Origin of the sequence: Deinococcus sedimenti (genome assembly GCF_014648135.1) — a bacterium.
GTDB lineage: Bacteria > Deinococcota > Deinococci > Deinococcales > Deinococcaceae > Deinococcus > Deinococcus sedimenti.
The window spans coordinates 1-230,686 of record NZ_BMQN01000003.1 but is presented as its reverse complement, the minus strand read 5'-3'; the positions used below and the strand labels follow the sequence as shown (position 1 = coordinate 230,686).

The 230,686-nt window shown below is 70.0% G+C and carries 195 protein-coding genes, 1 tRNA gene, 1 pseudogene and 1 riboswitch (1 of these 198 cut by a window edge); of the genes and pseudogenes, 124 read left to right on the top strand and 73 right to left on the bottom strand.

Going from position 1 to position 230,686, the window contains the following annotated elements:
• The 10 genes from IEY69_RS10195 to IEY69_RS10150 form a co-directional block, all read left to right on the top strand.
• Positions 1-1,131, top strand: partial view of an HAD-IIIA family hydrolase gene (locus tag IEY69_RS10195; protein WP_189073049.1) — the 3' portion only. The gene continues 108 nt to the left of window position 1, outside the view; the window shows 1,131 of its 1,239 coding nt (coding positions 109-1,239); the start codon falls outside the window, past its left edge; it ends in the stop codon at positions 1,129-1,131.
• Positions 1,128-2,612, top strand: coding sequence for a D-glycero-beta-D-manno-heptose 1-phosphate adenylyltransferase (rfaE2, locus tag IEY69_RS10190; RefSeq protein ID WP_189073048.1), 1,485 nt, complete (start codon positions 1,128-1,130; stop codon positions 2,610-2,612). Before IEY69_RS10195 ends, rfaE2 begins: the two co-directional genes overlap by 4 nt.
• A gap of 286 nt (positions 2,613-2,898) precedes the next feature.
• Positions 2,899-3,792 carry an O-antigen ligase family protein gene (locus tag IEY69_RS10185; RefSeq protein ID WP_189073047.1) on the top strand — a complete coding sequence of 298 codons (894 nt, stop codon included), beginning with the start codon at positions 2,899-2,901 and terminating at the stop codon, positions 3,790-3,792.
• Between the two features lie 16 nt (positions 3,793-3,808).
• A complete protein-coding gene (locus tag IEY69_RS10180; RefSeq protein ID WP_189073046.1) occupies positions 3,809-4,585 on the top strand; it encodes a glycosyltransferase family 2 protein in 777 nt (258 codons plus the stop codon).
• Positions 4,586-4,638: 53 nt separating this feature from the next.
• Positions 4,639-5,103, top strand: a complete 465-nt coding sequence (locus tag IEY69_RS10175) for a serine O-acetyltransferase (RefSeq protein WP_268243863.1) — start codon at positions 4,639-4,641, stop codon at positions 5,101-5,103.
• Between the two features lie 64 nt (positions 5,104-5,167).
• Positions 5,168-6,226, top strand: a complete 1,059-nt coding sequence (locus IEY69_RS10170; RefSeq protein WP_189073044.1) for a glycosyltransferase family 4 protein — start codon at positions 5,168-5,170, stop codon at positions 6,224-6,226.
• Between the two features lie 2 nt (positions 6,227-6,228).
• The gene (locus IEY69_RS10165; RefSeq protein ID WP_189073043.1) at positions 6,229-7,194 is read left to right on the top strand and encodes an NAD-dependent epimerase/dehydratase family protein; all 966 of its coding nucleotides are present in this window, start codon (positions 6,229-6,231) and stop codon (positions 7,192-7,194) included.
• Positions 7,191-7,964: a WecB/TagA/CpsF family glycosyltransferase gene (locus IEY69_RS10160; RefSeq protein WP_189073042.1), complete on the top strand. Its 774-nt coding sequence runs from the start codon at positions 7,191-7,193 to the stop codon at positions 7,962-7,964. The genes IEY69_RS10165 and IEY69_RS10160 overlap by 4 nt, the downstream gene beginning before the upstream one ends.
• On the top strand, positions 7,961-9,007 hold the full coding sequence (gene gmd, locus IEY69_RS10155) for a GDP-mannose 4,6-dehydratase (RefSeq protein WP_189073041.1): 1,047 nt from the start codon (positions 7,961-7,963) through the stop codon (positions 9,005-9,007). Before IEY69_RS10160 ends, gmd begins: the two co-directional genes overlap by 4 nt.
• Positions 9,007-9,987 (top strand): GDP-L-fucose synthase family protein, encoded by a 981-nt coding sequence (locus IEY69_RS10150; RefSeq protein ID WP_189073040.1) that lies wholly within the window; start codon positions 9,007-9,009, stop codon positions 9,985-9,987. The genes gmd and IEY69_RS10150 overlap by 1 nt, the downstream gene beginning before the upstream one ends.
• A 60-nt stretch (positions 9,988-10,047) precedes the next feature.
• On the opposite strand, the gene IEY69_RS10145 is transcribed toward IEY69_RS10150, so the two are convergent.
• From IEY69_RS10145 to IEY69_RS10135, 3 genes are all read right to left on the bottom strand, one after another.
• Positions 10,048-11,358, bottom strand: a complete 1,311-nt coding sequence (locus IEY69_RS10145) for an O-antigen ligase family protein (protein WP_189073039.1) — start codon at positions 11,356-11,358, stop codon at positions 10,048-10,050.
• Complete coding sequence (locus IEY69_RS10140; protein ID WP_189073038.1) at positions 11,355-11,918, bottom strand: tetratricopeptide repeat protein; 564 nt, start codon at positions 11,916-11,918, stop codon at positions 11,355-11,357. Before IEY69_RS10140 ends, IEY69_RS10145 begins: the two co-directional genes overlap by 4 nt.
• Before the next feature lie 105 nt (positions 11,919-12,023).
• Entirely contained in the window at positions 12,024-12,530 is a 507-nt protein-coding gene (locus tag IEY69_RS10135) for a hypothetical protein (protein ID WP_189073037.1), read from the bottom strand.
• A 211-nt stretch (positions 12,531-12,741) separates the two neighbouring features.
• Between IEY69_RS10135 and IEY69_RS10130 the strand changes: the two genes are divergently transcribed.
• Together IEY69_RS10130 and IEY69_RS10125 are read left to right on the top strand one after the other, a co-directional pair.
• Entirely contained in the window at positions 12,742-14,169 is a 1,428-nt protein-coding gene (locus IEY69_RS10130) for an exopolysaccharide biosynthesis polyprenyl glycosylphosphotransferase (RefSeq protein WP_189073036.1), read from the top strand.
• 150 nt (positions 14,170-14,319) lie between these two features.
• Positions 14,320-15,432 (top strand): ISAs1 family transposase, encoded by a 1,113-nt coding sequence (locus IEY69_RS10125; RefSeq protein ID WP_189073035.1) that lies wholly within the window; start codon positions 14,320-14,322, stop codon positions 15,430-15,432.
• 108 nt (positions 15,433-15,540) lie between these two features.
• Here IEY69_RS10125 and IEY69_RS10120 read toward each other — a convergent pair whose 3' ends face one another.
• Positions 15,541-16,929, bottom strand: coding sequence for a right-handed parallel beta-helix repeat-containing protein (locus tag IEY69_RS10120; RefSeq protein WP_189073034.1), 1,389 nt, complete (start codon positions 16,927-16,929; stop codon positions 15,541-15,543).
• A 467-nt stretch (positions 16,930-17,396) separates the two neighbouring features.
• On the opposite strand from IEY69_RS10120, the pseudogene IEY69_RS10115 reads away from it, so the two are divergent.
• The 3 genes and pseudogenes from IEY69_RS10115 (at position 17,397) to IEY69_RS10105 (ending at position 20,491) form a co-directional block, all read left to right on the top strand.
• Positions 17,397-18,460: pseudogene (locus IEY69_RS10115) on the top strand (transposase).
• A 192-nt stretch (positions 18,461-18,652) separates the two neighbouring features.
• A complete protein-coding gene (locus IEY69_RS21705) occupies positions 18,653-19,336 on the top strand; it encodes a hypothetical protein (RefSeq protein ID WP_229783828.1) in 684 nt (227 codons plus the stop codon).
• Positions 19,337-19,491: 155 nt separating this feature from the next.
• Positions 19,492-20,491, top strand: a protein-coding gene (locus tag IEY69_RS10105) for an IS630 family transposase (protein WP_189073033.1) whose coding sequence is annotated in 2 segments (ribosomal slippage) — positions 19,492-19,962 and positions 19,964-20,491 — 999 coding nt in all. Because the reading frame shifts where the segments join, the coding sequence is not laid out codon by codon here.
• 173 nt (positions 20,492-20,664) lie between these two features.
• Here IEY69_RS10105 and IEY69_RS10100 read toward each other — a convergent pair.
• Both IEY69_RS10100 and IEY69_RS10095 read right to left on the bottom strand, forming a co-directional pair.
• On the bottom strand, positions 20,665-20,823 hold the full coding sequence (locus IEY69_RS10100; RefSeq protein WP_189073032.1) for a hypothetical protein: 159 nt from the start codon (positions 20,821-20,823) through the stop codon (positions 20,665-20,667).
• 404 nt (positions 20,824-21,227) lie between these two features.
• Entirely contained in the window at positions 21,228-21,404 is a 177-nt protein-coding gene (locus IEY69_RS10095; RefSeq protein WP_189073031.1) for a hypothetical protein, read from the bottom strand.
• A 527-nt stretch (positions 21,405-21,931) separates the two neighbouring features.
• On the opposite strand from IEY69_RS10095, the gene IEY69_RS10090 reads away from it, so the two are divergent.
• A complete protein-coding gene (locus IEY69_RS10090; protein ID WP_189073030.1) occupies positions 21,932-24,166 on the top strand; it encodes a PAS domain S-box protein in 2,235 nt (744 codons plus the stop codon).
• 141 nt (positions 24,167-24,307) lie between these two features.
• Here the strand turns inward: IEY69_RS10090 and IEY69_RS10085 are convergent, their stop codons facing one another.
• Complete coding sequence (locus IEY69_RS10085) at positions 24,308-25,507, bottom strand: PucR family transcriptional regulator (protein WP_189073029.1); 1,200 nt, start codon at positions 25,505-25,507, stop codon at positions 24,308-24,310.
• Positions 25,508-25,664: 157 nt separating this feature from the next.
• Between IEY69_RS10085 and hpaE the strand changes: the two genes are divergently transcribed.
• From hpaE to IEY69_RS10025, 12 genes are all read left to right on the top strand, one after another.
• Positions 25,665-27,194 carry a 5-carboxymethyl-2-hydroxymuconate semialdehyde dehydrogenase gene (hpaE, locus tag IEY69_RS10080; RefSeq protein ID WP_189073028.1) on the top strand — a complete coding sequence of 510 codons (1,530 nt, stop codon included), beginning with the start codon at positions 25,665-25,667 and terminating at the stop codon, positions 27,192-27,194.
• 1 nt (position 27,195) lies between these two features.
• Positions 27,196-28,704 carry a 4-hydroxyphenylacetate 3-monooxygenase, oxygenase component gene (hpaB, locus tag IEY69_RS10075; protein ID WP_189073027.1) on the top strand — a complete coding sequence of 503 codons (1,509 nt, stop codon included), beginning with the start codon at positions 27,196-27,198 and terminating at the stop codon, positions 28,702-28,704.
• Between the two features lies 1 nt (position 28,705).
• Positions 28,706-29,674 carry a 3,4-dihydroxyphenylacetate 2,3-dioxygenase gene (gene hpaD, locus IEY69_RS10070; protein WP_189073026.1) on the top strand — a complete coding sequence of 323 codons (969 nt, stop codon included), beginning with the start codon at positions 28,706-28,708 and terminating at the stop codon, positions 29,672-29,674.
• A 153-nt stretch (positions 29,675-29,827) separates the two neighbouring features.
• The gene (locus IEY69_RS10065) at positions 29,828-30,613 is read left to right on the top strand and encodes a fumarylacetoacetate hydrolase family protein (RefSeq protein ID WP_058978899.1); all 786 of its coding nucleotides are present in this window, start codon (positions 29,828-29,830) and stop codon (positions 30,611-30,613) included.
• A complete protein-coding gene (locus tag IEY69_RS10060) occupies positions 30,613-31,005 on the top strand; it encodes a 5-carboxymethyl-2-hydroxymuconate Delta-isomerase (protein ID WP_189073025.1) in 393 nt (130 codons plus the stop codon). Before IEY69_RS10065 ends, IEY69_RS10060 begins: the two co-directional genes overlap by 1 nt.
• A gap of 130 nt (positions 31,006-31,135) precedes the next feature.
• Entirely contained in the window at positions 31,136-31,948 is an 813-nt protein-coding gene (hpaH, locus tag IEY69_RS10055) for a 2-oxo-hept-4-ene-1,7-dioate hydratase (RefSeq protein ID WP_189073024.1), read from the top strand.
• Positions 31,945-32,748 carry a 4-hydroxy-2-oxoheptanedioate aldolase gene (hpaI, locus tag IEY69_RS10050; protein ID WP_229783826.1) on the top strand — a complete coding sequence of 268 codons (804 nt, stop codon included), beginning with the start codon at positions 31,945-31,947 and terminating at the stop codon, positions 32,746-32,748. Before hpaH ends, hpaI begins: the two co-directional genes overlap by 4 nt.
• Before the next feature lie 159 nt (positions 32,749-32,907).
• A complete protein-coding gene (gene pstS, locus IEY69_RS10045) occupies positions 32,908-33,933 on the top strand; it encodes a phosphate ABC transporter substrate-binding protein PstS (protein ID WP_189073023.1) in 1,026 nt (341 codons plus the stop codon).
• 148 nt (positions 33,934-34,081) lie between these two features.
• Complete coding sequence (pstC, locus tag IEY69_RS10040) at positions 34,082-35,077, top strand: phosphate ABC transporter permease subunit PstC (protein WP_189073022.1); 996 nt, start codon at positions 34,082-34,084, stop codon at positions 35,075-35,077.
• Positions 35,077-35,937, top strand: coding sequence for a phosphate ABC transporter permease PstA (gene pstA / locus IEY69_RS10035; protein ID WP_189073021.1), 861 nt, complete (start codon positions 35,077-35,079; stop codon positions 35,935-35,937). Before pstC ends, pstA begins: the two co-directional genes overlap by 1 nt.
• Before the next feature lie 136 nt (positions 35,938-36,073).
• Positions 36,074-36,832 carry a phosphate ABC transporter ATP-binding protein PstB gene (gene pstB / locus IEY69_RS10030; RefSeq protein ID WP_189073020.1) on the top strand — a complete coding sequence of 253 codons (759 nt, stop codon included), beginning with the start codon at positions 36,074-36,076 and terminating at the stop codon, positions 36,830-36,832.
• Positions 36,833-36,966: 134 nt separating this feature from the next.
• Positions 36,967-37,128: a hypothetical protein gene (locus IEY69_RS10025; protein ID WP_189073019.1), complete on the top strand. Its 162-nt coding sequence runs from the start codon at positions 36,967-36,969 to the stop codon at positions 37,126-37,128.
• 13 nt (positions 37,129-37,141) lie between these two features.
• Here IEY69_RS10025 and IEY69_RS10020 read toward each other — a convergent pair whose 3' ends face one another.
• The 7 genes from IEY69_RS10020 to IEY69_RS09990 form a co-directional block, all read right to left on the bottom strand.
• The gene (locus tag IEY69_RS10020) at positions 37,142-37,771 is read right to left on the bottom strand and encodes a nucleoside/nucleotide kinase family protein (RefSeq protein ID WP_189073018.1); all 630 of its coding nucleotides are present in this window, start codon (positions 37,769-37,771) and stop codon (positions 37,142-37,144) included.
• Between the two features lie 265 nt (positions 37,772-38,036).
• Positions 38,037-43,304: an eCIS core domain-containing protein gene (locus IEY69_RS10015; protein WP_189073017.1), complete on the bottom strand. Its 5,268-nt coding sequence runs from the start codon at positions 43,302-43,304 to the stop codon at positions 38,037-38,039.
• Between the two features lie 52 nt (positions 43,305-43,356).
• Positions 43,357-43,953 (bottom strand): phage tail protein, encoded by a 597-nt coding sequence (locus IEY69_RS10010; RefSeq protein WP_189073016.1) that lies wholly within the window; start codon positions 43,951-43,953, stop codon positions 43,357-43,359.
• The gene (locus tag IEY69_RS10005; RefSeq protein ID WP_189073015.1) at positions 43,950-44,114 is read right to left on the bottom strand and encodes a hypothetical protein; all 165 of its coding nucleotides are present in this window, start codon (positions 44,112-44,114) and stop codon (positions 43,950-43,952) included. Before IEY69_RS10005 ends, IEY69_RS10010 begins: the two co-directional genes overlap by 4 nt.
• Complete coding sequence (locus IEY69_RS10000) at positions 44,111-44,506, bottom strand: hypothetical protein (protein ID WP_189073014.1); 396 nt, start codon at positions 44,504-44,506, stop codon at positions 44,111-44,113. The genes IEY69_RS10005 and IEY69_RS10000 overlap by 4 nt, the downstream gene beginning before the upstream one ends.
• A gap of 116 nt (positions 44,507-44,622) precedes the next feature.
• Positions 44,623-45,081 (bottom strand): phage tail protein, encoded by a 459-nt coding sequence (locus IEY69_RS09995; RefSeq protein ID WP_058979232.1) that lies wholly within the window; start codon positions 45,079-45,081, stop codon positions 44,623-44,625.
• A 52-nt stretch (positions 45,082-45,133) separates the two neighbouring features.
• Complete coding sequence (locus IEY69_RS09990; RefSeq protein WP_189073013.1) at positions 45,134-46,753, bottom strand: phage tail sheath family protein; 1,620 nt, start codon at positions 46,751-46,753, stop codon at positions 45,134-45,136.
• 302 nt (positions 46,754-47,055) lie between these two features.
• Between IEY69_RS09990 and IEY69_RS09985 the strand changes: the two genes are divergently transcribed.
• The 11 genes from IEY69_RS09985 to IEY69_RS09935 all read left to right on the top strand — a co-directional run bounded on the left by IEY69_RS09985 (position 47,056) and on the right by IEY69_RS09935 (position 65,572).
• Complete coding sequence (locus IEY69_RS09985; protein WP_189073012.1) at positions 47,056-47,889, top strand: Pvc16 family protein; 834 nt, start codon at positions 47,056-47,058, stop codon at positions 47,887-47,889.
• Positions 47,886-48,299, top strand: coding sequence for a GPW/gp25 family protein (locus IEY69_RS09980; protein WP_189073011.1), 414 nt, complete (start codon positions 47,886-47,888; stop codon positions 48,297-48,299). Before IEY69_RS09985 ends, IEY69_RS09980 begins: the two co-directional genes overlap by 4 nt.
• Positions 48,300-48,320: 21 nt before the next feature.
• A complete protein-coding gene (locus IEY69_RS09975; protein ID WP_189073010.1) occupies positions 48,321-50,390 on the top strand; it encodes a putative baseplate assembly protein in 2,070 nt (689 codons plus the stop codon).
• Positions 50,387-51,409: a phage tail protein gene (locus IEY69_RS09970; RefSeq protein WP_189073009.1), complete on the top strand. Its 1,023-nt coding sequence runs from the start codon at positions 50,387-50,389 to the stop codon at positions 51,407-51,409. The genes IEY69_RS09975 and IEY69_RS09970 overlap by 4 nt, the downstream gene beginning before the upstream one ends.
• Positions 51,406-56,220, top strand: a complete 4,815-nt coding sequence (locus IEY69_RS09965; protein WP_189073008.1) for a protein kinase domain-containing protein — start codon at positions 51,406-51,408, stop codon at positions 56,218-56,220. Before IEY69_RS09970 ends, IEY69_RS09965 begins: the two co-directional genes overlap by 4 nt.
• Before the next feature lie 55 nt (positions 56,221-56,275).
• Positions 56,276-56,908, top strand: a complete 633-nt coding sequence (locus IEY69_RS09960; protein WP_189073007.1) for a CIS tube protein — start codon at positions 56,276-56,278, stop codon at positions 56,906-56,908.
• A complete protein-coding gene (locus tag IEY69_RS09955; RefSeq protein WP_189073006.1) occupies positions 56,905-58,692 on the top strand; it encodes a VgrG-related protein in 1,788 nt (595 codons plus the stop codon). The genes IEY69_RS09960 and IEY69_RS09955 overlap by 4 nt, the downstream gene beginning before the upstream one ends.
• A gap of 32 nt (positions 58,693-58,724) precedes the next feature.
• Entirely contained in the window at positions 58,725-60,779 is a 2,055-nt protein-coding gene (locus IEY69_RS09950) for a C39 family peptidase (protein ID WP_189073005.1), read from the top strand.
• Complete coding sequence (locus IEY69_RS09945) at positions 60,776-61,390, top strand: hypothetical protein (protein WP_189073004.1); 615 nt, start codon at positions 60,776-60,778, stop codon at positions 61,388-61,390. The genes IEY69_RS09950 and IEY69_RS09945 overlap by 4 nt, the downstream gene beginning before the upstream one ends.
• A 4-nt stretch (positions 61,391-61,394) precedes the next feature.
• Positions 61,395-63,329 (top strand): AAA family ATPase, encoded by a 1,935-nt coding sequence (locus IEY69_RS09940; protein ID WP_229783824.1) that lies wholly within the window; start codon positions 61,395-61,397, stop codon positions 63,327-63,329.
• Positions 63,330-63,580: 251 nt separating this feature from the next.
• The gene (locus tag IEY69_RS09935) at positions 63,581-65,572 is read left to right on the top strand and encodes a hypothetical protein (protein WP_189073003.1); all 1,992 of its coding nucleotides are present in this window, start codon (positions 63,581-63,583) and stop codon (positions 65,570-65,572) included.
• A gap of 220 nt (positions 65,573-65,792) precedes the next feature.
• On the opposite strand, the gene IEY69_RS09930 is transcribed toward IEY69_RS09935, so the two are convergent.
• From IEY69_RS09930 to IEY69_RS09920, 3 genes are all read right to left on the bottom strand, one after another.
• Entirely contained in the window at positions 65,793-66,275 is a 483-nt protein-coding gene (locus tag IEY69_RS09930; protein ID WP_189073002.1) for a hypothetical protein, read from the bottom strand.
• A 191-nt stretch (positions 66,276-66,466) separates the two neighbouring features.
• Positions 66,467-66,772: a metal-sensitive transcriptional regulator gene (locus tag IEY69_RS09925; RefSeq protein WP_229783823.1), complete on the bottom strand. Its 306-nt coding sequence runs from the start codon at positions 66,770-66,772 to the stop codon at positions 66,467-66,469.
• A gap of 1 nt (position 66,773) precedes the next feature.
• Complete coding sequence (locus tag IEY69_RS09920) at positions 66,774-66,977, bottom strand: CopZ family metallochaperone (RefSeq protein ID WP_189073001.1); 204 nt, start codon at positions 66,975-66,977, stop codon at positions 66,774-66,776.
• A 263-nt stretch (positions 66,978-67,240) separates the two neighbouring features.
• On the opposite strand from IEY69_RS09920, the gene IEY69_RS09915 reads away from it, so the two are divergent.
• The 9 genes from IEY69_RS09915 to IEY69_RS09875 all read left to right on the top strand — a co-directional run bounded on the left by IEY69_RS09915 (position 67,241) and on the right by IEY69_RS09875 (position 75,867).
• On the top strand, positions 67,241-67,729 hold the full coding sequence (locus IEY69_RS09915) for a MarR family winged helix-turn-helix transcriptional regulator (RefSeq protein ID WP_189073000.1): 489 nt from the start codon (positions 67,241-67,243) through the stop codon (positions 67,727-67,729).
• Positions 67,723-68,169 (top strand): arsenic resistance N-acetyltransferase ArsN2, encoded by a 447-nt coding sequence (gene arsN2, locus IEY69_RS09910; RefSeq protein WP_189072999.1) that lies wholly within the window; start codon positions 67,723-67,725, stop codon positions 68,167-68,169. Before IEY69_RS09915 ends, arsN2 begins: the two co-directional genes overlap by 7 nt.
• Positions 68,166-68,327: a hypothetical protein gene (locus tag IEY69_RS09905; protein ID WP_189072998.1), complete on the top strand. Its 162-nt coding sequence runs from the start codon at positions 68,166-68,168 to the stop codon at positions 68,325-68,327. The genes arsN2 and IEY69_RS09905 overlap by 4 nt, the downstream gene beginning before the upstream one ends.
• A 23-nt stretch (positions 68,328-68,350) precedes the next feature.
• Positions 68,351-68,872 (top strand): DUF6428 family protein, encoded by a 522-nt coding sequence (locus IEY69_RS09900; RefSeq protein ID WP_189072997.1) that lies wholly within the window; start codon positions 68,351-68,353, stop codon positions 68,870-68,872.
• Between the two features lie 4 nt (positions 68,873-68,876).
• Positions 68,877-70,067 carry an MFS transporter gene (locus tag IEY69_RS09895; protein ID WP_189072996.1) on the top strand — a complete coding sequence of 397 codons (1,191 nt, stop codon included), beginning with the start codon at positions 68,877-68,879 and terminating at the stop codon, positions 70,065-70,067.
• Between the two features lie 90 nt (positions 70,068-70,157).
• On the top strand, positions 70,158-71,987 hold the full coding sequence (ilvD, locus tag IEY69_RS09890) for a dihydroxy-acid dehydratase (protein WP_189072995.1): 1,830 nt from the start codon (positions 70,158-70,160) through the stop codon (positions 71,985-71,987).
• Positions 71,988-72,101: 114 nt separating this feature from the next.
• Complete coding sequence (locus IEY69_RS09885; protein ID WP_189072994.1) at positions 72,102-73,097, top strand: extracellular solute-binding protein; 996 nt, start codon at positions 72,102-72,104, stop codon at positions 73,095-73,097.
• A 152-nt stretch (positions 73,098-73,249) separates the two neighbouring features.
• A complete protein-coding gene (locus IEY69_RS09880) occupies positions 73,250-74,842 on the top strand; it encodes an ABC transporter permease (protein ID WP_189072993.1) in 1,593 nt (530 codons plus the stop codon).
• The gene (locus IEY69_RS09875) at positions 74,839-75,867 is read left to right on the top strand and encodes an ABC transporter ATP-binding protein (RefSeq protein WP_189072992.1); all 1,029 of its coding nucleotides are present in this window, start codon (positions 74,839-74,841) and stop codon (positions 75,865-75,867) included. Before IEY69_RS09880 ends, IEY69_RS09875 begins: the two co-directional genes overlap by 4 nt.
• Before the next feature lie 18 nt (positions 75,868-75,885).
• Here IEY69_RS09875 and IEY69_RS09870 read toward each other — a convergent pair whose 3' ends face one another.
• Both IEY69_RS09870 and IEY69_RS09865 read right to left on the bottom strand, forming a co-directional pair.
• Positions 75,886-76,137, bottom strand: a complete 252-nt coding sequence (locus IEY69_RS09870; RefSeq protein ID WP_189072991.1) for a DUF7669 domain-containing protein — start codon at positions 76,135-76,137, stop codon at positions 75,886-75,888.
• 145 nt (positions 76,138-76,282) lie between these two features.
• Entirely contained in the window at positions 76,283-76,522 is a 240-nt protein-coding gene (locus IEY69_RS09865) for a hypothetical protein (protein WP_189072990.1), read from the bottom strand.
• Positions 76,523-76,685: 163 nt separating this feature from the next.
• On the opposite strand from IEY69_RS09865, the gene IEY69_RS09860 reads away from it, so the two are divergent.
• The 17 genes from IEY69_RS09860 to IEY69_RS09780 all read left to right on the top strand — a co-directional run bounded on the left by IEY69_RS09860 (position 76,686) and on the right by IEY69_RS09780 (position 87,453).
• On the top strand, positions 76,686-76,910 hold the full coding sequence (locus tag IEY69_RS09860; protein WP_189072989.1) for a hypothetical protein: 225 nt from the start codon (positions 76,686-76,688) through the stop codon (positions 76,908-76,910).
• Positions 76,911-76,953: 43 nt separating this feature from the next.
• Positions 76,954-77,436, top strand: coding sequence for a hypothetical protein (locus IEY69_RS09855; protein WP_189072988.1), 483 nt, complete (start codon positions 76,954-76,956; stop codon positions 77,434-77,436).
• Complete coding sequence (locus IEY69_RS09850; RefSeq protein WP_189072987.1) at positions 77,424-77,711, top strand: hypothetical protein; 288 nt, start codon at positions 77,424-77,426, stop codon at positions 77,709-77,711. Before IEY69_RS09855 ends, IEY69_RS09850 begins: the two co-directional genes overlap by 13 nt.
• Positions 77,712-77,827: 116 nt before the next feature.
• Positions 77,828-78,604 carry an SDR family oxidoreductase gene (locus IEY69_RS09845; protein ID WP_189072986.1) on the top strand — a complete coding sequence of 259 codons (777 nt, stop codon included), beginning with the start codon at positions 77,828-77,830 and terminating at the stop codon, positions 78,602-78,604.
• Positions 78,601-79,068: a MaoC family dehydratase gene (locus tag IEY69_RS09840; protein ID WP_189072985.1), complete on the top strand. Its 468-nt coding sequence runs from the start codon at positions 78,601-78,603 to the stop codon at positions 79,066-79,068. Before IEY69_RS09845 ends, IEY69_RS09840 begins: the two co-directional genes overlap by 4 nt.
• The gene (locus IEY69_RS09835) at positions 79,065-79,640 is read left to right on the top strand and encodes a hypothetical protein (RefSeq protein WP_189072984.1); all 576 of its coding nucleotides are present in this window, start codon (positions 79,065-79,067) and stop codon (positions 79,638-79,640) included. Before IEY69_RS09840 ends, IEY69_RS09835 begins: the two co-directional genes overlap by 4 nt.
• Positions 79,637-80,134 carry a macro domain-containing protein gene (locus tag IEY69_RS09830; RefSeq protein ID WP_189072983.1) on the top strand — a complete coding sequence of 166 codons (498 nt, stop codon included), beginning with the start codon at positions 79,637-79,639 and terminating at the stop codon, positions 80,132-80,134. Before IEY69_RS09835 ends, IEY69_RS09830 begins: the two co-directional genes overlap by 4 nt.
• Positions 80,131-80,553, top strand: coding sequence for a PaaI family thioesterase (locus IEY69_RS09825; RefSeq protein ID WP_189072982.1), 423 nt, complete (start codon positions 80,131-80,133; stop codon positions 80,551-80,553). Before IEY69_RS09830 ends, IEY69_RS09825 begins: the two co-directional genes overlap by 4 nt.
• A complete protein-coding gene (locus IEY69_RS09820) occupies positions 80,550-80,900 on the top strand; it encodes a hypothetical protein (RefSeq protein WP_189072981.1) in 351 nt (116 codons plus the stop codon). Before IEY69_RS09825 ends, IEY69_RS09820 begins: the two co-directional genes overlap by 4 nt.
• Complete coding sequence (locus IEY69_RS09815) at positions 80,897-82,132, top strand: acyl-CoA dehydrogenase family protein (RefSeq protein WP_189072980.1); 1,236 nt, start codon at positions 80,897-80,899, stop codon at positions 82,130-82,132. Before IEY69_RS09820 ends, IEY69_RS09815 begins: the two co-directional genes overlap by 4 nt.
• An 8-nt stretch (positions 82,133-82,140) precedes the next feature.
• Positions 82,141-82,371, top strand: coding sequence for a hypothetical protein (locus tag IEY69_RS09810; protein ID WP_189072979.1), 231 nt, complete (start codon positions 82,141-82,143; stop codon positions 82,369-82,371).
• 26 nt (positions 82,372-82,397) lie between these two features.
• Positions 82,398-83,192, top strand: a complete 795-nt coding sequence (locus IEY69_RS09805; RefSeq protein ID WP_189072978.1) for an SDR family oxidoreductase — start codon at positions 82,398-82,400, stop codon at positions 83,190-83,192.
• A 1-nt stretch (position 83,193) separates the two neighbouring features.
• Positions 83,194-83,994: an SDR family oxidoreductase gene (locus tag IEY69_RS09800; RefSeq protein WP_189072977.1), complete on the top strand. Its 801-nt coding sequence runs from the start codon at positions 83,194-83,196 to the stop codon at positions 83,992-83,994.
• The gene (locus tag IEY69_RS09795; protein WP_189072976.1) at positions 83,991-85,085 is read left to right on the top strand and encodes a phosphotransferase family protein; all 1,095 of its coding nucleotides are present in this window, start codon (positions 83,991-83,993) and stop codon (positions 85,083-85,085) included. Before IEY69_RS09800 ends, IEY69_RS09795 begins: the two co-directional genes overlap by 4 nt.
• Positions 85,078-85,776, top strand: coding sequence for a histidine phosphatase family protein (locus tag IEY69_RS09790; protein WP_189072975.1), 699 nt, complete (start codon positions 85,078-85,080; stop codon positions 85,774-85,776). The genes IEY69_RS09795 and IEY69_RS09790 overlap by 8 nt, the downstream gene beginning before the upstream one ends.
• 109 nt (positions 85,777-85,885) lie before the next feature.
• On the top strand, positions 85,886-86,461 hold the full coding sequence (locus IEY69_RS09785) for a hypothetical protein (RefSeq protein ID WP_189072974.1): 576 nt from the start codon (positions 85,886-85,888) through the stop codon (positions 86,459-86,461).
• Positions 86,462-86,508: 47 nt separating this feature from the next.
• On the top strand, positions 86,509-87,453 hold the full coding sequence (locus IEY69_RS09780; protein WP_229783821.1) for a type I phosphomannose isomerase catalytic subunit: 945 nt from the start codon (positions 86,509-86,511) through the stop codon (positions 87,451-87,453).
• A 229-nt stretch (positions 87,454-87,682) separates the two neighbouring features.
• Here IEY69_RS09780 and IEY69_RS09775 read toward each other — a convergent pair whose 3' ends face one another.
• From IEY69_RS09775 to IEY69_RS09745, 7 genes are read right to left on the bottom strand one after another with little or no spacing between them, the layout of a single operon-like run.
• On the bottom strand, positions 87,683-88,624 hold the full coding sequence (locus IEY69_RS09775; protein WP_189072973.1) for a CopD family protein: 942 nt from the start codon (positions 88,622-88,624) through the stop codon (positions 87,683-87,685).
• A gap of 27 nt (positions 88,625-88,651) precedes the next feature.
• Entirely contained in the window at positions 88,652-89,512 is an 861-nt protein-coding gene (locus IEY69_RS09770) for a tryptophan 2,3-dioxygenase (RefSeq protein WP_189072972.1), read from the bottom strand.
• Positions 89,509-90,729 (bottom strand): kynureninase, encoded by a 1,221-nt coding sequence (gene kynU, locus IEY69_RS09765; protein WP_189072971.1) that lies wholly within the window; start codon positions 90,727-90,729, stop codon positions 89,509-89,511. Before kynU ends, IEY69_RS09770 begins: the two co-directional genes overlap by 4 nt.
• A gap of 58 nt (positions 90,730-90,787) precedes the next feature.
• On the bottom strand, positions 90,788-90,937 hold the full coding sequence (locus IEY69_RS09760; RefSeq protein ID WP_189072970.1) for a hypothetical protein: 150 nt from the start codon (positions 90,935-90,937) through the stop codon (positions 90,788-90,790).
• Between the two features lie 31 nt (positions 90,938-90,968).
• The gene (locus IEY69_RS09755; RefSeq protein WP_189072969.1) at positions 90,969-92,570 is read right to left on the bottom strand and encodes a sensor histidine kinase; all 1,602 of its coding nucleotides are present in this window, start codon (positions 92,568-92,570) and stop codon (positions 90,969-90,971) included.
• Positions 92,570-93,397 carry a CheR family methyltransferase gene (locus IEY69_RS09750; RefSeq protein WP_189072968.1) on the bottom strand — a complete coding sequence of 276 codons (828 nt, stop codon included), beginning with the start codon at positions 93,395-93,397 and terminating at the stop codon, positions 92,570-92,572. The genes IEY69_RS09755 and IEY69_RS09750 overlap by 1 nt, the downstream gene beginning before the upstream one ends.
• Before the next feature lie 7 nt (positions 93,398-93,404).
• Positions 93,405-98,282 carry a response regulator gene (locus tag IEY69_RS09745; protein ID WP_189072967.1) on the bottom strand — a complete coding sequence of 1,626 codons (4,878 nt, stop codon included), beginning with the start codon at positions 98,280-98,282 and terminating at the stop codon, positions 93,405-93,407.
• Positions 98,283-98,494: 212 nt separating this feature from the next.
• Here IEY69_RS09745 and IEY69_RS09740 point away from each other — a divergent pair, with 212 nt between their 5' ends.
• On the top strand, positions 98,495-98,947 hold the full coding sequence (locus IEY69_RS09740) for a response regulator (RefSeq protein ID WP_189072966.1): 453 nt from the start codon (positions 98,495-98,497) through the stop codon (positions 98,945-98,947).
• 79 nt (positions 98,948-99,026) lie between these two features.
• Positions 99,027-102,023 carry an EAL domain-containing protein gene (locus tag IEY69_RS09735; RefSeq protein WP_189072965.1) on the top strand — a complete coding sequence of 999 codons (2,997 nt, stop codon included), beginning with the start codon at positions 99,027-99,029 and terminating at the stop codon, positions 102,021-102,023.
• Positions 102,024-102,053: 30 nt separating this feature from the next.
• Here IEY69_RS09735 and IEY69_RS09730 read toward each other — a convergent pair whose 3' ends face one another.
• Genes IEY69_RS09730 through IEY69_RS09720 form a run of 3 tightly spaced genes read right to left on the bottom strand, consistent with a single transcriptional unit; the run spans position 102,054 to position 104,402 of the window.
• Positions 102,054-103,154 (bottom strand): sensor histidine kinase, encoded by a 1,101-nt coding sequence (locus IEY69_RS09730; RefSeq protein WP_189072964.1) that lies wholly within the window; start codon positions 103,152-103,154, stop codon positions 102,054-102,056.
• Positions 103,151-103,819, bottom strand: coding sequence for a winged helix-turn-helix domain-containing protein (locus IEY69_RS09725; protein ID WP_189072963.1), 669 nt, complete (start codon positions 103,817-103,819; stop codon positions 103,151-103,153). Before IEY69_RS09725 ends, IEY69_RS09730 begins: the two co-directional genes overlap by 4 nt.
• Positions 103,820-103,838: 19 nt before the next feature.
• On the bottom strand, positions 103,839-104,402 hold the full coding sequence (locus IEY69_RS09720) for a DUF305 domain-containing protein (protein WP_189072962.1): 564 nt from the start codon (positions 104,400-104,402) through the stop codon (positions 103,839-103,841).
• A gap of 75 nt (positions 104,403-104,477) precedes the next feature.
• On the opposite strand from IEY69_RS09720, the gene trxA reads away from it, so the two are divergent.
• A complete protein-coding gene (gene trxA, locus IEY69_RS09715) occupies positions 104,478-104,894 on the top strand; it encodes a thioredoxin (protein ID WP_189072961.1) in 417 nt (138 codons plus the stop codon).
• A 56-nt stretch (positions 104,895-104,950) separates the two neighbouring features.
• Here the strand turns inward: trxA and IEY69_RS09710 are convergent, their stop codons facing one another.
• From IEY69_RS09710 to IEY69_RS09685, 6 genes are all read right to left on the bottom strand, one after another.
• Positions 104,951-106,861: a sensor domain-containing diguanylate cyclase gene (locus IEY69_RS09710; RefSeq protein ID WP_189072960.1), complete on the bottom strand. Its 1,911-nt coding sequence runs from the start codon at positions 106,859-106,861 to the stop codon at positions 104,951-104,953.
• 72 nt (positions 106,862-106,933) lie between these two features.
• Positions 106,934-108,226 (bottom strand): guanine deaminase, encoded by a 1,293-nt coding sequence (guaD, locus tag IEY69_RS09705; RefSeq protein ID WP_189072959.1) that lies wholly within the window; start codon positions 108,224-108,226, stop codon positions 106,934-106,936.
• Positions 108,223-109,104, bottom strand: a complete 882-nt coding sequence (gene xdhC, locus IEY69_RS09700) for a xanthine dehydrogenase accessory protein XdhC (RefSeq protein WP_189072958.1) — start codon at positions 109,102-109,104, stop codon at positions 108,223-108,225. Before xdhC ends, guaD begins: the two co-directional genes overlap by 4 nt.
• A complete protein-coding gene (locus IEY69_RS09695) occupies positions 109,086-109,304 on the bottom strand; it encodes a hypothetical protein (protein WP_189072957.1) in 219 nt (72 codons plus the stop codon). Before IEY69_RS09695 ends, xdhC begins: the two co-directional genes overlap by 19 nt.
• Positions 109,301-111,670 carry a xanthine dehydrogenase molybdopterin binding subunit gene (gene xdhB / locus IEY69_RS09690; protein WP_189072956.1) on the bottom strand — a complete coding sequence of 790 codons (2,370 nt, stop codon included), beginning with the start codon at positions 111,668-111,670 and terminating at the stop codon, positions 109,301-109,303. Before xdhB ends, IEY69_RS09695 begins: the two co-directional genes overlap by 4 nt.
• Positions 111,667-113,076: a xanthine dehydrogenase small subunit gene (locus IEY69_RS09685; RefSeq protein WP_189073120.1), complete on the bottom strand. Its 1,410-nt coding sequence runs from the start codon at positions 113,074-113,076 to the stop codon at positions 111,667-111,669. Before IEY69_RS09685 ends, xdhB begins: the two co-directional genes overlap by 4 nt.
• 326 nt (positions 113,077-113,402) lie before the next feature.
• On the opposite strand from IEY69_RS09685, the gene IEY69_RS09680 reads away from it, so the two are divergent.
• The 3 genes from IEY69_RS09680 (at position 113,403) to IEY69_RS09670 (ending at position 117,033) form a co-directional block, all read left to right on the top strand.
• Positions 113,403-114,347, top strand: coding sequence for a DUF808 domain-containing protein (locus tag IEY69_RS09680; protein WP_189072955.1), 945 nt, complete (start codon positions 113,403-113,405; stop codon positions 114,345-114,347).
• Positions 114,348-114,567: 220 nt separating this feature from the next.
• Positions 114,568-115,629: a GGDEF domain-containing protein gene (locus tag IEY69_RS09675; protein WP_189072954.1), complete on the top strand. Its 1,062-nt coding sequence runs from the start codon at positions 114,568-114,570 to the stop codon at positions 115,627-115,629.
• A 123-nt stretch (positions 115,630-115,752) separates the two neighbouring features.
• A complete protein-coding gene (locus tag IEY69_RS09670) occupies positions 115,753-117,033 on the top strand; it encodes an AMP-binding protein (protein WP_189073119.1) in 1,281 nt (426 codons plus the stop codon).
• Between the two features lie 91 nt (positions 117,034-117,124).
• Here IEY69_RS09670 and IEY69_RS09665 read toward each other — a convergent pair whose 3' ends face one another.
• Genes IEY69_RS09665 through ptsP form a run of 3 tightly spaced genes read right to left on the bottom strand, consistent with a single transcriptional unit; the run spans position 117,125 to position 122,460 of the window.
• Entirely contained in the window at positions 117,125-118,936 is a 1,812-nt protein-coding gene (locus IEY69_RS09665; protein ID WP_189072953.1) for a PTS fructose-like transporter subunit IIB, read from the bottom strand.
• A gap of 57 nt (positions 118,937-118,993) precedes the next feature.
• Positions 118,994-119,959, bottom strand: coding sequence for a 1-phosphofructokinase (gene pfkB, locus IEY69_RS09660; protein WP_229783820.1), 966 nt, complete (start codon positions 119,957-119,959; stop codon positions 118,994-118,996).
• Complete coding sequence (gene ptsP, locus IEY69_RS09655) at positions 119,956-122,460, bottom strand: phosphoenolpyruvate--protein phosphotransferase (protein WP_189072952.1); 2,505 nt, start codon at positions 122,458-122,460, stop codon at positions 119,956-119,958. Before ptsP ends, pfkB begins: the two co-directional genes overlap by 4 nt.
• A 207-nt stretch (positions 122,461-122,667) precedes the next feature.
• Here ptsP and IEY69_RS09650 point away from each other — a divergent pair, with 207 nt between their 5' ends.
• Positions 122,668-123,435 (top strand): DeoR/GlpR family DNA-binding transcription regulator, encoded by a 768-nt coding sequence (locus IEY69_RS09650; protein WP_189072951.1) that lies wholly within the window; start codon positions 122,668-122,670, stop codon positions 123,433-123,435.
• Between the two features lie 352 nt (positions 123,436-123,787).
• On the opposite strand, the gene IEY69_RS09645 is transcribed toward IEY69_RS09650, so the two are convergent.
• Positions 123,788-126,292, bottom strand: coding sequence for a heavy metal translocating P-type ATPase (locus IEY69_RS09645; protein WP_189072950.1), 2,505 nt, complete (start codon positions 126,290-126,292; stop codon positions 123,788-123,790).
• A gap of 374 nt (positions 126,293-126,666) precedes the next feature.
• Positions 126,667-127,848, bottom strand: coding sequence for an acyl-CoA dehydrogenase family protein (locus IEY69_RS09640; RefSeq protein WP_189072949.1), 1,182 nt, complete (start codon positions 127,846-127,848; stop codon positions 126,667-126,669).
• A 162-nt stretch (positions 127,849-128,010) separates the two neighbouring features.
• Here IEY69_RS09640 and tal point away from each other — a divergent pair, with 162 nt between their 5' ends.
• Complete coding sequence (tal, locus tag IEY69_RS09635) at positions 128,011-128,925, top strand: transaldolase (protein ID WP_189072948.1); 915 nt, start codon at positions 128,011-128,013, stop codon at positions 128,923-128,925.
• 148 nt (positions 128,926-129,073) lie between these two features.
• On the opposite strand, the gene IEY69_RS09630 is transcribed toward tal, so the two are convergent.
• The gene (locus IEY69_RS09630) at positions 129,074-129,349 is read right to left on the bottom strand and encodes a hypothetical protein (protein ID WP_189072947.1); all 276 of its coding nucleotides are present in this window, start codon (positions 129,347-129,349) and stop codon (positions 129,074-129,076) included.
• Between the two features lie 130 nt (positions 129,350-129,479).
• Between IEY69_RS09630 and IEY69_RS09625 the strand changes: the two genes are divergently transcribed.
• Positions 129,480-129,674, top strand: coding sequence for a hypothetical protein (locus IEY69_RS09625; RefSeq protein WP_189072946.1), 195 nt, complete (start codon positions 129,480-129,482; stop codon positions 129,672-129,674).
• 3 nt (positions 129,675-129,677) lie between these two features.
• Here IEY69_RS09625 and IEY69_RS09620 read toward each other — a convergent pair whose 3' ends face one another.
• Positions 129,678-130,925, bottom strand: coding sequence for an MFS transporter (locus IEY69_RS09620; protein WP_189072945.1), 1,248 nt, complete (start codon positions 130,923-130,925; stop codon positions 129,678-129,680).
• A 135-nt stretch (positions 130,926-131,060) separates the two neighbouring features.
• Between IEY69_RS09620 and IEY69_RS09615 the strand changes: the two genes are divergently transcribed.
• Positions 131,061-131,672 (top strand): SMI1/KNR4 family protein, encoded by a 612-nt coding sequence (locus IEY69_RS09615; protein ID WP_189072944.1) that lies wholly within the window; start codon positions 131,061-131,063, stop codon positions 131,670-131,672.
• A gap of 4 nt (positions 131,673-131,676) precedes the next feature.
• Here IEY69_RS09615 and IEY69_RS09610 read toward each other — a convergent pair whose 3' ends face one another.
• Positions 131,677-133,494: an ABC transporter ATP-binding protein gene (locus IEY69_RS09610; RefSeq protein ID WP_229783818.1), complete on the bottom strand. Its 1,818-nt coding sequence runs from the start codon at positions 133,492-133,494 to the stop codon at positions 131,677-131,679.
• 286 nt (positions 133,495-133,780) lie between these two features.
• On the opposite strand from IEY69_RS09610, the gene rsgA reads away from it, so the two are divergent.
• Both rsgA and IEY69_RS09600 read left to right on the top strand, forming a co-directional pair.
• A complete protein-coding gene (gene rsgA / locus IEY69_RS09605; RefSeq protein ID WP_189072943.1) occupies positions 133,781-134,770 on the top strand; it encodes a ribosome small subunit-dependent GTPase A in 990 nt (329 codons plus the stop codon).
• Positions 134,771-135,175: 405 nt separating this feature from the next.
• A complete protein-coding gene (locus tag IEY69_RS09600; protein WP_189072942.1) occupies positions 135,176-136,366 on the top strand; it encodes a S8 family peptidase in 1,191 nt (396 codons plus the stop codon).
• A 192-nt stretch (positions 136,367-136,558) separates the two neighbouring features.
• On the opposite strand, the gene IEY69_RS09595 is transcribed toward IEY69_RS09600, so the two are convergent.
• Positions 136,559-137,437 carry a LysR substrate-binding domain-containing protein gene (locus tag IEY69_RS09595; RefSeq protein WP_189072941.1) on the bottom strand — a complete coding sequence of 293 codons (879 nt, stop codon included), beginning with the start codon at positions 137,435-137,437 and terminating at the stop codon, positions 136,559-136,561.
• An 80-nt stretch (positions 137,438-137,517) separates the two neighbouring features.
• On the opposite strand from IEY69_RS09595, the gene IEY69_RS09590 reads away from it, so the two are divergent.
• Positions 137,518-137,952 (top strand): Ohr family peroxiredoxin, encoded by a 435-nt coding sequence (locus tag IEY69_RS09590; protein WP_189072940.1) that lies wholly within the window; start codon positions 137,518-137,520, stop codon positions 137,950-137,952.
• 271 nt (positions 137,953-138,223) lie between these two features.
• On the opposite strand, the gene IEY69_RS09585 is transcribed toward IEY69_RS09590, so the two are convergent.
• Complete coding sequence (locus tag IEY69_RS09585; protein WP_189072939.1) at positions 138,224-138,598, bottom strand: HU family DNA-binding protein; 375 nt, start codon at positions 138,596-138,598, stop codon at positions 138,224-138,226.
• Between the two features lie 286 nt (positions 138,599-138,884).
• On the opposite strand from IEY69_RS09585, the gene IEY69_RS09580 reads away from it, so the two are divergent.
• Positions 138,885-140,519, top strand: a complete 1,635-nt coding sequence (locus IEY69_RS09580) for a long-chain-fatty-acid--CoA ligase (protein WP_189072938.1) — start codon at positions 138,885-138,887, stop codon at positions 140,517-140,519.
• A 352-nt stretch (positions 140,520-140,871) separates the two neighbouring features.
• Complete coding sequence (locus IEY69_RS09575; protein WP_189072937.1) at positions 140,872-143,706, top strand: sensor domain-containing protein; 2,835 nt, start codon at positions 140,872-140,874, stop codon at positions 143,704-143,706.
• 313 nt (positions 143,707-144,019) lie between these two features.
• Here the strand turns inward: IEY69_RS09575 and IEY69_RS09570 are convergent, their stop codons facing one another.
• A complete protein-coding gene (locus IEY69_RS09570) occupies positions 144,020-145,432 on the bottom strand; it encodes a phosphohexomutase domain-containing protein (RefSeq protein ID WP_189072936.1) in 1,413 nt (470 codons plus the stop codon).
• Positions 145,433-145,533: 101 nt separating this feature from the next.
• On the opposite strand from IEY69_RS09570, the gene IEY69_RS09565 reads away from it, so the two are divergent.
• Complete coding sequence (locus tag IEY69_RS09565; RefSeq protein WP_189072935.1) at positions 145,534-146,595, top strand: mannose-1-phosphate guanylyltransferase; 1,062 nt, start codon at positions 145,534-145,536, stop codon at positions 146,593-146,595.
• 60 nt (positions 146,596-146,655) lie between these two features.
• Here the strand turns inward: IEY69_RS09565 and IEY69_RS21945 are convergent, their stop codons facing one another.
• Positions 146,656-148,224, bottom strand: coding sequence for a GGDEF domain-containing protein (locus tag IEY69_RS21945; RefSeq protein ID WP_189072934.1), 1,569 nt, complete (start codon positions 148,222-148,224; stop codon positions 146,656-146,658).
• A 74-nt stretch (positions 148,225-148,298) separates the two neighbouring features.
• A riboswitch (cobalamin riboswitch) is annotated at positions 148,299-148,413 on the top strand.
• Between the two features lie 138 nt (positions 148,414-148,551).
• Here IEY69_RS21945 and IEY69_RS09555 point away from each other — a divergent pair.
• Together IEY69_RS09555 and cobO are read left to right on the top strand one after the other, a co-directional pair.
• Entirely contained in the window at positions 148,552-149,415 is an 864-nt protein-coding gene (locus IEY69_RS09555) for an ABC transporter substrate-binding protein (protein WP_189072933.1), read from the top strand.
• Complete coding sequence (gene cobO, locus IEY69_RS09550; RefSeq protein WP_268243862.1) at positions 149,412-150,044, top strand: cob(I)yrinic acid a,c-diamide adenosyltransferase; 633 nt, start codon at positions 149,412-149,414, stop codon at positions 150,042-150,044. Before IEY69_RS09555 ends, cobO begins: the two co-directional genes overlap by 4 nt.
• Before the next feature lie 139 nt (positions 150,045-150,183).
• Here the strand turns inward: cobO and IEY69_RS09545 are convergent, their stop codons facing one another.
• Positions 150,184-151,167: a sugar-binding transcriptional regulator gene (locus IEY69_RS09545; protein WP_189072932.1), complete on the bottom strand. Its 984-nt coding sequence runs from the start codon at positions 151,165-151,167 to the stop codon at positions 150,184-150,186.
• Between the two features lie 115 nt (positions 151,168-151,282).
• On the opposite strand from IEY69_RS09545, the gene glpK reads away from it, so the two are divergent.
• Positions 151,283-152,779, top strand: coding sequence for a glycerol kinase GlpK (gene glpK / locus IEY69_RS09540; protein ID WP_189072931.1), 1,497 nt, complete (start codon positions 151,283-151,285; stop codon positions 152,777-152,779).
• Between the two features lie 114 nt (positions 152,780-152,893).
• Positions 152,894-154,471: a glycerol-3-phosphate dehydrogenase/oxidase gene (locus tag IEY69_RS09535; RefSeq protein WP_189072930.1), complete on the top strand. Its 1,578-nt coding sequence runs from the start codon at positions 152,894-152,896 to the stop codon at positions 154,469-154,471.
• Between the two features lie 16 nt (positions 154,472-154,487).
• On the opposite strand, the gene IEY69_RS09530 is transcribed toward IEY69_RS09535, so the two are convergent.
• On the bottom strand, positions 154,488-157,001 hold the full coding sequence (locus IEY69_RS09530) for a sensor histidine kinase (protein WP_189072929.1): 2,514 nt from the start codon (positions 156,999-157,001) through the stop codon (positions 154,488-154,490).
• 180 nt (positions 157,002-157,181) lie between these two features.
• Here IEY69_RS09530 and IEY69_RS09525 point away from each other — a divergent pair, with 180 nt between their 5' ends.
• The 6 genes from IEY69_RS09525 (at position 157,182) to IEY69_RS09500 (ending at position 163,926) form a co-directional block, all read left to right on the top strand.
• The gene (locus IEY69_RS09525) at positions 157,182-158,045 is read left to right on the top strand and encodes a DNA repair protein (protein ID WP_189072928.1); all 864 of its coding nucleotides are present in this window, start codon (positions 157,182-157,184) and stop codon (positions 158,043-158,045) included.
• Between the two features lie 28 nt (positions 158,046-158,073).
• A complete protein-coding gene (locus IEY69_RS09520; RefSeq protein ID WP_189072927.1) occupies positions 158,074-158,997 on the top strand; it encodes a BadF/BadG/BcrA/BcrD ATPase family protein in 924 nt (307 codons plus the stop codon).
• A gap of 138 nt (positions 158,998-159,135) precedes the next feature.
• Complete coding sequence (locus tag IEY69_RS09515; protein ID WP_189072926.1) at positions 159,136-160,377, top strand: S8 family serine peptidase; 1,242 nt, start codon at positions 159,136-159,138, stop codon at positions 160,375-160,377.
• Between the two features lie 3 nt (positions 160,378-160,380).
• The gene (locus IEY69_RS09510) at positions 160,381-162,831 is read left to right on the top strand and encodes a putative bifunctional diguanylate cyclase/phosphodiesterase (protein WP_189072925.1); all 2,451 of its coding nucleotides are present in this window, start codon (positions 160,381-160,383) and stop codon (positions 162,829-162,831) included.
• 302 nt (positions 162,832-163,133) lie between these two features.
• Complete coding sequence (locus IEY69_RS09505; RefSeq protein WP_189072924.1) at positions 163,134-163,454, top strand: ArsR/SmtB family transcription factor; 321 nt, start codon at positions 163,134-163,136, stop codon at positions 163,452-163,454.
• 10 nt (positions 163,455-163,464) lie between these two features.
• Entirely contained in the window at positions 163,465-163,926 is a 462-nt protein-coding gene (locus IEY69_RS09500) for an arsenate reductase ArsC (RefSeq protein ID WP_189072923.1), read from the top strand.
• 92 nt (positions 163,927-164,018) lie between these two features.
• On the opposite strand, the gene IEY69_RS09495 is transcribed toward IEY69_RS09500, so the two are convergent.
• From IEY69_RS09495 to IEY69_RS09485, 3 genes are read right to left on the bottom strand one after another with little or no spacing between them, the layout of a single operon-like run.
• The gene (locus IEY69_RS09495; RefSeq protein ID WP_189072922.1) at positions 164,019-164,294 is read right to left on the bottom strand and encodes a hypothetical protein; all 276 of its coding nucleotides are present in this window, start codon (positions 164,292-164,294) and stop codon (positions 164,019-164,021) included.
• A 42-nt stretch (positions 164,295-164,336) separates the two neighbouring features.
• Positions 164,337-164,864, bottom strand: coding sequence for a hypothetical protein (locus IEY69_RS09490; protein ID WP_189072921.1), 528 nt, complete (start codon positions 164,862-164,864; stop codon positions 164,337-164,339).
• Positions 164,861-167,629 carry a putative glycosyltransferase family protein gene (locus IEY69_RS09485; RefSeq protein ID WP_189072920.1) on the bottom strand — a complete coding sequence of 923 codons (2,769 nt, stop codon included), beginning with the start codon at positions 167,627-167,629 and terminating at the stop codon, positions 164,861-164,863. The genes IEY69_RS09490 and IEY69_RS09485 overlap by 4 nt, the downstream gene beginning before the upstream one ends.
• Before the next feature lie 445 nt (positions 167,630-168,074).
• Between IEY69_RS09485 and IEY69_RS09480 the strand changes: the two genes are divergently transcribed.
• A complete protein-coding gene (locus IEY69_RS09480; RefSeq protein WP_189072919.1) occupies positions 168,075-168,950 on the top strand; it encodes a hypothetical protein in 876 nt (291 codons plus the stop codon).
• Positions 168,951-169,212: 262 nt separating this feature from the next.
• On the opposite strand, the gene IEY69_RS09475 is transcribed toward IEY69_RS09480, so the two are convergent.
• Positions 169,213-171,423 (bottom strand): discoidin domain-containing protein, encoded by a 2,211-nt coding sequence (locus IEY69_RS09475; protein ID WP_189072918.1) that lies wholly within the window; start codon positions 171,421-171,423, stop codon positions 169,213-169,215.
• 465 nt (positions 171,424-171,888) lie between these two features.
• Here IEY69_RS09475 and IEY69_RS09470 point away from each other — a divergent pair, with 465 nt between their 5' ends.
• Positions 171,889-173,079 (top strand): ROK family protein, encoded by a 1,191-nt coding sequence (locus tag IEY69_RS09470; RefSeq protein ID WP_189072917.1) that lies wholly within the window; start codon positions 171,889-171,891, stop codon positions 173,077-173,079.
• A gap of 411 nt (positions 173,080-173,490) precedes the next feature.
• Here the strand turns inward: IEY69_RS09470 and IEY69_RS09465 are convergent, their stop codons facing one another.
• From IEY69_RS09465 to IEY69_RS09450, 4 genes are all read right to left on the bottom strand, one after another.
• Positions 173,491-174,354: a tyrosine-type recombinase/integrase gene (locus tag IEY69_RS09465; protein WP_189072916.1), complete on the bottom strand. Its 864-nt coding sequence runs from the start codon at positions 174,352-174,354 to the stop codon at positions 173,491-173,493.
• A 111-nt stretch (positions 174,355-174,465) separates the two neighbouring features.
• Positions 174,466-175,704, bottom strand: a complete 1,239-nt coding sequence (locus IEY69_RS09460) for a sensor histidine kinase (RefSeq protein WP_189072915.1) — start codon at positions 175,702-175,704, stop codon at positions 174,466-174,468.
• A 108-nt stretch (positions 175,705-175,812) separates the two neighbouring features.
• Complete coding sequence (locus tag IEY69_RS09455) at positions 175,813-175,977, bottom strand: hypothetical protein (RefSeq protein ID WP_189072914.1); 165 nt, start codon at positions 175,975-175,977, stop codon at positions 175,813-175,815.
• On the bottom strand, positions 175,974-176,159 hold the full coding sequence (locus IEY69_RS09450) for a hypothetical protein (RefSeq protein ID WP_189072913.1): 186 nt from the start codon (positions 176,157-176,159) through the stop codon (positions 175,974-175,976). The genes IEY69_RS09455 and IEY69_RS09450 overlap by 4 nt, the downstream gene beginning before the upstream one ends.
• Positions 176,160-176,391: 232 nt before the next feature.
• Between IEY69_RS09450 and IEY69_RS09445 the strand changes: the two genes are divergently transcribed.
• Genes IEY69_RS09445 through IEY69_RS09425 form a run of 5 tightly spaced genes read left to right on the top strand, consistent with a single transcriptional unit; the run spans position 176,392 to position 181,996 of the window.
• The gene (locus tag IEY69_RS09445) at positions 176,392-176,796 is read left to right on the top strand and encodes a response regulator (protein WP_229783815.1); all 405 of its coding nucleotides are present in this window, start codon (positions 176,392-176,394) and stop codon (positions 176,794-176,796) included.
• Positions 176,774-177,385, top strand: a complete 612-nt coding sequence (locus IEY69_RS09440) for a biliverdin-producing heme oxygenase (RefSeq protein ID WP_189072911.1) — start codon at positions 176,774-176,776, stop codon at positions 177,383-177,385. Before IEY69_RS09445 ends, IEY69_RS09440 begins: the two co-directional genes overlap by 23 nt.
• Positions 177,382-179,679, top strand: a complete 2,298-nt coding sequence (locus IEY69_RS09435; protein ID WP_189072910.1) for an ATP-binding protein — start codon at positions 177,382-177,384, stop codon at positions 179,677-179,679. Before IEY69_RS09440 ends, IEY69_RS09435 begins: the two co-directional genes overlap by 4 nt.
• Positions 179,676-180,101: a response regulator gene (locus IEY69_RS09430; RefSeq protein WP_229783813.1), complete on the top strand. Its 426-nt coding sequence runs from the start codon at positions 179,676-179,678 to the stop codon at positions 180,099-180,101. Before IEY69_RS09435 ends, IEY69_RS09430 begins: the two co-directional genes overlap by 4 nt.
• Positions 180,098-181,996, top strand: a complete 1,899-nt coding sequence (locus IEY69_RS09425) for an ATP-binding protein (RefSeq protein WP_189072909.1) — start codon at positions 180,098-180,100, stop codon at positions 181,994-181,996. Before IEY69_RS09430 ends, IEY69_RS09425 begins: the two co-directional genes overlap by 4 nt.
• A 135-nt stretch (positions 181,997-182,131) precedes the next feature.
• Here IEY69_RS09425 and IEY69_RS09420 read toward each other — a convergent pair whose 3' ends face one another.
• Positions 182,132-184,243: a glycosyl hydrolase family 18 protein gene (locus tag IEY69_RS09420; protein WP_189072908.1), complete on the bottom strand. Its 2,112-nt coding sequence runs from the start codon at positions 184,241-184,243 to the stop codon at positions 182,132-182,134.
• Between the two features lie 371 nt (positions 184,244-184,614).
• Between IEY69_RS09420 and IEY69_RS09415 the strand changes: the two genes are divergently transcribed.
• From IEY69_RS09415 to nagZ, 6 genes are all read left to right on the top strand, one after another.
• Positions 184,615-185,472, top strand: coding sequence for a MurR/RpiR family transcriptional regulator (locus IEY69_RS09415; protein ID WP_189072907.1), 858 nt, complete (start codon positions 184,615-184,617; stop codon positions 185,470-185,472).
• Between the two features lie 38 nt (positions 185,473-185,510).
• On the top strand, positions 185,511-186,761 hold the full coding sequence (locus tag IEY69_RS09410; RefSeq protein ID WP_189072906.1) for an ABC transporter substrate-binding protein: 1,251 nt from the start codon (positions 185,511-185,513) through the stop codon (positions 186,759-186,761).
• Between the two features lie 82 nt (positions 186,762-186,843).
• A complete protein-coding gene (locus IEY69_RS09405) occupies positions 186,844-187,743 on the top strand; it encodes a carbohydrate ABC transporter permease (protein ID WP_189072905.1) in 900 nt (299 codons plus the stop codon).
• Positions 187,740-188,618: a carbohydrate ABC transporter permease gene (locus tag IEY69_RS09400; protein WP_189072904.1), complete on the top strand. Its 879-nt coding sequence runs from the start codon at positions 187,740-187,742 to the stop codon at positions 188,616-188,618. Before IEY69_RS09405 ends, IEY69_RS09400 begins: the two co-directional genes overlap by 4 nt.
• Positions 188,615-189,649, top strand: coding sequence for an SIS domain-containing protein (locus IEY69_RS09395; RefSeq protein ID WP_189072903.1), 1,035 nt, complete (start codon positions 188,615-188,617; stop codon positions 189,647-189,649). The genes IEY69_RS09400 and IEY69_RS09395 overlap by 4 nt, the downstream gene beginning before the upstream one ends.
• On the top strand, positions 189,646-191,106 hold the full coding sequence (gene nagZ / locus IEY69_RS09390) for a beta-N-acetylhexosaminidase (RefSeq protein ID WP_189072902.1): 1,461 nt from the start codon (positions 189,646-189,648) through the stop codon (positions 191,104-191,106). Before IEY69_RS09395 ends, nagZ begins: the two co-directional genes overlap by 4 nt.
• Before the next feature lie 283 nt (positions 191,107-191,389).
• Here the strand turns inward: nagZ and IEY69_RS09385 are convergent, their stop codons facing one another.
• Positions 191,390-193,501, bottom strand: a complete 2,112-nt coding sequence (locus IEY69_RS09385; RefSeq protein ID WP_189072901.1) for a molybdopterin-dependent oxidoreductase — start codon at positions 193,499-193,501, stop codon at positions 191,390-191,392.
• Positions 193,502-193,705: 204 nt separating this feature from the next.
• On the opposite strand from IEY69_RS09385, the gene IEY69_RS09380 reads away from it, so the two are divergent.
• On the top strand, positions 193,706-196,567 hold the full coding sequence (locus IEY69_RS09380; protein ID WP_189072900.1) for a sensor domain-containing protein: 2,862 nt from the start codon (positions 193,706-193,708) through the stop codon (positions 196,565-196,567).
• A 77-nt stretch (positions 196,568-196,644) separates the two neighbouring features.
• Positions 196,645-197,790, top strand: a complete 1,146-nt coding sequence (nagA, locus tag IEY69_RS09375) for an N-acetylglucosamine-6-phosphate deacetylase (RefSeq protein ID WP_189072899.1) — start codon at positions 196,645-196,647, stop codon at positions 197,788-197,790.
• 19 nt (positions 197,791-197,809) lie between these two features.
• Here the strand turns inward: nagA and IEY69_RS09370 are convergent, their stop codons facing one another.
• Together IEY69_RS09370 and IEY69_RS09365 are read right to left on the bottom strand one after the other, a co-directional pair.
• Positions 197,810-198,280 carry a MerR family transcriptional regulator gene (locus tag IEY69_RS09370; RefSeq protein ID WP_189072898.1) on the bottom strand — a complete coding sequence of 157 codons (471 nt, stop codon included), beginning with the start codon at positions 198,278-198,280 and terminating at the stop codon, positions 197,810-197,812.
• The gene (locus IEY69_RS09365) at positions 198,277-199,251 is read right to left on the bottom strand and encodes an NADPH:quinone oxidoreductase family protein (RefSeq protein WP_189072897.1); all 975 of its coding nucleotides are present in this window, start codon (positions 199,249-199,251) and stop codon (positions 198,277-198,279) included. Before IEY69_RS09365 ends, IEY69_RS09370 begins: the two co-directional genes overlap by 4 nt.
• A gap of 132 nt (positions 199,252-199,383) precedes the next feature.
• Here IEY69_RS09365 and IEY69_RS09360 point away from each other — a divergent pair, with 132 nt between their 5' ends.
• Positions 199,384-201,177 carry an acyl-CoA dehydrogenase gene (locus IEY69_RS09360; RefSeq protein WP_189072896.1) on the top strand — a complete coding sequence of 598 codons (1,794 nt, stop codon included), beginning with the start codon at positions 199,384-199,386 and terminating at the stop codon, positions 201,175-201,177.
• 142 nt (positions 201,178-201,319) lie between these two features.
• Here the strand turns inward: IEY69_RS09360 and IEY69_RS09355 are convergent, their stop codons facing one another.
• Entirely contained in the window at positions 201,320-202,393 is a 1,074-nt protein-coding gene (locus IEY69_RS09355) for a serine hydrolase domain-containing protein (protein WP_189072895.1), read from the bottom strand.
• 54 nt (positions 202,394-202,447) lie between these two features.
• Here IEY69_RS09355 and IEY69_RS09350 point away from each other — a divergent pair, with 54 nt between their 5' ends.
• A complete protein-coding gene (locus tag IEY69_RS09350; RefSeq protein WP_189072894.1) occupies positions 202,448-203,056 on the top strand; it encodes an ArsR family transcriptional regulator in 609 nt (202 codons plus the stop codon).
• A gap of 492 nt (positions 203,057-203,548) precedes the next feature.
• Here the strand turns inward: IEY69_RS09350 and IEY69_RS09345 are convergent, their stop codons facing one another.
• The gene (locus IEY69_RS09345; protein WP_268243864.1) at positions 203,549-204,550 is read right to left on the bottom strand and encodes a LacI family DNA-binding transcriptional regulator; all 1,002 of its coding nucleotides are present in this window, start codon (positions 204,548-204,550) and stop codon (positions 203,549-203,551) included.
• A gap of 251 nt (positions 204,551-204,801) precedes the next feature.
• Between IEY69_RS09345 and IEY69_RS09340 the strand changes: the two genes are divergently transcribed.
• The 4 genes from IEY69_RS09340 (at position 204,802) to IEY69_RS09325 (ending at position 209,991) form a co-directional block, all read left to right on the top strand.
• Complete coding sequence (locus IEY69_RS09340; protein ID WP_189072892.1) at positions 204,802-206,070, top strand: ABC transporter substrate-binding protein; 1,269 nt, start codon at positions 204,802-204,804, stop codon at positions 206,068-206,070.
• Between the two features lie 131 nt (positions 206,071-206,201).
• Positions 206,202-207,095 carry a carbohydrate ABC transporter permease gene (locus IEY69_RS09335; RefSeq protein ID WP_189072891.1) on the top strand — a complete coding sequence of 298 codons (894 nt, stop codon included), beginning with the start codon at positions 206,202-206,204 and terminating at the stop codon, positions 207,093-207,095.
• The gene (locus IEY69_RS09330; RefSeq protein ID WP_229783812.1) at positions 207,092-207,967 is read left to right on the top strand and encodes a carbohydrate ABC transporter permease; all 876 of its coding nucleotides are present in this window, start codon (positions 207,092-207,094) and stop codon (positions 207,965-207,967) included. Before IEY69_RS09335 ends, IEY69_RS09330 begins: the two co-directional genes overlap by 4 nt.
• Positions 207,967-209,991: a beta-galactosidase gene (locus IEY69_RS09325; protein WP_189072890.1), complete on the top strand. Its 2,025-nt coding sequence runs from the start codon at positions 207,967-207,969 to the stop codon at positions 209,989-209,991. Before IEY69_RS09330 ends, IEY69_RS09325 begins: the two co-directional genes overlap by 1 nt.
• Before the next feature lie 215 nt (positions 209,992-210,206).
• Here the strand turns inward: IEY69_RS09325 and IEY69_RS09320 are convergent, their stop codons facing one another.
• Complete coding sequence (locus IEY69_RS09320; protein ID WP_189072889.1) at positions 210,207-210,449, bottom strand: hypothetical protein; 243 nt, start codon at positions 210,447-210,449, stop codon at positions 210,207-210,209.
• Positions 210,450-210,565: 116 nt separating this feature from the next.
• Here IEY69_RS09320 and IEY69_RS09315 point away from each other — a divergent pair, with 116 nt between their 5' ends.
• The 6 genes from IEY69_RS09315 to IEY69_RS09290 all read left to right on the top strand — a co-directional run bounded on the left by IEY69_RS09315 (position 210,566) and on the right by IEY69_RS09290 (position 216,322).
• Complete coding sequence (locus tag IEY69_RS09315) at positions 210,566-211,525, top strand: ABC transporter substrate-binding protein (protein ID WP_189072888.1); 960 nt, start codon at positions 210,566-210,568, stop codon at positions 211,523-211,525.
• Complete coding sequence (locus IEY69_RS09310; protein WP_189072887.1) at positions 211,522-212,472, top strand: sucrase ferredoxin; 951 nt, start codon at positions 211,522-211,524, stop codon at positions 212,470-212,472. Before IEY69_RS09315 ends, IEY69_RS09310 begins: the two co-directional genes overlap by 4 nt.
• An 88-nt stretch (positions 212,473-212,560) precedes the next feature.
• A complete protein-coding gene (locus IEY69_RS09305) occupies positions 212,561-213,553 on the top strand; it encodes a FecCD family ABC transporter permease (RefSeq protein WP_229783810.1) in 993 nt (330 codons plus the stop codon).
• 14 nt (positions 213,554-213,567) lie between these two features.
• Positions 213,568-214,512 carry an ABC transporter substrate-binding protein gene (locus tag IEY69_RS09300; RefSeq protein ID WP_189072886.1) on the top strand — a complete coding sequence of 315 codons (945 nt, stop codon included), beginning with the start codon at positions 213,568-213,570 and terminating at the stop codon, positions 214,510-214,512.
• Entirely contained in the window at positions 214,509-215,522 is a 1,014-nt protein-coding gene (locus IEY69_RS09295; protein ID WP_373291022.1) for a FecCD family ABC transporter permease, read from the top strand. The genes IEY69_RS09300 and IEY69_RS09295 overlap by 4 nt, the downstream gene beginning before the upstream one ends.
• Complete coding sequence (locus IEY69_RS09290; RefSeq protein ID WP_189072885.1) at positions 215,519-216,322, top strand: ABC transporter ATP-binding protein; 804 nt, start codon at positions 215,519-215,521, stop codon at positions 216,320-216,322. Before IEY69_RS09295 ends, IEY69_RS09290 begins: the two co-directional genes overlap by 4 nt.
• 371 nt (positions 216,323-216,693) lie before the next feature.
• On the opposite strand, the gene IEY69_RS09285 is transcribed toward IEY69_RS09290, so the two are convergent.
• From IEY69_RS09285 to IEY69_RS09250, 8 genes are all read right to left on the bottom strand, one after another.
• Positions 216,694-217,449, bottom strand: coding sequence for a type II secretion system protein (locus tag IEY69_RS09285; RefSeq protein ID WP_189072884.1), 756 nt, complete (start codon positions 217,447-217,449; stop codon positions 216,694-216,696).
• Entirely contained in the window at positions 217,446-217,838 is a 393-nt protein-coding gene (locus IEY69_RS09280) for a type II secretion system protein (RefSeq protein WP_189072883.1), read from the bottom strand. Before IEY69_RS09280 ends, IEY69_RS09285 begins: the two co-directional genes overlap by 4 nt.
• Positions 217,835-218,269, bottom strand: coding sequence for a pilus assembly FimT family protein (locus IEY69_RS09275; RefSeq protein WP_189072882.1), 435 nt, complete (start codon positions 218,267-218,269; stop codon positions 217,835-217,837). The genes IEY69_RS09280 and IEY69_RS09275 overlap by 4 nt, the downstream gene beginning before the upstream one ends.
• Positions 218,266-219,981, bottom strand: a complete 1,716-nt coding sequence (locus IEY69_RS09270) for a hypothetical protein (protein ID WP_189072881.1) — start codon at positions 219,979-219,981, stop codon at positions 218,266-218,268. Before IEY69_RS09270 ends, IEY69_RS09275 begins: the two co-directional genes overlap by 4 nt.
• 100 nt (positions 219,982-220,081) lie before the next feature.
• Positions 220,082-221,101: a serine hydrolase domain-containing protein gene (locus IEY69_RS09265; protein WP_189072880.1), complete on the bottom strand. Its 1,020-nt coding sequence runs from the start codon at positions 221,099-221,101 to the stop codon at positions 220,082-220,084.
• Positions 221,098-222,081: an N-acetylmuramic acid 6-phosphate etherase gene (locus IEY69_RS09260; RefSeq protein ID WP_189072879.1), complete on the bottom strand. Its 984-nt coding sequence runs from the start codon at positions 222,079-222,081 to the stop codon at positions 221,098-221,100. The genes IEY69_RS09265 and IEY69_RS09260 overlap by 4 nt, the downstream gene beginning before the upstream one ends.
• Positions 222,078-223,250 carry an anhydro-N-acetylmuramic acid kinase gene (locus tag IEY69_RS09255; RefSeq protein ID WP_268243861.1) on the bottom strand — a complete coding sequence of 391 codons (1,173 nt, stop codon included), beginning with the start codon at positions 223,248-223,250 and terminating at the stop codon, positions 222,078-222,080. The genes IEY69_RS09260 and IEY69_RS09255 overlap by 4 nt, the downstream gene beginning before the upstream one ends.
• A complete protein-coding gene (locus IEY69_RS09250) occupies positions 223,247-224,020 on the bottom strand; it encodes a GntR family transcriptional regulator (RefSeq protein WP_229783809.1) in 774 nt (257 codons plus the stop codon). The genes IEY69_RS09255 and IEY69_RS09250 overlap by 4 nt, the downstream gene beginning before the upstream one ends.
• A gap of 119 nt (positions 224,021-224,139) precedes the next feature.
• Here IEY69_RS09250 and IEY69_RS09245 point away from each other — a divergent pair, with 119 nt between their 5' ends.
• From IEY69_RS09245 to IEY69_RS09220, 6 genes are all read left to right on the top strand, one after another.
• A complete protein-coding gene (locus IEY69_RS09245; RefSeq protein ID WP_189072877.1) occupies positions 224,140-225,891 on the top strand; it encodes an ABC transporter substrate-binding protein in 1,752 nt (583 codons plus the stop codon).
• Positions 225,892-226,017: 126 nt separating this feature from the next.
• The gene (locus tag IEY69_RS09240; RefSeq protein ID WP_189072876.1) at positions 226,018-226,989 is read left to right on the top strand and encodes an ABC transporter permease; all 972 of its coding nucleotides are present in this window, start codon (positions 226,018-226,020) and stop codon (positions 226,987-226,989) included.
• Entirely contained in the window at positions 226,986-228,101 is a 1,116-nt protein-coding gene (locus tag IEY69_RS09235; RefSeq protein WP_189072875.1) for an ABC transporter permease, read from the top strand. The genes IEY69_RS09240 and IEY69_RS09235 overlap by 4 nt, the downstream gene beginning before the upstream one ends.
• A 90-nt stretch (positions 228,102-228,191) precedes the next feature.
• Complete coding sequence (gene pucL / locus IEY69_RS09230) at positions 228,192-229,568, top strand: factor-independent urate hydroxylase (RefSeq protein ID WP_189072874.1); 1,377 nt, start codon at positions 228,192-228,194, stop codon at positions 229,566-229,568.
• A complete protein-coding gene (gene uraH / locus IEY69_RS09225) occupies positions 229,565-229,933 on the top strand; it encodes a hydroxyisourate hydrolase (protein ID WP_189072873.1) in 369 nt (122 codons plus the stop codon). The genes pucL and uraH overlap by 4 nt, the downstream gene beginning before the upstream one ends.
• A gap of 7 nt (positions 229,934-229,940) precedes the next feature.
• Positions 229,941-230,459, top strand: coding sequence for a MarR family winged helix-turn-helix transcriptional regulator (locus IEY69_RS09220; RefSeq protein ID WP_189072872.1), 519 nt, complete (start codon positions 229,941-229,943; stop codon positions 230,457-230,459).
• Positions 230,460-230,496: 37 nt separating this feature from the next.
• On the opposite strand, the gene IEY69_RS09215 is transcribed toward IEY69_RS09220, so the two are convergent.
• A tRNA-Gly gene (locus IEY69_RS09215) sits at positions 230,497-230,572 on the bottom strand.
• Between the last annotated feature and the right edge of the window lie 114 nt (positions 230,573-230,686).

Below are 230,686 nucleotides of genomic sequence, written 5' to 3'. Positions count from 1 at the left end.
GGCGTCGCGCTTCTTAACCGCAAAGGCTACCGCGTACTGGTGATCACGAACCAGTCGGTGGTGGGCCGCGGCCTGCTGAGTCCGGCCGATCTCGGCGCCATCCACACAGTCATCCAGACAGAAGTGGGCGCGTTCGGTGGCCACATTGATGCTTTTTTTGTCTGTCCCCACGACCGCCACGAAGGCTGCGCGTGTCGAAAACCCCAGCCGGGCCTGCTACTGAAAGCCGCGCAGCAATATGGCTTTCAACTGGCGCACACCGACTTCGTGGGCGACGCGTCCAGCGATATCGAAGCGGCGCGCCGCGCAGGCGCAGAGCCGGTCGTGGTTCTGACCGGCAAGACCAAGACGCCCGCCGATCTGTCCGTGCGTCATTACCGCAGCTTGTACGACTATGCTCAGTGTCAGCCTGCGCTCATCACTGGTGAGCCGGCCTGGCAGCGCAAGGAGGTTCACCCTACGATGACACTCGATCATTCTATTCATGGTGCTGTTCCTGAAGAGTTCACGGCGGCCGGCCTACGCACTATGCAGGACCGCTTCGAAAGTCACTTGAGCGCCGTCGAGAACCTGCGCACCCAGTTGCCGCTGCTGCAGACGGTGGCACAGGCGCTGGTGCAGTGTCTGCAGCGTGGCAGCAAGGTACTGTGGATGGGGAATGGCGGCAGCGCCTCCGACAGCCAGCACCTCGCCGCCGAGTTGGTGGGCCGCTTTGTCTTGGAGCGGCGCGGTCTGGCATCCGTGGCACTGACCACCGACACGTCCATCCTGACAGCTGTAGGCAACGATTACGGGTTTGAGGAGATTTTCGCTCGTCAGATCGAAGCGCTGTGCCAGCCAGGCGACGTGGTGATTGGCCTATCTACCTCAGGGAACAGCCCCAACGTCTTGCGGGCCCTGCAACGCGCCCGGCAACTCGGCGCTGTGACTGTCGGCCTGACCGGCGGCAGTGGCGGCGCTATGGCGACGCAGTGTGACCACTGCGTAATCGTCGCGGCTGACAGCACCGCCCGGGTACAGGAATGTCACATTCTGATCGGCCATCTGCTGTGCGAACAGGTGGATGCAGCGTACACGGCAGGTCTGCTGGCCCAGGAAGCCGGGGCGAATCCTGGGGGCTCGGGCGCATGAACTTCACGGACACTTCCCGTTTGCTGCAAGCCCTGAATGATGGGTTTGGACAGCCCCGGGTGGTAGTGGTCGGCGACCTGATGCTCGACCACTATCTGATCGGGAATGTCGAGCGTGTCTCGCCGGAAGCGCCGATCCCGGTGGTGCATCTACATCGGGAGAAGTGGGTGCTCGGTGGCGCTGGCAACGTTGCCGCCAACCTTCGTGGCTTGGGAGCCCAAGTCACGCTGTGCGGCGTGGTGGGAGAGGATCTCGAAGCGCGGCGCATCGCAGAGCTGCTCAACGAGCAGCAGATCCAGGCTGAGCTTCTGACTGTCAATGAGGTGCCCTCGATCGTCAAGACGCGCATCCTTGGTGAGAATCACCATATCGTGCGGGTCGACCGGGAAGCACCGCTCAGCCCGGGTGATTGGCAGGAGGCGTTTGTCGATCGGGTTTTCGCTGCGCTTGACGGCGCGGACGCGATGCTACTCTCAGACTACGGCAAGGGGGTTCTGAGCCCCGAAGTTTGCCGCCGCCTGATCGAAGCGTGCCGCGAGCGTCACTGCCCAGTCATGGTTGATCCTAAGGGACGAGATTTCGGGAAGTACCGCGGCGCCTCCGTCGTCACTCCCAACGTCAAGGAGCTCCTGACCGTGACGGGTCGCCAAGCGGCCGATGAGGTGTCACTGATCGACCAGGCCCGCGAGGTACTGAATGTCAATGGCGTCGGGGCAGTGCTGCTGACCCGCGGCGCTGAGGGCATGTCGTTTATCACCGCCGACACCCACGTCTATCAGCGGGCCACGGCTCAGACCGTCTTCGACGTTTCGGGCGCCGGGGATACCGTGGTGGCTGCCGCGACTCTGATGCTGATTGGGGGCTTCGCGTGGTCTGACATTCTTGGGTTGGCGAACCTGGCGGCGAGTCTGGTGATTTCCAAACCGGGTACGGTGGCGATTGACCGTCAGGACCTCTTACAGCACTTTACGGCCCATACCGCTTCGTTGCTGTCGCATGAACGCAAGATCGTCTCCGCTCAGGCGGCCGCTGCATCGCTCGATCAGGCGCGGCGCGAGGGCCGCCGGGTGGTGTTCACGAATGGTTGCTTCGATCTATTGCATCCTGGCCATCTCAAATTGCTTGAGCAGGCGCGTCACCATGGGGATGTGCTGGTGGTCGGCATCAACTCGGACACTTCGGTGCAGAGGCTGAAAGGTCCTCTGCGTCCGATGAACAACGAGCAGGATCGGGCGGCGATGCTGAGTGGGTTGGAGGCGGTGGATCACGTGGTGATCTTCGAGGAGGATAATCCTCTCGCCCTGATTGAGCGACTGCAGCCGGATGTGTTGATCAAAGGCGGTGACTATCAACTTGAAGATATCGTCGGCTCGCATGAGGTAATGCGTAGAGGTGGCGAGGTTAAAACTATACCGATGAAGGAAGGGTACTCTTCAACGCAACTGATCAATAGAATAGCTGAGCGAATGCATGGTGTTTAATATTTTTAGCGGATATAATTATTTCATCTATCTTCTCCTCGTCCTGGTTGCATTCATATTGATTGATGCGCAAGATATAATTTACAGTAGTTTTAAAAATATACCACTGGCTATTTGCATTATGGTGGGTCTTCCGATGGCTTTTCTGGGTCTAATCAACGGTGTTCGGCCTAGGCGCGCAACGAGCGTATATGTAGCTTTTCTGGTATATTCAGCATATGGTATCTACTTTAATACAATGACTGGTCAGCCGTCTGGTTTAAATACTCAAATACTCTATACGTCTATGATTGGACTGATCTTCCCATTCATATCTAGTAGAAAAGTGACCATTCCAATAGTTAAAATCCTTTATGCCGTTTCGCTTTTAATGTGTATTTTGGCAATTTTTTACAATGGACTTCTGGGATTTAATTATATGACCCACGAAAGAATATTTATCGCCTCGTTTGTGTATTCAATTCCGAAACTCAAGAAAAAGAAAAGATTGTCGTATTTCGGGTTTCTCGTTTTTGGGGCTGTTATTTTGCTTGATCCCAGAACAACCAGTCTCATCGCTTTTGTAATCACCATTGCGTTGACTTTACTTCTAGAGAGAACCGCAAGTCAGCGTTTTATCTTTCTTTCTTCAGTTTCGGCAGGAATATCTGTTATTTTTATAACATACGTTGTAGACTGGATCAAAAATATCAATTCCAATTTCAAGCAAGCAACAGGTGGTACTGATAACAATGTTTTCCGTGAAGGCATGATCAGCGTTGGGTTGCAGAAGTATTCTGAATCACCAGTATTTGGAAGTTTTTTTAAATACGGAGGTGCTTACGAGCCTCCGCAGGTCGTTTACATAAACAGTAGTACGGTTGCAAACATCCTTCCGCTCCATAATGACTATCTAGAAATTATGGTATCGGGTGGAATAATCGGATTAGTTTTATTTTTAATTTGCTTCTTTTTGCCTGTTGTAAATTATCTAAATAATAGAGACTATATCTTCAACGAAGAAAAAATTGCTGGAGATTCCCTATTTATCTCTGTGATTATTGGTGCAACCACTATCGCGTTCAATCCAGTAATGAATAGTTCGCGCTCAGGTTTTATGCTGACTGTGTTAAGTGCCGTTCTCCTATATATATCGGGTATATCTGCAAGAAGAGGCAGATTTGTCCTTAGTAAATCGTAATTGTGGAGGCAGAAGAATGAATAAATCTCTAAAAATAAGCGTGGTGACCCCATCATACAACCAATCGCAATTTATTGAATCCACTATTATTAGTGTGATCAGCCAGGATTATGATAATGTTGAATACATTATAATAGACGGAGGTTCAGATGATGGAACAATGGAGATCATTGAGAAGTACGCCGATAAAATCTCATACTATGTTTCGGAAAGAGATAATGGGCAAACTCATGCTATTAAAAAAGGCTTTGATCGCGCTTCTGGTGATATATTGTGCTGGTTGAACAGTGATGATATTCTGGAGCCGCACACACTATCTGCAATTGCAGATTACTTCGCTCTTTATCCCGAGAGAGATTTTGTCTATGGAAATGCCACATGGATCGATGGAACGGGCAAAACGCTCTACAGGAGAAGGGAAATCCCTTTTGTTAGATGGCTTTGGTACTACGCATATAATTATATTCCTCAACCATCTGCTTTCTGGCGAAGAAATATTTACGAGGCGGTAGGTGGAATTGACGAAAATTTTTCGCTAGCAATGGATACTGATCTTTTTTCAAGGATGTCAAATAAAGTCAAAATATATCATCTGCCTCGCTTTATGAGCCAATTCAGGGTTCATGGTCAGCAGAGAAGTACCGTACAGCGCAAAAAACTGGAAGCAGAGGCTCAAAAGATCATGGATCGCGAATTTAGACGTCATGTTAGTCATATTGAGAAGAGTATTGGTGGTTTCCTGGCGAGATCGATACGGATAATTGTCAGAACTTTGATATATAGGAGTCGATGATGTTAAAGTATATTCTCGGCGACGTCTCTCGGAATCGGGGTAATCCCAAATCTATGCTTGTTCTCTTTTTATTTCGCATCGCTTCTATCATCGCTGCTCTTAAAAGAAAAGGCAATCCATTTTGGCTTATCGGAATACCCTTCCTCATTTTTTACCGCATTGTGGTCGAATGGTTGCTTGGGATCGAGCTTCCACCACATACGTCTGTTGGTCATGGACTAAAAATAGAACACGGTCATGCGCTCGTGATCAATGATCAATCCCATATTGGCGAGAACGTGACATTGCGGCATTCAACAACCATTGGGTGTAAGGTTGATCGTAATGGTGTCAGATCGCGTAGTCCCAGAATCGAGAATAACGTCGATGTTGGGTCCAATGTCGTTATTCTTGGTGATATTCAAATTGGACATCATGCTGTCATCGGCGCAGGTTCGGTCGTCGTCAGAGACATTCCACCATACGCCGTGGCGGTTGGCAATCCTGCACGTGTGATCAGGGGAGATTTGCATGACTAAATGCCCGCCCTGCCACATTATCGTAGTGGGGCAAATCCCCCCTCCACTCGGCGGACAGGCCGTGATGATCAAGAAGATGCTGGATCATCCTTACCAAGCAGCCATACTCCATCATGCGCCCATGAACTTCACGAAGGGGATGGACGGCATGGGTAGAGTAAGCGCCGGAAAAATCCTTGAGGTTGTGGCGGTCATTTTCAGAGTGATGAAATTGAAATTAAAGACGCGAGCCGATATTCTTTATTACCCGCCCAGCGGTCCGAACTTATTTCCCATCCTACGGGATGCGGTGATTCTCAGTGCCCTGAGACCGTTCTTCAAAAAGACCATCTTTCATTTTCACGCCAGTGGTTCCTCCCTTCTCGTCGCTCGACTGCCCGGTGGATTGAGAAGATGGGTAAACAGAGCATTCTATCAGCCGTTGGTTGGCATTCGCACATCTCACTCGGGTATCAATGACAGTCAGTATTTTCACGCCCTTCAGGATGCCGTCGTCTACTACGGAGTGGAGGCGCCCAACGATTCAAGTGGTTGGTCCGCCGCTGATCAGCAGAGGGAGGATCCTGTACGCCTGTCCTATATGTCCGTCGTCAAAGAATCGAAGGGGATCTTTGATCTACTGGCGGCTCTGACCCTTCTTAAAGCACAGGGCGTCCGCTTTTCCCTGCAGGTCGCTGGGGAATTCGATTCGGCCGCGACACGGGAACGGTTTGATCAGCAAGTCCAAGTGGATGAATTGAGTGAGTTCATTCAGGTGCTCGGCCCTCTTGACGGTGACGAGAAGCGTCGTTTTTTCCTGACCACCGACATCTTCTGCTTTCCGACCTTCTTTGAGGCCGAGTCCTTCGGAATCGTGGCCATTGAGGCGATGGCCTACGGAATCCCCGTGGTTGCCACCCGCTGGCGCAGCCTGCCCGAAATTGTTGGTGACGACGTGCAGGGCATACTGGTCGAGGCCAATGCGCCTTCGGAACTCGCCGCCGCCATCGCTCGCCTAGCAAACGACGAAGCTCTGCGCGTTCGCCTGGGCCGGGGCGGCGCCGCAAAATTTCGAGCTCAGTTTAGTATCGCCACGTTTCATCACCAGATGGACACCGTCTTCCGACAAGTGGGTGAGATGTAAATATGAAAGTACTGGTCACTGGAGGTTCAGGGTTCATCGGCCAAAATTTGCTTCAGCTGTTCGACCAGCAGCAAGTCGACTACCTGAATCTCGATCAGGTGCCGCCCTCCACGTATGGTCTGAGCCGCTGGAAAGCCTGCGACCTCTCGCATTATCAGGAACTCGAACGGCTCGTCAATGACTATGCCCCGACCCACGTCGTGCACCTCGCCGCCATTACCAACACCCTCTACAACGACCTCGGCTACTACTATCTCGACAACGTCGTCGCAACTGAGAACCTCATCCTGATCTGCGAGACCCTGCCGATCCAGCGCTTCGTGCTCACATCCACCCAGTTCGTCGTGGGGCCCGGCCAACCCCACACCTCGGACACAGACTTCTCCCCCCACACCGCATACGGTGAGAGCAAAGTACGCTGCGAGCAATTCCTGCGTGCCATTGACCCCCCGTATGACTGGACCATTATTCGGCCTACCAACATCTGGGGGCCGATGCACCCGCGGTACCCCCAGGAATTCTGGAACATTGCTCGCCGAGGCCTCTACGTTCACCCCGGTATTCAACCGGTGATCCGCTCATATGGCTTTGTCGGTAACGTTGTCGAGCAGATTTCCACTATATTGCGTGCTGAGCGCGCCGCCGTGAATCACAAGGTCTTCTATGTCGGGGACGAACCCATCGACCTCTACGACTGGTCTAACGGATTTAATCTGGTGCTCAGCGGCCGGAAGGCGCCCCGTGTGAATACTGCCCTAGTCCGGTACTTGGCTCTGCTCGGCGACGGCCTCGGTAAACTCAACATCACTTTCCCTATCACGTCCAGCCGCTACCGCAGTATGACCATGGACTACCCGACGCCGATGGCTGAGACGTTTAAAGCGCTGGGAACGCCGAAGTATAGTCTTGAAGAAGGCATCCAACTCACAGCTGAGTGGTTAAAATCTGAAGGCTGGACGTTGAAATGATGCGCCTCTCGGTCTTGGACACGGCCGTGGACGTGCAGACCTACCATGGAGCCGCCGAGCTGATCACGAGCCCGGCCTATCTGACGGGGAGCCGCCGAGTTCACGCTGCCAATGTCCACATGATCATGGAAGGCTATGACGACCCGGCCTTCCAGCAGGTGATCGATACAGCCGATCTGGTGGTGCCCGACGGAGTGCCTCTTGTTTGGGCTCTGAAACTGCAGGGGCAGGCGAGCGCCAGCCGCGTGTACGGCCCGGCTCTGACTTTGCACGTCTGCGCAGCGGCGGAGAAAAAAGGCCTGCCCATCGGCCTCTACGGCGGCACTCCCGAGAGCCTTGATGCATTTCAGGCGTTCTTGCATCAGCGCTTCCCAGCGCTGGAGATCGCCTGCGCTATCTCTCCACCATTCCGAGCCCTCAGCACCGAAGAAGATCTCGCATACACCCGGCAGATCAAATCCTCAGGCGCCAGAATATTGTTTGTCGGTATCGGCTGCCCCAAGCAGGAATGGTGGATGTACCGACACCGTGATCAGCTGCCGCTGGTGATGTTGGGAGTGGGCGCCGCTTTTGACTTTCATTCAGGTAAAGTAAAACAGGCGCCGCCGTTTCTGCAGCGGATGGGCCTCGAATGGTTGTTCCGGCTGGCCGTGGAACCAAAAAGACTCTGGAAACGGTATGCGAAGCACAACCCACGCTTTGCCTACCTACTGGCTCGTCAGCTGTTACGGACGCGATTTCTAAACGCAAAAAGAGAGGTCAAGAAATGAAAAAAGCACTGATTACTGGAATTACCGGTCAGGACGGGTCGTACCTGACGGAACTGCTCATCGGCAAAGGGTACGAGGTTCACGGCATCATCCGCCGCGCCAGCACCTTCAACACCGACCGCATCGATCACATCTACCGCGACCCCCACCTCGCCGACACCCGCATGTTCCTGCACTACGGCGACCTCTCCGACGCCTCCGGTCTCCGCATCCTCATCGAGAAGATCCAGCCCGACGAGGTCTACAACCTCGGCGCGCAGTCCCACGTCAAGGTCAGTTACGACCAGCCCGAATACACCGCCGACGTCGTCGGCCTGGGCACCCTGCGCCTCCTCGAAGCCATCCGCGACTACCAGGACCGCACCGGCAAGCAGGTCCGCTTCTACCAGGCCAGCAGCAGCGAGATGTTCGGCGCCGCCCAGCCCCCCCAGGGCCTGCACACGCCCTTCCACCCCCGCAGCCCGTACGCCGTCGCGAAGGTCTACTCCTACTGGCAGACCGTCAACCACCGCGAAGCGTTCAACATGTACGCCTGCAACGGGATTCTTTTCAATCACGAGTCGCCCCGCCGCGGCGAGACGTTCGTCACCCGCAAAATCACCCGCGCGGTGGGCCGTATCAAAATGGGCCTGCAGGACCAGCTCTTCTTGGGCAACCTGGATGCCAAGCGCGACTGGGGTCACGCCCGTGACTACGTGGAAGCCATGTGGATGATGCTGCAGCAGGACGCCCCCCGGGACTACTGCATTGCCACTGGCGAGGCGTACAGCGTGCGTGAATTCGCCGAGAAGGCGTTCTCGCAGGTGGGCCTGAACTACGAGGACTACGTGCAGGTGGACCCCCGGTACTTCCGACCGGCGGAAGTCGATTACCTGCTCGGCGACGCCACGGAAACGAACACCGTGCTGGGCTGGACGCCCCGGACGAGCTTCGATCAACTGGTGACCGAGATGGTCGAGCATGACCTGGAACTGGCGCGGCAGGAGAAGACGCTGCTGGACGCGGGGCATCAGGTGGCGCTCAAAGGCATCGGGAACACCTGATGTCGGCCGGGCAGGTGGCGCACACCGGTCCGCTGCCGCGGGACGCGCGGATCTACGTGGCGGGCGACCGCGGCCTGGTGGGCGGCGCCATTCGGCGCCGCCTGGAGGCGGATGGATTCACGAACCTGATCACGCGGCGCAGTGCCGAGCTGGATCTGCGGGATCAGGCCGCGGTGCGGACGTTCTTCAGGGAAGAACGTCCGGAGTACGTGTTCCTGGCGGCGGCGAAGGTGGGGGGCATCCTGGCGAACAGCACGTACCCGGCGCAGTTCCTGTACGACAACCTGATGATCGCGACGAACGTGATTCACGCGGCGCACGAGTCGGGGGTGCGGAAACTGCTGAACCTGGGATCGAGTTGCATCTACCCGAGGATGGCGCCGCAACCCTTGAAAGAGGAGTACCTGCTGACGGGGCCGTTGGAGGAGACGAACCGGGCGTACGCGGTGGCGAAGATTGCGGCCATTGAGCTGTGTGATCATTACCGCGCGCAATATGGAGCGGACTTCATCAGTGGGATGCCGACGAACCTGTACGGGCCAGGGGATAACTTCGACCTGAAGGGCTCGCATGTGCTGCCGGCGTTGATGCGGAAGATGGTGGAGGCGCAGGAGGCCGGGGCGGCACAGGTGGAGGTGTGGGGGAGCGGGACGCCCCTGCGGGAGTTCCTGTACGTGGAGGACCTGGCTGAAGCCTGCCTGTACCTGATGGAACAAGTGTCGGAGCCTGGTCCGATCAACATTGGCACGGGTGAGGACCTGACCATTCGGGAATTGGCGGAACTGATCGCGGATGTGGTGGGATTTGAGGGGGACCTGGTGTTCGATGCGAGCAAGCCGGACGGCACGCCCCGGAAGCTGATGGATGTGTCGAAGTTGACTGGGTTGGGCTGGTCGGCGCGTACGGGGCTCCGCGAGGGGATCGAGCGGACGTTCGCGTGGTTCATGCAGGAGCGTGCGGCGGGCAACATCCGGTCCTGAATCGGCGAAATTGACGGGCGGGGAGCGACCAGTGCGCTCCCCGCCCCCTGTTGCGCTGCCCTACAGATGCAGGTCGATGCCTGCGGGCGGAGGTGTCGTCTCATCGGCGATTCTGACGTCAGGCGTGGTGGCAGCGCGTGCGCCCAGAATCAGGGCGAAGGCGCCGATCATGGTGCCGGGAATGGCGCTCAGGTGGCTGTCGTACAGGCCCGTGAACAGGTACACGGGCAGGATGGCCGCGCCGCTCAGGCTCAGGACCGTCCAGCCGCGCCGGTACATGGCCAGCAGGACGGTCAAGGTCAGCAGGGCCGCGCCGACGGTGCCCAGTTCCGCGAGGATCATCAGGTAGTCGCTGTGCGCGTAGTTGACGTAGGTGGCCGAGATCCCGGCTTTTCCCTCGGGGCGGTACCACTGGAATTCCGTGCCCCACTGGCCGACGCCTGCGCCCTGCTGCGGGTGCGCGTGCCACATGGACCGCCCGAACTGGTGGATATCGGCCCTTCCGGCCAGGAAGCCCGTCAGGTTTTGGCTGTCGATCCCCAGGCGGGTCTTGTACGCGTCAAAGGTCTGCTGGCCTTGCGGGGTGGCTAGGGTGATCACGACCCACGCGGCGGCAGCGGCGGCACCTGCACTCAGGACCACGCCCACCCAGGGGCGTATCTTCCACAGCCACACCAACAGGGGTATACCGGCCGCGAGAATCACGGCGGGGATGCTGCTGCCGTCCGTGAACAGATTCGTGTACTGAACTCCGGCGGCCAGTGCCAGGATGGGCAGGGTATGCCAGCCGGGCCGGGTGTTCAGCAGGACGGTGCTGCACAGGGCCGCGACCGTGATCAGGTACCCGCTGTAGTGACTGGGGTGGAAGTACGGTCCGGTCAGAATCTTCTCCGGGACGCCGTTGAGGTAGCTGTACCCCGGGATGAGCATGCTCCGCTGCTGCAGGAGCGCCAGCGTCACGGCGATCCCACCGGTGACGAGCAGGGTGCTCAGCACGATCTGCTGGCGGCGGTGCGACCGGGCCAGGACGGTCAGACTGAACGCCACACCCAGCACGGCGGTCCAGATACCCGCCCAGCGTTCTCCGGCCAGGACGTCCGGTGCGGTCAGGGCGCTGCGCCACACCCACGCCAGGAAGAGGGCCGCGAACAGAGGCCACCAGGGGTTGGGTAGCGTCAGCTGTCCCCGCGCCGCGATGGCCGCCAGCGTGAGGGCCAGGGCCGCGCATCCCAGGATGGTCAGGCCGCTGAACCCCCACTCGAACGTGGAGCCCTGGGCCAGGGGTCCCCAGGCCAGCGTCATGCAGGCGACGGTGAGGGCCAGCCATTCCAGCGCGGTGGTCAGTCGTGACCTGACCGTGGGGGCGGTCATGGCGTCACCGGCAGGGCCTTCAGGTTGTCCCGGCATTCCTGAACGGTGCTGTTGAGGATCAGGCACCGTTCGTAGGAGGCGCGGGCGCCGGTGACGTCCCGGCCGAGTTCCTGGTAGGTGCCTTTCTGCAGCCAGTACGCGGCGTTGTTCGGATCGCGGTCGAGGGCGCCCTGCAGGATGGTGAGGGCGCGCGGGTAGTCTTTGACGAAGGCGTACATCAGGGAATACTCGTAGTAGGGCGAGGGCCAGCTGGGGCTGAGCTGGGTGGCGCGTTGAAAGGCCGTATCCGCCTCGTTCTTGAGCTGCGGGGTGCGGCGGTAGAACCACAGGGTGCGGGTGGCCAGGCCGAGTTTCAGGTGGGCGCGCGGGTCGCTGGGGTTCAGGCGGGTCGCTTCCCGCAGGGCGCGCAGGGCCGGGTCGAAGTCCAGGGTGCCTTGAAGGGCGGCGGCGCGTCGCAGCTCGTGGTCGCTGCGCAGGTCACGCGTGGCCTGCACGAGAGGAACGGCGGTCAGGGCCGCCAGAGCGACGCCAATGGGCCAGGGGACGGGGAGTGTGGTCATGGAGAGTACCTGCGCTGATAGGACGGGGTGGCTGATCGGTCAGTGGCGGGAGGCGGCACACAAAAAGGCCGCCCGGTTGGGCGGCACTGGGGTGGGGGGTGGGGGTCAGTTCCCGCCACCGCGGGGCGTCACGGGCTGATTGGCCAGGACTTCGGCGCGGTTGGCCAGTTGGGTGGCAGCGACGGGGTTGTTGACGAGCGCGGCCACGCGGCTAAGGGTGGAAACCGCCTGGGCAGTGGCGGGATCGCTGGCGATCAGGCGCTGGGCTCCTTCGAGGCTGACGGGTTCGCCAGTCGCGGCTTCCAGCACGGCACGCAGGGCGACGGCGGGGGGCACGGGGCTGTTCCCGACGGCGACCAGGTCACGCAGCGCGGCGGGAGTGACGCCGAGCGACTGGGCCAGGGAGGCCAGCTGATTGGGGGTGGTCTGGGCGAGAATCGCCCGGATCTGCGCGGGGGTCAGGATCAGACCCTTGGCCCGCAGGATGGCGCTCAGCACGTCGAAGGCGGTGGGGGCCTGCTGGGTGGCCTGGCTGTTCTGGGCGAACGCGACGGTGGCCGTGAAGGGCGCGGCAGCGACGAGCAGGGTGGCGGTCAGAAGAATCTTTTTCATAGTGGACCTCGCGGGACTGGGGGGGCGGCTGTCAGGGAGGGCAACCGTATTCCTTGCAGTTTACCACATCAAGCTGATCCCATATGAGAAAGGGCGGCGATCTGGCCGGTGACCACGCAGCGCACCGGTCCCGGTGTCCTCATCTGCGGTCCATCTGCTCTTATACTGCTGGGGTGTTGTGCTGTTCTCCACAGAAAGACGTGATGCGCCCATGCCCCTGACCGCCCGTAACCTCACCCGGAGCCGCCGCGCCAATGCGTTCGCGCGGCGGCGCTACCTCAATGCGACCGCACTGATCGCCGGCAACGCCCTCGCGTGGACCCTGACGGCCCTGATCGCGCACCAGGTCACGCGGTGGGTGCCGAGCCTCCACGGGTTCAGGAACAACTGGGGCCTGCTCTTCCTGCTGCACACGCTGCTATGCGCCGGAGCCAACCTGCTGCCCGGCTGGGGGCTGGGCGCCGTGGCCGAACTGCGCTACACCGTGCAGGTCACCGGCCTGCTGCTGATCAGCGTGGCCCTGACCGCGGGCCTCCTGCGGGGCGACTGGCTGGTACTGATCACCGCCGCCTTCGTCGGTGTGCTCCTGACCGTCTTCCTGGTGGGCCTGCGCGCACTCATCAAATACCTGCTCCTGAGAGCCGGACAGTGGGGCGTGCCGGTGGTCGTGTACGGCGCCGCCCGCAGCGGACAGAAGGTCATCGCTGCGCTGCAGAGCGAACAGGGCCTGGGGTTTCATCCAGTGGCGGTGTACGACGACGACCCCGCTCTCCGAGGAGAGTCGATCGGTGGCGTGCCGGTGGCCGGGGATACCGAGGACTGGACGTACGAAGCGCCGGTGGCCATCCTGGCCATGCCGGGCGCAGGCCGGGCGCGGCACGTCGCGCTACTCGACGGGCCCCTCACGGTGTACCGCAAGGTCATCGTCATTCCGGACCTGTTCGACGTCCAGTCGCTGTGGGCGCGCACCACCGACCTGGGTGGCGTGCTGGGCATCAGCCTGAACCAGCAGCTGGCCGATCCGGTGGCACGCCGGACGAAACGCGCCATCGACCTGTCGGCAGTGGTTCTGTCCAGTCCATTCTGGCTGCCCCTGTGCCTGCTCGTGGGCGTGTTCATCTGGCTGGAAGACCGGCACCACCCGGTGTTTCTGCAGCCGCGTCTGGGCCTGGGAGGGCGCACGTTCAACACCTGGAAGTTCCGGACAATGGTCCCCAACGCCGAAGCGGTCCTCCAGGAGCGGCTCACGCGTGATCCTGCGCTACGTCAGGAGTGGGAAGCGAATCACAAGCTGCGCCGCGACCCCCGCATTACCCGTGTGGGGTCGTTCCTGCGCAAGACCAGCCTGGATGAACTGCCGCAACTCGTCAACGTGCTGCTGGGCGACATGGCCCTGGTGGGACCGCGGCCCCTGCCCGGTTATCACTATGAGAAGCTGCCGGCCGGTGTGCAGGGGCTCCGCCGTGAGGTGCGGCCAGGCATGACGGGCCTATGGCAGGTGTCGGGCCGCTCCGACGCCGGCGATGAGGGGATGCTCGTTCACGACCCGTACTACGTGCGCAACTGGAGCATCTGGCTGGACATGGTCATTCTCCTGCGGACCTTCCGGGCCGTGGTGCGCAGCGCCGGTGCCTACTGACGATGTCCCTGTGTGAAACGGAGTGCGTCTGGTTTGTTCACCCCCCAGGAGAAGACCGGGTCGCCAGCGCCACGCCCGGAACCCGTGTTCCTCCTCGCGTCCAGGCTTTTATCTTGACTCGGGTCCAACAAGACGGGCTGATTGGAAGTCGTGACACAACCCATCAGCCCGCTCCCATTTCTAACCCAGATTCCAGACTGGCGTGACCCGACGCGCATCCATGACCCGTGGGATGGCCTCTGGACCCTCATACTCAGTGGCCTCATCGCCGGACCACCCAACATCCTTGCCCTCACCCAGTGGCTTGCCGGACACCGCGAGGTGCTGAGCCAGCACCTCGGCCTCGACCGCCTCGCCCAGCAGGCCATGATCTACCGCTTCTTCTGGTCGCTGGACCAGCATCTCCCTGAACTGCAACGCGCTCTGCTGGACTGGGTGAAAGCTCAACATCCCACGGCGCAGGACGGCCTGGTCATCCTCGCTGGTGACGGCAAAGTCCTGAAAGGCAGTGCGCGAGAGGGCCGTTCGGCCCTCTCGTTCCTGTCGGTCTTCTTCCATGAGCTGGCGCTGACCGTCGCGCAGGTCGATCAGGCCGGACGTCATGAAGCCAAAGGAATGCAGGATCTGCTCCCCACCCTCACGACCCTCTTTGGAACAGGGTGGCTCGTGACGTTGGACGCCGCCTACACCGAGCGGGAACTCACCACCCGCATCGACGAGGCAGGCGGAGCCTACCTCGTCCCCCTCAAGAACAACACCCGCTCGCTCAAGGAATGGGCGATGTTCGCGTTCACGTACCCGGCGCACGATCACGTCGTGGACGTCGAGCGGCGCAGTGGAGAAGTCTGGGAGCGGCGTACGTCCGTGATCACCGACGCGCAGGTCCCGGACGACATCAGGGAAGGGTTGTGGGGCGTGCAGACGTTGATCCGTCGTGAGCATCAGGTCACGCGCCGCGATGGCACACAACGGGTCGAGGTGCGGTATGCCGTCAGCAGCCGGCTGCTGACGGCTCAGGAAGCGGAGCGCATCTGGCGCGGTCACTGGGGCATCGAGAATCGAAGCCACCATTGCCGGGATGTCGTGCTGCACGAGGATGCGTGTCGGTTGCGCAAAGGAGCACAGGGACGGGCGATGCTCAATGGCGTGATGGTCGCGCTGCTCAGTGGACAGACCCGTCAGGTGACGGCACTGGTGCGTCGCTTGACCCTTGATCCGCTGCTCGCTCTTCAACTCCTGATTCCAGACCTCGCGTCAAGATAAAAGCCTGCTGGGCGGGGCTTGCAGTCGAATTGACGATTCAATTGTGCGCTAGGACAAAGGATGCCTGCTGGCAGATCTGCAGCCCGATAACAGGCCCGGTTCTGTGTGTCACCGGGCGCGCTCCAGGTGAGCCTGCCAGTGAAAGTCAGCAGGCGTCGTCGGCGCACGGTCAAATGTAACCGTGACTGTCCGCGTCGTAGCCTTCACCTGGTAACTACCCAACTCCGTCGTCGGGGAAGTCAACACGATCTTCTGAATCACCAGTGACCGTACGTCGTCCGGATCACTGAAGCTCAACCCATGTTCGAATGTCACGCTGCGATTGCCGTCGACTGGAACGCGCACTGTCCCGCTCCGCTCCGTCCACCACCCCTTGTTCTCACTCACCGTCACCGCACTGACTCCTGACAGCAGGGAATCGGCCCGCACCATCGCCCCCGGCCCGCCGAACTCGTTGCCCTTCACCACCGCGCCAGCGACCTGGGACCGAATATGAACCGAGGCCATCTGCTCCTGATCTGTTTCGAAGCGGTTGCCCGTCATGACGATCTCGCCCCGCTGGGGCAGGCCCCCTGGCACCCACTCGCCCACCTCTACGTCTGCGGTCAGGTCGCGGTCGCGTTTCTGGCCGTTGTGCCGGAACGTGTTTCCCTGGAGTTCCCCGGAATACCATCCCCATCCCCATATGCCCTGGCGCCCACCGTTCTGCATGACGTTGTTCAGCACCTTGATGCGCTCGCTCCCCCATTCCACCGTCACGTTCCGGCTGCCATTTCCATCCATCAGGCTGCTCTGCACGGTCACGTCCGCGCATTCACTGAGGAGCAGGCCTCCCATCTTGTTGAGCAGGAACTGCACGTTGTCAATGACTCCCTGCTGGCACCACCGGAAATAGGTTCCATCGCCGGGAGCATCCTGAATGACACTGTCCCGGACCGTGAACCCGCTCACGTGGTGGAGCAACAGCTGACCCTTGTCCGTTTCTTCAGTGCCTTCGGCTTGCCCCCCTGGGGGCCGTTCAAGATAATCGTAGTAGTAGGCGCCATTCCGCTGTAGGGTCACCCGCTCGAGCGTGACCTGCCGAATAGGAGTGATGTCCGAACCGACCAGCTTGATGCCGGGGGCCGTAAAGCCGTCGATCACGACGTCGCGAATCGCGATGTCGTGCGAGGCACCGCTCACGGCGATGGGTGAGACATTGGCGCCTGGGGACCAGTCGCTTCGATGTCCGGTAAACGTGCCACCGGACCAGTCGAGCGCGGAGACGGAGTCTGCGGTGAAGATGACGCCGTCGGTTCCCGCGCCGGGCAGGGCAATGTCAAAGACAGTGCCGGTCGCGCGAATGACTGCATTGGAGGGAAGGCGGAGGACGCCGACTTGCTGAAGCACGATGGTGCGGGCCGGAAACTGCATGGGCACGCCGTAAGTCTGGGCGTCCTGCAGAGCCCGCTTCACGTTGTCAGTCTGGTCGCCAGTCAGCGTGAGGTAGTTGGCCACATCGATGAGCGTCGGTACGGGGGCTGGGGGGGTTGGGTCAGGTGCTGGGACGGGTGGCGTGGGTGCCGGTGGGACGGGTACTGGGGTTGGATCAGGCGCTGGGACGGGTACTGGGGTTGGATCAGGCGCTGGGATTGGTGAGGGGGTCGGGTCTGGCGCTGGGGAGGGTGGCGTGGGTGTCGGCAGGGGGACTGGAGTTGATGACGCAGGCGGTGTGGTACTGAGCGGGGGGGGGCTGGTGGTGTTGCAACTGGCTAGGAGGAGGCAGGACAACACGATCGCCATTGGACGGCGGAAATGTGAATTCCGAGCTTTTCGTGAAAAAATCATAATTTTACTCAATGTATCGGTGCGTATCTTACTGAGTTGTCTCGGATTCTGCCCGTACGGGGGAGTCGTGAAGATGTCCTCAGATCTTGCACGTGAATAGGTAGTCAAAACGCGCTCCCAGACGAGAGAACGAGGGTGTGAACGACCTCAGACTCTCCGGGAAGCGCGCTCGTATTCTGGCAGATCACCTGCTCTCCGTCCCCCGCACGATCTATCAGCGGCGCAGCCTTGAGGCTGCGCTCGGCATGTTCCTCGATCTGGGGCGGAAAACAGCGCTTCACCGCGCCTCCACGGTCAGCGCCAGTGCCCTCAGTCGTTTCCTGAACGCGTACACCTGGGACACGCGTGCCTGCTGGGACAGTCTTCAGCACACGCAATGGGAATCGCTTCTTCTGGCTGCGCGCCGCAAGCGGCGCCCGCGACTTCACCTGTGCGTCGACCTCACCAGCATCCCCAAGACCGGCCAGAAACTCCCCGCTGTTCGCGTGCAGGGCGGTGTGCACGGCATTCACCTCGTGGTCCTGTACGCCGTGTACGGCACGCTCAAATTCCCAGTCGGGTATCGCGTGTACCGGGGTCGGGGCACCCCGACCCCCGTCCGGCTCGCCCTGGATCTCCTCGCCACCGTTCTACAGCCGATCCGGCGGCGATTCGACGTGTGCGTGCTGGCGGACAGCGGGTTCGAGTCCGCGACGTTCCTGCAGGGCGTGCGGGATGAGGGGTTCGAGTTCGTCGTGGGTGTTCGGTCGAATCGGCGCACCGATCACTCAGGTCGAGTGACCGTGAGTGACTGCGAGCACGGCAGTTGGCTGTCGCTCCACAACTGGCCGTGGGAGGTCGTGACGTTGGCCCGATTTGACCGGGGCGACCGGACCTTCTTCTCGGTGTCGCCAGAGAGGGAAAACGTCGGTGGGCGATCGAATCCTTCTTCAAGGAATCCAAGCATCAGTTCGGGTTGAACCAGTTCGCGCTTCATACCGCTCAGGGGCTGGATCGCTGGGTGCTCCTGGTGTGTGCAGCGTTCACGTTGACCGTGCTGTGCTCTGAAGGAGGAAAAACGCTGGAGGAGGACGCCAGGCTGGCGGTGCACATCGCACTGCCTGCACTGGTCATCGTGAGGCTGATGATCGAGGTGCAGCGACACGAGGAATTCCTGCGCCAGCACGGCTATTCAGTCCATCTATCCAGGTGCAAGATCTGAAGACCTGTTGCGCAGTAGTGAGTTGTCACCACGGGCCACCTGGTCGGATGCCACCGGACCACAGTCGCGCGCATCGTCCGCGTTGCCGGAACCCACGCGCAACACCTCCACGACCTGAATGCTCGTGACCTTCAGGTCACGAGCATTCAGGCAGATGAGCGCTACGGATTTGTCGGGCGCAAGAAAGAGTCCGTGTGGGACGCGACTGTTATCGATCCGAGCAGCAAATTCCTGATCCAGGGTGAGGTCGGCGAGCGCACTGCAGCCCTGACTCAGTCTCTCCTCGTGCAGGCCCGAGACCGACTCACCGATCCGCAAGGACTCGTGCTGTTCACTGATGGGTTTCTGTCGTACCAGACGGTGTTTCCAGAAGTGTTCGGCAGGCCGTATCAGCCGGCGAGACGGGGGACGCGCGGGCGATTCCCGAAGACGGCCGACCGAATCCCGCGGTCATCAGCCCACGTCCGGATCATCAAGGAGTACGCGGGGAAGCGGGTCGTGAAGGTCCGCACCGAGATCGCGGCTGGGACTCGGGCACGTGTGGAGGAGGAACTGCAGCGGTTGGGCTACCACAAACCCAATACCTCGGCTGTGGAGCGTCAGAACGCCACAGCAAGGCGAATGAACTCGCACCTGGCGAGGAAAAGCCTCGCGTTCGCGAGGCTGCGGGTCCATCGAGTGAGCCTGGCTCACCTGGTGCAAGGGATCTACAACTGGTGCCGAACGCAACGGGGCCTGCGGAGCAAGCTCGACGTCCCGAAGGGACGTCAGCTGTACCTGCAACGCACACCGGCCATGACCATCGGTCTGACCGATCACGTCTGGAAGGTGCGGGACTGGCTCTCACAGCCGCAGGGCGTCTCCTGTCGGGCATAGTTCGACTCTGTTGGCGAATTCGAAAACCGCTGTTGGGTGAGGCGGAGCATCACGACTCGGCAACGAGAAATGCGGAGTCTGGGAGCTATCGCCTGAATTCGCCAACAAAGTCTATTGATAACGGCAGAAATTTAGGTTGCTAGACTGACGAGGACATGGCACCGTGGCACCCCTCCAAGTACACCCGTGCCCAACTCGAAGAACGGCGACTCGCCGCACTGAATATGATTCAGGCCGGTGGACACACCAACCAACAGATCGCGGATCACTTCGGCGTCTCGATCCACACCGTCTACACCTGGAAAGAGCGGCTCAAACGCCAGGGTGGCCTGGAGGCCACCCCCACCACGGGTCGGCCCCCCCGCCTGACTCCGGAGGGGCAGCAGAAGATCAGCACCCTCCTGCAGGAGGGTGCCCTGGCACACGGCTTTCCCGACTCCACCTGGACCACCGCTCGTGTCCGCGAACTGATCGGGCGGCACTTGGACGTGTGGTACCACGTCGACCACGTTCGCAAGGTGCTCCATCGCCTGGGATTCTCGCCGCAGAAACCCGGTAAAGGGGCGCTGGAACAGAATGAGGAGGCCGTACGAACCTGGGTGCAGACCACGCGCCCTGGTGTCGAAAAAAAAGGTCGCGCAGGGCGCCACGCTCGTCTACCTCGATGAAGTGGGCTTCAGTCTGAAAGGCGTGCTCCGACGGACATGGGCAAAACGGGGGAAGACACCCGTGGTGCGTCTTCCGGCCAGTTGGCAGAAGCTCTCAACGCTTGGGGCCATCACGTCGAACGGGCAATTTCTCCAGCGGACCCAGACAGGAGCGGTCAAGACGGGTGATGTGCTGGCGTTTCTGAACCACCTGCTGAAGCACGTGACGGGCGAACTGGTGGTGGTGTTGGACAATGCCGCGATTCACCGGGCGAAGGCCGTCTCGGCCTTCGTGAAGACGCAGGCTCGGCTCTCGCTGGTGTACCTGCCACCGTATTCACCGGAGTTCAATCCGATTGAGAAGGTCTGGGCCTACGTGAAGCGGAACGTCTTGGGGAATTTCTGCGCCAGGACGACAAAGGAACTGAGGACACGGCTGCGTGCGGGCTGGCAGAGGATTCGGTACATCAAGTTGCCGCAGCACCTCATGGCGGCGACTTCAATTTAAACCGCCATCAATAGTTCCAGTCAACTACCCGTCCGCTCGGATTGAACGCTTTCGGCAACACCGTTCAACCGGACTGCACATGAGGCACCCCTGACGAGCTGAGCCGCCCGGCGCGGCCACCCCACAAGAGAAAAAGCGCGCGCACCGGAGTTCGCGCGCTTCGGGTGTCGTCTTTATTGCCGTTGCCAGGTGCGCGGTGTCGCCCGGTCCCTGAGGGAGGAAGATGACCGGGCCGGACCATGCAGAACCTTGACGCCGATGGCGGCAGCGACCGCAATGCCCGCCACGACCTGAACTCCGATGAACGCTGCCGACATCACGAATACATCCATGTTGAAAGGATGACGCAGTGACGTAGGAACAAGATGGGAAATCTGACCATCATCCTGAACTGATCTCAAACTCTGGAGATTTTATGAAGCCCTGTCTGCTGCGGGTCAGCCCTCACGCCAGCCCCACGGTGGGCCGACTCCTGGTCTACCTCCCTTAGGGCGTCCGCGCGCCCGTTCGGCCAGTCGATGACAGGGGAAGCGTCCGCCGGTTTAGTCGAGCGGACGCCACTCGCCCGTCGCGCTGCATCGCCGCCGGGACGGTTCCAGCGGACCCCGGTGGCCCGGGCCTGTGGTGTGGAACGGACGCGGGTGAAGGAAGAAGCGGGCTGCCGGGCATCGAAGGGCGGCCCGGCGCCCTCTGACCGGACGAGTTGGACGCCGGATCACTCGCCGGTCAGGAACACTTAACGGGCCAGCAGGAGTGCAGCCACGGCGTACACGACGGGACTGACCTGCCGCGCGCGGCCCGCGAGCACCTTGACGGCGCAGGTGGTGATCATACCGAAACTCACGCCGTTGGCGACGTCGAAGGTGAGGGGTATCGCCACGATCGTCAGGAACGCCGGCAGACCCGCGCTCACAGCAGAATTCAGGAGAAGTGAGGGGCATCTCCACCACTCCGGAACGAGCAGAGCGATCACCGGACGACACCAGCGGCTGGACGTGAACTTGAAGGGCGTGCTGTTTCGCCCCTCAATGGACCTGGAGAGCGCTGTCAGACCACCTGCCCGACTTCGCCCACGCCGGGCTCCGCAGGCAGATACGGACTCCGGTTGAACGGCGTGCAACAACCGTCAACCCGAGCGGACTCGGAGAGCTGCGCCGCAGAGCGAGCAGGAGAGAAACGGGTTCCGGACGTGGAGTCGGCACCCCGGTGATATGGCGGGTGGAGGGCGAAACAGACGGAATCCGTATGACACCCTGCTCAGCCCGCCGGGCCGGATTCACCGCGGCGCGGCACCTGGGTCCAACAGAGGTCTCACGGGGCCACCGACCCGCCGTGGGGGCCGCCGTGGGGCCCACCGTGGGGGATGTGTGCTGCCGCGTGCGCCGCCGCCAGCCGCGGGTCATACTGAACACGTGCCCATCTCGCCCGTTCCGTCCGGTCATGCCTGAGAGTGAGTTCACGCAGGAAATTGCCCGCGCCGTCTCGCTGGGCATCCTCTCGCATTTCCAGCGTCAGGCCGACCAGGGACTGATCCTGCTCGACGAGCGGCTGTTCGTCGCCGACCTCACCGAGAGCCTCGAGGCCCGCCTGCGCCCGGACCGGGAGGTGCGCGGGCAGTCGCTGCTGACCCTGCTGCACCCCGACGATCAGGCCGCCGTGCCGGACGACATCCTGGTGCGGCTGCACAGCGGACAGGACGTTCAGCTGGAAGTGCGGCTGCACACCCCCGGCACGCCCGTGTGGTGCGAACTGGACTTCATGCCGGTCGTGCCGCCGCAGCCGGGCGTGTGGGCGCTGGCGATCGTGCGGGACATCACGCCCCGCAAGGCCACCGAGCAGCACGCCCGCACCCTCGAAGCGCGGCGCGACGCGCTCATGGAAGTCGCGATGGACGCCATCATCAGCATGGACCGGCACGGGCGGATCGTCGCGTGGAACCCCGCCGCGACCCGCATCTTCGGGTACAGCCTCAAAGATGCGCTCGGGCAGCAGCTGGCGTCCCTGATCATCCCAGCCGCCGACCGGGACGCACACCAGCGCGGCATGGCCCGCCACCAGCAGACCGGCGAAACGCGCGTCGCCGGGCGGCGCGTGCAGGTGACCGCCCAGCACAAAGACGGCCGGGCCATCCCGATGGAACTGCTGATGAAACCCGTGGTGGTCGACGGTCAGCAGTACTACACCGCGTTCATTCACGACCTGACCGAACGCTTCGAAGCGCAGCGCAAACTGCGCGAGCAGGCCCTGCACCTGAACCTGATGCACGAGCAGCTGCCCACCCTCTCCTGGACGACCGGCGCGGACCTGCACGTGCGCATGATCAGCGGGCAGACCCTGCAGCGCCTGAAACTCCAGGCCCGGGACCTGATCGGCCGTCACGTCACCGCCCTGCTCGACGGCGGCCGGGAGGACGAGGTCCTCAGCGCGCACCTGGCGGCGCTGGCCGGCCAGCGGGGGCGCTACACCCACCACCTGCAGGGCTACACGTTCGAGATTCACGTCTCACCCCTGCATGACACGCAGGATCACGTGATCGGCACGGTGGCCCTCGCGCACGACGTCACCGACCGGCACCGCGAGCAGCAGCTGGAACGGGCGCGGGCCGAGGTGCTGCAGTCCATCGCGGTCGGAGAGCCGCTGGCCGACACCCTCACCCTCCTGTGCACCCTGCTGACCCAGCTGCCCGGCGTGATCGCCGCCCAGCTGCTGACCGTCGCCGGCACCACCCTCACCAGCGCCGCCAGCACCGGCCTGCCGGACGACCTGCTCGGCACGTTCACGCCACCCCCCCAGCCGGACGACCTGCACCCCGCCTGGGTGGACGCCGTGCAGGGACAGGCGCTCGGTCTCGCCACGCTGGAGCACGCCAGCCGCTGGACGCCGTGGCGCGTCGCGCTGGCCAGCAGCGGCCTGCGCGCCTGCTGGCTGTTCCCCGTGCAGACCACGGGCGGGCGCGTGACCGCGCTGATCGCCCTGTACCGCGCCGTGCCCGACGCGCCCAGCGAACGCCTGCGGGGCGTGGTCGCGCAGGCGGGCCAGCTGATGACCGTCGCCCGCGAACAGGACCAGCACCTGCAGACCATCCTCACCACCCGCGAGGAGACACTGCGCACCCTGGGCGTCGCCCTCGAATACCGTGACTACGACACCAAGGGCCACACCGACCGCGTGGTGCGTCTGGCCCTGGCCCTGGCCCGCCGCCTCGGCCTGAGCGAACAGCAACAGGACGACCTGCGGCGCGGCGCGTACCTGCACGACCTGGGCAAGATCGCCATTCCCGACCAGATCCTGCTCAAGCCCGGCCCGCTCACGCCGGAACAGTGGACCGTCATGCGGCAGCATCCCGTTACCGGGTACGAGATGCTCCGCCACACACCCGCCCTCGGGCAGGCGTGCCTGGACATCGTGCTGCACCACCACGAGCACTGGAACGGGGGCGGCTATCCCCACGGCCTGGCCGGCGAGGCCATTCCGCTCCTGGCGCGCGTGTTCGCGGTGGTCGACACCTTCGACGCGCTGACCAGCGCCCGCCCCTACAAGAACCCCTGGCCGGAAGACGAAGCCACAGGGGAACTGCGGCGCATGGCCGGGCACGTCCTTGACCCCGGCCTGGTCGCTGCGTTCATCGAGCTGCGCCGCGAGCAGACCGAGCCCGGGCCGCCGGACACCCCCTGAGCCCGGACGGAGTGATGGCGGGCCGCTCTCCCGGACGCTGAAGCGACCACCGGAAGGCACATGGATGGGCCGTGGAGTCGTTGGGCGTATCGGGCACCTGCGGTCCGCCACCCCGGCCGGCCAGCACCTTGCTCCCGGCGGTCAGGGACCGAACGCGAGGTACACCCGCGCGACGAACGCCGGGTCGCTCAGCCCTCCGCCCAGCAGCTCCTCGGCGCGGCGCAGGCGGTAGCGCAGGGTGTTCAGGTGCAGGTTCAGGTCATCTGCCAGCGCGGCCAGTGAGCCCGTGTGGCCCAGGTACGCGCGCAGCGTGGCGGCCAGCTTCCCGTCCGGGTCCCCGACGCGCAGTCGGGCCTGCCAGTCGGCGGCGTGCGCGGCCCGCTCCGGGCTGTCCAGCAGCGGCCGCAGCGGGTCCGGTTGTGTGAACGTGGCGGCCCCGCGCGCCGGGGCGAGACTCAGGGCCTGCGCCGCCTCGCGCAGCGCGTCCGGCGCGGCCCCGGCCCCCGCGTGCGCCCGGCTGACCCCCAGCCGGAACGCGGCGGTCGTGGCGTTCAGCAGCGCCTCGTGCAACCCGGCCGCCCCGGCCGGATCGGCGGCGGGCCACAGCCACGCGGCCACGTCATGGTCCCCCTGGGCGCGCACGGCGGTCAGGCAGGTCAGGCCCCGGCGGTAGAAGAAGCCCTCGCCGACACTGCACAGCACGTCCAGCTGCGCCGTGCGGGCCTCTCGCGCACGCGCGGAGCGGGGCGGCGGGCCATCCAGGCGCAGCGCCGCGACCGTGAAGCCCTCGCCGGGCGGGAGCTGCGCACCGTCCCCGGCGAGGAGCGCCTCGAACTGCCGCTCGCCGACGCGCCGCCGCGCCGCGCCCGCTGCCGCCGCCTGCAGGCGCGCCAGGCGCAGCAATTCCGCGATCAGCGCCGCCAGATCCGCCCAGCCGGGAGCGGCCCGCAGCTGCAGGGTGCCGACCGGGCGGCGCTCGAATGCGAGGGGCACCTCGGTCAGTTCCGCGCCGTCCGGGGCGTGCCCGGCGTGCGCGACGACGTCCCCCCAACTGGCCCGGACGGTCACTTCGCCGCCCGTGACGCCCGCCAGCCAGCGGGCGAGGGTCGCCTCCGGCTGCGGGTGATTCAGGGCGCGCTGCGCGCCGTCCAGCAGGGCGCGCAGGCCCGGCAGGTGCGGCCTCAGAGAGTCGGCCTGGAGGCGCGCGAACGCCGCGCGGACGTCCGCTGCCGGAGCGTCGGGCAGCGCCCGCACCGCGGCTTCCGCGTCGCCGATCTGCTCCGTTATGGGGGTGGGGGAGAGGCCCAGCGCCCCCCGCAACGCCGCCAGGGTCACGCTCATCCAGCTACCCTCAGATTGCTCATTGTCAAATCATACAAAAGCCATTGTGATTACTGTGCATCCCACCGTTGAGACTCCCGCCCGGGCGGGCCTACGCTGCGGGGAAGCTCAACTCACGTTCCGGGCGCATCCCGACGCGCCCCTCTCTGGAGGGTTCATGACCGTCACGACTCCGTCCCCCGTGGACGCCCTGCACGACCGCCTGCGCGAGCCGCTGCGCCACTTCATCGGTGGCGAGTGGGTGAGCGCGCAGTCCGGCGACACCTTCGAGTTCCACGCGCCCAGCGACAACCGCGTGCTGGGACAGGCCGCCAGCGGCGACGCCCGCGACATCGACGGCGCCGCGCAGGCCGCGCACGCCGCCTTCCCCGCCTGGCGGGCGCTGAGCGGCAAGAAGCGCCGCGCGCTGCTGTACCGCGTGGCCGACCTGATCGAGGCCCGCGCGCACGACATCGCTGTTGCCGAGAGCACCGACACCGGGCAGCCCATCCGCTTCATGAAAAGTGCGGCCGTGCGCGCCGCCGAGAACTTCCGCTTCTTCGCCGACCGCGCCGAGGGCGCCCAGGACGGCCTGAGCCTCCCCACCGACGGCTTCCTGAACTACACCGTCCGCCAGCCCATCGGGCCGGTCGGCGTGATCACCCCGTGGAACACGCCGTTCATGCTGAGTTCCTGGAAGATTGCCCCGGCGCTGGCCGCCGGGTGCACGGTCGTGCATAAACCCGCCGAGTGGAGCCCCGTGACCGCCACGATCCTCGCGGAGATCATGCACGAGGCGGGCATTCCCGCTGGTGTGGTGAACCTCGTGCACGGTTTCGGCGAGAGTGCCGGGAAGGCCCTGACCGAGCACCCGCTGATCAAAGCCATCGCGTTCATCGGGGAGAGCCGCACCGGCAGCCTGATCCAGAAGCAGGGGGCGGACACCCTCAAACGCGTGCACCTCGAACTGGGCGGGAAGAACCCGGTCGTGGTGTTCGACGACGCCGACCTGGACAGGGCGCTGGACGCCGCGATCTTCATGATCTACTCCCTGAACGGTCAGCGCTGCACGAGTTCCAGCCGCCTGCTCGTCCAGCGCGGCGTGCACGACGCCTTCGTCGAGCAGCTCGCGGCGCGCGTGGCGAACATCCGCGTGGGCGACCCCCTTGACCCCGCCACCGAGGTCGGCCCACTGATCCACCCCCGGCAGTTCGAGAAGGTCTGCTCGTACTTTGACGCGGCCCGCGCGGACGGCGCGACCATCAAGGTCGGCGGCGAACGCATCGGCGACACCGGGAACTACGTGCGCCCCACCCTCTTCACCGACGCCCGCAACGACATGCGCATCGCCCAGGAAGAGATCTTCGGCCCGGTCCTCACGGTCATCCCGTTCGACACGGACGAGGACGCCCTGCGTCTCGCGAACGACGTGCCGTACGGTCTCGCGGCGTACCTATGGACGAACGACCTGACCCGCGCGCACACCTTCGCGCACGGCCTGGACAGCGGCATGATCTGGGTGAACAGCGAGAACGTCCGCCACCTGCCCACCCCGTTCGGCGGCATGAAGGCCAGCGGCATCGGCCGTGACGGCGGCGACTACTCGTTCGACTTCTACATGGAGACGAAAAACGTCGCCATCAACCTGAACGGCCACCGCGCCCAGCAGCTCGGGATGCCGGGCACGCCCCAGAACAAGGAGAATTGAGATGGCCCGCACCGGACAGCAGTTCCTCGACCGCCTACGCCTGAACCCGCCCAACCTGTACATCGACGGGCAGCGGGTGGAGGACGCCACCACGCACCCCGCCACGCGCAACATCGCCCACTCGCTGGCCGGGCTGTACGACCTGCAGCACGACCCGCGCTACCGCGACGTCCTGACCTTCGAGGAGGGCAGCGAGCGGCACGCGACCGCGTTCATGGTGCCCCGCACCAAGGAGGACCTGCGCCGGATCGGCGAGGCGCACCGCCTCCGCGCGAACTACTCGCTGGGCACGCTGGGCCGCGCGCCGGACTACATGAACACGAACGTCATGGCCGCCGGGATGGCGAGCGCGTACTTCGACCAGTGCGAATCCAGCGGCGAGCCGGGCTCGGGCCGGAACTTCAGCGAGAACATGCGCCGCTACTTCGAGTACGTGCGCGACCACGACCTGTGCCTCACGCACGCCCTGACGAACCCGCAGGTGAACCGCGGCAAGCAGGCGTCCGAACTGCCCGACCCGTACATCGCCATGGGCATCGTCGAGGAGACCGAGGCCGGTGTGATCGTGCGCGGCGCGCGCATGCTCGCCACCCTCCCCATTGCGGACGAGATCCTGATCTTCCCGTCCACGGTCATCAAGGAGAACGGCGACCGCAGCCGTTACGCGATCGGCTTCGGGCTGCCCACGAACACGCCGGGCCTGTACTTCCAGTGCCGTGAACCCTTCGACCTGGGCCGCGACGTGGAAGACCACCCGCTGTCCAGCCGCTTCGACGAGCAGGACGCGTTCGTGATCTTCGACGACGTGCTGGTGCCGTGGGAGCGGGTGTTCCTGATGTACGACATGACCCTCGCCAACCAGGCCTACGCCAAAACCGACGCCGTGCTGCACATGGCGTACCAGGTCGTGAACCAGAAGGTCAGCAAGACCGAGGCGTTCCTGGGCCTCGCGCAGAGCATCGTGGACACCGTCGGCAGCGGGCAGTTCCAGCACGTGCAGAGCAAGGTCAGCGAGATCATCGTGACCCTGGAGATCATGAAAGCCCTGCAGGTGGCCGCCGTGGAAGGCGCGCAGCTCAACGCGTACGGCGTCATGACGCCCGCGCGCGGCCCGCTGGACGCCGCGCGGAACTACTACCCGGCGATCTACCCGCGCCTGAACGAGATCATCCAGCTGCTCGGCGCGTCCGGGATCATCATGATGCCCAGCAAGGCCGACCGCGAGGGGCCACTCGGGGCGTTCATCGAGAAGCACCTGCAGGCCACGAACGCCAGCGCCGAGGAGCGACTCAAACTCTTCCGCCTCGCCTGGGACCTGACCCTGAGCAGCTTCGGCGCGCGGCAGAACCTGTACGAGAAGCACTTCTTCGGCGACCCCATCCGCATGCACAGCGCCCTGTACGAGGTCTACGACAAGAAACCCTACGTGCAGCGCATCCGCGAGTTCATCCACCAGACCAGCCCTGACCAGACCAACCCCGACCAGACCAAGACCGTGGCGGCGGACTGACATGCAGACGCCCAACACCATCCGCATCGCGCACGGCATCTTCTACGTCACCGACCTCGCCGCCTCCCGCCACTTCTACGTGGACCTGCTCGGCCTGAACGTCCTGCACGAGACCGAGGGAGCCCTGTACCTGCGCGCCAACGAGGACCGCGAGTGGACGCTGAAACTCGAACTCGCGCCCGAGGCCGGCGTGAAGCACCTCGCGTACCGCGTCGGCACCGACGCCGACCTGGACGCCCTGACCGCGTTCCTGGACGCGCAGGGCATCCCCTGGCGCTGGGAGACGGAACTCGACCGCCCGCGCCTGCTGCGCTTCCAGGACCCGTACGGCGTGCCCGTCGCGTTCTACGCGCAGTCCGTCAAGCACCCCTGGCTGCTGCAGGACTACCACCTGCACCGCGGCGCGGGCCTGCAACGCATCGACCACATCAACGTCATGACGCCCGACGTGGAAGGCGTGATGCGCTGGTACATGGACCACCTCGGCTTCCGCCTCAGCGAGTACACCGAGGACGACCACGGGCGCATCTGGGCGGCCTGGATTCAGCGGCGCGGCAGCGTCCACGACCTCGCCCTGACGAACGGCGCGGGGCCGAGACTGCATCACTTCGCGTACTGGATGCCGGACATGCAGAGCATCATCCGCACCTGCGACATCCTCGCGGGCGCCCGCATGCCCGAACACATCGAACGCGGCCCCGGCCGCCACGGCGTCAGCAACGCCTTCTTCCTGTACATCCGCGACCCCGACGGGCACCGCATCGAGCTGTACACCTGCGACTACCTGACCGTCGACCCGGACTTCGAACCGATCCGCTGGTCCCTGAACGACCCGCGCCGTCAGACCCTCTGGGGCGCGAAAACCCCGAAGAGCTGGTTCGAGGAAGGCTCCCTGCTCGAAGCCTTCGAGGGCGGCTGGGTGCAGCCCCGCGAGAGCGACCTCGTCGGCATTCCCGTCAACGTGATTTAAGTTGAGCTGGAAGAACCCCTCCGCCCCCTGTCGGGGGCACCTCCTCTCAAGGGGAGGCTTGCAGCTGCTTTCTTCTGGCTCCCCTTGAGGGGAGCTGGCCGCGCAGCGGACTGAGGGGTCCGCCCGCGAATCCGTTCCCAACCGAGGTTTCCAATGAAAACAGCGAATTTTATGGCCCGTGGCCGTCAGCACCGTGGCGTGCTCCGGGATGGCATGTTGATCGACGCGGCGGGTGAGGCGCACCGTCCGGACGAGGTGCAGTTCCTGCTGCCCGTGACTCCCGGGAAGGTGATCGCGCTGGCGCTGAACTACGCGGATCACAATGCGGAGCTGGGCTTCAAGACGCCGGAGGAGCCGGTGATGTTCCTGAAGCCGAACACGAGTCTGCTGCCGCACGGCGGCACGGTGGAGTACCCGCGCGGGGCGCAGTTCATGCACTACGAGGTGGAACTGGGCATCGTGATCGGGCGGGACGCGCGGCGCGTGAAGGCGAAGGACGCCGAAGACTACATCGGTGGGTACACCATCGCGAACGATCTGGTGGTGCGGGATTACGTGAGCAACTACTACCGCCCGCCCATGCGCGCCAAGGGCTGGGACACGTTCGGGCCGCTGGGGCCGTACCTCGTGTCGGCGGACGAGGTGCCGGACCCGTACAACCTGGGCCTGCGCGCGTTCGTGAACGGCGAGCTGCGCCAGGAGGGCAACACGCGGGACATGATCCTGCGCGGGCCGGAACTGATCGAGTTCATGAGCCGCTTCATGACCCTGCAGGCGGGCGACGTGATCCTGACCGGCACGCCGAAGGGCGTGTCGCACGTGAAGCCGGGGGACGTGATGCGCCTGGAGATCGACGGGCTGGGCGCGTTGGAGAACGACGTGGGGTGGGAGTCGGAGGACGCCGAGCCGCTGATCGCGCAGGAAGGGCAGCGGATCTGATGCCGCACCTGACCGTCGAGTACACCGATAACCTGACCGCGCCGCGCGTGCCGGAGCTGCTGCGTGCCCTGAACGGGGTGCTGCTGGCCCGTCCGGACGTGTACCCGCCGGGCGGCATCCGTGCCCGCGCGCACCGCCTGACGGAGTACGTGGTGGCCGAGGGCGCGCATGACGACGCGTTCGTGCACGTCACCCTGAAGATCGCCGCCGGGCGCAGCGAGACCGTGAAGGCCGAGACGGGCGCGGCGCTGTTCGAGGTGCTCAAAAGCCACTTCGCCGCCGACTTCGACTCCCGCACCCTGGCCCTGTCGCTGGAGATCGCGGAGTTCAGCGAGGCGGGCACCTTCAAGCACAACAACATTCACGCCCGCTACCGCAAGGTGGGCGCGTGAAACGGCTCCCGTCTGTTTCGTGGACAAGTCGGAACTTCACCGACTTATCCACTCCACGCCCGGGAGCCGTCTGTCTCCTCCTCGCTCCGCTCGGGTTGCATGGTGATGGCACCACGCAACCGGAGGGGAAATGAGCGGCCTCAGTGACGCGCAGGTGCAGGACGCCGCGCGCCGCCTGCACGCCGCCGAGCAGTCCCGCGCGCCTATGCGGCAGCTGTCCGGCCAGTACCCCGGCCTGACGATCGCGGACGCGTATCGGGTGCAGGACGCCTGGGTCAGTCACAAGCTCACGCAGGGCCGCCGCGTGATCGGGCACAAGATCGGCCTGACGTCGCGCGCCATGCAGCAGGCCGTGAACATCGACGAGCCCGACTACGGGACGCTGCTCGACGACATGGTGTTCAGCGAACTCCAGCCCATCCCGTCGGGGCGCTTCATCGTGCCGCGCGTGGAGGTGGAACTCGCGTTCATCCTCGGGAAGGACCTGCGCGGCCCGAACGTGACCGTCATGGACGTGCTGGACGCCACGCGCTGGGTGGTGCCCGCCGCCGAGATCATCGACGCGCGCATCGAGCGCGTGGACCGCGAGACCGGCGCGACCCGCAAGGTCACGGACACCATCAGCGACAACGCCGCGAACGCCGGGATCGTCCTGGGCGGGCGGCCGGTGCGGCCCACCGACGTGGATCTGCGCTGGGTGGGCGCGCTGCTGTTCCGCAACGGCGTGATTGAGGAGACCGGCGTGGCGGCCGGCGTGCTGAATCACCCGGCCGAGGGCGTGGCGTGGCTCGCCAACCGTCTCGCGCCGCACGGCGTGACGCTGCGGGCGGGGGAGACGGTGCTGGCCGGGTCGTTCGTGCGCCCGGTGGACGCCGCGCCCGGCGACCTGTTCCACGCGGATTACGGCCCGCTGGGCAGCGTCACCCTGAGGTTCGCGCGGTGAGCGCCCCGGACCTGCACAATCCCCTGAAGGCGGCCCTGGCGCGCGGAGAGTTCCAGCTGGGTCTGTGGCTGGCGCTGGCCGACCCGTACAGCGCGGAGATCATCGCTGGGGCGGGTTTCGACTGGCTGCTGATCGACGGCGAGCACGCGCCGAACGACGTGCGCAGCACCCTGAGCGTGCTCCAGGCCATGGCGGCGTACCCGGTCACGCCCATCGTGCGGCCTCCGGTTGGGCAGACGCACCTGATCAAGCAGTACCTCGACCTGGGCGTGCAGACCCTGCTGGTCCCCATGGTCGAGAGCGGCGCGCAGGCCCGCGAACTGGTCGCCGCGACCCGCTACCCGCCGCGCGGCGTGCGGGGCGTGGGCAGCGCGATCGCCCGCGCGTCCCGCTGGAACGCCGTGCCGGACTACCTCCACCGCGCCGACGCTGACATCTGCCTGCTGGTGCAGGTCGAGAGCGCCGCCGGACTCGCCGCGCTGGACGACATCCTGGCTGTCGAGGGCGTGGACGGCGTGTTCATCGGCCCGGCGGACCTGAGTGCCAGCCTGGGCTACCTCGGGAACCCCGCGCATCCGGACGTGCAGGCCGCGATCCTGGACGCCGTGACCCGCACCCGCGCGGCGGGGAAGGCGGCGGGCATCCTCTGTACCGAGGCGCAGGTGCCGCACTATCGCGCGGCGGGCTGCACCTTCGTGGCGGCGGGCGTGGACACCACCCTGCTCGCCCGCGCGGCCCGCGACCTGGCCGGGCGGGTCCGTCCTGCCGCGCCACCGACCCGGGACGCTGGACCATACTGAGTCCAGGCCCCCTCACCTGATCCATCCCTGACGCGCCGGGTGCCTTACCTGTCCGGTGGAGAGCCGCCCCGGCGCGCTTCGCGGCAGTGAAATCACGCGCCGCGTGGCGACTCGCGGCGCGTGACGCGGCGCTGACAATCGGGCGGCAGACTGCGCCCCATGAAGAAGATCTTCGTCCTCGCCGCCGCCCTCGCCGTGACCACCGCCAGCGCGCAGTCCAGCCTGACGGGCGCCGGGGCCAGCTTCCCCTACCCCCTGTACAGCAAGATGTTCGCCGAGTACAAGGGCGACACCGGCGTCAGCGTGAACTACCAGTCCGTCGGCAGTGGCGCCGGCCAGAAGCAGATCACCGAGCGCACCGTCGACTTCGCCGGCAGCGACAACCCCATGAGCGACGAGGCCATGAAGGCCGCGCCCGCCGACCTGCTGCACATCCCCACCGCCATCGGCGCCGTGGTGCCCGCCTACAACCTTCCCGGCGTCACCGCGCCCCTCAAGTTCACCGGTAAGGTCCTGGCCGACATCTACCTGGGCAAGATCCGGACCTGGAACGACAAGGCCATCGCCGCCATCAACCCCGGCGTGACGATTCCCCCGCTGCCCATCACCGTGGCGCGCCGCAGTGACGGCTCCGGCACGACGTACGTGTTCGCCGACTACCTGAGCAAGGTCAGCAGCGAGTGGAAGAGCAAGGTCGGCGTGGGCAACAGCCTGCAGTGGCCCGTCGGCACCGGCGCCAAGGGCAACGACGGCGTGGCCGGCGTCGTGAAGAGTACCCCCGGCGCGATCGGCTACGTGGAACTCGTGTACGCCAAGCAGAACAAACTGACCTTCGGCAGCGTGCAGAACCGCGCCGGCAAGTTCGTCGTGGCCGACAACGGGCCCGCCGCGCTGGCCGCCAAGGGCGTCGTGATTCCCGCCGACACCCGCGTCAGCCTGACCAACAGCGCCAACGGCGACGCGTACCCCATCGCCAGCTTCACGTACCTGATCTTCTACAAGGAGCAGAACTACAGCGGCCGCAGCCAGGCCCAGGCCGCCGCGCTGAAGAAACTCCTGACCTGGATGGTCACCAGCGGCCAGCAGTACAACGAGGCGCTGGACTACGCCAAGCTGCCCGACACCGTCGCCAACAAGGCCAAGAGCATCATCGCCAAGATGACCTACGGCGGCAAGAAGATCTGACCTCACGCTCGACCGCGCGGCGTGCCCAGGCAACGGGCACGCCGCGCGCTTCTGACCAGCCTGCCCGCACCTGAAGCGGGTGGGCTGACCGTCGCCTGACGAAAACCGGGTGAACTGAGTCCATGAGTCCCGAAGGGGTCACGAAACCATGAGCAAACGCACCGCCTCCCCCCGCCAGCTGAGCAGCGCCAGCGACCGAGTGTTCGAGGGCCTGATCCTCGCGCTGGCCGCCGTGATCGTGCTCGTGTTCGTCCTGAGCGTCTACCAGCTCGGCACCGAGTCCTGGCCCGCCCTGCAGAAGTTCGGCCTGAACTTCTTCACCAGCCGCGTGTGGAACCCCGTCACCGGTGAGTTCGGCGCGGCCGCCATGATCGCCGGCACGCTGGTGACCAGCATCGCCGCGCTGGTCATCAGCGTGCCGCTGGCGATCGCGAGCGCGCTGTTCGTCGCCGAGTACGCGCCCAAGTGGCTGGCCAACCCGGTCGGCTACCTGATCGAACTGCTCGCCGCGGTGCCCAGCGTCGTGTACGGCCTGTGGGCGCTGTTCGTGATTGCCCCGATCCTCGGCAAGTGGCAGACGAACTTCTTCACCAGCCCTGAGAACGTCCAGACGCTGACGCGCTGCACCGACCTGTGGAACAAGAACCAGACCAGCCTGGAATGCTTCTTCGTGCCCAGCAGCGCCGCCGGGCGCGGCCTGGCCCTGGCGATCATCATCCTGACCGTCATGATCCTCCCGTACACCGCGTCCGTCGCGCGGGACGTCATCCGGCTCGTGCCGCAGGACCAGCGTGAAGCGATGTACGCGCTGGGCGCCACGAAGTGGGAAGTCATCTCCCGGGCGATCCTCCCGTACGCCCGCGCGGGCATCATGGGCGGCGTGATCCTCGCGCTGGGCCGCGCGCTGGGCGAGACGCTGGCCGTCGCCATGGTCATCGGGGACAGCCAGGACATCCTCAAGAGCATCTGGGGCAACGCCAGCACCATGGCCTCCGTGATCGCCAACCAGTTCGGGGACGCGCAGGAAGCCCTGCACCGCTCCAGCGTCGTCACACTCGGCCTGAGCCTGTTCTTCCTGAGCGTCGTCGTGAACTACATTGCCCGCCTGATCATCGCCCGCCTGACCCCCAAGGGAATCCAGTGATGCGCGCCGCCACCACGCCCAACAGCACCCGCCACCAGCTGAGCCCGGCCCGCCGCGCCAAGAACCTCGCCATGGGCGGCCTGATCGTCCTGGCCACCCTGATCGTCGTCGCGCCGCTGATCCTGATCTTCGCGTACCTGATCCGCGAGGGCCTCGGCGCCATGAACCTCGACTTCTTCACCAAGGTCCCCGCGCCCGAAGGGGAAACCGGCGGCGGCCTCGCCAACGCCATCCTCGGCAGCATCGAGATGCTCGCCCTGGCCAGCGTGTTGGGCGTCGTGGTGGGCGTGTCCGGCGGGATCTTCCTCGCCGAGTACCCCCGCCACCCCCTGATGCCCAGCATCCGCATGATCAGCGACGTGCTCGCCGGGATTCCCGCGATCGTCATGGGTCTCGTCGCGTACGGCCTGATCGTGCTGCAGTTCGGCTTCTCGGGCCTCGCGGGCGCCGTCGCGCTGGGCTTCCTGATGATCCCCATCGTCGTGCGCACCACCGAGGAAGTCCTGAAACTCGTCCCACAGACCGTCCGCGAGGCTGGCCTGGCCCTGGGCCTGCCCAAGTGGCTGGTCACCCTGCGGATCGTGCTGCCCGCCGCCGCCGGAGGCATCGTCACCGGCGTGATGCTGGCCCTGGCCAGGGTCGCCGGGGAGGCCGCGCCACTGCTGTTCACGGCGTTCGGGAACAACCAGATCAACCTCGACCCGACCAAACCCATGAGCGCCCTGCCCCTGGAAATTTACCGCGGCGCGACCAGCGCCTACGACGAGAACCAGCGGCTCGCGAAGGCCGGCGCACTGCTGCTGATCACCCTGATCTTCATCACCAGCCTCCTGGCCCGCCGCGCCAGCCGCCGCAAATAAGCGGGCGCCGTCTGCGTCGTGGACCGACCGGAACGACACTGATCCGCCCACGCCGCGCGCGGCCCCCTGTCCACTTCCCCCCGCATCCGCTCGGGTTGAACAGCGTTCAACCGAAGTTACCGCAAGGAGTTCCCCGATGACCCCCATCCTCGACGCCCAGAACGTCAACATCTACTACGGCGAGAAGCAGGCCGTGAAGAACGTCAACCTCCGCGTGGAACGCGGCACCGTCAACGCCCTGATCGGCCCCAGCGGCTGCGGGAAGACCACCTTCCTGCGCGCCATCAACCGCATGCACGACCTCACGCCCGGCGCGCGCGTCGAGGGCACCATCCTGCTCGACGGCGAGGACGTGTACGGCAGCGGCGTCGACCCCGTCACCATGCGCCGCCGCGTGGGCATGGTCTTCCAGAAACCCAACCCCTTCCCGACCATGAGCGTCTTCGAGAACGTCGTCTCGGGCCTGAAACTCGCGGGGATGCGCGACCAGAAACGCCTGATGGAGATCGCCGAACGCTCCCTGCGCGGCGCGGCCCTCTGGGAGGAAGTCAAGGACCGCCTCAAGACCCCCGCGACCGGCCTGAGCGGCGGGCAGCAGCAGCGCCTGTGCATCGCCCGCGCGCTGGCCGTCGAACCCGAGATCCTGCTGATGGACGAACCCACCAGCGCCCTGGACCCCGCCAGCACCGCCAAGATCGAGGACCTGATGACCGACCTGAAAAAGGTCACGACCATCATCATCGTCACGCACAACATGCACCAGGCCGCCCGCGTCAGCGACACCACCAGCTTCTTCCTGAACGGCGACCTCGTCGAGCACGGCGTGACGGACCAGATCTTCACCGCGCCGCGCGACGAACGCACCGAGGCGTACGTCACCGGCCGCTTCGGCTGAACCGCCACCCACCCGGCGGGGCCTCACGAATGGATCAGGCCGCGCGTCCAGCATGAACGGCAGCTCAAGCTCCGGCCAGCCTCCGTGCGTCACCTGCGGCAACACACCCGACTCAGAGATGGAAGCATGGGGGCATGTCTGACCCTCACCAGCAGGCAAACCTCCAGCAGATCGAATGGCTGCTGGGGGCACTGGCCGAACGAGAGGCGCAGGATCTCCCGGTCCCGCTCCACCTGACCCCCGACCTCCCCCCCGTCCTCCCCGAACCTCAGGCCGACAGCGACGACCTCCACTGACCGACCGGTCCCCTCACCAGGTCAACCGGACCACCAGATCCGCGCGCCCGCCCGTCGCTTCGACCAGGCGGGCGTTCGCGTCATCCACCGCCGCCACCCACGCCCGCGCCGCCGCCGGATCCCGCCCGTGCGCCTCGTGCCGGGCCACCAGCTGCGCGCGGCGCCGCGCCTCGTCCGGCGCCAGGAACCACACCTCGTCCACCTGGGCCCGCGCCACCTGCCACGGCCCGTCCAGCAGCAGGTAATTGCCTTCGGTCACGACCAGGGGCACCTCCGGCGCCACCGGCAGGGCACTGCCGATACTCTCCTCCAGGTGACGGTCGAACCGCGGCGCGTACACCACGCCCTCACGGCGACGGACGCGCCCCAGCAGCGCCGCGTAGCCCTCCACGTCGAAGGTGTCGGGCGCACCCTTGCGCCCCGCCCGACCCAGGCGGCGCAACTCCTCGTTCGCCAGGTGAAAGCCGTCCATCGGCACCACCGCCACCTGATCGCCCAGCGCGTCAAGCAGCGCCGACGACAACGTGGATTTACCTGCTCCGGGGCTGCCGCACAGACCCAGGATCCGCCGCTCCCCCGGCACGATCAGCGCCCGTGCGCGCAGGACCAGCTCCGGCAGGGTCACGTCCACAGGTGCACTCATGCCCCCCAGCCTAGACTCCCGCAGCGCCGGGCTCAGGGGAAGTTGTCTGCCCTGGACCCACCCGCAGCGGTTTCCAGTTCCGCCCTGGGGCCAACGACACGCCCCTGGGCTCCACTGCCAGCCGCTGGTGTTGACGCCTTCTCGCCTCGCTCATTTCAGGTGTGCTGAGGCAATCCCTCAGCACACCTGAAAACCGCGGTAGAGCGCGGGGAGCCAGCTCAGCCGGGGTGACCCGGACTGGGGGCTCCCCGGCTGAGCTGGGCGGTCAGTTCAGCCGCCGCCACTCCTGACTGAGCTGTTCCCGCAGCCGCGCGTAGACCTCTCGCGCCACCTGATCGAGGTCCACTCCGGCCCGGGGCGCGGCCCGTCGGCCCACGGCCTGCTCGTCCGGTGAACGCCCGGCCGCTTTCGGCGGTGCGGCGGGCGCCGGTGCCGGCCGGTCGGTGGCTGCCGCGTGCCACAGAGGGGCCGGTGCGGCGGGCACCGGCGGCGGGGCCGCCACGACCTCCGGCCTGGAGGCGGGTCGGCTGGGCAGCGGAGCGTCCACCGGCAGGCTCACAGGAGCCGCCACCGGGGTAGGTGCACCGGCCCAGCCGGGCATCGGTTCCCACGGGGCCGGCAGTCCCGCCGCCCGGGGCGCTCCCGTCCTGTAGTGGTGCACGGCGTGCTCGGTGGCCAGCGCCACCCCCTCCTCGTCCGTGGCACTCACGGATCGGGGCGCGGCTGCGGGGACGAACAGCGGCTCGCGGGCGCGCCGGGCGTGCGTCACCTCGTGCGCCGCCAGGGCGAGGTCCGCGGGCCGGTCCAACGACAGGTCCGGCGGCAGGAACACGGTGTCGCCGACCGTCAGGCCGTCCGCGCGGGCCGCCCGCAGCGCCGCGTGAACTTCCGGGCGCCGCACCACGCGCACGTCAGCGACGCTGGTGCCCAGAACGTCCCGCAGGGCGGACTGTTCGCCGGGGGAGAAGGGAACCCCGTGCCCATCGGCGTTCAGTGCACGGTTCAGTGCATTCATGACCACGTCGGCCGCTGCGGGCGGGCCACTGACTGGTCCGGCCGGCCGCTGCGGCAGGCTCCGGCGGGGCGGACCGGGTACGGTGGGCTGGGCGCGGGCCGCATCCGGTCCGGGGCGCAGGCGGGCCGGCATCCACCCGTCGCCGGGCGCCCGCTGAACCGGGCTGTCCGTGGCTGGACGCCTCTGCTGGTCGCCGGGGGTGGCGCGTTGCCCTGCGCCGTCACCCCTGGCGACCGACCGGACCAGGGGCGTGCTGGTCGCCAGTTCGGTCACGTCCGGGCGGGCTGGTGTCGGCCGGACCGCCGCAGGAGGGAGTCGGTTCGCCGTGGGTGCCGCCGGTCCGGGCGATTCCCACGGGGCCGGTGCCGGGCCGGGCCGTTCGGTCGGTGCGGGCAGCGGGCGGACCTCTCTGCGCTCCGTTCCGCGGTCCGTCCAGACCTGCGGCGCGGCTGGCGCGAACTGGCCGGTGGTCGGCTGGTCCGCCCAGGCCCGCTCCGGACGGTGCGGCAACCCAGCGTTGACCACCGGCATGGAGACCGCGCGGCCGTCCCCACTGGGTGCCGTCGGCCAGACCGCCGGGGCCTCCGGGTCCAGCTGGACTGGAGCCTCTCCGGGCCGCCGGGCGCTGGTCATGGAGGGGCCGGTCACCTCGCCGGGCGCCCCGGGTTCAGTGAAGGGGACTCCGGACTCGGGCCGGTCCACCGGATGGACGGGGGCGGTCCACGGCGTACGCGCAGCGGCTGGACGTTCGGGGAACGCCCCCGGCGTACCAGTGGGACCGGCCGACTGAAGCTCCGGTCGGGTCGGGGCCGGCTGCCCGGTCCAGCGCGGCGGGTACCCCTGGGGCTGGACGGGCGGAGTGAGTTCCTGCGCCGCGCTGGTCCAGCCGAATGGGGGGGCGGTACCCGGACCCCCGACCGCGTGGTCCGGCGGAGGCAGGAGGGGACGGGGGACACCCAGGCCCGGGGCAGCGCGCCCAGTGGGGGCCGGAAGCGGCAGGTCCTGGGGTGCGGGTGCTGTGAACTCTGCCGGCCGGAGGGCAGGGGGGGACGCGGCGCGGCTGTCCTCTGGAGAGAACCAGGACGGCGTCGCCGGGGCGGAGGCGGACACCAGCGGAGCGGGCAGCCCTCCGGGAAGAGTGGTCCATTCGGAGGGGACGGTCTCCCGCTGCCTGGGCGCTGCAGGCTGGGGGTTCTGCGGCGGCTGAGGTGCCGGTGCGGGTGGAAACAGCGGCCCGGCGAGAGAGGGGGAGTCCGTGGTGGGTTCAGCAGACCGCTGCAGGGACGGCACTGCCGGTCGGAGGGGCGCGGGAAGGGCGGCGGCCGGCGCGCGGTCGGCCCCCCGCGCTGCAGGGCGCGTGACCGTCACGGGGCGGCCCGGTCCCTCAACGGGTGCAGGTGCCGGCACCGCCACCCGCGCCGCGGTCAGCGGTGGACGGGTGATGGGAGCGGAACCCAGCGGCGCGGCCTCCTGCGGGATCACCGGACGCCCGGCCGCGTCGGGAGTGAAGGACCGGACGGCCTCGAATGAGACAGGCCGCGCGGTGGGACCCTCGCTGGGGACGCGAATGGGCGTGGGAGGCGGGGCGGCGAACCGACCCTGATCCGGCGGGGCCGTCGGCGTGCTGACCTCGACCGGACGGAGCGCGCGGGACGCCACTGGCCTGCCGAGCGGCGTGTCGTCGACTGGCGCTGGCGCGCTGTCCAGGGGGCGGGGCGTATCGGACAGGCCCGCGACCTGATCGGCCCTCAGAGGTGCCGCGCTTCCCTGCGTGGGGGGCCGGTCGGGACCCTGTGATAGCAACCCGGTGGGGACGTCGCCTCCGGGCTGGCGCGGACCCCCGACGGGTTCGCGCGGGGACGCTGAGCTGAGCTCGGGCGTGCTCTCGTCCATGCGGGACGGTGCCACCTGCGCTGGCCTGAGCGGCCGCACCGCCGAGTGAACTTCGGGGGCTGGTCCAGCCTGCGGCGCATCGGGAGCCCAGAGCGGTCCGGTCGGGGTCTGTGGGGCCAGGGGATCGCCGGGCACCTGCAGGGTGGCCGGGACCCGGCCTTTCCCCGGGGGGCGGGGCGCCGGTCTGGAGGTGTCCACGGTCCGGTCCGGCGCCTGCTGAGGTCCGGGGCTCGGGTGTGGCCGCCCGGCCGGAGGAACTGGCCACGTGGGAGCCGGTGGGTAGGCGTCCGTCGTGCGCGCCGCCTGCACCGCGGTCGTCCGGTCCGACGTTGTCGGCCCCACGGTCGTCTGGCCGGCGGCCACCTGTCCGGCGGTCGGTGCGGCCTCGCGGGCGGGGTCCAGGGGAGCCGGGGCGACTGGTGCCGGACGGGCCATCCACGCAGGTTCGGGTGCTGTGAGCGGTTCGGCTGCCAGGTCCTGCGCGGTCGCGTGGCTGAGCCTGGGCTCGGCCGCGTCCGGTGTGACCGGCCCGGGGGTCGGCTGGGTGTCCGGCGCTGGGTCGGGGTGGGGCGCCGCGCGGATAGGAGACGGCGGTAAGCCCGGATCCGGGAGGGATGCGGGCCGGATCGGGGGCGAGGTCAGAGGGAACTGGGGAACGAACTCGGACCGCTCCGGGTCCGGGGGGGTCAGTGGCCGCGGGTGGTCCGTGAGCAGCCCGGCGGGAACCGGCACGTCGGGCCGCACCGACCGGTCCGGGTCCGGCGCCTCAGCGCGGGCGGGACGAGGGTGCTCTGACGTCGGCCCCCTGGGTTCGGCGGTCTGGGTGGGGGAGGGTGCAGACACGCTGCCCGGCAGGACGCCCCTTTCGTCGGAGGGGTCGGCGATGCCAGTGCGGGTGGCCGGGGCACGGCGGGGCGTTTCGGCAGGCAGGTCGGCCAGGAGCTCACCGCTGCGGCGCTCGGGGTCGGGAGCGGCCGGAGGCGCCGGGCTCACTGAGGCCGGAATGGCGGGGTGCGCGGTGGAGGTCGCCGGGCCTCGCTCGGGTTCCTCGTCTGCCTCGGCGGGCGTGCCGCGCGGTGACGCCGGTTCGCGCCCCTGGCCGCGGCTGCGCGCCTTGACCCGCGTGCTCGCCGGATTGACCGGCGGGGCGTCCAGTCGCGGTGTGCCGGGCGTGGCCGCGGCGGGCACAGGCGGGTCCGCGCTGACGTTCCGTTCCGGGTGGTGATCCTCCCATTGCTCCAGCTGTCGGAATGGAATGACGCTCGCGTCGGTCTCCCCGGCAGCTTCCAGTTCCGCGAAGCGGTTCAGGCGCGCCAGGATGTTCTGCGACACGTCGGCCGGGATGGGCGGCGCGACCTTGACTTCCTCGGGTTCCGGCGCGGGGGCCGGGGCGCGGGGCGCGACCGGCCTGGGCCGCCGGGGCAACCGCACTGGAATGTCGTTGTTGCCGCCGCGCAGCAGGGCCTCGAGTTCCTGCCGTTCCCGCGCCTGCGCTGCGCGCTGCGCTTCGGGTGACAGGTCCGCGGCCGGGCTCTCGGTCGGGGTCGCCGGTGCAGGGGCCTCCGGTGGGTCCTCCTGGGCTGAGCGGGGAGCAGGGGAAGCGTCGCCGGCCCCAGTGGGCGGGTCAAGCGGCACGGAGGCGCTCTGAACGGGCGGTGGCGGGGCAGTCGGCGCCGCCGCGCGCGATTCCGGTTCACTGTGCGCCTGGACAAGCCGTCCGGGGTCCGTCTGCCCGGGATCCACCTGAACTGGGCCCGTCTGCACCGTGTCCATCGGCACCGGGGCCGTGTTGGCCGGGCCGCTCTGCTGAGTCTCAGCCTGTACCGGCTCGGCCGACGGGGGGGCGGCCACCGGAGCGTCGGGGCGGGTGGTGGGACGTCCGGGCGCTCCCGGACTGTCGGCCGGGCGGGGGGATTCAGGGGGGCGGCCCGGGGCCGGGCTGTCCGGGGCGGGGGCGCCCAGGGTGACCGGGCCCTGGGTGGTGGCGGGCTCGGCCACTTCGGCCGGGGCGACATGGTCGGGGCGCGGGTCGGTGTCCGGCGCGGCGTTCAGGGCCAGCGCCTCCATGAAGGAGGCCGCCCGCAGGGGCCGGGGCGTCAGGTCCGCCGGGGCCGGGGTGAGTGCCGGGGACAGTGGGGGCAGCGTGGGCGGCGGTGTGTCCCGCAGGCCGGCAGCGAGCAGGGCCGCGTGGTCCCCGAACGGATCGGCGGGTTCCTCGGCCATCAGGACCGGGGCGGCCACAGTCGGCGGTGGCGCGGTGACGTCGGGGGTCCAGAGGGGCCCAGCCTGCTCGGCGCGGCCCCATTCGGCGGGCACGCCGGCTTCCTGGGTGGGCAGGGCGTAGCGGACCGCGTCGGCGGCCCGTGGGGCCGGGGAGGGCGCGGTGGGCGCCGACCCGTCCGGTGTGGGGAAGGCCGCGTCGGGACCGTGGGGCAGCGCGATCAGGCGGGCGGCGACGCGCCGCACGCGCGCGGTGGGCGCCGCGACGGGGGTGGGGGAGACCGGTGCGGTCAACGGCGTGCCCGCCACAGGCGGCCACGCGAATGGAGGCGCGTCACCCTGACGGGTGACGGCCATGCGCGAGGCGTTTTTCAGGCGGACGAGCCGCTCAGCAATGGAATCCACAGCACTCCTTTCAAAGGCAGCGGGAAGAGGGAAGGCGGGGGGTGTGTTCAGCCTACTGGCTGACCTGCAGGAAACCCGCGTGCGCGAGTTCCAGCGTCTCGACGGCCACCGCGTCGCCGTTCCCGGTGAACTGCGGGCCGCTCCACTTGACGGGGTACGCCTGCAGCAGCTCGAAGCGCGTGAGGACGGCGCCACTGGTCTGATACACGGTGACGGTGACGTTGCGGACGTCCAGGTAGCCCTGCACGATGTTCAGGTGCCACTGCAGCAGTTTCTGCCCAGCGACCACGCCGCGTTTGAGGGTCAGGTTGCCGACCTTGGACCGCACCGGCAGGCGCAGCACGCGGTCGTTCACGCCGCCCTCGATGAAGTCCATGGTCTCGGTCTCGATGGTCAGGCCGCTGACTTCGCTGAAGGCCGCCTGTTCCAGCCCGTCGATGGCGACGTGGTAGCGGTGGTTGGACAGCACCTGATGCGCCGCCTTCTGCGGGGTGGTGGGGATGGGCAGGCCGTAGCGGCGGGCGGCGGCCTCAACGCCGAGGTTGTGGGTGGCCTGCACGCCGCGGCTGTCCACGCGGACGCTGGCCTGGCCGGCGGGCGTGTCCGCGCGGGCGACGCCGCGGGCGGTGGCGGTGACGCGGGTACTCATGAGCGGCCCTCCCGGCGGGCGTGATCGAGCCGCAGGTCCTCGAGCATCAGGGCGTACACGCGGCGGGTGATCTCATCAAGGTCCGGCAGGGCCGGGCGGGGGGCGCGCGTGCCGACGGCAGCCTGCGCGTCCCGCCGGTCTGTGGGGGCGGGGCGGTTCATGCGCCCGCCAGGTCGAGTTCAAGCACCGCGCCGCAGTGCGGGCACTCGGTTTCCACGGTGTCCGGCAGGGCTGCGGCCGCCTGGGGGGCCGCGGCGAAGGGGGCTGGGGCGTGCCCGCTGTTCAGGTGGGCGTACAGCTGCTGCAGGTACGCGAAGTCCGCCGCCGGGAGTGCGGCCAGCACGTCCGGCGTGACTGGCATGAAGGGGCCCAGCCGGGTGGTGACGCGCGCGAGCAGCAGCAGCGGGTAGTAGGCTTCGTTGCGCTGCACGCGGGGATCGCCGAGCGGTTCGATCTCGTCGAGGGCGGTGGCGGGGCGCATGAGGCCCTGGCGGTGAAGGTGCCCGTCGGACGTGAGGAGTCCGACGGGCAGCATGAAGGGAAGTTCGTTCACGCTCGGTTACCCCCGAAGCTGGCCCCCGGTGCGGGGCGGGGCCAGTCGATGGACTGGAGGGGTCGGGTGCGGGAGGCGCGGGCCAGTCGGGCCGGGCCTCCCGCGCGGGGTCGGGGTCAGCCGCCGACGGGCACGCGCTTGTAGCCTTCGTGGGTGATGGTCAGTTCCTCGATGGCGACCTCGTTGCTCTTGGCGTCGTAGGTGGGGCCGTTGAGTTTGCTGGGCCAGGCGCGCTCGAAGGTCCAGGCGGCGACGGGTTCGCCCTTCTGGTTGTGCAGGGTGATGGTGCCGCTGCGGCGGGCTTCGTCCATCTTGCCTTCCTCGACCTGCTGGCGCCAGCCCCACATGTCCATGTCGTTGGTGATGCCGCGCTTGAGGACGATGTCGTTGTACTTCATGGTGCCGGGTTCGCGGATCAGCACGGCGCGGCCCTTCTCGTCGGTGGCGCGGTACTCGACGACCTGGCTCTCGCTGCCCAGGCCGGTGCATTCACGGAAGGCGCCGACGACCTTGTTGTCGAACTGGACGCTGAAGTAGGCGGCAACGAGCGGATCTTTGCGGGTGGGTGCGGTCATGGGGTACCTCCGGGGTCAGGGAAACGAGGGGACGGGGATGGGTCAGCGGGCGTTACTGCCCGCCACCGGCGTACTGGCTGAAGCGGAACACGATGAACTCGGCGGGTTTGACCGGCGCGAGGCCGATCTCGACCTGGAGCATGCCGCGGTCGCGGAGTTCGGCGGGGTTGAGTTCGCTGTCGCACTTGACGTAGAAGGCCTCGCGGGCGGTGTTGCCGAACAGCGCGCCGTCGCGCCAGACGCTGGTGAGGAAGGAGTTGATGTCGCGGCGGATACGGAACCACAGGTTCTCGTCGTTGGGTTCGAACACGGCCCACTGCGTGCCGCGCTCGATGCTCTTCTCGACGTAGTTGAACAGGCGCCGGACGGGCACGTAGCGCCACTGGGCGTTGCTGGACAGCGTCCGGGCGCCCCAGACGCGCACGCCCATGCCGGGGAACTCGCGGATGCAGTTCACGCCGATGGGGTTGAGGATGTCCTGCTCGCTCTTGGTGACCTGCAGGGCCGGCCCGAGAATGCCGCGCACGGTCTCGTTGGCGGGGGCCTTGTGCACGCCGCGCTCGACGTCGTTGCGGGCGTAGATCCCGGCCACGAAGCCGCTGGGGGGGACCATCATGGGGTTGCCGTCGGGCCCTTCGACCTTCACCCAGGGGTAGTACATGGCGGCGTAGCTGGTGTCGAAGTTGGTGTCGACGTTGCGCCACTTCACGACCTGCTGCGGGGTGAGGTCGGGCGGCGTGTCGAGCAGCGCGATGCGGTTGGCGTTGCGCTCGCAGTGGTCGATCAGGGCGCGCTGGACGCTCTTGACGCCGTCCTCGTTGATCATGCCCGCCTGGTAGGCGCTCATGAGGTCAGGCACGGCGATCATGCTGACTTCCTCGGCGATTTCGAGGCTCTCGATGCCGCTGCGGCCGTCGACGCTGCCCACGAAGTCCTGCCCGCGCAGTTCGCGGCCCTGTTCGATGACGTTGCTGTCGGCCTGCAGGACGTACGCGCCGGGTTCGGGGGCGCGCTCGACGAGGGGGCCGGCGCTGCTGGTCTCCTCGATGGTGATCAGGGTGCTTTCCTTGTTCACGACCTCGGCGACGCTGCGGGCGTGTTTCTTGCCCATGCTGACGTTGGGGAAGGTCTCGGTCAGGTCGTTGCGGGTGACCTTGAGGGTGAACAGGCCGTCGCTGCCTTCCTCGGGGTCGGTCTTGCCGTCCTTACCCTTGGGGGCGTCGCCGGGCTTGATGGGGTCGGCGGGCAGCACCTCGATCTGGATGTCGCTCTGGCGGCCGTCGCGGGCGGCGATGCTGAGGCTGGGCACGGCCTTGCTGGCGCGGCTGGGCAGCTGCAGGGGGCGGGCGGCTTCGACGGTGCGTTTGGCCTGGGTGGCCTGGGCGGGGACGAGGCGCACGACGTAGCAGCGGGTGCCGCCGTTGTTGAAATACGCGTAGACGCTCTGGGCGAGGTACGCGCCGTCCATGAAGGGGTTCTTGTCGCCGCGGGCGTCGGTGGTGCCGAAGGTTTCTTTGAACTGTTGCCAGTTGGCCACGAACACGGGGGTGTTGGCGGGGCCGCTGGGGGCGAAGCCGACGAACGCGGCGGTGGTGGTGCTGATGCCCTCGATGGGCCGGGGTCCACTCTGGGTTTCTTCGATGTAGACGCCTGGGGATAGGTATTCAGCCATGGGTTCCTCCGGTGAAATGGCAGCGATTGACGACACCCGCGGCTGGCGAGGGTGGGCGTTGAGCACTGAGGCGCCTAGGCTTCCAGAACTGACCGGCCGTGTAAACCGCATGTGAGCAGACGCGGGCGGGGTTGTGTTCCTATACTGACCAGTCACACAGTTGTTCCCGAGGTTGAAACTTTGAAGAATATCCCTCTGCAACGCCATTTTCGAGTGAAAAACCTCGCATTGCCCCCGGTGGTGGTCCCGGTGGGGGAGGCCTCATCACCTGAAAATCTGTCTAGACATGAAGGCGGGCGGGCATGATCGCCGACATCCAACAGGGCCTGCGGGACCTGATCTACACCGAAGCGCAGCTGCCCCGCGACGCCATCGACATCCGCTTCGCTGCCCCCACGGGCAGCTGGGTCAGCAGCCTCACCCGACCCACCCTGAACCTCTTCCTGCACGACCTGCGCGAGAACACCGGCCTGCGCTCCATGGAATTCAGCCACGCCCCCAGCCCGGGCGGCGTGCAGCGCCAGCTCGCCCCCCGCCGCATGGACCTGCGCTTCCTCGTCACCGTGTTCTTCAAGGCGCAGCTCGACGAACTGGGCCGCGACGAGTGGAACGTCCTGTGGCGCGTCCTGGCCGCCCTGCTGCGCCAGGACGAATGGGACGCCCACTACCTGCCCGAGGAGGCGCGGCGCCTGAACCTGGGCGTGCTGGGCAGCGTCACCCAGGGCGACACCCCCCAGGCGGTGTTCTCCAGCCTGGGCCTGAGCCTGCGCCCCCACCTGCAATACACCGTGACCGTCCCGCTGGACCTGAACGTCACCAGCTTCGCGCCGCTGGTCCTCGAACGCGACCTTGCCGTGCGTGGCGGCCCCACCCGCGACGCCCCGCTGATCGGCCAGCGCCGCCGCAGCTCCTGGCAGCTGCGCGCCCCCGACGGCCGCCCCCTGGCCGACGCACTCGTGCGCAGCGACAGCGGCGCGCGCGGCTACACCGACCCCACCGGCACCGTGCACCTCGACGCGCCCCGCGAGGCCGTGGGCACGCTGCACGTCCTGACCCTCGACGGCGAAACCCACACCCTCATCCCCCACACCGAGCAGGCCCAGCTGACCCTGGACACCCCCGGAGGCCCCGCATGACCCGCCCCCTCACCCGCCCCCCGATCCGGGACGTGCTCGGCACCGGACTGGCCTTCCCGCTGGGCGTCAACGCCCGCGGGCAGCTGGGCATGGTCAGCGGCGAACGCGCCGTCGCGCAGGCCATCATGACCCTCCTGATGACCGCGCCCGGACAGCGCGTCATGCGACCCGAATACGGCTGCCGCATCCACGACCTGGTGTTCGCACCCGGCGACGCCACCACCCTGGGCCTGGCGTCCTACTACGTCGACGAGGCCATCCGCCGCTGGGAACCCCGCGTGACCGTCGAACGCGTCCAGGCGCGCCTGGACCCCGCCGACCCCGGGCGGATCATCGTGGACCTGCGCTACCAGCTGCGCAACACGCCCGAACCCCGCTCGCTGATCTTCCCCTTCTACCGCGCCCCCTGACCCCCCCCCGGAGACCCCACCGTGCCGCTACCCACCGTGAACCTCGACGACCGCCGCTTCGACGACATCCTCGAAGAAGCCCGCCGCCTGATCCCGCAGTTCTGCCCCGAATGGACCGACCACAACCCCAGCGACCCCGGCATGGCCATCCTGGAGGTGTTCGCCTGGATGACCGACCTGCTGCTGTACCGCGTGAACCAGGTGCCCGATAAACTGCTGATCGCGTTCCTGGACCTGATCGGCGTGCAGCTCGCCCCGCCCCGCGCCGCGCAGGCGCCCGTCACGTTCTACCTGTCCGCCCCGCAGGAGACCGCGCTGGCCATCAACGTCGGCACCGAGGTCGCCACGCTGCGCACCGAGGTGAACGAGGCCACCGTGTTCTCCACCGAACGCGGCGGCGTGATCCGCCCCCCGGTCCTGACCGGGCTGTACACCGCCAACACCCTCGCGCAGGTGCGCGGCGACGCGGACGACACGCGTGGCGTCCGGCACGACCTCGCGCAGCTGGGCCTGCCCGGCTACCGATTCCCGATCTTCCAGCCGCAACCGCAACCCGGCGACGCGCTGTTCGTGCAGCTGGAAGGCGACCACAGCGACCACGTCCTGGCGCTGCACTTCGGCGTGGAACTCGCCGGGGGCGCCGGCGTGAACCCCAACCACCCCCCCTACGTGTGGGAGGCGTGGCAGGGCGGCGTGAGCCGCTGGGCGCAGTGCGAGACCGAGTACGACGGCACGCAGGCCTTCAACGTGTCCGGCGAGCTGATCCTGCGCCTGCCCACCCTGCGCGAGGGCACCTTCTTCGAGCAGCGCGGCTACTGGCTGCGCTGCCGCCTGACCAACGAGCAGATGCACGCCGGGTACCGCGTCAGCCCCGACCTGGAAACCCTGCGCGTGGACGCGCGCGGCGTCACCGTACCCGCCCGGCACGCCACCGTCGTGAAGAACGAACTGCTCGGCCAGAGCGACGGCACGCCCGGCCAGCGCTTCACTCTGCTGAACGGCCCGGTCCTGCACCTTGACCCGGACCGCGACCTGATCGAGGTCCTCACCCCCGAGGGCGACCGCACCCTGTTCACGCCCGTCACGGACTTCAGCCTGTCCTCGCCACTGGACCCGCACTTCACGTTCGACACCGCCACCCGCGAGGTCGCCTTCGGCCCCAGCGTCCTGCAACCCGACGGCAGCGTGTACCGCTTCGGCCTGACCCCCGCCCAGGGGGCCACGATCCGCATGACCCGCTACCAGTACGGCGGCGGCGCCATCGGCAACGTCCCGGCCCGCAGCCTCAGCGTCCTGAAGAGCAGCCTGCCGTACGTGGCGCGCGTCACCAACCACGCCCCCGCCGTGGGCGGCCGCAACGCCCAGCAGCTCGAGGACGCCGTGCAGCGCGTCCCACAGCTGCTGCGCACCCGCACCCGCGCCGTCACCGCCGACGACTACGAACACCTCGCCGCGCAGGTCCCCGGTGTCGCCCGCGCCCGCTGCGTCACCCCGAACATGCACGCGCCCGGCCAGACGTACCCCGGGCAGATCCGCGCGCTGCACGTGCCGCCCGGGCAGGTCACGGTCGCCCTGCTGCCCGAGGTGCGCCTCGACGACCCCGGCGTGGACGTGGACCCCCTGACCCCGGGCCGGGTCGCGCCGGAACGCCTGACCCTCAGCGCCGAACTGCGCGGCGCCGTGCAGGAGGAACTCGACCTGCGCCGCCCGGTCGGCACCACCCTGGACCTGCGCGCCCCGCAGTACGTGTGGGTCAGCGTCACCGCCACCGTCCGCGCCGCGCACGCCGCCAGCCGCCCCGCCCGCGAGGACGTCCGCCGCCGCGCCCTGCACGCCCTGTACACCTACCTCAACCCCTACACCGGCGGACCCGACGGACGCGGCTGGCCCTTCGGCCGCACCCTGACCCTCAGCGAACTGTACGGCCTGCTGCGCGCCGTGCCGGACCTGGAAGTCGTCGAGGACGTGCAGGTCATCCTGACCGAACCCGGCCAGCCCGAAACGCGCGAGGTCGTCACCGGCAGCCTCCCCATGCCCCCCCAGGCGCTGATCGTCAGCGACGTCCACCACGTCCGGGTGGAACAGGGATGAGCGCGTCGCTCCAGGTGCGCCGGGGCGGTGAGGTCCTGCGGGTCCTGCCGCTGGCCCGCGCGCTGTCCATCGGGCGCACGCCCGACAACGGCCTGCCGCTGCGGGACCCCTCAGTCGCCATCCGCCACGCCGAGATCAGCGCCGAGGGCGGCGCGCTGCTCCTGACGCACCTCGCGGGTGGTGAACACGTCACGTTCGTGAACGGTCACCGCCTCGCCCCGAACGAACCGCGCCGCCTGGAACCCGGCGACGAGATCCAGATCGGTCCGTTCACGCTGGCGTTCCTGACCGCCGCGCCCGAGGACCGCCCCGCCCCCACCCCCGCCGGCCGCGTGCGGGAACAGGGTGACTTGGCCGCCCGGCCCGCCCGCGCGCCGCTTCCTACCTTCCCGCCCGAAACGCCGGCGCGCGGCACCCTGGCGCTGTACACCGAGTACCTCCCGCCGTTCTTTCAGGAGTCCGAGTTCCTGTCGCGCTACCTGAAGATCTTCGAGGCGATCTGGGAGCCCCTGCAGCGCCGCCAGGACAGCGTGGACATGATCTTCGACCCGCGGGTCGCGCCGCCGCGCGTCCTGGCGTGGATGGCCGCGTGGCTGGGCGTGCCCCTGGACCCCCACTGGCCCGAGGCGCGGCAGCGCGCGTGGCTGCGCGAGGCCGTCACCCTGTACCGCTGGCGCGGCACGCGGTACGGCCTGAGCCGCGCCTTGGAGACCGTGTACGGCCTGAGCCCGGTCCTGCGCGAGGACAGCGCCCAGCCTCACACCCTGATCGTGCGCCTGCTCGACCCGCCCGACGGGGACGACACCGCCAGCCGCGAGGCCGTCACCGCGTTCATCCACGCACACGCGCCCGCGCACACCCGCGTGGACGTCGAGTGGGTCGGCGCGGACGCCGCCCGCCCCGCCCCACCCGCTCCGGCCGACGCGGCCCCACCCCCTGAACCCGAGCCGGTCAATGCGCAGCCCCCGGCCCAGCAGCCACCCGCCCCGCCCATCACCCCCGACGGACCCACCGCATGACCGACACCAAGATCTTCCACCACTACCAGCTGACCCGCCCCCTGGGCGGCGACTGGCTGGGCGCCGTGCACGTCGCCACCGACCTCGACGAGGGCCGCGAGGTCGCCCTGCGCGTCCTCGACGAGACCACCAGCGGCCAGTCGTTCATCCTGATGCAGCTTGAGCGGCTGCTGCTGCGTGTCAGCACGCTGAAACACGCGCACCTGCTGCCCACCGGGGAACTCCAGACCCGCGCCGGACGCGCCTTCTACGCCATGGACCTCGGCCGCGCCGGCAGTGCCCGCGCGCTGCTGCAGGCCCAGGCGAAAGAGTCGCGGCCCCTGCCGCTCGTCACGGCGGTGGAACTCGTGCGGCAGGCCGCCGCCGGGCTCGCGCACGCGCACGCGCACGGCCTGATGCACGGCAACCTGAAACCCGAGAACCTGATCCTCCAGCCGGGCCGCGCCCTGCTCGGCCACGCCGGGTACGTCACGCAACTGTCGGACTTCGGCCTGGCGGAACTGCGCGCCGGAAGTTACGGCACGCACGACCGCGCCGTCGTGAACGCCCTGGCGTACATGAGCCCCGAGCAGTGCCGGGGCGTGCGCAACGAACTGCGCACCGACCTGTACGCCCTGGGCCTCGTGCTGTACGAACTGCTGACCGGAATGGTGCCGTTCGACATCCGCGACGCGACCGACGCGCTGGAAAAACACCAGCATGTCGCGCCCCGCCAGCCCAGCGCCCTGCGCCCCGAACTGCCCGAGGCACTGGAAGAGGTGATCCTCACCTGCCTCGCCAAGGACCCCGAGGACCGCTACCCCGACGCCGCCGCCCTGGAAGCCGCGCTGCAGGGCATCCTGAACACCCTGATGCCCGGCGGGCCGGAACCCACCGTGCGCCTCAGCGCCCTGCCGTTCCTGCCGCCCCCACCCCCGCTGGACGGCGTGACGCCCGGCGCGGACCTGAACCTGCTGATCTTCAGCGAACGGCACGAACTGCTGCGCACCCTGCCCGTCACGCAGGACACCCTGACCGTGGGCCGCGCGCACAGCAACAGCGTCGTGCTGGAACACGCCGGGGTCAGCCGCCACCACCTGAACGTCAGCTTCCAGGCCGGGCAGGCCAGCGTGACCGAACTGACCGCCACGAACGGCGCCGTCATGGACGGCCTGCCCCTGACGCCCATGACCCCATTGCGTTGGCCCGAGCGCACGCCGCTGTACCTGCGGCCCTACTGGCTGGTGCTCGTCCCGCCCCGCCGCGCGCCCACCCGCGCCCGGATCGTGGTCACGCCCGACGTGGACCGCCTGACCCTCACGCCCGGCCGCCCCGCGCAACTGCACCTGAACCTCGCCAACACCGGCGTGACCGTGGACCACTTCCGCCTGACCCTGGACGGTATTCCCGAGGAGTGGGTGCTCGACGCGCACCAGGAGGTGCAGCTGAACCCCGGCACGCAGGGCAGCGCCACCCTGACCGTGCAGGCGCCCCGCGACAGCCGCGCCCGCGCCGGAACCTACGACGTCACCGTCGTCGCCCGCTCCCGCGAGAACCCCGAGGAGACCGGCACGGCCCCGCTGAAGGTCGTCGTCACGCCGTTCCACGAGACGGTCGCCACGCTGCTGCCCCCCACCCGCCGCACCTGGCGGCACACCACCTACACCCTGAAACTGGAGAACAAGGGCAACACGGACCTGGTCCTCGCGCCCATCCTGCGGGACAACGAGGGCGAGGTGCACGTCCTGCCCAGACTGCAGGACCTCGTGCAGCTGCCGCAGGCGCCCAACGCCGCCGGGCACGTCGTGAACCCCGAACAGCTCGCCCGCGAGGCCGCCCGGCAGGCCGCGATGGAGGCCCGCAACGCCGCCACGAGCACCGCCCGCCGCATCCTGATGGGCCAGGGCCGCATCCGCGTGACCGACATGCCCGCCCGCGTCACCCTCGCCGCCGGAGCGCGCAGCGAGGACACCATCAAGGTCCGCGTGCCGCTGCGCTGGTTCGGCAGCCCCAGCCAGCACACCCTGCAGGTGAACGTCCAGCCCGTCAACGAACAGAACGAGATCGAGGACCGCGTCGTCACCAGCGCCGAGGGCCAACTGCACCACCTCCCCCTGATTCCGCTGTGGCTGCTGCCGATCCTGATCCTGCTGCTGGGCGTCCTGATCTGGTGGCTGACCCGCCCCCCGCAGATCACGCAGTTCGACCTCTCCGGCAGCGACACCGTCGTCGCGCCCGGACAGCCCTTCACACTGCGCTGGGACACCAGCAACGCCCGCAACGTCAGCATCCTCGAACTCGGCGGGACCGGCCAGAACCTCAGCCGGGACGGCCAGCTGAAGGTCAACGGCATCCAGAAGGATCAGAAGTACACCCTGGTCGCCCGCTCGCTGCTCGGGCGGCGCGTGGAACGCTCGCAGGTCGTGCAGGCCCGCTTCGAACGGCCCGTCATCGAACAGTTCGACGTGACGCCCGCCCGCGTGTCCGGCAACCAGCCCGTGACCGTCACGTGGCGCGTGAAGAACGCCGCGCAGGTCAGCATCAGCGAACTCGGCAAGGTGGGCGCCAGCGGCACCCGCAAATTCATCCCGAACAAGGACACCACCTTCACCCTCAACGCGCAGAACGGCAGCGAACGCGAAAGCGACCAGCGCACCGTCAGCGTCCTCGGGCCTGAGGTCAAGGAATTCAAACTCACCCCACCCAGGGTCAAGAAGGGCGAGAGCGCCGTCCTCTCCTGGAACGTCATGAACGCCACCCAGGTCAGCATCGACGGCCTGGGCACCGTCGCCGCCAGCGGCAAGCGCACCGTCACCCCCCGCGACGAGGGCAACGCCACCTACGTCATCACCGCCACCGGCGCCGGCGGCCTGACCAAGAGTGCCAACATCCGCCTGGAACTCGTGACGCCCAAACCCGAATTCACGCAGTTCGAGGTGACCCCCAACCCCGTCGACAGCGACCAGCAGTTCAAGATCAGCTGGAAGACGAAAAACGCCACGGCCGTCAGCGTCCAGTACGGCGAGGGCACCGAGGAGAGCGGGCCCGTCGGCGAAACCATCAAGGAAGCCCCGGTGCTCAGCACCAGCATCACCCTGACCGCCCGCAACGACGCCGGGGAACAGGTCTCGGTCAGTCAGCAGCTGAACGTCAACCTGATCGACGAGGGCGCCAAGGCCGCCGCCGCCGCCGCCGCTGAGGCGGCCCGGCAGGCCAAGGCGCAGGAAAAAGCCGAACAGGAGCAGGAGCAGGCCAACATCAAGAAGATCATCTTCACCGCCACGCCCGAGCGCATCACCGGTCAGGGCGACGTGACCCTGAACTGGGACGCGCCCGGCTGGCAGAACGTCACCATCCTGCCCCTGACCGGGCCGCTTCCCAACGGCCGATTCGACGGTAACGGAACGAAGATCATCGAGAAGGTCAACACCACCCGCGTGTACACCCTGATGCTGCGCCTGCGCGACGGCAAGACCATCAAGCGCTTCGCGAAGGTCACCGTCACGCCCCTGCCCGTGAAGATCAACTCCTTCACCCTGAGCCAGACGCAGCTCAGCGCGCCCGGCACCGTCACGCTGACCTGGGACGTCGCGAACGCCCAGAGCGTCCGCCTGGCCGGACTGAAGGGGCCCCTCGCGAACGGTCAGTGGCCCGCCAGGGGCAGCACCCCCGTGCCGGTCGGCGCGACGCGCACCTTCACCCTGACCGCCGGGAATCAGGTGCAGCAGCAGACCGTGAAAGTGACCCTGCCGCCCGCAACCGTGCAGTCGTTCACGCTGAGCCCCACGCAGATCACCGGGAAGGGCGTCGTGGTGCTGACCTGGAAGGTGCAGAACGCTGCGGCTGTCCGGATCGACGGCGTGAAAGGCCCGAACCGCGACGGCAGCTGGCCCGCGCAGGGGCAGACCCCCGTCCCGGTGAGTGCCACGCGCACGTTCGTGCTGCGCGCCGGAACCGCGAAAGCCACCCAGACGGTCACCGTGACCGCCGCGCCCACCCCGCAGATCACGGGCTTCACCGCCACGCCCAGCACCCTCAGCGCCCCGGGTCCCGTCGCCCTCACCTGGAGCGCGCAGAACACCAGCGCGGTCCGCCTGAGTGGCCCGGCCGGCGCGATCGGCACCACGCACCCCGCCACCGGCCAGATCCGCGTGCAGGTCACGAAAACCGGCACCTACACCGTCACGGCCGGTGGCCAGAGCCGCAAGGTGACCGTCACCGTGAAAACCCCGGCGGCCACCGTCACCCCGACCCCACCGCAGGGGTCCGTCCCGGAATCCAGCCCCCAGGGCCCGACCGTCACCACCTTCAGAGCCAGTAAATATTCGATCGTGGCTGGCGACAGCGTCACCATCTACTGGTTCACCGTCAATGCCAAGGTGGTCCGCATCGACGGCATTCCCGGCGACCTGCCCCCCAAGGGTCAGATCACCATCCAGCCCAACCAGACGCAGACGTACACCCTGACCGCCGACGGCAAGCCCTACCGGACGCCCGTCACCGTCCGCGTGCGCGACGGTGGGGACGCCAGCTACACCGACCTGAGCGGCACCTGGACCCACCCCTTCGGTGTGGTCACCATGACCGTCACCGGGAAGACCGGCACCGGGACCTTCAGCAGCAGCCGGTCCAGCGTCCCCAGCGTGCCCATCAACCTGTACTTCAACGGCGAGACTGTCACCGCCACCTCACCCCAGAACCCGGACTTCAGTTTCGTGGCGTCCCTGCGCGCCGGTCGCAAGGCCATGCTGGGCACGTACACCCTCAAGGGCGAACAGGAACGCTGGTGCATGTTCCGTCCCGGCACGCCCCGGCCCAGCGAGTGCCGGTAACGGCATCACCCGACTTCGTGCCCCGCCCGATCCTCAGTCCCCAAGGAGTCCTCACATGTCAACCCAACCCGGTCAGGCCTCGGAAAACCGCTACTCGAAAGCGCAGATCGTCACCCTGGACGCTCAGGGCCAGCAGATGGGCCAGCCGATCGTGTGCATGTTCAACCCGCGCGAGTACGCCATCAGTCGCTCGGTCAACTGGAAAACCCAGAGCAACGACAACAACAACAGCGGCAACAAGGTGTACCTCGGCGGTTCACCCGCCAAGCTGTCCCTGGAGCTGTTCTTCGACACGTACGCGCACCGTCAGTCGTCCAGCGTCGTGGAGGACGTCCGCACGCTGACCTCGCGTCTGTGGGCCCTGAGTGAAATGCCCGGCAATGACGAGCGCAAAGGCAAAGGCGTTCAGAAACCCAAGCCAGCCACCGTCCTGTTCCAGTGGGGTCAGACCTGGCACTTCGCGGCGGTCATCACGGACATCGAGCAGCAATTCACGCTGTTCATGCCCGACGGCACCCCCGTCCGCTCAGTCCTGAAAACCACCTTCGAGCAGGCGGACACGCGCACCTCCGCTGAGGGCGGCGCTCTGAAGGCGTTCCATATCAGCGAGGGCATTCGCCGCCTGGCGTCGCAGAAGGGCTTCATCGGGGACCTGAGGCGCCCATCGTACGGTAAAGGTCAGTTATGACCCGCGTTCAACGCGACGCGCTGGAAGGCGCCGTCAGCACCCTGTACCTGAACCTCAACGGGCGCGACATGCCCGAAGAGCAGTTCCGGATGATCGACGAGATCACCGTGGACAGCAGCCTGCAACTACCAGACGTGGCGAGCATCACGCTCCGCGACCCGGAAGGGGAACTGGTGGACGACACCACCTACAAGCTGGGCGCGCGCATCAAGGTCATCGCGCAGGTCAGAGGGAACAAGGAAACGGTGTTCGACGGCGAAATCGTGGAGATCGAACCCCGATTCTCGCAGGGGACGCAGCAGCTGCGACTGCGCGCGTTCGACCGCCTGCACCGCCTGTCGCGCGGCACGCACACGAAGTCGTACCAGAACGTCAGCGACATGGACCTCGTGAAGAAGATCGCGGGCGAAGTCGGGCTGACCGCGAAGACCGGCAGCGCCAGCATCGTCCACGCCTACGTGCTGCAGCACAACCAGTCGCACCTCGCGTTCCTGCGTGAACGGGCCGCGCGCCTGGGGTACATCCTGTTCGTGGACGGCACCACCCTGCACTGCGAACCCGTGCGCGGGCAGGACCCCATCACGCTGACGTGGGGCGACAACCTGAGTGAGTTCCTGCCGCGCCTGAGCAGCCTGAACCAGACGAGCGGCAGTACCGTGCGGTCCTGGGACCCCAAGCAGAAACGCGCGGTGAGCAGCGAGAAGCAGAGCGGCGAAGGGAAAGCGAAGGTGGAGGAGGAGACCCGCAGCGAGCAGGTGGCGCAGCAGGCGTTCAGCATGAAGGCCTCCGCCACCAGCAGCGCCCTGATCGTCCGCGACCAGGGCTACGCCGACGCGATCGCGCAGGCGCAGCGCAACCGCGTCGCCGAAGGGTTGCTGGAGGCGCGCGGGCACGCGGCCGGGTACCCGCGCCTGACGGCCGGGACGCAGCTGGACATCCGGAACGTCGGGCAGCGGTTCAGCGGGTCGTACGTGGCCAGCAGCGTGCGGCACGTGTACCGCAACGGCGAGGGCTACAGCACCGAGTTCGCCGTGACCGGCAGCCACCCGGATTCCCTGGCGGGCATGATCCGGCAGGCGACCGGCGGGGCGGGCGGCAGTGCCGGCGGCGCGTTCACGCCGGCCCCGGGCCTGATGATTGGCATCGTCACGAACAACGACGACCCGGACAACCAGGGCCGCGTAAAACTCAAACTCCCCGCGCTGACCGAGGACGACGAGACCGACTGGGCGCGCGTCGTGAACCTCGGCGGCGGCCCGGGGCGCGGGTCGCAGCACACGCCGGAAGTGAACGACGAGGTGCTCGTCGGCTTCGAGCACGGCGACATCCACCACCCGTACGTGATCGGCGGCCTGTGGAACGGCACGGACGCCCCACCACGCCCCACCGGGAAGGTCATCAAGAACGGCAAGGTCATCCAACGGGTCTACCGCACCCGCCTGGGGCACGAATTCATCTACGACGACCCGGAAGATCCCGATCCGCCCAAGATCACCCTGCAGAGCAGCAAGGGGCACGCCATCGAACTGAACGACGACAAGAAGAAACCCTTCGCGGAGTACCGCACCAAGGCCGGGCACCGCCTGACGCTCATGGACGACCCGAAGGGTCCGTTCGTGGTCCTGCGGGACAAGAACGGCAACGAGGTGAAACTGGACAGCAAGAGCAACACGCTGACCATCACCAGCACCGGGCGGCTGGAACTCAAGGCCACGCGCGGCATCCGCATCGACGGGGGCGGCGGCAACGTGGACGTGAAGGGCGTCCTGATCAATCTCAACTGACCGTCCTCTTCCCGTCCATGCCAGGAGATGTCATGACCCAGTCCTCACCCCTCTCGCCCGCCGATCGACTGCTGCATCAACTGGAGAACGGCGCTGAACGGCTCGCCGGGCAACTCCTGTCCGGACTCGGCCTCCAGACGCCCGCCCCGGCCCCCACACCCACCGCTCTGAAAACCGGGCAGACCTGGGAGCGGGACTTCACGGTCACCAGCGGCACCCTCACCATGACCCTCCACCTGAAGCGCGGGGCAGGGGGCACGCTTGACGGGTACTACACCGTCCAGCCGCAGGGGAAACCGCGCAGTCAGCGCTGGCCGGTCACGGGACAGCTGCGGCGCGATGATACCTTCGCCCTGCACGGCACCCAGAACGGCGCGACGTTCACCGGCAGCCTGCGCGGGGGCACACCGCAGGTCAGCGAGTTCCGCAACCGGAAGTTCCAGCTGCAGAACCTCAGCTTCCGCCGCCTGACCACCCCGGCCGCCCCGCCCACCAGGACAGCACCGGTCCCGACCCGCAGCGCGGGAACCACCGCGCGGACCACCCGCACCCTGCCCAACCTCCCGGCCCTGCGGGAACCCGGCTTCCTGCCCAGACTGCGGCAGGTGGCCGCCGCGATCCACACCACCCCGGAAATCGTCCTGGGATTCCTGACCCTGGAAAGTACCCTCGACCCCACCAGCAACAAGGGCAAGAGCACGCAGTACAAAGGCCTCGGGCAGATCGGCAGGGACGCCCTGACGGACATCAACCGGTACATCCAGCGGCACAAATTGCCGTATCGGCCGCTGGCCAACCCAGCGGAACTGACGGCCCTGTCGGCCACCAGGCAACTCGACTACGTCGAGGTTCACCTGAAGATCCACATGAAGGGCGTGGACACCGAGAACAAGGCCGCCGGGAAGACCAGTTCGCTGGAACAGGTGTATATGGCACACCTGGGCGGCAGCGCCCGTTACGCGCAGAAGGACGTCTGGGTGTCCGAAGGCAGCGCCGCCTACCGGCAGAACCCCATGGACGCCGATCAGGACGGACACAACACCCCCACGGAAGCGGCGGATACGGTGCGCGGGAAATTCACGCAGGCCTTCAAGGCCAACCTGGACGACCGCAGCAGACACCTGAAGCCCACCAAACGGAAGTTCGGCGGCACCCTGCAGCTGTTCTACGTCTACGACCCCAGGTTCGACAACGGCCTGCCGCTGTTCAGTCTGGACGGCGCGGACGCCACCCCGGCCCCGGTCACCGTGCCCACCGTCACGGGCCCGGTCCAGCCGACCGAGGAGGACCCCGCAGGCGAGCCGGACGCCCTGGACCGCCTGATGAAATTCACGCGGGACACGCCGGAATACAGCATCGCGCAGGTTCGCCTGGCCCGACAGGTCATCCAGATTCAACCGGCCGCAGACCGCGCGGACCTGTACCTGCTGCTCCAGGAGAAGACCCCCCACCACAACCAGCGCAACAACCTCAGCCTGGGCCGCGCCGTGGACGGCGACCGCCCGGGAGGGAAGATCGGCAACATCATGTGCAACATGACGAGCGCCGCCATGGTCCTCGAACAGCTGGGCATCGAGAACCCCGACCCGGAACGGTTCCCTCAGTTCGAGGATTACCTGGAGGACCTGCGGCGCAAGTTCGTGGATGCCCGCTATCAGGAGCTGCTCAGGGCCGGCCTGTCAGAGAAGATGGCCCGCAAAGGATCGTACGAACGGTTCCACCGGACCACCCAGGCCGGCTGGGGGAAAGTACTGGAACTCATGGGAGCCACCAAGGACATGATCGTTCCGCAACGGACCCGCAGTTTCTGGGAGAGCACCGTCCAGCCCCATCTGGCAGCAGGCGAGGCGATCATGATGAGCATCAACGGGCATATCGTGCGCCTTCAGGGCATGAATGAGGACGGCCTGGTCGTCGATGACCCGTATGGGAAGTCACAGCTGCTGAAGAACGTGGACCTGCCCGCCAGCAAAAAGGCTGGAAAATACCAGCACGATGGCAAGATCAGCGGAAACAACACCGTCTGGAGCTGGTCCAGCCTTCTGGAGCACGACATGCTCTGGATCGCCGCAGTGAGGAAAAAATGAAGCGATTGCTGACCATCGCAGGCTTGGGCCTGGCCCTGCTCATCGCCTGCTCGCCTCAAGCCCAGGCTGTCACCGGGCTGCTGGGAGGGCCCCTGATGAAGCCGGTGACCACCGTTGAAGGCCCCGTGCCGATGCCGGTGTCCGTGGAGCAGGCTTCCTTCTGTCGGGTGTACCAGTGCGTCGGCTCCACCAGCCTGGGCACCACCACCACCGGATCGATTGACTGGTACGCCGTCGCCCGGAATCAGAACGCCACGACGGTGCTCCAGCAGAGCGCCAAGGGCGCGTTCTACCCGCAGCTCACCGTCCAGTTCGAGAAGAACACGGTGCTGTTCGTCAATCTGGCGTTGGATACGAAGGTCCGGTCACCGATGCCCGCCGCGACGCTGAACCTGCTGGGCAATTTCACGCGGCTGGTGCTGGGCGCCCCGGTCAGTGCGCAGAAGCTGTCCGGGTGTTACCGGTCCCTGCGGACCGAGGCGACCTGCGTGGTCGGTCGGGGCCAGGTGCGGGTGGGTGGGGTGCAGCGGTGGTACGTGGCGGCGTTCCGGACAGTGGACGACGGTGAGGGGTACTCGGTCGTGAACTACGCCATCGGGCTGGAGGACTGAGCGCGTGCCGGACGTGGTGAGCCGGACGGATCCGGCCGCGCTGCACGCCCTGTGTGACGCTCTGAGCGCGCAGGTGCTGGACGTCGCGCTGAACGAGCAGGCTGAACCGGACGTGAGGTACGTGGTGGCCCTGCCGGACCTGACAGGCACGCGGCTGGCGGACGTGCAGGCGCGGCTGGACCTGACGGAGTTCGAGGTGGGGGTGCTGGCCCTGGCCCTCTCGACCGAGCTGTTCCCCGAGCGGATGCTGGCGGCGTGCGCGGCGGCGCTGCAGATGGACAGCCTGTACGCGGCGTTCCTGACGCCGTCTCTGGCGCGGCGCTGGCTGCTGGGGGACGACTGGGCGCAGGGCGAGGCGTTCAGCGCCGAGCGACCGCTGCTGGCCTGCGGCCTGATCGAGTTCGGCGTGAGCGTGAACGCCAGCGTTCTGGAGGCCCTGACGCCGTTGAGGCTGAGCGGGGCGGTTCTCGCGGATCTGCGGGGCGTGGCGGGCGTCCCGCTGGACCTGCGCGGGGTCCTGCGTGAACTGCCGTCCGGGGGGCTGCTGAGTGACTCGCAGGAGGCGCAGCGCGAGACTCTGGCGCGGCACCTGAAGAAAGGGGAGCGGGCGGCGCTGCTGTTCGGCACGAACGCGGCCGGGATGCAGGCGGTCGCGGCGCAGCTGCTGGGGGACGGCGCGCACCTGCTGGACCTGCCTGTTCTGGCGTCCCGCCCTGCCGAGGAGCAGGAGGGCGTGCTGCGCGCCCTGCGCCGGGACACGCGCCTGCGCGGCACGCGCCTCGCGGTGGACGCCGCCACGCCCTTGCCCGACGCGCAGCCGCCGGAAGGTCTGGTGGACCGCGTGCTGGACGTCGCCGCTGGAGCGGTGGTGATCCTTGCCGCCGACCCGCTGCCGCTGGATTCCCCCCGCGCCGTGCTGAGCGCTGAGGTGGGCGCGCCCACGCCCGCCGAGCAGCGCGAACGCTGGGCGCACGCGCTGGGCGTCGGCGTGGATCAGCCGCTGCTGCGGCAGCTGGGTGACCAGTTCCACCTGAACCTGGACCGTATCGACGTGCTGGCCCGCGACGCCCGCGCCGGGCTGCCCGGCAACGCCAGCCACGCGGCCCGCCTGGACCGCGCCTGGGACGCGGCGCGCGGCGCGAACCGCCGCCTGATGGGCAGCCTCGCGCAGCGCATCGACACCCGCGCGACCTGGGCTGACCTGGTCCTCCCGGACGCCGAGCGGCTGGCGCTGGAGCAGATTGCCGCGCACGTCCGGCACCGCTCGGTGGTGTTCGAGGATCTGGGTCTTGCCCGGCCGGGCCGGGGCCGCTCGATCACGGCGCTGTTCAGTGGCCCCAGCGGCACCGGCAAGACCCTCAGCGCCGAGGTCCTGGCCCGCGACCTGAACCTCGACCTGTACCGCGTGGACCTGAGCAGCACCGTCAGCAAGTACATCGGCGAGACCGAGAAGAACCTGAAGAAGATCTTCGACGCGGCTGACCAGGGCGGGTGCGTGCTGCTGTTCGACGAGGCCGACAGCGTGTTCGGCAAGCGCGGCGAGGTCCGCGACAGCAACGACCGTTACGCGAACACCCAGGTGAACTACCTCCTGCAACGCCTGGAGACGTTCAACGGGTTGGCGCTGCTGACCACCAACCTGGAAAGCAGCATGGACGTGGCGTTCATGCGCCGCCTGCAGTTCGTGATCAACTTCCGCGCGCCACAGGCCCCCGAGCGTGAGCGGCTGTGGCGCGGCGCGTTCCCACCCGCGCTGGACACCACCGACGTGGACTTCGCGCGGCTGGCGCAGGCGGACGTGGCGGGCGGCAACATCCGCTCGGTGGCGCTGAACGCGGTCTTCATCAGCGTGTCGCGCGGGCAACCGCTCACGCAGACGCTCGTGGAGGAGGCGCTGCATCTCGAGTACCGCAAGCTGGGGCGGCTGGTCCTGGGCTGAGCGCACGTGACGGGCGCCGGGGGGGCATGTCGTATGCTGTGGCGTTCACCCGCGCCCGATCGACCGGCGCGGTCACGTTCCGGGCCGCGTCACGCGGCGGCCTGCCACGCGGTGCTCCGTAACGGAGATCATCGTGCGGCGGGCTCAGGACCGCCGGGGAGACCCGCGCTTCCACCCCGGACGTGTTGCATGTCCTGTACCCGCGCGGCCGCGCAGCGTCGCGTTCCCACTCACCCGAAACGGAAGTCACCATGTACCTGCTTGCCCACGTTCCCGCCGCGCGTGCCACCCTGGAGCACGTCCACCAGCAGCTGACCGCCCAGGGCCTCACGCACCCCACCCTGGCCGTACCGGGGCGCGACGACGCGCTGCCCTTCGATCTGTTCACGGGGCTGCACGTCGTGGACCACGAGACGCGGCAGGCGCACCTGAAGTGCCTGCTGTGCCCGCCCGGCAGTGGTCACCACCTGCGCTACGAGTTCCGCGTGACCACCCTGGGCGGCGAGGTCATCGGGCCGATCGGGAGTTCCTGCGTGTTCGCCCGCGTGCTGGGCGAGGAACGCGGGCGGCAGGTGGGCGCGCACCTCACCGATCAGGTGGGCGCGCACGTACGGCGCACGCAGGTGCAGACGCAGGCCGAACGCCTCGCGGCGGCCGGAAACTGGCGTGAGTACCTGCGCGCCCAGGGCCTCGACTGGGTCCTGACCGCCATGGCGGGCGGCGGCGGCCTGAGCGCCGAACTGCGCGAAAAACTCCAGCGCCTCCAGGATGAAGGGAAGCCCCTGCCGCTGGCGGTGCTGTCCGAGTTACGGGTCCTGACCCGCGCGCGCGAGGAGACCCCCGCCCCCAGCGCCTTCGCGCCTGCCCCCGCCGCGTTCCAGGCGCAGGCCACCCCGGACCTCGCCCGCCCGAAGAAGACCCGCAAGGCCCGCGCGGGCGCCGGGAACCGCATGGACCACACCGAGTGGGAGGAGTACCTGCGCGCCAGCCGCCTCACGAACCTCGTGGGGCACTGGATGACCGTGCAGGACACCCTCGACCTGCCGGAGGACACCCGTGATTTCCTGCTGGAAACCATTCGCGGGCGCCGACCCTTCCGCCTGGAGGACCTGACGCTGCTGCAGGGCCTCGCGCGGGACGAGGCGGTGCTGGAGCAGTTGCGCGACCTCGGCCCGCCCGAACGCCTGCGGCCCGCTACGCGTGCCCCCCGCACGCAGCGCGTGATCGAACCCGAGAGCGGCCTGGAACTGCTCGACATCCGCGACGACACGCACGTCCAGGGCGCCCGCGAGTGGCTGTGGGGCCTGAAGGCCGTGTTCGGCGCCGCCCAGTGGCGCCGCATGGAGGCCGGGATCAACACCGGCGCGCTGCGTGCCGACGACTACGCCGCGCTGCGGCAGACCCTGCTGGCCCTGCCGGAACAGGCCGAACCCGGTCAGCCCCGCACCCCGAGGCAGTTCCTCACCTACGTGGCGCTGCTGCTGGGCCGCGAGAAACGCGTCGAGCGCGCCCGTGAACTGCTGCACCAGCGGCGGCAGGCGACCAGCCTGGTCGTTCTGGACGGGTTGTGGCAGCGTTACCGCGACGGCAAGCCCATCCCTGAGAGCGAACTGATCGGCCGCGCGCTGAACGGCACCCGCAAGGACAGCCCAGCGGCGAACGGCACCCCGCAGGCCGGCCACGGCCGCAAGAAGGGCGCGCAGACGCTCGCCACGCCCCCGGCAACACCCGCCGCGCAGGCCCCACAGACACAGACCCCCAAGAAACAGAAGGCGCAGACCCAGAACGCACCGCAGCCTCAGAAGGCCGACGCTCCGGTGCCCGGCGACCCGCTGGCCGCCGAACGCACCGAGTACCAGGACGGCTGGGGCCGCGGGCTGTCCAGCCTCGTGCCCTCAGCGCACCGCCGCGCCGTCAGCCGCGCCGTGCACCAGCCGCCCGGCAAACTCACGCCCGAACAGGTGCGGCTCGCGCGGCACGCGCTGGACGTGTACCGCCGCATGATCCGCGCCGGGAACCCCCCGAAGAAGGTGTTCACCAGCGCTGCACCCCGCACGCCCGAAGGCTACGCCGACGCACTGGCCGGCCTGTTCACCGACCTGGGCGTCCCCCACCTGCGCGACCCGCTCGCCGCGCGCGGCCCCGCATGGCTCCAGGCGACGTTCCCCAGCCCGCTGAAGCACTTCGAGCGGACCGGCGAGCTGCACCGGGACCTGGGCGGCATCCTGAACGCCCTGGGCTGACAGCGGTGTCCAGTTCCACCCCGGCGCCAGGGGCACGCCCCTCGACTCCACTTGCCCCCTCAGGTGCTCGCTCTGCGGCGCAGCTCTTCGAGTCTGCTCGATTCAGAGGTGGTGAAGAAGCCCATCAATACCTTTGAATTCTGCGGTGAGACCGCGCAGGACCGGCGCGGCTGACCCGGGTGGGGTGGCCTCGCCGGCTCCGGCAGTCATCGCACCCCTCTCAGCGGATTGGGTCGATCTCGCTCATGGAGGTGGACGCGCTCTGCAGGCGTTGCTCACGGAGGTCCTGCATGTCGCGTTCGTTCAGGGCGTGTTCGGCCAGCACGATGGTCTGGCACAGCAGCATCACCGACCCGCTGACGCTGCTGGACAGGGTGCGGGTGTCGCGTTCGCTGAGCACCACGCCCTGCCGGCCGTCGGTGAGGATCAGCACGCTGGGGCCGACCAGCAGGCCGGCGCTGCCCCAGGTGCGGGCGCGGCTGCTCATCAGTTCGTCCCGCCAGACGTCGGTGCTGGCGGCCGTGCCGGTCCGGCTGCTGCCCTGCCCATGCGGTAAGGCGTCCAGCGCGAGCTGGCCGATCAGCTGGCCGATAACGGGCGCGTCCTCGCGGCTGAGCGTGACGAACTGACTGATCAGCTCCTCGCGGGTCAGGGCTCCACGCTGCCAGGCGTGCACGGCGGTCAGGAGCGTTTCTTCGGTCATGCCGTCACTATAGGCCGGCGCGCATGAGGCCGTCATGGCCGGGTCTGCTCCTCAGGTCGTCACGCGAATCCCGCCTGCGTGGCTGACCACCCGGAACGGTCCTGGGGTGCCCAGTCCACACCCGGCATCCACGTGACTCCTCACCGCTATTGGCGTGAACCGGTTTGCAGAGCAGTCGACCTGAGTTCGTTTCAGGTGTACTTCAGCGCTTCCATGAGTTCTTCGATGATCTCGTCGCTGTCACCGCGCTGGGCGGCGGTGGCGACGTGGGCTTGCAGGTGACCGCGCAGGACCACTTCCCCGGCGCCGCTGAGCGCGCCCTGAACGGCCTTGATCTGACGCAGGACGTCCACGCAGTACGCGTCGGGGTCGTCGAGCATGCGCACGATGCTGTCGAGGTGACCTCGGGCGATGCTCAGGCGCCGGGCGGCGCGTTTGCGGGCCTCCTCGGGCATGCACAGGTGCTGGGGTTCGGTGTGGCAGGCGGTCTGGGCCATGTCAGGCGTTGACCTGAGCGCCGTACCCTTCCTCGGTCACGGCGTGGATCAGGGCCTGGGTGTCGGCGGTGCCGGTCACGCTGGCCTGGCCGGAGGCGCGGTCCACCTGCACGGTGTCCACGCCGGGAACGCCCTGAAGGGCTTCGCGGACGGCTTTTTCGCAGTGGCCGCAGGTCATGCCGGTGATCGTCAGTTCGGTGGTCATGGGTGCATCGTAGAACCCCTGGGGGGGGAGGTCAAGAACGCGGCGCGGCCTCAGTCGGGCGCGTTCACGTCGCATGTTTCCACATGCACGGGTTTTCCCGGTTGCTGGACGTCAGGTCGAAGGTGAAGGTCGCCCAATCCCCCCCGGGGGGATCGCCCATTGTCCCCTGACAGGGGAGGGGGAGCGGGGCATGATTTCCCGATTGGTTGAGCTTCACAATAGTTGCTCTTGACAATAATAGGCGGTCTTCGTATGGTGGCCCCATGACCGTTGACCAACACAACGAAGTGGCGGCTGACAGGGAAGCCGGCGCGCTGCTCCGCACCGTCACGCGCCTCTTCACCGAACTGCAGCAACGCAACTTCGCCTGCTGCGACGTGCAGTCCAGCACCCAGTGCCTGATCCTCTCCACCCTGCACCGCGAGGGTCCCCAGACCCTCACCGCCCTGACGCGCAGCCTCAACCTCGACAAGGCCTGGCTCAGCCGCAGCACCGACGACCTCGCCCAGGACGGCCACCTCATCAAGGCGCCCCACCCCAGCGACCGCCGCGCCCTCCTGCTGCAACTCACCGAAGCAGGACAGGACGCCGCGCGCACCCTCGACACCAACCTCAACGCCCAGTCCGCCCGCGTCCTCGCGCGCCTCCCCACCGGCGACCGCGACCAGGCCCTGCGCCTTCTCGGCACCCTCAGTGCCGCCCTGGAAGCCGAACTGCACGGCGACCCCACCGAAGCAGGCTGCGCATGCTGACCCGCCCCGCCACCCAGGGCGACCTTCCCGCCCTGCACCGCCTGCTGCTCACCCTGAACCTCCCCACCCAGGGCCTCGCCGATCACCTACCGCACACCCTCCTGACCGAAGACCAGGAAGGTCCCATCGCGCTCGCCGCGCTGGAAGTCCACGGCCCGCACGGACTGCTCCGCTCCGTCGCCGTTCACCCCACCGCGCAGGGCCGCGGCCTGGCCACCAAGCTCGTGGAAGCCCAGCTGCACCACGCCAGGACGCTCGGCCTGCACAGCGTCTCCCTGCTGACCACCACGGCCCCCGAATACTTCCCACGGTTCGGTTTCCAGCCCATCCCACGCCAGGGAGCCCCACAGACCCTGCTCGCCTCCCGTGAATTCCAGGACGCCTGCCCCGCCACCGCCACCCTCATGCACCTGCCCCTGCACACCCAGGAGACCCCATGAACCACTACGAACTGCTGCACATCGCCACCCTGCACCACCGCGAACTCCTGCACGCCGCCGAGACCGAACGCCAGCTGTGCTGCGCCCCGCGCCCCAGGGGCCTGCGCCTCGAACTGCCCCGCCTCCAGCCCACCCCCACCCCACAGCCCTGCTGCTGACCCCCACCACAGGAGAGCCTCCCATGACCCAGACCATCCCCGGCCTCGACACCACCCTTACCCTCGGCCTGCTCGACGCCCTGCACGCCGCCCCCAGCCTCCCGCTGGAGTTCCACCTGAACGGCAACCTGCTCGTGCAGCCCGGCTACCACGTCACCGAGGTCAAGGCCGTCACCATCGAGGCCATGGACTGCGGCGGCAAGGCCAGTGCGTGGCGCGAAACGGTCATCCAGCTGATGGACGGCACCGCCCAGGAAGCCCTGGCCGGACACATGACCACCAGCAAGTTCCTCGACATCTACACCCGCGTGGCGCGGCACGTTCCCGTGCGCGGCGACGCCGAGGTCCGCTTCGAGTACGGCACCGCCCGCACGCCCGCGCTGCAGTACCACGTGACCCACGTCAGCCATCACGGTGACCGCGTGACCGTCCACCTCCGCGAGCCCGGCGTGCAGTGCAAGGCCGGCAGCGCCTGCGGCGAGAGCGCCACCGACGACACCTGCGCGCCCGACAGTGGCTGCTGCACCCCCATCACCCTGAGCTGAACCCGTGCCCGTCCGCGCCCCCACACTGACCCGACCCCGCCAGTCCCACCCGGCCCAGTCGGGTCATGGGCCGCTGGTGCCGCTGCTGGCGCTGGTCACCACCGCCGGGTACGGCGCGCTGTACTACGCCCAGCCGGTCCTGGCCATCGCCGCCGAAGCGGAGCGCGGCTGGACCCGCACCCACACCAGCCTCCCCTTCACCGGCGCGCTGCTCGTCACGGCGTTCCTGGCTCCCAGTGCGGGACGCGCGCTCGACATGCGGGGGGGCCGCACCCTGCTCCCGGCGGGAGCGGTGGCAGGCGCCGCCGGTTTCGCCCTGATGACCGCCCCCGGCTTCGCGCCGTACCTGCTGGGGTGGCTGCTCGTCGGGGTGGGCATGACCCTCACGTTCTACGAGGCGGCCTTCACCGTGCTCGGCCAGCAGCGGCGCGGCGCGGCCCGTACCCGCGCCACCCTGCAGGTCACGCTGGTCGCGGGCCTGGCCAGCACCATCTTCGTGCCGCTCGTCACCGCCCTCACCCAGCGCAGCCTGAACGCCGCGCTGCTGAGCCTCGCCGCGCTGCTCCTCGTCACCGCCCTGCTGGCCCGCTGGTACCTCCCCGCCGGGCCTGCATCACCGCCCGCCCTGACGGCGGGCACCACTCCCGACCCGCCCCGACCATTCCGCCCGGACCGGCCCCTGCGAATCCTGACGCTGGGCTTCACGCTGGCGCGCATCGTCACGGTCGGCGTGGGCCTGCAGCTCGCGCCGCTGCTCCTCGACGCCGGGTACAGCCCCGCGCACGCCGCCGTGCTCACCGGCCTGGCAGGACTGGCCGCGCTGCCCGGCCGGATCCTGTTCGTTCCGCTGTTGCGCCTCCTGCCCCCGGCCACCCTGACGGCCACGCTGTGCGCCTCGCTCGGCGCAGGTGCGCTCCTGCTGACCCTCGCCCCCGGGCCTGCGGTCCCGGCCGGCATCCTGATCTTCGGCCTGGCCAGTGGCGCCCTGACGCTCGCCCGGGCCCAACAGCTCGCGGTCACGTACCCCCACCAGTTCGGCGCAGCGAACGGGCACCTCGCGCGGCCCGTGAACCTCGCGCAGGCCCTCACGCCGCTGGTCATGGGAGGGCTCTTCACCTGGACCGGCCTGTACCGGCCCTCCCTGCTGCTAATGGCGGCGCTGGGCGGCGCGGCCGCGCTGACCCTGCGGCGCTGACCCTCCGGCGCTGAGGACCGCAGCGTGGGGAAGGCGGCCCTGTTTGGATGCCTGCGCCACAGGCCGCGCGTTTGGGCGCATCATCGGCCCATGCCCACCTACCGTTCCCGCACCACCACCGAAGGCCGCAACATGGCCGGGGCCCGCGCGCTGTGGCGGGCCACCGGCATGCAGGAGGGCGACTTCCAGAAGCCCATCATCGCGGTCGTCAACTCGTTCACGCAGTTCGTGCCCGGCCACGTGCACCTCAAGGACCTCGGCCAGCTGGTCGCGCGGGAGATCGAGGCGGCGGGCGGCGTCGCCAAGGAATTCAACACGATCGCCGTGGACGACGGGATCGCCATGGGGCACGACGGCATGCTGTACTCCCTGCCCAGCCGCGAACTGATCGCCGACAGCGTCGAGTACATGGTCAACGCCCACTGCGCCGACGCGATGGTGTGCATCAGCAACTGCGACAAGATCACCCCCGGCATGCTCATGGCCGCGCTGCGCCTGAACATCCCCGTGGTGTTCGTGTCCGGCGGGCCGATGGAGGCCGGGAAGATCCTGCTGAAAGACACCCTGCACTCGCTGGACCTCGTGGACGCCATGGTCATGGCCGCCGACGACAGCGTCACGGACGAGGAGGTCCTGAACGTCGAGCGCAGCGCCTGCCCCACCTGCGGGTCCTGCTCGGGGATGTTCACCGCGAACTCCATGAACTGCCTGACCGAGGCGCTGGGCCTCTCACTGCCGGGGAACGGCTCGGTGCTCGCCACGCACGCCGACCGGCAGGCGCTGTTCAAACGCGCCGGGCACGTCATCGTGGACCTCGCCAAGCGCTACTACGAGGGCGACGACGAGTCCGCGCTGCCCCGCAACATCGCCACCTTCCAGGCGTTCGAGAACGCCATGACGCTGGATATCGCCATGGGCGGCAGCACCAACACCGTGCTGCACCTGCTGGCGGCCGCGCACGAGGCCGGGGTGGACTTCACCATGCAGGACATCGACCGCCTGTCGCGCCGCGTGCCGGTGCTGTGTAAGGTCGCACCTGCCAAAAACGACGTGCACATGGAAGACGTCCACCGCGCCGGGGGCATCATGGGCATCCTGGGCCAGCTGGACGACGCCGGGCTGCTGAACCGCGACGTGCACAGCGTCCACGCCCCCAGCCTGCAAGGCGCCCTGAACCGCTGGGACGTCAAACGCACCGATGACGAGGCGACCCACACCTTCTACCGCGCCGCGCCCGGCGGGGTGCCCACCCAGCTGGCGTTCTCGCAGGCGCGGCGCTACACCGCGCTGGACCTCGACCGCGAAAAGGGCGTCATCCGCAGCGCCGAGCACGCCTTCTCGCAGGACGGCGGGCTGGCGGTGCTGTACGGCAACCTCGCCGAGGACGGCTGCATCGTCAAGACCGCCGGGGTGGACGAGAGCATCCTGAAATTCACCGGGACTGCGCGCGTGTTCGAATCGCAGGACGCCGCCGTGGACGCCATCCTCGACGGCACGGTGACTGCTGGCGAGGTCGTGCTGATCCGCTACGAGGGCCCCAAGGGCGGCCCCGGCATGCAGGAGATGCTGTACCCCACCAGCTACCTGAAATCCAAGGGGCTGGGCAAGGACTGCGCGCTGGTCACCGACGGACGCTTCAGCGGCGGATCCTCAGGCCTGTCCATCGGGCACGTGTCTCCCGAGGCGGCCGAGGGCGGCACCATCGGCCTCGTGCAGACCGGCGACGTCATCGAGATCGACATTCCCGCGCGGCGCATCCACCTCGCCGTGGACGACGCCGAACTCGCCGCCCGGCGCGCCCACCAGCAGGAGGCCGGCTGGCACCCCGCCGAGGCCCGTCCCCGCAAGATCACCGGCGCGCTGCGCGCCTATGCCAGCATGACCACCAGCGCCGCGCGCGGCGCCGTGCGGAATATCTGAAGATCGGGAGAGCCGGGGCGCGCCACTGAGCAGGTGTGCCCCGGCTTCCATTGGCCTCCGCGTCGGGACATTCATACCTATAGTAATCCGAGTGGTGTACTTAGGATTACGGGGATGAAACGCACCGTTCTCGCCGTCACCGCTCTGCTGCTTGCCGGCACCAGCCTCGCGCAGACCAAGACCCTGACCGTCTACTCGGGCCGCGCCAAGACCTTCGTCGACCCGGTCGTGCAGCAGTTCGAACGCCAGACCGGCATCAAGGTCAACGTCCGCTACGGCACCGACGCGCAGCTCGTCGCCGCCATCCGCGAGGAAGGCAGCCGCAGCCCCGCCGACGTCTACTGGGGCAACTCGGTCGGTGCGCTCGGCGAACTGGCCGAGGAAGGCAAGTTCACCAAGCTGGGCGCGGCCCTGACCCGTAACGTCAGTGACGACTACCTGCCCGACAGCCGCACCTGGCTGCCCACCACTGTCCGCTTCCGCACCCTGGCGTACAACACGGGCAAGATCAAGCCGGACCAGCTGCCCGACTCGATCATGGACCTCCCCAAGATGACCAGCCTCAAGGGCCGCATCGGCTGGACGGTCAGCTACCCCAGCTTCCAGGACTTCCTGGGCGTCATGATCGCGCAGCAGGGCGAGCAGAAGACCCGCGCCTGGATCGAGGGCATGAAGGCCCTGCAGCCCAAGGACTACAAGACCAGCAACGTCGGCATGCTCGAAGCCATGCGCGCCGGTGAGATCGACGTCGCGCTGACCAACCACTACTACATTCAGCGCGTCAACCGCCTGAGCTACCCGATCGACACGTACTTCTTCAAGAATGGCGACATCGGCAACCTGGGCAACGCCACGGGCGCCGGGATCCTGAAGACCAGCAAGAACCAGGCCAGCGCCGCGCGCTTCCTGAGCGCCCTGGTCGCCAAGGACGCGCAGACGTTCTTCCTGAGCGTGAACTTCGAGTACCCCGTGATCGGCAACATCCTGCAGCCCACGACCATGCTGCCCTACGCGGACGTGATCAAGCGCAGCCCCAAGGTGGATCCCACCGTCATGCCGAAGAACATCGAGAAAGCGCAGAAGCTCCTGCGGGACGCGGGCCTGCTGTAAGGCCCCTCCCCAGAAGGCCGCCGTCCCGCTTGGCAGGGGCGGCGGCCTTCGGCTGTGGCTGGGGGTGGCGCGACCGGGGGACACCCGACCTGAAACCCGAGTAATCCGCTCTGCTATCGTGACGGGGCTGCCCGCATGGGCACACCCCACCCATGATCCGACGACGCCCCCCCCTGCCCCTGCTGCTGCCCGCCCTGTTGACGGTGGCCGGTGTCCTGCTGCCCCTGGTGTACCTGCTGCTGCGCGCGCTGGGCGCCGAGGGGACCGAACTGCGCGAGATCGTCTTCCGCACGCGCAACCTGGAACTGCTCGGCAACACCCTCCTGCTGACGGGCGGCACCCTGATCACGACCACGCTGGTCGCGCTGCCGCTGGCGTACCTCGCGGCGCGCACCGACCTGCGCCCCCGCCGCGCACTCATGCTCGCGGGCGTGCTGCCCCTGGCGATTCCCGGTTACGTGGGCGCGTACGCTATGATCGCCGCCAGCGGACCCGGCGGCACCATCGAGGCGCTGACCGGCATCAACTGGCCCGGCCCCAGCGGGTTCTGGGGCGCGCTGGGCATCCTGACGCTGTTCACGTTCCCGTACCTGTTCCTGAACCTGCACGCCGCGCTGCGCACCCAGGACCCCGCCCTGGAGGACGCCGCGAGGCTGCTGGGCCGCACGCCGTGGCAGACGTTCCGCGAGGTGACCCTGCCGTACCTGCGGCCCGCCTGGCTGTCCGGCGCGCTGCTGATCGCCCTGCACGTCCTGGGGGACTTCAGCGTGGTCAGCCTGATGCGCTTTCCCACCTTCAGCGCCGCGATCTACCAGCAGTACACCGCCGCGTACGACCGGGTGTACTCCGCTTGGCTGGCGCTGGGCCTGCTGCTCGTGACCGGCGCGGCCCTGCTGCTCGAGGCGCGGCTGATGCGTGGCCTGCACCTCGCGCGGGTCAGTCCCGGCGGGGCGCGCGAGATCCGCACCACCCGACTGGGCCGCACCCGGCCGCTGGCCTGGACGTTCGTGGCGGCCCTGACCGGCGCGGCGCTGATCGTCCCGCTGGGCACCATCGCGTACTGGCTGCGCCTGGAAACCAACCCCTTCGCGTGGGCCAGCCTGGGAGACGCCCTGAAGAGCGCGCTGGGCGCCGCCGCCATCGCGGCCGTGACCACCACCGCGCTGGCGTTCCCGCTGGCGTACATTGGCAGCCGCGCGCAGGGGCGACTGGCGCGCTTCACGGAACGCGCCGCGTACCTCGGGTACGCCACGCCCCCGCTGGCGTTCGCGCTGGCGCTGGTGTTCTTCAGCCTGAAAGTCGCCCCGCCGCTCTACCAGACCTTCCCCCTGCTGATCCTCGCGTACACCCTGCATTTCGTCGCCGAGGCCGTCGGCCCGATCCGCACCAGCCTGAACACCGCCACGCCCCGCCTGGAGGAAGCCGCGCGGCTGCTCGGGCAGACCAGCCGGGGCGCGCTGGCCCGCGTCACGCTCCCGCTGATCCGCCCCGGGCTGCTCGTCAGCGCCGCGTTCGTGTTCCTGAGTGTCCTCAAGGAACTTCCGCTGACGCTGCTGCTGGCCCCCATCGGTTTCGAGACGCTGGCCCGCAACGTCTGGGCGTACACCGAGGAAGCCCAGTACGCCGCCGCCGCCCCCTACGCCCTGGCGCTGGCCCTCAGCGGCGCGGTGTTGACGCTGCTGATCCTGCGCCGCGAGCGCCGCCCCGCCCCCAGACCCCCCCGCCCCCCCAAGGAACCGGCATGACCCCCATCCTCCAGCTCGACCACCTCAGCAAACGCTACGCGCCCGGCCACCCCCCGGTCGTGAACGACCTGAACCTCAGCGTGCCCGCCGGGGAACTCCTGACGCTGCTGGGCCCGTCCGGATGTGGGAAGACCACCACGCTGCGCCTCATCGCGGGCCTGGAACAGCCCGACAGCGGGCACGTCCACATCGGCGGACGCAACGTGACCACCCCCTTCGCGCCGCCCGAACGGCGCGGCGTCGGCCTGGTGTTCCAGGATTACGCGCTGTTCCCGCACCTGAGCGTCCTGGGGAACGTCCTGTTCGGCCTCTCGCACCTGCCGCGCGCCCAGCGCCTGCCGCGCGCCCGCGAGACCCTGGCCCTGGTGGGCCTGACCGTCTTCGAGAGCCGCCGCCCGCATGAACTCAGCGGCGGGCAGCAGCAGCGCGTCGCGCTGGCCCGCGCGCTGGCGCCCCGCCCCACCCTGCTGCTGCTGGACGAACCGTTCAGCAACCTCGACGCGCAACTTCGGCACGCCACCCGCCAGGAGATCCGCAGCATCCTGCGCGCCGCGGGGACCACCGCCATCCTCGTCACGCACGACCAGGAGGAGGCCCTGGCATTCAGCGACCGGATCGTCCTCATGCGCGCCGGGCAGGCCGAACAGATCGGCACGCCGCACGACGTGTACACGAGGCCCCGCACCGCCTTCGTCGCGAACTTCCTGGGCCGCAGCAACCTGCTGTCCGGCACCGCCGACCGCCTCATGGCCCGCACGGCGCTGGGCATCATTCCCCTGCAGGAGGCCCGCAGCGGGCCGGTGCTGGTCAGCGTCCGCCCCGAACACCTGCGCTTCACCGACGACGCGGCCGCGCCCGAGGTGACCATCCAGGCCCGGGAGTTCAAGGGGCACGACGTCACCTACACCGTCACGCTCGATGGAAACCGGCAGGAACTGCTTGTCCACGCCCACAGTGACGACCTGCGCGCCGAAGGCAGCCGCGCGCGCCTGACCGTCACCCAGCCCGCCCGGCCCGTGCAGTGACCCGCGCCCCCCGCCGGCTCAGGCAGGCGGGATGAGGCGGTACCGGCCCCTCGACACGCGTTCCAGGTCGTGGAACGACGCGTTCAGCCGGTGCTTTCCGGTGGCGTTGCGGCACATCACCGTGCTCACGTGCAGCCGCACCTCGGCGTCCGTGTGCCGGGTGCCCAGCGTGCGCATGGTCTGCACGACGTCCTGAATGGAGAACGTGCCATCGGCCGTCCCACCGCTCAGGGACCGGGCCGCCGCCAGGACCTCGGCGCGGCACGTCACGCCGCGCCTCCGGCTGGCCGGCGGGGCGGCCGGTGTGGATGGGCGCGCAGCGGAGCGGCACAGAAGCACGCACGGGACGGATCCACGTGCGTTCGGTCAGGCCGCCCCGGGTGGGGCGACGGGGATGAGGGCACCACGATCCCGTTCAGGCCGGTGGCGAGCTGCGCACGCGGTTCAGGGACAGGCGGCCCATCAGGTCGGCCAGATGCGTGGCCGTCACCGGCAGGATCACGCGGCCCTTGAGGTACAGGGCGCTGTCACTGTGAACGGTCTGGCGGATCACGTCCCGCAGGTACACGGTGTGGACGTGTCCGCCCTGCGTGAATCGAACGCGGTCCATGGTGCCGGGCACCCAGGTGAAACTCAGGTCAGTTGATGCGGACATGTATCGCTCCTCGCTGGAGTCGAGTGGAATGAACCTGCCCCAGACCTCACAGTATGCACGTCCGGCCGCGCCCCCACAGGTCCACCGGCGCAATTGCCGCGCCGGAACGCGGATAGGCTGAACGGAGACCGACAGGTCAGCAGGCGGCAGGGAAGGGGACAACATGGACAGTGTGGTGTACGCGATGGTGCGGCAGGTCGCCGCGATGTGGTCCACCCTGATGTACGCCCAGGGGCACAGCGCCGACCAGGCCACCGAGGTCGGCATGATGCAGGCCGCCCTGTTTCTCAGTGACCTGGGGATCGTTCAGGACGCGCAACCGTACCTCGACGGCGCGCGCGACGCCATGAACACCGCCCGGCACCTGCGCACCGGCCAGAGCAACTGAACCCACCCGGCCCGCAGCCGGGTCCGGGGGGTACGCTGGAGACGTGAACCGCTGCGCGCCACTGCTGCTGGCCCTGCTGCTCTCAGGAGGGCCGGTCGCGGCCCAGCGGTGGAGTGCCGTGCCGCCCGAGTGGACCGCCCTGGCCGCGCAGCCGCCGGGCTTCGCGGGGACGGTGGTGGACGTGGCCGGAGCGCGTCCCCGCGTGACGGTGCTGTCAGCGGGGGGCGCCCGGCCGCCCACCGACCAGCTGGGCGAGGAGGCCCGAACGGCCGCCCGCGCCGGGGTGCTCAGGGTGGGGATGGCGCGCTTCACGCTGGCGCAGAACTCGGCCGCTCTTCGGGAGGTCGGCGGCGCCGGGCGGTTCGATCCGCTGCTGAACCGCGTGCTCGTGCCGCCCGGGAGGCCCGCGCACCCCAGCGGGGTGACGGTCACGCCGGCAGAGGTGGACCGAGATTCTCGACTGAGTGTGTTCGTCCGCCCCACCTCCCCGGCGCGGGGGCCCTGGCGGCCGACGTGCGGGTGGTGAACACCGGGCGCTGGCCCGTGCGGGTGGACTGGGACTGTTTCGTGGTCCGGTTGCGGGTGCTGGATACGCGGGGGCGGGACGTGACGGTCCGGCGGGATGACGAGGCGTGCGCGGGCAGCCCCGAAGTCATCCTGTGGCCGGGCGAGGTCCGGCGCGCCGAGCCGTTCCTGCCGGTGCTGGACGGCCTCCCGGCGGGACGGTACCGCCTGCGGGCGGAACTGGACGTGGCGGGCCTGCAGGATGCGCGCGAGGCGACCCTGGACTGGCGGCCCTGACCCCGCTCCTGTCCGTAGCGTCCGTTCGCGTTCAAAATTGACGTTCACGTACATTTCTGCCTATGCTGGTGGCCTCAACCCCCCCGCACGTCCCCTCACCCGGAGGTTCACCCCGCATGGCCCTGAAAGACCTGTTCAACCTGACCGGCAAGGTCGCCCTCATCACCGGCGGCAGCCGCGGCCTCGGCCTCCAGATCGCCGAAGCCCTCGGCGAGTACGGCGCGACCGTCGTCCTGACCGCCCGCAAGGCCCACGAACTCGACGAGGCGAAAACCCACCTCGCGGCCCTGGGCGTCACCGCGCACGTCTACCCGAACGACCTGGGCGCCTTCGACACCATCGACCCCCTGATCGAACAAATTCACGCCGAGGTCGGCCCGATCGACATCCTCGTGAACAACGCCGGGGCCACCTGGGGCGCCCCCACCGTCGACCACCCCCTCGACGCGTGGATGAAGGTCATGAACGTCAACGTGAACGGCCTGTTCCTCATCACCCAGAGCGTCCTGAAACGCTGCATGATCCCCGCCGGGAAGGGCCGCATCGTGAACGTCGCGTCCGTCGCCGGGCTGCAGGGCAACGACCCCCGCATGTCCCCCACCGTCGCGTACAACACCAGCAAGGGCGCCGTCGTGAACTTCACCCGCGCGCTGGCCGCCGAGATGGCCGACAAGGGCGTCACCGTGAACAGCATCTGCCCCGGGTATTTCCCCACCAAGATGACCAAGGGCACCCTGGCGTACGGCGAGCAGAACATCCTGGAATCCACCCCCATGCACCGCCTCGGCACCGACGAGGACCTCAAGGGACTCGCGCTGCTGCTCGCCAGCGACGCCAGCGCCTACATGACCGGGCAGAACATCGCCGTGGACGGCGGCGCCGGCGTCGTATGACCGCCCCCGCCGGACTCCGACCGGACGAACTGGCCGCGCACGTCGGGCAGCAGGTCGCGCTGTCCGACTGGGTGGAGGTCACCCAGGACCGCATCCAGGCGTTCGCGGACGCCACGGGCGACCACCAGTTCATCCACGTCGACCCGGAACGCGCCGCGCAGGGCCCCTTCGGCGGCACCATCGCGCACGGCTTCCTGACCCTCTCGCTGCTGGCCGGGGAATTCATGACCCTCGGCGGCAGCCCCCACATCGAAGGCGCGCGGATGGTCGTCAACTACGGCCTGAACCGCGTGCGCTTCATCGCGCCCGTCCGCGCCGGGGCGCGGCTCCGCAGCCGCGCCGTGCTCCAGTCCGCCGAACCCGGCAGCGGCTTCGTGCAGATCACGGTCGCGAACACCATCGAGATCGACGGCTCGGACAAACCCGCCTGCACCGCCGAGAGCGTCTACCGGGTCTACCTGTGAGCCTCAGCAACCGGCACAAGGTGCGCGGGCGGCGCGCCCAGGCGCGGCGGGTGGCCCGCTGGCGCGCCGCGAACCTCACGCCCGACTGGGCCCACCTGAACGTCAGCGGCGTGGACTACGTGAAACTGTGGATCGACCCGTGGAACCGCCTGCCGCGCCGCGAGCCGCCCGCGTGGCTGCGCCGCCAGATGCTCACAGGCCTGCTGGACATCCTGGACCGCTGGCAGGCCCAGACGCGCGACCGCGAGGACCTGCCGTTCCTGGCCGTGTGGCTGTGCTGGCCCCACTTCATGGACTCCCAGGTCGTGCTGGCCCGCGAGGACCGCGCCCCCACGTACCAGACGATGTTCGCGCCCGTCCCCACGCAGCCCCTGCCGAACGCGTTCGCGCCCCTCGCCGAGCGACTGTCCCGCCTGACCTGGACGACCGGCGCGGACGAGGAACCCCTGGACGCCGGGGACATGGCCCGCTGGCCGTCCCTGGCCCGGCGACCCCACCGGACCGTGTCGACCCCGGACGGCCCCCTGCACCTGATGCGGCGCGGCACCGTCTGGATCGGGAGACCCGCATGACCCCGCTGACCTACCGGACCGGTGACGCCACCGACCCGCAGGGTGACGGCCCCAAACTCCTCGTCCACGTCTGCAACGACATCGGCGCGTGGGGACGCGGCTTCGTGCTGGCCCTGTCGAAGCTCCATCCGGAACCCGAGCGGGCCTTCAAGGCCTGGGCAGCCGGTGAGACCGATCAGCCGTACGCGCTGGGCGAGGTGCAGTTCGTGCCCGTCCGGGACGATCTGACGGTCGCCAACCTGATCGGGCAGCACGACATCGCCCGCAAGAACCGCCCCACCGCCGTGCCGCCCGTGCGCTACGAGGCCATCCGCGCCGGATTGAGCCGCGTCCGCACCGAGGCGCAGCGCACCCAGGCCAGCGTCCACATGCCCCGCATCGGTGCAGGCGTGGCCGGCGGGGACTGGGCCGTCATCGAACCGATCATCGAGCAGGAACTGGCTGCGCACGGCGTGCCCGTCACCGTGTACGACCTGCCCCCGGAGACCCCATGACCGCCCCCGCCGACATGCTGTCCATGGCGCAGGGCGTGCTGGACGCCCAGCCGTTCAGTACCCTCGTGGGCGCCCGCGCGACCCGTTTCACCCCCGACGCGGTCGAGGTGCGCCTCGCCCTGCGACCCGACCTGACGCAGCATCACGGCTTCGCGCACGGCGGGCTCCAGGCGACGCTGGCGGACATCACCCTCACGTTCATGGGGGCCGCCGCGCTGGGACCCAGCGTCCTGACCAGTGAATTCAAGATCAACTTCCTGCGGCCCGCGCAGGGCGACACCCTCATCGGGCGCGGCAGCGTGCTCAGCGCCGGGAAACGGCAGGCCGTGACCCGCTGCGACCTCTACGCCGCGCAGGACGGTCAGGAGAAACTCGTCGCCACGGCGCTGGGCACCATCGCCCGCGCGGACGTGCCATGAAGATCGGCACCCGCTACACGCTGGAACGCCCCACGACCGGGGAGGTGCTCGGCACCCTGACCGTCACCGACACGGAGATGTTCGCCGTGGCGGGCACCTTCGTCGCCTCGCCCGCCTTCGACCCGTACCGCCCGCTGTTCGACGAGGATGCCCGCCTCGCCCGGCAACTCGCCGAGGATCCCGACCCGGAGCTGCTGGAGCGCGCCGAGGCGGTGCTGGATGGCCTGATGTCGCTGGGCCTGATCCTGCGAGGCGAGTCTGGGCGGGGCTACCGAGACTTCCTGCTGGGCATCGACGGTGACGAGGCCAGCTTCCGCCCCCTGACCCCCGAGGAGGTCCCCCTATGACGATGTTTGACGTGTCCCCCCGCGCCCGTGACCTGCACGCGCGCCTCACCGCGTTCATGGACGCGCACATCTACCCCAACGAGGCCGAGGTCGCCCGGCAGATCGACTCGGGGAACCGCTGGGAGCACCTTCCGATCATCGACGAGCTGAAGCCGAAGGCGCGCGCCGAGGGCCTGTGGAACCTGTTCCTGCCGCCCGCCAGCGACCCGGACGGGACGTTCGGACCGGGCCTGTCGAACCTGGAGTACGCGGGCCTGTGCGAGGTCATGGGCCGCGTGTGGTGGGCGCCCGAGGTGTTCAACTGCTCCGCGCCCGACACCGGGAACATGGAGGTCCTGGCCCGCTACGGCACGCCCGAACAGCAGGAGCAGTGGCTGATCCCGCTGCTGAACGGCGAGATCCGCAGCGCGTTCTCCATGACCGAACCCGACGTCGCCTCAAGCGACGCGACGAACATCCAGTCCAGCATCACCCGCGACGGCGACGAGTACGTCGTGAACGGCGACAAGTGGTGGACGAGCGGCGCCGGGGACCCCCGCTGCAAGATCAGCATCTTCATGGGCAAGACCGACCCGAATGCCGAACGGCACCGCCAGCAGAGCATGATCCTCGTTCCCCTGGACGCCCCGGGCGTCACGAAGGAACGCATGCTGACCGTGTTCGGGTACGACGACGCGCCGCACGGCCACGCGCAGATGACGTTCCGGGACGTGCGTGTGCCCGCCGCGAACCTCCTGCTCGGCGAGGGGCGCGGCTTCGAGATCGCGCAGGGCCGCCTCGGGCCGGGCCGCATCCATCACTGCATGCGCCTGATCGGGCAGGCCGAACGCGCCCTGGACCTCATGGTGCAGCGCGCCGCGTCCCGCACCGCCTTCGGCAAACCCCTCACCGGGCACCAGCACGTCCGCGAGGCCATCGCCGCAAGCCGCATGGAGATCGACCAGGCCCGCCTGCTCACCCTGCACGCGGCGCACATGATGGACACCGTCGGGAACAAGGAAGCGCGCGGGCCGATCGCGGCGATCAAGGTCGTCGCGCCGAACGTCGCGCTGCGCGTCATCGACCGCGCCATCCAGGTGTTCGGCGGGGCGGGCGTCAGCCAGGACACGCCCCTGGCGATGATGTACGCCCAGGCGCGCACCCTGCGCCTCGCGGACGGCCCGGACATCGTGCACGCCGAGACGGTCGCCAAGGAAGAACTGCGCCGCCAGGGCGTCAGCGGACGCCGCTGAGGACGGCCATGCGCCTGAAGCTGGCGACAACCGCGGCCGGGGGAGTGCTCCTCCTGCCGGATGGTCTGCTGGTGCAGGGGGGATTCGGTGAGGTGGGTCGATTCAGGGACGAGGTTGAGATCGAGCTCCTCCCGGACGGCCTGCTGATCCGCCCCGTGCCTCGGGGACGGTCGTTTCAGGATGCGAAGGCCCGGCTGGCCGGGAAACGCGAGTTGATGTCCCGGCTGGCGGACGAGTGAAGCCGGACGGGTCAGGGAGAATGATCATGGACTTGAATCAGGCGGTGGCGGTGGTGACGGGGTCGGCGTCCGGGATTGGTCGGGCGCTGGCGGCGCGGCTGGTGCAGGAGGGCGCGATCGTGGTGGCGTCCGACCGGAACGCGGAGGCGGGGGCGCGCGAGGCGGCGGCCATCGGCGCGCGCTTCGTGCAGGCGGACGTGGGGCAGGAGGCCGGGGTGAAGGCCCTGATCGACGACGTGCTGGCGCACGAGGGCCGCGTCGACCTGCTGTGCTCGAACGCGGGGCTGGCGGTCGGGAACGGTCTGGAGGCGGATGACGCGCTGTGGGACGTGTCGTGGCGCGTGAATGTCCTGAGTCACGTGTGGGGCGCGCGGCACGTGTTGCCTCACATGCTGGCGCGCGGGAGCGGCACGCTGCTGCAGACGGTGTCGGCGGCGGGTCTGCTGACCGAGGTGCATTCCGCGCCGTACGCGGTCACGAAGCATGAGGCGCTGGCCTTCGCGGAGTGGCTGGCGATCACGTACGGGGAGCGCGGGATCAGCGTGGCGGCCCTGTGCCCGGAGTGGGTGCAGACGCCCCTGATCGCGGGCGCGCCGCACCTGCAGGCCGGGGCGATCACGCCCGAGGAGGTCGCGGAGGCGGCCGCGAGTGGCCTGCGGTCGGGGCAGTTCCTGATCACGACGCATCCGATGACCGTGCGGGCCTTCCAGGCGCGCGCGAACTCGCATGACCGCTGGCTGGGCCGCGTGCGGGACCTGTCGCGGCAGACGAACGAACAACTTGCCGGGGGCCACGCGTTCCCGGATTCACTGGAGGGCTGACATGGACTTTGAACGGAAAGTGATCGTGGTGACGGGCTCGGCGTCGGGGATCGGGAAGGCGCTGGCGGCGGCGTTCGTGCAGGAGGGCGCGACGGTGGTCGCCTCGGACCGGAATGCGGACCTGGGCGCGCAGGAGGCGGCGGCCATCGGGGCGCGCTTCATCGCGGCGGACGTGGGTCAGGAGGCGGGCGTGAAGGGCCTGATCGACGACGTGCTGGCGCACGAGGGCCGCATCGACCTCCTGTGCTCGAACGCGGGCATCGCGGTGGGGGAGGGGCCGGACACCCCGGACCGCGTGTGGGACCTGATCCAGCGCGTGAACGTGATGAGTCACGTCTGGGCGGCGCGGCACGTGCTGGCGCACATGCTGGAACGGGGGGACGGTTACCTGCTGAACACCGCGTCGGCAGCTGGCCTGCTGACGGAACTGCACTCCGCACCGTACGCCGTGACCAAGCACGCCGCGCTGGCGTTCGCGGAGTGGCTGAGCATCACGTACGGTGACCGGGGCATCAAGGTGGCCGCGCTGTGCCCGGAGGGCGTGTGGACGCCCATGATCCAGAACGCGCCGTTGCTGCAGCAGACGGCCATCACGACCGACGAACTGGTCGCGAAGACGCTGGAGGTGCTGCGCGCCGACGGGTTCCTGATCACCACGCACCCCAGCACCCTGAAGGGATTCCAGCTGAAGGCCGCGGATTATGACGGCTGGATCGGGAAGATGCGGCACCTGCGCGGCAAGGCCATGGCGCTGCTGCACGCCCAGCAGGACGGGGCAGAGGCGGGGGAGGCGAGCCGTTGACCGCGCCGGACGCCGCGCCCGTCCGCCCCGGCGAGGAACTTCCACTGGACGCGCTGCGGGAGGCCCTGCGGGGCCGGGTGCCCGGCGACGTGGACGCGCTGGAGGTTTTGCAGTTCCCCGGGGGCTTCTCGAACCTGACGTACCTGCTGCGGCTGGGCGAGCATGAATACGTGCTGCGCCGCGCGCCGCTGGGGCCGCTCCCGAAGGGCGCGCACGACATGACCCGCGAGGCGAACCTGCTCTCGCGCATCCACCCGGTGCTGCCCGTGGCCCCGGCGCCGCTGCTGGTCGTGGAGGACGCGGGCGTGATCGGCAGCCCCTTCTACCTGATGGAGCGGCGGCGCGGGACGGTCGTGCGGACCAGCCTCCCGCCCGAGTACCGCGACCTGCACGGCGCGCCGGAGCGGCTGGGCGCGGCCCTCATTGATACGCTGGCGGACCTGCACGCGGTGGACATTGACGCGGCGGGCCTGCGTGACCTGGGGAAACCCGAGGGCTTCAACCGCCGTCAGGTTGACGGCTGGGCGGGCCGTTGGCGCCGCGCCCGCGAAGCGTTGAAGGACACCGGGGACCTGCCCCCGCCCGCCGAACTGCGCGACGAACTGGTGATCGCGTGGCTGGAGGCGCACACGCCAGCTGAAACGGCGCACGCGCTGGTGCACAACGACTTCAAGCTGGACAACCTGATGCTCGACCCCCGTGACCCGGGCGGCGTGGTGGCGCTGCTCGACTGGGAGATGACCACGCTGGGCGACCCGCTGGTGGACCTGGGCCTGACCCTGACGTACTGGACGATGCCGGAACTGCCCGGCGGCGCGCCCAACCGCGTCGGCGCGGCCGCGCCGGGTTTCCCGGACCGCGACGCTCTGGTGGCCCGCTACGAGGCCCGGAGTGGGAGAAGCGTGGCGGACGCCCTGCCGTGGTTCGAGGTGCTGGGGCACTTCAAGCTCGCGGTGATCGTCCTCCAGATCTTCGCCCGTTACCGCCTGGGGCAGACGCAGGACCCGCGCTTCGCGCCGCTGGCCGCGCAGGCCGCGTGGCTGATGCGCCGCGCCTGGGCGCTGATCCTGCAGCAGGACGCGCGTGAGTGAACTGCGGCTGATCCGCCACGGGCAGGCCACGCCGTTCGAGGCCGACACCGACCGCCTCTCCCCGCTGGGCGAGACGCAGGCCCGCGCGGTCGGCGCGGCGTTCCAGGCCGAGGGCTGGGTGCCCACGCACGTCCTGCACGGCCCGCTCGTGCGGCAGCGGCGCAGCGCCCAATTGGCGGCCGGTCAGGCGACGGACTGGCCCGTTGCGGCCGAGGACGCCCGGCTGGCCGAGTTCGACGGGGACGGCCTGATCCGCACGCTGGCGCCGCTGCTGGCCGCGCGGGACGACGCGTTCGCCGCGCAGGTCGCCGCCTTCCGCGCCAGCGACGCCCAGACCCGCAACCGCACCTTCCAGGCCCTGCTGGAGACGGTCGCGGCCGCGTGGCAGGCGGGCACCCTCACCCATCCGGACGTGGAGGGCTGGGCGGCGTTCCGCGCCCGCGTGCTTGGCGGGTTCTCCGACCTGCTGGCGCTGCCGGGCGGGAGCCGTGTGGCGGTGTTCACCAGCGGCGGCGTGATCGGCCTGATGCTCGCCCGCGTGCTCGACGCGCCCGATGCCACGGCCCTGCGCCTGAACTGGCGGGTGCGCAACGCCAGCGTCACCCGCCTGACCTTCGGGGGCAGGCGCGTCAGTCTGGACAGCTTCAACGGGGAAGCGCACCTGCTTCCCGCCGAGCGCTCGTGGCGCTGACCCGGCACGCAGTTAAGTGCGTGACGCGGGGCGACAATGCCGCTATGCTCTGGACCGTGCTCATCACAGTGAAAGAGATTTGTGCCGCCCAGACCGCTAAGGTGACGGTATGAACATCCGTGAGGCCCTCAGCGCCACCGACGACGCGGTCTACCGGACCGCTCAGGTGATCACGGTCCTCCAGGCCCACCGGGCCCGGGGTCCCTGGCTGCGCCTGATCGCGGTGGCCGGGCGCGACAGCATGCCGGAACTGCTGGCCGTGCAGGGCGACAAGGTCCGCCGTCCCGGCAACACTGTCGGCCTGGCCTCCAACATGGGGCACGCCCAGCACCTGACCACGCGCTGCGTGTCGGACCTTGGCGCGGACCCCTCTACCCTCAGCGGCCTGCTCAAGACCCAGTCCGTCTCGGAAATCCTGTCCACCACGCTGGACAGTCAGGTCGTGCAGACCACGCAGGCCCTCGTCGCGGCGCTGGATGAACGCGCCGCGGCCAGCAAGTCGGCCAGCAAGCCCCGCTTCTGGTTCCGGACCCGCACCGCCGAGAACCCCGATGATCAGCCGCCCTCGCCGAAAGTGATGGAACTCGTGGGTGAACTGCGCACCCTGATCGCCCAGCTGCCCCTGGTCACCATGGAAGACGTCGCCCTCGACTGGGACGACGTGAGCATCGAAGCCGCGCAGTAACCGCCGCCCGGCTCAGCCGCTTGGTATGGTCATCGGGAGGTGCCGACGTGACCGAACCGATCAATGCCCCCGCTGCGCTGCCCGCCCTGCTGCCCCTGACGCCCCGGTATCACGCCCGCGTCTGGGGCGGCGACCGTCTCGCTCCCCCCATCGGCGACACCCCCGTCGGTGAAGCCTGGATCGCCGACGGCCGCAGCCTCGTCACCACCGGCCCCCTCGCCGGCCACACCGTCGACGACCTCCTGCACGCTCACCCGGGGGAGCTCCTCGGCCCGCACCTCGACCCGCACGCCGGCTTTCCCCTCCTCATCAAGCTCCTCGACTGCCGCGACTGGCTCAGCGTCCAGGTCCATCCCGACGACGCCCAGGCCCGGACCATGGTCGGTCCCGGCGAGCGCGGCAAGACTGAGGCCTGGCACTTCCTGCACGTCGACCCCGGCGCGCAGCTCCTCGCGGGCGTGGTGCCGGGCACCACGCCCGACGCCCTGGCGCACGCGATCCGGCACGGCGGCATCCTCGACCTCAGCGAGCGGGCGCAGCCCGCCGCCGGTGACACGCTGTTCATCCCGGCCGGGACGCTGCACGCCCTGGGGCCGGGCCTGCTGCTGTACGAGGTGCAGCAGGCGAGCGACACCACCTACCGCGTCTACGACTGGGACCGGCCCGCCAGTGCAGGGCGGGCGCTGCACCTGGAGGAGTCCGTCGCGGTGACGCGCGCGGACCTGGGCGGGGCGTGGACGGCGGCGAGCGAGACGGGGGGCGTGGGAGAACTGGTGCGCTGCGCCCAGTTCACGCTGGTGGGTGCGCGGGGTGGGGAGACGACCGAACTGGGCGGATCGTTCGGACTGGTGACGGTGGTGGAGGGGACGCTGACGGTGGAGGCGGGCGGGGAGCGGGTGGAGGTGGCGCCGTTCGGGACGGTGCTGGTCCCGGCGTGGGCGGAGCGGGTGACGCTGACCGGCACCGGCCGCGCCCTCATTGCCATTCCCTGACAAGCATCGTGCGGCCTACGGACAGCGGTTTCCAGCTTCGTTGAGGGGCCAACATCACGCCCCTCAACTCCACCGCCAACCGCTGTTCTTCTCAGGTGCTCGCTCCGCTCGATTCAGAGATATCAAGACAACCCTTCAATACCTCTGAATTCTGCTGTGACAGCGGGTTTCAGTGCCACTGGGGGCCACACAGCATGCCCCCGGGCTCCACTTCCAACCGATGTCGTGTTCAGGTGCTTGCTCTGCTGCGCAGCTCTGCGAGTCCGCTCAGTTCAGAGGTCGGGAGGGTCTCCCTCACACTCTCTGAATTCTGCTGTGAGGCGCTGCGCTGGACGATGTGCGCGTGACGTGCGGCCGGGAGGTGGAATTGGCCCTGCGAGTGATCGGGGCCCGGATGATCGTGCGGGTCAGTGGTGCTCAGCACGCCGGTGACGCCCAGCACGGCCAGCAGCAGCACGGCTTCGCGGGCCAGCAGCAGGCGGACGCGGCGGTCCTGCCGGGCGAAGGCGCGCCGCACGAGTGCCGCGGCCCCGACGGCCAGCGTCACGAGGATCAGCTTGACGAGCAGTGTCTGCCCGTAGCGGGTGCCGGTCCATTCGGCGGGGGTGGGGAGGTGTTCACTGCCGAGCAGCAGGCCCGTGACCGCCAGCGCGGCGAGGCTGCCGGTCGCCAGGGGCGTGAAGCGCGCGGCGGCCCGGGCGGCCAGGGGCCGGGCGAGGGTCAGGGCGATCACGCCGCCCACCCAGGCGCTCATGGCGGTCAGGTGCAGGGCGTGCAGGGCCCGGATTTCCAGGGTGTGGCCTGCGCCATGCCCGACTCCGGAGGCGCCCCAGACGAGCAGCAGCGCGCCGGGCAGCATCGCCAGGGCCGGTCCCAGGGGCAGCAGAGGCGTGAGCGACACGCGCGCCGCGAGCAGCAGGGTGCCGCCCAGCAGTCCGGTGAGCATGGCCCGCCCGGTTCCCGTGTCCGTCAGGAACGCGGGGACGTCGGCTGCGCTCAGTCCTAGGGTACCCAGCGTGACGGCCACCTGCGCGGTCCAGGCGGCTGTCAGCAGCGCCAGGCCCAGGGCCGGGACGCGCAGGCGGACTGGTGTGCGCAGGACCACCTGCGCCAGCGGCGTGCCCAGCAGCAGGGTCAGGCCCAGGAAGGCCAGCGCGGCCAGCAGCGGCACGCTAGGCCCTCACCGGGACGGTTCGCGTCACAGTCGGGTGCGGACTTCCCAGAGTTCCGGGAACAGCACGGTTTCCAGCGCGCGGCGCAGGTACCCGGCGCCGCTGGTGCCGCCCGAGCCGCGCTTGAAGCCGATGGTGCGTTCCACGGTCGTCAGGTGGTTGAAGCGCCAGCGGCGGAAGTTGTCCTCGACGTCCAGCAGCTTCTCGGCGAGTTCGTACAGGTCCCAGTACGTCTCGGGGTGGCGGTACACGGTCAGCCAGTGTTCCAGCACCGTCTCGTTCAGCACGGGCGGCAGCGTCAGGTCGCGGTTCAGGACCTCGTCCGGCACGGTCAGGCCGCGCGCGTGCATCAGGCGCAGCGTCAGGTCGTACACGCTGGGCGCCTCGATCGCCTCCCGCAGCGGGCCGATGAGGTCCGGGCGGTGCTCGTGCGGGCGCAGCAGCACCGCGTGGCGGTTCCCGAGCAGGAATTCCACCATGCGGTACGACGCGCTCTGGAAGCCCGACGCCTGCCCGAACGCGTCGCGGAACTGCAGGTAGTCGGCGGGGGTCATGGTCTTGAGGACCTCCCAGGCGTTCGTGAGCTGCTCCTGGGCGCGCACGACGCGCGAGAGCCCCTTCTGCGGCGCGTCGGTGATGCCGCGCGCGAGCTGGTCCATCGCGGCGCGCAGCTCGCGGATGATCAGGTCCAGCCACACTTCGGAGACGTGATGCACGGCGATGAAGAGGTGCTCGTCGTGCGCGGCCGTGACGGGGCGGTGTGCGCTTTTCAGCACGTCCAGTTGCAGGTAGTCGCCGTAGCTGAGGCTGCGGGTGAAGTCGGTGTACGCCTGCTCGGGCGCGTCACGGTCCGGGGCGCCCGGGCGTAGGGGCGGCTCCCCGGTCACGCGCGGGCCTCCAGGACGGCCTGCACGCCCCGCGCGGCCTGCCACACGTCCGCGTGCGAGTGGTACAGCGGCGTGAAGCCGAACCGCAGGATGTCCGGCGTGCGGTAGTCCCCGATGATGCCCGCCTGGATCAGGTCGGCCATGACCTCGCGCGCCTGCGGGTGGCGGTAACTGACCTGCGAGCCGCGCCGGGCGTGCTCGCGGGGCGTGACCAGCGTCAGCGGGAAGCGGGCGGCCAGCGGTTCGACAAGATCGATGAACGTGTCGGTCAGCGACAGGCTCTTGGCTCGCAGCGCGTCCAGGTCCACGTCCGCGAACACGTTCAGCGCCTCGTCCAGCGCGCTGAGGCTCAGCACCATCGGCGTGCCCGCCACGAAGCGGCGCGCGCCGGGGGCCGGGGTGAAGTCGCGGGCCATCTCGAAGGGGTCGGCGTGCCCCATCCAGCCGCTGATCGCCACGGGAGCCGCGTCGTGGTGGCGTTCGGCGGCGTACAGGAACGCGGGCGCGCCGGGGCCGCCGTTCAGGAACTTGTACCCGCAGCCCACCGCGAAGTCCGCCCCCGCACCGTTCAGGTCTACCGGGAACGCCCCGGCGGAGTGCGCGAGGTCCCACACGGTCACGATGCCCTGCGCCTGGGCCTGTTCGGTGATCGCTTCCAGGTCCAGTTTGCGCCCGGTGCGGTAGTCCACTTGCGTGAGCAGCAGCGCCGCCACGTCCCCCGTCAGGTGGGCTTCGATGTCGTCGGCGGGCACGCGGCGCAGCTCCAGTGTGCCGCCCAGCAGCGCGTTCAGGCCCTGCGCGACGTACAGGTCCGTGGGGAAATTGTCCGCGTCGGTCAGGATCACGCGGCGGCCCGGCTGCGCCACGCCCAGCGCCGCGGCGAGCACCTTGAAGGTGTTCACGCTGGTGGAGTCGCCCACCGCGACCTCGTGCGGGCGGGCGCCGATCAGGCGGGCGATCTTGGCCGCCACGCGGTCGGGCAGCGCCATCCAGTCCTGGCCCGCGTCGGCCCCGGCGGTCCACGAGCGGATCAGCTGCTCGCCCCACTCGGTCTGCGCGGCGTGCGCGAGTCGCGCGGGGACGCCGCGGGGCAGTGCGCCCAGGCTGTTGCCGTCGAGGTACACCACCCCGCGCGGCAGGTGGAACTCCCCACGCTTGTGCGCCAGGGGGTCACGGGCATCGAGGGCGAGCAGGTGGTCGGGAATGGTCAGGGTCATGGGGCTCCTCCGGGACAGGGGAAAGAGGCTGGTCGCGCCGTCAGGGGCGCGGCTCGGGTCAGTCCGTCCGGAGGAGGCGCAGGGGACGCCCCAGGTTCGCGCACCACCACCCGTGCAGGTTCGGGGCGATCTCGTTCGCCGCGGCCCGACCGCGACCCAGCTGCAGGCGCAGCAGGGCGGCACTGGGCAGGTCAGGCGCGCGGAGCATGACCGTCAATCTACCAGAGGCCCGCGCGAGGTCAGGTGGGTTGGGGGACGTCCACCGGGCTGATGGGCTCGACCGGCAGCGTGAACGTGAACGTGGCGCCCTGCCCCTCGGCGCTGTGGGCGCGCACCGTGCCGCCGTGCCGCACGATGATCCGTTTGACATGGGCCAGGCCCACGCCGTGCCCCTCGAAGCGGTCGTAGGTGTGCAGCCGCTGGAAGACCGTGAACAGCTTGTGGCTGTAGGCCATGTCGAACCCCACGCCGTTGTCCGTGACGGACACGTGATGGAACCCGCCGGTCTGCGTGGCCTGCACCTGGATGTGCGGGCCGCCCTCGGCGTCCCGGGCGTACTTCACGGCGTTCGAGATGAGGTTCCCCAGCAGTTCCCGCAGGCTGATCAGGTCTGCCGTGACGGTCGGCAGCGGCGCCACCTCCCAGCGGATCGGCGGCGCGGTCGGGTCGCGCTGGTAGTCGGAGATCAGCTCGTCCAGCAGGGTGCCCAGTTCGATGGGTTGCAGCGTGAGCTGGTGGCGGCCCGTGCGGGCGAAGTCCAGCAGCCGGTCGATCAGTTCGGACATGCGGTGCGCGCTGCTGCGGATGCGTTCCAGGTGGGCGCGGGACTTGGCGGGTAGCGTCTCGCCGGCCGAGCGGGCCAGCAGATCGGCGAAACTCATGATGTGCCGCAGCGGGGTGCGCAGGTCGTGGCTGATGGAGTACGCGTACGCTTCGATTTCCTCGTTCACTTCCTGCAGCTGCGCGGTGCGTTCCCGCACGCGGGCTTCCAGGCTGGCGTTCAGGGCCTGCATCTCGGCTTCCAGGCGTTTGCGTTCGCTGACGTCATGCCCGGTGATGATGAAGTGCGTGACGGCGCCGGTCTCGTCGGTCAGGGGCGTGACCGTGGTGGCCTGGTGGTAGGGTGCGCCGTCCGGGCGGTGGTACGTGACCTCGGCGCGCTGGACGTGCCCGGCCCGGACCTGCGCCCACAGGGCCTGCAGGTCGGTGCTGCCCTCGGCCGCCGGGTGCAGGGTCGCCAGCGGGCGGCCGGTGAGGTCGGCGGCGCGGCGGCCGACGTTGGCGCTGAACGCGGCGTTCACGTATTCCACGTGCCCGAGCGCGTCCGTGATCACCACGGGGTCCGCGGACTGTTCCAGCGCGCTGGACAGTTTGTGCAGTTCCAGCCGCGCCTGCTGGGCTTCCAGGTCGCGCAGGCGGCGTTCGTGCGCCTGCGCGAGGTGCGCGTGGCGGTAGAGGTCCACGAACACCTGCACCTTGGCGCGCAGGATCTCCGGCTGGATGGGCGAGAAGATGAAGTCCACCGCGCCGTGCGTGTACCCGCTGAGCATGTCGGATTCCGCGTGGGTGTACGCGGTCACGAAGATGATGGGGGTGGTCTCGGACTGGCGGCGGGTGCGGATCAGGGCGGCGGTCTCGAACCCGTCGAGTTCGGGCATGCGCACGTCCAGCAGGATCACCGCGACCTCGTGCGTCAGCAGGTACCGCAGCGCCTCCCGGCCGGAGCTGGCCATGACGACCTCGTGCCCCAGCTGGTCGAGCGCGGCCGCCAGCCCGATGCGTTTGCTGTCCTGGTCGTCCACGATCAGGACCTTGGCGGGCGGCACCTGGAACTGCGGCATCAGCCGATCCTCCGGTACAGCTTCTCGGTGAGGGTCAGGGTGCTGAAGCGGCTGGCGTGCTCGCTGAAGTCCATGCTCTCGTGCCGGCCCAGCGCCAGCAGGCCGAATGGCGCCAGGCTGTGCCACAGCAGCGCCTTCACCTGTTCCTGAAGGTGGCGCGTGAAGTAGATCAGGACGTTGCGGCACAGGATCAGGTGGAACTCGTTGAAGCTGCCGTCCGTGGCGAGGTTGTGCTGCCCCCAGATGATGTTCTGCCGCAGGTCGGCCCGCACGAGCGCGTGACCGTACTGCGTGGTGAAGTACGCCCCGAAGTCCCCCTGCCCGCCCGCCTGCGCGTAGTTCCCGGCGTAGGCGGTCATCTTGTCCAGCGGGTAGATGCCGCTGCGCGCCGCGTTCAGGGCCGGGGCGTGCATGTCGGTCGCGTACAGCCGCGCGCGGTCGAGCAGGCCCGCCTCGTGCAGCAGGATCGCCAGGGAGTACACCTCCTCGCCGCTGGAACAGCCGGCGTGCCAGATGCGGATGAACGGGTGGGTGCGCAGCACGGGCAGCACCTGGTCGCGCAGCGCCCGGAAGAACGAGGGGTCGCGGAACATCTCGGTCACGTTGATGCTCAGCGTCTCCCGCAGGCGCAGCATGGCGGCCGGGTCGCGCAGCACGCGGCCCTGCAGCTCGCTGATGGAGTGCAGGTCCTCGGCGGCCATGGCGTGCAGCACGCGCCGCCGCACGGTCGCTGCCGTGTACTGCCGGAAGTCGTGCCCGGTGGCCCGGTACACGCCTTCGAGCAGCAGGGCCAGTTCGATGTCCCCGGCCGCGTCCGGGTGGCTCATGCCGGGGTCACTTGGAGAGCCAGACCCGCAGCAGGGACAGCAGCTGGGCGGTGTTCACGGGTTTGCTGATGTAGTCGCTCGCGCCGGACTCGATGGACTGCTCGCGGTCGCCGGGCATGGCCTTGGCGGTCAGCGAGATGATCGGCAGCGTGCGGAAGTCGGGCCGGGCGCGGATCAGCCGGGTGGTCTCGTACCCGTCGAGTTCGGGCATCATGACGTCCATCAGGATCAGGTCGGTGTCCGGGTGCGCGTCGAGGGTGCTGATCGCCTCGCGGCCGTTCTCGGCGGTCAGGATCTCGATCTGGTGCCGCTCGAGCACGGCGGTCAGCGCGAAGATGTTGCGGATGTCGTCGTCCACGACGAGGACCTTCTTGCCGTGCAGGGCGGGTTCCTGCTGCCGGGCGGCGTCCAGCGCCTGCCGTTTGCTCTCGGGCAGGCTGGCCTCCACGCGGTGCAGGAACAGCGTCACCTCGTCCAGCAGCCGCTCGGGCGAGCGGACGTCTTTCAGGATGATGGATTTCGCGGCGCGGCGCAGTTCGGCCTCCTGCGCGCGGGTGAGGTCCTGCGCGGTGTACACGATGATCGGCATGGCCCGGTAGGCGGGCGTGTCGTGCAGGGTCGCCATGAGTTCGAAGCCCGTCATGTCCGGCAGGTGCAGGTCCAGCACCACGCAGTCGAACGCCGTGTCGGCCAGGGCGGCCAGCGCGTCCGCGCCGGTGGTGACCGAGGTGGTCTCCACGTCCGTGTCGGCGATCAGGGTCTCGATGCTCTCGCGCTGCGTGTCGTCGTCCTCGACGATCAGCACCCGCTTGACGCGCCGGGCCAGGAACGCCTCGAGGTTCGTGAAGACGCCCGCGAGGTCCTGGCGGCTCCCGGACTTGGTGGTGTGGTCCAGCGCGCCGAGCTTGCGGCTGACGATGCTGGGTTCCTGGCCACTGATGACGTGCACCGGGATGTGGCGGGTGTGCGGGTCGTGCTTGAGCCGGTCCAGGACCGCCCAGCCGTTCGTGTCGGGCAGCGCGAGGTCCAGCGTGATCGCCTGCGGGCGGTAGTCCTGCGCGAGCCGCAGCGCCTCGTCGCCGCGCGCGGCGATCAGGCCCATGAAGCCCCGTTCGTGCGCGAGGTCCAGCAGCGTCGCGGCGTAGGTGGGATCGTCCTCGACGATCAGGAGGGTACGGTCGCCGGGTTGCAGGCTGGCGCGGTCGTCCAGCACGGTGCTGACGGGCTCCTCGGCCGGGCCGGGGGCGAGCCGCGGCGCGGGCGGCAGCGGGGTGGGGCTGACCGCGGCGGGCCAGGCGCCGCCGGGCAGCGCCGCCGTGTCGAGGGTGCCCTGCGCCTGGTAGCGCACCGGGAGGTACAGCGTGAACACGCTGCCCTCGCCGGGCGTGCTCTGCAGGGTGATCTCGCCGCCCAGGATGCGGGCCAGTTCGCGGCTGATCGCCAGGCCCAGGCCGGTGCCGCCGTACTTGCGGCTGGTGGACCCGTCGGCCTGCTGGAACGCCTCGAAGATCAGTCGCTGCTTGTCCGCGGGGATGCCGATGCCGGTGTCCGACACGCGGAACGCGACGACCTGCGTGGCGCGGTTCAGGACGTGCTGGTCGGGACTCCAGCCGTGCGTGGTGGGTTCGACCTGCAGGGTGACGCTGCCCCGCGAGGTGAACTTGAACGCGTTCGACAGCAGGTTCTTGAGGATCTGCAGCAGGCGGGTGTCGTCGGTGAGGATGGTGCGCGGCAGGCCCGGGTCGAAGTCCAGGACCAGCGAGACGTCCTTACCCGCGCCGACGTGCGCGAAGGTGCTCTCCACCGCTTCGCGCACGTGCGACAGGGGCACGTTGGTGGGGTCGGCGCTGACGGTGCCGGATTCGATCTTGCTGAGGTCCAGGATGTCGTTGATGAGGTTCAGCAGGTCGTTCCCGGCGCCGTAGATGGTCTTGGCGTACGTCTTCTGCTGGTCGGTGAGGTTCCCCTCGGGGTTGTCGCGCAGCTGGTTGGCGAGCAGCAGCAGGCTGTTCAGCGGGGTGCGCAGTTCGTGGCTCATGTTCGCCAGGAATTCGCTCTTGTACTTGCTGGTCAGGGCCAGCTGCGCGGCTTTTTCCTCCAGCGCGTGCCGGGCGGCTTCCACCTGCTGGTTCTTCGTTTCGACCTCGCGGTTCTGGTCGGCGAGCAGGCGGGCTTTCTCCTCGAGTTCCTCGTTGGTCTGGCGCAGTTCCTCCTGCTGGCTCTGGAGTTCCTGGGCCATGCTCTGCGACTGGCGCAGCAGCGTCTCGGTGCGCATGGTCGCCTGGATGGTGTTCAGGACGATGCCGACCGATTCGGTGAACTGCTCGAGGAAGCTCATGTGCGTGGCGCTGAAGCGCTCGAAGGACGCCAGTTCGATCACGGCCTTGGTCTGGCCCTCGAACACGACGGGCAGCACGACGATGGTGGTGGGGGTCGCGGCGCCCAGGCCGCTGTTGATCTGCACGTAGTCGCCGGGGACGTCGGTCAGGACGATGGCCTGCTGTTCCAGCGCGGCCTGCCCGACCAGGCCTTCACCCAGCCGGAAGCGGTTGCCCAGGCCCTTGCGTTCACGGTACGCGTAGCTGGCCTGGAGCTGCAGCGCGGGCGCGGAGGCGTCCTCGTCGAGGGTGTAGAACACGCCGTGCTTGGCGCGCACGAGCGGCGCGAGTTCGGAGAGGATCAGGCGGCTGACGGTCAGCAGGTCCCGCTGGCCCTGCAGCATCCCGGTGAACTTGGCGAGGTTGGTCTTCAGCCAGTCCTGCTCGGTGTTCTTCTCGGTGGTGTCGCGCAGGTTCACGATCATCTCGTTGATGTTGTTCTTCAGCGCGTCCACCTCCCCGCTGGCCTCCACGGAGATGCTGCGGGTCAGGTCGCCCTTGGTGACGGCGGTGGCGACCTCGGCGATGGCGCGCACCTGCGTGGTGAGGTTCGCCGCGAGGCCGTTCACGTTGTCGGTGAGGTCCTTCCAGGTGCCGCTCGCGCCGGGCACGTTCGCCTGCCCGCCCAGTTTGCCCTCGGTGCCCACCTCGCGCGCGACGGTCGTGACCTGCTGGGCGAACGTGGCGAGCGTGTCGATCATGGAGTTGATCGTCTCGGCCAGCTCGGCGATCTCACCCTGCGCCTTGACGTTCAGTTTGCGGTTCAGGTCCCCGCCGGCGACGGCCGTCACGACCCGCGCGATGCCGCGCACCTGATCGGTGAGGTTGTTCGCCATGGAGTTCACGTTGTCGGTGAGGTCCTTCCAGGTGCCGCCCACCCCGGCGACCTGGGCCTGTCCGCCGAGTTTGCCCTCGGTGCCCACCTCGCGCGCCACGCGGGTCACCTCGCCCGCGAAGGCGTTGAGCTGGTCGACCATGGTGTTGATGGTGTTCTTCAGGTCGAGGATCTCGCCCTTGACGTCCACGGTGATCTTCTTCGACAGGTCCCCGGTGGCGACCGAGGTGGTCACGAAGGCGATGTTGCGCACCTGATCGGTGAGGTTGTTCGCCATGGAGTTCACGTTGTCGGTGAGGTCCTTCCAGGTGCCGCCCACCCCGGCGACCTGGGCCTGCCCGCCGAGTTTGCCCTCGGTGCCCACCTCGCGGGCCACGCGGGTGACCTCGAACGCGAAGGCGTTGAGCTGGTCGACCATGGTGTTGATGGTGTTCTTCAGGTCGAGGATCTCGCCGCGGGCGTCCACGGTGATCTTGCGGCTGAGGTCGCCGTTGGCGACGGCGGTAGTCACGTCGGCGATGTTGCGCACCTGACTGGTGAGGTTGTTCGCCATGCCGTTCACGTTGTCGGTCAGGTCCTTCCAGGTGCCGCCCACGCCGCGCACGTCCGCCTGACCGCCCAGGCGGCCCTCGGTCCCCACCTCGCGCGCCACACGGGTGACCTCGCCCGCGAAGGAGTTCAGCTGGTCGACCATGATGTTGATGGTGTTCTTCAGCTCCAGGATCTCACCCTGCGCGGCCACCGTGATCTTCTTCGACAGGTCGCCGTTGGCGACGGCGGTGGTCACGTCGGCGATGTTGCGCACCTGCCCGGTCAGGTTGGCGGCCATGGAGTTCACGTTGTCGGTGAGGTCCTTCCAGGTGCCGCCCACGCCGCGCACGTCGGCCTGACCGCCCAGGCGGCCCTCGGTGCCCACCTCGCGCGCCACGCGCGTGACCTCCTCGGCGAAGGCGTTGAGCTGGTCGACCATGGTGTTGATGGTGTTCTTCAGGTCGAGGATCTCGCCGCGGGCGTCCACGGTGATCTTGCGGCTGAGGTCGCCGTTGGCGACGGCGGTGGTGACGTCGGCTATGTTGCGCACCTGACTGGTGAGGTTGTTCGCCATGCCGTTCACGTTCTCGGTCAGGTCGCGCCACACGCCGCCCACCCCGGCCACCTGGGCCTGTCCGCCCAGTTTGCCCTCGGTGCCCACCTCGCGCGCCACGCGGGTCACCTCGCCCGCGAAGGAGTTCAGCTGGCCGACCATGGTGTTCACGGTGGACACGATCTGCAGGAACTGGCCCTGCATGGGCTGCCCGTTCACCTCGGTTGCCATCAGCTGCGACAGGTCCCCGTGCGCGACGGCGGTGACCACGCGCGTCATCTCGGTGGTGGGCCACACCAGGTCGTCCACCAGTTCGTTCACGTCCTCGATCAGCGCGGCCCAGCTGCCGGTGGTGGTGCCCAGCGGGATGCGCTGCTTGACGTTCCCTTCCTTGCCGACGGTGCGGCCCACCCGCGCGGCGTCCTGCGCGATCCGCGCGGATTCCTCCACGACGTCGTTGAAGGCGTCGGCGATCTTGCCGCCCACGCCGTCCCAGTTCACGGGCAGCCGCACGGTGAAGTCGCCACGCCGGTAGGCCTGGAGGGCGTGCAGCAGCAGACTGGGTTCAAAGTCCGGGACGGCGGTCACGCGGCGCCTCCGCGTGAAGGGCAGGACGTGATGAGGGCAGGGTTCACCAGCTTAAGATCGGGATTCCATGAAGGTCCGTGGTGCAGATGACTTCATGAAGCCTTTAGCTGATTCGCAGCTCAGTGGACCCCGGCGCACGCCCCGCCCACCTGCAGGGCCCTTCGGTCGGTCCACATCCACCTTCATGTCCTGCTCAGCACACTGCAGGCATCATGACCACGCCGTTCCATCTGCTGATCATTGATGACCACCTCACCGACCTGCTGCTGCTGCAGGACGCGATCGAATCGCAGTTCAGCGACGTGCAGCTCTCGGTGGCCCAGACGGCGGAGGCCGCCACCGCCCACCTCACCCGGCCCGACGCCCCCACCCCACACCTGATCCTGCTGGACCTGTTCCTGCCCGGCGACGGCGGGCTGAGCGTGCTGCGCCGCCTGAAAGCCGAACCCCGAACGCGCGGCATTCCCGTGGTCATCCTGACGATCAGCGCCGCTCCGGCCGACATCCGCGCCGCGTACGCCGAACACGCCTCGGGGTACCTGGTCAAACCGCTGCTTCAGAGTGAACTCGAGCGGCAGGTGCTGCACCTCATCGAGTACTGGCGCGGCGCCCGCACCGCCCCCCCGGACCCGCCGGGTGCCCCGGTCCCCCACGGCGCCGACTGAATGCGCCCCGGCGCCCGCACCGGCATTCATGCGGCCCGCTTGAAACGCTCCTGAAATAGACCGTGCGTACGATCAGGGTATGACGCCCCCGACTGACACCGAAGCCCCCGCTGACCTGTCAGTCCTGATCGTGGACGACAGCCCGGAGGACGCCGAGCTGTACCTGCGGCTGCTGCGCCGCGGCAACCCCCGGACCGTGCGCATTCACCACTGCCCGCTCGGCGAGGACGGCCTGGCGTGGCTGCGCGCCGCGGCCACCCCACCGGACTGCATCCTGCTGGACTACAACCTGCCGGACATGACCGGAGTGGAATTCCTGCGGGACCACCACCCCCCCTGCGCCGTGGTCCTGCTGACCGGCGCGGCCGGAGAGCAGATCGCCGTGGACGCCCTGCAGGCCGGCGCGCAGGACTACCTGAACAAGGGAAGCCTGTCGGCTGAACTCCTGCAGCGCGGCGTGGACCGCGCCGTCGAGAAGTTCCGGCTGCAACGGGAACTCCAGGCGTCCCGCGAACGCATGGCGGCCGTCCTGAGCAGCCTCGACGACGCCGTGATGGCCCTCGACCACGACTGCGAACTCATGTACGTCAACGAGGAAGCCGAGCGGCAACTGGGCGCGCGCGTCTACCACCCCCTGCCGGGATGGCTGTGCCGCACCAGCCTGCACCTCGCCGTGGAAGAGGTGCTCGCCAGCGGAGAGCGCCGCAGCGTGGACCTCAGCGACGAGACCGGACGCTGGTTCGACGGCCGCGTCCACCACAGCCCCGGCGGCGTCACCATCGTCCTGCGCGACGTCACCCGCGCCCGGCACGAACGCGAGCGGCTGCGCCTGCTGGAATCCGTCGCCGTCTCCGCCCAGGACGCCGTGGTGATCGCCGAAGCCAACCCCTCGCTCTACCCCGGTCCCCGCGTGGTGTACGTCAACGCCGCGTTCACCCGCGCGACCGGCTACACCCCCGACGAGATCATCGGACAGACCCCCCGCATCCTACAGGGCCCCGACACCGACCGCGCCGTCCTGGCCCGCATCAGCGACCGGCTGCGCCGCTGGCGCAAGGTCAACGAGACCGTCCTGAACTACCGCAAGGACGGCACGCCCATCTGGGTGAACCTGAGCATCGTGCCCGTCGCGGACGAACGCGGCTGGTACACGCACTGGGTCAGCGTGCAGCGCGACGTGACGGCCGACGTGCGCCGCACCCAGTTCGAGGAGGCGCGCCGCAACGTCCTGGAACTCACCAGCGCCGGCCGTCCCATCGAGGACGTCCTCGACGGCCTGTGCCAGCTGCTGGCCCTCTCCTTCCCCACCCGCGCCCCCACCGCCTGGCTGAAACACGACCAGCAGCTCACGCTGGCCGCCAGCAGCGCCGTCCTGCCCGCCGAAGTGCGCGAATACATCACCGCCCAGCGGCGCACCATCGACCTGACCGAACCGGTCGGCGTCACCCAGACCGCCGTCCGCACCGGCCAGCCCGTGATCATCGAGAACATCGCCGACTCCACCGAGGTCCGCATGGGCGACCTGCTGCTACGCAACGACCTGCGCAGCCTGTGGGTCCTGCCCATCTGCAGCGCCGACGGCCAGGACACCCTGGGCGTCTTCACGCTGTTCAGCGTCCACACCGGCGCCCCCACCGCCAGCGAGCAGCGCAGCCTGCACGACATCCTGGAGTTCGCCGCCACCCTCCTCGACCGCCGCGCCGCGCAGCAGCAGCTGCAGCGCATGGCCCTGTTCGACGGCCTGACCGGCCTGCCCAACCGCGCCCTGTACCTCGAGCACCTGCGCCGCGCGCTGAGCGAAACCCACCGCGCCGCCGGCAGCGCTCAGCTCGCCGTGGGCATGCTCGACCTGAACCGCTTCAAACACGTCAACGACACCCTCGGCCACACCGCCGGCGACGAACTGCTGCGGCAGGTCGGCGTCCGGCTGCGCCGCGCGCTGCGGCCCTCCGACGTACTGGCCCGCATGGGCGGCGACGAATTCACCCTCCTGCTGCCCTTCACCAACCGCGAGCGCTTCGAGACCGGCATCAAACGCCGCATCGACGACGTCTTCCACGAACCGTTCATGGTGTCCGGCCAGCCGCTGTTCATGTCCTGCAGCCTGGGCCTGACCTTCGCGCCAGTCCAGGGGCAGGAAGCCGAAGTCCTGCTCAGCCAGGCCGACATGGCCATGTACGACGCCAAACGCGCCGGCCGTACCGTGGCGACCTTCGACCCCCACGCCACCAAGGGCACGCCCGTCATCAGCCTGGAAAGCGACCTGCACACCGCCCTGACCGGCCAGGAATTCGAACTGCACTACCAGGGCCTCTTCCAGGCCGGCGCGCGCCACCCCGTCGCCGCCGAAGCCCTCCTGCGCTGGCGCCACCCCACCCGAGGCCTGATCAGCCCCGCCGACTTCATCCCCCTGGCCGAAAGCACCGGCCTGATCGTCCCCATCGGCGCGTGGGTGCTGTGCGAAGCGGCCCGGCAGGCCGCCCGCTGGCAGGCCACCCACCCCGGCCTGCGCGTCAACGTGAACCTCAGCGCCCGGCAGTTCTGGGCGCCGGACCTGCTGCAGCACGTCACCGACGCCCTGAACGCCAGCCGCCTCAACCCGGCCCTGTTGACCCTCGAAATCACCGAGTCGGTCCTGCTCGACGTGCCGAACGCCGCCGAGACCCTCGAGCAGCTGCACGGCCTGGGCGTGCACCTGAGCCTCGACGACTTCGGCACCGGGTACAGCAGCCTGAGCTACCTGCACCGCCTGCCGCTGCACGGCCTGAAGATCGACCGGTCGTTCGTGCACGACCTCGGGGAGGGGACCGGCGCGGCCGCGAAGATCGTGCGGGCGATCATCCTAATGGCGCACGCCCTGAAACTGCACGTCACCGTGGAAGGCCTGGAACGGGAGGTGCAGGTGGCGTTCGTGGAGGCAGTCGAGGGCGATTACCTGCAGGGGTACTTCTTGGCGCGCCCGCTGCCCGGCCCGGCATTCGAGCAGCAGGTGCTCGGCTGGCCCGCCCCCGACCCGGCCCAGCTCACCCACCGGCCCGACGTGCCGGCGTCCAGCGGCAGTCCGCACACTCACTGACTGCCGATCCCACCGCTGTGACTCCTGCGGTCAGGACCGCGCGGGCCAGGAACCGGGCGCCGCGCGCGCCAGCACGAACCGGAACGCACTTCCGTCCCCGCCCGACGTGACCGTCAGGTCCCCGCCCATCCGCCGCGCCAGCGCCCGCGCGATCGTCAGGCCCACCCCGCTCCCCTCACCGCGCGTGCGGGCCTCGTTCACCCGGTAGAAGCGCTCGAAGATCCGCTCCAAGTGCTCCGGCGGGATGCCCGGCCCGGTGTCCCGCACCGTGACGGCCACGCCCGACCCCGCGTCCTCGACCGTCACACGCACCGACCCGCCCGCCGGGGTGTGCCGCGCCGCGTTGTGCAGCAGGTTCGCCAGCACCTGTCCCGCCCGCTGCGGGTTGGCCATGACCCACGCGGGGGACCCGGGCAGCGTCAACTGCACGTCCCGCGCCACGAACACCTCCGCGAAGCGGTCCCGCGCCGCGTCGAGCAGCTCCTGCACCGGCAGCGGCCGCACCTGCAACTCCACGTGCCCCGCCTCCGCCCGTGAAACCAGACTCAGATCCTGCGCCAGCCGCTCGAGACAGCGCACCTCCCGCTCGATGGCGGGCGACACCGCCGCTGGCGTCAGCACCCCGTCAGACAGGGCCTCGCTGTACCCCCGCAGGGCCGCCAGCGGCGTGCGCAGCTCATGCCCCACCTCGCCGATCAGCGCCACGCGGTCCTGCTCCACCCGTTCCAGCGCCGCCGCCAGCCGGTTGAAGTTCCGCGCCAGGTCCGCCAGTTCATCCCGTCCCGATTCCGGCAGGCGCCGCGCGTACTGCCCGCCCGCCAGGTCCCGGCTGCCGTCACCCAGCAGCGCCACCGACCGCACCACCCGCCGCGACGTGACGAGCGCCGTCACGGCCGCCGCACCCGCCGCGAACGGCAGCGCCAGCAGCAGCGCCCCGTTCAGTGCGCCCCGCATGCCGGCCTCCAGGTCCGGCCGCAGGGAACGCCCCCGGTCCCCCATGGCCTGCACCATCTGGTCCACGTGATGCTGATACACGCCCGGCAGCGTCAGTTCCGCCACCAGCAGCAGCGCCCCCAGCGCCACCAGGATCGCCAGCAGGTGCGCCAGGAACAGACGCGGGAACAGCTTCACGCGCCGTCCCGGAAGCGGTACCCGACGCCGCGGACCGTCTCGATGAAGCGCGGGCGGGCGGCGTCCTCACCCAGCTTGCGGCGCAATCCGGCCAGGTGCACGTCCACCACCCGCTCCACCACCGGGTCGTCCCCGCCCCACACGCGGTCGAGCAGCCGCTCGCGCGTCCACACCAGCCCCGGGTGGCTGGCCAGTGTCAGCAGCAGGTCGAACTCCAGCCGCGTCAGCGTCAGCGGCTGACCGTCCAGCGCCGCCTCCCGCGTGCGCCCGTTCACGCTCAGGCCGCCGCCGCCCACCACGTCCCGCACGCCACTGCGCCGCAGCAGCGCCCGCACGCGCGCCACCACCTCACGCGGCGAGAAGGGCTTGGTGACGTAATCGTCCGCCCCGACCTCCAGGCCCGAGAGGCGGTCTTCCTCCTCCCCGCGCGCGCTGAGCAGCAGCATCGGGAAGTCCGGCTGCGCGCGGCGCTGCTCCCGCGCGAGGTCCAGTCCGCTCACGCCGGGCAGCATCCAGTCGAGCACCGCGAGGTCCACGCCGGGCAGCAGCGCGCGCGCCTCCGGGCCGCTGCGGGCTTCCAGAACGTCATGCCCGTCCGCCCGGAGGTACGCGCCCAGGATCTCCAGGATCGCCGGGTCGTCATCCACGATGAGTACGCGCGCCATGACCACCCAGCCTAGCGGCTCAGCGCAGCAGCCACAGGCGGTACTGGTACATCTCCTCCGCCTGAGCCCGCACGATGTCGCGCGACAGTTTCAGCACCCGCGCGTCACTGCTGCGCTGCAGCGCCCCGCCCGCCATCTCCAGCGCGCCCTGATGGTGCGGGAGCATGCCCTGCACGAACGCCCGGTCCGCATCCGCCGCCGTCTTCATGGGCGCGATCATGCCCGCCATCATGCCCTGCATGTGCATGCGCGCCGCTCCGTCCACCCCGCCCAGCGCCTTGAGCCACGTGTTCATCTGCGTGATCTCCCGGGTCTGGTCCTTGATCACGGCCGCCGCCCACGCCTTCACCTTCGCGTCTTTCAGGCGCGGCTGCGCGGCGCGCGCCATGTCGAGCGCGCCCTGATGATGCGCGATCATCATGCTCAGGTACGCCCGGTCGAACGCCTTCCCGCTCATGGCTATCAGGTTCGGCCCGCTGGTGCCCGCCACGCCCGTCATGGCATGCCCGGAGTGATCCATCTGAGCCAGGGCAGGGGAGACGCTCAGGGACGCGGCCAGCAGGAGGGTCAGGATCTTATTCATGCCGCCCACCCTAGCGGGCCAGTGTTCAGTTTCCGTAAAGCGCGCCCTGGCCGCGCGGCGCGCATACTCGGAGGCATGAGCGACGTGCTGACCTGCGCCGCGTGCGGCGCGAAGAACCGCGTGACCACCGTCCCCGCCGGGCAGGTGCCAACCTGCGCCCGCTGCGGCGCGGCGCTGCCCTGGCTGATCCAGGGCACCGACGCCACCTTCACGCAGGACGTGCAGGCGGGCGTGCCGGTCCTCGTGGACTTCTGGGCGCCCTGGTGCGGTCCCTGCCGCGTCATCGGTCCCGTGCTGGAAGACCTCGCGCGCGAACGTGCCGGGAAGCTCAAGGTCGTGAAGGTCAACGTCGACGACCACCCCCACGCCCCGGGGCAGTATCAGGTGCAGGGCATTCCCACCCTGCTGCTGTTCCGGAACGGGCAGCTGGCCGGACGGCAGGTGGGCGCCGCGCCGAAAGGCACACTCAGCGCCTGGATCGACGCGACCTGAAAGCCGCGTCCGGGGGGTGAACACCGGAGTGTGGACCGCCGCCCACCCTGCATGCTTCAGGGCGGCGTGAGGAACCGCTGCGCCTGCCGGGCCCGTTTCACCGCGTACATCCGCTGGTCGGCCAGGCGGATCAGGTGGGTGCCCTGCGCCTCGTCGTCCGGCAGGCGGGCGAACCCGGCGCTGGCGTCCATGTCGAAGCCGCTCTGCCGGGTGCCCTTGACCGCGCGGATCACGGCGCCGTTCAGGTCCTCGTCGCTCAGGGTTCCGTCCAGCAGCACCGCGAACTCGTCACCGCCCATCCGGTACACCCGGCCCTGCGGGAACGCCCGCGTCAGGGCCAGCGCGAACGACCGCAGCAGCGCGTCGCCCACCGCGTGCCCTTCACGGTCATTCAACCGCTTGAGGCCGTCGAGGTCCATGACGACCAGCGTCGACGGCCGCTGAGCCAACGCGTGCAGGTCGTCATCCAGCGCCCGGCGGTTATGCAGCCCCGTCAGGGCGTCCTGATGCGCGGCGCGGTTCAGGATGTCCAGCGCCCGGGTCCGTTCGGCCCGCACCCGCACTGCCTGCTGCGCGGCCAACGTCAGCCGCGCTCCCACCCCCGGCCGGACCGGCAGCAGCAGCAGCAGCCTCTCCTGCGGCCCGGTCGGCAGGGGCAGCAGCGTCACCGCGTCCGGCCAGCCGGGCGGGGCCGACCCGCCCTGCGCGGACCACGACGCCGGCGGTGCCGGCCACGGCGCGCCCGACGCGGGGAACACGCGGCTCTGGGTGGGCATGGCGGGGCTCACCAGCGCCGCGGCCGGCAGTTCCAGCGCCGCCCTCAGGATGCCGGCCGCGTCCACGGCGGCCTGCACGACCCGCCCGTCCGCCGCCGCCAGGGCGGCCAGGGCGGCGAGCGCCTCGGCCTCGCGGGTGCGTTCCTCCAGCTCACGGGTCCGCTGCGCGATCCGGTCCTCCAGGCCGCGTTCGTGGGTGCGCAGCGTGTCCAGCAGGTGCTGCAGCGCCGCGGCCAGCCGCCGGGCCTCCTCGTACTCCCCGACCTGCGGAATGCGGACGTCCCGCGCGCCGGTCTGCACCTGGGTGGCCGCGCCGCGCAGCTGCTGCAGCGGCCGCGTCAGGCGCCCGGCGACCACCACGCCCAGCGCCGCGAACAGCGCGGTCAGCAGGGCCTGCGCGGTCAGCGCCGCGCGGCGGAAGCGCGTCAGGTCCGCGTAGGCCAGCGCGGCGGGCTGGCTGACCTCGACCTGCCAGCCCAGCAGCGTGCCGTCCGGCAGCCCACTGGACGCCACCACGGCGCCGGTGGGCCGCGCCGGTCTCGGCGGGCCGATCAGCACCTGTCCGGCCGCGCTGATCAGGCGGATCGTGACGCCGGATTCCGGGTCAAGCTGCCGCACCAGGTCGGCGCGGGCCTCCTGCACCCACGCCCAGTCCAGGTGGGCGCCCAGCACGCCGCTGAGTCGGCCCTGCGGGTCGCGCAGCGGCACGGTGACGTCCACGAACCGGCGGGGGCCGTCCGCGGCGGGCGGCAGGAGCCGGGCCAGCAGTTTCGCCTCGTGCACGTCGCCCAGCCAGGGGCCCTCGCGGCCACGCTGGAACCAGGGCCGGGCGGAGACGTCCTGCCCTTCGAGCAGGCCGCCCGTCGCGGCCAGCACCCGCCCGGTGGGGTCGGTCACGCCGATCCAGGCGTAACTGGGGAACGCCGACTTGAGGCTGTCCAGCAGCGGGCGCCGGGGCGCGGCGCGGTCACCGAGCAGGCGGCTGAGCTGCGTGAGGTCGCGCAGTCGTTCGGTCAGGCCGGCGTCCAGCTGGGCGCTGAGCTGCTGCGCCTGACCCAGCAGCGCCGCCTGCGTGCGCTGCGCCAGGGCGGCGCTGGCCAGCCGGTCCAGGAGGATCAGGGTGACGCTGCCGAACAGCAGGATCGCCCCGGCGAACGCCAGGGCGAGGACCGTGTGCAGCTTCGGTCTCATCGGACATTCACTGTGACACACCCTCTGGCCGGGCACCATGCCCCCGGAGGGGCCGGTGCGGCCCGGTGGCCGTCAGGCGCGGGTGTGCGCGACCTGCCCGCCGATCCACACCTGCGCGACGTCACCGGGCGTGCCGGTGGCGAACGCGGCGGCCAGGGCCCGCTCGGGGCTGGCGGCGTGACGGAACACGGCGTCCAGCGGCGTGCCGGGCGCGGGCGCGAGGTGCAGGGCGTCGAACTGCTGGCCCGGCTCGAACGCGCCGACGTCGAGCAGGTCCAGCGCGTCGGCTCCGGCCTTCGTGGCGAGGTACAGCAGGTGCGCGGGGCTCAGGGGCACGCCGCCCGGCATGAGGTTCTGCATGAAATGCGCCTGCAGGCCCTCCTTGAGGAGGCTGAAGCCGGTGCCGCCGCCCACGTCACTGCCCAGGGCCACGTGAACGCCCGCATCGAGGTGGCGGCGCAGTGGGAAGAACCCACTGCCGAGCGCGGAGTTGCTGCACGGGCAGTGCGCGGCCGTGCAGCGCGCGGCGGCCATGACGCCCAGTTCGCGGTCGCTGGGGTGCACGTTGTGAGCCAGGACGCTGTGGCGCCCGATGAGTCCGGCGCGCTCGTAGGTGTCGAGGTAGTCGCGCGCGCCGGGGAACAGTTCGCGGACGACCTCGATCTCGCGGGTGTTCTCGTTGACATGGCTGGTGAAGCGCACGCCGGGATGCTCGCGCATCAGCGCGGCGCAGGCGTCGAGGACGCCCTCGGACGCCGAGAGGCTGAAGCGGGGCGTGACCGCATACAGGTTGCGGCCCACGCCGTGCCAGCGTTCGATCAGGGCCTTCCCCTCGGCATAGGCGCGTTCGGGGGTGGTGTGCAGTTCATCCCGCAACAGGCGGTCGCTGACGACCAGGCCCGCCACGGCGCGCAGCCCGGTCTGCGCGGCCTCCTCGAAGAAGGCATCCACCGCCCCGGCGAAGTGCGACCCGAACACCAGCGCGGTGGTGGTGCCCGCGCCGAGCAGGCCGCGCGTGAAGTCCCGCGCGACGCCGCGCGCGTAGGCGACGTCGGCCATGCGGGCCTCCTCGGGCAGCGCGCACTGGTCCAGCCAGTCCAGCAGCGGCAGGCCCAGCCCGCCGATGACGCGGACCTGCGGCAGGTGCACGTGCGTGTCGATGAAGCCCGGCAGCAGCAGCCCGCCGCGCAGGTCGGTGACGGGCGCGTCCGGGTGCGCGGCGCGCAGGTCCGCGAACGCGCCACGGGCGCGGATCACGCCGCCTTCGACGAGCAGACCGCCGTCGGATTCGGCGCGCAGCGCGTCCGCGTGCGTGAAGGGGTTTTCGGGGGTGTGCAGGAAGGTGGCGCGGTACAGCGTGGTCATGGGGTCCTTTCGGGGGCCGGGGTCAGGTCCGGCGTGAGCGTGAGGTAGGGAAGCAGCTGCGCAGCGACACTCAGCGCGATCACCGCCGGGTGCTTGCGCTGAGGTCCGGCGTTCAATTCGGGCAGGCCGATCGGGGAGGTCACGCGCGCCAGGGCCTCCGGGGAATGGCCGAGTTCGCGCAGTTGCGCCTGGAAGCGGGTCCACTTGGCGCTCGACCCGATCAGGCCCAGGAAGCCGTGGACGGGGCGGCGCAGCGCGGCGTCGAGAATCGCGGCGTCCTCGGCGTGGTCATGCGTGAGGATCAGCACGTGCGTGCCGGGCGGCAGGTCCTCCAGCACGAGTTCCGGGATGGGCGCATGGTGCGCCGTGACGTGAGCTTCCGCATCCTGCAAAGATGCGAGGCGCTCGGGGGTCAGCTGCGCGGCGCGCGAGTCGATCAGGTGCAGCCCCACCGGGTGCCGCGCGAGCAGCCGCGCGAGTTCCAGGCCCACGTGCCCGGCCCCGAACACCGCCACCTGCGCCCGCGCGTGCAGGACGGGGTCGAGGTGCAGCGCGACCTCGCCGCCGCAGCACTGCCGCCCGTGCTCGTTCGCGGCGCGGTCGGTCAGGCGCAGCGTCAGCGTCTCGGACGCCTGGACGCCGGTGTGGATCAGGGCGCGGGCGCGCGCGGCAGCGGTCGCCTCGAGGTTCCCGCCGCCCACGCTGCCCCACGTGCCGGTCAGGCTGACGACCATCCGCGCGCCCGCCTCGCGCGGCGTGTGCCCACGCGCGGCGCTGACGGTCACGAGCACGGCCGCCTCGCCCCGCGCGGAGAGCCGCGCGAGGGCCGTCAGCCATGCCGGGCCGCCCGCACCGACACTCAGGGTGTGCGGGTCCATTCCAGCGGCAGCAGGTCCTGCGGGCTCAGGGGCAGTTCGGCGTCCCATTCCAGCAGTGCCAGCGCGTCCGCGTCGAGCTCCTCGTCTTCGAGAAAGCGCGGGCCGTCCACGGGCAGGTCGGCGTGCAGCAGCTGGAGGTCGGCGGCGCTCAGGGCGCTGGCGGGCAGGGGGGCCGTGATGAGCAGGGCGGCTTCGGTCATGTCGGGTCTCCTTCGGTCGCGCGGGGCGCGTCGGGGTGTGAGGGGGTGCGGGCGGCGTGCAGCGCCCAGAACGCGGCCTCCGGCGTGGCCGGGGACGCGAGGGGGGTGGGGGTGCCGGGCGGGCCGAAGGCGGCGCACGCGGCGCGGATGGCCTCGCGGGCGGAGATCGCCAGCATCAGCGGGGGTTCCCCGACTGCCTTGCTGCCGTACACCACGCCGGTCTCGGTGGCCTGCCGCAGGAGCGCGGCGCGGAAGTCCGCGGGCAGCTCCGAGAGCGAAGGCAATTTATACGTGCTGGCCGCCTGCGTGAGCAAGCGCCCCCGTCCCGCTCCGGTGGACTCGTCCCACCGGAGTTCCTCCAGGGTCAGCCAGCCCAGGCCCTGCAGGTACCCGCCCTCGACCTGACCCAGGTCGATCAGCGGTGAGAGGCTGTCCCCGACGTCGTGCAGCAGATCGGCCCGCAGCACGCGGTACGCGCCGGTGAAGCCGTCGAGTTCCACCTCGGTGACGCTCGCGCCGTAACTGAAGTACTTGAACGGTTCGCCCTGCATCGCCTCGCGGTCCCAGTGCAGGTCCGGCGTGCGGTAGAAGCCTGCCGCCCACAGCTGCGTGCGGCGGTGGTACGCGTCGTGCACGAGTTCCCGGAACGTGAAGCCCCGCTCGGGGTGACCCAGCGGGAACACCCGGCCCGCCTCGAAGCGCACGTCGTCCGGGTGGACGGCCAGCCGCCCGGCGGCGACCTCCGACAGGCGGGCGCGGATCTGGTCGCAGGCGTCCTTCACCGCGCCGCCGTTCAGGTCCGCGCCGCTGCTGGCCGCCGTGGCGCTGGTGTTCGGGACCTTGTCCGTCCGCGTCGGCGCGAGCCGCACCGAGGCGAGCGGCACGCCCAGCGCGGTCGCGGCGACCTGCAGCATCTTCGTGTGCAGGCCCTGGCCCATCTCGGTCCCGCCGTGGTTCACGAGGACCGAGCCGTCCTTGTACACGTGCACCAGCGCGCCCGCCTGGTTGTACGCCGTGAAGTTGAAGGAGATCCCGAACTTGACGGGCGTGACCGCCAGTCCGCGCTTGACGTGTTCATTCGCGGCGTTGAAGGCCGCCACCTGATCGCGGCGGGCGTGGAAGTCGCTGGACGCCAGCAGTTCGGTCCAGATCGTCCCGAGGCGCTCGGCGTGCCGGACCGGCTGCCCGTACGGCGTGCACTCGCCCGGCCGGTAGAAGTTCCGCTGGCGCAACTCGTGCGGGTCCAGGCCCAGCAGCGGCGCCACGCGGCCCAGCAGGTCCTCCACGACCAGCATGCCCTGCGGTCCCCCAAAGCCCCGGAAGGCCGTCTGGGAGGTCTTGTTCGTCCGCGCGATCCGCCCGCGCGCCTCGACGTGTGGGATGAAGTACGCGTTGTCCACGTGGCACAGCGCGCGCGCCATAACCGGCTCGGACAGGTCCAGGCTCCAGCCGCCGTCACTGGTCAACTGCACCTGTAGCGCCGTGAAGCGCCCGTCCGCGTCGAAACCCGCCTTCCAGGCCGCGTGGAAGGGGTGGCGTTTGCCGGTCATGGTGAGGTCCAGCGTGCGGTTGAGCCGCAGCCGCACGGGCCGCCCGGTGAGCACCGCGCCGAGCGCCGCGATTGCCGCGAAGCCGTGCGGTTGCATCTCCTTCCCGCCGAAGCCGCCGCCCATGCGCAGGCACTGCACCGTCACCTCGTTCGCATCCAGGCCCAGGACGTGCGCGGTGATGTCCTGCGTCTCGCTGGGGTGCTGCGTGCTGCACTGGATGAACACCTGCCCGGACTCGTCCACGTGCGCCAGCGAGGCGTGCGTCTCGAGGTAGAAGTGCTCCTGCCCGCCCAGTTCGAACTCGCCCTCGAAGACGTGCGCGGCCTGCGCGAGGCCCACCGTCACGTCCCCGCGCCGCAGGGTGGACTGCGCCCCCTGGAAGGAAGACGCGTCCATCGCCTCGCGCAGCGAGATCAGCGACGGCAGCGGCTCGTACGTGACCTGCACGGCGGCCGCGCCCTGGCGGGCGGCGTCCTCGCTGTCGGCCAGCACCCAGCACACGGCGTGCCCGACGAACATCACCTCCTCCGGGAAGAGGGGCTCGTCGCCCTTGACGCCCGCGTCGTTCACGCCGGGCACGTCCGCGCGCGTCAGGACTCGCGCCACACCCGTCACCGCCAGCGCGGGCGAGACGTCCACACTCAGCACCCGCGCGTGCGCGTGTGGCGACCCGACCGGCCAGGCGTGCAGCAACCCCGCCATCCGGACGCCCAGGTCGTCGGTGTACAGCGCCTGCCCGGTCACGTGCAGCGCGGCGCTCTCGTGCGCCAATGCCTGACCTACGGGGGCGCCGGGGGGAACCTCGTGCCCGCTCATGCCGTCACCTCCGCCTGGGTCTCCCAGTGGACTTTCAGGAGGCTCTGTTCCAGCATGGCCGCGCGGTACGCGGCGCTGGCGCGGTGGTCGCTCAGCGGCGTGCCGGTCGCGCCCAGGATGCGGGCGGCGCGGCGGGCGGTGTCGGCCGTCCAGGGGTGCCCCTCCAGCGCGGCCTCGGCCTCGTACGCTCGCAGGGGCGTGGCGGCCACCCCGCCCAGCCCGATTCGGGCCTGCGTGACCACGCCGCCCTCCACGCGCAGGGCGTACCCGACCGCCACGCTGGAGATGTCGTCGAAGCGCCGCTTGGCGATCTTGTGGAACGCCGTCACGGGGGCCAGCGGCGTGGGGATCCGCACCGCCTGGATCAGCTCGCCCGTGGCGCGTACCGTCTGCCGGTACCCGGTGAAGTAGTCCCGCAGCGGCACGACGCGCACGCCGCCCGGCCCGACGAGTTCCAGCTCAGCGTCCAGCGCCAGCAGCACCGGCGGGCTGTCCCCGATGGGCGAGGCGGTCCCCAGGTTCCCGCCCAGCGTGGCGGAATTGCGGATCAGCCGCGACGCGAACTGCGGGAACCACGCCTGCAACAGGGGCACGCGGTCCCCCAATCGGCGTTCCAGGTCACTGAGGGTCAGGGCCGCGCCCAGCCGGATCACCTCCCCCCCGATCTCGAAGGCGCGGAGCTCCGGCAGGGCGTCCACGGCGACCGTCACGGCCGCGCGGGCGCGCCGAAGGTTCACGTCCACGCCCCAGTCGGTGCCGCCCGCCAGCACCCGCGCGTCCGGGTGCGCCGCGAGCAGGTCCAGCGCCTCCGCCAGCGTGGCCGGGCGGTGGAAGGTGCCGTCTGCGGCGTCCAGCCGCGTGGCCCGGGGGCGAGGAGCGGGCTGTGAGCGCCGCGCCGCCAGCGGATCGCCCGCCACGGGCGTTCCCAGCGCGCGGGCCGCGTCCACGATCGGGCGGTACCCGGTGCAGCGGCACAGGTTCCCGCTCAGCGAGTGCACGTCGAAGCCGTTCGCCTCGCCATGCTCGCCCGGCGTGCGTTCGGGGCGCAGGTACTCCGCCGCGAGGCTCACCACGAAGCCCGGCGTGCAGTACCCGCACTGCGACCCGCCCCGGAAAGCCAGTTCCGACTGCGCCGGGTGCAACGCCTGCGGGGAGCCCAGGCCCTCGCTCGTCACGACCTCCGCGCCGTCCAGTGCGGGCAGCAGCGCCAGGCACGCGTTCACGCTCTCCCAGCGCGTTCCCTCACCGTCCGCGCGGGCGACGAGCACCGCGCACGCGCCGCACTCACCCTCCGCGCAGCCCTCCTTGCAGCCCGTCAGGCCCTCGGCGCGCAGCGCGCCCAGCAGCGTCGTGTGCGCCGCCGCCGGCAGCCGCCGCACCGTTCCGTTGATCGTCAGTTCCACCATCACACCCACTCCCTTGCACCGAACACCGTCAATCGCGCCGCACCCCCGACAGCTCTGGTGGGGGAAACCGCGCATGGTTGACGCCTGAAGTGCGAACTGGGGGCGGGCTGACGGTTATCCATGCAGAACGACAGCCTGATTGTCCGATGCCCCAGGATACACCCCGCCCTGCCCGGGCCGCACAGGTGTCTGGGCAGGCGCGAGAACCACGCGGGGCCAGCCCGGGCGGGTTCCCTACCAACCCTTGAGCCTGAAGTCTCACCCGGCACCGGGCTGCTACCCTGGACGGGAATGCCGCACCTCGCCCCCACCCCCGGAGCCCGCCTGTGAGCGGCGGCCTTGTCGCCCTGCTCGACGACGTGGCCGCCATCGCCCGTCTCGCCGCCGCGTCCATCGACGACATCGGCGCCGCCGCCGCGAAAGCCAGCGTGAAAGCCGTTGGCGTCGTCGTGGACGACACCGCCGTCACGCCGCGGTACGTGACCGGCTTCACGCCCGACCGGGAACTGCCGATCATCTGGCGCATCGCGCGCGGCTCCCTGCGCAACAAGATCGTGTTCATTCTGCCGGTCGCGCTGCTGCTCAGCGAATTCCTGCCGCAGGCCATGCCGCCCATCCTGATGCTCGGCGGCGCGTACCTGTGCTTTGAAGGCGCCGAGAAACTCATCGAGGCGGTCCGCGGCGGGCACGAAGAGGAGGCCACCACCGAGGCCCGGCTGAGCAGCGCCGACCACGAGAAGAAGATGATCAGCGGCGCCATCCGCACCGACTTCATCCTCTCGGCCGAGATCATGGCCATCTCCCTGGCCGAGGTCGCCAGCGAACCGCTCGGGGAGCGCGCCGTGATTCTCGTGGTCGTCGCCCTGCTCATCACCGCACTCGTGTACGGCGTGGTCGCCCTGATCGTGAAGATGGACGACATCGGCCTGAAACTCGCCCAGGCCCGCACCGGCACGGGCCGCGCCATCGGCCGGGGCCTCGTCAAGGGCATGCCCATCATCCTGGGCGCCCTGGGCGTCATTGGTACCGCCGCTATGCTGTGGGTGGGCGGGCACATCATCATCGCGGGCCTCGCGGACTTCGGCTGGCACGCCCCTGAAGACCTCCTGCACGACCTGTCGCACGGCGCCGCCGAGGCCATCCCGGCCATCGCGGGTTTGGTCACGTGGCTGGTCGATACCCTCGTCAGCGCCGTCGTGGGGCTGATCGTGGGTCTGGTCGTCGCGGGCATCATGCACCTGATTCCCCGCCGGGGCGCTGCCGCCCACTGACCGCAGAATTCAGAGCGAGCACCTGAGCGAGGCGGCGGTGGGAGGTGAAGTGGAAGGGCGGGCCGTTCGCTCCTTCACTGCGACTGAACACCACGGTGAGGGCCAGCCGTCCCGGAAGCTCCGACCGGACGCGGACCGGCACCCTGGGGGCCGCGCGTTCCCGCCCGCAAGAGTCCGGTCAGAGGGGCAGGCGCAGCATGAACCCACGGCCCGAGGACCCATGAACAGAGTGCCGACCGCGCCAGAGCTGACCACCCGCACGACCGGCCTCACCGCCGACGTGACCCGGGTCAAGCTGCGCGGTTACCTGCTGGCCCTGCTGCTGGCCTCGCCGGGGCTGATCCTGCTGCTGCTGCACCTCGTTCAGGCCGGCGCGCTCGGTCTGGCGGTCACGCACGGCGCCGTGATGCTCAGCGGCGTCGCGCTGACCGTGCTGGTCTGGCGGGACCAGCACCGCCTGAATCTGGCCGAACGCGTCTTCGCGGGCCTGCTGTTGCTCAGCGGCCTGAACTTCCTGCTCGGCTACGCGCTGCACCCGGGCGAGGTACTGGGGCACGACCTGCTCGGCAGCGTCCTGCTGTTCATCGTGGCGGGCCTGCTGCTCGTCCTGCCCCCCCTGTGGTCCCTGCCGCTGTCGGTCGCGCTGCTCGTCACGTACCGCCTGGAGGTCCAGCTGCTCAGCGGCCTCCCGCCCGGCACCCGGTCCCTGAGTCAGTGGGTGAATCTGGGCATGTTCGCGCTGCTGGGCGTGGGGGTCGTCATGCGCCAGACGCTCGGTCAGGTCGTGGAACGTGCCCACCTCCTCACCTTCCTGGCCACCCACGACCCCCTGACCGGCCTGCTCAACCGCCGCGGCTTCGAGGACCTCGCGCAGCCGGGCCGGCCCCTGCTGGTGCTGGACGCCGATCACTTCAAGGCCATTAACGACACCCACGGGCACGCCATCGGCGACGACGTCCTGCGGCACCTGGCCCGGACGGTCGAATCCCAGCTCCCGCCCGGCACCCTGCTCGCCCGCTGGGGCGGCGAGGAATTCGTCCTCCTCGCCCCAGGAGACCTGACCGGCGGCGTGCTCCTGGCCGAACGCATCCGCGCGGCCGTGGGTGCCACGCCGCTGGCCGGGCTGCCCGTCACGGTCTGCCTCGGCGTGACCTTCTGGGCGGACGGCGAGTCGTTCCGTGACGCGTTCTCCCGCGCCGATCAGGCCATGTACCTCGCCAAACGCGGCGGCAAGAACTGCGTGCGGACGCACCCGGACGAGGCGCCCGGCGGGCCGGACTGACCGGACACCGCGGCGCTCCGCCGCCCGCCGCTCCGGCCCCGTGAGGATAGACTGACGCGCATCTGCCCGTCTCAACCCACCTCTGGAGGTCCCATGCCGCAGTCCCCGACCCTGACGCCGGACGTGTTCCAGCCTGATCACGAGTGTCTCCCTGAACCCCAGCTGCGCGCCCTGCAACTGCAGCGCCTGCAGGACATGCTGGCGCGCCAGTGGGCGCACGTGCCGCCGATGCGGGCCCGGCTGGACGGCGCGGGCCTGCGCCCCGACGACCTGCGGAGCCTGACGGACCTGTCGGCCTTTCCGTTCACGCGCAAAGCCGACCTGCGCGCCCACTACCCCCTGGGGCTGGTCGCCACGCCCCGCAGCGAATTGCGCCGCGTGCACGCCAGCAGCGGCACGAGCGGGAAGGCCACGGTCGTCGCGTACGACCAGAACGACCTGAACGTCTTCGCGGAGGTGGTGGCGCGCAGCCTGCACGCCGCCGGCGCCCGGCCCGGCATGACCTTCCACAACGCGTACGGGTACGGCCTGTTCACCGGAGGGCTGGGAACACACGCGGGGGCCGAGCGACTGGGCCTGTGCACCGTGCCGGTCTCGGGCGGCGGCACCGAACGGCAGCTGGACCTGATCCTGGACCTGCAGCCTGAGGTGATCGCCTGCACGCCCAGCTACGCGCTGGTACTCGCCGAGGGCTTCCGCCGCCGCGGCGTGGCGCCGCACGATCTGAGCCTGCGCTACGCGGTGCTGGGCGCCGAGCCCTGGGCGGAGAAGACCCGCGCGGGCGTGCAGGAGGGCCTGGGCGTGAGCGCCACGAACATCTACGGCCTGTCGGAGATCATCGGCCCGGGCGTCAGCGGCGAGGACACCCGGGAGCAGCGCGGCAGTTACATCTGGGAGGATCACTTCTACCCGGAGATCGTGCATCCGGAAACGGGCGAGCCCCTGCCGGACGGCGAGTGGGGCGTGCTGGTGCTGACGTCCATGACCCGCACGGCCCTGCCGCTGCTGCGCTACTGGACCGGCGACATCACGCGCCTGATCCCCGGTGAGAACGTCACCGGGCGGACCATGCGGCGCATGGACATCATCCGGGGCCGCAGCGACGACCTGATCATCCTGCGCGGCGTGAACGTGTACCCCACGCAGCTCGAGGCGGTGCTGCTGGGCCTGGGGCACGTCAGTCCGCACTACCACGTGATCCTGACCCGCACCGGCACCCTGGACGACCTGACCCTGCAACTCGAGGTGCCGCAGGGCAGCGCCGCGCTGCGCGAGGAGATCGAGCGGCAGATCAAGGCGCAGGTGGGCGTGACCGTCCGCTGCGAACTGTGCGAGCCGGGCCAGTTGCCGCGCAGCGAGGGCGGCAAACTCCGCCGCGTGACCGACCACCGCCCGCCCCGCTGAAGGTGGGGGCAATCCTGCCGTTCGGGTGACGAGGTGCGAAACCAGACCGGGGGGCGTGACGCACGCCCCCCGCTGGAACTGAGAACCGCGGTCAGTCCGCTGCGACGGGCGTGCGGGCGGCGCTGAGCGGGAGGCCGTCCTCGCCGAGGGGTTGTTTCAGGACGCCGAGCAGCAGGGTGCTGACCACGGTGCCGGCCACGATCGCCGCGACGTACATGGGGAGGTTCGTGACGGCGTTCGGGATGAACAGCACGAAGATCCCGCCGTGCGGGGCGCGCAGCAGGCACCCGGCGGCCATGCTGATCGCCCCGGCGACCGCACTGCCCGCGATCAGGCTGGGAATGACGCGCAGCGGATCACGCGCCGCGAAGGGAATGGCGCCCTCGGTGATGAACGAGATGCCCAGCACGCCCGCCGCCTTCCCGGCCTCGACCTCGTCCTTCGTGAAGCGGTTTTTGAACACCAGCGTGGCGAGGAACAGTGCCAGGGGCGGGGTCATCCCGGCGGCCATGGTCGCGGCGATCGGGCCGTAGACCTTGGCGCCCAGCAGGCCGGTGCTGAAGGTGTACGCGGCCTTGTTGATCGGGCCGCCCATGTCGAAGGCCATCATGCCGCCCAGCAGCGCGCCGAGCAGCGCGGCGCTGGTGTTGCCCAGGCCCTGCAGCCACGCGGTCAGGCCGGTCAGGGCCGCCGCGACGGGCTTGCCGATCACGAACATCATCAGCAGGCCCACGCCCAGCGTGCCCAGCAGCGGCAGGATCAGGGTGGGTTTCAGGCCTTCAAGGGTGCGGGGCAGTTTGATGCTGCGGGTCAGCCACAGCACGAGGTACCCGGCCAGGAAGCCCGCGATGATGCCGCCCAGGAAGCCGCTGCCGGTCAGGCCCGCCAGGAAGCCGCCGATCATGCCGGGCGCGAGGCCGGGCCGGTCGGCGATGGAGAACGCGATGTACCCGGCGAGCACTGGGACGAACAGGCCGAACGCGCCGTTCGCGCCGATCTTGAAGAGGGTGTTGCCGAGCGTCCCGGCGTACTTGTCCTCGTAGATGAAGATGCCCTGATCCCCGAACTGGAACGACCCGATGGCGAAGGCCAGCGCGATCAGCAGGCCGCCGGCGACCACGAAGGGCAGCATGTGCGACACGCCGGTCATCAGGTGCTTGTAGAAGGCGGGGGTGCCCGCGTTCTTCGCGGCTTTCGCGGCGGCGGCCTGCGCGACGTAGTCGGGACTGCTGGCGTCCGCGCCGCCCGCCGCCGACGCGCCGTGCACGGTCGCCTGCGCCTGAGCCGCCGTGATGACGGCCGCGCCGTCCTTGATGGCGGGCTTCGTGCCGGTCACGTAGACGCGCTTGCCGGTGAAGCGGGACAGGTCCACGTTGGTGTCCGCCGCGATGACGACCAGATCCGCGCGGGCGATGTCGTCGGGCGTCAGGGTGTTCCCGGCGCCGACGCTGCCCTGCGTCTCGATCTTCGCGGTGTACCCGAGTTTCCTCGCGCCGCCCTCCAGGCCCTCGGCGGCCATGAAGGTATGCGCGATGCCGGTGGGGCAGGCGGTGATGCCCACGACGTGCAGCGGCCCGGCCTGCGCCGCGGCGGCGGGCGCCCCGGCGCTTCCGGCGCGGGCCAGCAGCGCCCCCGGATCACGCATGGCGTCCTGCGTTCCGGCGTGCACGATGGTCTTCCCGGCGAAGCGGGATTCGTCCACGGCGACGTCGGTGGCGAGGATCACGAGGTCCGCCTGCGCGATCTGCGCGGCCGTCAGGGTGTCCTGCGTGCCGACGCTGCCCTGCGTCTCGACGTGCAGGGTGTGCCCGGCCTGGGTGGCGGCGCGCCGCAGCGACTCGGCGGCCATGAAGGTGTGGGCGATGCCGGTGGGGCAGGCCGTGACAGCGACAATCTGAGCCATATGTTCTCCTGAGAGTGGGTTGTGGGTTGTGGGTTGTGGGTTGTGGGTTGTGGGGGGTCAGGCGGTCAGGGACCCGGCAGGTTCGATCTGCACCTGCGCGGCCAGGGCGTCCAGTTCCGCCCGGGGGGGCAGGTGCGCGCCCAGGCGAGTGATGCTGCCCGCACTGAACGACGTGGCGCGCCGCGCGGCGCTCTCCAGGTTCAGGCCGTCCAGGTGGGCGCTGATCAGACCGGCGACCATGGCGTCCCCCGCGCCGACAGTGCTCTGCACGGTCACGCGCGGGGGGCGGGCGAACACGGCCTCCCGGGCCGTGACCAGCAGCGCGCCGCGTTCGCCCTGCGACACGGCGACCAGTTCGGCCCCGCGGCGGATCAGTTCACGCGCGGCAGCCAGAACGTCGGCGTCGGTAGGCAGCGGGTGACCGAGTGCGGCCTCCAGCTCGTGGATGTTCGGTTTGATCAGCTGCGGCAGCGTGTCGGCCGTCAGCGCGGCGCGCAGGGCCTCGCCGCTGGTGTCCAGCACTGCGAAGCGCCCCTGCTCGCGCAGGCGGGCGACCTCCTCGGCGTAGAAGCTCGCGTGGACGCCCGGCGGGAGGCTCCCGCACAGCGCCACGACCTCCACCCCGGCGGGCTGCGAGCGCAGTGTCGCCTGCAGGTGCGCCAGCGCGCGGGCGCTGACGGTCAGGCCCGGCAGGTTCAGGTCGGTGGTGTCGCCACGCGTGGGGTCCACGATCTTCAGGCCCACGCGGGTCGCGCCGGGCACGCGCACGAACTCGTCGCTGACGCCCTTGTCGCGGAACAGCGTCTCGAAGGGGGCGGCGTTGTCGCGGCCCAGCAGGCCGGTCGCGGCCACCGGGGCGCCCCAGTCGGCCAGGATGGACGCCACGTTCACGCCCTTGCCGCCCGCGTCCTGCTGCGCGCCCTGCGCGGCGTTCACCTCGCCCCGCTGCCAGCCCGCCGCCTGCACGGTCAGGTCCAGCGCGGGGTTCAGCGTGACGGTCAGGACGCGCGGGGTGACGCTCACGCGCGGACCTCGGGATCCTGCGGGTTCGGACTCAGGGTGCGGGTCAGGGCGCGCACGCTCGCCGCGTCGGGCTGCGTCAGCGCGCGGGCGGCCAGGTCGCGCAGCGTGGCGAGGTCATGCTGCCGCAGCGCGGCCTTCACGGCCGGGATCTGCGGGGCGCTGACCGACAGTTCCTTCACGCCCAGCCCGGTCAGGATCAGCGCGCCCACCTCGTCCCCGGCGGCGCCGCCGCACACGCCCACCCACTTGCCGTGCGCGTCGGCGGCCTGCACGGTCAGCGCCACGAGTTGCAGCACGGCCGGGTGCATCGCGTCGGTCTGGCGGGCCAGCTGCGGGTGCAGGCGGTCCATCGCGAGGGTGTACTGCGTGAGGTCGTTCGTGCCGACGCTGAAGAAGTCCACCTCGGGGGCCAGCTGCCCGGCCAGCAGCGCCGCCGAGGGCACCTCGATCATCACGCCCAGCGGAATGCGCGGCGCGTCCAGCTCGGCACGGACGTCGTCGAGCAGCGCGCGGGCGCGGCGGAAGTCTTCCAGGGTGCTGATCATCGGGAACATGACGTGCACGTTCGGGTGATCCCTGGCGACGCGCACGATGGCGCGCAGTTGCGGCAGGAACAGGTCCGGGCGCTCGAAGCACAACCGGATGCCGCGCAGACCCAGGAAGGAGTTGTCCTCGCGTTCCAGGCCCAGGTACGGCACGTCCTTGTCCCCGCCGATGTCCAGCGTGCGGATGATCAGGGTGCGCTCACCCAGGGCCTCGGCCATGGCGCGGTACTCGCGTTCCTGCTCATCCTCGGTCGGGACACTGTCGCGCTCGAGGAACAGGAACTCGGTGCGCATCAGGCCGACGCCCTCGGCCCCGGCGTCCAGCGCGCCGGGCGCGGCGGCGGCGCGGTTGATGTTCGCGGCGATCTCCACGCGGGCGCCGTCGCGGGTCGCGCCGGGACGGTGGCGCTCGGCGCGGGCGCGGTTCTCCTCGGCCTGCAGTTGACCCTGCCGGGCGCGGGCGGCCTGCACGTCCGCCGCCGAGGGATTCAGGTACAAAGCACCCGCCTGACCGTCCAGAATGGCGGGGGTGCCGTCCGGCACGTCCAGCAGGCCGGTCCCGGCGGCCACCACGGCGGGCAGGCCCAGCCCGCGCGCGATGATCGCGGTGTGGCTGGTCGGGCCGCCCTGCGCGGTCACGAAGCCCAGCAGGCTCCCCTCGCTGAACCGCGCGGTGTCGCTGGGCGTCAGGTCCGGCGCGAGCAGGATCGCGGGCGCGGCGCCCTCCAGGTGGTCCTCGCCCAGGCCCAGCAGGCGGCGCAGCACGCGGCGCTGCACGTCGCCCAGGTCAGTGGCCCGCGCGGCGAGGGTCGGATCGTCGAGTTTCTGCAGCTGCGCGATGCGCTCCCCGCTGGCCTTTCTGTACGCCCAGGCGGCGCCGTGCCCGTCCAGCACGAGATTCACGGCGTCCTGAACGGTGCCCTCGTCGGTCAGGAGTTCACGGTGCGCGCGGAAGATCGCGGCGCGGTCGGCGTGCCCCGCCTGGGTCTGCTGCTCGATCAGGCCGTCCAGTTCGGCGGCGGCGGCGTTCAGCGCGTCGTCCAGCGCCTGCGCCTGCGCGGCGGCCTCGCCGGGCTGGTCGGTGACGTGCAGTTCGGCCGGGCGGTACACGCGGGTCTCGCCGATCACCAGGCCGTCGCTGGCGGGAACGCCCTCGATGGTCGCGCCGACCTGCGTGGGGCGCCAGTCGGCCTCGCGCCGCACGGGCGCGGCCGGGGCGGCCAGGCTCAGGTCGTCGCCCAGCCCGGCGCGGATCGCGTCGGTCACGGCGCCCAGCGCGGCCTCGCTGTCGGCCCGCACCGTCAGGACGCTGCCGCGCTTGACGCCCAGGCTGAGCAGTTCCATCAGGCGCAGCGCGTCCGCACTCTGCCCGGCATGCTCGACGCACACGCGCCCACCCAGGCGGCGCACCAGATTGGCGAGCATCGTGCCGGGCCGGGCGTGCATGCCCAGCGGGTTGGGCAGCGTGACCTGCGCGCTGAAGGGCAGGTCCGGGCCGCTGACGGGCGCGGCTTCCTCGGGGGGGGCGTCGCCGGTCAGGGCGCGCTGCACCAGGGCCGGGTCGGCGGTCGTCGAGAGCTGCTCGACCAGCGCGTCGTCGGCGAGCACGCGGGTCAGGCGGCGCAGGATGTCGAGGTGCTCGTCGCTGGCCGCCGCGATCCCCACCACGAGGCGGACGGTCTCGCCGCCTTCGCCCCAGGCGACGCCCTGCGGGAGTTGCAGCACGGCGATGCCGGTCTGGCGGATGAGGTGGCGGGTGTCGGGCGTGCCGTGCGGGATGGCGATGCCGCTGCCCAGGTAGGTGTTCGCCTGACCTTCACGGGCGAGCATGCCGCCCAGGTAGGCGGGGTCGACGCGGCCCGCCTGGGCCAGCAGGGCGGCGACCTGTTCGATGGCGGCCTGTTTGCTGGTGGCCTGCGCGCCGAGGCGGATCAGTGAGCGGGGGAGGTTGATCATGGTTGCTTCTCCTGTGGGGAGAGCGGGACAGCCACCCGCTCACCTGCTGATTCCTGACGAATCGTGATCAATTTTGAGCAATTTCGATCATAGTTGACATGGGGCTGACCATCAAGTGCCCCCGTCACCCTTGCCTGGACACCCGCACCACCACGGCAGAAACCCACCCGCATGCCCCCCGCACCCCACGCGCTACCATGAGCAGAGATGAACGCTCCCCTCGCGGAGGACCGCCTCCAGCGCATCCTCGACCTGCTCTCCCGGAACGGCCGCATGCGCACCACCGCCCTGACCGAAGCGCTCGGCGTCAGCGGCGCCACCACCCGCCGCGACCTCGACCTGCTCGCCAGCCGCGGCCTGATCCGCAAACTCCACGGCGGCGCGGCCCTCGCCAGCCAGGACCAGCAGTACACCGACCGGCAGCAGCTCCACCAGGACGCCAAAACCCGCCTCGCTCAGACCGCCCTGAGCCTCATCCAGCCCGGCCAGACCCTCTACCTCGACGCGGGCACCACCGCCCAGGCCGTCGCCCACGCCCTGAAACGCACCCCCCACCTGACCCGCACCCTGCGCGTCGTCACCCACGGCATCGACGTCGCCTACGAACTCAACGGCGAATGCCCCCTCTACGTCGTCGGCGGCGAACTCTACGGCAGCACCTACAGCCTCACCGGACCCGACGCCCTGGACACCATCCGCCGCTACCGCTACGACCTCTTCCTCGTCGGCTGCACCAGCATCGACCCCACCCGCGGCCTGACCAACAGCAACCTCATCGAGGCGCAGCAGAAAGCCGCCATCATGACCCAGGCCACGCGCACCGTCCTCATCGCCGATCACAGCAAATGGGGCCCCACGGGCTTCGCTACCTTCGCCACCCTGAGCCAGATCCATGCCTGGGTCACCGACCACGCTGGACCCGTCGCCCGCTGCGCCTTCGAGGAAGCCGGCGTCACAGTCCACGACAGCGCCTGACCCGCCCCGTCCGCGGAGTCCGGCTCCCTGACCACTCACAGCAGAATTCAGGAGTATTGAAGGCTCCCTTCGATACTCCTGAACGAGCAGAGCGAGCATCTGAACAAGACAGCGGTCGGAAGTGGAATTGGAGGGCGGGGTGTTGGCCCCAGGGTGGAACTGGAAACCGCTGGCAGGGGGCGCGCTGAAGGTCCGTCGCGCCGGAGCGGAACCCCGCAGGGAACAGAGCCGGGCCGGGACAGGATCTCGCTGTGGGCCCGTTGCCTGCCCGGGACCGCGCGGTGCCGTTCACTCGGACCGGACCGGGGAGCCCGCCCCCAGGGCGGACTCACCGGCCCGAGCCCTGTGGCCGTCAGGCCAGTTGCGCGGCGGGCGCGGCGACCGGCTGCACCGGCACCGGGGGCCGGAAGCCTCGCAGGCGCAGGGCGTTGGTCAGCACGAACACGCTGGAAAAGCCCATGGCGGCGGCCGCCAGGACCGGGCTGAGCAGCGTGCCGAACGCGGGGTACAGCGCGCCGGCCGCCACCGGGATCAGCACCACGTTGTACGCGAACGCCCAGAACAGGTTCAGGCGGATGTTGCGCAGCGTCGCGCGGCTCAGGGCGAACGCGTTCGTGACGCCGCGCAGGTCGCCGCTCATCAGGATCACGTCCGCCGTCTCGACCGCCACGTCCGTCCCGGTGCCGATCGCCACACCCACGTCCGCCTGTGCCAGCGCGGGCGCGTCGTTGATCCCGTCACCGACGAACGCGACCTTCTGCCCGCCGGCCTGCAGCGCCTGCACGGCGTCACTCTTGCCGCTGGGCAGCACCTCGGCCCGCACCTCGTCGATACCGACCTGCCGCGCGATGGCGTGCGCGGTCCGCGCGTGATCGCCGGTGATCATCGCCACCGTGAGCCCCATGGCCCGCAGCGCCCGCACGGCCTCCACACTGCCGTCCTTGATGGGGTCCGCCACTGCGATCACCGCGGCCAGCTGCCCGTCCAGCGCGGCGTACAGCGGGCTCTTGCCCTCGTCGCCCAGCCGCGCGGCCTGCGCCTCGAAGGCCGTCACGTCCACCCCGAGCTGCCGCATGAAGCGGTCGGCGCCCACCTGCACCCGGTGCCCGTCCACCTGCGCGTCGAGACCGAATCCGGGCACCGCCTCGACCGAGGTGGGTTCCGGCAGGGCGATACCGTCCCGCCTCGCGGCGTCCACGATGGCGCGCGCGACCGGATGCTCACTCTGCGTTTCTGCCGCGGCCACCAGGGCCAGCGTCCGCACGCGGTCCACGCCCGGCGCGGTCAGCAGGTCCGTGAGCTCCGGGTGCCCCTTGGTCAGCGTGCCGGTCTTGTCCAGCGCGACGACCTGCACGGCCTGCAGACCTTCCAGGGCGCCGCCGCTCTTGAACAGCACGCCCAGTTCGGCGGCCTTGCCGGTGCCGACCATCACGCTGGTGGGCGTGGCCAGCCCCATCGCGCAGGGGCAGGCGATGATCAGGACCGCCACGGTCGTCACCAGCGCGTACGACAGGGACGCCGGGCCACCCAGGACCAGCCACAGCAGGAACGTCAGCGCCGCCACGCCCAGCACGATGGGCACGAACACCGCCACGACGCGGTCGGCTAGGCCCTGAATGGGCGGCTTGCTGCCCTGCGCGGTCTCGACAAGCCGGATGATCTGCGCCAGGGCTGTCTCGGCGCCCACCCGGGTCGCGCGGAAGGTCAGGGCGCCGTTCTGGTTGATGGTGCCGCCCACCACGGCCGCCCCGACCTGCTTGCGCACGGGGACCGGTTCGCCCGTGATCATGCTCTCGTCCACGAAACTCGCGCCCTGCGTGACCTCGCCGTCCACCGGGATCTTCTCGCCGGGGCGCACGCTGATCAGGTCGCCGACCAGCACCTCGTCGGCAGGCAGGTCCAGTTCCTGCCCGCCGCGCAGCACCCGCGCCGCCTTGGCCTGCAGGCTGAGCAGCGACTTCATGGCCTCGCTGCTGCGGCCCTTGGCGACCGCCTCAAAGTATTTGCCGAGGAGGATCAGGGTGATGACCACGCCCGACGCCTCGTAGTACACGTGCGCCGTGCCCGCTGGGAAGAGGCCCGGCAGGACCGTGGCCACCAGCGAGTACGCGAACGCGGCGGTGGTGCCGATCATGACCAGGGCGTTCATGTCCGGCGAGCCGCTGCGCAGGCTCTTCCGGCCCAGGCGGTAGAACCGGCGCCCAGGGCCGAACTGGATGGGCAGCGCCAGGGCCAGCATCACCCAGTTCAGCGCGGTCATGACGCGGTGGCCGAACGCGTCCATCAGTCGTGCCTCCAGACCGGGCACGACCATCGGCACCATCGCCAGCAGCAGCAGGGGGACGGCGAACACGGCGCTGAACTGCACCTGACGGCGCAGCGCCTGGACCTCCTGTTCGCGCGCCTGTCGTTCCTGCTGCTCCCGCGACAGGCCGGGCTGATCTTCCCGCACGTCGTATCCGGCGGCCCGCACGGCGGCCTTGAGCTGACCGGGGCTGACCTGCGCGGGCAGGTACGTGACGGTGGCCCGTTCGGTGGCGAGGTTCACGCTGGCGCTCAGCACGCCATCCTGTTTGTTCAGGGCGCGCTCGACCCGGCCGACGCAGTTGGCGCAGGTCATGCCCTGCACGCTCAGGTCCAGTTCGGCGCTGACGGGGTCGTAGCCGATGTCCCGCACCCTGGCCAGCAGGTCCGGTGGGGTGGTGGTGGCCGGATCGTAGGTGACCGTGGCCCGCTCGGTGGCCAGGTTGACGGTGGCGTCCAGGACGCCGTCCATCTTCTTCAGTCCACGTTCCACGCGGCCGACGCAGCTCGCGCAGGTCATGCCCTGCACGCCCAGTTCGATGGTCTTGGACATTCGCGCCTCCTATCCCCCCCGGGGGGATTTGACAGTGATCAGCATAGGGTCCGGCGGAGCAGGTCGCAAGTGTCGCTGGCCGTCAGGGCGCCGGGTCGTTCCGCCCAGCCGAACTCCCCGCCGATCTCCCGGCCCTGCCAAAGCGTGCGACCCCCTGGGGGAGGATCACTGGCCCCCGACCCTCCCCCAGGGGATTTAACGAGCAGGACCCCCCCCCGGGAGGATCTGCCAGCACTCATCCCGGGGGGAGGGTCCTGCAGATCGAATGCAACGTTCGTGGCAGGGCGCCTCATGGCCGCGCGGCGGCGCGGAGAACCGCCACCACCGACCCCTCACCCCACACGGAGGCGGGGTGACCCTCTGCGAACCGGAACTCAGTCCCGCAACGCCGCGTCGGGAGCCGGTTCAGCCGACGGTGAGTCTAGCAGCGCCGCCCCGAACGCGGTCAACGCCGCCTCATCTCCCGGCGGATGCGTCAGACCAGCCCGCGCGTCCCGCAGCAGCCGCTCCAGCGGCAGGCTGGCGGTCAGGGCCGCGCCCCCTGCCGCCCTCACCGCGAGATCACTCGCGGTCACGGCCGCGTTCGTCGCCACGACCTTGGCCGCCCCGATCAGCGGCGCGGACGCCGCGCCCGGCCCCGCGTCCCAGCCCTGCGTGGCGCTCAGCAGCAGCGCCCGCGCCGCCAGCACCTCCGCCCCGATGCGCCCCACCTGCTCCTGCACTCGCGGCACCGTGGCGATCGGCGCGCCTAGCGCCGTCGGCACCCGCTCGTGAGCGTACGCCCGCAGCGCGTCCAGCGCCGCGAACCCCACCCCCAGGTACGTGCCGGCCACCGCCGTCCAGAACCACGCGCTGCTCGCCGGATGCGCCGCGGCCGGCGGCGCATGCAGCCGCGCCGGCGCGCCCGTGAACACCACGTCGTGACTGCCGCTCCCACGCAGGGCCAGCGCATCCACCCAGGTCGGCTCGATCTGCACGCCCGGCCCCCGCAGGTCCACCAGGTACCGCCCCACCTGTCCGTCCGGCGCGGCCGCCGTCACCAGCGCCCACGTCAGCGCCCGCGACCCCGTGCTCCAGGTCTTGCGGCCCGTGACCCGCCACCCCCCGCCCTCGAAGCCCGTGCCGTCCGGCTCGGCCCGCGTGCGCGGCAGTCCCCCCCGCGACGGGCTGCCCAGCTCCGGCTCACTCGCCAGCGCGTTGAGCAGCTCACCCCGGCCGCTCGCCTCCGCCAGGACCGCCAGCAGCTCCCCGGGCAGCGTGCGCCCCTGGAAGGCCGCGCCGGTCACGTGCCCGTGCATGGCCAGCACCAGCGCCAGCCCCGCCCCGGCGCGGCCCAGCGTCAGCTGCGCCAGCGCGAACTGCGTCAGGTTCGCGCCCAGCCCCCCCTGAGCCGCGGGCACGGTCAGGCGCGTGTACCCACTCTCCGACAGGGCCCGCGCCGCGGCCGGCGTGACGTCCTGCGCGGCCTCGCAGGCCGGCCCATGAGCGCGGATCGCCTGCGCGGCCCGCGCGACCACCGCCGCCTGCGACTCACTGAGCACCAGAGGGACATCCATGACGCGCAGGGTACGCCCCGCCCGGCGCGTCACGCGGCCCACCTGTCCAGGGCAGCTGCATGAAGAGTTGCTGTAGGGTGGAAAGCTCGGAAACGCGCCACCCTCAGTGGTGTGCGGCGCGCCCCGCCCCGCAGGAGCGGCCGCGCCCGGAAGGAGAGACCCATGAACGCACTCGAACAGCTCAAGCAGATGACGGTCGTCGTGGCCGACACCGGCGATCTGGACGCCATCCGCCAGTACCAGCCGCAGGACTGCACCACCAACCCCAGCCTGATCCTCAAGGCCGCCACGCTCAGCGGCTACGCGAAGCTGCTGGACGAAGCGCGCGGCATGGACGACGTGGACGCCGCCATCGACTTCCTGACCGTCGCCATCGGCACCGAACTGACCCGGATCGTCCCCGGGTACGTCAGCACCGAGGTGGACGCCCGCCTGTCCTTCGACGCGGACGCCATGATCACCAAGGCCCGCCACCTCATCGACCTGTACGCGCAGCGCGGCGTGGGCAAGGACCGCATCCTGATCAAGCTGGCCACCACCTGGGAAGGCGTGCAGGCCGCCCGCGTGCTGGAAGCCGAAGGCATCCGCTGCAACCTGACCCTGGTCTTCAACCTCGCGCAGGCGGTCGCCGCCGCGCAGGCCGGGGCGTACCTGCTCTCGCCGTTCGTGGGCCGCATCACCGACTGGTACAAGAAAGCCGAAGGCAAGGACAGCTACCCCGTGGACGAGGACCCCGGCGTGAAGAGCGTCCGTGAGATCTACCACCACTTCAAAACCCACGGGTACGACACCATCGTCATGGGCGCGTCCTTCCGCAGCGCCGCGCAGGTCAAGGCGCTGGCCGGGTGCGACCGCCTGACCGTCAGCCCCCAGCTGCTCGGCGAACTCGCCGCCGATGAGGGCCACCTCGAACGCGTGCTGAAACCCGAAGCGGCCACACAGACCGAACCCGCCCTCACGGAAGCCGACTTCCACTGGGCGCTCGCCAGCGACCCCATGGCCACCGAGAAGCTCGCCGAGGGCATCCGCGGCTTCCACGCCGACACCGAGAAACTCCGCGCGCTGCTGCGCGGGTAAGCCCACCTGACCCGGCGGCCCGTCCTGTCCTGAACGGGCCGCCGGGTCAGGATGGCCTAACCGTCACCTGAACGTGCGACCCCCGCACCGTGCACGTCAGCGTGACCGGCTCGCCCCGGTTGAACCCGGTCGGCGAGGTGCGTACCGCCTAAACCTGCGCGCTGAACGTCCCCTTTTCCACCGTCACGCTGGACGGGATCAGCCGGCGCCCGTCCAGGTCGGTGCGGCCACTCAGGGCGTCCAGGCAGGCCTCGATGCCACCCTCCCGCGCGTTCCACGCAGCGGGGCTGGCGTGCGGCGCGAGCAGCGCCCCCACCAGGGCCGCGCCCATCATCAGGGACGTCAGGGCGCGGCCCTGCCACGCGGGCAGAGTGGCCGACGGAGCGGTGGCGCGGGCAGACGACTGGGGGGCGCGGTTGAGCATGGCCCGAGCGTGCGCCCGGCCCGCGGGCGGCGGTACTGGCGGACTGGCGGGGCCGGTCGGCCGACTGGCCAGCCCATCCGGGCCACCCGGCAGATGGCCCGGCACGCCGCCGAAGCGCAAGCTGGGCACCATGACCTGCCGCGCTCCTCGTTCCCCGGCCACCCAGACCTCCGTCCGGTCTCCGGCGGCCCGCGCCGTGGTGGGCGTCTGGACGCTGTTGGTGAGCCTGCTGGCCCTCTCGCACGCCCTGCCGCACCCGGCCGCCGACCAGGCGGGAACACCCCCCGACACGGTGCGCCCGGCGGCCGGGGAGGCGCACCACTGACACTCAGCCCGCCCGCACCGCCCGCCGGGCCGGTGGGGTGACCCGTAGTGCCAGCGCGCCTGCCGCGACCGCCAGCACCGCCGACGCGAGGAACGCCGGGGCGTAGCTGCCCAGCGCGTCGCGGGTGACGCCGCCCAGCCAGGACGCCAGGGCCGCGCCGACCTGATGCGCGCAGAAGATCCAGCCGTACACCGTGCCGACGTTCGCCCGCCCGAAGGTGTCGGCGGTCAGCGCGGTCGTGGGCGGCACGGTCGCGATGTAGTCCAATCCGAACAGCACCGCGAAGATCGTGAACGCCATGCCGGGCGGCACCAGCGGCAGCAGCGCCAGACTCAGGCCGCGCACCACGTAGTACGCCGCGAGCAGCAGCCTAGGGTCCACCCGGTCGGTCAGGTACCCGCTCGCCAGGGTGCCCACGAAGTTGAACGCGCCCATCAGCGCCAGCGTGCCCGCCGCGAATGTCGCGCCCAGGCCCAGGTCCCCGCAATACGCGATGAAATGCGTGCCGATGATGCCGTTGCTCGTGAACCCGCACGCGAAGAACGTGACGCTCAGCAGCCAGAAATCCCGGTGCCGCAGCGCCCGCGCCATCACGCCCGCGTCCGGCACGGGCGGCGCGACGGGCGGAGCGTCCGGGTCGGCCACCTCGCCGTCTGGGCGCAGGCCCACGTCCTCCGGGCGGTCGCGCAGCAGCGCCAGCAGCAGAGGCGCGAGCAGGAGTGCGGCGCCCGCCACGATCAGCGTCGCCTGCGCCCACCCCACCGTCTGCGCCCAGCGGGTCAGCAGCGGAATGAACAGCAGCTGCCCCGCGCTCGTCGCCGCGCCGAACAGGCCCACCACCAGCCCCCGGCGCCGCACGAACCAGCGCGTGGCCACGGTGGCGCCCAGCACGCTCCCCACCAGTCCCGTGCCCAGGCCACTCAGCAGGCCCCACGTCAGGTGCAGGCCCAGCTCGCTGCCCACCCGCGTACTCAAGGCGAAACTGACCGCCACCAGCAACAGACCCGCGCCTGCCACCCGCCTCGGCCCGAAGCGGTCCATCAGGCGGCCCGACAGCGGCGCCGCCAGCCCGAACACCAGCAGCCCCAGGCTGGCTGTCAGCGACAGCGTGCCCCGGCTGAATCCCAGCGACTCCTGCATGGGCAGCAGGAACACCCCCGGCGCGCTGCGCGCCCCCGCCGCCAGCAGCAGCGCCAGCACCGTCACCACCACGACCACCACCGGGAACCACCGCGCACGCGCTGAAAGCATGAGCGCAGTGTAGGCCGCGCCCGGACGGCGGGACATGGGGGAACCCGATGCTCACGCGGCTCCGTCCCGCCCGCCACCGATCCCTGGCGCAGGTGTGGCTCCCCGGCCCCGCTGCGCGCGCCACACTGGTGCGCGATGACCGACCCGATCTCCGTCCTGCGCGACTGGCTCACCGCTGCCGTCGGTGAGGCGCTCCCCGAGCAGCCGACCAGTCCGGCCCTGGACTCACTGGAGGACACCCTGAACGTGCGGGTGCCCGACGACCTGCGCCGGTACGTCCGGGTGATCGGCCCTTATCTGACGCGGGCGGAGCACGGCCTGTTCTTCGGCATGAGCGCCCTGCCGCTGGATTCCGGCTGGGGCGGTGAGCTGGTGCAGGCCAGTGCCGACTGGCCGCCGGTGGAGGCCGTGGATCCGCCGGGGACGCTGCGTCCCGTTCCCTTCGACCCGGCCTGGGTTCTGCTCGCGCATGACCACGGCGGCGCGTACCTCGCGGCGGACCTGCGGCCCGGCCCCGCCGGGCAGGTGGGGCAGATCATCTCCTGCGGCCCACGTGAAACCCGGCGGCTCCAGCTGGCGGTCAGCCTGACCGAGTTCCTGACGGACCTGCTGTGGCACGCGGCGCGCGGCACGGTGCAGGTCGAGCGCGAGGCGGGACGGCTGGACGTGTGGTTCACCGATCCGGAGGTCACCCACCCCATCGACCTGTGCCTTCAGCGTGGAGCGGCGGCCCTGCGGCGGAGTTGAGCGTTCAGGCGTATCCGCGTGCCTGGAGGTCGTACAGCGTGGCGTAGCGCCCGCCGAGGGTCATGAGGTCCTCGTGGCTGCCGCTCTCGACGATCTCGCCTCCGTTCAGGACGACGATCTGGTCAGCCAGCCGGACGGTGGAGAAGCGGTGCGAGATCAGCAGGGTGATGCGTTCCCTGGTCTGTTCACGGAGCGCCTGGATGGTCTCGAATTCCGCGCGGGCGTCGAGGGCGGCGGTGGGTTCGTCGAACACGAGGACCGAGGCGTCGCGGAAGTACAGGCGGGCCAGCGCGAGGCGTTGCCACTGCCCGCCGGACAGCTGCCGTCCGCCCTGGAACAGGCGGCCCAGCGGGGTGTCCAGGCCCTGTGGGAGGGTGCCGATGAATTCGGCTCCGGCGCGGTCGGTGGCCGCCTCGACGCCCGCCGCGTCGTCCAGACGGCTGACCTCGGCCAGGGCGACGTTGTCGCGGGCGGTCATCTGGTACTGCCCAAAGTCCTGGAAGATGATGCTCATCTCCTTCTGCACGCTGCGCGGGCTGAACCGCGCGGCGTCCATGTCGTTCAGGAGGATCTGCCCGCCGGTCGGGGCGAACAGCAGCGTCAGGAGTTTCACGATGGTGGTCTTGCCCGCCCCGTTCTCCCCGACCAGAGCGAGGGCCTGTCCGCGCTGCACGGTGAAGTTCACGCCCTGCAGGACATCCCGGTCGGTCAGGGGGTAGCGGAAGCTGACGTCCCGGAATTCGATGGTGTGGATCGGGCCGCTCCAGACCTCCCCGGCGTCGAGGTCGCGGGTGGGGAGTTCCAGGAACGCGAAGAGGTTGCGCATGTACAGCAGGTTCTGGTAGATGGCGGAGAAGCCGTTCAGGAGGTTGCTGACCGTGCCCTGGATCTGCGTGATGCCGAGCACGAACACGCTGAAGTCCCCGACGCTGATCTGCCCGTCGGCGGCGCGGCGCAGGATCAGCGCGCTGGCCAGCCCGATCAGCAGCGCACTGAGCAGCCCCGCCCCGAAGCCCCAGGCCGAGCGGCGCTGCACCAGCGTGACGAGCTGGCGGCGGAAACCCAGGTAGTACTCGCGCCAGCGGCCCAGCAGGTACCCCTCGAAGCCGAAGAGGCGCACCTCCTTGACCAGCGCGTCACTGGTCAGGAGGCTGCCCAGGTAGTTCTGCACGCGTGAGTCGTGCGTCTGGCGGCGCAGCATCCGGTAGCCTTCCACCCCGAAGCGGTTGCTGACGATCACGCCGGGAATACTCGCCAGGATCACCAGCGGCAGCACCCATGGGCCGAGCGTGCTCATCAGGGCGCCTACCGAGCCCAGCGTCACGACCGCGCCCGCCAGGGACACGAGTTGCGTGGCGACGCCCAGGGGCCGCGAGCCGACCTCCCGCCACGCCTGCTGGAGGCGGTCGTAGGTGTCGGCGTTCTCGAAGGCCTCGACGCTCAGGGTGGTGGCCTTGTCCAGGATGTGGCGGCTGACCGAGTGCTGCAGGGCGTCCCCGAGCAGCTGCTGCGCGGCGTTCTGCACGGTGCTGATCAGGTTCCCCACGACGACCAGCGTGACCTGCACGGCCAGCAGCGTCAGCAGCGCCCGGTACGTGACCTGTCCCTGCGCGGCGCGGGCGACCTCGTCCAGCAGCAGTTTGCCGACGTACAGGTTCGCGGCGGGCAGCGCGCTTCCGGCGAGGCTGCTGGCCGCGTATGTCCCGGCGTGCAGGGGGCTGGCCTGCCACACCAGCGCCAGCGTGGCGCGCAGGTCACGCAGCCGCTCCTGCAGGCTGAGTTTCTCGTCGGGCAGCGGCGCGCGCGGCGCGTCGAACCTCACGCGGGCTCCGGTGCGGGCCGCGGGGGCCGGGGCGTGAAGGCGGCAGGGGGGCGAATCATGCCTCACAGGATGCCGCACCGCGCCCATGACGCGCGCCCGGCAGCGAGTGGGGGAGCGGCCCTGGCCGGATGGACGGGGCGGGACCGGGTACGCCACGACTGTGTATCTCGGTTGTGCGCCCTGACTGTGCACCCCGACTGTGCCACTCCACTGGGCACGGGGCGCGCGCAGCGGCTACCCTGGGCCGGATGACTGCCTTCCTGTCCGCTGCCGCCCGGAGTGCCCGTTGACCCTCCCTGACCTGAACCTCGCGCAGATCGGCTGGACGCCGGAGTTCGAGCAGGCCGCGCGGGAGGTGAGGCTCGCCGCGCCCGGCCTGACCCTGCTGCCGGGACGGGTGGCGGGCGTGGGGCGCAACACGGCGACCCTCTGGACGCAGGGCGGCGCGCAGGAATCCGTGTTCGCCGGGACGCTGCGGCAGGCCGAGCTGAGCCCGGTGGTGGGCGACTGGGTCATGGCGGAACCCCTGCTGGACGCGCCGATGCGGGTGCACGCGGTGCTGCCCCGCCGCACGCAGCTGGCCCGGGCCGTGCAGTCCGGGATGCAGGTGCTCAGCGCGAACGTGGACCTGGTGCTGATCATGACGGCGCCGGACGGGGACATTGACGAGGCGCGGCTGTCGCGATATCTGGAGGCGGTACATGCGGGGGGCGCGCGGGCGGCGCTGCTGCTGAACAAGGTCGACCTGACCCGCAAACCCGAGGCGGTACTGGCGCAGCTGCGGGCCCTCGACCCGGCGGTGCCGGTGCTTCCCCTGCGCGCCAAGGAAGGCGAGGGTGTGGCCGAGGTCCGCGCCCTGATCGGTCACGGTGAGACGGCGGCGCTGATCGGCTCGTCGGGGATGGGCAAGAGCACCCTGACGAACGCCCTGCTGGGCCGGGAGGCCGCACAGACGGGCGAGGTCGGCGCGACCCGCGAGGGGCGACACACGACCACCGCGCGCACCCTGTACCGCCTGCCGGGCGGGGGCGTACTGGTGGACAACCCGGGCCTGCGGGATATCGAGGTCTGGCGGGACGACGCGGCGGCGGGCTTCGAGGACATCGAGGCGCTGGCCGCCGACTGCCGGTTCCGCAAGTGCACGCACGGCACGGAACCGGGCTGCGCGGTCGTGCGGGCCGTGTCCCGGGGTCAGCTGCCTCCCGAGCGGGTCGAGGCGTACCGCGCGGCGCAGGGGTGGACGTCCGGCGCGCAGCGGGCGCGCCGCCGGAAGTAACGTGCTGGTGCCTGGGGCAACCGGCCTCTGAACGCGGTGGCCAGCTGCCTTGAGCGGACGGGCCGTCCCAGGGTGGCCTGGCCAACCGCTGTCGTTCTCAGGTCCCCGCTCTGCGAGGCTGCTCGGCGCTGAGGTCACGAGGTGGTGTCAGAACGCCTCGGCATCCTGTCGTCAGCCATGTGTCTCACTGTTCGGTATATCGGGACACAGCTTTTTTTCGACTTAGACACCTGTTTCACTTGAGCGGCCAGCCGGGACCGGTCGGCGGCGACCGGCTCTCATGTTCACTGGCCGCGGACGTCCCTATGATGCCGGAGGTTCCTCACAACACAACCCCCTGAACAGCGTCCCAGTGGCGATGCACAGGGTGCCCCATTCCCAACCGAGGACACCACGGAGGCACACATGAACGCACGTCCCCTGCTCGTTTCCACCGCGCTCAGCCTGCTCCTCGCCGCCTGCGGGCAGCAGACCGCCGCCCCCCAGGCCGGTCAGCCCCAGGGCACGCCCGTCCTCGGCACCTCCAACCCCGAAGCCATCCCCGGACAGTACGTCGTGGTGTTCAACGACGACGTGCAGACCGACTTCACCGCACAGAGCGACTTCATCGGCGCCCTGGGTCTCGATCCGCAGGGCGTGCAGGTCCAGCACGTCTACAGCGCCGCTCTGAACGGCTTCGCCGCCAAACTCAGCAGCCAGAACCTCGCTAAGCTGCAGGGCGACAAGCGCGTCAAGTACATCGAGCAGGACGCCATGATGCACATGACCGCCACGCAGACCGGCGCCACCTGGGGCCTCGACCGCGTCGACCAGCGCAGCCGCCCCACCGACGGCAACTACATCTACAACTACACCGGCAGCGGCATCAAGGCGTACATCATCGACACCGGCATCCGCACCAGCCACACCAACTTCGGCGGCCGCGCCATCTGGGGCACCAACACCACCGGCGACGGCAACAACAGCGACTGCCAGGGGCACGGCACGCACGTCGCGGGCACCGTCGGTAGCAGCACCTACGGCGTCGCCAAGGGCGTCACCCTGGTCGCCGTGAAGGTCCTGAACTGCAGCGGCAGCGGCACCAACAGCGGCGTGATCGCCGGCGTGAACTGGGCCGTGACGAACAAGGGCTCGGCGACCGCCGTCGCCAACATGAGCCTCGGCGGGGGCTTCAGCCAGGCCGTGAACGACGCCGTGAACAGCGCCGCGGGCAAGAACCTGATCATGGTTGTCGCGGCAGGCAACGAGAACCAGAACGCCTGCAACGTCTCCCCGGCCAGCGCCGCGAGCGCCATCACGGTCGGCAGCACCACCAACACCGACACCCGCTCCAGCTTCAGCAACTACGGCAGCTGCGTGGACCTCTTCGCACCCGGCAGCAACATCACCAGCACCTGGAACACCAGCAACACCGCCACGAACACCATCAGCGGCACCAGCATGGCCTCCCCCCACGTCGCGGGCGCCGCCGTCCTGCGCGTCGCGGCCGGCAGCGCCGGCAACAGCGCCGTCACGAGCGCCGTGATCAGCAGCGCCACCACCAACGTCGTCAGCGGCGTCAACGGCAGCCCCAACCGCCTGCTGTACACCCGCTGAGCCAGCGCTCCCAAACGCCCCCGCCTGATGACAGGCGGGGGCGTTCATGTCCTGATACGGATTCCGTCTGTTTCGGTAACAACCAGGAAAGACACCGGGTTGCCAACTCCACGCCCGGAACCCGTTTCTCTCCTGCTCGCTCTGCTGCGCAGCTCTCCGAGTCCGCTCTGGTTGAACGTTTTTGCAAACCTTTCAACCGGAGTCCGCATGAGCGGCCCGCAGCAGCGCGTTCACGGCCGGGTTCTCCGGCGCGGCGCGGGTGACCAGGCCGACGTCCAGCGTCACGCGGTCCTCCAGCGGCACGAAGCGCACGCCCTCCTGCTGCGGGTTGATCAGCGTCTGCGGCACCAGGGTCAGGCCGATGCCCGCCGCGACGCGCGCCACCACCGCGCTCTCGCTGCCGCCCACCGCGCGCGTGCGTGGCACGAGGCCGAACGCCATGCACAGCGCCTGCACCTGTTCCGGCGGCAGGGTGGTGGCGTACGGCGTGCAGGTCAGCCATTCCTCGTGCGCCAGGTCCCGCAGGGACAGGCCGGGCCGGTCGGCCAGCGGGTGCTCCTCGGGGAGGGCCGCCAGCAGAGGGATGCGCGCCAGCGGCCGGGCCCTCAGGTCGTCGTGCCAGACCGGCAGGGCCATGAGTCCGGCGTCGAGTTCGCCGGCCAGCAGCGCCTGCCGCTGATCGGGCGTGCACAGCTCGGTCACGTCCAGTTGCACGTCGGGATTCGCCGCGCGCAGCGCGCGCCACAGCCGTGGGAGGATCGCGGCCTGCGCCGCGCCCATGTACCCCAGCCGGACGCGGCCGGATTCGCCCTGCGCGGTGCGGCGCGCCAGGCTGGCGGCCTGATCAAGCTGCGCCAGGATGGCCTGCGCCTGCGGCAGGAACGCTGCGCCCGCTGCCGTCAGGTCCACGCGGCGGGTCGTGCGGGTCAGCAGGGACGTGCCGATCTCGTCTTCCAGGGCCCGGATCACGCGCCCCAGTGGAGACGCGGCGAGGTTCAGGCGCTCGGCGGCCCGGCCGAAGTGCCGCTCCTGCGCCACGATGACGAACGCTTCCAGCTGTCGACGGTCCACACCGGATTATACCGATCATGGTCGCAATCCATGAACATTGCCGCCTTGATGGCACGGAATCTGGGGCGTACGATCCAGCCATGACTGCCACCGAAGCGAAAGTGCTGTTCACCGCCACCTCCGACGTTCAGGGCGGCCGCACCGGCCAGGCCCAGATCGGCCGCGACCGCCTGCCCGTCGCGCTGCGCCCCGCGAACTCCAGCGTCCAGGGCGCCGACCCCGAAGAACTCTTCGCCGCCGGGTACGCCTCCTGCTTCCTGAGCGCCCTGCAGAGCGTCGCCCGCCGGGACGGCGTCACCGTCGGCGGCACCCCCCAGGCCCGCGCGCACGTGAGCCTCAGCCAGGACGCCCAGGGGTACGGCCTGAGCGTCCTGATGCAGGTCTACCTGCCCGACACCCCCCTGGAGACCGGCGAGGCGCTCCTGCGCGCCGCGCACGCCGTGTGCCCCTACAGCCGCGCCGTGGCCGGAAACGTCCCGGTCGAACTCGAACTGCACGCCCAGCCCCTGAACTGATCCCGCTGCACAGCCTAGAGCCCCTCACCTGTGGTCAGGTGGGGGGCTCTGTCTGCACACCGGACACGAGCGGACTCGCAGAGCTGCAGAGCAGAGCGAGACGGTGGAAACAGCAGCGGCTGGCAGTGGGGTGAAGGGCGTGTCGTTGGCCTGTCAATGGAACTGAACACCGATGTGTGCTGTCCCGCGCTGCATGCGGGCCGGGCGCGCGTTCAGTCAAAAGGAGAGGGGCCGCACCGCAGCGCGACCCCTCCCTGTACTCAGGCGTGGATTACAGGTTGCCCTTGAGGGTGCTGGCGACCTTGAAGGCCACCTTCTTGCCGGCGGGAATCTGGATCTTCTCGCTGGTGCCGGGGCGCACGCCGGTGCGGGCGGCGGTCGCCTTGACGCTCAGGGTGCCCAGGCCGGGCAGGCCGACGCTCTGGCCGCCCTTGATGGCGCCCACGATGACGTCCAGCATGGCGCTGACGGCTTCCTCGCTCTGCTTCTTGGTCAGGCCGGTCTTATCGGCGACCATTTCCACGAGCTGGGTCTTGGCGACCTTGCTGCTCTCGGCCTTGGGAGCGGCTTTGGGAGCGGGAGCAGCCTTGGCAGCGGGCTTCTTGGCGGGGGCTTTCGCAGACTTTTTCGTCATGGTGAGCAGCATGACATAAGGCGGCGCCCTTGGGAAGAGGGGAAGGGAACAGGGAATGCCCACCAGCACGCTTTTTCAGAGCCAATGAAGACAAAAACTCCGTGTAGCACGCACTTTTGGCCAAAACCTTAATTCCGGCGTGTGGGACGTGAAAACTCCCTCAAACCGCCTCCGGAGGACGCCGGGGGCGCGGCCGCCCCGCCCGGCAACCGGTTTCGCGCTATGCTCGACACCTCCACAATTCCGTGCCCCTCCGCCCCCACGCGGAGCCGCCCCATTCCACCGGAGGTCGACCCGCATGACCCAGACTGCCCGCTACTGGCCCGAAGGCAAACCCCGCACGCTGACCCTGCCCCGCACCGGCGTCATGCACAACCTCCGCGTCAGCGCCGAACGCTACCCCGACCGCGTGGCCCTGTGGCACTACGGCCGCACCTGGACCTACGCGCACCTGCACGAGCAGGCCACCCGCCTCGCCGGGCACCTCGCCGCGCGGGGCGTGCAGCGGGGCGACCGCGTGGCCGTCTGGATGCAGAACAGTCCCGAATGGGCGGTCGCGGCCTTCGCCGCGTGGCAGCTGGGCGCCGTGGTCGTGCCCCTGGCCCCCATGCTGCAGGCCCGGGAATTCGGGTTCTTCCTGCAGGACGCCGGCATCCGGGTCGGCGTGGTCGGCGCTGAACTGTACGACCGCGCCCGTCAGGCCGGACTGGGCCACGCAGTCGTGGCGAACGTCATGCGCGGCGCGCAGGCCACCCCCGGCGTCCCCCTCCCCGACGGGCTGGACGTCACGCCCGACCTGCAGGGCGACGACGTGACGCTCGACACCGCGCTGCAGGCCGCGCCCGCCCCGGAAGCGGCCGTCACCGCCGACGACCTGTGCATCATGCCGTACACCTCCGGCACGACCGGCCTGCCCAAGGGCTGCATGCACACCCACGGCAGCGTGCAGGCCAACGTGTTCGGCGCCGGCGTGTGGGTGGACGGCAACGTCGAGGACGTGTTCCTGGCCGCGCTGCCGTTCTTCCACGTCACGGGCTTCATCAACAGCCTCATGAGTGTCCTGACCGTGGGTGCGCGGGTCGTGATCCTCTCCCGCTGGGACCGCGACGCCGCCCGCACCCTGATCCGCGAGCACGGGGCGACCCTCTGGACGAACACGCCCACCATGCTGATCGACATGATGGCCTCCCCGACCTTCGACCCGGCGGACCTGCGCTCCCTGCGCAACGTCACCGGCGGCGGCGCCAGCCTCCCGGCCGCCGTCGGGCAGCGCCTGCTGGACCTGACCGGTATCCTGTTCCTCGAAGGGTACGGCCTGTCCGAAACCATGGCGCAGTCGCACAGCAATCCCAAGGGCCGCCAGAAACTGCAGTGCCTGGGCATTCCGCTGTTCAACGTCGACGCCCGCATCGTGGACCTCGACACCGGCGCGGAACTCGGGGTCGGAGCAACAGGGGAGATCGTGCTGCGCGGCCCGCAGGTCATGCAGGGCTACTGGAACCGCCCGGACGCGACCGCCGAGGCGTTCACGAACATCGGCGGCGAGCGGTTCTTCCGCACCGGGGACCTGGGGTACGTGGACGACGAGGGGTACTTCTACTTCGCCGACCGGCTCAAGCGCATGGTGAACGTGTCCGGCATGAAAGTCTGGCCCGCCGAAGTCGAAAACCAGCTGCACGCCCACCCGGCCGTGCAGGAAGCCTGCGTGATCAGCGTGCCGGATGACCGCAGCGGCGAGCGCGCCCGCGCGCTGATCGTCCTGCGGCCCGGCATGACCGCCACGCCCGCCGAACTGGAAACCTGGGCGCGGGAACAGATGGCCACCTACAAGGTGCCGCGTGACTGGCAGTTCGTCGAGAGTCTGCCGCGTAGCCCCACCGGCAAGGTCGCCTGGCGGCAGCTGCAGGAGGCGGCGCGGGCCAGTCTCACCTGAACACCGGTCTCGCCTGACCGGAGCCTGCAGAGGTCGTGTGTCGCTCAAGCCTTCTCAATCGAGCGGACTCGCAGAGCTGCGGAGCAGAGCGAGTCCCTGACGAAGGATCGGGTGAAAGTGGAGCGGAGGGGCGTGATGCTGGCCCTGAGACGGAACCGGGCACTGCGGTGAGCAACTGCCCGGCCGTGAGCGGGGACTCGCTGCGGGAGCGCGCCAGATGGTGTGGCGCGCTCCCGCGTCCGTCTGCCGTGACCGCAGCCCGGCACGCGGCCGGGGAGCAGGGCAGGGCCGAGGAACAGGGCAGGTAAGATGAGCCGCAGCGCCCACCGCCCGAACCTGACGAGGAGACCCCATGCCGACCGGAATCCGGCTTTTCGAAGCGACGTTCGAACACGCCCCGATCGGCATGGCCCTCGTCGGCCTGGACGACCGCTTCCTGCGCGTCAACCGCGCCCTGTGCGACCTGCTCGGGTACACCGAAGCGCAGCTGCTGCGCGCCACGGTCGGCGACCTCACCCACCCCGACGACCGGCACGTGAGCGCGCCGCAACTCCTGACGCACCGCGGCGACCCGCACGCGGCCGAGATGATGAGACGCTACGTGCGCGGCGACGGACAGGTGATCTGGGCGCAGCTGAATGTCGCCGTGATCCGGGACGAGCGCGGCCAGCCGCTGCATGTCGTGGCGCAGGTGCAGGACCGCACGCTGGAACGCGACCAGCAGCAGCGCCTGCAGGCCGTGCAGGATCAGCTGCAGCTCGCGCTGGACGGCAGTCAGGCCACCCTCTGGGACTGGTGGGCCCAGGAGCGGCGCATCCAGTTCTCGGCCGGCTGGCTGGAACGGTTCGGGTACGCCCCGCAGGACGTCGGCACGCTGCAGGACGACTGGGTGGCCCTCATCCACCCGGCGGACCTCCCGGAGCTGCTGCAGGCCTACCAGACGCACGCCGACGCGCAGACCCCGTTTTACGAGGCCGAGTACCGGTTGCGCGCCGCGAGCGGCGACTGGCGCTGGATTCAGCTGCGCGGCCGGATCAGTGAACGCGGTCCGGCGGGCGAGCCCACCCGCATCACCGGCACGCAGCTGGACATCACCGCGCGCGTGCAGGCCAGCGAGGACCTGCACCGGGTCCGCGCGGACCTGCAGGCCATCCTGGACCACATGCCCGCCACCATCGGCTACTGGGACCGCCAGGAGCGCAACCGGTTCAGCAACGCCGCCTACCTGACCTTCTTCGGCCGCACGCCCGACGAGGTGCGCCAGCTGACCCTGCGCGAGCTGCTGGGTGACGACCTGTACCGCCAGAACCACGCGCACATCCAGGGCGCGCTGCTCGGCCAGAGTGCCGTGTTCGAGCGCAGCGTCCACACCCCCAGCGGGGAGCGCTACCTGCAGGCCGCGTACGTGCCCGACATCCAGGGCGGAGAGGTGCGCGGCTTCTTCGCCCTGGGCACCGACATCACCGCCCGCCGCCGCGCGGAACTCGACCTGATCGAGGCGCAGGACGCCTACCGGGTGACGCTGGACGGCATCACCGACAGCGTCCTGCGGCTCGACGCCGACGGCCGGGTGTGCTTCCAGAACGCCCGCGCCCGCCACCTGTTCGGCAAGGCGGACGGCCAGCCGCTGCGGGACGCGCTCGGCGGACCGGACGGCAGCGCCGCGGACCTGGTCGCGCAGGCCCAGCGGACCGGCGCGGCGCAGCACCTGCCACCCGAGCACGCCGCTGTGCTCGACACCGCCGCCGGACCCCGCGAGGTCGCCATGACCGCCTCCCCCCTGACCGGCAAGGACGGCGAGAACCGCGGCGCGGTGCTGGTCGTGCGGGACGTGACCGAACAGCGCGCCCTGAACCGCCGCATGACCCACCTCGCGCAGCATGACGCCCTGACCGACCTGCCCAACCGCGTGCTGCTGCACGACCGCGTCACGCAGGCCACCGCCGCCCATCAGCGCCGCCGCACCTGCTTCGCCCTGATGTTCCTAGACCTCGACCACTTCAAGGACATCAACGACACGCTCGGCCACCACGTGGGCGACGCGCTGCTGCGGCAGGTCGCGGCCCGGCTGCGGTCTCAGCTGCGCGCCGCCGACACCGTCAGCCGCCTCGGCGGGGACGAGTTCGTGCTGCTGCTCACCGACCTGAACGCCCCCCGCGACGCCCAGCACCTCGCCGGGAAGATCCTCGGGGTCATGCAGGAGCCCTTCGACGTGCACGGTCACCGGCTCAACGTCACCGGCAGCGCCGGACTCGCGCTGTACCCGGACGACGGCGCCGGGGTCGAGGACCTCATGCGGCACGCCGACGCCGCCATGTACCGCGCCAAACGCGACGGCCGCAACCGCTTCCACTTCTTCTCCGGCGAGATCCGCGCCGGCCTGCTGGCCCGCCAGCAGCTCATGAGCGACCTGCGCGCCGCCCTGGACGGCCAGCAGTTCCGCCTGCACTACCAGCCGAAGGTGGACCTGGACCAGGGCCGCGTCACCGGCGTCGAGGCCCTGCTGCGCTGGCCGCAACCCGACGGCACCTTCCGCCCACCCCTGGACTTCATTCCCCTGGCCGAGGAAACCGGCCTGATCGTCCCGATCGGCGCGTGGGCCCTGCGCGAAGCCTGCCGGCAGACCCGCGAGTGGACCGCCGCAGGACTCGGTCCCCTGTCCGTCGCCGTGAACGTCTCCCCGGCGCAGTTCTCAGCGCCGGATTTCACCGCGCAGGTCCAGCAGGCGCTGCGCGACACCGGCCTGCCCCCACAGCAGCTGGAACTCGAACTGACCGAGGGCCTGCTGCTGCACGACATCCCGCTCGCGCAGGGCGTCCTGACCACCCTGCGGGAACTGGGCGTGCAGACCAGCATCGACGATTTCGGCACGGGGTTCGCGAGCCTCAGTTACCTCAAGCGCCTGCCGGTCTCCGGCCTGAAGATCGACCAGTCGTTCGTGCAGGACCTCGGCGCGGCCGACACCGCCATCGTGCAGGCCATCCTGACCATCAGCGGCGCCCTGAACCTCTCGGTGATCGCCGAGGGCGTGGAGACGGCCGCGCAGGCCCAGCACCTGCTGAAGCTGCGCTGCTCCCGCATGCAGGGGTACCTGTTCGCGCGGCCCCTGCCGCCCGCCGACCTGCCCGCGTGGCACCGCGCCTGGCGCGCGCCGGCCTGGGCGGCCGAATCCAGCCCGGCGCGCTGACCCGCCTCCTCGTCTCCGGCGAACGCCGATGGCATGGTGTGCGACCACCGTGCTCTTCGAGCGGCTGCAACAGCAGAATGCAGAGGTCTTGAAGGGCTTCCTCAGTATCTCTGAATCGAGCTCCTGAGAAGGGCGGCGGTTGAAAGTGGAGTTCAGAGGCGTGGTGTTGGACCCTCAATGAAACCGGAAACCGCTGCGAGAAGAAGCCGGGCGGCTTCCAGGTGTGAAGTGCGCCCCCCGTGGTGGGAACCGGAGCCCCGGGGTGCCGCTGAACACCGCGGTCCGCCCCGGCCCCACGCTCAGCTCCCGGCCCTCACCGCAGGTGCCGCAGGGTCAGGGTCCGCAACTGCTCGAGGATGCCCTGCACCTCACCGGGTGTGGGCGCCTCCACGTACAGCCGCACGACCGGCTCCGTTCCCGACGCCCGCACCATGCCGTACCCGCCGTCGAAGGCCAGCTTCACGCCGTCCAGCGTGATTACCTGCTGCACGCGGTGCGCGCCCAGCTGAGCGGTCTGCGCCACGTCATCCATCAGGTCCGCGCGATTGACCGGTCCCGGCAGGTGAAGGTCGATGCGGTCATAGTGGTGCCGGAAGTCGACCAGCTGCTCGATGGCGCGGAACTGCTCGTCGAGGCTCAGGCCCGACGCCGCCACCGTCTCCTGCAGCAGCAGCCCGTTAAGCAGCCCGTCGCGTTCCGGCACGTGCCCCTGCACCCCGATCCCGCCGGACTCCTCCCCACCGATCAGGACCTGCAGCGCCGGGTCCCGTTCGCCCTCGAGGAAGTGATCGGTGATGTACTTGAACCCCACCGGAGTCTGCACGACCTCCAGTCCGTGATGCTGCGCCAGCCGCTCGATGATGCCGCTCGTCGAGACGGTCCGCACCACCCGGCCGCGCCGGCCCCGCTGCGCGAGGTGATGCAGCAGCACCGCGAAGATCTGATGACTGTTGAAGTACCCCCCACCGGCCAGAACCGCGCCGATCCGGTCGGCGTCGCCGTCCGTGACCATCGCGAACGCCGGCCCGCGCACCTCACGCATTGCCTGAGCCGTCACGCCGAGATTGCTCGGAATCGGCTCCGGATTCACCCCGCCGAACTGCGGATCGGGCGACTGCCGCACTCCGTGGAACTCGACACCCAGATGCTCCCGCGTGAACTGCTCGATCCAGCCGCCGGCCGCGCCGTGCATGGCGTCGTGGTACACCGGCAGGCCCGACGCGCGGATCACGTCGGTGTCCACCAGTCCGGCCAGCGCGCCCAGGTACGCGGCCCGCGCGTCCCCCTCGCCCAGCGTGCCGGCCGCCTGCGCCCCGGCCGGCGCGTCGATCCGCGACTCGACCTCCTGCACCAGGGCCGGGGTGGCGCTGCCCCCGTACGGTCCTTTCAGTTTGTAGCCCTGGTACTGGCCGGGGTTGTGACTGGCGGTGATCATCACGCCGCCCGCGTGCCCGCCGCGGCGGACCGCGTGCGACAGCGCGGGCGTCGGCGTGGGCCCCTGCAGCAGCGTCACGTCCAGCCCCGCCTGGGCGAGGGTCTGCGCCGCGGTCGTCGCGAACGCCGCCCCCAGGAACCGGGTGTCGTGCGCGACCACCGCCGACCGGGCCGCGCCGGGCGTGCTCAGCAGCGCCGCGGCGTGCGCCTGCGCTACCCGGCGGACATTGTCAAACGTGAATTCGTCGGCGATCACGCCCCGCCAGCCATCTGTTCCGAACGTCAGCTTCATGAGCGTCAGCCTACCTGAGTGCGCCGGCATCTACCGCGCAGGCCAGGTTCATGTCGGCGTCGTTCAGGCCGCTGTCACGGCGGACCCCGTAGAGTAGCCGCATGACCTTCTACCCGGTGATCCTCGCGGGCGGCAGCGGTGAGCGCTTCTGGCCCCTGTCCCGTAAGAGTAAACCCAAGCAGTTCCTGACCCTGGAAAGCAGCGGCCGCAGCCTGCTGCAGACCACCGCCGAGCGCCTGACCGCCGGACAGGACGGCCTTGAGCACCTGATGATCGTGACCGCCAACGAGCACCGCGGACACGTCCTGGAGCACCTCCCGGACCTGCCACTGGAGAACCTGCTGGTCGAACCGGTGCCGCGCGACACGGCCGCCGCGATCCTCTACGGCGCCCTGACCGTTCACCGCGACGACCCGGACGCCGTCATGGGCGTCTTCCCGGCCGACCACCGCATCGACGATGCAGACGGATTCCATCAGGTGCTCGGGCGTGCCGTGGAGTACGCCCGCACTCACGACGTCCTGGTGACCCTGGGCATGACGCCCGGGTACGCCGCGACCGGTTACGGGTACATCGAGCAGGGCCAGGAGGACGGTCAGACTGGCGTCTACCGCGTGCAGCGCTTCACCGAGAAACCCGACGCGGATCTCGCCCGGCAGTTCCTGAGCACCGGACGCTACCTGTGGAACTCCGGGATGTTCATCTGGCGGGTGGAGACCATCCTCCGCGCCTTCGAGACGCTGGTTCCGGAGCTCTACCAGCAGATGCTGGAGGCTTCCAGGGTGCGCGGCGGCCTGCGGCAGGTGTACCCGACGCTGCCGAAGATCAGCGTGGACTACGCCATCCTCGAGCAGGCGAAAAACGTCGCGGTGATTCCCGCCAGTTTCGGCTGGGATGACCTGGGCGACTGGAACGCACTGGAACGGCTGTTGAAGGGTGACGGCGGGAACGTCGCCGTGGGCCGGCACGTGAGTCTCGACACCGGCGGGGCCATCATGTACACCACCGGGGGCGAGGACCTGATCGCCACCATCGGCCTGGAGGACGTGGTCGTCGTGCGCGCCGGGGACGTGACCCTGGTCGTCCGCAAGGACCGCACGCAGGACATCAAGAAGGTCGTGGCTCAGCTCAAGGCCAACCCGGACCTCGCGCGCTTCGCGTAACGCCCCGCGCCTTTCTCCCCCCGCCAGGCGGCGGGGGGTTCGTCGTCGGCCCGCCCGGGATCACACCGACGCGGCGTCTCGGGGGCGGGCGGGGGCGCCCGGGTCCGGCCCGAACGCGGGCGCGGCGGCGCGCAGGGGCCAGCGGCGCACCTGATTGCGCCCCCCGCGTTTGGCCGCGTACAGCGCCTCGTCCGCGGCGCGCAGCAGCGCGTCGCCCCGGGCGTCCCGGCCGCGCGCCGCGCCGATCGAGACGGTCAGCGTCCACGGAACGGCCGGGAAGACGCCGCGTTCCACGGCGGCCCGCACGCGTTCGGCCACGCCGTCCAGCGCGGCCGGGGGCACCTGCCGCAGGATCAGCGCGAATTCCTCGCCGCCGTAGCGGTAGGCGCGGTCCTCGCCGCGACTGGCGCGGGCCAGCAGGCGGCCCAGCTGCGCCAGCACGTCGTCGCCGACCGGGTGCCCCAGCGTGTCGTTCACGCGTTTGAAGTGGTCGAGGTCGATCAGCAGCAGCGCGTCCTCGTCGGTCAGGGTGGTCAGGTCCTCCTGGAACTGGCGGCGGTTGCCCAGTCCGGTGAGCGGGTCGGTGAGGCTGAGGTGCTGCACCTGCGCGTGCATGGCGCGCAGTTCATTCAGGTGCCGTTCCAGCGCGGCGTTGCGGGCGCGGGTGTCGTCCATGCCGCGCAGGATGTCCATCAGGCGCGCCGCGTGCCGCGTCTGCCCGGCGTGGGCGCGCCGTTCGTGCTGCCGCGCGACTTTCAGGTGCCGCAGCGCTCCCCGGTCGTCCCCGGCGCGTTCCAGCGCGCCGGACAGCTGACTGTGCAGCAGTCCGAGGCGGTAGTGGCTGCCCAGGTCCGCCCGGCTGAGCAGGGCGCGCAGCAGCGCGGCCGCCTCGGCCGGCGGGAGAAACAGGCTCAGGGCGGCCGTCACCTCGACCTGCACGTCCAGGTGCGCGACCGCGCGCAGGGCCTGCAGGCGCGCGAGTTCCGCGTCCGGGCGGGGCAGGCTGCCCTCGTGCGCGGCGCGCGCGGCGCCGTGCAGCGTCCACGCCTCAATGCCCGGGTGCTGCCTGATGAGCGGATCGGCGAGCGCCGCGCGGTGATGCGCCAGCGCCGACGCGTACTGCCCGGCCTCTCGGTCGAGTTCTCCGAGGTTGCCGTGGACGAGCAGGTTGCCGATCGGGTACCCGCAGCGGCGGAACGCGTCCTGCGCCTGCAGCAGCAGGTTGCGCGAGCGGGCCGGGTTCACGTCGCGCAGCTGCACCGCGAGGTCATGAATGCCGGACGCCCACAGTTCGGTGAGGTTCAGCGCCTCGCACAGCCGGATCTGCTCATCGAGGAGTTGCAGCGCCACGTCCGGTTCGTTCAGGTCACCGGCCAGGCACGACAGGACGCTGGCCGCGCGGGCCTGCCACCGGCCGGGGTCCTCGGCGCGCAGGACCTGCAGCGCGGCGGCCAGCGTGCGGGTGGCCGGTTCGAGGCGACCCTCGCGCCAGTCGAGATACGCGAGCACCACCTGCGCTTCCAGTTCGGCGTGCCCCTGGCCGCAGCGGGTCGCGAGCGCCCGCGACCGGGTGGGGTCCAGGTCGCGGAGCGTCCAGGCGTGATCGGCGAGGGGCAGGCTGACAGGCACGCGGGGGTCCTCCTTCAGTGAGTGTGCGGGGCCGGGCCTGTCGAGTCCCTTGCGGGGCGTCAGGTGAAGACCATGCTACCTTCGGTGGACCTGGGTCAGGGGAAGTCCGGTGAGAATCCGGCGCTGTCGCGCAGCGGTATGCGTTCATGGAACGCGAGCCCGAATGCCTCCCAGGGACGCCCCGTTCGGGCACCTCTCGCCGTCAGAGGGTCTGGGAACTGCTGACCTGCCGCCTCTGGCGGCGCTGCGCTCCGGCCCCGCTGAGTTTCAGCGGTTTTTTTGTGCCGCCGCTGGGACAGACCCACCCGCGCACGCCGGAGACCCACCATGCGAATTCCCCTTCTGGCCCTGAGCCTGCTGTCCACCGCGGCCGCCACCTCCTACCCGCTGACCGTCACGGACGACCTGGGGCGCCGCGTGATCCTGAACGCCGAACCGCGGCGCATCATTGCCATGCTGCCCAGCCACACCGAGACGCTCGCTGCGCTCGGCGCGGCGGACAAACTGGTCGCCGTGGACCTGTACAGCAACTACCCGCAGGCCGTCGTGAAGACCCTGCCGAAGGTGGGCAGCGCCTACCAGCCGAACCTGGAAGCGATCGTCGCCCTGAAACCTGATCTGGTGCTGGCCGACGAGTCCGCCGGGTCGCGCCTGACGCAGAAGCTCGCGCAGGCGGGCCTGACGGTGTACGGCGGGACGGGGCAGTCGTTTGGCGAGGTGTTTGAGAAGATCGCGGTGCTGGGGAAACTCACCAACCGCGAGGCGAACGCCACGCGGCTGATCACGTCTATGCGCGCCGACCTGAACGCCCTGCAGCGCAGCGTGGCGGGCCTGCCGAAGGTCAGCACGTACTACGAGATCGACCCCAGCCCGTACTCAGTCGGACCGAACTCGTTCATCGGGACGCTGATCACCAAGGCTGGCGGGCAGACGATCGTGCCGCCCGCGCTGGGGGACTTCCCGAAACTGGACCCGGAACTGATCGTGCAGCGCAACCCGCAGGTCATGGTGGGGCTCACGCTGGACGACGCCCGCGTCCGGCCCGGCTGGGCGAACCTGCGCGCCGTGACGACCGGAAAGGTGTTCAGACCCACCGCCGAGGAACGCGACGCCCTGAGTCGTCCCGGCCCGCGCCTGGCGCAGGCGCTGCGCGCCCTGATCCGCTACCTGCACCCCGAGGCGCGCCTGTGACCGGCGGCCCCACCCCGGATCAGCCCAGCACCGAGGAACGCCGCGCGCGCGCCATGCAGGAACTCACCGCGCAGCGCGACGCGTACCGCAAGCCCGAGGGGATCAGCAAGGGCCGCCGGGGCCTGCTGATCGTGAACACCGGCAACGGCAAGGGCAAGACGACCGCCGCGCTGGGCCTGATGATCCGCGCGCACGGGCGGGGCCTGAGGACGCGGATGTTCCAGTTCCTGAAGCACGACACCGCGAAGTTCGGCGAGCACCGCACGCTGGACCTGCTGGGCATCCCGTACCAGGGGCTCGGGGACGGGTGGACGTGGCGCAGCCGGGACCTGGAGAACTCTGCGGCGCTGGCCGCGCACGGCTGGGACCTCGCCAGAGCGGCAATCCTGGCCGGTGAGGACGACCTGATCGTCCTGGACGAGTTCACGTACCCCCTGAAGTACGGCTGGGTGCCGTGGGCGGACGTGGACGCCACCCTGCGCGCCCGGGATTCCCGGCTGCACGTGGTGATCACCGGCCGGGACGCGCTGCCGGAACTGGTGGCGCTGGCCGACACGGTGAGTGAGGTCAACCCCGTCAAGCACGCCTACGACCAGGGGATCGGCGGGCAGACCGGCATCGAGTACTGACAGCAGAGTTCAGAGGGGGTGAGGGTTTCCCTCACGACCACTGGATCGAGCGGAGTGAGCACCGGAGAAAGGCGGCAGTGGACGCGGCTGCTGCCGACCCCAGGCTCTGCTGGACATCTGCGGCCGTGTCCAGGAAGGTTCACGGCGCGGTCAGGAGGCTGCGGGCGGTGGTCTCGTCGACGATCAGGGTGGTCATGAGTTCCCCGGCCAGCGCGGCACGCAGCGCGTCGACCTTGCCGAGGCCGCTGGCGACGCAGATGGCGTGCTGCGCGCGGCGGGTCAGCGCCAGGTCGGGGCCGCTGCTGCGGGCGTTGATGGGCAGCCCGGCGAAGCTGCCGTCCTCGCGGAAGAACACGGTGGCGATGTCCCCGGCGACGCCCTGGGCGCGCAGCGCGGCGAGGTCCGTCTCGTCGAGGTACCCGGCGGCGTACACGTGGCTGGGCACCTGCGCGCTGGCCGCGCCGACCGAGTACAGCAGCACGTCCGCCCGTTCCTGCAACTCCAGCACGTGGCGGACGCTGCGTTCGCGCCACATGGCGGCGCGGGTGGCGGGGTCGTCGAAGAAGGTCGGGACCGGGAAGAGGTGGGCGCGCGCGCCGTAGTTCGCGGCGAAGCGGGTGATGGTGTCGGTCACGAAGCCGCTCATGAAGTCTAGGGCGTTGGCGCTGCCGTTGAGCTGCACGACCTGCAGGCCCTCGATGGGACGGGGCGTCAGCGCGCGGGAGACGGCGTCGACGGTGGTGCCCCAGGCGAGGCCGACGGTCTGTCCGGGGCGCAGGATCTGCCCGAGGTGCCGCGCGGCGGCCACCGCGACCCGGTCGAGCCAGGCGCCCTCGGGGCTGCCGGGGGGGACGCTGACGACCTGCGGGGTCAGGAAGGGGTAGCGCGCCCGCAGCTGCGCCTCGAGGCTCTGCGGCTGGGCCTGCGGGTCGTGGATGCGGATCTCGACGAGGCCGGTGCGGCGCGCCAGGGTCAGCAGGCGGCTGACCTTGGGCCGCGACAGGCCGAGTTCGCGGGCGATGGCGTCGGTGGTCAGCCCCTGGTGGTAGTAGAGGCGGGCGACCTGCACGGCCTGCGCGGCGGTGTCGTCCGGGGTGGGGTCGGTCGTCACGGGCCTGAGCATACCCCACACCCCGGACTCTGAACATCTGTTCATGGAGTGTTGACGGCTGTTCAGCCCCGGGGCAATGATGGGCGGGACCGCCCCACCCCCGCTCTCCCCCACAGAGGTTCCCCGCATGCCCGAGCAGTTCATCCTCGCCCTGGATCAGGGCACCACCAGCAGCCGCGCCATCGTCTTCGACCGCCAGGGTCAGGTGCGCGCCCGCGCGCAGAAGGAATTCACGCAGCACTTCCCCCGGCCCGGCCTCGTTGAGCACGACGCGAACGAGATCTGGGGCACGCAGATCGGCGTGGCGCAGGAGGCCATCACCCGCGCGGGCATCCGCGCCTCGGACGTCGCCGCGATCGGCATCACCAACCAGCGCGAGACGACCCTGATCTGGGACCGCCGCACCGGGCAGCCCATCCACCACGCCATCGTGTGGCAGGACCGCCGCACCGCGCCGTACTGCGACGAGATCCGCGCGGCGCACGAGGCGACCTTCCAGCAGAAGACCGGACTGGTCCTCGACGCGTACTTCAGCGGCACGAAGGTGCGGTGGCTGCTCGACCACGTCCCCGGCGCCCGCGAACGCGCGGAGCGGGGCGAACTGGCGTTCGGCACCATCGACTCGTGGCTGGTGTTCAACCTGACCGGCGGCGAACTGCACGTCACGGACGCCACGAACGCCAGCCGCACGCTGCTGTTCAATATCCACACCGGCGACTGGGACGACGAACTGCTGAACATCCTGAACGTGCCGCGCAGCGTGCTGCCGCAGGTTCGGGACTCCTCGGAGGTGTACGGGCAGACCGCCGAGGGCCTGCTCGGGGCGCGCATCCCGATCGCGGGGATCGGCGGGGACCAGCAGGCCGCGACGTTCGGGCAGGCGTGCCTGGAGCCCGGTATGGCGAAGAACACCTACGGCACCGGCTGCTTCATGCTCATGAACACCGGGAGCGAGGCGGTCCCCAGCCAGAACAAGCTGCTGACCACCGTGGCGTGGCAGCTGGGCGGGCAGCGCACATACGCGCTGGAGGGCAGCGTGTTTATCGCGGGCGCCGTGGTCCAGTGGCTGCGCGACGGCCTGAACCTGATCCGTGACAGCAGCGAGGTCGAGGCGCTGGCCCGTTCGGTGAGCAGCAGCGAGGGCGTGATGTTCGTCCCGGCGTTCGTGGGGCTGGGCGCACCGTACTGGGATCCGTACGCGCGCGGCACCCTGATCGGCCTGACGCGCGGCACGACGAAGGCGCACGTGGCCCGCGCCGCCCTGGAGAGCGTGGCGTTCCAGTCGGCCGAGCTGCTGGAGGCCATGCAGAAGGACGCGGGGCAGCCGTTGCGCGAACTGCGCGTGGACGGCGGGGCCAGCACGAACGACCTGATGATGCAGTTCCAGGCGGACATCCTGGGCGTGCCGGTCGTGCGCCCGCAGGTGACCGAGACGACCGCGCTGGGCGCGGCGTACCTGGCGGGGCTGGCGGTGGGCTTCTGGGGCAGCGCGGACGAGATCGCCGCGCAGTGGCAGGAAGGCAAGAGATTCGAGCCGCAGATGGACGCCGCGGAGCGGGAGCGCCTGATGCGCCGCTGGAAGAAGGCGGTCAGCCGCGCCCGCGACTGGGAGGACGAGCGCTGAACGGGACCGGGCGGAGGCGCTGTGTAGTCCACGCCACTGCACAAACGTTCAAAGTGTGCGAACATCCGTTCATACATTGTTTGCTCCTCCTCACCCCACCGGAAGGTTGACCCCATGACCCCAGACGCGCACCCTGCCACCCCGACCCCCGACCCCCGCCACGCCGCCCTGAGCGCCGCCACCACTCCCGACACCTGGGACCTCCTGGTGATCGGCGGCGGCGCCTCCGGGCTGGGCACCGCGCTGGAGGCCGCCACGCGCGGCTACCGCACCCTGCTCCTCGAAGCGCACGACTACGCCAAGGGCACCAGCAGTCGCTCGACGAAACTCGTGCACGGCGGCGTGAGGTACCTCGCGCAGGGGAACGTCTCGCTGGTGCGCGAGGCGCTGCACGAACGCGGCCTCATGAAGCAGAACGCCCCGCACCTCGTGCGCGACCTGGGCTTCCTGATCGCCGCGTACAAGTGGTGGGCCGCGCCCTTCTACGGCATCGGGCTGAAGATGTACGACCTGCTCGCCGGGAAACTCAACCTGCAGGCCAGCCGCTACGTGAATAAAACCCAGGCCCTGACCCGCACCCCCACCCTGAAAAAGGACGCCCTGAAGGGCGGCATCCTCTACTTCGACGGGCAGTTCGACGACGCGCGCCTGGCCGTGACCCTGCTGCGCACCCTGGAAAACCACGGCGGCGTCGCCCTGAACCACGCGCCCGTCGTGGACCTGATCAGGGACGGGGGCCGCGTGGTCGGCGCCCGCTTCCGCGACGACGAGACCGGACAGGTGCACGAGGTCCGCGCCAGGGCCGTCGTGAACGCCACCGGCGTGTTCGTCGACGACGTGCGCCGCATGGAGAACCCCACCGTGAAACCCATGCTGTCCCCCAGCCAGGGCGTGCACGTCGTCGTGGACCGCCACTTCCTGCCCGGCGACAGCGCCATCATGGTGCCGCGCACCGACGACGGCCGCGTGCTGTTCGCCGTGCCCTGGCACGACCACGTCGTGATCGGCACCACCGACACGCCCGTCCCGGACACCAGCCCGGAACCCCGCGCGCTGCCCGAGGAGGTCGAGTTCATCCTGCGCACCGCCGCGCAGTACATGGACCCCGCCCCCACCCGCGCGGACGTCCGCAGCGTGTACGCCGGCCTGCGCCCCCTGGTGAAGGCCGCCGAGGGGACCGATACCAAGAGCCTCTCGCGCGATCACGTCATCCGCATCAGCGACGGCGGGCTGATCACCCTGACCGGCGGCAAGTGGACCACCTACCGCCGCATGGGCGAGGACACCGTCAACCGCGCCGCCGCGCAGGCCGGACTCCCCGAGCGGCTGAGCCTCACGGCGGGTCTGAAACTGCACGGCGCGACCACCCAGGACATGCCGGACCACTGGAAGGTGTACGGCACCGACGCCGAACGCGTCCAGGCGCTGCCCGGCGCGAACGTACCCCTGCACCCGCAGCTGCCCTACACCGAGGCCGAGGTCCGCTGGGCGGCCCGCAGCGAACAGGCCCGCACCGCCGAGGACGTCCTCTCGCGCCGCCTGCGCGCCCTGCTCCTGAACGCCCGGGCGAGCATCGAGGCCGCCCCCCGCGTCGCCGCGATCCTCGCGGAGGAACTCGGCCGCGACCAGGCGTGGCAGGACAGTCAGGTCCTCGCGTACACCGACCTCGCACAGGGCTACGTGCTGCGCTGAAGGTCGCCCCGGCGCGTCAGGACGTGCGGGGTAACGAGAACCAGAAGGTCGCTCCCGCCCCGGGGCGACCTTCCGCCTGAATGGTCCCCCCGTGCCGCTGGATGATGCGCCGCACGTTGGCCAGCCCCACGCCGGTCCCGCCGAACTCCTCGGCGCGGTGCAGGCGCTGGAACACCCCGAACAGCTTGTGCGCGTACGCCGGGTCGAACCCCACGCCGTTGTCCCGCACGAACACCTGCCACTCGTCCGGCGTGCCCTGCGCCCACACCTCGATCAGCGCGTCCGGTTGCCGCTCGGTGTACTTGACGGCGTTGGACAGCAGGTTGGTCATCACCTGACGGATCAGCGCCGCGTCCACCTGCACAGTGGGCAGCTCCGCCACGCGGAACGTCACGTCCCGCCCGGCCAGTTCAGGCCCCAGGGTGGCCTGCACGCCGGCCACGACCTCGTTGAGGTCCACGTCCCGCAGGTGCAGTTCCTGCCGCGTGACGCGCGAGAGGGCCAGCATCGCGTCGATCAGCGCGTTCATCTGCCCGGCGGACTCGGTGATGATGGTCAGGTACCGCTCGGCTTTCGGCGTTCCCGACAGGTCCCCCAGCGATTTGCGCAGCAGGTCCGTGAACCCGGAAATGTGCCGCACCGGCGCGCGCAGGTCGTGACTGACCGAGTACGCGAACGCCTCGAGTTCCTCGTTGGCGGCCTGCAGCGCCGCGTTGCTGCGCGCGGTGTCCTGCGACGTGCGGCGCAGCTCTGCCAGGCTCGCGGCGCGGTCCAGCGCCAATTGCAGGCTGCGCGTGACGCCCTCGATCAGCGCGCGGTCGGCCGGGGTCCACACGTGCGGCTCGTACTGCCCGATCGCGAACACCCCCACGGGCACCCCGCCCTGACGCACTGGGACCGTCGCCGACGCGCCCACGACCGCGCCGGCCCGCGCGAGGTGATCGGTGTCCGGATCGTACTGGTCCTGGTAGTACGGCGCGCCGCTCTGCCAGGGCGTCGTGAGGTTGCGCGCGCTGTCGAGCGGCAGCCCGCGGTCCACCTGCTGCTGGAGCAGGTCGTCGCGCAGGCTGCCCACCTGCGAGCGCAGCCGCCAGAGCTCGCCGTCGGGTTCGTAGTACACGGCGAATCCGGCCGGCAGCAGGCTGAGCGCCACCTCCTGCGCGCGGCGGATCAGGGCGTAGCGGTCCTCCTGTACGCCCAGGTCCGCGCTGAGTTGCGCGAACGCCTGCAGCGAGCGCGCCTGCGCCTGCAGTTCCGCGTGCTGGCGCGCCAGCCGCCGCTCGCGCGCCTCGCGTTCCACCGCCTGCGCCAGACTCCGCCCGACCGTGCGGAACACGCTGCGTTCCCGTTCGGTCCAGTCCGGCGCGCGGTTGGTGGCCATGGCCAGCAGCCCGGTCAGCTGCCCGTTGACCAGCATGGGGTGCAGCGCGACTGCCCCGAAGGCGTCCATGCCCGGCACGTGCTCCAGCGCCGCCGACTGCAGCGGCAGGAACATCGCGTGACCGCCCTGCAGCGCCTCGCGGGTGTCGGCGTCCTGCATGGGCACCCCGGCCCGCAGCTGCTGCGCCAGGCGATCAGGCAGGTCGCCCTGCAGCACCTCGGCCCGCCAGCGGGTCCCGTCGGGCACGAGGTACCCGACGGTCAGGCGGTCGAGCATGTCGCGCAGCACCTGCGCGGCCTGCCCGGCCAGGTCGCCCACGTTCATGGAGTGCGCGGCCCGCTCCTTGAATTCGACCAGGGCGCGCAGCGTGGCGCGCTCCAGGGCCAGCTGCTGCGCGCTGGCCACCCGGTCGAGCGCGTGCCCGTAGGCGCGCGCCGCGCCGCTGAACAGCGCCCGGTCCTGCGCGGACCAGTGGCGGCGCGCGGTGCAGCCCGCCGTGAGGACCGTCCGGGGCCACTCGGGCAGGTCGAACGCCTGCGCGGCCGCGATCCGGTAGGCGTCGCTGGCTGGAACGAGCTGCTCCTGCGCGTTCCAGTCCTCCACGAACACCGGCCCGCGGCTGCGTTCGGCCTGCCGCAGCAGCGGCACCTCGGCCGCCAGCCCGTCGGGTTGCGGGACCCGCAGCGCCGTGGTCGCCACGTCGGAGATGAAGCGGATGGTCCAGCTGCGCTCGGCACGTTCCAGCACGCTGACGGTCAGGCCGGGCAGCAGCTCGCGCAGCACCTGGTCCATCAGGAGGTTCAGCGCCCCGAACTCGATCTCCGAGCCGAGCCGCTCGGTGACCTGCAGGAAGGCGCGCAGCGTGTCGTCCGCGCCGCTCAGGGCCGTGAGGTGCCAGCTGAGCAGCCGCGTGAGCGCCTGCGCCTCGCGCGCCGGCGTCCGCCCCAGGTGCAGGGTCGCGGGTTGTCCGTCCGGGCCGGGCAGGGGCACGCCGTCCGGTGTCGTGCCGAGGACGAGCGCCGCGTCGAGACCGGCGTGGCGGGCCAGTGGACCGGCGAGCAGGGCCTGCACCTCGTGAAGGCTCTGGGTCTGCGTCAGGGCCAGCGTCAACTCCAGCCAGGCGTCCGCAGGGGCACGGTCGTTCGTCATCTGCTGAAAACCATAGCGCGCCCGCCTGCGGCCCCGCGTCCGCCGCGCTGCCCTGGCCCGACCTCCGTTCCGTCCGGGCCGTAGCGCGGCTGGACTGGGGCGGGCCACCGGGCCGGGTGGGCACGCTATGGTGTGCGGGGAACACACCCCACGCTCTGTTCAGGGCAGAATAGGACCATCATGGCCAGACCCAAGACCAAATCCGAGCCCGCCTCCGCCACCCCGAACCCCTACCGCGCCTTCGACGCCCTGATGGCCACGGCCGCCGTCGACAGCCAGATCGACGCGCTGGTCCAGAGCGGCGTCGACACGCCCACCCTCGACCAGGCGCTGACCGAGGCGCTCGGCGCTGCGCAGCGCCGCTGGGGTCTGGGCCTGCACCACCTCGCCCACGCCGCCCGCACTGACGGCACCGACATCGACTTCCTCGTGGACGGCCGCCCGGTCGCGCGGCTCAGTGACGGCGTCGCCGCGCTCGCCCAGGCGTACGAGGACATGCGCGCCACCGACGAGCGCGGCCTGAGCCTGTGGGGCGCGCTGCCCGACGGCCCCCGCGTTCCCGGCGACGCGCCCGCCGCGCGCCTGAAGGTCCTCATCGAGGACGCCCGCGACTTCGAGACGCTCTGGACGCCGGGCCGCGGCGAGATGCTGCACCGCACGTGGCGTCAGGGCGAGACCCTGTTCGTGGAGGCCGCCCGCCCCGCCAGCGCCGAGGCGGCCCTGTCCGACGCCGCGTGGGACGTCATCACCGGCATCAAGGACCGCACCTTCCAGCGTGAACTGATGCGCCGCAGCGAGGAGGTCGGCATGCTGGGCGCGCTGCTCGGCGCGCGGCACGCCGGCGCGCGCAGCAACCTCAACCTGCTGCCGGACGCGCACTTCACGGTTCAGGCCACCGTGCACTCGGCCACCGGCGCCGAGGCCCGCAACGCCGAGAGTCACCGCGCGCTGCTGCGCGCCGCGGCCGCTGAACTCGAGGAGTTGCAGGGGCACACCACCCGTCAGCTGTCCGAGGTGCTGCGTCACGGCCTGACCAACCGCTGAGGCGGCGACCGGGTGCCAGAATGGCCCGGTGACTCCCCTTCGACTGGGCCTCGATCTGGGCGGCAGCCGCAGCAAGTGGCACCTGCTGCGCGGCGAGACGACCCTCGCCCACGGCTTCGCGCCGCCCCTGACGGCCGCGCTGCTCGGCACGCCGGGCGGGCAGGCGAGCCTCGCCGCGCTGACCGGCGCGCTGCCCGCCCGGCCGGACTGGGTGCACGCCGGCCTGCCCGGCTTCGGTCCCGGCCGGCCCGACGCGGCTGACCTGCACGCTCGCCTCGCGGCGGCGCTGGGGCTCCACCCGGAGCGGGTCCGGCTCGAGAGTGATCTGGTGCTGGCCTACCGGGCGCACTTCCGGCCCGGTGAGGGCGTGCTGGTCTACGCGGGGACCGGCAGTCTGGCGTGTCATCTCGCGGCGGACGGCACGCTGCTGCGTGCGGGCGGGCACGGCTACCACATCGACGACGACGGCGCCGGGTACGCGCTGGGCCGCGCGGCGCTGCGCTGGGTGACCGGGCAGCTCGACCAGGGCCGCGACCCGCAGGGTCCGCTGGCCGAAGAGGTCCGCGGCGTCGCCGGTGGCCTCGACTGGGACACCCTGCGGCACCTGGCGTATCACGCGCCCGGCGCGGCGGCGGTCGCCACCCTGGCGCCCGCCGTGGGCCGCGCGGCCGACCGGGGCGACGCGGCCGCGCAGGCGATGCTGCGCGACGCGGCGCACGCTCTGGCGGCGCTGGCGCGCACCGTGCAGGCACGGCTGCCTGCGCCGCGGCCCACAGTGGTGTCCGGCGGGGCGCTGCGGGTCAGTGCGCGGTTCGAGTCGGCGCTGGCGCTGGCCCTGCCGGGCATGAGCGTGGCCTTCAGGGATCATGCCGTGGCCGCAGCCCGCCTGGCGGGTCCGTCCGTGGTGTTTCCCACAGCCGGACAGCCCGATCTTGATCATGATGAACAGTGAGAGACGTGTTAGATCGCGTCCGGTATCCTGTGGGCGACGCCCAGCGTGTTCCGGTCCGGACCTCTTCTGTAACGTTTTCATGAACATCTGCTGAGCGGTGTACACTCAAGCGCACCACGAACCAAGGAGCTATTCAACATGCGGAGATCCCTCACCTGCGCCGCCCTGACCCTCAGTCTTCTCTCCGCCTGCTCCACCAGCCCCGTGCCCGCCCCGTCGGCCGCGCGTCCCGCCACGCTCGTGACGGTACCCGTGACCCCGACCACGACCGACGCGGACCTCGCCCGCCGGTACGGCGGGACCGTCGAGGCGCGCACCGCCACCTTCGCGGTGATCGGCAACCCGACCGCCGCGCCGCTCGCCGCGTCCGGTCTGAAGGCCGAGCGCAACGAGCGGCGCGTCAGCGTGCCGGACAGCGAGACGCACGCCAGCGGCGACAAGATCTGGGCGACGGGCATCACGGCATGGGCCAGCGGCGACAAGATCTGGGCCACCTCCCTGCGCAACTTCGGCGAGCACATCGGCAACGGCTGGGATGGCAACCGCTTCACGGTATTCCCGCAGAACTCCCAGGAATTCCTGGCGATCGGCGTCAGGGACGCGCAGCTCAGCAGCCGCTACCACGGTGACCCCGTCATCGCCGTCATCGACGGCCCGATGGACACCGCGCACCCCGCGCTGAGCGAATCCCTCGTGAACAGCAACAACTGGTACGACTTCGCCTCCGATGACGCGAGCCCCACCGTGACCGGCGCGTCCGGCACCGGCGCCGCCTACGGGCACGCCACCGCCGTGGCCGGCGTGGCCCTGCAGGTCGCGCCCAAGAGCCGCATCCTGCCCGTGCAGGTGCTCGCCGAGGACGGCAGCGGCTACGTGCTGGACCTCGTGCAGGGCATCATCTGGGCCGCCGATCACGGCGCGGACGTCCTGAACCTCAGCGTCGGCACCGACACCGACTCGCCCGCGCTGCGCAGCGCGCTGGACTACGCGCAGTCCAGAGGCGTCGAGATCGCCGCGGCCGCCGGGAACTCCGGAGCGGCCCAGCTCGACTACCCCGCCGCATACCTCGCGGCGACCGGCAGCGGCGTCGCGGTCGGCAGCGTGACCGCCCAGGGCCAGCCCAGCAGCTTCAGCGCCACCGGTCCCCGGATGCTCTTCGCGCCCGGTGAGGGTCTCCGCTCGCTGTACCCGGCCGGGCGGGAAGCCAGCTGGTCCGGCACGTCGTTCAGCACCCCGATCGCCGCGGCGGCGCTCGCCATGCAGCTGTCCGAGTCCGGCACCCCCGCCAACCACTACGCGCGGCTGTTCTCGCTCGGCACGGCGATCACCCCGGCTCACTCCGACTGGAAGAGCCTGGACCTGCATAACCTGCTGGACTGATCCGTGTCCGGAGCTCCAACGTCAGACTGGCCTGGCCTGCTCGACTGCGTCCGCACGCAGCCTGCACGTCAGGCCGCCCAGTGCCTCGAGGCGTTCCCCTTCCAGGACCACCCCGAGGAGTACGTCTACTACGCCACGGCCCTCTATCACCGATTGCACAGCGACCTGAGCCGCGCGGAGATCGCCGTGAAACAGGCGCTGGAAGCGGCCGCCGTGCGCGGCAACCTGGCGATCTACTCCGACAGTCTGCTGCTGCAGTCCTACGTGGATTACGCCACGTTCGACAGCGCCGCCGCCATCGACGCGCTGCGGGCCGCGCAGCAGATCAAGGCGGAGATCGGCGACACCATCGGTGAGATCAAGATCCGGTGCAACCTCGCGAACCTGGCGATCAGCCAGCAGAAACTCAGCGAGGCCCGCGAGCACCACGAGAGGGCCTCCGCCATCTACGGCGCGCTGCCGCCCGCCGAGCAGGACGTGCAGCTGGAACTGTACCTGCTGAACATCGACGGCCTGATCCTCGAGCAGCTCGGGGATTACGAGGCGGCCGCGCGCGCCTACAACTACGGCCTGGCCAAGTGCGTCTCGGCCGGTCTGGCCAACCTGGAGCCCAGTTTCGGCCTGAACTACTACGAGGCGCTGGCGCAGCTGCCGCAGGCGGCGCCAGGCGTCGCCGAGGACTTCAGCCGCTTCCTGACGCGGGTGCAGCGCCCTGACGCGCTGCTCGGCACCCTGGCCCCCGCGCGGATCTACCGCGCGCTGGGGCAGGTGGACGCCGCGCGGGACGCCGCGCTGGCCGTGGCGGGCCGCGCGCGCACGCAGGGGAACTTCACGCTGGAACTCGAAGCGCTGATCGAGGTGCTGCAGGTCACCGAGTCCAGTGCCAGCATCGAGCGGGCCGATCTCGTGAGCGTCCTCGCGCAGGCCCGCCAGAACCACCGCCTGAGCGAAACGCTGATCCTGCTGAAATTCATCGTGCGCGACCCGCGCTTCTCCGAGGCCGAGCGGCTGAACGAGTTCGTGCCGAGCCTCGTCGAGGTGCAGCAGGCGATCTTCGATTCGGTGCGCGACCAGACCGTGCAGAACCTGTCCAGGAAGGCCGCGGTGGACAACGCCCAGCGGCTCGCGGAGTACGAGCAGCAGCTGCGCGTGCAGGCCGAGCAGACCATCCAGCGGCAACTGGAGGAACTCGAGCGGGGCCGCCTGTTCGACGCGCTGACCGGCCTGCCCAACCGGGTGATGCTGCTCGCGCAGCTGTCCCAGCGGGCGCAGCCGAACGCCGCGCCGTTCCTACTGCTGACCCTGGACGTCAACCGGTTCCAGCTGATCAACGACACCTACGGGCACGACCGCGCCGACGAGGTGCTGCGCGTCCTGGCGCGGCGCATGCAGCGCGCCCTGGCCCCCGGCGATCTGGTGGCGCGGGTGGGCGGCGACGAGTTCGCGCTGCTGCTCGCCGCGGGCCGAGACCCAACCGCGCAGATCGACCGGCTGCTGCAGGTGGCTTCGCAACCGGTCGAACTGCCGGGTCAGCTGGTCCGGGTGTCCGTCTCGGCCGGCGCGGCCCGCTGGCCCGAGCACGCCCGGGACGCGGAGTCGCTGCGGCAGGCGGCGGAACTCGCGCTGCTGGACGCCAAGGCGCAGGGCGAGCGCGTGGTGCAGTTCGACGCGGCCGCGCACGCGCACGCCGGGCTGGAGGGCGCGCTGTCGCGCGCGCTGGCCCGCGGGGAGTTCGAGCTGCACTTCCAGCCGCTGGTGGACACCCACGCGCGCCGGGTGGTGAGCGCCGAGGCGCTGCTGCGCTGGCACAGTCCCGAACACGGCCTGCAGGCGCCGGGTACGTTCATGCCGATTCTCGAACGCGGTGATCAGATCGTGGAGGTGGGCGCGTGGGTGCTGCGCGAGGCCTGCCGCGCGGCGAGCGGGTGGGGCGGCGTGCGGGTCGCGGTGAACCTCTCGGCGCGGCAGTTCGCCAGTCAGGACCTGCTGGAGACCGTGCGGGCGGCCCTGCGGGACGCGGACCTGCCCCCCGAGCTGCTGGAACTGGAAATCACCGAGAGCCTCATGATGCTCAACCCCGACCGCACCGCGCGGGTCCTCGACGCGCTGCGGTCGGACGGCGTGCGGGTCATGCTGGACGACTTCGGCACCGGGTACAGCAGTCTGGCGTACCTGTCGCAGTTTCCGCTCAGTGGCCTGAAGGTGGACCGGTCGTTCGTGCGGCAGATGGTCCGCGAGCCGCGCGGGAAGAGCGCGGCGATCGTACGGGCCATGGTGAGCCTCAGTCACGACCTGGGTCTGGAACTCGTGGCGGAGGGCGTGGAGCACCGCGGCGACCTGGAGTGCCTGCGGGCCGAGGGCATCCAGGTGATGCAGGGGTACTACTTCGCGCGGCCGTCGAAGGACTGGCGGCCCCTGCTGGACGGCAGCCGGTCTGCGCTCGGCGAGGAGTGACCGCTCCGGCGGCGCGCGTGCCACCGCGGTGCTGGACCCGGAGGAACCGAACAGGGGCACGGCAGAACGGATCTCGCGCGGTCCTGTGCCGTTTCCCTGTGCTGTTGCTCACAGCAGAATTCAGGAGTCTTGAAGGTACTCGTCGATGCTCCTGAACGAGCGGAGCGAGCACCTGACGGCACCAGCGGTTGGAAGTGGACTTGAAGGGCGTGATGTTGGCCCTTCAACGGAACTGGAAACCGCTGTCAGGATGCCGCTCACCCCGAATCCGGCAGGCCACTGATAGCGAATAGAATGGATGGATGTCCGCCCTGACTTCCCTCTCCGCACTGGATCAACTCAAGGCCCTGGCGCAGGACACCCGCTATGAGCTCATCCGGCACCTCGCGGGTGGGGAGCGCTGCGTCTGCGACCTGGAGGCTCTGCTGAACCTCCCGCAGTCGAAGGTGTCCTACCACCTCGGTATTCTGCGGGACGCCGGGCTGGTCACCGCCGAGCAGCGCGGCAAGAACATGTACTACAGTCTGTGTCGGCCTGCCCTGTACCGGCTGGGCGGGGCGCTGCTGACGGACCTCCTGCCGGATTCGCGCGCCCTGACACATCAAGTCAAATCGGTGTGTTAGCGTCTGAGGCATGACCCGCGTCCTGATTCTCTGCACGCACAACTCCGCCCGCTCGCAGATGGCCGAGGCCCTCACCCGCGACGCTGCCCGCCGCCTGGGCGTGAATCTGGAAGTGCACTCCGCCGGAACGGAAGCCACCCGCGTGAAGGACGACGCGAAGACCGTCATGGCCGAGATCGGCCTGGACCTGACGGCGCACACCAGCAAGACCCTCTGGGACGTTCCGGACGCCCAGAACTTCGGTTACGTCATCACGGTCTGCGACAGCGCCGCCGAGGCGTGCCCCGCGTACCCCGGGCAGACCACCCGGCGCCACTACCCCTTCGTGGACCCGTCCGGTGGCAGCCTCGACCGCTGGCGCGCCGTGCGGGACCAGCTGCAGACGCAGTTCGACGCGTTCGTGCTGGCCCTGCGCGACGGCCGGGACGCGCCACCCACCTACGAGGACAGCCCCGCCGTTCCGGTGGCCTGACGTCATCCGCCGCCCGCGCCGTGACGGAGCTCCGAGTCGAGGGGACGCGCTGAGTCTCCTCACCGGCCGGGCGGAGCCGGTCCCGGCTGGGGTCAGGGCAGCGCCTCACCCCGGACGCGGGGGCGGCCGGGCACGTCCACGGGACTCAGGGCGCGGCCCTCGACCGGCGTGAGGGGCACGTCCACGTTCCACCCGCGGTCCACGCCGGTCAGCGTCAGGGCCTCGTCCGGCGTGACCGGATTGCCCAGCGCGTCCCGCACGTCGCGGTACAGGCCGGGCCGTTCCGGGGCAGGCCGCAGCTGCCGGGCCGGACCGGGAAGCAGGTCGACCTCGCCGACCTCTCCGGCCGCGCCGCCCGTGGTGGCCACCACCCGCATCAGGCCCGTGACCCGGCCGGGCGGCAGGTACGTCTAGGACGTCAGGTACTCGACTGGCCGGGTGCGGCGGAGCGTGACGCCGTCCGGGCGGCGGATCAGCACGTCGACCGGCAGGCGCGTGACGTTGCCGTGCCGGTCCAGTGGGTGCAGCACCAGCGCGGGGGGGCGGCCCTGCGTGACCCGCACCGCCCGGGCGCCGACCTTCAGGGTCAGGGGCGTCACGGGCGCGTCCGGTTCGCGCTGCACCTCGCCGCGCAGGCGGTGCCCGGCCACGTCCACCGTGAAGGGCGTGCGGCCGGCGCGCCGGTAGGACACCAGCACGCGCAGCAGTCCATTCTCCTCGGCCCGCCCCTCGGTGACGAGCGTCCCGGCGCCGGTCAGCAGCGTGACGGTGGCCCGCGTGCCGCGGGTCACGGCCGGGCCGCTCAGCGTGACCTGCAGACCAGCGCCATCCATGCGGGTGAACACCGCCGGGGGGGTCGTCCGCGCCGGGGCGCCGCAACTGCACAGCAGCGCGAGGGCCGAGGCCAGCAGCGCCCGCGTGGGCGGCCCGGCCGTCACGGCCGCTCCTGGGCGGGGAGGGTCACGAAACTGACACGGTACGCGCCGCCGCCCGGCAGGGGAAACGAGCCGGGCGCCACCGGGCTGGGCGGCACGGTCGCTTCGTCCGTCAGTGGCGGTGGGGGGACAGTCATCAGGCGGGTCGCGCCCGGTGGGGGAGAGGCGGGCAGCGTGAACGGCCAGCTCGCGCCCGGCGGCAGTTCCGGGCCGACCGCGGCGTACACCCAGCTCACGCCCCGCGCGTCATACAGGGTCAGCAGGGCCAGCGGCGTCGCCACGGTCACCGTGGACTCGTTGCGCGCCTGCACCACCACCCGGCCTCCCTGGACGCGGCTGCGGGTCACCATGGGCCGCTCGAGGTGACGGCCGGTCACGACAGCGCGCGCGTTCACCTCCACGCTCAGCGCGGCCGGGTCGGTGCCCTCGGGGAGACGCAGTGGAACCCGCAGCGGCGTGCGTTCTCCACTGCGGACCTTGTGCTGCGCGTACAGCCCGACGTTCTCCTCCGCCAGCCGCTGGCCGTCCCGCCGTACGATCACCGTGACGGTCACGTCGCCGGGGCGCGCGTCGGCGCACAGGACCTCGCCGACGTACCAGACCTGCCCGCGCGCGTCGCGGACCAGTCGCCCGCCGAGCACGCGCAGCACCGGGCGGTCCAGCACGTCGGCGGGCGCGGTCACGTTGGTCGTGATCCGCCGGGGCGCGCGGTAGAAGGTCACGCCTGGCTGCGGACTCAGCGGCTCGCGGCGCAGGTTCAGGACCGAGCGGGTCGCGCCCTGCACCTGCCAGCCGCGCCAGGTGAGGCGCAGCGTCACGTCGCGGGTCGTGACGCGTGGTCCCAGCGGCGTCCACCACCGTGCGGTCAGGCGGGCCGTGGCGGCGGTCAGGCCCCCACGGCGCAGCTGCTGCTGCAGGCCGTCCAGACGCGCGTAGGTGCCGCGGAGGCCTCCCTGCGTCGGTGTGAGGGCCGTCTCGCTCAGCACGAACCGCTGCGTGACCCACACGGGCCGGTACTGGGACGCCCACAGCAGCAGCAGGGCCAGCGCGGCCATCGAAAGCGGCACGCGCCGGAGATCCTGACCGCGCAGCACGGCGCGTGGCAGGGCGGGCTGCACGTGCCACGCCACCCCGGACAGGGGCAGCAGCGTCACGACCAGCAGCAGGCTCAGCAGCGGTCCGGCCCCCCATGCGGCCGCGGCGGGCAGGGGCAGGGCCGGGCGGGCCACGCGGGCGGGGACGGGAGGGATGTCTTCACGCTCCCAGACGTTCACGCCGTTTTCCAGCGTGCCGATGTTGTGCCAGCCGTGCAGGAACAGCAGCGGATCGAGCACGTCGCTGCGCGCGTACACGAACTTCAGGTACGCCCGCTCCGGGTGCGTGAGCAGCGCCGCCAGCGCCCCCTGCCCCGGAATGGACCGGCGTTCCGGCAGCGCCGCTGCAGCGCCGGGCGCAGGGAAGGGCTGCGGCAGGTCCGGCGGGACGTGCCACAGCCCGGCGGGCGTCCCCGCGCGCGTCTGCGCGCTGAAGGCCCCCAGCTGCCGCCCGAAGCCGACCGTCAGGAACCGGTAGCGCCAGTGTTCGTCCTTCTCGATGAAGTTCAGCAGCGGCGTGAGATTCAGCGGCGGGCCCTCCAGCACGCGAGTGGCCGGCAGGGCATTCAGGCTGACGGTCGAGACGATGACCAGCGTGGCGGCCGCCAGCAGCGTGAGGAGGGACGCGCGCGTCTGCCGCGCGTCGTCCCAGGCGCGCAGCGCGACCAGCGCCGCCAGTGGCGTCAGCAGCGTCGCGGCCAGAATAGTCAGTGCCTCGGGTGGCGTGCGCCACGGGACGGGCGCTGCCAGAGACAGCAGGGCGCCCGCCAACAGAGGCGCCCCCAGCAGCGCCGCGCGGACCGGGAGGGGCGCAGCGGTCCAGTGGCCGCGCCACGGAGCGGCGCCGGGACCCGCCCAGGGGAAGCGTGCGGCTCGAACCACGGCAGGCAGCGCCCACGCCAGCGACCAGAGCGGGAGCGCGGCAGTCAGCCACACCGTCCGGCCCAGACGCAGGTCGGGCGGCGTCACGCGCGTCACCGGCCCGCTCCAGAGTCGGTCCGGCAGCGCCAGCAGCAGCGCCACCAGCGGAATCAGTGCCGCTGCCCAGCGCTGCCGCGACCCGGGCACGCTCAGGGCGAGGGCGGCCAGCAGCAGCAGGGGCGCGGCGCTGTGCGCGCTCGCGGCGGCGAGCAGCGCGGCCGCCCAGCGCAGCAGGTCGCGGCGGCGGCCGCGCTGGACCCACATGACCAGATTCGGCGTGCCGGTCAGGGCCAGTCCGGCGCCGAGAATCAGGCCGAGCTGACCGAACACCGTGAGACTCAGGGTCAGGGCGCTGCCCAGCAGCGTCAGCAGGCTTGCCACACCAGCGCCGCGGGGGCCGCAGCCGAGCAGCAGCGCGAAGCGGTACGTGCCGTACAGGAGCACGAGGACCGAGATGAACTGCGTGGCGGCGAACGCACCGTCCAGGCCGAGAGTCCCGCTCAGCAGGGCCAGCAGCTGCGGCGCCAGGGGCGCGTGCCCGGTGAGGGGGACGCCGCCGTACCAACGGTCGTCGAACGGATCCAGGGGTGCGCGCACGTACGCGCTGGCCAGGTAGAGCAGAGAGGACGCCTGATCGGATTTCAGGCCGGCCCGCGTGAGTACCAGCACGCCGTGGTACGCGCCGGTCAGCAGCAGCGCCAGCAGCAGCAGGCGCGGCCGCGTCCTCGCGGCGGGTGGCGGGGTGAGGGTCACGTCTGCAGCGTACCGTGCACGCACACCAGTCTGTCCCGCCACACTTGGCAATATATCCAAACGAGCTCAGTGCGTCGTGAAATGGCCGACGATTCGCAATGACTTGCCCCAGCGGCGCGTTCTTACTGTTTCTTTTCAACCGGCCCGACATCTGCGGGCCGGTTTTCGATCTGTGGTGGTGCCTTTGCTGTACATCTGACGGCAGCGTAAACCATACGGGAACTTTATCCGGAGCTGGATATGAAAATTTACCTACTTCTCTTCAGCTTCGTCAATTCGGATCGCTGAGGAGGAGGGTCTACCCTATGTGCTTCTGCAGTGGCCAGTGCTTGGGAAAGGCTGATTGGTGACGTGCGAATCCTCTGCGTGTCGACAAGGTAAGGTTTCACCCGGTAGGAGAGACCTATTCGATGTTTCGTATCCAGCTCCGGATACAATGATCAGCATGACCCACCCGGAGGATCAGCTCGCCCGAACCCTCACCCGCGCCCTCACACATGCTGACCCAGACACCCTCATCACCACCCTGCACCAGCACGACCTCATCCGCGGCACCCCCGCTCAACTGATCAGCAACCTCAAACCCATCCTGGCGGCCGCGGACCGCGATCACGTCAGCATCCTGCACCCCCCAGCGGACTTCCACGCCTGGCTGCACGCAGTGCTGGCCACCAAAGCGGACGGAACGCCCAGCAGAGCCAACACCCGCATCAGCCGCGTCACGACGCTGCGCAGCCTCTACCGGGCCCTACGGGCCCTGCACCTGATCACCGGCGATCCACTGCTGGACTTTCAGAACCCCAGCGCGGAACGCCGCGACACACCGCTGCCGACCCGGGACGACCTCGACCGGCTGGTCAGGGCCAGCCAGAAGGACCCGGCGCTGCACGCCGCGCTGCTGCTGCTGTGGCATCACGCCCTGCCCATCACCGGGCTGCTGCGCCTGACGTGGGCGGCGTACACCCCCGAGGACGGCACGCTGCTGCGCGGCGACCTGATCACGACGCTCACGCCACAGGCCGACGCCGCCCTGACCCGGCTGCATCAGCGCGCCGGGCACGACCCCCTCTACCCGGAAACGCACGGCACCACCAGCCACCTGCGCCTGTTCCCGTACGACACGCAGGACGCCCTGCGGCTCTCGATCCTGAGGACCACCCGCGACGCGGACCTCGCGTTCATTCCGCCCGGTCAGGTCCGCCGCGCCGCGCTGCGCGATCACCCCAGCGCCGCCCACCAGCTCGGGTACACCCGCGACAAGGAATACCAGCGGGCTCTCAGACACGCCCAGGCGGTCGCTGACACCGCCCAGACCGACTGACCGGCAGGAGGCCCGAGGGGGTCGGCAGCCTGCCACAGCAGCCTGAATGAAGTGCGGCAGCTGCAACCTGGAGACACACGCTCCTGGGTACAGCTGCTGCCACTGTCACGTGCTGGCGCTGCTCCGCTGCTCTGCGAGTTCGCCCCATCCAGCGATCATCGAGGGACACCTCCAACTCTCCGCTGTGACGCAACGACTTCCTCCGTTCCCGGTCGCGCGCGAGGGCATCTCAAACCGGGCTGGACGCCGTGATGCCGTGACGTCACGGGTAGCTGACCACGGTGCTGGGCGCGGTATTCGTGCCGGGTTGCGGGGCGACCGGGCCGGTGGTGTTGATGACGTGGTCGATGGTGCCCACGTTCCCCAGGGACACGGTCAGCAGGTCGCGGAACTTCACGCCGGGCGTGCTGGGCACCTCGAAGCCCCGGTCGACGTGCACGCCGGGGTTCACGTTGAAGTAGGAGTACACGCCCATGCCCCAGCCCTCGTGCGTGGTGACGGTGTCCGCGACCTTGTACGCCGCGTAGCCGTTCGCGCCGCTGCGCCAAGTGGCCTGGTCGGGTACGTCGTAGGGTTTCTCGTTCTGGAAGAAGATGGTCCTGCCGCCCTGGCCGTTCCAGATCACCTCGTACTTCTGGTAGTGCTCGACGAACAGACCGGTGGCGAGGACGCTATGGCCATTGACGATCAGACCGGTGTCCGCGGTGTTGATCGTCCAGCCGGTCGGGCTGGTGCCGTGGTCAGCCCGCCACGCCCAGATGTGATCGACCAGGGTATGGTCGCTGTTCACGATCAGGCTGGTGGTGGCCTTCCCGGCGACCGCTCCGCCGATGCGGAAGAAGACGTCCTGCACGCTGGTGGGGTTCGCGGCGTGATTCACGTGTGATCCGGCGGTGCCGACCGTGAGCAGCGCGGCGCTGTTCACGGTGCCCGCGTCGAACAGCAGGCCCGAGATGCGGATGCCGTCCACGTCGGCGGTCTGCATGGCGTTCACGCCGCCGTCGGGGATCAGGGTGGGGAAACCCAGGCCGTAGATGACTGTATTCGCGCGGGTGACGTTCAGCGTCTGGTTCAGGTGGTACACGCCCGGCGTGAACAGCAGGTTCAGGCCCTGCGCGAGCGCCTGATTCAGCGTGGCGGCGCTGTCACTGGGTCTGGCCACGTAGAACTGACTCAGGGGCAGGCTGGTGCCGGGCGTGTTCGGCCACGTGGCGCCGGCCGAGGCGCTGCGCAGGGCGGGCAGGAACACGCGGTACTTACCGCTGGCGTCGATGTACAGGTACGGTTTCTCACGGGAGACGGGCGTGGTGGCCAGCGTGGTGTGCGGCGGGTTCGGGAAGGCCTGCGCGGGCGCGCCCTGCACGCCGCTGAACACCATGTTCCACACGCCGCCGGTCCAGCTACCCAGGCTGCTGTCGCGCGTGTACCACTGCTGCTGCGACCCGGAGCTGACCTGGCCGTCCACGCGGGCGTCGGCGAGGTACCCGCCGGAGGCGTACCCGGTGGGATTGCCCATGTTGCTGGGCCCCAGGGTGAGGTTCCCGCGGATGTGCACGCGGCGCATCGGGGCGGCCTGCGAGACCGCCCAGCGGTTCGTGCCGCCCTCGGGGATCACAGCGAGGTTCTCGGCGCTGCGCCAGAAGTTCTGCGTGGCGTTCGTCTCGTCTCCGGCATTCCAGCCGCTGTCCACGTTGACCGCGCCGCTGATGGTCACGTCGTCGGGGTTCAGGCCCAGCCCGGCGACGTGCGTGTAGAAGCCCACGTTCGCCCACACGCGGCCGTAACTGCCGGGTTTGAACAGGAACGTGTACCGCTGCGCGCCGAACTGCGCGCCGGCGTTGCGGTTCCAGGCGTTGAACGCGCTGTCCAGGTCGGCCTGGATGGTCGCGGCGGGGACGCTGGGGTCGTAGATCTTCACGTTCGGGCCGAAGTTGGGCGTGTCTGATGTGGGGAGGGTCGTGCTGGACACGCCGTTGACAGTCATCTCCCACAGAGAGTACCCGTAGCCGGTGGTGCGCTGCGTGCCGTACATTCGCACGTAGCGGCCACTGCCGGTCACGGGGATGGTCTGCACGCCGCCCGCGCCGGTGGTGGTGCTGTACAGCGTCGTCCAGGTGCTCGCGTCGTTCGACACCTGGATCTGGAAGGCCTTCCCGGCGGCAGCCTCCCAGTTCAGCGTGACCTGACACAGGGCCTGCACGCTGCCCAGGTCCACGCGCAGCCACTGCGGGTCGGTGAACGCGCTCGACCAGCGGGTTGCGGCGTTCCCGTCGAAGGCTGCGCCGGAGAGGGTGGTGTTCGTCTCGTTGCTCGACGACAGGGACGGGCGGTTCAGCGCGAGGTTCGTGGTGGCGCAGGTCGCCTGGGGGTGCAGGGTGGCGACGGGACCACCCTGCTGGGCGCAGCCGCCAAGCAGCAGGGCGACGCTGGCGAGGACCGTGGCGGGTGTGCGGGTGGGGCGGAGTGCGGTCATGTGAGCTCCTATGCCGGTTCTGCCGGTGCGGCAGTGGGGGTGAAGGCAGGGCAGGGTCGGGTAGGGCCAGGTCAGCCCGGGCGGCGCGTCGGCACCTCCCACAGCGAGGGGCCGGGCCGGTTGCCGCGCGGTGTCCTGAAGACACTCGACCAGCGGGCACCGGCGTTCGAGTTCACGGCAGCGCTGGAGAGGTCAGACGCGACGCCGGGGCACGCGGAGCGGACAGGGGGGCGGCGCACAGGTGCGACGGGAGGCGGTTCAGGGGAGGGAGTGAGCGCAGGGGAAGACCTCCTGAAAACGCGCGGTCAGACGGATGGGATTGCCGCTCGGACAGGCGCGGGGCTGGGTTGTGGACGTGAGGTCAGTGTAAAAATATTATCTTTACTTTGTCAAATAAAGATATCTAGATGCGGGGGTGCGGTCCGCCCCGTATCCCCGGCCCCACAGACAGGTAGCATGCAGGCCATGCGCGCACGAAAAGTCGACCAGGGCGCCGCCCGGGCCATGAACCGCCGGCTGATCCTGGACGAACTCCGTCGTGAAGGCCCCCTCAGCCGCACCCGACTGGCGCAGCAGACCGGCCTGAGCGCCGCGTCCATCACCATCGTCAGCACCGACCTGCTCAGCGAGGGCCTACTGATCGAACACCCGGAACTCGCGCCGCACCTGCCCCGCCACCCGGTGCCGCTCGGCATCAACTACGCCGGGCACCACGCCATCGGCATGAAACTCCTCGAGACGGAACTGCAGGCGGTCCTGACCGATCTAGCCCTGAACGTGGTGGATCAGATTCACGTGCCGCTGCGCGGGCCCACCCCGGCCGATGCGGTCGACGCGGCCCGCCGCGCCAGCGCGCACCTGACCGCGCCCCGCCACGCGGCCCGGTTGATCGGCGCGGGCGTCGCCATGGCCGGTCTGATCGACACGCGCCGCGGCGTGTGCATCGTCTCGCACCGCACCGACTGGCATGACGTGCCGTTCGGCGCGCTGCTCCGCGACGCGCTGGGCGTCCCCGTGTGGATCGACAACGACGCCAACGCCTTCGCCACTGCCGAGCGACTCGTCGGCCAGGCCCGGCAGGCCAGTGACTTCGTGGTCGTCACCCTGGGGCGGGGCGTCGGCGCGGCCCTGGTGCTGGGCGGGCAGGTCTACCGCGGCCTGCGCGGCGGCGCCGGGGAACTCGGGCACGTCCTGACCGAACGCGGGGGCCGCCCCTGCGAATGCGGCCTGCGGGGCTGCCTGCAGGCGTACATCTCGAACGGCGACCTGGTCGCGCAGTTCAACGAGCAGCAGGGCGAGCAGACCCGTCAGGTGGAGGACCTGCTCGCCCTGCTGGCCGCTGGGGACGACCGCCCCCGCGCGGTGCTGGCAGACGCCGGACGCCGCCTGGGTGAGGCGCTGGCCAATCTCACGGACCTGCTGGACCCGGAACTGATCCTCATCGGCGGTGAGGGCGTGATCGTGGGAAGCGCGCTGCTGGACCCCATGCGGGCGGCACTGCAGGAGCGGCACCTGCCGGACGCGCCGCCGCCCGAGATCATCACCCACCGCTGGAGTGACGACGCCTGGGGGCGAGGCGCAGCGGGTCTGGTGGCCGAGCATTTCTTCGAGGGCGCGTCGTCCCATCCGGACCGGACCAGTGAGGCGTCGTCCTGACCGAGGTGTCCCATCTCAATGCGGAGCTCACAGCACGCACCAGAGCGCCACGTCCAACCACGTTCGTTCCTTCGCTGGTCGTCGATCGGCCCCACAGCTCTGTGCGCCCGCCCGGATTCTGCGGTGCGGGACTGTCAAGTCTGTTGGCCCGTGACCTGTCTGCCTCGGCGCGGTTGCGCTGCCTCTGGCGAGCCGAGATCTCCGAATCGATTCGCATTTAGCACTAACTGAGATTAGTGTGAAAGCAGGTGATCCGGGTACACTCCAGTTCCCCAAGGGGTGAATTGCCCCCTCACCAACGCCGTCCTGCACGCATGTTTTCAGCACGAGGCCACAGGAGGGCCAGGAAGGCCCCTCCAGATGACGCTGAGGGGTACAGGACCCTGGTGGTTGCAGACCGCAATCACTCCATCAGGGGTCGTCGGTGCCCCGGGCAGTCAGGCGGATGCTCGGCAGGAGCGCGGTCGGGCTGCCCACGCCCAGCAGGTGCATCACCTGATCCCGCGGGTACGCCGCGAGGAAACGCTCGGCCGCGTGGTTGCGCAGCGCCTGCCACGCCCGGTACGGCACCTGCGCGCGTTCGCACGCCCGGAAGATCCGCGCCCGCAGCTGCATGTCGGTCAGGGCGGCGCCCGCATCCGTGATCAGCAGGCCCCGTGCCACCTGCCCGAGCAGCGGCGTCTCCCCACGCGCTTGCGCCAGTGCGCGCAGCGCCGCGTGCAGGTCGTCGGTGCATGGCACGGTCCGCGAGCGGCGCCCACGGATCTGCACGGCACGCCGCTCGGCGTCCACGTCCGTCCAGGTCAGGCGGCACACCTCCGGTCCCGTCAGGCCCGCATGCGCGCCGAGCAGCACCAGCACCCGGTCCTCGGGTCCGGCATGACCGAGCAGGGCGTCCACCTCGGCCGGGCTGTACCGGCGGCGGCGCTGTTCCGCCGGATTGTGCTGCCCGCTGCTGGCCGCGAAGGGATTGGCATCCACCAGCTCGAGGGCCTGGAGCAGGGTGTACAGGCGCCGCGCCTGACTCAGCCGGTTGTTGACCGAGGCGACCACCCCGCGGTACTCGCGGTGGAGCCAGCGGTCGTACGCCCTGGCCTCGACGGGACCGAGGACGGTGCCGCCGGACTCGTCCAGCCAGCGCTGGAAGACCCGCCAGCCGGAGCGGACGGCCTTGCGGGTGTTCCAGGGGCCACCGAGGTCCTCCAGCAGCAGCGCGAAGGCGTCGTCGGGGTGGGTATCGAGGGCGCGGCGTACCTGCTCACGGTCCGGGGGCATGAGCGCAGCGTACGTCGTCGTTTGGATATATTGCAAGCAGGCGGCCGCAGGAAGCCGCCCGGGGAACCGCCGCGCCCGGGCCGCTTCCTGCTCACAGCTCAGCTGTACTGGTCAGCTGTGGGGCAGCGTCCCGACGATCACCGGGACCGGGTCCGGCACGGTGAAGCGGAACGTGGCGCCGCCGCCGGGCTGCCCGTCGGCCTGCACCTGCCCGCCGTGCCGGTCCACGATGCGCCGCACGGTCGCCAGGTCCGCGCCCGCGCCCGGGTACTCGTTGTGGTGATGCAGGCGCTGGAACAGCCGGAACAGCTTGTGCGCGTAGTTCTGATCGAAGCCCACGCCGTTGTCCTGCACCTGCACCTCCCACGCCTGATCCACCCGCTGGGCCCGCACCTGAATGTGCGCGTGCGGCTGGGTGCGCGTGAACTTCAGGGCGTTGCTGCACAGGCTGCGCAGCACCTGCTTGAGCTGCGCGGCGTCCCCGGTCAGCTGGGGCAGCTCGGCGATCTCCCACGTCACGGCGCGGCCCTCGGCCCCCGCGGTCAGTTCGGTCTGCACGTCCCGCATCAGCGCCGCCAGGTTCACCTCGCTGCGCTGGATGGGGTTGCGGCCCGCGCGGCTGAACTTCAGGACGCCCTCGATCATGCCGCTCAGGTGCTCGGCGCTGCGTTCCACGATGCCGAGGTACCGGTCCCGTTTCTGCTCGTCACTCGTGCGGGCCAGACGCGCGAAGCTGAGCATGTGCCGCACCGGCGTGAGCAGGTCGTGGGACATGGAGTACGCGAGGTTTTCCAGTTCCTCGTTCGTCTGCAGCAGCGTCTGCCGTTCGCGGCGCAGCGATTCGGTCTGCCGCTGCACCTCCGCGTGAAGCTGGGCGTTCACTTCCGTCAGGGCCTGCTGAGCCCGGAATTCCGCGGTGACGTCCCGCGAGATGATCACCAGCGGACCGCCAGCGCCGCGCGTGACCGGGTCGTGCAGGGGCGCCAGGGTCACGTCCCACCAGCGCGGTTCGCCCTTCATGGTGGGGCAGTAGCCGGAGAAGTGCGCGGCCTGCCCGCCCCGGGCGCGTTCGAACGCGGCGAGCATCGCCTCACGGACCTCGCCCTGCCAGAAACTCAGCCAGTCCGCGCCCTGGCAGGCGCTGAAGTCGTCCACCTGCATGGCCGCCTGGCCGTTACGGTTCATGCTGAGCAGTTCGCCGTCCGCCGAGACGATCTTGATGCAGTCGAGGCTGAGGTCGTGCACCTGATGCAGGTACGAGAACTGCAGGTCGTCTCCCCCACCGCTCGCGAACATGGGGGGGTCGAGGGCCACCTGGGGCCGCGCGGGGGCAGAGTCGGACGCGGTCATCCCTGACATGATACGCGCGGTCGGCGCCGCGCACTGTGGCGTACCGCCGACCGCCCGCGCGCTTCCCCCGGCGGGGGGCACGCGCGGAGCCTCACTGCCCGACGAGACTCACTGCTCGACGCTGAGGGTCAGCGTCCCCCCGGCCTCGGCGGCCACCGAGGTGACCTTAAACAGCCCGGTGAGGTCCAGCAGGTACTCCTGCCGGTGGGTCATGCGGTCACTGTTCTGAAGGGTGAACGTGCGCGTGGTCTCGCCGGTGACGGTGACGGTCACGCTGCGCACCGCGGGGTCGGCGACGCTGACGCGGACGCGTCCGGCGGTGACGCGGCCCAGGCGTAGAACAGCAGGCTGCCCAGCTGGATCGTGAGGGACGGGGCGCGGGCGGGCGTGAGGGCGTACGCGAGCAGGAACAGCGGCAGGAACAGCAGCAGGAAGACGTAGGAACTGAAGACCATGCGGGAATCACCACCTTGCACAGAAGTTGGGGGTACCGTAGGGGTCGGGTCCTTGCGGGTGTCTGACAGTCCGGTCAGATGAATAGGGTGGTGAAAGCCGACTGGGAAAGCATTGAGCTAATCTTCAGCGTTGTCAGAAAATGGACAGCTGCTCTGTTGTACAAGGTTGGAAGAGTGTTAGGCTCGCCGCATCCATGAGAGGTCCAGACCAATGACAGCATTCCCGCCGGAGGTGCTGAAAATCCTCCTGATTGACGACGACCCAGCCGACCGCCTGCTGGCCGAGGAAGCCTTCTCCGAACACGCCTCACGCGTCACCGTCACCACCTGCGAGGACGGCCCACAGGCCCTCGCGGCCCTGCAGGGCCGACTCGAGGACCTGCCGGACGTCGTGATCCTCGACCTGAACATGCCGGTCATGACCGGCTTCGACGTCATCCGTGAGATCCGCGCCACGCCCGGACTGCGCCACCTGCCGGTCGTGATCCTCTCGACCAGCGACAGCCGCGCCGACGTCGCGCGCGCCTACGACCTGCTGGCCAGCTCCTACATGGTCAAAAGTCAGAGCTTCCCCGGCTTCGTCCAGCAGATCGATCACTTCGTGCGGTACTGGCATGACTGTCGCTTCGTCCAGTGAACCCACCCTGCTGGCGCGGCTCAGGACCGACACCCGCCCCCAGCACGAGCAGGCCGAATCGGCCCTGAACCTGCTGCACCCGGGCCTGACCCGACCCCGCTACGCCGCCGTGCTGGCCCGCCTGCACGCCCGGCACGCCCAGCTCGAACCGCGACTCGACGAGACCCTCGGTGCGGTCCTGCCGGCCGACCTGCGCGCGGCCCTGGACCTCCCGGGCCGCGCCAAGGCCGGCCTGCTCGCCCGTGACCTCGCAGCGCTCGGCCACGCCCCCCACCCCGAGCCCATCGACCTGACCTGGCTGCGCAGCGAGGCGCAGGCCTGGGGCGCCGCGTACGTCCTTGAGGGCGCCACGCTCGGCGGTCAGGTCGTCACGCGGCACCTGCGCCGCGCGGGCTTCACGCCCGACACCCTGCACTACTACGGCAGCTACGGCGCCGACGTCGCCACCCGCTGGCGGACGTTCGGTGCGCTGCTCACCGCCCGCCACGCCGCCGCCGCCGACCCCCGCGCCTTCGCGGACGCCGCCACCGACGCCGCCCGGCGCGTCTTCACCGTGTTCACCCTGACCCCGCCGATGGAGACTGCATGACCCACGAACCTGCCCGCGTGACGTCCCTGGACGCGCCAGTCGACCTGACCAACTGCGACCGCGAACCCATCCACATTCCCGGCGCGGTGCAGCCCCACGGCGCCCTGGTCGCGCTGCGCGGCGGGCACGTCGTGCAGTTCAGCGAGAACCTCCCCCAGCTGCTCGGCGCGGACGCGAGCGCGCTGCTGGGGGCCGCCCTGGAGCACGTGGTCGGCGCGGACGTCGCCGGGCAGCTCAGCAGCGCCCTCGGCGCGCGGGAACTCGACCGCAACCCGCTGTTCCTGCTCAGCGCGTCCGTGCGCGGCCAGGGACCGTTCGACGTCACCGCGCACCGCCTGGACGACCTGACCATCCTGGAATTCGAGACGGTCCCCGCGCAGGCCGTACACGCCGACGCCTACACCCTCGTCCGCTCCGCCCTGACCCGCATGAACGCCGCGCCGAACCTCGAACAGTTCGTGGACATCGCCGCGCACGAGGTGCAGGCCCTGACCGGCTTCGACCGCGTCATGATCTACCAGTTCGCCGACGACGGCACCGGCACCGTCATCGCCGAGCGGTCCGCGCCCAGCATGACCCCGTACCTGGGCCTGCGCTACCCCGCCTCGGACATTCCCAAGCAGGCGCGGGCGCTGTACGTGCTGAACATGCTGCGATTGATCGGCGACGTGAACTACGAGCCGGCCCGCATGCTCGCCCAGCCCGGCGAGGCGCCGCTCGACATGAGCTACTGCGTGCTGCGCAGCGTCTCCCCCATCCACCTGGAGTACCTGCGGAACATGGGCGTCGGCGCGTCCATGAGCATCAGCCTGCTGCGCGGCGCGGAACTCTGGGGTCTGATCGCCTGCCACCACAACAGCCCGCGCACCCTGAGTCCCAACGTCCGCGCCGCCTGCGAACTGATCGGGCAGGTCGCCAGCGTCCAGCTCAGCGCGTGGCAGGAACGCAACGACCAGACCTACCAGCTGCACCTCAAAGACGCCCAGACGCAGCTGATGGAACGCCTCTCCAACGCCCCGGACCTGATGGAAGCGCTGGTCGGGCAGAACTCGCAGCTGCTGGAATTCGTGGACGCCACCGGCGCCGCCGTGTGCCTCGACGGCGAGGTGATCCGCATGGGCCGCACCCCCAGCGCCGCGCAGGTCCACGGGCTGCGCGACTGGCTGGGCACCCAGTCCAACGCGGAGGTGCTGCACACCCGCGCCCTGGGCGAACTGTACGCGGGTGCCGACCCGGCCACCGCCAGCGGGCTGCTGGCCGTGCAGCTGTCAAAACTGCGCGGAGACTACGTCATGTGGTTCCGGCCAGAGGAGGTGCAGACCGTCACCTGGGGCGGCGACCCCAACAAACCCGCCGAGATCGCCAGTGACGGCAGCGAACGCCTCTCGCCGCGCCGCTCGTTCGAGGCGTGGCAGCAGACCGTGCGCGGCCGCAGTCACGCCTGGCTGCCCGAGGAGGTCGCGGCCGCCCGGACGCTGCGGCGCGCGCTGCTGAGCCTGGTGCTGCGCCGCGCCGAGGAACTGCGCGAACTGAACGACGACCTGACCCGCAGCAACGCCGACCTGGCCCGCAGCAACGCCGATCTCGACGCGTTCGCATACATCGCGAGCCACGACCTGAAAGAACCGCTGCGCGGCCTGCACAACTACTCGGTGTTCCTGCTCGAATCGTACGCGCAGCAGCTCGACGAGGACGGCGTTGCCAAACTCACCACCCTGGTGCGCCTCACGCAGCGCATGGACGACCTGATCGACTCGCTGCTGCTGTACTCCCGCGTGGGCCGCGTCGACCTCAGCTTCCGCGCCACCGACCTGAACGACCTGCTCGACGACGTGCTCGACGTCCTGTCCGCCCGGCTCGAGCAGGTCGGCGCGCAGGTCACCCGCGGCCCGCTCCCCACCCTGGACGTCGACCGCGTGCGGGTCGGCGAGGTGCTGAACAACCTCGTGTCCAACGCCGTCAAGTACACCGAGGGCGCGCCCCGCATCGAGGTGGGCGCCCTGCCCCCCGGCGAGCGCGGCGACCTGACCCCGCCGCCCGAGGTGCCGGACGACGCGTGGATCCTGTACGTGCGCGACCACGGCATCGGCATCCGCGAGAAGCACTTCGAGAACATCTTCCGGATCTTCAAGCGCCTGCACGCCCGCGACCAGTTCGGCGGGGGAACCGGCGCGGGCCTGACCATCGTCAAGAAGATCATCGAGCGGCACGGCGGACAGATCTGGGTGACCAGCACCTACGGCCAGGGCAGCACCTTCTACTTCACCCTGCAGCCCGGCGAGGCCGGGGCGTGACCCCCCACCGCCTGCTGATCGTGGAAGACAGCGACGAGGACTTCCAGGCCATCCAGTGGGCGCTGCAACGCCTGGACCGCCCTTACCCCCTGGAACGCTGCGTGGACGGCGACGCCGCCCTGAGCTGGATTCAGGACGGCGAGCACTGGCCCAGCCTGATCCTGCTGGACCTGAACCTGCCCGGCACCGACGGCCGCGAGGTGCTGACCGCGCTGCGCGCCGACCCCCGCACCCGGCCGCTGCCGGTCGTGGTGCTGTCCACGTCCGCCAGCGAACGTGACGTGAACGAGTGCTACCTGCTCGGCGCGAACAGCTACCTCACCAAACCCGTGAACTTCACGCAGTTCACCGAACAGCTGCGCCTGACCCTCGCCTACTGGCTCGACGCGGTGCGCCTGCCCCAGGCGCCGGAGCACCGGTGAGCCGCGCCCTGCACGTGCTCGTCGTGGACGACAGCCCCGAGGACACCGCCACGTACCTGCGCTACCTGCGGTCCTGGCCCGACTGGAACGTCACGCTCAGCCACGCCAGCCTGGGCGACGCCGCCGCCGACCTGCTGAGCCGCGCCACGCCCGACCTGATCCTGCTGGACTACCAGCTGCCCGACACCACCGGCGTGGAATTCCTGCAGGAGAACCAGCCCGACTGCGCCGTGATCGTCCTGACCGGCGTCGGCGACGAGGAGATCGCCGTGCACGCCATGCGCGCCGGCGCGCAGGACTACCTCGTCAAGGGCCGCCTGACGCCCGACAGCCTGCGCCGCGCCGCACAGAGCGCCCTGAACACCTACGCCCTCAGCCGGGAACTCGACACCGCCCGCGCGCAGCAGGCCGCGCTGCTGCGCAGCATCACCGACGGCGTCCTGCAGGTCAACGAGGACCTGTGCGTCCTGAACCTCAACCCTGCCGCGCAGACCCTGCTGGGCACCGGCGACGACCTGCGCGGCCAGGCCCTGACCCAGCTCAGCTGGCTGAACGACACCGCGCTGCCCACCCTGCTGCGCGCCGCCGAGGGCGGCAGCACCGACCTGCGCACCCCGGGCGGGACGTGGCTGCACGCCCGCGTGTACCCCGGCGAGCACGGCCAGACCGTGTACCTGTACGACGACACCGCCCGGCGCGACATGCAGGCCCGCCAACGCACCCACACCCGGCAGCTGAACGACCTGTACAGCGTGGCCGCCACGCTGAACGCCGCCCGCACCCGCGACGAGGTGCGGCGCGCCGCGGGTGCCACCGCCCCCGCCCTGCTCGGCACCGACGCGGCGCTGCTGCTGCCCGGCGAGGTGATTCCGGGCCACCTGCCCGGCGACCTGCGCGCCCGCCTCGCCAGCGGCCCGGACGGCGCGGCGACCGGCGCGGACTGGCAGGTCACGCCGCTGCGCGACGCCGGCGAGTGGATCGGCACGCTCGTACTGCTGGGCCCGGTGGACCCTCAGCGGCCCTGCACGCTGTGCTCCACGTTCGCGCAACTGCTGCAGACCGCCCTGCTGCGCGCCGCGCTCCTCGAACGCGAGCAGCAGGACCGTCAGACGCTCGAGGAACGCGTGCAGGCCCGCACCGCCGCGCTGGAACGCAGCAACCGCGACCTCGAGCAGTTCGCGCACGTCGCCAGCCACGACCTGAAAGAACCGCTGCGGACTATCGGGTCGTTCACGCAGCTGCTGCAGAGCCGCTACGCCACCCAGCTCGACAGCCGCGCGCAGCGCTACATGCACATCATCGTGGACGGCGCCCAGCGGATGTCCACCCTGATCGAGGACGTCCTGGCGATCAGCCGCCTGCACAACCGCGCCGCGCCCCCCACCCTGACCGACCTCAACGGCCTCGTGCAGGACGTCCTGACCCAGCTGCACACCCTGATCGCCGACACCGGCGGGCACGTGCACGTGCAGCCCCTGCCCACCCTGACCCTCAATCCCACGCAGTTCACGCAGCTGTTCCTGAACCTGATCGGCAACACCCTGAAATTCCACCGGCCCGGCGTGGCGCCCGACGTGCACCTCAGCGCGCGGCGCGAGGGCGACAGTTGGCACTTCACGGTCCGGGACAACGGCATCGGCATTCCCCAGGAGTACGCCGAGCGGGTGTTCGTGATCTTCCAGCGCCTGCACACCCGCGAGCAGTACGCCGGCAACGGCATCGGGCTGGCCCTGTGCCGCCGCATCGTGGAAGGCCGCGGCGGCCGCATCTGGCTCGACCCGCTTCCCGACGACGCCGGCACCATCCTGCACTTCACCGTCCCGATCGCTCCCCCGCACGCCGACCCGGACCGGCCCTTCGTGGCCCCGCCGGAACTCACGCTCGAGCAGCGCTGACCGCCGCGGGTGACGGGCACCTGCAGGGGGAGGTCCGCTGCGGGCGCGGCGGCGTGTGTCGCCCGGGCAGGAGTCGGGGGCCGGTCACCTCCTGCGTGACCGGCCCCCGTGCGCCGTGATGTGCTGCTGGGTTTGTTACCGCAGGCCGTTGGCGACGGCTTTGGCCAGGGTGCCGTTGGCGTCGTCTCCGTCGAGTGACCAGGCCATCGCGCCGCCCAGGCCCCTGCTCTTGACGTAGGCCATCTTCGCGGCGATGACCTGCTCGTCGTCGTAACTCCAGAAATTGGTGCCGTCGTACTTCCACATCTGGCCGGTGGTGGCGTTGCGGAACACGCTGCCGGGGGCGTTTTTCAGGATCTTGTAGTCCTCGATGCCGGCTTCGTAGGTGCCGCGGGCGGGTCCGGTGGCACTCTGGTACAGGCCGTTGTTGCCGCCGGGCACGCCGGTCCAGCCGCGACCGTAGAAGGGCACGCCGATGACGATCTTGTTCGCGGGCATCCCAGCGCTGATGAAGGCGTTCACGGCCGTGTCGACCGAGTAGGTCTTCGCGGGGCCGGTGCCCGGGCCTGCGGGATCGGTGTACAGGTTGCTGTGGAAGTTGGTGGGCCCGGCGGCGTCCCACGCGCCGCGGAAGTCGTAGGTCATGATGTTGATCCAGTCCACGGCGCTGCGGTACCCGGCGGGGTCCTGGTTGGCGATCTTGTCGGGGCCGCCGGGCGCGGCGATGGTCAGCAGCAGGCCCGGGCGCACGGCGTCCAGCTGACGGCGGAATTCCTGCAGCAGCAGCGTGAAGTTCTGCTTGTCGGCCGAGCTGACGGTGTTGTACGCCAGGCCGCCGCCGCCGGGGTATTCCCAGTCGATGTCGATGCCGTCGAACACCCCGGCGGCGGAGCCGGGGCCGGCCGACGCGTCGGGCGTGGCGGGGAGGTTGCCCTTGATGTACAGGTCGATGCAGGAGCTGACCAGCGCCCTGCGGGACGCGTCGGTGCTGGCGGCGGCGCTGAAGTAGCGGCTCCAGGTCCAGCCGCCCAGGGAGATCAGGGTTTTCAGGCCCGGGTGTTTGGCCTTGAGTTTCTTCAACTGGTTGAAGTTGCCCTTGATGGGCTGGTTCCAGACGTCCGCGACACCGTCGACGCTGGTGGCCGCGTCGAAGCTCTTGCCGTAGTCGGCGTAGGCGTCGCCGCCGTCGCCGCTCCCGCTCTCGGCGCGGGTGACCATGTCGCACTTGTAGGTGCCGCCGGCGTTGTACACGTTCCCGAAGGCGTAGTTGATGTGGGTGAGGGTGGCGGCCGTTCCACTGGTGTCGATGTTCTTCACCTGGTAGTTGCGGCCGTAGATGCCCCACTGCGCGAAGTACGCGACGCGTTTGTAGCCGCTGCTGGGGGGTGGGGTGGTGCCGATGTTCACGGTGACGCTGGCAGCGGCGCTGACCTTGGTGTTGCCGGCGGCGTCGAAGGCCTTGGCGGTGTAGCTGCGGGTGCCGTTCTGGGCGCTGGTGACGGCCTCGGCAGCACTGTAGGGGGCGGTGGTGTCGGTGCCGAGCAGGGTGGCGCCCTGGTAGAACTCGACTTTCGTGACGCCGACGTTGTCGCTGGCCGTCGCGTTCAGGGTGACCGTTCCGGCGGCGGTGACGGTGGAGGGGCTGGCGGTGACGCTCACGGTCGGGGCGGTGGTGTCGCCGCTGCCCGCGATGTTCACGGTGACGCTGGTGGCGGCACTGACCCTGGTGTTTCCGGCGGCGTCGAAGGCCCTGGCGGTGTAGCTGCGGGTGCCGTTGTTGGCGGCGGTCAGCGAGACGGCCTGGGTGTAGGGCGCGGTGGTGTCGGTGCCGAGCAGGGTCGCGCCGTCGTAGAATTCGACCTTCGTGACGCCGACGTTGTCGCTGGCCGCAGCGGTCAGGGTGATGGTCGAGGCGGTCGTGACGGTGCTGGCGCTGCTGCTGACACTGACCGTGGGGGCGGTGGTGTCGGTGCTGCCGCTGTCGCAGGTGCCGCCCGCCTTCCACAGGCTGGGGGTGTCTCTGGGGTTCCAGTTCGTGCCGGCGTAGGCGGTGTGGGTCTGGATGGCGGTGTACGTGAGCCCCTGGTAGGTGACGACCTGCCCGACCGTGTAGGTGGGGCCTTCGGTCCAGGCGGTGCAGACGGCCTGGGCGCGCAGGCCGGGGCTGACCTGGGGGGATTCACCGCAGGCTCCCAGGGCCAGGGTCAGGGCGAACAGGGCGGAGACGGACAGGGCAGTCTTGGGCATACCTCACCTCATGAAGGGGGGAGAAGGGAACGGTGGGTTGCAGGAACACCCGCATCATGCCGATCCATTTTCAATCTGTCAAGACTCGAAGGGAATTTTTTTCAAAGATGGGCCACTGGGTCTGGTCAGAACCCGGGAGGCAGACCTGCGGGGTGATGTCCGGAACCGTCCGCCCTCGTCAGGCCACCGGAGAGACGACCATCCGGCCAGCGTCGATGGGCGAATCTGCGTGGAGTCTGCCCGGGCGACCGGACCCTCCATGGGGCCTGCCCGGTCGCCGCTGAAAATCACAACCGCAAAAAACGCCGACTTGACAAAAATAATTTTCAACTTCTACAGTAGGTCATCACCACCGACCCCCCAGGAGTCACATGAGTCAGACCACCGCCCGCCCGGCCCAGACCCCGGGGGCCATCAGCCGCATCCGCCTGCACGCCCACAGCCTCTCCCCCTCCCTGCGCCAGGTGGCCGACCACGTCCTGCGCGAAGCCGACACCGTCATCCACCAGACCATCACCGAACTCGCCACCAGCGCCGGCGTCGGCGAGGCCACCATCACCCGCCTGTGCCGCAAACTGGAATTCGCCGGATTCCACGCCTTCAAGATCGCGCTGGCCGCCGACGTCGCCGGACGCGACACCCAGGGCGAACGGCCCACCAACCTCGAAGGGCACGCCGCCCGCCTCGTCAAACAGGCCAAACTGACCCTGGAAGACACCGGCCGCCTCCTCACCCCGGACGCCATCGAAGCGGTCGCCGAACACCTGTCCCGCGCACCCCGCGTCGACCTGACCGGACAGGGCAACAGCGGCATGATCGCCCAGCTGTTCGCGCACCGCCTGCTGCGGCTGGGCATCACCGCCCAGGCCTTCACCGACCCGCACGTGGCGGCCGTCAGCATCTCCACCCTGCCGCGCGGCGGCGTCGTGATCGGCCTGACCAGCTCCGGCAGCACCATCGACACCGTGCAGCACCTCCGCCTCGCGCAGAGCCACGGGCACTACACCGTCGCCATCACGCACCGCGCGTCCTCCCCCGTCACGCGCTACGCCAGCCGCGTGCTGTTCACCTCCCGCCAGGAAGAACCCCTGACCGACGCGGTCATGGACACCCTGATCTCCCAGACGTTCGTGCTGGAACTGCTGTACACCGCCCTGCTCGCCCGCCGCCCCGAAGCCGCCGCCATGCTGCGCGTCACGGCCGAAAGCGTGGTTGAGAAAAAGTACTGACCCCCCCCGCCGCGCCCCCGCCCCCCAAGGAGAGCCTCATGAAACGTACCCTGAAAGCCCTGACCCTCGGCCTCGCCCTCGCCGCCTCTACCGCCAGCGCCCAGACCACCGTCACCTTCTGGACCTGGTACCTGAGCCCCAAATTCGACGGGTACATCAAAGACACCATCACCGCGTTCGAGAAGGCCAACCCCGGCATCAAGGTCCAGTGGTTCGACAAGCAGGACTCCATGGTGCAGGACTTCATCGCCAGCGTGAACCTCGGCTCGGCCCCCGACGTCGTGAACCTGAACATCGACGAGACGCAGAAAGCCGCGCAGAACGGCTTCCTGAGCGCCGTGAACGGTCTCACCAGCCCGTCCACGCTGCGCGCCACCTTCTACCCCCAGAGCCTGAGCAACTTCACCTCCGGCGGCAACACCTACGCCTACCCCTGGTACGGCTGGCTGAACGAAGGCGTGCTGCTGTACAACCCCGACCTGTTCAAGAAAGCCGGCCTGACCCGCCCCCCCCGCACCGCCAGCGAGATGCTCAGCTACGCCAAGACCATCAAGGACAAGACCGGCGCCTACGCCTGGGTGCCCGCCCTGAAAGACCCCAACACCGCGTCCTTCCTGGGGTACTTCTACGCCGAGGGCCTGCCCGTCACCGACGCCAGCGGCAAGGCCGCGTTCAACACCCCCCAGCACGCCAACCTGCTGGCGCAGTACGTGACGCTCTACCGCGGCGGGTACATCCCCGAAGACGCCGTGCGCCGCGAAGCGTTCCAGCTGGCCACCGAACTGTACGCCCAGAACCGCGTGGCCATGATCATCGGCGGCCCCCAGGCCCTGACCCGCATCAAGGACACCAACCCCAGCCTGTACGCCAAGACCGTCGTGACCGGCGCCCCGCTGGGCAAGGCGTTCCTGCAGACCGGCGGCAGCATGGGCCTCGTGATTCCCAAGGCCAGCAAGAACCCGCAGGCCGCCGCGAAACTCGCCGCGTTCTTCACGAACAACGCCAACCAGCTGGCCTTCGCCAAGGTCGTGCCCGTGGTGCCCACCACGCTCGGCGCGCAGACCAGCGCACAGTTCAAGACCACCAGCAGCGACCCGATCGCCCGCGCCACCGCCCTCGTGGGCGCGTCGGGCCGCCTGATCAACCCCGGGTACAAGGCGCCGGGCAACAGTGACGACCTGTACAAGAACTTCAACGACAACATCGAAGCGGCGCTGCTGGGCAAGAAGACCGCGCAGAAGGCCCTGGCGGACGCCGCGACCTACTGGAACGCCAACCTGAAGAAGTAACCGCCCCCGGCGCCGGGTGGCCCGCCCGCACCGTGGGCGGGCCACCCGCCGTCTGCACCCCCCGCAACAAGGACGTACCCCCATGCCCCACTGGCGTCAGACCCTGATGTCGTACACCTTCCTGGCTCCCGCCCTGATCCTGCTGGCCGTGTTCACCTTCTACCCGCTGCTGTACGGCGCGTACCTGGGCTTCACCGAATACAACGGCGCGAGGTTCGCCAACAACCTGCCGCCCCAGTGGGTGGGCGTGAAGAACTTCGAGACGGTCCTGTCCGATCCGCTGTTCCGCACCGCGCTGGGCAACAGCGTCAAGTACCTGCTGGTCGTGCCCGCGCTGCAACTCGCGTCGCTGGCCGTCGCGGTACTCGTCGCCAAGAACCTGCCCGGCATCGCCGTGTTCCGCGCGGCGTACTACATTCCCGTGATCACCAGCGTGTCCCTGGCCGCCGTGATGTGGGAATGGGTCTTCAACCGCGAAGGCACCCTGAACTGGCTGCTGGGAGCGCTGCACCTGACCACGCCCGAAGCGGCATTCGGGTGGCTGAACAGCGAGCAGTGGGCCTTCTGGGCGGTCATGCTGGTCACGTTCTGGCGCGGCTTCGGGTACTACATGGTCCTGTACCTGGCGGGCCTGCAGGCCATCCCGGAGGAACTGGAGGAGGCCGCCATCCTGGACGGCGCGAACGCCTGGCAGCGCTTCTGGAGCGTGACCGTGCCCCTGATGCGGCCCACCATCCTGCTGTGTACCCTGCTGAGCACCATCGCCGCGCTGCGCGTGCTCGAAGAGGTGCTGGTCCTCACGAACGGCGGGCCGCTGAACAGCACGTACACCGCCCTGATGTACGTGTACGCCAAGGCCTTCCAGGGATTCGACTTCGACTACGGCCTCGCCAGTGCCGCCGGCCTGATCGTGGCCCTCGTGGCGCTGCTGCTCTCGGCGCTGAACTTCCGGCTGTTCCACCGGGACGGAGAGCAGGCGTGAGCGCCCGCACCGCTCCCACCCCCGCGCAGGCGGCCCGGCCGGTGCGGTGGCGCCGCCCGGTGAACACCGCGCTGCGGTACCTGCTGCTGACCGTCATCCTGATCTTCGCGGTGTTTCCGTTCATCTGGACGCTGGCCATCGCCCTGACCGACAAGACCGCCGGCACCAGCATCTACGCGTTCCCGCAGAGCCTGCTGCCCAGCCGGGTCACGCTGAACAACTTCACGGACGTGTTCCGCACCTTCAGCCTCGCGAAGTACCTGCTGAACTCCGTGATCATCACCGCGCTGACCGTCGTGGGGACCCTGCTCGTTTCCGCGCTGGCCGCGTACCCGCTGGCCCGCTTCCGCTTTCCCGGGCGGGGCGTGCTGTTCGGACTGATCGTGGCGACCCTGGTGCTGCCCAGCGAAACGACCTTCATCGTGAACACCCTGACCCTGAAGAACCTGGGTCTGCTCGGCACGCACGCCGGGGTGGTGCTGCCCACCATCGCGGGCGCGTTCGGCATCTTCCTGATGCGGCAGGCGTTCCTGGCGATCCCGGCGGCGCTGCTGGAAGCCGCGCGGCTGGACGGCGCGAGCGAACTGCTGATCCTGACGCGCATCATGCTGCCCCTGACCCGCCCGAGCCTCGCGGCGCTGGGCATCTTCACGACCGTCACCACCTGGAACGCGTACTTCTGGCCGATGCTGGTCCTCAGTGGCGCGCCCGACAAGGCGCCGCTGGCCGTGGCCGTCCTGAAACTCAAGGGGCAGTTCAACTACGATCCGTTCAACATCGCCGCCGGGTCGATCATCATGATGCTGCCCGTGCTGCTGGTGTTCCTCGCGGCGCAGCGGCTGTTCCTGCGCGGCATGGAAGGAGCTGTGAAATGACCGAACCGCTGATGCTGACCGAGGCGCGCGAGGCGCCGCAGGTGGCCGCGCGGCAGGCCGGCAGCGCCGCGCTGGACGCGGCCGTGCGCGCCATCCGTGCCTTCGCGCCCAGCTTCGTGGTGACCCTGGCGCGCGGGTCGTCCGACCACGCCGCCACCACCCTGAAGTACGCCCTGGAAACGCAGGTGCGCCTGCCTGTCATGAGCGCCGCGCCCAGCGTGAGCGGCGTGTACGGCGCGGACCTCGACCTGCGCGGGGCGCTGGTGCTGGCCATCAGTCAGTCGGGCGGCAGCCCGGACCTGGTCGAGGCCCTGAGCCGCGCGCGCGCCGCCGGAGCCCTCACCTGCGCGCTTGTGAACGTGGAGGGCAGCCCGCTGGCGCAGGTGGCCGATCTGGTCGTGCCGCTGTGCGCCGGAGAGGAACGCGCCGTGGCCGCCACGAAGAGTTACCTCGCGGCGCTCGTGATGGGCGCGCGGCTGGTGCAGGCCTGGCAGCCCGACCCGGCGCTGGCCCGCGCGCTGGACGCGCTGCCCGGCACGCTGGACGCCACGCTACGCGCCGAGGTGCGCGCCCGGGACCTCGCCGCGCAACTGGCGCGCGAGGTGCCTCACCGCCTGCTGGTGCTGGGCCGCGGGCTGCACGCGGGCGTAGCCGCCGAGGTGGCCCTGAAGTTCCAGGAGACCGCGGGGCTGGCGGCGCTGCCGTTTTCCACCGCCGAGTTCGCGCACGGCCCGGCGCGACTGGCCGATCCGCTGACTCCCGCGCTGTTCTTCCAGGCGCGCGACGCCACCGCACCGTTCACGGCCGACACGCTGCGCACCCTGGGCGGGTACGGCACGCCCGTCACGGTGATCGGGGCGGCCACGCCGGACCGCGCGGCCGACCTGCCCACGCCCGACAGCGGCCACCCGCTGACCGACCCGGCGGTGTCCGCCCTGGCCGCGCAGCTGTTGATCGCGCATCTGGCCGTGCAGCGCGGCGAGAATCCGGACGCCCCGCCGCGCCTGAGCAAGGTGACCCGCACCCGATGATCCGCCCGGAATCCACCCTGATCATCGACCTGCCCGGCGCGGACCTGAGCGCCGCCGACGCGCGCTGGCTGGCCGCGCACCCGGTGGGCGGCGTGTGCCTGTTCGCGCGGAACATCACCACTCCGGACCGCACCGCGCGCCTGATCCGCGAGGTCCGCGCGGCCCTGGAACGCGACGTGCTGATCGCCATCGACCAGGAAGGCGGAGCGGTGCTGCGCCGCCTGGACGTGCCCCCACCCCCCACCCCGCAGGCGCTGGGCGCGCTGGCCGACGAGGACGCCGCGTTCCGCGCCGGGCAGATCGCGGCGCGCGGCCTGCTGGACCTGGGCATCAACTGGAACTTCGCGCCCAGCCTGGACGTGAACGTGGACCCCCTGAACCCGGTCATCGGCGAGCGGTCCTTCGGCACGGACCCCGCGCAGGTGGCGCGGCTGGGGGTCGCGTGGGCGCGCGGCAGCGAGGCGGCGGGAGTCCTGAGCGCCGTGAAACACTACCCCGGCCACGGCGACACCCGGGTGGACAGCCACGAGGACCTGCCGGTGGTGAACAAGAGCCGCGCGGCGCTGGAGGCGGCGGAATGGGTGCCGTTCCGCGCGGCCGCGCACGCCGCCCTGGGCAGCGTGATGACCGCCCACATCCTCTACCCGCAGCTGGACCCCGAGTGGCCCGCGACCCTCTCCCGGACGCTGCTGAGCGGCGTGCTGCGCGGCGAGTGGGGCTACCAGGGCGTGATCGTCACCGACGCGATGGACATGGGCGCCATCGCCCGGCGCTACCCCGGCGGGCAGGCGGCCGGCCGCGCCCTCACGGCCGGTGCGGACGCGGTGCTGGTGTGCGGGCACGGGGACCGGTCCGTCACGGACGCGCACGTCCGCGCGCTGCGCGCCGCTCAGGCCAGCGGCGCCGTCAGCGAGGCGCGGCTGCACGAGGCCAGCGCCCGGCTGCGGCTCGCCGAACAGCGTTTCCCCGGTCAGGTCCAGCCCTACCGAGCCGGGCAGCAGGCGCTCGACCAGACGGACCTCCTGGCGTGGGCCCGCGCGGCCCTGCGCGTGCAGGGGAACGGACCGCGCCTGGACCCGGCCGCGCCGGTGGTGCTGCTCGCGCCGTCCCACACGGCCCTGGGCGGCCCCTACGGTGATCACGTGACCCCCGCGCAGCTGGAAGCCGCTCTGCGCCCCCACTTTCCGCAGCTCACCACGGCGGACCTGCTGGACGAGGCCGCCGCCCGGCAGGCGACGCGGGCGCACCCGGACGCGCCGGTCCTGCTGGCCAGCACCGGCCGCTGGGGCGCGACCCCGCAGGCGCAGCACCTGGCTGCCACCCTGACGGGCCGCGCCTGGCACCTGTGCCTGTGGAATCCGGACGACGCGGCCGCCCTGCCGCTACCGGCCATCGTCACGCACGGGTTCCGCAGCCCGAACCTTCAGGCCCTCGCAGAAACGCTGATCGCCCGGTGACCGGTCGGGCCGCCATCGGACCGGCTGAGGCAGCCCCGTTCCGATGGGGTCGTGCCGACCGCTGGGCAGCGGATCCGCGCGGGTCAGTCGAGCTCCGGGGCTGACGAGACGCGCCACCGGACCGCGTCCATCCCGTGAGAGTTGACGCCCGCTCACCGCATCGTGCAGAGGTCCTGTGATCCTCAAGACCTCTGCATGATGCGGACTTTCCGCGTTGCGCGCACCTGACCAGGACCGCGGTCGGGCAGCGCAGCGGTGGGCGGCCCAGGCCGCCCGGGTGGGATCACGCCGGGAGGGGCGCGGGCTCCGGCACCGCCTCGATCCGGATCGGCGTGCCGTTCAGGGCGGCGTTGCCGGTCAGTTCGTCCAGCAGCAGGGGATCGGTCAGGTCGTTCAGGCTCACGCCCGGGTGGGCCTGCGCCACGCTCAGCTGCACGCCGGGGCGGGCGTGACCGAAGCCGTGGGGCAGGCTGGCGACGCCGGGCATCACGTCGGTCGTGACGTCGACCGGCACGGTCACGGACCCGACCCTGGACGTGACCCGGACCAGCTGGCCGCTGCGCAGGCCGGGCGCGTCGGCCGGGTTCAGGTGCAGGGTGCAGCGGTCGGGGCCGCGCATCAGGCGGGGGGCGTTGTGCATCCAGGAGTTGTTGCTGCGCAGCTGCCGGCGCCCGATCAGCACCAGGGGCGGCACCGGCGCGCCGAGGGTGGCGTGCAGGCGGGTCAGGTCGCGGCGCATGGGGCCGGGCAGCGCCTGGATGCGGCGGTCGGCGGTCAGCAGCCGCTCGGGGAACACCGGGGTCATGGGGCCCAGGTCCAGGCCGTGCGGGTGGGCGCGGACCTCGTCGAGGGTCAGCTGGTGCGGGCCGTGCCGCAGGCCGACATTCAGGCGGTCGCCGGGCGTGGCGAGTCGTTTGCCGCTGAGGCGTTCGGTGAGGCCCGCGAAGATCTGATGATCGAAGCGCTGGTCGGCCGAGATGGGGAACACCGGGGCGTTCAGCCGGGTGGTGGTCCGCACCGCGAAGTGATGGAAGATCACGTCGTAGTGCTCGACTTCCAGGCCGGTGGCGGGCGGCAGGATCACGTGCGCGTGGCGGGTGGTCTCGTTCAGGTACGGGTCGATGCTGACCATGAAGTCCAGGTCCGCCAGGGCGCGGTCGAGGTCGGCGCCGCCTGGAGTGCTCAGGACCGGGTTGCCGGCGACGGTGACCAGCGCGCGGATCTGGCCGGGGCCGGGCGTGAGGATCTCCTCGGCCAGGGCCGCGTTGGGCAGTTCACCGTCGAATTCCGGCAGGTGACGCACGCGGGAGTGGAAGCGGCCGTGGTGCACCTGCCCGGCCCGGGCGCCGGTCAGCAGGTCGAAGGCCGGGCGGGGGAACATCACGCCGCCTTCCCGGTCGAGGTTGCCGGTCACGAGGTTCAGGGTGTTCAGCAGCCACTGGCACAGGCCGCCGAACGCCTGGACGCTCAGCCCGATCCGGCCGTATGCCGCGGCGCGGGGGGCGTGGGCGAACGCGCGGGCGAGGTCGCGGGTGGTGGCGGCGGGGACGCCGGTGGCGGCCTCGGTCGCTTCCGGGGTGTAGGGGGCGGCGGCAGCGGGCAGGTCGTCCAGCCCGTCGGTGAGGTCGGCGAGGCGGCCGGGCCGGGCCAGGCCTTCACTGAGGATCACGTTCAGCAGGGCCAGCAGGAACAGGGCGTCGGTGCCGGGCCGGATGGGGTGGTAGTCCGTGGCGTGCGCGGCGCTCTCGGTGCGGCGCGGGTCGAGCAGCACGACGCGTCCGCCGCGGTCGCGGATGGCGCGCAGGCGGTCGCGCATGCCGGGCGCGGTCATGATGCTGCCGTTACTCGCCAGGGGGTTGGCGCCCAGCATCAGCAGGAAGTCGGTGCGGTCCAGGTCGGGAATGGGCAGCAGCAGGGGGTGCCCGAACATCTCCGCGGCGGCGTAGTGGTGCGGCAGCTGGTCGGTGCTGGTGGCGCTGAAGCGGGTGCGGGTGCCCAGGGCCTTGAGGAACGCCCCGGCGGTCAGCAGGGTGCCGCTGTTGTGGACGCTGGGATTGCCCTGGAAGGTGGCGACGCTGTCGGCGCCGTGCGCGGTCTGCACGTCCTGCAGGCGACGGGCGACGAGGTCCAGCGCGTCGTCCCAGGAGATCGGGTGCCAGCGGTCGCCGTCGCGGCGCAGCGGCGTCTTCAGGCGGTCCGGGTCAGCGTGCAGGTCGACCAGCGCGCTGCCCTTGGGGCAGATGTGCCCGTGGGAGAGGGGATCGAGGGGGTCGCCGCGCAGGTCCGTGACGTGGCCGCCCTGCACGGTGATCTGCAGGCCGCAGATGGCTTCGCAGAGGTTGCAGGCGCGGTAATACGTGCCGTCACGGGGGGGAACTGGGGGGCTGAGCGTCATGCGGGCACCTCCGAATCGTTGAACCGGGTTTAGATTCGGGCAGTATGACACGCGCGCCGGTCCGCCCGGCGCGCAGATCAGGCCGCTGCTGGCGCGGCAGGAGTGATGGGTGGACACCCGTCCGACACTGGATGAACATTCACTGAAGCCTTCATGTCGGTCAGACATTAGAAACAGGTGACGGAAATGGGTTCACACTGAGCCATGTCCCCCTCACCGGAATCCCAGGCTTGGCCCGTGGCGACCGGCGACCTGCTGGCGGCCCTCATCCTGGACAGCCGCACGCACACGGTGCTGGGCTGCACCGACTCCATGAGCCAGTTCCTGAACGTCCCGCTGATCCCCGGCCAGCCGGTTCCGGCCGGGCTGCTGCGCGGCCATCCCGGGGATTCCCTGCCGGCGCAGGTGACGCTGCACGGGCGGCGCGGCCCGCTGCCCTGTCAGGTAACCCCGGTCGGCGGGTGGCCGCACGCGTCGCTGCTGTGCCCGGACCACCAACTCAGCCGCTCGGTTCTGGACCACATCCCGCTGGACGTGGCAGTCCTGAACGCCAGTGGCCAGTACCTGTACGTCAACGAAGCTGCCATCCGCGACCCGCAGGTCCGGCGCGGCATCATCGGCCTGACCGACCGTGAGTACATGACCTGGCGCGGTCATCCGCTGGACCGCGCCGCCGAACGCGAGCGGCTGTTCCAGCAGGCGGCGAGCAGCGGGGCGGTCGTGGAGTTCACCGAGGTGTATCCCGGGGAGACCGCACCGCAGTACCTCAAGCGCACCTACCGCCCGGTCTTCGATCAGACCGGCGCGCTGCAGATGATGGTGGGCTTCGGCGAGGACCGCTCCGGCGGGCATGAACTGGCCGAGCAGATGAGCCTGCTGCGCACCATGGTCGACACGTCCGTCGATCCGCTGCTGGTGCTGAACGCCCAGCCCGGGCCCGGACACCTGCGGGTGAAGTACACCAACCCGGCGATGCTGGACCTGCTGCGCCAGCACGGCCTGGACACGCTGCCCGACGCGCCCATGCCCGAGTGGCCCATGGCCGAGGGCAACGGCATGAACATCCTGGCGCTGCTCGCGCAGCTCGCCCAGCTGCCCCTCGGCTCGACCTACCGCGACGTCCTGTTCCTGCCCGAGGCGCAGCAGTGGCTGGAAGTGCACGTCAATGCCATCCTGGATCTCGCCGGGGCGCGCACGCACTGGGCGATCAGCCTGCGGGACGTGACCACGCAGCGCCGCACGGAGCTGTGGCAGGAACGCGTCGCCCGCGCCCACGGGCTGGCTCTGTCCGGCGCCACGCTCAGCGCGTCGCTGGGGCCGCTGCTGCAGGAGGTGGACCACTGGGAGGTCGGCTGGCAGATCGGCGCGGTCATCGCCAGCGAGCCGCCGCTGGTGGTGGGTCAGCTGCCCGGCGACCTCCAGCAGCTGCTGAGTCACCTGCCGCCCGGCACGCTGGACTGCCACTGGCGGGACCTCGACCCGCAGCAGTCGGCCGGGGCGGTCAGCATTCCGGATCTGCAGGCCAGTGCGGCGGGCGCGCCGCTGCACCGGCTGCTGCGCCCCCTGACGCGCAGCCTGATCGAACTGCCGCTGTACGGGCAGGACGGCCAGTTGCTGGGGGCGTTCATGGCGGTGCACGCCGCGCCGCACGCGTGGGCGGCCTCGGTGGCCGAGACGCTGCACACCCTGAGCACCACCGGCGCGATCCTGGCCGAGCAGCACCTGACCCGGGAGCGGCTTGAACGGCTCGCGTACCATGATCCGCTGACGCGGCTGCTCAACCGCGCGGCCCTGACCGACCGCGCCGTGACGGCCCTGCGCCAGCCGTCCGCGCTGGCACTGGGCCTGATGGACCTCAACCGCTTCCGGTTCCTGAACGACGGGTTCGGTCACCCGGTCGGGGATCAGCTGCTGCGTGAACTGGCCCGGCGCCTGCGGGCCCTGGCCGACCGGCACGCCCTGCTGGCCCTGGCCCGCATGGGCGGCGACGAGTTCGGCCTGCTGGCCCGACCGGAGCAGATCGAGCGCATCACGGCCGACCTGCAGGCGGTGTTCGAGCAGCCGTTCGAGGTGCACGGCGCGCCGCTGCTGCTCGAGGCGTCCATGGGCTGGAGTGTCGCGCCGGGCACCGCGCAGGACGCGCCGACGCTGCTGCAGCAGGCGGACGCCGCGCTGTACGAGGCCAAGCGCTCGCAGCGGTTCAGCCAGCGGTACACCCCGGCCCCGCCGGCCCCCATTCCGACCGTGACGATGGAAAGCGCCCTGCGCGAAAGCCTGCGCGACCATCACTTCCGGCTGGTGTACCAGCCGCAGGTGCACCTGAGCAGCGGCGTGCTGGTCGGCGCCGAGGCGCTGCTGCGCTGGACGCACCCGGCGCTGGGGCCGGTCATGCCCGATCAGTTCATTCCGGTCGCGGAGCTGGCCGGACTGATGCCGCGCCTGGGGGAATGGGTCATGCACGCCGCGTGCCAGGAGGCCGCCCGCTGGAGCAACACGCACCTGACGGTCAGCGTGAACGTGTCCAGTCGGCAGCTGAGCGACTCGGCCTTCAGTGACCGGGTGCGGCAGGCGCTGAGCAGCAGCGCCCTGCACCCGCAGCGGCTGGTGCTGGAGGTGACCGAGAGCGGCCTGATCGACAATCCCACCCGCGTGCGAGAGGTGCTGCAGGACCTGCGCACCCTGGGCGTCCGGGTCAGCATGGACGATTTCGGTACCGGGTACTCGTCGCTGTTCACGCTGCGGTCCCTGCCGGTCGACGAGCTGAAGATCGACCGGGCGTTCGTCCGGGACCTGGGGCAGGACACGCAGGCGGGCCGGGAGAGTCACGCGATCGTGTGCGCCAGCGTGCTGATGGCCCGCGCCCTGCACATCGAGCTGCTGGCCGAAGGCGTCGAGACGGCCGGACAGGCCGACGCGCTGCGCGAGGCCGGCTGCGACCTCGGTCAGGGGTGGCTGTACGCCCGGGCGCTGGAACCGGCCGAGTTCGACCGGTTCGAGCAGGGGTGGCCCGCGCGGCTGATCGCGCCGCGCGCCGGGGCCCCGGTCTCCGGGTCCCTGTCCGGCTGAGCGGCCACGTGGTCCGGGGCGCGCGCCGGTCCAGTTCAGTGCTCGCCGGCAGTGCGGAAACGTGCTAAGACACGGGGGTGACGGTCTCCCAGCACTCCACGGCAGTTCTGCGCGGTCAGCTGCTGCTGCCCGAAGGTCTCGTTCCCGGCGCGGTGCACGTCCAGGACGGACGGATCACGGACCTCGTGCCGGACGTCCAGGCGCCCGCCGACCGCCTGATCCTGCCGGGCTTCGTGGACACCCACGTGCACGGTGGGGGCGGCGGGGACACCATGGACGGCGCCGCCGGGCTGGCCACACTGGCGCGCCTGCATGCCCGCTGCGGGACGACCACGCTGCTGCCGACCACCATCACCAACCCCTGGGAGCGGGTGCTGGACGCCCTGCGGGCGGTGGCGGAGGTCATGCGCGCCCCCGTGCCCGGCGGGGCGGACCTGCCTGGCGCGCACCTGGAGGGCCCGTTCATCAGTCCGCAGCGGCTGGGCGCGCAGCCGCCCTTCACGCTGGACCCCACGTCCGAGCGGCTGGAGGAGATCCTGGCGCTGGGCGTGGTGCGCGCCGTGACGCTCGCGCCGGAACTGCCGGGCGCGATGGCCGCCGCCGTGCGGTTCGCCCGGGCGGGGGTCCGGGTGGGCGTGGGGCACACCCGCGCGGACGCGGACACCGTGAGCGCGCTGCTGGCGGTCGTGCAGGCCAGCGGGGGAGAGGTGGCCGCGACGCACCTGTTCAACGCGATGGGCGGCGTGGAGGGCCGCGTTCCCGGGCCTGCCGGCGCCCTGATGAGCCACCCGCAGGCGACGCTGGAGGTGATCCTGGACGGCGTGCACGTGCACGACACGGCGTTCCGGCTGGCGCGGGCGGCGGCGCCGGAGCGGGTGATGCTGATCACGGACGCCATGCGGGCCGCCGGTCTGGGCGACGGGCAGAGCGAGCTGGGCGGGCAGGCGGTCACGGTGCGGGGCGCGCACGCCACGCTGCCCGACGGCACGCTGGCCGGCAGCGTCCTGACGATGGACGAGGCGCTGCGGCGCGCGGTGGCGGCGGGCGTGCCGCTGCCCGAGGCGAGCCGCATGGCCAGTCTCACGCCGGCCCGGTCGGTGGGCCTGCGGGACCGTGGAGAGCTGCGGGTCGGTCTGCGCGCGGACCTCGTGACGCTGGACGCTGCGCTCACCGTGCAGGACGTGTGGGTGGCGGGGCAGCCGGTCGCGCCCGTGCTGGCCTGAACCGCTGGCGCAGGTGCGCTCAGGCGGGAGCGGGCTCGTCGGGGTCGGCGTCGCCGGCCGGCGTGGGCAGCTGTCCGCCGGTGAAGCGTTTGGTGAGCCAGCGGTCGAAGCGGGCGAGGTTGTCCGCCTGCCGCTCGTAGGCGTCGTGCACGGTGCGCAGCTTGACCTGCAGCGCCTGGAGGCGCGCGTCGTCGATGGGGATGTCCGCACGGGTCCAGTTGCGGTGGTACACGCCACTGATGTCATGTGTGGCGCGGCGCAGCGTGACGGCGTCGCGGGCTTCCTCCAGGGTGAAGCCCAGGGCGCGCAGGTCGATCAGGTCGCGCAGCAGCCGCAGGGCGTAGGGGCCGTACAGGGCGCGGCCCGACGCGGTGACCTGGTCGGGGGTCAGGAGGCCCAGTTCGGCGTAGTGCATGACGGTGCGGCGGGTGACCTGCGCGGCGCGGGCGAGTTCGGCGGTGGTGTAGTAGGTGGGGCTGGGGATGGTCACGGCGTGACGATCACTTTACCGGTCACGCGCCGCTCCAGCAGGTCCCGCATGGCCTGCGGCGCCTCCTGCAGGGTGTACGCGCGGCTGATCTCGGGCTTCAGGGTGCCGCTCTGGACCCACTCGGCCAGCTGGGTGAGGTGGCGGGCGTTGCCGCGCGGGTCGCGCCGGGCGTACTCGCCCCAGAAGACGCCCACGATGGAGGCACCCTTGAGCAGCGGAAGGTTCAATGGCAGCCTTGGGATCTCACCGCCCGCGAAGCCGATCACGAGGTACCGTCCGCCCCACGCGATGGCGCGGAAGGCGCTCTCGGCCCAGCGGTCCCCGACGGGGTCGAGGATGACGTCCACGCCCTTCTTGCCGGTCAGCTCGCCCACGGCTGCCTTCAGGTCGGTGTCTGTGTAGTTGATGACCTCGTCCGCGCCGTGTGCCCGCGCGAGGTCGAGTTTCTCCTGGGTGCTGGCGGCGGCGATCACGCGCGCCCCGAGGGCCTTGCCGATCATGACGGCGGCCAGGCCGACGCCCCCGGCGGCGCCCAGGACCAGCAGGGTCTCCCCGGCTTTCAGCTGCCCGCGGCCGATCAGGGCGTGCATGGCGGTCCCGTAGGCGAGCGGGAGGGTCGCGGCGACGTTCAGGTCGAGGTCGTCCGGGAGGGGCAGCGTGGCGGCGGCGGGGGCGATCAGGTGCGTGGCGAACGCCCCGGTGCCGGTGAACGCGGCGACGCGCTGGCCCACCTGAAGGTGCGTGACGCCCTCGCCGACGGCCTCGACGGTCCCGGCGGCCTCCGCGCCGGGCGTGAAGGGAAGGGGTGGGCGCACCTGGTATTTGCCCTGGACCATCAGGGCGTCGGGGTAGTTCACGCTGGCGGCCTGCACGCGGATCAGGACCTCGCCGGGGCCGGGGCCAGGAGTGGGCTGCTCGGTGACGGTCAGGGTTTCGGGTTCGTCGAAGGCGGTGCAGGTCAGGGCGCGCATGGTGGGTCCTCCCGGGGTGGAATGCGCCCATCTTAACGCGGGCGTTCAAAGTTGACGTTCACGTTCACTCCCCGTACGCTCGGGAGGTTCCCGCCCCCCACCTCTCCCCCATTCCCACAAGGAGGCCCGCGCATGCCCCCAGTCCTGAACCGCCGCGACCTGAGTTTCCAGCTGTTCGAGGTGCTCCCCACCGCCGAGCTGACGGCCCGCCCCCGCTTCGCCGAGCACAGCCGCGAGGTGTACGAGGACGTCCTGAAGGTCGCCTACTCCGTCGCGGAACGCTACTTCGCGAACCACGCCCGCGAGGCCGACCTACATGAGCCGCATGTGGTGGACGGCAAGGTGGTGCTGCCCGCCGCGATGCGTGAGGCCGTGCGCGCCTTCCGCGACGCGGGCTTCTTCAGCGCCCACCACGACGAGGACCTCGGCGGTCTGCAACTGCCGTGGGTGGTCATGCAGGCCGTGCAGGCGCACTTCCAGGCGGCGAACGTCGCCACGAGCGGCTACCCGTTCCTGACCATCGGGAACGCCAACCTGCAGCGGGTGTTCGCGTCCCCCGAGCAGCAGCGGCGTTACATGCTCCCGCTGCTGGAGGGCCGCTGGTTCGGCACGATGGCCCTCAGTGAACCGCACGCCGGGTCGGGCCTCGCGGACATCACGACGACCGCCACGCCGCGCGGGGACGGCACGTACGCCATCACCGGCACGAAGATGTGGATCAGCGGCGGCGAGCACGAACTCAGCGAGAACATCGTGCACCTCGTGCTGGCGCGCATCGCGGGCGGCCCGGCGGGTGTGAAGGGAATCAGCCTCTTCCTGGTGCCGCGCTACCGCGTGAATGAGGACGGCACGCCGGGCGAGAGCAATCACGTCGTCCTGGCGGGCCTGAACCACAAGATGGGCTACCGGGGCACCACGAACACCCTCCTGAACTTCGGTGAGGGCGGCGAGACGATCGGCGAACTGGTCGGCGAGCCGGGGCGCGGCCTGGCGCAGATGTTCCACATGATGAACGAGGCCCGCATCGGCGTCGGGATGGGCGCCGTGATGCTGGGCACCGCCGGGTACATGGAGAGCCTCGCGTACGCCCGCGAGCGCCGCCAGGGCCGCCACGCCAGCCAGAAGGACCCCGCCGCGCCCCCCGTGCCGATCATCGAACACGCCGACGTGCGCCGCCTGCTGCTGCGGCAGAAGGTGTTCGTGGAGGGAGGACTGGCGCTGGGCCTGTACGCCAGCCTGCTCGTGGACGACACCCAGACCGGCCCCGAGGAAGGGCGCGCCGACGCCGGACTGCTGCTGGACCTGCTGACGCCCATCGTGAAGAGCTGGCCCAGCAAGTACAGCCAGGAGGCCCTGAGCGACGCCATTCAGGTCATGGGGGGCGCCGGGTACACGCGGGACTTCAACGTCGAGATGTACTACCGCGACAACCGCCTGAACCCCATCCACGAGGGCACCGAGGGCATCCAGGGCAACGACCTGCTGGGCCGCAAACTGACCCAGGCGGGCGGGCGGGGCCTGAGCATTCTGCTGGGGCGCATGCAGGCCGACCTGCAGGCCAGCGAGGGACTCGACGGCCTGGACGAGATCCGCGCCGCCCTGAGGCAGGCCACCACGTGGAACACCCAGGCTCTCGGGACGCTGCTGCCCCGCGCCGCCGAACTCGGCCCGGACCTGTTCCTCGCCAACGCGAACAGCGCCCTGGAGATGCTGGGGCACACCGTCGTCGGCTGGATGTGGCTGCGGCAGGCGACCGCCGCCGCGCGCGCCCTGCCCACGGCCCGCGCCGACGCGGACTTCTACCACGGCAAGCTGCACGCCGCGCGCTTCTTCGCCACGCACGAACTCCCGAAAGTCCGCGCGCACGCCGACCTGCTCGCCAGCGCCGACCGCACCACCACCGACATGCAGGCCGGGTGGTTCTGACCGCGGTGTTCAGGGAGACTGAGGGGTTTTCGCAGTCTTCCTGAAACGAGCAGAGCGAGTCCCCGCCGACATCAGCGATTGGCAGTGGAGTGGAAGGGCGTGTTGTTGGCCCTTGAATGGGAGTGAAAACCGCTGTGAGCGCTCAGCGGGTCAGCGCGAACACGGCGTCCATGAAGTCCGGCCAGTCGCTCCCGGCGCGGGCAGCGCCGATCTGGTCGGCGGCGATCAGCCGCGCGGCGACCAGATCGGCCTCCGCGTCCACCACGAGGGACTGGCCCAGCCAGCCGTCGTGACACCAGCCCCGGCGCGGGCCGGGGTCCTCGTGCAGCCAGCGGGTCCCGGCGGGCACCTGCGTAGGATCGAATCCCACCTCACGCAGCTGGGCGTGAAAGGCGTGGCGCGGGTGTGTCCCGCGCAGAGCGGTCAGGGCAGTGATCTGTCCGGGGCTGGCCTGCGCGTCCCGCAGGTGCTGCACGTGCGCGTCCATGACGGTGTACGTCGCCTGCGGGTGCCACGTCCACCACAGCAGGCCCATGCGTACGGTCAGCGGCGTGGCGGGGCGGGTACTGGCGTGAATCCAGTCCGGGGAGATCAGGTCCGCGCCGCCGCGCAGCGTCAGGTGTCCCAGCCGGGCGAGGTCCCGCGCGTGCAGGCGTAGACCGCTCATGCCGTGCGGCGTACCCGCCGCGCCACGCGCCCAGCTGAAGTCGTGGATGCCCAGCGGGCCGAACAGTTCCGCGCGGGCGAAGTCGTCGACGTGCTGTCCGGTCGCGCGGCGCAGCACGCCGCAGATCAGGTTCACCGCCTTGTTGTTGTAGCTGAACGCCGTTCCCGGCGCGTGCTGGAATTCCGCGCAGAGGGCCAGCTGCACGAAGTCGGGGCTGGGGGAGATCTCCTGGGGCGCGGCAGGCACGTTCTGCAGGCCGCTGGTGTGGGTCATGAGATGACGCAGCGTGACCTGCGCCCGGCGGCCCTGCCGCCACTCGGGGTAGAACTCCGCGACGGGCACGTCCGCGCCCGGCAGGTGCCCGAGCGTCACGGCGCGGCCCACGAGGAGGCTGAGGACGGCCTTCGTGACGCTCATGGTCTCGACCGGGTCGCGCGACCCGCCGGTGTCGTCCACGAGCGTGTGCCCGCCCTGCAGGACGCACAGGGCGCTGGAGTGGGTGCGGCGGGCCTGATCGATCAGCGGGTCCAGGTTCAGGGAGGGGATCACGTTCCGACGCTCCCGCGTTCCAACGTGATCGGCAAGACCTGGGATCATGCTGGCGTGAACCGTGCCGACCTGCTGTTCGATCCCCAGCACTGCGCGCTGCTGGCCCGCTGTCACGAGGGGCCGCGCAGCGTGACCGAACTGGCGGACCTGACCGGAACGAAACCGAACACCACGTACCGCCGCGTTCAGCGCCTGCTGGCGGCGGACCTGCTGACCGTCGCGGGTGTCGAGCGCCGCGCGGGCCGCAGCGTGCGCCGCTACGCCCCGGCGCACGCGACGGTGGATGTGCCGTTCCGGGACTCGCCTTACCCGTCTTTCGCGGCGTACCTGCACGAGCGGCTGGGCCGGACCCTGCGCGCGAACCTGAACCGCAGCTTCACGCGGCTGGATCTGCCGGAACACGACCTGCACCTGCGCTTTTTCTTCGAGCATGGGGTGTTGCAGGTCGATCCGGTCCTGCGGGGCCAGAGTGTGGCGGACACCTACGCGCAGGTGTTCGCCGCCGCACAGACCGTGACGCGCTGGGTGCCGCTGAAACTCACGCCGGATGAACTCACGCAGTTGCGGGCCGACCTGGACACCCTGACGCGCCGGTACTTCCGTCCCTTCCAGGACGGCGACATACCGACCGGCGCGCTGGGCCTGTTCCTGCTGCCCGGCTGAGCCGGAGTGAAGGTGGACCACTGAAACGACCAGCCCCCAGGATGACGTCCTGCCCGGCGGTTCACCTGCTCGGCCCTGAGGACACCCCTCCCGACCTGTGGTGCGGCGAGGCAGGCTCCGGGTTCGGATTTCGTCCGCCGCGCACACCCCTCTGGAGGCGATCCGTGGAGCCGCTTTCACGTCTGGCCCCCGGTTCGCTCTCACTCTGCGGCGCAGTGCTGCGAGTCAGTTCGGTTGGACCGGTGTGGTCCACCGTTCCGGGTTCGCCTCACTGGGGTGTCCCGTTCTGGGATCAACGGCACACCCCGGCGCTGCTGGGACAGGCGCGGCCTCAGGCGGCTCGCCTCAGCGGCGTGAGCAGTCTCCCGGCGTGAGGCTGACGGCGACTCTCACAGCACACTGCGGAGGCACCGAGCGGAGCGACCATCTGAGTCGGGCAGAAGTGGAGCCCAGGGGCGCGGTGTGGGTCCTGGGTGGGACTGAACACCTGTGTCAGTGGTGGACGAGTGGGTCGCTGACCGATTCGCGTGCGATCAGTAGGGTCGGGACGGTGATGTGCCGCGCGGGTTTCTGGCCTTCGATGGCGTCGAGGAGGGCGTCGAGGGACTGGCGGGCCACCTCGGCGTAGTTGTGGTTGACGCTGGTGAGGGGTGGAGTGACGACCTGCGCGACGAAGATGTCGTCGAAGCCGACGATGGACAGGTCGCGGGGGACGTTCAGGCCGCGTTCGTGCGCGACGGCCAGCGCGCCGGCGGCGACGAGGTCGTTCACGCACAGGCAGGCGGTGGGAGGGGTGCCGGCGGCCAGCAGGGCACTCATGGCGGTCCGGCCGGCTTCGATGGTCAGGCCGGTCAGCTGAATCCAGTGATTCGGGACGCCGGGGTGGCGTTCGCGGTACAGGTCGAGTTTCTCGAGGCTGGTGGTGACGTCGAGCTGTCCGCCGAGGAACGCGACGTGGGTGTGTCCGTGGCGGCGCAGCAGGTCGAGGAGGGTGCGGGTGCCGCCGATCTCGTCCGAGCGGACGCTGGAGGCCAGGGGCGCGCCGGGGACGTCACCGTTGACCGCGACGATGGGGAGGCGTTCGGCGATGTCGTTCAGGGTGCGCAGCGCTTCGGGGTCGGGGGCGGGGTCGTTGGCGAGTCCGCCGAGGTACAGCAGGCCGTCGACCTGCCGCTCAGTGAGGGCGTGCAGGTAGGTGAGTTCCATGTCGCGGGTGCTAACGGTGTTGCCGAGGATCATGGTGTAGCCGCGTTCGAAGGCGCCGATCTCCAGTTGTAAGAAGAGCTGGCTGAAGAAGGGGTTGCCGATGTCCGGGAGGATGCAGCCGATGGTCTTGGAGCGGTGGTGGTAGAGGGTCTGGGCGATGCGGTTGGGCCTGAAGCGCAGTTCGCGCATGGCCTGTTCGACGCGTTCGCGCAGGACCTCGTTGACGGTGTTGTGGCCGTTGAGGACGCGGGAGACGGTGGCGACGGACACCTGCGCGCGCTGGGCGATGTCGTAGATGGTTGGGGCTTTTTTGCGAATGGTGTTCCCCCCTTGCGAAACCGGTTACTCAAATGTATGCTCCGGATGTACCTCAAGTAAACCCGTCCACACGGACACCGGTGCAGACCGACGCACCTGCGCGACCTCCCCACACTCTGCACTCTGCCCACCACCATCATTCAGAAACCGGTTACCGCACTGTTGACCCGTCCTGCGAACCATCCATCCGGTTCCTCACCCCGTCCCACCCAGGAGACGCCATGAAGAAACTTGCACTGCTCACCGCCCTTGCCCTCGCGGGCACCACCTCCGCCCAGAGCCTCTCGGGCACCGTGACCATCTGGTCCTGGGACGCCGCCGCCAAGGCGCTGCAGAGCACCGTTCCCAGCTTCAACAAGAAGTACCCCAACGTGAAGGTCAACGTCGTCGACCTGGGCAACCAGAACGTCTACGACCGCGGTCTGGCCGGCTGCGCCGCGGGCGGCGTGGACATGCCCGACGTGTACTCCATCGAGAACAACGAGGCCGAAGTGTTCTGGGCGCGCTTCCCCGACTGCTTCACCGACCTGAACACCCTGGGCGCGAACAAATACGCCAAGAGCTTCCCCGCCTTCAAGTGGACCGAACTGACCGTCGGCAACAAACGCTACGCGATGCCCTGGGATTCCGGCCCCGTCGTGATCTTCTACCGCCGTGACCTGTACCAGCAGGCCGGCATCAACGCCGCCAGCATCAAGACCTGGGACGACTTCCTGGCGGCCGGCAAGAAACTCAACACCAAGTTCGGCGGCAAGGTCAAGATGGGCGCCATCGGCAACGGCCAGGACGACGAGTGGTTCCGCATGCTCGCCAACCAAAACAACTGCTTCTACTTCGACAACAACGCCACGCAGATCACCATCGCCAAGAGCGGCTGCGTGCAGGCCCTGGACACCGTCAAGAAGCTCCTGAGCAACGACGTCGTCATGACCACCGACTGGGGCGGCCAGATCACCGCCTTCAAGGCCAACCGCCTGGCGAGCGCCATGTTCGGCGCGTGGTACGAGGGCACCATCCGCACAAACGCCGCGGACCAGAAGGGCAAGTGGGGCGTGTACCCCATGCCCGCCAGCCGCCCCGGCGGCGTGCGCGCCAGCAACCTGGGCGGCAGCGCCCTGGCCATCCCCAGCAGCAGCAAGAACCAGGCCGCCGCGTACGCCTTCCTGGAAAACGCCCTGGCCACCACGAACGGTCAGGTCACCATGCTCAAGAGCCAGGGTCTGGTCCCCAGCCTCCTGACCGCCAGCAAGGACGCCTACGTCAACCAGAAGCAGCCATACTGGGGCAACCAGACGGTCTGGAAGACCATCCTCGACACGCTGGGCGACGTGCCCGCCGCGCGCGGCACCCAGTACTTCCAGGATGCCCGTCAGGTCATGATCGTCGTGCAGGCCGACTACGTGAAGGGCAAGTACAAGACCGCGCAGGACGCCCTGAACGACGCCGCGAAGAAGATCAGCGCCGCCACCGGCCTGCCCATCGCGAAGTGACCCCCGGGCGGGCGGCCCGGTGACGTGCCGCCCGCCGGTTTCATCTTCACCCGCACCCATCAGGGCCGGATGCGCGCCGCCACTCCCGGCGCGGCACGCATCCGGCCCCACCCTGTTTCAGAGAGGTTCCCATGACCACCGTCAACCCCGCGCCACCGCCGCGCCGCCGCGCCCGCGTGCCCCTGGCCCCGTACCTGTTCATCCTGCCGTACCTGCTGATCTTCGCGACGTTCTGGGCGTGGCCGATCGTGAGTTCCTTCCTGATGAGCTTCAAGGACTCGCGCCTGGGCGCCGCGGCCGGGTACGGCGTGAGCAACTGGCAGCGCCTGCTGACCGACGAGTTCTTCCGCACCGCGCTGAAGAACACCGTGATCATCCTGGTCATCCAGGTGCCGCTGATGCTGACCCTGGCGACCACCCTGGCCGTGGCGCTGAACAGCCGCCTGCTGCGCGCGCGCGGACTGTTCCGCTTTGCGTTCTTCGCGCCGCTGGTCGTGGGGACCGTGGCGTACTCGGCGGTGTTCCGGCTGCTGTTCAACGGTGAGTTCGGCATCGTGAACCGCGCCCTGGCGGGCCTGGGCCTGCCCGAGGTGGACTGGCTGAACCAGCCGGCTCCCGCCATGGCCGTGATCATCCTGGCCATGACGTGGCGCTGGACCGGATACAACGCGATCATTCTGCTGGCCGGACTGCAGGGCATTCCCGAGGACGTGTACGAGGCGGCCGCCATCGACGGCGCGACGCCCTGGCAGCAGTTCTGGAAGATGACCCTGCCGCTGCTGCGGCCCACGCTGCTGTTCTGCGTGGTGCTGAGCGTGATCGGCACGCTGCAGCTGTTCACCGAACCCGCCCTGATCACCAACAGCGGGCCCGGTAACGCCACCATGACGCTGGGCACGTACCTGTACCAGCAGGGCTTCCGGTCGTTCAACTTCGGGTACGCCAGCGCCATCGCGTACGCGGTGGCGGCGCTGGCCGCCGTGTTCAGCTTCGCGCAGCTGCGCCTGTTCGGGAGGGACTCGTGACCGCCGTCAAACCCGCCCCCGCCGCGCGCCCCATGCGCAGCAAGGCCGCCCGTGACCGCGCGAGCGCCACGTGGCTGCACCTCGCGCTGATTCCGCTGGCGCTGCTGTTCCTCGCGCCGCTGTGGATGATGCTGGTGTTCTCCACCCACCCGGAAACCGCGATCTTCAGCCCCAACCCGCCCCTGTGGTTCGGCGGGGCGTTCAAGGAGAACTTCGACGGGCTGCAGGCGGACACGAACTTCCTGCGGGCGCTGGGGAACAGCACGGTGATCTCGGTGGCGTACACGCTGCTGAGCATGCTGCTGACCAGCCTGGCGGGCTTCGCGTTCGCGAAGTACAACTTCCCGGGCCGCAACATCCTGTTCGGGTTGATCCTGGCGACGCTGACCATCCCGACGTTCGTGACGATCATCCCGCAGTTCATCCTGGTCGCCCGCGACCTGAAGATGAGCAACACGTACTGGGCGGTGATCCTGCCGACCCTGGCGAACACCATCGGGATCTTCTACATGCGTCAGGCGTTCCAGACCGTCCCGGACGACCTGCTGGCCGCGGCGCGCATCGACGGCGCGAGCGAGGTGCGGATCTTCTGGCAGATCGCGCTGCCGGTCGTGCGGCCCGCGCTGGCGGCGCTGGCGATCCTGCTGTTCCTGGCGAGCTGGAACGACTACCTGTGGCCGCTGATCGTGCTGACGCAGAAGGACAGTTACACCATGCCGGTCGCGCTGGGGACCCTGGTGGGCCTGACGCGCGTGTCGTGGGGCGGGATCATGGTGGGCACCGCGATCGCCACCGTGCCGTTCCTGGCGCTGTTCCTGGCGCTGCAGCGGCACTTCGTGGCAGGCATCGCGGGCGGCGCGGTGAAGGACTGATGCCCCACTTCGATCTGGGCGCCCTGGCGTACGGCGCGGACTACAACCCCGAGCAGTGGCCGCGCGAGGTCTGGCGCGAGGACGTCCGCCTGATGCAGGAGGCGGGGGTGAACCTCGTGTCGCTGGGGATCTTCTCCTGGGCGCAGCTCGAACCGCGTGAAGGTCAGTTCGAGTTCGGCTGGCTGGACGAGATCATGGACCTGCTGCATGGGGGGGGCGTGCGGGTGAACCTCGCCACGGCGACCGCCTCTCCCCCACCGTGGCTGTCGCTGGCGTACCCGGACTCGCGCCCGGTGACGGTGGACGGCGTGCGGCTGGAAGTCGGCGCGCGGCAGCTGTACTGCCCCAGCGACCCGCACTACCGCGCGCTGAGCGTCCGGCTGGCCCGCGCGGTCGCCGAGCGTTACGGTCAGCACCCGGCGCTGCGGCTGTGGCACGTGAACAACGAGTACGGCTGCCACATCGACCAGTGCTACTGCGCGCAGTGCGCCGCGCGGTTCCGCGAGTGGCTGCGCGCCCGCTATGGGACGCTGATTGAGCTGAACCGCGCCTGGGGCACCGCTTTCTGGTCGCAGCGCTACGGCGACTGGGCCGAGGTGCAGCCGCCCCGCCGCGCGCCCAGCTTCCCGAACCCCAGCCAGGGTCTGGACTGGCGGCGTTTTTCCAGCGACAACATCCTGGACCTGCACCGTGCGGAGGTGGAGGTACTGCGCGCCGTGACGCCGGACGTGCCGGTCACCACGAACTTCCTGGGCTTCCTGCCGGGCCTGGACTACTTCCGCTGGGCGCAGGAGGAGGACGTCGCCGCCGTGGACGTCTACCCCGACCCGGCGGGTGCGGCCCCGCACCTGGAGGCGGGCATGGTGTTCGACCTGACCCGGTCCCTGCGCGGCGGGCAGCGCTGGCTGCTGATGGAGCAGGCGACGAGCGCCGTGAACTGGCGCGACCGCAACGCGCCCAAACGACCGGGCCTGATGCGCGCCCTGAGCCTGCAGGCCCTGGCGCGCGGCGCGGACGGCATCCAGTTCTTCCAGTGGCGGCAGTCCGTGGCGGGCGCCGAGAAGTACCACAGCGCCCTGGTCGGCCACGTCCCGCCCGAACGCTCCCGCGTGTGGCGGGAAGCGCGTGACCTCGGGCAGGAACTGAAAGGACTGGACTTCCTGCGCGGCGCCCGCGTGAAGGCCGACGTGGCGGTCATGTTCGACTGGAACTCCTGGTGGGCGCTGTCGCAGGCCAGCCAGCCCGCCGTGACGCCACTGCTGCCCGTGGTGGGCGCGTGGTACGCGGCGCTACGCTCGCTGGGCGTGAACGTGGACTTCGTCCACCCGGAAGCTGACCTGAGCGGCTACCGGGCCGTGACCCTCCCGCAGCAGTACCTCCTGATGCCGGACGCGGCGCAGGGGCTGCGGGCGTTCGTGGAGGGCGGCGGCACGCTGGTCATGGGGCCGTACAGCGGCGTCGTGGACGGCGACGACCACGTCGTGCCCGGCGGGTACCCGGGCCTCCTGCAGGACGTGCTGGGCGCCTGGGTGGAGGAATGGGCGCCCCTTCAGACCGCTGAAACGCGCGAGGTCCGCTGGGCCGACGGCCGCGTCACCCCCGTCCACGAGTGGACCGAGGTGCTGCACGCCGACGGCGCCGAGGTCCTCGCCACCTACGAGGGGGACTTCATCGCCGGGCAGCCCGCCGTGACCCGCCACCCCTTCGGGCAGGGCCACGCGTACTACCTGTCCACCCGCCCAGGCGCGGCGGCCCTGACGGACCTGCTGCGCGGCGCCCTGCACGGGGCAGGCGTGGCAACCGCCGACCTGCCGGACGGGCTGGACGTGACGATCAGCGACGTGCCGGACGGACGGCTGCTGCACCTGATCCACTTCGGGCCACAGCCGGTGACCGTGCAAATAGACGGCGCGGTGGACGCGCTCAGCGACGCGGCGACCTCCACGCTGACGCTGGCGCCCCTGGACACGGCCCTGCTGCGGGTGCCGGTCGACTTCACGCTCGACCGGCTGACGGCGCACTGACCGCGGGGTTTAGGGGCGCCGGGACCATCTCCTCGGTGCCCCTGAACCGGGCAGGGCGGAGTTTCGGCGGGCCACAGCGGTTGGACGCGATAGTGAGGAGCGTGCTGGTGGTCTCATGACGCTCCTGAACCCCGCGGTGAGCTGGACGGAGACGGCGCATTCCACACCAGACCGGCCGCCTCAGTTGGTGCTGAGGCGGCCGGTCTGGGTCGTGGTCAGGCGCTGCGGGACAGCTCGCCGCCGTGACGGCCGGAGGTGCGGGCGTCGTCCATGGCGCGGGCCAGCTGGCGCTGATGGACGGCGAGGCGCAGGTGGCGGTCGGCGAGGTCCATCATGGCGTCGTGGATGACCTGGGTGGGCGCCGCAGCGGCGTGGGCGCGCAGGGTGAATGCTTCGGAGTCGTTCAGTCGGGCAGCCTTCCGCAGGTGCTGCGCCGCGTCAGGGGAAAGGTCGAGCATACTGCCATGGTGTGCCTGTCGGGACCGAGCGCACGATGAGAAAATTCACACATGAGGCCAACCCCCGGTGGGGTGTAAACTTGACTAATCCGCTCGGTTTAACTAGGGTGGGCCGCATGTTGCGCCGCACGCTCCTCACCACCCTGGCCCTCGCCAGCGCCAGCCTCGCCGCTCAGGCGCCCACGCTGACCCTCACACACGACGAGGGCACCGCGACCGTACCCCTCCAGCCCAAACGCGTCGTCGCCCTCGACGAGGAAGCGCTCGGCTGGATCTACGCCCTGGGCGTCAGCCCGCGCCTCGTGGGCGTCGGCAGCGCCGTGCTCGGCCCCGGCGACCTGACGCCCGACGGCCGCATCAAGCCCGAACGCATCCGCGGCACCTTCCTCGCCCGCGGCGACCTCAGTGGCGCGAAATTCGTCGGCAACTGGACCCAGCCCAACCTCGAGACCATCCTGGCCCTCAAGCCCGACCTGATCGTGCGCGCCACCTGGCAGGGCAACGGCCACTACGCCCAGCTCAGCCGCATCGCCCCCACGGTGGGCTACAGCGAACAGGGCAGCGGCTACTGGAAAAAGGGCCTGCGGGACCTCGCCCGCGTCTTCGGCAAGCAGGAACAGGCCGAGAAGCTCATCCGGCAGGTCGCCGACACCAACCGCGCCGGCGCGCGCGCCCTTCAGGCCGCCGGGGTATTCCGGCGCTACCCCAGGGCGGTGGTGATCTCGCCCTTCAAGGGGGGCGGCACCTACCTGTACACCCGAACCCGCCTGATCGAGGACGTCCGCGCCCTGGGCTTCAAGGACGGCCTGAAAGGAGACGCGAACGTCCTGGGCGTCGGCGGGGTGATCAGCGACGAGGCGCTGCTCGGGCTGAGCAGGGACACGCTGGTGATCGTGTTCCCGCCCGGCGGGCAGTACAACGGCGCGCAGGACTTCCTGCAGAGTGCCGTGGGGCAGCGCCTGAAAGGCCAGACGGTGCTGTACACCCAGGAGGCGAACAGCCCCTGGGCCGGCCCGCTCGTCTCCCTGCGCGACAGCCCGGCGCTGACGAAGGCCATCCTCGAGACCCTGAAGTGACCGCCGCGCGCCTGACCCTCTGCTCGGACGTCTCCCGCAGCGCCGGCGAGGACCCGGTCGGCACCGCGCCCCACTGGGCCGAGGTGACCGTGCTGGAACTGGACGTGCCGGTGTGGACGCAGCTGCGCGCCGTGGACACCTGGACCCCCGCGCAGTCGGCCGTGTTCGCCGCGCTGCGCGAGAAGGTGGGGGCGAGTGGCGCGGGCTTCGGGCTGCTCATGAGCGCCCCCACCGCGCCGGGCGCGCCGCTGCGCGTGCGCCACTACGTGCGTGGGCCCGGCGGCTACCGGCGGCAGGACTACCGCTGCGACCTCCCGCAGGGCGAGTGGGCCCGCGGGCTGCACGACACCCTGATCGACCCGGCGCGGCTGCGGGACTGGCAGGCCGAACCGACCCCCACGCGCGGCGCGGACCTGCACGTCTGCACGCACGGCACCGTGGACGCCGCGTGCGGCCGCTACGGCGTGCCGGTCCACGCGGCCCTGCAGCGCGCCGGGGAACGCGCCTGGCGCACCGGGCATTTCGGCGGCCACCGCTTCGCCGCGACGGCCGTGGACCTCCCCTCCGGGCTGCTGTGGGCGCACCTGACCCCGGCGCTGGCCGTGCAGGTCGCGCGGCGCGAGGTCGCCCCGGCGCAGGTCGCCGGGCACCTGCGCGGCTACGCGGGGCTGCCCGCCCGCGCGCAGGTGCTGGACCGGGCGCTGCTCGTCCGTCACGGCTGGGCGTGGCTGCGCGCCGAGCGGGACGCGCAGGTGGAGGGCCAGACCGTCACCCTGACGGCCCGGTTCGGCGGACAGACCGTGGCGTACCGGGCGGCCGTCACCGACGCCGAGCCCCTGCTCCTGCCCGGCTCGAGCCATCAGCCGGAGCGCTCGCAGGTCCGGCAGTACGTCCTGGGCGACATCGACACCCTCCCGGCCCGCGCACCGGAGCTCCCGGCACTGTGACCCGCACCGCATTCGGTCCCGTTCCGCGGTCCAGAATCACCCCCGTGCCTGACGCCCGCCCCCAGCCCCACCCGCGCCGGAGCACCCCGTGACCCGCCCCCCGCTGCCCCGATGGCCGGTCCTCGCCGGGGCGCTGCTCGCCGCGCTGCTGGCCGGTCTGCTGTCCCTGGCGCTGGGCGCCACCGACATCCCCCTGCCCGAGGCCGCGCGGCTCCTGCTGCACCCGGACGACAGCGTGAACAGCCTGGTCGTGCACACGCTGCGGCTGCCGCGCACCCTGATCGCCCTGCTGGCCGGCGCGGCCCTGGCCGTGTCGGGCCTGCTGCTTCAGGGCGTGACCCGCAACCCGCTGGCCGACCCGGGCATCCTGGGGGTGGAGGCCGGCGGCGCCCTGGCCCTGCTGACCGTGGTGGTGTTCTACCCGGCCCTGCCGGCCGCGCTGTTCGTGCCGGCCGCGTTCCTGGGCGGCGCGCTGGCCGCCCTGGCCGCCTACGGCGCGGCGCAGTCCATCGGGATCACGCCGCTGCGGCTGGCGCTGGCTGGCGTGGCGGTCGCGTCCCTGGCCGGGGCCGCCACCCGCGCGCTGCAGCTGCTGTTCGAGGACCGCGCCCAGGGCGCCCTGTTCGCCCTGTCCGGCTCGCTGGCCGGGCGCACCTGGGACCAGCTGGCGCAGGTCGCGCCGTGGCTGCTCGCGGGCCTGACCGGCGCGCTGCTGCTGGCCGCGCGCGTGAACGTCCTGACCCTCGGGGAGGACGTGGCCCGCAGCCTGGGCGCCCGCACCGGACGGGACCGCGCGCTCGTCACCGCCCTGGCCGTGCTGCTGGCGGCCGGGTCGGTCAGCGTGGTCGGCCCGGTCGGGTTTGTGGGCCTGATCGTCCCGCACGCCGCGCGCGCCCTGGGCGGCGCGGACCACCGCGCCTCGCTGCCGCTGGCGGCCCTGCTGGGCGCGGCGTTCCTGCCGCTGGCGGACGTCGCGGCCCGCCTGATCGACCGCCCGGCCGAGACCCCGGTCGGCATCCTGGTCGCGGCCGCCGGCTCGCCCTTTTTCATCCTGCTCGCCCGCCGCGTCGGGCGTTCCTGAGACGGAGTCCCACCATGAACCGCTGCACTGCCCTGATCCTGACCACCCTGCTGTCCCCGCTCGCCGTGCCGGCCCACGCCGCGCCGGTGACCGTCCCACACGACCGCGGCACCCTGACCCTGCCCGCCCCCGCGCGGCGGGTCGTGGCGCTGGAATACTCCTTCGTGGACACCCTGCTCGCCCTGGGGGTGCGGCCCGTCGGCGCGGCCCTCGGCACCCAGGGCGGGGACCGGGGCGCTCCTCCCTACCTGCGGGGCCGCGTGGTGGGCGTCGTCACCACCGGCAGCCGGGCGCAGCCCAGCCTGGAGGGCGTCGCCGCGCTGCGCCCGGACCTGATCCTGGCCGACACTCTGGTGCACAGGGACGTGGCGCCCGCCCTGGGCCGCCTGGCCCCCACGGCGGTGTTCCCCAGTCGCCGCGCGGACCTGGAGCAGCTGAACGAGCAGACCCTGCTGATCGGCCGTCTGGTGGGCCGCGAGGCCGCCGCGCGGCAGCTGCTCGCCGACCAGAAGAGCCTCATCACCAAGGCCCGCGCCTTTGCCAGGAAGGGCGCCCCGGCGTTCGTGGCGGGGGTGGTCACGCCGACCTCGTTCACGGCGCACACGGCCGGAAGTTTCGCCGGCAGCTTCCTGGAAGCGGTGGGCCGCAGGAACCAGCTGCCCGTCAGGGACGGCCAGACGCAGTATGAACTGAGCCTCGAGGGCCTCGTGGCGCTGCAGCCACAGACGCTGGTGCTGTTCACCGCGCCCGACGAGACGCCCGTCACGGCGTCCTGGGCGAAAAACCCGCTGTGGCAGAAGCTGCCGGCCGTGAAACGCGGGCGGGTGTACACCTTCAACCGGGACGACTGGACCCGTGGGCGCGGCCCGACCGCCCTGAAGCTGATGCTCGCGCAGACCATCGAAAGCCGCTTCCTGCAGGACGCCGCGCCCGGCAGCGCCTTCAAGTACGGCCCGTGAGCGTACTCGCCCCGCCCGCCCGCTTCACTGCCCGCCGCGCCCTGATCGTCGGCGCGGCGCTGCTGGCCGCGTGCGCCGCGCTGGCCCTGCTCGCCCTGGGCCTGGGCGCCGTCCCCACGCCCGCACGCGACGTGCTGGCCGCCCTGAGTGGCCGCGGCGACGACCTGACCCGGCAGCTCGTGCTCGACCTGCGCGCCCCGCGGGTGGGCGTGGCCCTCCTGTGCGGCGCGATGTTCGCCGCGAGCGGCACCATCCTGCAGGGCGTGATCCGCAACCCCCTGGCCTCCCCGGACCTGATCGGCGTGGGGGCCGGGGCAGGCCTGGCCGCGACCGTGTTCCTGCTCGCGTGGCCGGGCGCGCCCGCCGGGGGCCTGCCGTGGGCCGCCCTGGTAGGCGCGTGGGGCGGCTTCGGGCTGGTGCTGCTGCTCTCGCAGGAACGGGGCGGGGCGCTGCACCCGGTGCGGCTGGCCCTGATCGGCGTGGCGGTCGCGGCCGCGCTGGGCGCCGCGCAGCAGCTCGTGCTGGTCCGCGCCCCGGACGGACTGGGCAGCGCCCTGAGCTTCCTGACCGGCGCCGTGTACGGCGCCGACGCCGCCCGCCTGACCCGCGTGCTCCCCTGGGCGCTGATCCTGCTGCCCGCCGCCCTGCTCCTGAGCCGCACGCTGGACGTCCTGAACCTCGGCGAGGACGTCGCCACGGCCCTCGGGCAGCGCGTGACGCCCACCCGGCTGCTGAGCCTGTCGGTCGGCGTGGCCCTCGCCGGCGCGGCCGTGACAGGCGCGGGCATCCTGGGATTCGTGGGCCTGCTCGCTCCGCACGTGGCGCGGCTCCTCGTGGGCGCCCGGCACGCCCGGAGCCTGCCGGTCAGCATGCTGCTCGGCGCGCTGCTCGTCCTGGCCGCCGACACGCTGGGCCGCGCCCTGCTACCCCCCCTGGAGGTGCCCGCCGGGATCTTCACCACCCTGGTCGGCGCTCCCTACTTCCTGTACCTCCTGAGGCGGTCCGCATGAGTGAAGCCCGAACCCCCGACCCCCTGAGCACCCACGCGCTCACCCTCGCCTACGGCCAGAACGTGATCATTCCCGGCCTCGACCTGACGGTCGCCGGCGGGCAGGTCACGTCCATCATCGGCCCGAACGGCTGCGGCAAGAGCACGCTGCTGCGCGCGCTGGCCCGCCTGCTGCCCACCGGGGCCGGCCACATCGAACTGTACGGACAGGCGCTGCACGCCCTACCCAGCCGCGAGATCGCCCGCCGCCTCGCCATCCTCCCGCAGGGACCGACCGCGCCCGAGGGCCTGAGCGTGGAAGACCTCGTCTGGTTCGGCCGGCACCCCCACCAGGGCCGCTTCCCGGTCCGCCGCCCCGAGGACCGCGAGGCCGTCGCCTGGGCCCTCGACCAGACCGGCATGCGGGTCTTCGCCACCCGGCCGCTCGAGGCGCTCAGCGGCGGGCAGCGCCAGCGCGCCTGGATCGCCATGAGCCTCGCGCAGCAGACAGACATCCTGCTGCTGGACGAACCGACCACCTACCTCGACCCGGCCCACCAGCTCGAAGTCCTGCACCTCGCGCAGCGCCTGAACCGCGAGCAGGGCAAGACCGTCGTCATGGTCCTGCACGACCTCAACCAGGCCGTGCGCTACAGCGACCGCCTGATCGCGCTGCGCGAGGGCGAGGTGTACGCCCACGGCCCGGCCGGAGCAGTCCTGAACCACGACCTGCTGCGCGACGTCTTCGGTCTGAAAGCGCACCTGCTGCCCGACCCCGATACCGGCCGACCCCACGTCATCCCCTACGCACTCACCCGGTAAAGCGTCACCAACGCGACCGGGGCACCTGAAGTCAGGTGCCCCGGTTCGGTAGTGGAGCTCATTCTGCGCGTTGCTCGCGGTTCGGGTACAGGACGGGCAGGGTAATTAGGGGAATGGCGATGGCGGACAGGGCAAGGATCAGGGTCATACCGACAGTGTGCCGCGAACACCGGGAACCCTGATGACAACAGCGTTCAGCAGCCGTAGAGCGGACCTTCAGCCGACACCCAGGGAGTCTTCAGGTGACGCAAGGGTCAGCTATGGAGCGATGGGAAACCCGAGGCAGTTGGGGAATGCACGCCGCATCGGTGCGGCGCCTGGCGCCGACCCCCGCTGTGGATCACCGGGCGTCACACAGGCGCTGCCGGGTGTCAATCCACGTTGCGACTGTTGACTCTCAACGTGTAGAAATCAGCACTGGGTGTGTACACCAGTTTGCCGTTAACCGACTCTACCGTGCGCAGGCGCATGGTGACGTACTTCTTGACGGCGTCGTACTCGAAACCCGGATTCGACCCGACAACGGCCAAGTCGGTGATCACGTTCCGGCCGAGCACGGACGTGTAGGCACTGGTGGCATCCGGCAGTGGCTGCAGAGTGCCGCACGATCCTGCCGCAACAACGGGTCTGCTGGGATTTTCCATTTGAATCTCAACGAGGGCCTGCGCGGCACCGTCCAGGCTGGTCAGCGTACTGGTCTTCAACGAGACGTCCAGGTCGGCCCGGGGAACGTAGCGGTAGATGTTCAGGGTCCAGCCGACGATTCGGCCCGGCTCAGTGGCGGGTGTTGTGCCGCAGGCCTGCGCGCCGCGGCTGTCTTCCACGACTGGGAGCACCAGCGCGATGCAAGGGGAGGTTCCTCCCAGGTCACAACTCTTCAAGGTGTTGGCCGCGGTCCCGTCGGGAAGTGACGTGCCGTCCGGAACGATTCGACTCGCGGCGCGCAGGCGGTCGCCCAGGTAACCGGAGATGTCGTTGACCGTCTGGAGACGCTGGGCGAGGCCGTTCTGGCTGGCGGCGAATACTGTGGTGCTCTGCTGAAAACTGAAGACCGCCGCTGTCAGGATGGCCAGGATAGCCATGCCGACCAGCAGTTCGATGATGGTGAAGCCCTGGTGCCGCGTCATGATTTTCCCAGGTCCGGATTGGCGATGGTCAGCGTGAAGGTCGTGGCGCGGCCGGACACGGTGCACCTGAGGGTGACGGTGCGACTCAGTTTGACCCCGGCGGTCACGGTGCTGAGCCGTTCACTTTCCTGGGTGGTGCATGACAGGCCATTTTGATTGTTGCCGGGCACGGTGACTCCGGAGATACTGCTGTTGAAATTGTTTTTCAGTTCCGCGCGGACCTGCTCGAAGTACGCTCGCCCGGCGAGGACCACGGTCTGATCCTGCCTGGAGTTCTGGTTGAGTTTGGCCACGCCGGGCAGGATGGCTCCGATGGACATCAGGACGATCCCCAGAATGGCAATGGCGACCAGCAGTTCCACGATGGTGAAGCCCGGAGTCCTGTTCATTTCACGACCACTTTGCCCATGAGGCTGACGACGCTGACGGTGCGGAAGAGATTGGTGTTGCGGGTCGACCGGACGATGATGTTGACGGGCGTGACGGCGACCTTGCTGCCGGTGGCCGGCTGAATGGAGCCGAACGGAGGTTGAAAGGACAGGCTGGTACCGGCATCGATTGTTGCCGATGGCAGGGGAATGGTCACGCCGCGGCTGACGATGCTGGTGCTGTTGGCGGTCGTCGAGATGGTCTGGACTGTTCCTTTACGCGCGGCGCTGCGGGTCGTCTGGATTTCGGTTGCGACCAGGGAGGCCGCCCGCTCGAGTTCGGTTCTGGTGATCCAGGCCAGGTACGAGGGCGCTGCGACGGCCGCCAGAATGCCGATGATCCCGATGACGATCAGGATTTCCATCAGGGTGAAGGCCTGGTCGCGGTTCATCGCTGCCGCCACGTCCCCTGTTCCAGGCTGAGGCTGTACTTCCCGCTTCCGGCGGTGATGTCGAACAGGACCTCGGGATCGTACTGAACCTTGCGGCCGGTGCCGCTGAAGTCCGTGTCATTGTTGATATCACTGCCAGTGACTTTCATGCCGGTGCTGTCGAGGACGCTGCCCTCCACCACGATGGCGCCGCACAGGCCCAGGTTGCCCTGAATGTTCAGGTTGCCCCGGACGTAGATCACGCCTTTCATGTCGCATTCGTCGGCCTGGTTCTGGTTGATGGTCAGGTCGCCGTCCACGATGAGGATGCCGTTGCCACTCAGTTTCTGGCTGTTCAGGTTGACCGACCCGCCTGTGTTGGTGAGCCACGTCAGGCCGTTCAGGTTGGCTGCTTCCCGGTTGAAGTTCGCTTCGGGAATCACCTTGGCCATGGTGCGCAGTTCGGCAGGGGTCATGCCGAACGTCTTGATGAACAGCGCGTCGTCGGCCGGATTGAGCGCGTAGCTGGAACCGGAGGTTCCGGTCAGCAACCCGCCCACCAGGCCGCCGCCAACGTCCCGGATGCACTTATTGTTGCTGATCAGTTCCGTGGCGGTACAGTCGTTGAAGTCGCCACCGGTGACCACGGCATTCGTGGATTTCACGATGGACGTCCCTTCCGGAATGGTGGGAACGCTTGGCAGCCAGCCCGTGACGCTCACGGAGGTGCCCAGCGCAGTGGAGCTGCCGTCCGCACTTACTGTGGCGGTGTAGGTCACGTTACCGACCTTCACCGCGACCTGATCACCCGTGACGAACGTCTCGCTGGTCCGCAGCGTCAGTGAGTTGGAGGTGTTGCTGACCACGCCGTTCATGACGTAGTCCATCGGCTGCTGAGTGCTGGCGGTGTAGGGACTGAAACTCCCGCTGACGGACGGCACGTTCACGGCTTCCAGCGTCAGAGCGGTACCCGCGATGGCCGTCACCTTGAACGTCCCGAACTTCCCACTGGACACCGCACCTGCCGCGCTGTCGGCCAGCGGCAGGCGGACATAGTCGCCCACGCTGACGCGTGACATGTGCCGAAGCTGATCGGAGGTGCCGCCAACACTGACCTGGACCGAGGTGCCCCGACTGAGTGAGGTCACCGCCGTCGTCTTGGCACGCGCAAAATCGGTGTAGAGGCCGTCACTGTCCGTCAGCGGCAGATTAAGGACCGCGCCGCCAATCGAGGCGTTACCACCCACATCCACTCCCGGGTACGACAGCACGGCCGAGGGGATGTTCAGTTTCTTCAGGTCCAGTTTCTTGGACTTGTACTGCTGAATGATCCGGGTGTTGGAGCCGCCGCTGACGGAACTCGCCTCGACATCCATGGTGACGATGTTGCTGCCGTCCAACTGAATGCCGGCCAGTTTCAGCGTAACGCCGCCATAGCCGGGGTAGGTCGCCAGCCACTGTCTGGTCGTGCAGGCCAGTTGCTGCGTGGCGTTGCTGTCCACGCAGGATTCCGGCACACTCCCAAGAAACTGGCCGTTGTCCTGCGCCCAGACCAGGAAGTCGGCCAGGGCACTCTCGCCCTGAAGGGCAGATTGAAAGGTTCTGGTGTCGTCCGCTCCGGTTTTTCGGCTTCCCAGGGCCAGTTGCGTGGTGACGGTGACGACGCCCATCAGGAGGACAGCCGTCATGAGGACGGTGATCAGTGCGGTGCCACGTTCGCGGTTGGTGTACATGGAGGCTCCTCGGGTCAGCAACCCTGCACGGCCATGCTTCCACTCTCCAGGGGGCGGCACCATCCCCCGAAACGGTGCCTCGCGTGAGATATTCCCTTCCTCAGGCGGGAAGTGCCCCCGTTCGGGTGGCCAGGGTGTTGCCCACGGCCTGCCGGAGGCCCTGGATGTCGAAGCCACTGTGGCGGGTGGGGTGGACGCGGTTGGTCAGGAGCACCCAGGCGTGGCCGCGGGGCGGGTCGATCCAGAGACCGGTGCCGGTGAAGCCGGTGTGGCCGACGGCGTGGGGGCTGCAGAGGCTACCGCCGCTCCAGCCCGGGCAGGCGGACACGAACGCCAGGGTGCGTTCCGGGACCTGGGTGTTCAGGGCGAGGCGCTGCGCGGCCGGGGAGAGCCAGCCGCCGCGCAGGAGGCCCTCGGCCTGGTCGAGCATGCCGGTCAGGGTGCCGAACAGGCCGGCGTGGCCCGCGACGCCGCCGAGCGCGGCCGCGTTCTCATCGTGGGTTTCGCCGATCAGGAGTCGTTCGCGCCAGGTGCACTGTTCGGTGGCCACGGTCTGGTCCGGCGGGGGCGTGAACGTCAGGCCGGGGTCCACGGGGAAGGTGTGCAGGGGCTGCTGACGCAGTCGTTCCAGCACGCGGCCCAGCAGGACGTAGCCGAGGTCGGAGTAGCGGACCTCGCCGGGTGGGCCGACCTCCCAGGGTTCCTGGAGGAACCGGGCGCGGATGGTGGATGCGTCACCCCAGGTGTACAGGCGCGTCCAGGCGCCAAGGCCGGCGGTGTGGGTGAGGAGCTGCCGGAGGGTCCGGTCGCGCAGCGAGGTGCTCTGCATCCAGGCGAGGTCGGGGAGCCATCTGCCGAGCGGGTCGTCCAGGTCGCACAGGCCGTCTTCGGTGGCGCGCAGGATGGCGCGGGCGGTCAGGAGGGGCTTGGTGAGGCTGGCCAGATCCCACCATTCGTGGCCGGTGAGGGCGGGGCCGCCGTGCTGGGTGTGGCCGACGTGGAGGGTGGCGCGCTGCCCGTCGGCGGTGACGACGCCGAGCGCGGCGGCGGAGGGGCCGCCGGGGCGGGCGGCGGCGTGCAGGAGGGCGGCCGTCCGCTCGGGGATGAGGGGCGCGGTCATGGGCGGTCCAGGGCGGCGCGGGCGTGGCCGTCGGCGGCGTCGAGTCGGGCGCGGGCATCGGCGGCGGTCACGCCGAGTCGCAGGGCGACGATCGCGGTTTTCACGTGGCCACCCGCGTCGCGCAGGGCGGCGCGGGCCTGGTGATCGTCGCAGTGGGCGCCGTGCTGCACGAGGCGCACGGCGCGCATTTCGAGTTTGGCGTTGGTGGCTTTCAGGTCCACCATCAGGTTGCCGTACACCTTGCCGAGCTGCACCATCAGGGCGCTGGAGAGGGTGTTCAGAGCGATTTTCTGGGCGGTGCCGGCTTTCAGGCGGGTCGAACCACTGATGAGTTCCGGGCCGGTGTCGAGCAGCACGGGGCAGTCGGCGCCGGTCAGGAGGGGCGTGCCGGGGTTGTTCGCCAGGCCGATGATCAGGGCGCCGGCGGTGCGGGCGGCGCTCATGGCGCCGAGGACCCAGGGCGTGGTGCCGCTGGCGGCGACGGCGATCAGGACGTCGTGCGGGCCAGGTGTCGCGGCCAGCAGCACGGCGTGGCCAGCAGCGTGGTCGTCCTCGGCGCCCTCGACGGCCTGCCGGATGGCCCGCTCGCCTCCGGCGATCAGAGGCACGGCCCGCTCGGGTGGCCAGGAGAAGGTGGGGGTGAGTTCGGTGGCGTCCAGCACGCCGAGCCGCCCGCTGGTTCCGGCACCGGCGTACAGGAGGCGCCCGCCGCGCTGCAGGCGGGGCAGCGCGGCTTCCGCGGCGGCGCTGAGGGCCGGGGCGGCGCGGCGGGCGGCGTCCACGGCGGTCCATTGATCGTCGAGCAGCGCGGTGGTGAGGTCCAGTGGGCTGAGCAGGTCCAGGTCCGGGTGGGCGGCGTGCAGGGACTCGGTCTTCAGGGTGGTGGGGGCCGGGAGGCCCGCGTCGGGCGTCGGGCCGGTCGGCGCGCTGAGTTCGGGGGAACCTGGGTCGGGGGGGTGGGAGGGGTTCGGCTGGGTCATGGCGCTCCGGGGGCGGGGGTCCACTTGCCGGCGCGGGTGGCGTGGGTGGCGCCGGTGGTGTGGGCGAGGGTGTTGGGCCAGCCCTGCGCGTGCGCGTAGCCCAGGAACGCGAAGGCGGCCGCCTCGCGGGTGGCGTCGGTGAAGCCGTGGGCATCCCAGCCGAGGTCCGCGAAGGTCCGCATGGGCGGGTGAGGGAGGGCGCGGGTGAGGGCGGCGGTCAGGGCGGGGTTGCGGCTGCCTCCGCCGGCGATCACGATCTCGTCGGGAGGGGTTGTCAGCCACTGCAGGCTGAGTGCGACGGTGCGGGCGGTGAGTTCGGTGGCGGTGGCGGCCAGGTCCGGCAGGGTCAGCGGGGCGGGCTGGGGGAGCCGGTCGAGGGTCCAGACTTCACGCCCGGTGGCTTTGGGGGGTGGGGCGTGCAGTTCGGGGTGGGCGAGCCACGCCGCCAGGGTGGGTTCGTGGACCTGCCCGGCGCGGGCCAGGGCGCCGTTCTCGTCGCAGGGGAGGTCCGCGCGGGCGGCGATCTCGTCGAGCAGGCAGTTGGCGGGTCCGGTGTCGAAGGCCTGCACGCGGGCGGGGTCGGTGCCGGGCAGCAGGGTCAGGTTGGCGAGCCCGCCGAGGTTCAGCAGCAGTCGGGTGACGCCGGGCTGCGCGAACAGCGCCCAGTCCGCGTAGGGCACGAGGGGAGCGCCGACGCCCCCGGCGGCGAGGTCGGCGGGCCGGAAGTCGGCCACGACGGGTTTCCCGGTGGCCTGGGCGATCAGGGCGGCCTCGCCGAGTTGCAGGGTGGCGGGGCGGGTCCAGCCGCGCGTGGGGTCGGGGCGGGGGTGGTGCTGCACGGTCTGGCCGTGGCTGGCGATCAGGTCGGCGCGCGCGGCGAGGGGCGCGGCGGCCTGCGCGAAGGTGTCGCCGACGGCCCAGTGCAGCTGGGCGAGGTCGCTGGGGGTGCCCTCGTTGCGGATGGCGCGCAGCACCGCGGCGCGCAGGTCGGGGGGGTAGGGTGTGGTGGTGTGCGCGAGGACGCGGCCGCGCGGCTGTCCGGTCCACGCGGGCAGGTGCAGGGGCTGGCCGGTGCCCAGGGCGGGCCAGTCGGGCAGTTCGAGCAGGACGGCGTCGATGGCGTCGGCGCTGGTGCCGCTCATGAGGCCCAGCACGCGCGGGGGGGTCACGCGCCGCCCTGGAGTTCCATGACGAAGTCGTAGCGGTCGCCGCGGTAGTGGGCGCGGGCGTACTCGATGGGGCGGCCGTCCGCGAGCCAGGACACGCGGTCGGTGGTGAGCAGCGCGGCGCCCACCGGGATGCCCAGGATGGGCGCGAGGGTCAGGTCGGCGTTCACGGCGCGCAGGTGGCGGATGGCGCGGGTGGGGCTCAGGCCGCGCGAGGCCAGCAGGGCGTACAGGCTGGCGTCCTGCACGTCGTCCGCGCCGAGCGGGCCGACGAGTCCGGCGGGGATGGTGGAGTCCTCGACGGCCAGGGGTTCGCCGTCGGCGGTGCGCAGGCGGCGCAGGCGGTACACGGTCTCGCTGGGGGACACGGCGAGACTCATGGCTTCCTGCGGGGTGGGGCGGGTGCGTTCGAAGCTGATGATGCGCGCGCCGGGCTGCTGGCCGCGGGAGCGGACGTCCTCGGAGAAGGAGGACAGCAGGCCGAGGGTCCGGGCGGGGAGGTCGCCGGGGCGGGGTGGGGGCGTGACGAAGGTCCCGCTGCCGTGGCGTCTGGTGAGCAGGCCCTGCTGGGCGAGCAGCGCGAGCGCCTGGCGGATGGTGACGCGGGACACGCCGAGGTGCGCGGCGAGGTCGCGTTCGGCGGGGAGTGCGCTACCGGGACGCAACTGTCCGCTGTCGATGCGCTGCGTCAGTCCCTGGGCGACCTGCACGTACACGGGGGTGGCGCTGGCGCTGTCGAGCGGGATGGTCCAGAGGGAGGACGGGGACAGCATCGTCATGAGCGTACCACTGCACAACCTCTTTGCAAGAGGGTTGCAAGTGGAAGCAGACTGGTATTAGGCTGTTTCGAATCAAGTCATCGCGTCCACCCCCGCCCCACCCGGAGGTCCCTATGCACGTACGCACCCTGACCCTGCTCACCCTCGCCCTGATCGGCACCGCCCACGCCGCCCCGAAGAAGGTCACCGGCTACGGCAGCCTGGGAATCGTCGGCGGCAAGAGCGGCGGCACCTACACCCTGCCGCTCGGCGACAGCCCCCAGAGCCTCTTCTACTACGGCGCCATCGACAACAACCTGGGCCTGATTTCCCAGCAGATGTTCGACGGCCTGGTGGAATTCAACCTCGCCACGTACAAGATCGAACCCGCCCTCGCCGAGAGCTGGACGATCACGGACGGCGGCACCGTGTACACCTTCAAGCTCCGGCAGGGCGTCAAGTGGAGCGACGGGCAGGCCTTCAACGCCGACGACGTGATCTTCACGTACCGGAACATGATCATGAACCCCGAGTCCCGCGCCGGGGACCCCGGGAACTTCAAGCTGGGTGGCCAGAACGTGACCATCAGCAAGGTCGACAGCATGACCGTCCGCTTCACGCTGCCCCGCCCCGCCCCCGCGTTCCTGCTGCAGCAGCGGTACTTCATCATGCCGCAGCACAAACTCGCCAAGTACGGCCAGGAGAGCGGCGCCAAACCCGGCGACATCAACAGCGCCTGGCCCACCAACGTCGCTGAGACCGAGGTGGTCGGCACCGGCCCCTTCAAGCTGGGCAACTACACCGCCGGGCAGAAGGTCACCCTGACCCGCAACCCCAACTACTGGAAGGTGGACGCCGCCGGGAAGCAGCTGCCGTACCTGGACCGGCTGGAGTTCCTGATCATCCGCGACCCGCAGGCGCAGGTGGCGCAGTTCCTCGCGGGGAACCTCGACCAGCTGAACGTCACGGGCGCGCAGTTCCCGGACCTGAAGCAGAAGGAAGTCGCGGGCGCCCCGTTCAAGGTCATGCGCTCCACGGCGCTGTTCGGCAGTCCGCCCTTCGTGGCGTACAACTTCGACGCGAAGAACGCCGCGCTGGCCAAGGTCTTCAGCGACGTGCGCTTCCGCCGCGCCATGCAGAGCGCCGTGAACCGCGAGCGCATCATCGACACGGTGTACAACGGCCTGGCCAGCCTCCCCGGCCACGGCGTCGCGCCCGTGAACAAGGCGTTCTACGCGAACACCACCCGTCAGCTCGGCACCTTCAGCCTGAACGACGCCAATGACGCGCTCGACGCCATGGGCCTCAAACGGCGCAACGCGGCGGGCATCCGCCTGCTGCCCAGCGGCCAGCCGCTCGAACTGGACCTGACCTACGGCACCGACAGCGCCGTGTACCCGTCCATCGCCACGATCCTCCAGAGTGACTTCGCGAAGGTGGGCGTGAAGGTGAACCTCAAGGGCATCCTCAGCAGCCGCCTGCTCGCCACCGGTCAAAGCGGCGACTGGGAGATGATCCTGCACGCCTTCGGCGATCAGCCCGACCCGGAACTGCGCCGACCCATCTGGCAGCCCGGCGGCAGCCTGTACTACTGGCACCGCGCGCCGCAACCCGCCAAGGACGGCGACCCGGCCAACACCGCCAGGATGGCGAGCTGGGAGAAGGAGATCTACGAGATCTTCAACAAGGCCGCCGTGGAACCCAACGCCGCCACCCGCAAGGCGCTGTACACCCGCTGGCAGCTGATCTTCGCGCAGAACCTGCCGGTCACGCCCATCGCCAAACCGGAGAACATCGGCGCAATCAGCACCAGGTACGGCAACTACGTGTACAACCTCGGCGTGATTCCCGGGTACAACCCGGTTCCGCTGATCTACCAGAAGTAAGGGCCGTGGGGGTGGCGTGCGGGTGACCGGCCGTGAGGGGCCTGACCTGCACCCACCCCCTCGCCTTGAATTCCCGGAGGTTTCCATGCGTCCCACTCCCCACGTCCTACTCCCCACTCCCCCGCAATGCTGACGTACACCGTCCGGCGCATTCTGGGCATGATTCCCACGCTGCTGCTGATCAGCGTGGTGTGCTTCGCCGTGATTCAGCTGCAGCCCGGCAGCTTCCTCGACCAGTACCGCGAGGATCCGCGCGTCACCCCGGAGGCCCTGCAGGCCATGACCCGGCAGCTGGGCCTGGACCAGCCGGTGTGGGTGCAGTACCTGAACTGGGTGAAGGGCATCGTGCTGCACGGCGATTTCGGGTACTCGTTCGCGAACAGCCGCCCGGTCAGCAGCCTGATCTGGGAGCGGCTGGGCTGGACGGTGTTCCTGGCAGTGCTGACCCTGCTGGTGTCGTGGGTGATCGCGGTGCCGCTGGGCATCTACACGGCGCTGCACCGGCACGGAAAGCGCAGCGCGGCGCTGAACTTCCTGGGGTACCTGAGTCTGGCCACGCCGGACTTCCTGGTGGCGCTGCTGCTGATCGCCCTCGTCCTGCGGACCGGCGGGACGAACGTCGGCGGCCTGTTCAGCCCGGACATGATTGACGCGCCCTGGAGTGCCGCGCGGGTCGCAGACCTGCTGGCGCACCTGTGGATTCCCATGATCGCCATCGGTCTGGAGGGCGTCGCGGGCCTGATGCGGCAGATGCGCGCCTCGATGCTGGACGTGCTGTCGCAGGACTTCATCCGCACCGCGCGCGCCAAGGGCGCCACCGGGCGGCGGGTGCTGTGGGGGCACGCGGTCCGGAACGCCGTGAACCCGCTGATCAGCCTCGCGGGCCTGAGCCTGCCCAGCCTGATCAGCGGAACGATCATCGCCAGCATCGTCCTGAACCTGCCCACCATCGGCCCGTACCTGTACGACGCGCTGCTGAACAAGGACCAGTTCGTCGCCATGACCCTGCTGATGTTCAGCGCGCTCCTGCTGCTCGTCGGGAACCTGCTGAGCGACCTGGCGCTGGCGTGGGCCGACCCGCGCGTGAGGTTCGAATGACCGCCGCGCCCACCCCCGCCCGGGCAGCGGCGCGGGTGACGCCGTTCCAGCTGGCCCTGCGGCGCTTCCGCCGCTCGCGCGCCGGGGTGCTGAGCGCCTGGGTGCTCGCGGCGCTGTACCTGATGGCCCTAGTGTCGGGGTTCCTCGCGCCGTACTCCATCACCGCGCAGCACGAGGACTACCCGTACCAGCGGCCGCAGGCGGTGCACGTGATGCACGACGGGAGGCTCATGCGGCCGTTCGTGTACGGCTTCAGGCAGACCCGCGATCCCGTGACCTTCGCGCGCACGTTCAGCGAGGACACCACGCGGCCCCTGCCGATCCTGTTCCTCGTTCGGGGCGACGATCCGGCCGAGAGCCGCTACTCGCTGCTGGGCGTCTTCCAGAGCCAGTGGCATCTGTTCGGCGTGCGGGACGGATACTACTTCCCGCTGGGCACCGACCGGTTCGGGCGGGACCTGCTGTCGCGCATGCTGGTCGGCTCGCAGGTCAGCCTCACGGTCGGATTGATCGGCATCCTGATCAGTTTCAGTATCGGCATCGTGCTGGGCGGCGTCAGCGGCTACTTCGGCGGGTGGGTGGACAACGTCATCCAGCGCCTCGTGGAGGTGCTGCTGTCATTCCCGAGGCTGCCGATCCTGCTGGCGCTGAGCACCATCATTCCCGCGAAGTGGCCCAGTACGTGGGTGTACCTGGGCATCGTGGCGGTCCTCGCGCTGATCGGCTGGGCGGGGCTGGCGCGCGTGGTGCGTGGGCAGGTGATGGGGGCACGCGGCCTGGATTACGTGCAGGCGGCCCGAGCGATCGGCGCGCGGGACCTGCGGGTGATCCTGCGGCACATCATGCCGAACCTGAGTTCGTTCCTGATCGTGACGGCCACGCTGGCCCTGCCCGGGTACATCCTGGGCGAGAGCGCCCTGAGCTTCCTGGGGCTGGGCATCAAGGAGCCGATGACCAGCTGGGGCCTGCTGCTCAAGGACGCACAGAATTTCGAGACGCTCAGCCTGCACCCCTGGCTGCTGCTGCCGGGCGTGCTGATCGTGATCAGCGTGCTGGCCTTCAACTTCGTGGGGGACGCGCTGCGCGACGCGGCGGACACGCAGAGCCGGTAGCGGGCGCCTTGACATGCGGGGGCGGCGGGACTACGCTGCCCCCACATTCATTTCGCCGTCGAAATACCTGAGCGTGCCCGGAGGTCCAGCTTGCCGCACCCGACCATCACCCAGCTCAACACCCTGACCGAAGAGGCGTTCACCGCCCACTTCGCGCGGGTGCTGGAGCACTCCCCCCACTACGCCGCGCAGGTCGCGCGCGGCCGCCCCTACGCCATCGCCGAGGACCTCGCTGCCGCCTTCGCCCACGCGGCCCGCAGCGGCACGCCCGACGAACAACGCGCCCTGATCCGCGCCCACCCGGACCTCGCCGGAAAGGCCGCCCTGGCCGGGGAACTCACGCCCGAAAGTGCAGGCGAGCAGGCCAGCGCCGGACTCGACCGCCTGAGCCCCGACGAGTACGCCGAATTCCACCAGCTCAACGCCGCTTACCACGCCCGCTTCGGCCTGCCGTACGTGGTGTGCGTCCGCGAGCACGACAAGGCCAGCATCTTCGAAGGCGCCCGCCGCCGCCTGCACCACACCCCCGACCAGGAAATCGACACCGCCCTGCACGAGATCGGCCGGATCGCCCGCCTGCGCGTCCTCGACCTCGTCTCCCCCACCCCGGAGGCTCCCATGCCCGTGAAGGTCAGACTCGGCGACAACAACTACGGCAAGGCCGACGTGCGCCTGTTCAAGGTGTTCCGCGACCAGCCGCGACACGAGATCAAGGACGTGCAGGTCCGCGTCGCCATGACCGGCGACTTCGACGCCGCCCACACCCACGGCGACAACACGGACCTCGTCGCGACCGACACCGTCCGCAACACCATCTACGCCCTGGCCCGCGACGGCCTGACCGGCAGCGTCGAGGCGTTCGGCAAGCACCTCATCCGGCACTTCGTGAATCACGGGCCGCGCGTCACCGGCGCCCGCGCCACCTTCGTGGAACACACCTGGGACCGCATGCCCACGGGCGGCGTCCCGCACGACCACGCGTTCGTCCGGCAGATGCCGAAGCACACCGCCACCGTCACCGGCGACGGCCAGCACTTCACGGTCGAGAGCGGCATCGACGAGCTGTACATCCTGAAAACCACCCAGAGCGGCTGGGCCGGATTCCACCGCGACCAGTTCACGACCCTGCCGGACACCACCGACCGCATCCTGGCGACCACCGTCACCGCCCGCTGGACCTACCGCACCGACGAGCCCGACTACGACGCGATCTGGGCGGAGGTCTACCAGACCTTGATGGACGTGTTCCCGGACCACTACTCGCACAGCATGCAGCACACCCTCTACCGCCTGGGCGAGGCGGTCCTCACCCGCTGCGAGGACATCGACCGGATCTTCTTCTCCTTCCCCAACCGGCACCACATCCTCTATCCGCTCGACCGCTTCGGCATGACCAACCCCGGTGTGATCTTCCATGCCGACGCGGAACCGTACGGCGTCATCGAGGGCTGGGTGGAACGGGCGTGAGCGGCGCGGGCCTCAGCACCCACGTGCTCGACACGGCGCGCGGCCGTCCCGCCGCCCACATTCCCGTCCAGCTTCACCGGATCGACGGCGCGGCGCGGACCCTGCTCACCCGGGCGACCACCAACACCGACGGCCGCACGGACGAGCCGCTCATCCCACGCGGGCAGCTGCGCACCGGCACGTACGAGCTGACCTTCCACGTCGCCGCCCACTTCAAGGACCTGACCACCCCGACGGGCACAAGCCAAGCCGAGCCGTTCCTGGACGAGATCACCCTGCGGTTCACGGTCGCGGATGCCACGGCGCACTATCACGTTCCACTTCTGGTCAGCCCGTGGTCCTACAGCACCTACCGCGGCTCCTGAACCCGGCATGCGCGACCGCTTCCTCACGCAGCTCCAGACCGACTGGCAGGCCGTCCGACCCGATCTGAACGTGGAGGCCATGGTTCAGGTCCTCACCCTGACGCGCCTCGGCCACCACCTCCAGGAACGGCTCGACTCACTGCTGGCTGAGCACAGTCTGAATGCGGCCGGATGGGATCTGCTGCTGGCCCTGTACCGCAGCGCCCCGCCCGAAGGTCTCCAGCCGGGTCAACTCATCCAGGTGTGTGCGGTCCGCGGGCCGGCCATCTCCAACCGCGTCACTCGGCTGGAGGAGCGCGGCCTTATCCAGCGGACGTACAGCCCCGAGGATCGGCGGACCGTTCGCGTCCACCTGACCGACCTCGGGCGGAGCACCGTCGAGGATCTCCTGCCCTCGTTCCTCCTTGTTGAGGGTCAACTGCTCAGCCCGCTCGACGCTGAAGAGCTCAGTGAATTGACGCGACTCGCCGGTCGACTCCTCTCGTCCCTGGAAGCCTTCGACACCATGCACGAGTTCACGAAATAAAAAAGCCCCCCACTTCTTTCGAGGTGGGGGGTGAGTGTGGAGCGGGAGACGAGATTCGAACTCGCGACATCTACCTTGGCAAGGTAGTGCTCTACCAGCTGAGCTACTCCCGCAGTTCGCGCCGCATGCGGCGCGGTCTGTGCGCGTCACTCGTGAGTGACAGTGGTGGTATAGAAAAAACCCCCGCGCTGACCGACTTTTCCGGGACCCTGCGGTCCGAGTATCAT

Coding starts and splice junctions, on each gene's coding strand:
- rfaE2 (WP_189073048.1), top strand. CDS start 1,128: ATGAACTTCACGGACACTTCCCGTTTGCTGCAAGCCCTGAATGATGGG.
- IEY69_RS10185 (WP_189073047.1), top strand. CDS start 2,899: ATGATTGGACTGATCTTCCCATTCATATCTAGTAGAAAAGTGACCATT.
- IEY69_RS10180 (WP_189073046.1), top strand. CDS start 3,809: ATGAATAAATCTCTAAAAATAAGCGTGGTGACCCCATCATACAACCAA.
- IEY69_RS10175 (WP_268243863.1), top strand. CDS start 4,639: ATGCTTGTTCTCTTTTTATTTCGCATCGCTTCTATCATCGCTGCTCTT.
- IEY69_RS10170 (WP_189073044.1), top strand. CDS start 5,168: ATGATCAAGAAGATGCTGGATCATCCTTACCAAGCAGCCATACTCCAT.
- IEY69_RS10165 (WP_189073043.1), top strand. CDS start 6,229: ATGAAAGTACTGGTCACTGGAGGTTCAGGGTTCATCGGCCAAAATTTG.
- IEY69_RS10160 (WP_189073042.1), top strand. CDS start 7,191: ATGATGCGCCTCTCGGTCTTGGACACGGCCGTGGACGTGCAGACCTAC.
- gmd (WP_189073041.1), top strand. CDS start 7,961: ATGAAAAAAGCACTGATTACTGGAATTACCGGTCAGGACGGGTCGTAC.
- IEY69_RS10150 (WP_189073040.1), top strand. CDS start 9,007: ATGTCGGCCGGGCAGGTGGCGCACACCGGTCCGCTGCCGCGGGACGCG.
- IEY69_RS10145 (WP_189073039.1), bottom strand. CDS start 11,358: ATGACCGCCCCCACGGTCAGGTCACGACTGACCACCGCGCTGGAATGG.
- IEY69_RS10140 (WP_189073038.1), bottom strand. CDS start 11,918: ATGACCACACTCCCCGTCCCCTGGCCCATTGGCGTCGCTCTGGCGGCC.
- IEY69_RS10135 (WP_189073037.1), bottom strand. CDS start 12,530: ATGAAAAAGATTCTTCTGACCGCCACCCTGCTCGTCGCTGCCGCGCCC.
- IEY69_RS10130 (WP_189073036.1), top strand. CDS start 12,742: ATGCCCCTGACCGCCCGTAACCTCACCCGGAGCCGCCGCGCCAATGCG.
- IEY69_RS10100 (WP_189073032.1), bottom strand. CDS start 20,823: ATGGATGTATTCGTGATGTCGGCAGCGTTCATCGGAGTTCAGGTCGTG.
- IEY69_RS10090 (WP_189073030.1), top strand. CDS start 21,932: ATGCCTGAGAGTGAGTTCACGCAGGAAATTGCCCGCGCCGTCTCGCTG.
- IEY69_RS10085 (WP_189073029.1), bottom strand. CDS start 25,507: ATGAGCGTGACCCTGGCGGCGTTGCGGGGGGCGCTGGGCCTCTCCCCC.
- hpaE (WP_189073028.1), top strand. CDS start 25,665: ATGACCGTCACGACTCCGTCCCCCGTGGACGCCCTGCACGACCGCCTG.
- hpaB (WP_189073027.1), top strand. CDS start 27,196: ATGGCCCGCACCGGACAGCAGTTCCTCGACCGCCTACGCCTGAACCCG.
- hpaD (WP_189073026.1), top strand. CDS start 28,706: ATGCAGACGCCCAACACCATCCGCATCGCGCACGGCATCTTCTACGTC.
- IEY69_RS10065 (WP_058978899.1), top strand. CDS start 29,828: ATGAAAACAGCGAATTTTATGGCCCGTGGCCGTCAGCACCGTGGCGTG.
- IEY69_RS10060 (WP_189073025.1), top strand. CDS start 30,613: ATGCCGCACCTGACCGTCGAGTACACCGATAACCTGACCGCGCCGCGC.
- hpaH (WP_189073024.1), top strand. CDS start 31,136: ATGAGCGGCCTCAGTGACGCGCAGGTGCAGGACGCCGCGCGCCGCCTG.
- pstS (WP_189073023.1), top strand. CDS start 32,908: ATGAAGAAGATCTTCGTCCTCGCCGCCGCCCTCGCCGTGACCACCGCC.
- pstC (WP_189073022.1), top strand. CDS start 34,082: ATGAGCAAACGCACCGCCTCCCCCCGCCAGCTGAGCAGCGCCAGCGAC.
- pstA (WP_189073021.1), top strand. CDS start 35,077: ATGCGCGCCGCCACCACGCCCAACAGCACCCGCCACCAGCTGAGCCCG.
- pstB (WP_189073020.1), top strand. CDS start 36,074: ATGACCCCCATCCTCGACGCCCAGAACGTCAACATCTACTACGGCGAG.
- IEY69_RS10025 (WP_189073019.1), top strand. CDS start 36,967: ATGTCTGACCCTCACCAGCAGGCAAACCTCCAGCAGATCGAATGGCTG.
- IEY69_RS10020 (WP_189073018.1), bottom strand. CDS start 37,771: ATGAGTGCACCTGTGGACGTGACCCTGCCGGAGCTGGTCCTGCGCGCA.
- IEY69_RS10010 (WP_189073016.1), bottom strand. CDS start 43,953: ATGAGTACCCGCGTCACCGCCACCGCCCGCGGCGTCGCCCGCGCGGAC.
- IEY69_RS10005 (WP_189073015.1), bottom strand. CDS start 44,114: ATGAACCGCCCCGCCCCCACAGACCGGCGGGACGCGCAGGCTGCCGTC.
- IEY69_RS09995 (WP_058979232.1), bottom strand. CDS start 45,081: ATGACCGCACCCACCCGCAAAGATCCGCTCGTTGCCGCCTACTTCAGC.
- IEY69_RS09990 (WP_189073013.1), bottom strand. CDS start 46,753: ATGGCTGAATACCTATCCCCAGGCGTCTACATCGAAGAAACCCAGAGT.
- IEY69_RS09985 (WP_189073012.1), top strand. CDS start 47,056: ATGATCGCCGACATCCAACAGGGCCTGCGGGACCTGATCTACACCGAA.
- IEY69_RS09980 (WP_189073011.1), top strand. CDS start 47,886: ATGACCCGCCCCCTCACCCGCCCCCCGATCCGGGACGTGCTCGGCACC.
- IEY69_RS09970 (WP_189073009.1), top strand. CDS start 50,387: ATGAGCGCGTCGCTCCAGGTGCGCCGGGGCGGTGAGGTCCTGCGGGTC.
- IEY69_RS09965 (WP_189073008.1), top strand. CDS start 51,406: ATGACCGACACCAAGATCTTCCACCACTACCAGCTGACCCGCCCCCTG.
- IEY69_RS09960 (WP_189073007.1), top strand. CDS start 56,276: ATGTCAACCCAACCCGGTCAGGCCTCGGAAAACCGCTACTCGAAAGCG.
- IEY69_RS09955 (WP_189073006.1), top strand. CDS start 56,905: ATGACCCGCGTTCAACGCGACGCGCTGGAAGGCGCCGTCAGCACCCTG.
- IEY69_RS09950 (WP_189073005.1), top strand. CDS start 58,725: ATGACCCAGTCCTCACCCCTCTCGCCCGCCGATCGACTGCTGCATCAA.
- IEY69_RS09945 (WP_189073004.1), top strand. CDS start 60,776: ATGAAGCGATTGCTGACCATCGCAGGCTTGGGCCTGGCCCTGCTCATC.
- IEY69_RS09935 (WP_189073003.1), top strand. CDS start 63,581: ATGTACCTGCTTGCCCACGTTCCCGCCGCGCGTGCCACCCTGGAGCAC.
- IEY69_RS09930 (WP_189073002.1), bottom strand. CDS start 66,275: ATGACCGAAGAAACGCTCCTGACCGCCGTGCACGCCTGGCAGCGTGGA.
- IEY69_RS09925 (WP_229783823.1), bottom strand. CDS start 66,772: ATGGCCCAGACCGCCTGCCACACCGAACCCCAGCACCTGTGCATGCCC.
- IEY69_RS09920 (WP_189073001.1), bottom strand. CDS start 66,977: ATGACCACCGAACTGACGATCACCGGCATGACCTGCGGCCACTGCGAA.
- IEY69_RS09915 (WP_189073000.1), top strand. CDS start 67,241: ATGACCGTTGACCAACACAACGAAGTGGCGGCTGACAGGGAAGCCGGC.
- arsN2 (WP_189072999.1), top strand. CDS start 67,723: ATGCTGACCCGCCCCGCCACCCAGGGCGACCTTCCCGCCCTGCACCGC.
- IEY69_RS09905 (WP_189072998.1), top strand. CDS start 68,166: ATGAACCACTACGAACTGCTGCACATCGCCACCCTGCACCACCGCGAA.
- IEY69_RS09900 (WP_189072997.1), top strand. CDS start 68,351: ATGACCCAGACCATCCCCGGCCTCGACACCACCCTTACCCTCGGCCTG.
- ilvD (WP_189072995.1), top strand. CDS start 70,158: ATGCCCACCTACCGTTCCCGCACCACCACCGAAGGCCGCAACATGGCC.
- IEY69_RS09885 (WP_189072994.1), top strand. CDS start 72,102: ATGAAACGCACCGTTCTCGCCGTCACCGCTCTGCTGCTTGCCGGCACC.
- IEY69_RS09880 (WP_189072993.1), top strand. CDS start 73,250: ATGATCCGACGACGCCCCCCCCTGCCCCTGCTGCTGCCCGCCCTGTTG.
- IEY69_RS09875 (WP_189072992.1), top strand. CDS start 74,839: ATGACCCCCATCCTCCAGCTCGACCACCTCAGCAAACGCTACGCGCCC.
- IEY69_RS09865 (WP_189072990.1), bottom strand. CDS start 76,522: ATGTCCGCATCAACTGACCTGAGTTTCACCTGGGTGCCCGGCACCATG.
- IEY69_RS09860 (WP_189072989.1), top strand. CDS start 76,686: ATGGACAGTGTGGTGTACGCGATGGTGCGGCAGGTCGCCGCGATGTGG.
- IEY69_RS09845 (WP_189072986.1), top strand. CDS start 77,828: ATGGCCCTGAAAGACCTGTTCAACCTGACCGGCAAGGTCGCCCTCATC.
- IEY69_RS09840 (WP_189072985.1), top strand. CDS start 78,601: ATGACCGCCCCCGCCGGACTCCGACCGGACGAACTGGCCGCGCACGTC.
- IEY69_RS09830 (WP_189072983.1), top strand. CDS start 79,637: ATGACCCCGCTGACCTACCGGACCGGTGACGCCACCGACCCGCAGGGT.
- IEY69_RS09825 (WP_189072982.1), top strand. CDS start 80,131: ATGACCGCCCCCGCCGACATGCTGTCCATGGCGCAGGGCGTGCTGGAC.
- IEY69_RS09820 (WP_189072981.1), top strand. CDS start 80,550: ATGAAGATCGGCACCCGCTACACGCTGGAACGCCCCACGACCGGGGAG.
- IEY69_RS09815 (WP_189072980.1), top strand. CDS start 80,897: ATGACGATGTTTGACGTGTCCCCCCGCGCCCGTGACCTGCACGCGCGC.
- IEY69_RS09810 (WP_189072979.1), top strand. CDS start 82,141: ATGCGCCTGAAGCTGGCGACAACCGCGGCCGGGGGAGTGCTCCTCCTG.
- IEY69_RS09805 (WP_189072978.1), top strand. CDS start 82,398: ATGGACTTGAATCAGGCGGTGGCGGTGGTGACGGGGTCGGCGTCCGGG.
- IEY69_RS09800 (WP_189072977.1), top strand. CDS start 83,194: ATGGACTTTGAACGGAAAGTGATCGTGGTGACGGGCTCGGCGTCGGGG.
- IEY69_RS09785 (WP_189072974.1), top strand. CDS start 85,886: ATGAACATCCGTGAGGCCCTCAGCGCCACCGACGACGCGGTCTACCGG.
- kynU (WP_189072971.1), bottom strand. CDS start 90,729: ATGACCCTGACCATTCCCGACCACCTGCTCGCCCTCGATGCCCGTGAC.
- IEY69_RS09760 (WP_189072970.1), bottom strand. CDS start 90,937: ATGCTCCGCGCGCCTGACCTGCCCAGTGCCGCCCTGCTGCGCCTGCAG.
- IEY69_RS09755 (WP_189072969.1), bottom strand. CDS start 92,570: ATGCCGCAGTTCCAGGTGCCGCCCGCCAAGGTCCTGATCGTGGACGAC.
- IEY69_RS09750 (WP_189072968.1), bottom strand. CDS start 93,397: ATGAGCCACCCGGACGCGGCCGGGGACATCGAACTGGCCCTGCTGCTC.
- IEY69_RS09740 (WP_189072966.1), top strand. CDS start 98,495: ATGACCACGCCGTTCCATCTGCTGATCATTGATGACCACCTCACCGAC.
- IEY69_RS09735 (WP_189072965.1), top strand. CDS start 99,027: ATGACGCCCCCGACTGACACCGAAGCCCCCGCTGACCTGTCAGTCCTG.
- IEY69_RS09725 (WP_189072963.1), bottom strand. CDS start 103,819: ATGGCGCGCGTACTCATCGTGGATGACGACCCGGCGATCCTGGAGATC.
- IEY69_RS09720 (WP_189072962.1), bottom strand. CDS start 104,402: ATGAATAAGATCCTGACCCTCCTGCTGGCCGCGTCCCTGAGCGTCTCC.
- trxA (WP_189072961.1), top strand. CDS start 104,478: ATGAGCGACGTGCTGACCTGCGCCGCGTGCGGCGCGAAGAACCGCGTG.
- IEY69_RS09710 (WP_189072960.1), bottom strand. CDS start 106,861: ATGAGACCGAAGCTGCACACGGTCCTCGCCCTGGCGTTCGCCGGGGCG.
- guaD (WP_189072959.1), bottom strand. CDS start 108,226: ATGACCACGCTGTACCGCGCCACCTTCCTGCACACCCCCGAAAACCCC.
- xdhC (WP_189072958.1), bottom strand. CDS start 109,104: ATGGACCCGCACACCCTGAGTGTCGGTGCGGGCGGCCCGGCATGGCTG.
- IEY69_RS09695 (WP_189072957.1), bottom strand. CDS start 109,304: ATGACCGAAGCCGCCCTGCTCATCACGGCCCCCCTGCCCGCCAGCGCC.
- xdhB (WP_189072956.1), bottom strand. CDS start 111,670: ATGAGCGGGCACGAGGTTCCCCCCGGCGCCCCCGTAGGTCAGGCATTG.
- IEY69_RS09685 (WP_189073120.1), bottom strand. CDS start 113,076: ATGGTGGAACTGACGATCAACGGAACGGTGCGGCGGCTGCCGGCGGCG.
- IEY69_RS09675 (WP_189072954.1), top strand. CDS start 114,568: ATGAACAGAGTGCCGACCGCGCCAGAGCTGACCACCCGCACGACCGGC.
- IEY69_RS09665 (WP_189072953.1), bottom strand. CDS start 118,936: ATGGCTCAGATTGTCGCTGTCACGGCCTGCCCCACCGGCATCGCCCAC.
- ptsP (WP_189072952.1), bottom strand. CDS start 122,460: ATGATCAACCTCCCCCGCTCACTGATCCGCCTCGGCGCGCAGGCCACC.
- IEY69_RS09650 (WP_189072951.1), top strand. CDS start 122,668: ATGAACGCTCCCCTCGCGGAGGACCGCCTCCAGCGCATCCTCGACCTG.
- IEY69_RS09645 (WP_189072950.1), bottom strand. CDS start 126,292: ATGTCCAAGACCATCGAACTGGGCGTGCAGGGCATGACCTGCGCGAGC.
- IEY69_RS09640 (WP_189072949.1), bottom strand. CDS start 127,848: ATGGATGTCCCTCTGGTGCTCAGTGAGTCGCAGGCGGCGGTGGTCGCG.
- tal (WP_189072948.1), top strand. CDS start 128,011: ATGAACGCACTCGAACAGCTCAAGCAGATGACGGTCGTCGTGGCCGAC.
- IEY69_RS09630 (WP_189072947.1), bottom strand. CDS start 129,349: ATGCTCAACCGCGCCCCCCAGTCGTCTGCCCGCGCCACCGCTCCGTCG.
- IEY69_RS09625 (WP_189072946.1), top strand. CDS start 129,480: ATGACCTGCCGCGCTCCTCGTTCCCCGGCCACCCAGACCTCCGTCCGG.
- IEY69_RS09620 (WP_189072945.1), bottom strand. CDS start 130,925: ATGCTTTCAGCGCGTGCGCGGTGGTTCCCGGTGGTGGTCGTGGTGGTG.
- IEY69_RS09615 (WP_189072944.1), top strand. CDS start 131,061: ATGACCGACCCGATCTCCGTCCTGCGCGACTGGCTCACCGCTGCCGTC.
- IEY69_RS09600 (WP_189072942.1), top strand. CDS start 135,176: ATGAACGCACGTCCCCTGCTCGTTTCCACCGCGCTCAGCCTGCTCCTC.
- IEY69_RS09590 (WP_189072940.1), top strand. CDS start 137,518: ATGACTGCCACCGAAGCGAAAGTGCTGTTCACCGCCACCTCCGACGTT.
- IEY69_RS09585 (WP_189072939.1), bottom strand. CDS start 138,598: ATGCTGCTCACCATGACGAAAAAGTCTGCGAAAGCCCCCGCCAAGAAG.
- IEY69_RS09580 (WP_189072938.1), top strand. CDS start 138,885: ATGACCCAGACTGCCCGCTACTGGCCCGAAGGCAAACCCCGCACGCTG.
- IEY69_RS09575 (WP_189072937.1), top strand. CDS start 140,872: ATGCCGACCGGAATCCGGCTTTTCGAAGCGACGTTCGAACACGCCCCG.
- IEY69_RS09570 (WP_189072936.1), bottom strand. CDS start 145,432: ATGAAGCTGACGTTCGGAACAGATGGCTGGCGGGGCGTGATCGCCGAC.
- IEY69_RS09565 (WP_189072935.1), top strand. CDS start 145,534: ATGACCTTCTACCCGGTGATCCTCGCGGGCGGCAGCGGTGAGCGCTTC.
- IEY69_RS09555 (WP_189072933.1), top strand. CDS start 148,552: ATGCGAATTCCCCTTCTGGCCCTGAGCCTGCTGTCCACCGCGGCCGCC.
- IEY69_RS09545 (WP_189072932.1), bottom strand. CDS start 151,167: ATGCTCAGGCCCGTGACGACCGACCCCACCCCGGACGACACCGCCGCG.
- glpK (WP_189072931.1), top strand. CDS start 151,283: ATGCCCGAGCAGTTCATCCTCGCCCTGGATCAGGGCACCACCAGCAGC.
- IEY69_RS09535 (WP_189072930.1), top strand. CDS start 152,894: ATGACCCCAGACGCGCACCCTGCCACCCCGACCCCCGACCCCCGCCAC.
- IEY69_RS09530 (WP_189072929.1), bottom strand. CDS start 157,001: ATGACGAACGACCGTGCCCCTGCGGACGCCTGGCTGGAGTTGACGCTG.
- IEY69_RS09525 (WP_189072928.1), top strand. CDS start 157,182: ATGGCCAGACCCAAGACCAAATCCGAGCCCGCCTCCGCCACCCCGAAC.
- IEY69_RS09515 (WP_189072926.1), top strand. CDS start 159,136: ATGCGGAGATCCCTCACCTGCGCCGCCCTGACCCTCAGTCTTCTCTCC.
- IEY69_RS09505 (WP_189072924.1), top strand. CDS start 163,134: ATGTCCGCCCTGACTTCCCTCTCCGCACTGGATCAACTCAAGGCCCTG.
- IEY69_RS09500 (WP_189072923.1), top strand. CDS start 163,465: ATGACCCGCGTCCTGATTCTCTGCACGCACAACTCCGCCCGCTCGCAG.
- IEY69_RS09480 (WP_189072919.1), top strand. CDS start 168,075: ATGACCCACCCGGAGGATCAGCTCGCCCGAACCCTCACCCGCGCCCTC.
- IEY69_RS09475 (WP_189072918.1), bottom strand. CDS start 171,423: ATGACCGCACTCCGCCCCACCCGCACACCCGCCACGGTCCTCGCCAGC.
- IEY69_RS09470 (WP_189072917.1), top strand. CDS start 171,889: ATGCGCGCACGAAAAGTCGACCAGGGCGCCGCCCGGGCCATGAACCGC.
- IEY69_RS09465 (WP_189072916.1), bottom strand. CDS start 174,354: ATGCCCCCGGACCGTGAGCAGGTACGCCGCGCCCTCGATACCCACCCC.
- IEY69_RS09460 (WP_189072915.1), bottom strand. CDS start 175,704: ATGACCGCGTCCGACTCTGCCCCCGCGCGGCCCCAGGTGGCCCTCGAC.
- IEY69_RS09450 (WP_189072913.1), bottom strand. CDS start 176,159: ATGGTCTTCAGTTCCTACGTCTTCCTGCTGCTGTTCCTGCCGCTGTTC.
- IEY69_RS09440 (WP_189072911.1), top strand. CDS start 176,774: ATGACTGTCGCTTCGTCCAGTGAACCCACCCTGCTGGCGCGGCTCAGG.
- IEY69_RS09435 (WP_189072910.1), top strand. CDS start 177,382: ATGACCCACGAACCTGCCCGCGTGACGTCCCTGGACGCGCCAGTCGAC.
- IEY69_RS09420 (WP_189072908.1), bottom strand. CDS start 184,243: ATGCCCAAGACTGCCCTGTCCGTCTCCGCCCTGTTCGCCCTGACCCTG.
- IEY69_RS09415 (WP_189072907.1), top strand. CDS start 184,615: ATGAGTCAGACCACCGCCCGCCCGGCCCAGACCCCGGGGGCCATCAGC.
- IEY69_RS09410 (WP_189072906.1), top strand. CDS start 185,511: ATGAAACGTACCCTGAAAGCCCTGACCCTCGGCCTCGCCCTCGCCGCC.
- IEY69_RS09405 (WP_189072905.1), top strand. CDS start 186,844: ATGCCCCACTGGCGTCAGACCCTGATGTCGTACACCTTCCTGGCTCCC.
- IEY69_RS09395 (WP_189072903.1), top strand. CDS start 188,615: ATGACCGAACCGCTGATGCTGACCGAGGCGCGCGAGGCGCCGCAGGTG.
- nagZ (WP_189072902.1), top strand. CDS start 189,646: ATGATCCGCCCGGAATCCACCCTGATCATCGACCTGCCCGGCGCGGAC.
- IEY69_RS09385 (WP_189072901.1), bottom strand. CDS start 193,501: ATGACGCTCAGCCCCCCAGTTCCCCCCCGTGACGGCACGTATTACCGC.
- IEY69_RS09380 (WP_189072900.1), top strand. CDS start 193,706: ATGTCCCCCTCACCGGAATCCCAGGCTTGGCCCGTGGCGACCGGCGAC.
- IEY69_RS09365 (WP_189072897.1), bottom strand. CDS start 199,251: ATGCGCGCCCTGACCTGCACCGCCTTCGACGAACCCGAAACCCTGACC.
- IEY69_RS09360 (WP_189072896.1), top strand. CDS start 199,384: ATGCCCCCAGTCCTGAACCGCCGCGACCTGAGTTTCCAGCTGTTCGAG.
- IEY69_RS09340 (WP_189072892.1), top strand. CDS start 204,802: ATGAAGAAACTTGCACTGCTCACCGCCCTTGCCCTCGCGGGCACCACC.
- IEY69_RS09335 (WP_189072891.1), top strand. CDS start 206,202: ATGACCACCGTCAACCCCGCGCCACCGCCGCGCCGCCGCGCCCGCGTG.
- IEY69_RS09325 (WP_189072890.1), top strand. CDS start 207,967: ATGCCCCACTTCGATCTGGGCGCCCTGGCGTACGGCGCGGACTACAAC.
- IEY69_RS09320 (WP_189072889.1), bottom strand. CDS start 210,449: ATGCTCGACCTTTCCCCTGACGCGGCGCAGCACCTGCGGAAGGCTGCC.
- IEY69_RS09315 (WP_189072888.1), top strand. CDS start 210,566: ATGTTGCGCCGCACGCTCCTCACCACCCTGGCCCTCGCCAGCGCCAGC.
- IEY69_RS09300 (WP_189072886.1), top strand. CDS start 213,568: ATGAACCGCTGCACTGCCCTGATCCTGACCACCCTGCTGTCCCCGCTC.
- IEY69_RS09290 (WP_189072885.1), top strand. CDS start 215,519: ATGAGTGAAGCCCGAACCCCCGACCCCCTGAGCACCCACGCGCTCACC.
- IEY69_RS09285 (WP_189072884.1), bottom strand. CDS start 217,449: ATGACGCGGCACCAGGGCTTCACCATCATCGAACTGCTGGTCGGCATG.
- IEY69_RS09280 (WP_189072883.1), bottom strand. CDS start 217,838: ATGAACAGGACTCCGGGCTTCACCATCGTGGAACTGCTGGTCGCCATT.
- IEY69_RS09275 (WP_189072882.1), bottom strand. CDS start 218,269: ATGAACCGCGACCAGGCCTTCACCCTGATGGAAATCCTGATCGTCATC.
- IEY69_RS09270 (WP_189072881.1), bottom strand. CDS start 219,981: ATGTACACCAACCGCGAACGTGGCACCGCACTGATCACCGTCCTCATG.
- IEY69_RS09265 (WP_189072880.1), bottom strand. CDS start 221,101: ATGACCGCGCCCCTCATCCCCGAGCGGACGGCCGCCCTCCTGCACGCC.
- IEY69_RS09260 (WP_189072879.1), bottom strand. CDS start 222,081: ATGACCCAGCCGAACCCCTCCCACCCCCCCGACCCAGGTTCCCCCGAA.
- IEY69_RS09250 (WP_229783809.1), bottom strand. CDS start 224,020: ATGCTGTCCCCGTCCTCCCTCTGGACCATCCCGCTCGACAGCGCCAGC.
- IEY69_RS09245 (WP_189072877.1), top strand. CDS start 224,140: ATGCACGTACGCACCCTGACCCTGCTCACCCTCGCCCTGATCGGCACC.
- IEY69_RS09240 (WP_189072876.1), top strand. CDS start 226,018: ATGCTGACGTACACCGTCCGGCGCATTCTGGGCATGATTCCCACGCTG.
- IEY69_RS09235 (WP_189072875.1), top strand. CDS start 226,986: ATGACCGCCGCGCCCACCCCCGCCCGGGCAGCGGCGCGGGTGACGCCG.
- IEY69_RS09220 (WP_189072872.1), top strand. CDS start 229,941: ATGCGCGACCGCTTCCTCACGCAGCTCCAGACCGACTGGCAGGCCGTC.